The 182,190-nt window shown below is 71.3% G+C and carries 165 protein-coding genes, 3 tRNA genes and 1 pseudogene (1 of these 169 cut by a window edge); 77 read left to right on the top strand and 92 right to left on the bottom strand.

What is annotated here, in order from left to right:
* The 3 genes in view from ACIBI4_RS19040 to ACIBI4_RS19050 are tightly spaced (at most 1 nt apart) and all read right to left on the bottom strand, a layout consistent with a single transcriptional unit that may run on beyond the window.
* Positions 1-592, bottom strand: partial view of an FkbM family methyltransferase gene (locus tag ACIBI4_RS19040; RefSeq protein ID WP_399205072.1) — the 5' portion only. 221 nt of this gene lie to the left of the window's left edge; only the first 592 of its 813 coding nucleotides appear in the window; the start codon lies at positions 590-592; its stop codon lies off the left edge, out of view.
* On the bottom strand, positions 589-1,413 hold the full coding sequence (locus ACIBI4_RS19045; RefSeq protein WP_399205073.1) for a WecB/TagA/CpsF family glycosyltransferase: 825 nt from the start codon (positions 1,411-1,413) through the stop codon (positions 589-591). Before ACIBI4_RS19045 ends, ACIBI4_RS19040 begins: the two co-directional genes overlap by 4 nt.
* A gap of 1 nt (position 1,414) precedes the next feature.
* Positions 1,415-3,019, bottom strand: coding sequence for an MraY family glycosyltransferase (locus ACIBI4_RS19050; RefSeq protein WP_399205074.1), 1,605 nt, complete (start codon positions 3,017-3,019; stop codon positions 1,415-1,417).
* 280 nt (positions 3,020-3,299) lie between these two features.
* Here ACIBI4_RS19050 and ACIBI4_RS19055 point away from each other — a divergent pair, with 280 nt between their 5' ends.
* The 6 genes from ACIBI4_RS19055 to ACIBI4_RS19080 all read left to right on the top strand — a co-directional run bounded on the left by ACIBI4_RS19055 (position 3,300) and on the right by ACIBI4_RS19080 (position 13,106).
* Complete coding sequence (locus ACIBI4_RS19055; protein WP_399205075.1) at positions 3,300-5,582, top strand: (Fe-S)-binding protein; 2,283 nt, start codon at positions 3,300-3,302, stop codon at positions 5,580-5,582.
* A gap of 85 nt (positions 5,583-5,667) precedes the next feature.
* Entirely contained in the window at positions 5,668-7,023 is a 1,356-nt protein-coding gene (locus ACIBI4_RS19060) for an FG-GAP repeat domain-containing protein (RefSeq protein ID WP_399205076.1), read from the top strand.
* A 370-nt stretch (positions 7,024-7,393) separates the two neighbouring features.
* Positions 7,394-8,842: an FG-GAP and VCBS repeat-containing protein gene (locus ACIBI4_RS19065; RefSeq protein WP_399205077.1), complete on the top strand. Its 1,449-nt coding sequence runs from the start codon at positions 7,394-7,396 to the stop codon at positions 8,840-8,842.
* Positions 8,843-8,900: 58 nt separating this feature from the next.
* Positions 8,901-10,277 (top strand): FG-GAP repeat protein, encoded by a 1,377-nt coding sequence (locus tag ACIBI4_RS19070; protein ID WP_399205078.1) that lies wholly within the window; start codon positions 8,901-8,903, stop codon positions 10,275-10,277.
* 262 nt (positions 10,278-10,539) lie between these two features.
* Positions 10,540-12,021: an FG-GAP repeat protein gene (locus ACIBI4_RS19075; protein ID WP_399205079.1), complete on the top strand. Its 1,482-nt coding sequence runs from the start codon at positions 10,540-10,542 to the stop codon at positions 12,019-12,021.
* 182 nt (positions 12,022-12,203) lie between these two features.
* Positions 12,204-13,106 carry a YIP1 family protein gene (locus tag ACIBI4_RS19080; protein WP_399205080.1) on the top strand — a complete coding sequence of 301 codons (903 nt, stop codon included), beginning with the start codon at positions 12,204-12,206 and terminating at the stop codon, positions 13,104-13,106.
* Positions 13,107-13,184: 78 nt separating this feature from the next.
* Here ACIBI4_RS19080 and ACIBI4_RS19085 read toward each other — a convergent pair whose 3' ends face one another.
* The 3 genes from ACIBI4_RS19085 to ACIBI4_RS19095 form a co-directional block, all read right to left on the bottom strand.
* Positions 13,185-13,682 (bottom strand): phosphoribosyltransferase, encoded by a 498-nt coding sequence (locus tag ACIBI4_RS19085; protein WP_399205081.1) that lies wholly within the window; start codon positions 13,680-13,682, stop codon positions 13,185-13,187.
* A gap of 19 nt (positions 13,683-13,701) precedes the next feature.
* On the bottom strand, positions 13,702-14,277 hold the full coding sequence (dcd, locus tag ACIBI4_RS19090) for a dCTP deaminase (protein ID WP_399205082.1): 576 nt from the start codon (positions 14,275-14,277) through the stop codon (positions 13,702-13,704).
* Positions 14,278-14,351: 74 nt separating this feature from the next.
* On the bottom strand, positions 14,352-14,513 hold the full coding sequence (locus tag ACIBI4_RS19095; protein ID WP_399205083.1) for a hypothetical protein: 162 nt from the start codon (positions 14,511-14,513) through the stop codon (positions 14,352-14,354).
* Positions 14,514-14,674: 161 nt separating this feature from the next.
* Between ACIBI4_RS19095 and ACIBI4_RS19100 the strand changes: the two genes are divergently transcribed.
* Positions 14,675-14,748: transfer RNA gene (locus ACIBI4_RS19100), tRNA-Gly, on the top strand.
* A 145-nt stretch (positions 14,749-14,893) separates the two neighbouring features.
* On the top strand, positions 14,894-15,415 hold the full coding sequence (locus ACIBI4_RS19105; RefSeq protein WP_399205084.1) for a hypothetical protein: 522 nt from the start codon (positions 14,894-14,896) through the stop codon (positions 15,413-15,415).
* Positions 15,416-15,555: 140 nt separating this feature from the next.
* Here the strand turns inward: ACIBI4_RS19105 and ACIBI4_RS19110 are convergent, their stop codons facing one another.
* The gene (locus ACIBI4_RS19110; RefSeq protein WP_399205085.1) at positions 15,556-16,761 is read right to left on the bottom strand and encodes a S8 family serine peptidase; all 1,206 of its coding nucleotides are present in this window, start codon (positions 16,759-16,761) and stop codon (positions 15,556-15,558) included.
* 223 nt (positions 16,762-16,984) lie between these two features.
* Entirely contained in the window at positions 16,985-17,542 is a 558-nt protein-coding gene (locus ACIBI4_RS19115; protein WP_399205086.1) for an isochorismatase family protein, read from the bottom strand.
* Positions 17,543-17,670: 128 nt separating this feature from the next.
* On the opposite strand from ACIBI4_RS19115, the gene ACIBI4_RS19120 reads away from it, so the two are divergent.
* From ACIBI4_RS19120 to ACIBI4_RS19130, 3 genes are all read left to right on the top strand, one after another.
* Positions 17,671-20,247: a S8 family serine peptidase gene (locus ACIBI4_RS19120; RefSeq protein ID WP_399205087.1), complete on the top strand. Its 2,577-nt coding sequence runs from the start codon at positions 17,671-17,673 to the stop codon at positions 20,245-20,247.
* On the top strand, positions 20,244-23,180 hold the full coding sequence (locus tag ACIBI4_RS19125; protein ID WP_399205088.1) for an FG-GAP repeat domain-containing protein: 2,937 nt from the start codon (positions 20,244-20,246) through the stop codon (positions 23,178-23,180). Before ACIBI4_RS19120 ends, ACIBI4_RS19125 begins: the two co-directional genes overlap by 4 nt.
* Positions 23,181-23,264: 84 nt before the next feature.
* A complete protein-coding gene (locus ACIBI4_RS19130; protein ID WP_399205089.1) occupies positions 23,265-26,996 on the top strand; it encodes an AAA family ATPase in 3,732 nt (1,243 codons plus the stop codon).
* A gap of 222 nt (positions 26,997-27,218) precedes the next feature.
* On the opposite strand, the gene ACIBI4_RS19135 is transcribed toward ACIBI4_RS19130, so the two are convergent.
* The 7 genes from ACIBI4_RS19135 to kdpF all read right to left on the bottom strand — a co-directional run bounded on the left by ACIBI4_RS19135 (position 27,219) and on the right by kdpF (position 34,684).
* Entirely contained in the window at positions 27,219-27,983 is a 765-nt protein-coding gene (locus ACIBI4_RS19135) for a PepSY domain-containing protein (RefSeq protein ID WP_399205090.1), read from the bottom strand.
* A gap of 154 nt (positions 27,984-28,137) precedes the next feature.
* Positions 28,138-29,580 (bottom strand): MFS transporter, encoded by a 1,443-nt coding sequence (locus ACIBI4_RS19140; protein ID WP_399205091.1) that lies wholly within the window; start codon positions 29,578-29,580, stop codon positions 28,138-28,140.
* 36 nt (positions 29,581-29,616) lie between these two features.
* Positions 29,617-29,913 carry a heavy-metal-associated domain-containing protein gene (locus ACIBI4_RS19145; protein ID WP_399205092.1) on the bottom strand — a complete coding sequence of 99 codons (297 nt, stop codon included), beginning with the start codon at positions 29,911-29,913 and terminating at the stop codon, positions 29,617-29,619.
* A gap of 163 nt (positions 29,914-30,076) precedes the next feature.
* On the bottom strand, positions 30,077-30,808 hold the full coding sequence (locus ACIBI4_RS19150; protein WP_399205093.1) for a potassium-transporting ATPase subunit C: 732 nt from the start codon (positions 30,806-30,808) through the stop codon (positions 30,077-30,079).
* A 5-nt stretch (positions 30,809-30,813) separates the two neighbouring features.
* The gene (gene kdpB, locus ACIBI4_RS19155; protein ID WP_399205094.1) at positions 30,814-32,922 is read right to left on the bottom strand and encodes a potassium-transporting ATPase subunit KdpB; all 2,109 of its coding nucleotides are present in this window, start codon (positions 32,920-32,922) and stop codon (positions 30,814-30,816) included.
* Entirely contained in the window at positions 32,919-34,583 is a 1,665-nt protein-coding gene (gene kdpA, locus ACIBI4_RS19160; RefSeq protein ID WP_399205095.1) for a potassium-transporting ATPase subunit KdpA, read from the bottom strand. The genes kdpB and kdpA overlap by 4 nt, the downstream gene beginning before the upstream one ends.
* Positions 34,584-34,594: 11 nt before the next feature.
* Positions 34,595-34,684 carry a K(+)-transporting ATPase subunit F gene (gene kdpF, locus ACIBI4_RS19165; RefSeq protein ID WP_399205096.1) on the bottom strand — a complete coding sequence of 30 codons (90 nt, stop codon included), beginning with the start codon at positions 34,682-34,684 and terminating at the stop codon, positions 34,595-34,597.
* Positions 34,685-35,119: 435 nt separating this feature from the next.
* Between kdpF and ACIBI4_RS19170 the strand changes: the two genes are divergently transcribed.
* Entirely contained in the window at positions 35,120-35,662 is a 543-nt protein-coding gene (locus ACIBI4_RS19170; RefSeq protein ID WP_399205097.1) for a hypothetical protein, read from the top strand.
* A 43-nt stretch (positions 35,663-35,705) separates the two neighbouring features.
* On the opposite strand, the gene ACIBI4_RS19175 is transcribed toward ACIBI4_RS19170, so the two are convergent.
* Positions 35,706-35,975, bottom strand: a complete 270-nt coding sequence (locus ACIBI4_RS19175) for a hypothetical protein (RefSeq protein WP_399205098.1) — start codon at positions 35,973-35,975, stop codon at positions 35,706-35,708.
* 126 nt (positions 35,976-36,101) lie between these two features.
* The gene (locus ACIBI4_RS19180) at positions 36,102-36,497 is read right to left on the bottom strand and encodes a RidA family protein (RefSeq protein ID WP_399205299.1); all 396 of its coding nucleotides are present in this window, start codon (positions 36,495-36,497) and stop codon (positions 36,102-36,104) included.
* Between the two features lie 144 nt (positions 36,498-36,641).
* On the opposite strand from ACIBI4_RS19180, the gene ACIBI4_RS19185 reads away from it, so the two are divergent.
* Complete coding sequence (locus tag ACIBI4_RS19185; RefSeq protein WP_399205099.1) at positions 36,642-37,634, top strand: helix-turn-helix transcriptional regulator; 993 nt, start codon at positions 36,642-36,644, stop codon at positions 37,632-37,634.
* A 13-nt stretch (positions 37,635-37,647) separates the two neighbouring features.
* Here ACIBI4_RS19185 and ACIBI4_RS19190 read toward each other — a convergent pair whose 3' ends face one another.
* Both ACIBI4_RS19190 and ACIBI4_RS19195 read right to left on the bottom strand, forming a co-directional pair.
* Positions 37,648-38,091 (bottom strand): PIN domain-containing protein, encoded by a 444-nt coding sequence (locus ACIBI4_RS19190; RefSeq protein ID WP_399205100.1) that lies wholly within the window; start codon positions 38,089-38,091, stop codon positions 37,648-37,650.
* Positions 38,088-38,297 (bottom strand): annotated as a pseudogene (locus ACIBI4_RS19195) (hypothetical protein); the annotation flags it as partial. The gene ACIBI4_RS19190 and the pseudogene ACIBI4_RS19195, both read right to left, overlap by 4 nt.
* Positions 38,298-38,355: 58 nt before the next feature.
* On the opposite strand from ACIBI4_RS19195, the gene ACIBI4_RS19200 reads away from it, so the two are divergent.
* The gene (locus ACIBI4_RS19200) at positions 38,356-38,697 is read left to right on the top strand and encodes a hypothetical protein (RefSeq protein ID WP_399205101.1); all 342 of its coding nucleotides are present in this window, start codon (positions 38,356-38,358) and stop codon (positions 38,695-38,697) included.
* 32 nt (positions 38,698-38,729) lie between these two features.
* On the opposite strand, the gene ACIBI4_RS19205 is transcribed toward ACIBI4_RS19200, so the two are convergent.
* Positions 38,730-39,194, bottom strand: coding sequence for a hemerythrin domain-containing protein (locus ACIBI4_RS19205; protein WP_399205102.1), 465 nt, complete (start codon positions 39,192-39,194; stop codon positions 38,730-38,732).
* An 80-nt stretch (positions 39,195-39,274) separates the two neighbouring features.
* On the opposite strand from ACIBI4_RS19205, the gene ACIBI4_RS19210 reads away from it, so the two are divergent.
* The gene (locus ACIBI4_RS19210; protein ID WP_399205103.1) at positions 39,275-42,529 is read left to right on the top strand and encodes an ATP-binding protein; all 3,255 of its coding nucleotides are present in this window, start codon (positions 39,275-39,277) and stop codon (positions 42,527-42,529) included.
* An 88-nt stretch (positions 42,530-42,617) separates the two neighbouring features.
* Here the strand turns inward: ACIBI4_RS19210 and ACIBI4_RS19215 are convergent, their stop codons facing one another.
* The 3 genes from ACIBI4_RS19215 to ACIBI4_RS19225 all read right to left on the bottom strand — a co-directional run bounded on the left by ACIBI4_RS19215 (position 42,618) and on the right by ACIBI4_RS19225 (position 45,162).
* The gene (locus ACIBI4_RS19215; protein ID WP_399205104.1) at positions 42,618-43,472 is read right to left on the bottom strand and encodes an ABC transporter permease; all 855 of its coding nucleotides are present in this window, start codon (positions 43,470-43,472) and stop codon (positions 42,618-42,620) included.
* On the bottom strand, positions 43,469-44,494 hold the full coding sequence (locus ACIBI4_RS19220) for an ATP-binding cassette domain-containing protein (protein WP_399205105.1): 1,026 nt from the start codon (positions 44,492-44,494) through the stop codon (positions 43,469-43,471). Before ACIBI4_RS19220 ends, ACIBI4_RS19215 begins: the two co-directional genes overlap by 4 nt.
* 77 nt (positions 44,495-44,571) lie before the next feature.
* The gene (locus tag ACIBI4_RS19225) at positions 44,572-45,162 is read right to left on the bottom strand and encodes an NADPH-dependent FMN reductase (RefSeq protein WP_399205106.1); all 591 of its coding nucleotides are present in this window, start codon (positions 45,160-45,162) and stop codon (positions 44,572-44,574) included.
* A 210-nt stretch (positions 45,163-45,372) separates the two neighbouring features.
* On the opposite strand from ACIBI4_RS19225, the gene ACIBI4_RS19230 reads away from it, so the two are divergent.
* A complete protein-coding gene (locus ACIBI4_RS19230) occupies positions 45,373-45,852 on the top strand; it encodes an SH3 domain-containing protein (RefSeq protein ID WP_399205107.1) in 480 nt (159 codons plus the stop codon).
* Between the two features lie 83 nt (positions 45,853-45,935).
* Here the strand turns inward: ACIBI4_RS19230 and ACIBI4_RS19235 are convergent, their stop codons facing one another.
* Positions 45,936-46,328 carry a hypothetical protein gene (locus ACIBI4_RS19235; RefSeq protein ID WP_399205108.1) on the bottom strand — a complete coding sequence of 131 codons (393 nt, stop codon included), beginning with the start codon at positions 46,326-46,328 and terminating at the stop codon, positions 45,936-45,938.
* A 95-nt stretch (positions 46,329-46,423) separates the two neighbouring features.
* Positions 46,424-47,263: a hypothetical protein gene (locus tag ACIBI4_RS19240; RefSeq protein ID WP_399205109.1), complete on the bottom strand. Its 840-nt coding sequence runs from the start codon at positions 47,261-47,263 to the stop codon at positions 46,424-46,426.
* Positions 47,264-47,372: 109 nt separating this feature from the next.
* Between ACIBI4_RS19240 and ACIBI4_RS19245 the strand changes: the two genes are divergently transcribed.
* The 5 genes from ACIBI4_RS19245 (at position 47,373) to ACIBI4_RS19265 (ending at position 51,474) form a co-directional block, all read left to right on the top strand.
* A complete protein-coding gene (locus ACIBI4_RS19245) occupies positions 47,373-47,846 on the top strand; it encodes an RrF2 family transcriptional regulator (RefSeq protein ID WP_399205300.1) in 474 nt (157 codons plus the stop codon).
* An 81-nt stretch (positions 47,847-47,927) separates the two neighbouring features.
* Positions 47,928-49,085 carry an MFS transporter gene (locus ACIBI4_RS19250; protein ID WP_399205110.1) on the top strand — a complete coding sequence of 386 codons (1,158 nt, stop codon included), beginning with the start codon at positions 47,928-47,930 and terminating at the stop codon, positions 49,083-49,085.
* Complete coding sequence (locus tag ACIBI4_RS19255; RefSeq protein WP_399205111.1) at positions 49,082-49,477, top strand: RidA family protein; 396 nt, start codon at positions 49,082-49,084, stop codon at positions 49,475-49,477. Before ACIBI4_RS19250 ends, ACIBI4_RS19255 begins: the two co-directional genes overlap by 4 nt.
* A gap of 155 nt (positions 49,478-49,632) precedes the next feature.
* On the top strand, positions 49,633-50,607 hold the full coding sequence (locus ACIBI4_RS19260) for a LuxR C-terminal-related transcriptional regulator (protein ID WP_399205112.1): 975 nt from the start codon (positions 49,633-49,635) through the stop codon (positions 50,605-50,607).
* A gap of 81 nt (positions 50,608-50,688) precedes the next feature.
* Positions 50,689-51,474, top strand: a complete 786-nt coding sequence (locus tag ACIBI4_RS19265; protein WP_399205113.1) for an alpha/beta fold hydrolase — start codon at positions 50,689-50,691, stop codon at positions 51,472-51,474.
* A gap of 20 nt (positions 51,475-51,494) precedes the next feature.
* On the opposite strand, the gene ACIBI4_RS19270 is transcribed toward ACIBI4_RS19265, so the two are convergent.
* The 5 genes from ACIBI4_RS19270 to ACIBI4_RS19290 all read right to left on the bottom strand — a co-directional run bounded on the left by ACIBI4_RS19270 (position 51,495) and on the right by ACIBI4_RS19290 (position 56,406).
* Positions 51,495-53,495 carry an FUSC family protein gene (locus ACIBI4_RS19270; RefSeq protein WP_399205114.1) on the bottom strand — a complete coding sequence of 667 codons (2,001 nt, stop codon included), beginning with the start codon at positions 53,493-53,495 and terminating at the stop codon, positions 51,495-51,497.
* A gap of 60 nt (positions 53,496-53,555) precedes the next feature.
* Complete coding sequence (locus ACIBI4_RS19275) at positions 53,556-53,948, bottom strand: cupin domain-containing protein (protein WP_399205115.1); 393 nt, start codon at positions 53,946-53,948, stop codon at positions 53,556-53,558.
* Between the two features lie 68 nt (positions 53,949-54,016).
* A complete protein-coding gene (locus ACIBI4_RS19280; protein ID WP_399205116.1) occupies positions 54,017-54,700 on the bottom strand; it encodes a helix-turn-helix transcriptional regulator in 684 nt (227 codons plus the stop codon).
* A 95-nt stretch (positions 54,701-54,795) separates the two neighbouring features.
* A complete protein-coding gene (locus tag ACIBI4_RS19285; RefSeq protein ID WP_399205301.1) occupies positions 54,796-55,767 on the bottom strand; it encodes an endonuclease/exonuclease/phosphatase family protein in 972 nt (323 codons plus the stop codon).
* A gap of 90 nt (positions 55,768-55,857) precedes the next feature.
* The gene (locus tag ACIBI4_RS19290) at positions 55,858-56,406 is read right to left on the bottom strand and encodes a hypothetical protein (protein WP_399205117.1); all 549 of its coding nucleotides are present in this window, start codon (positions 56,404-56,406) and stop codon (positions 55,858-55,860) included.
* A 137-nt stretch (positions 56,407-56,543) separates the two neighbouring features.
* On the opposite strand from ACIBI4_RS19290, the gene ACIBI4_RS19295 reads away from it, so the two are divergent.
* From ACIBI4_RS19295 to ACIBI4_RS19305, 3 genes are all read left to right on the top strand, one after another.
* Positions 56,544-57,242: a hypothetical protein gene (locus tag ACIBI4_RS19295; protein ID WP_399205118.1), complete on the top strand. Its 699-nt coding sequence runs from the start codon at positions 56,544-56,546 to the stop codon at positions 57,240-57,242.
* The gene (locus ACIBI4_RS19300) at positions 57,242-58,459 is read left to right on the top strand and encodes a sensor histidine kinase (RefSeq protein WP_399205119.1); all 1,218 of its coding nucleotides are present in this window, start codon (positions 57,242-57,244) and stop codon (positions 58,457-58,459) included. The genes ACIBI4_RS19295 and ACIBI4_RS19300 overlap by 1 nt, the downstream gene beginning before the upstream one ends.
* A gap of 164 nt (positions 58,460-58,623) precedes the next feature.
* Complete coding sequence (locus ACIBI4_RS19305) at positions 58,624-59,790, top strand: hypothetical protein (RefSeq protein ID WP_399205120.1); 1,167 nt, start codon at positions 58,624-58,626, stop codon at positions 59,788-59,790.
* A gap of 95 nt (positions 59,791-59,885) precedes the next feature.
* Here ACIBI4_RS19305 and ACIBI4_RS19310 read toward each other — a convergent pair whose 3' ends face one another.
* Complete coding sequence (locus ACIBI4_RS19310) at positions 59,886-61,946, bottom strand: PhoX family protein (RefSeq protein WP_399205121.1); 2,061 nt, start codon at positions 61,944-61,946, stop codon at positions 59,886-59,888.
* Positions 61,947-62,294: 348 nt separating this feature from the next.
* Here ACIBI4_RS19310 and ACIBI4_RS19315 point away from each other — a divergent pair, with 348 nt between their 5' ends.
* A complete protein-coding gene (locus ACIBI4_RS19315; protein WP_399205122.1) occupies positions 62,295-63,494 on the top strand; it encodes a VWA domain-containing protein in 1,200 nt (399 codons plus the stop codon).
* Positions 63,495-63,638: 144 nt separating this feature from the next.
* Positions 63,639-65,357: a methionine--tRNA ligase gene (gene metG, locus ACIBI4_RS19320; protein WP_399205123.1), complete on the top strand. Its 1,719-nt coding sequence runs from the start codon at positions 63,639-63,641 to the stop codon at positions 65,355-65,357.
* Between the two features lie 86 nt (positions 65,358-65,443).
* Here metG and ACIBI4_RS19325 read toward each other — a convergent pair whose 3' ends face one another.
* Positions 65,444-66,109, bottom strand: coding sequence for a TetR/AcrR family transcriptional regulator C-terminal domain-containing protein (locus ACIBI4_RS19325; protein WP_399205124.1), 666 nt, complete (start codon positions 66,107-66,109; stop codon positions 65,444-65,446).
* 193 nt (positions 66,110-66,302) lie between these two features.
* On the opposite strand from ACIBI4_RS19325, the gene ACIBI4_RS19330 reads away from it, so the two are divergent.
* Positions 66,303-67,142, top strand: coding sequence for an NAD(P)H-binding protein (locus ACIBI4_RS19330; RefSeq protein ID WP_399205125.1), 840 nt, complete (start codon positions 66,303-66,305; stop codon positions 67,140-67,142).
* Here the strand turns inward: ACIBI4_RS19330 and ACIBI4_RS19335 are convergent.
* A complete protein-coding gene (locus ACIBI4_RS19335; protein ID WP_399205126.1) occupies positions 67,129-67,863 on the bottom strand; it encodes a hypothetical protein in 735 nt (244 codons plus the stop codon). The two genes, ACIBI4_RS19330 and ACIBI4_RS19335, sit on opposite strands and share 14 nt — an antisense overlap.
* Positions 67,864-68,134: 271 nt before the next feature.
* On the opposite strand from ACIBI4_RS19335, the gene ACIBI4_RS19340 reads away from it, so the two are divergent.
* Positions 68,135-68,623, top strand: coding sequence for a hypothetical protein (locus ACIBI4_RS19340; protein ID WP_399205127.1), 489 nt, complete (start codon positions 68,135-68,137; stop codon positions 68,621-68,623).
* Positions 68,624-68,731: 108 nt separating this feature from the next.
* Here ACIBI4_RS19340 and aspS read toward each other — a convergent pair whose 3' ends face one another.
* Positions 68,732-70,516 carry an aspartate--tRNA ligase gene (aspS, locus tag ACIBI4_RS19345; RefSeq protein WP_399205128.1) on the bottom strand — a complete coding sequence of 595 codons (1,785 nt, stop codon included), beginning with the start codon at positions 70,514-70,516 and terminating at the stop codon, positions 68,732-68,734.
* Positions 70,517-70,741: 225 nt separating this feature from the next.
* On the opposite strand from aspS, the gene ACIBI4_RS19350 reads away from it, so the two are divergent.
* Positions 70,742-72,928, top strand: a complete 2,187-nt coding sequence (locus tag ACIBI4_RS19350) for a SpoIIE family protein phosphatase (protein ID WP_399205129.1) — start codon at positions 70,742-70,744, stop codon at positions 72,926-72,928.
* Between the two features lie 68 nt (positions 72,929-72,996).
* The gene (locus ACIBI4_RS19355) at positions 72,997-74,064 is read left to right on the top strand and encodes an AI-2E family transporter (RefSeq protein WP_399205302.1); all 1,068 of its coding nucleotides are present in this window, start codon (positions 72,997-72,999) and stop codon (positions 74,062-74,064) included.
* A gap of 82 nt (positions 74,065-74,146) precedes the next feature.
* On the opposite strand, the gene ACIBI4_RS19360 is transcribed toward ACIBI4_RS19355, so the two are convergent.
* Positions 74,147-75,112 (bottom strand): pirin family protein, encoded by a 966-nt coding sequence (locus ACIBI4_RS19360; protein ID WP_399205130.1) that lies wholly within the window; start codon positions 75,110-75,112, stop codon positions 74,147-74,149.
* Between the two features lie 118 nt (positions 75,113-75,230).
* Positions 75,231-75,731, bottom strand: coding sequence for an SseB family protein (locus ACIBI4_RS19365; protein ID WP_399205131.1), 501 nt, complete (start codon positions 75,729-75,731; stop codon positions 75,231-75,233).
* A 171-nt stretch (positions 75,732-75,902) separates the two neighbouring features.
* Between ACIBI4_RS19365 and ACIBI4_RS19370 the strand changes: the two genes are divergently transcribed.
* The 4 genes from ACIBI4_RS19370 to ACIBI4_RS19385 all read left to right on the top strand — a co-directional run bounded on the left by ACIBI4_RS19370 (position 75,903) and on the right by ACIBI4_RS19385 (position 80,653).
* Positions 75,903-77,729 carry an acyl-CoA dehydrogenase gene (locus tag ACIBI4_RS19370; protein ID WP_399205132.1) on the top strand — a complete coding sequence of 609 codons (1,827 nt, stop codon included), beginning with the start codon at positions 75,903-75,905 and terminating at the stop codon, positions 77,727-77,729.
* A gap of 91 nt (positions 77,730-77,820) precedes the next feature.
* Positions 77,821-78,462 (top strand): hypothetical protein, encoded by a 642-nt coding sequence (locus tag ACIBI4_RS19375; RefSeq protein ID WP_399205133.1) that lies wholly within the window; start codon positions 77,821-77,823, stop codon positions 78,460-78,462.
* Positions 78,463-78,509: 47 nt separating this feature from the next.
* Positions 78,510-79,808 (top strand): M18 family aminopeptidase, encoded by a 1,299-nt coding sequence (locus tag ACIBI4_RS19380; RefSeq protein WP_399205134.1) that lies wholly within the window; start codon positions 78,510-78,512, stop codon positions 79,806-79,808.
* Between the two features lie 140 nt (positions 79,809-79,948).
* Positions 79,949-80,653, top strand: coding sequence for a DUF4232 domain-containing protein (locus tag ACIBI4_RS19385; protein WP_399205135.1), 705 nt, complete (start codon positions 79,949-79,951; stop codon positions 80,651-80,653).
* Positions 80,654-80,681: 28 nt separating this feature from the next.
* On the opposite strand, the gene ACIBI4_RS19390 is transcribed toward ACIBI4_RS19385, so the two are convergent.
* Positions 80,682-82,505: an NHL domain-containing thioredoxin family protein gene (locus ACIBI4_RS19390; protein ID WP_399205136.1), complete on the bottom strand. Its 1,824-nt coding sequence runs from the start codon at positions 82,503-82,505 to the stop codon at positions 80,682-80,684.
* 63 nt (positions 82,506-82,568) lie between these two features.
* On the opposite strand from ACIBI4_RS19390, the gene ACIBI4_RS19395 reads away from it, so the two are divergent.
* Positions 82,569-83,072: an LURP-one-related/scramblase family protein gene (locus ACIBI4_RS19395; protein ID WP_399205137.1), complete on the top strand. Its 504-nt coding sequence runs from the start codon at positions 82,569-82,571 to the stop codon at positions 83,070-83,072.
* Between the two features lie 14 nt (positions 83,073-83,086).
* Here the strand turns inward: ACIBI4_RS19395 and ACIBI4_RS19400 are convergent, their stop codons facing one another.
* Positions 83,087-83,881 carry a carbon-nitrogen family hydrolase gene (locus ACIBI4_RS19400; protein WP_399205138.1) on the bottom strand — a complete coding sequence of 265 codons (795 nt, stop codon included), beginning with the start codon at positions 83,879-83,881 and terminating at the stop codon, positions 83,087-83,089.
* Between the two features lie 179 nt (positions 83,882-84,060).
* On the opposite strand from ACIBI4_RS19400, the gene ACIBI4_RS19405 reads away from it, so the two are divergent.
* On the top strand, positions 84,061-84,885 hold the full coding sequence (locus ACIBI4_RS19405; protein WP_399205139.1) for a maleylpyruvate isomerase family mycothiol-dependent enzyme: 825 nt from the start codon (positions 84,061-84,063) through the stop codon (positions 84,883-84,885).
* Between the two features lie 12 nt (positions 84,886-84,897).
* Here ACIBI4_RS19405 and ACIBI4_RS19410 read toward each other — a convergent pair whose 3' ends face one another.
* From ACIBI4_RS19410 to pdhA (ACIBI4_RS19435), 6 genes are all read right to left on the bottom strand, one after another.
* Positions 84,898-86,199, bottom strand: a complete 1,302-nt coding sequence (locus tag ACIBI4_RS19410; RefSeq protein WP_399205140.1) for a nitrate/nitrite transporter — start codon at positions 86,197-86,199, stop codon at positions 84,898-84,900.
* On the bottom strand, positions 86,196-86,882 hold the full coding sequence (locus ACIBI4_RS19415) for a GntR family transcriptional regulator (protein WP_399205141.1): 687 nt from the start codon (positions 86,880-86,882) through the stop codon (positions 86,196-86,198). Before ACIBI4_RS19415 ends, ACIBI4_RS19410 begins: the two co-directional genes overlap by 4 nt.
* 59 nt (positions 86,883-86,941) lie before the next feature.
* The gene (locus ACIBI4_RS19420) at positions 86,942-87,937 is read right to left on the bottom strand and encodes a DMT family transporter (protein ID WP_399205142.1); all 996 of its coding nucleotides are present in this window, start codon (positions 87,935-87,937) and stop codon (positions 86,942-86,944) included.
* An 83-nt stretch (positions 87,938-88,020) separates the two neighbouring features.
* Entirely contained in the window at positions 88,021-89,475 is a 1,455-nt protein-coding gene (locus ACIBI4_RS19425) for a dihydrolipoamide acetyltransferase family protein (RefSeq protein ID WP_399205303.1), read from the bottom strand.
* Between the two features lie 19 nt (positions 89,476-89,494).
* Positions 89,495-90,475, bottom strand: a complete 981-nt coding sequence (locus ACIBI4_RS19430) for an alpha-ketoacid dehydrogenase subunit beta (RefSeq protein ID WP_399205143.1) — start codon at positions 90,473-90,475, stop codon at positions 89,495-89,497.
* Between the two features lie 2 nt (positions 90,476-90,477).
* Positions 90,478-91,686, bottom strand: coding sequence for a pyruvate dehydrogenase (acetyl-transferring) E1 component subunit alpha (gene pdhA / locus ACIBI4_RS19435; protein WP_399205144.1), 1,209 nt, complete (start codon positions 91,684-91,686; stop codon positions 90,478-90,480).
* A 370-nt stretch (positions 91,687-92,056) separates the two neighbouring features.
* Here pdhA (ACIBI4_RS19435) and ACIBI4_RS19440 point away from each other — a divergent pair, with 370 nt between their 5' ends.
* On the top strand, positions 92,057-92,716 hold the full coding sequence (locus ACIBI4_RS19440) for a response regulator (protein WP_399205145.1): 660 nt from the start codon (positions 92,057-92,059) through the stop codon (positions 92,714-92,716).
* Between the two features lie 115 nt (positions 92,717-92,831).
* Positions 92,832-93,248, top strand: a complete 417-nt coding sequence (locus ACIBI4_RS19445) for a pyridoxamine 5'-phosphate oxidase family protein (protein ID WP_399205146.1) — start codon at positions 92,832-92,834, stop codon at positions 93,246-93,248.
* Positions 93,249-93,289: 41 nt separating this feature from the next.
* Here the strand turns inward: ACIBI4_RS19445 and ACIBI4_RS19450 are convergent, their stop codons facing one another.
* Positions 93,290-94,837 carry a protein kinase gene (locus ACIBI4_RS19450; protein ID WP_399205147.1) on the bottom strand — a complete coding sequence of 516 codons (1,548 nt, stop codon included), beginning with the start codon at positions 94,835-94,837 and terminating at the stop codon, positions 93,290-93,292.
* Between the two features lie 315 nt (positions 94,838-95,152).
* Between ACIBI4_RS19450 and ACIBI4_RS19455 the strand changes: the two genes are divergently transcribed.
* Entirely contained in the window at positions 95,153-96,784 is a 1,632-nt protein-coding gene (locus ACIBI4_RS19455) for a protein kinase (RefSeq protein WP_399205148.1), read from the top strand.
* 63 nt (positions 96,785-96,847) lie between these two features.
* Here the strand turns inward: ACIBI4_RS19455 and ACIBI4_RS19460 are convergent, their stop codons facing one another.
* The 12 genes from ACIBI4_RS19460 to pdhA (ACIBI4_RS19515) form a co-directional block, all read right to left on the bottom strand.
* Positions 96,848-97,390, bottom strand: coding sequence for a bacterial proteasome activator family protein (locus ACIBI4_RS19460; protein WP_399205149.1), 543 nt, complete (start codon positions 97,388-97,390; stop codon positions 96,848-96,850).
* Between the two features lie 65 nt (positions 97,391-97,455).
* The gene (locus ACIBI4_RS19465) at positions 97,456-97,911 is read right to left on the bottom strand and encodes a hypothetical protein (RefSeq protein WP_399205150.1); all 456 of its coding nucleotides are present in this window, start codon (positions 97,909-97,911) and stop codon (positions 97,456-97,458) included.
* A 126-nt stretch (positions 97,912-98,037) separates the two neighbouring features.
* Complete coding sequence (locus ACIBI4_RS19470; RefSeq protein ID WP_399205151.1) at positions 98,038-98,712, bottom strand: aspartate/glutamate racemase family protein; 675 nt, start codon at positions 98,710-98,712, stop codon at positions 98,038-98,040.
* On the bottom strand, positions 98,709-100,094 hold the full coding sequence (locus ACIBI4_RS19475; protein ID WP_399205152.1) for an MFS transporter: 1,386 nt from the start codon (positions 100,092-100,094) through the stop codon (positions 98,709-98,711). Before ACIBI4_RS19475 ends, ACIBI4_RS19470 begins: the two co-directional genes overlap by 4 nt.
* 202 nt (positions 100,095-100,296) lie before the next feature.
* Positions 100,297-100,953, bottom strand: coding sequence for a GntR family transcriptional regulator (locus ACIBI4_RS19480; protein WP_399205153.1), 657 nt, complete (start codon positions 100,951-100,953; stop codon positions 100,297-100,299).
* 107 nt (positions 100,954-101,060) lie between these two features.
* Positions 101,061-102,038 carry an NAD(P)H-quinone oxidoreductase gene (locus tag ACIBI4_RS19485; protein ID WP_399205154.1) on the bottom strand — a complete coding sequence of 326 codons (978 nt, stop codon included), beginning with the start codon at positions 102,036-102,038 and terminating at the stop codon, positions 101,061-101,063.
* Positions 102,039-102,128: 90 nt separating this feature from the next.
* Positions 102,129-103,202, bottom strand: a complete 1,074-nt coding sequence (locus ACIBI4_RS19490) for a potassium channel family protein (RefSeq protein WP_399205304.1) — start codon at positions 103,200-103,202, stop codon at positions 102,129-102,131.
* Between the two features lie 20 nt (positions 103,203-103,222).
* Positions 103,223-104,722, bottom strand: coding sequence for a molybdopterin-binding protein (locus tag ACIBI4_RS19495; protein ID WP_399205155.1), 1,500 nt, complete (start codon positions 104,720-104,722; stop codon positions 103,223-103,225).
* Positions 104,719-105,762, bottom strand: coding sequence for a DUF6457 domain-containing protein (locus ACIBI4_RS19500; protein WP_399205156.1), 1,044 nt, complete (start codon positions 105,760-105,762; stop codon positions 104,719-104,721). The genes ACIBI4_RS19495 and ACIBI4_RS19500 overlap by 4 nt, the downstream gene beginning before the upstream one ends.
* Before the next feature lie 127 nt (positions 105,763-105,889).
* On the bottom strand, positions 105,890-107,260 hold the full coding sequence (locus ACIBI4_RS19505) for a dihydrolipoamide acetyltransferase family protein (RefSeq protein ID WP_399205157.1): 1,371 nt from the start codon (positions 107,258-107,260) through the stop codon (positions 105,890-105,892).
* Positions 107,260-108,309, bottom strand: a complete 1,050-nt coding sequence (locus tag ACIBI4_RS19510) for an alpha-ketoacid dehydrogenase subunit beta (protein ID WP_399205158.1) — start codon at positions 108,307-108,309, stop codon at positions 107,260-107,262. Before ACIBI4_RS19510 ends, ACIBI4_RS19505 begins: the two co-directional genes overlap by 1 nt.
* On the bottom strand, positions 108,306-109,427 hold the full coding sequence (pdhA, locus tag ACIBI4_RS19515) for a pyruvate dehydrogenase (acetyl-transferring) E1 component subunit alpha (protein WP_399205305.1): 1,122 nt from the start codon (positions 109,425-109,427) through the stop codon (positions 108,306-108,308). The genes ACIBI4_RS19510 and pdhA (ACIBI4_RS19515) overlap by 4 nt, the downstream gene beginning before the upstream one ends.
* A gap of 235 nt (positions 109,428-109,662) precedes the next feature.
* Between pdhA (ACIBI4_RS19515) and ACIBI4_RS19520 the strand changes: the two genes are divergently transcribed.
* Positions 109,663-110,178, top strand: a complete 516-nt coding sequence (locus tag ACIBI4_RS19520) for an Lrp/AsnC family transcriptional regulator (protein ID WP_399205306.1) — start codon at positions 109,663-109,665, stop codon at positions 110,176-110,178.
* 9 nt (positions 110,179-110,187) lie between these two features.
* On the opposite strand, the gene ACIBI4_RS19525 is transcribed toward ACIBI4_RS19520, so the two are convergent.
* Together ACIBI4_RS19525 and ACIBI4_RS19530 are read right to left on the bottom strand one after the other, a co-directional pair.
* The gene (locus tag ACIBI4_RS19525; protein ID WP_399205159.1) at positions 110,188-110,829 is read right to left on the bottom strand and encodes a TetR/AcrR family transcriptional regulator; all 642 of its coding nucleotides are present in this window, start codon (positions 110,827-110,829) and stop codon (positions 110,188-110,190) included.
* On the bottom strand, positions 110,826-112,349 hold the full coding sequence (locus ACIBI4_RS19530; RefSeq protein ID WP_399205160.1) for a 3-hydroxyacyl-CoA dehydrogenase: 1,524 nt from the start codon (positions 112,347-112,349) through the stop codon (positions 110,826-110,828). Before ACIBI4_RS19530 ends, ACIBI4_RS19525 begins: the two co-directional genes overlap by 4 nt.
* Before the next feature lie 149 nt (positions 112,350-112,498).
* Here ACIBI4_RS19530 and paaN point away from each other — a divergent pair, with 149 nt between their 5' ends.
* Positions 112,499-114,220 carry a phenylacetic acid degradation protein PaaN gene (gene paaN / locus ACIBI4_RS19535; protein ID WP_399205161.1) on the top strand — a complete coding sequence of 574 codons (1,722 nt, stop codon included), beginning with the start codon at positions 112,499-112,501 and terminating at the stop codon, positions 114,218-114,220.
* Positions 114,221-114,270: 50 nt separating this feature from the next.
* Here paaN and ACIBI4_RS19540 read toward each other — a convergent pair whose 3' ends face one another.
* Genes ACIBI4_RS19540 through ACIBI4_RS19550 form a run of 3 tightly spaced genes read right to left on the bottom strand, consistent with a single transcriptional unit; the run spans position 114,271 to position 116,959 of the window.
* Complete coding sequence (locus tag ACIBI4_RS19540) at positions 114,271-115,029, bottom strand: TrmH family RNA methyltransferase (RefSeq protein WP_399205162.1); 759 nt, start codon at positions 115,027-115,029, stop codon at positions 114,271-114,273.
* Between the two features lie 32 nt (positions 115,030-115,061).
* On the bottom strand, positions 115,062-116,384 hold the full coding sequence (locus tag ACIBI4_RS19545) for an HTTM domain-containing protein (RefSeq protein WP_399205163.1): 1,323 nt from the start codon (positions 116,382-116,384) through the stop codon (positions 115,062-115,064).
* Positions 116,381-116,959 carry a DUF5819 family protein gene (locus ACIBI4_RS19550; protein WP_399205164.1) on the bottom strand — a complete coding sequence of 193 codons (579 nt, stop codon included), beginning with the start codon at positions 116,957-116,959 and terminating at the stop codon, positions 116,381-116,383. Before ACIBI4_RS19550 ends, ACIBI4_RS19545 begins: the two co-directional genes overlap by 4 nt.
* 550 nt (positions 116,960-117,509) lie before the next feature.
* Between ACIBI4_RS19550 and paaA the strand changes: the two genes are divergently transcribed.
* The 6 genes from paaA (at position 117,510) to ACIBI4_RS19580 (ending at position 122,378) form a co-directional block, all read left to right on the top strand.
* Entirely contained in the window at positions 117,510-118,490 is a 981-nt protein-coding gene (paaA, locus tag ACIBI4_RS19555) for a 1,2-phenylacetyl-CoA epoxidase subunit PaaA (protein WP_399205165.1), read from the top strand.
* Positions 118,487-118,771 carry a 1,2-phenylacetyl-CoA epoxidase subunit PaaB gene (gene paaB / locus ACIBI4_RS19560; protein ID WP_052581991.1) on the top strand — a complete coding sequence of 95 codons (285 nt, stop codon included), beginning with the start codon at positions 118,487-118,489 and terminating at the stop codon, positions 118,769-118,771. Before paaA ends, paaB begins: the two co-directional genes overlap by 4 nt.
* A complete protein-coding gene (gene paaC / locus ACIBI4_RS19565; protein ID WP_399205166.1) occupies positions 118,768-119,484 on the top strand; it encodes a 1,2-phenylacetyl-CoA epoxidase subunit PaaC in 717 nt (238 codons plus the stop codon). The genes paaB and paaC overlap by 4 nt, the downstream gene beginning before the upstream one ends.
* Positions 119,481-120,002 (top strand): 1,2-phenylacetyl-CoA epoxidase subunit PaaD, encoded by a 522-nt coding sequence (gene paaD, locus ACIBI4_RS19570; RefSeq protein WP_399205167.1) that lies wholly within the window; start codon positions 119,481-119,483, stop codon positions 120,000-120,002. The genes paaC and paaD overlap by 4 nt, the downstream gene beginning before the upstream one ends.
* The gene (locus tag ACIBI4_RS19575; RefSeq protein ID WP_399205168.1) at positions 120,002-121,072 is read left to right on the top strand and encodes a 2Fe-2S iron-sulfur cluster-binding protein; all 1,071 of its coding nucleotides are present in this window, start codon (positions 120,002-120,004) and stop codon (positions 121,070-121,072) included. The genes paaD and ACIBI4_RS19575 overlap by 1 nt, the downstream gene beginning before the upstream one ends.
* Before the next feature lie 172 nt (positions 121,073-121,244).
* The gene (locus tag ACIBI4_RS19580; protein WP_399205169.1) at positions 121,245-122,378 is read left to right on the top strand and encodes an acyl-CoA dehydrogenase family protein; all 1,134 of its coding nucleotides are present in this window, start codon (positions 121,245-121,247) and stop codon (positions 122,376-122,378) included.
* Positions 122,379-122,397: 19 nt separating this feature from the next.
* On the opposite strand, the gene ACIBI4_RS19585 is transcribed toward ACIBI4_RS19580, so the two are convergent.
* The 9 genes from ACIBI4_RS19585 to ACIBI4_RS19625 form a co-directional block, all read right to left on the bottom strand.
* Complete coding sequence (locus tag ACIBI4_RS19585) at positions 122,398-122,727, bottom strand: rhodanese-like domain-containing protein (RefSeq protein WP_399205307.1); 330 nt, start codon at positions 122,725-122,727, stop codon at positions 122,398-122,400.
* A gap of 91 nt (positions 122,728-122,818) precedes the next feature.
* On the bottom strand, positions 122,819-123,679 hold the full coding sequence (locus tag ACIBI4_RS19590; protein WP_399205170.1) for a hypothetical protein: 861 nt from the start codon (positions 123,677-123,679) through the stop codon (positions 122,819-122,821).
* Positions 123,680-123,749: 70 nt separating this feature from the next.
* A complete protein-coding gene (locus ACIBI4_RS19595) occupies positions 123,750-125,246 on the bottom strand; it encodes a DUF2252 domain-containing protein (RefSeq protein WP_399205171.1) in 1,497 nt (498 codons plus the stop codon).
* A 108-nt stretch (positions 125,247-125,354) separates the two neighbouring features.
* On the bottom strand, positions 125,355-127,004 hold the full coding sequence (locus ACIBI4_RS19600; protein ID WP_399205172.1) for a bifunctional aspartate transaminase/aspartate 4-decarboxylase: 1,650 nt from the start codon (positions 127,002-127,004) through the stop codon (positions 125,355-125,357).
* Between the two features lie 21 nt (positions 127,005-127,025).
* The gene (gene aspT, locus ACIBI4_RS19605; RefSeq protein WP_399205173.1) at positions 127,026-128,729 is read right to left on the bottom strand and encodes an aspartate-alanine antiporter; all 1,704 of its coding nucleotides are present in this window, start codon (positions 128,727-128,729) and stop codon (positions 127,026-127,028) included.
* Positions 128,730-128,753: 24 nt separating this feature from the next.
* Positions 128,754-130,433 (bottom strand): aspartate-alanine antiporter, encoded by a 1,680-nt coding sequence (gene aspT, locus ACIBI4_RS19610; RefSeq protein ID WP_399205174.1) that lies wholly within the window; start codon positions 130,431-130,433, stop codon positions 128,754-128,756.
* Positions 130,434-130,655: 222 nt separating this feature from the next.
* Positions 130,656-131,483, bottom strand: coding sequence for a hypothetical protein (locus tag ACIBI4_RS19615; protein WP_399205175.1), 828 nt, complete (start codon positions 131,481-131,483; stop codon positions 130,656-130,658).
* A 325-nt stretch (positions 131,484-131,808) separates the two neighbouring features.
* The gene (locus ACIBI4_RS19620; protein WP_399205176.1) at positions 131,809-132,072 is read right to left on the bottom strand and encodes a hypothetical protein; all 264 of its coding nucleotides are present in this window, start codon (positions 132,070-132,072) and stop codon (positions 131,809-131,811) included.
* Between the two features lie 160 nt (positions 132,073-132,232).
* Positions 132,233-132,616, bottom strand: a complete 384-nt coding sequence (locus tag ACIBI4_RS19625; RefSeq protein ID WP_399205177.1) for a rodlin — start codon at positions 132,614-132,616, stop codon at positions 132,233-132,235.
* 211 nt (positions 132,617-132,827) lie between these two features.
* On the opposite strand from ACIBI4_RS19625, the gene ACIBI4_RS19630 reads away from it, so the two are divergent.
* Complete coding sequence (locus ACIBI4_RS19630; protein ID WP_399205178.1) at positions 132,828-133,067, top strand: chaplin; 240 nt, start codon at positions 132,828-132,830, stop codon at positions 133,065-133,067.
* Positions 133,068-133,154: 87 nt separating this feature from the next.
* Here ACIBI4_RS19630 and ACIBI4_RS19635 read toward each other — a convergent pair whose 3' ends face one another.
* The 5 genes from ACIBI4_RS19635 to ACIBI4_RS19655 form a co-directional block, all read right to left on the bottom strand.
* Entirely contained in the window at positions 133,155-133,469 is a 315-nt protein-coding gene (locus ACIBI4_RS19635; RefSeq protein ID WP_399205308.1) for a hypothetical protein, read from the bottom strand.
* Between the two features lie 451 nt (positions 133,470-133,920).
* On the bottom strand, positions 133,921-134,556 hold the full coding sequence (locus ACIBI4_RS19640; protein WP_399205179.1) for a chaplin: 636 nt from the start codon (positions 134,554-134,556) through the stop codon (positions 133,921-133,923).
* A 107-nt stretch (positions 134,557-134,663) separates the two neighbouring features.
* A complete protein-coding gene (locus ACIBI4_RS19645; RefSeq protein ID WP_399205180.1) occupies positions 134,664-134,894 on the bottom strand; it encodes a chaplin in 231 nt (76 codons plus the stop codon).
* 223 nt (positions 134,895-135,117) lie between these two features.
* On the bottom strand, positions 135,118-135,510 hold the full coding sequence (locus ACIBI4_RS19650) for a rodlin (protein ID WP_399205181.1): 393 nt from the start codon (positions 135,508-135,510) through the stop codon (positions 135,118-135,120).
* A 160-nt stretch (positions 135,511-135,670) separates the two neighbouring features.
* Positions 135,671-135,925, bottom strand: a complete 255-nt coding sequence (locus ACIBI4_RS19655; RefSeq protein WP_399205182.1) for a chaplin — start codon at positions 135,923-135,925, stop codon at positions 135,671-135,673.
* Between the two features lie 314 nt (positions 135,926-136,239).
* On the opposite strand from ACIBI4_RS19655, the gene ACIBI4_RS19660 reads away from it, so the two are divergent.
* Genes ACIBI4_RS19660 through ACIBI4_RS19695 form a run of 8 tightly spaced genes read left to right on the top strand, consistent with a single transcriptional unit; the run spans position 136,240 to position 145,620 of the window.
* A complete protein-coding gene (locus ACIBI4_RS19660) occupies positions 136,240-137,370 on the top strand; it encodes a glycosyltransferase (RefSeq protein WP_399205183.1) in 1,131 nt (376 codons plus the stop codon).
* Positions 137,367-138,836, top strand: a complete 1,470-nt coding sequence (locus ACIBI4_RS19665; RefSeq protein WP_399205184.1) for a sugar transferase — start codon at positions 137,367-137,369, stop codon at positions 138,834-138,836. The genes ACIBI4_RS19660 and ACIBI4_RS19665 overlap by 4 nt, the downstream gene beginning before the upstream one ends.
* Entirely contained in the window at positions 138,836-140,242 is a 1,407-nt protein-coding gene (locus tag ACIBI4_RS19670; RefSeq protein WP_399205185.1) for an O-antigen ligase family protein, read from the top strand. The genes ACIBI4_RS19665 and ACIBI4_RS19670 overlap by 1 nt, the downstream gene beginning before the upstream one ends.
* The gene (gene murJ, locus ACIBI4_RS19675) at positions 140,235-141,857 is read left to right on the top strand and encodes a murein biosynthesis integral membrane protein MurJ (RefSeq protein ID WP_399205186.1); all 1,623 of its coding nucleotides are present in this window, start codon (positions 140,235-140,237) and stop codon (positions 141,855-141,857) included. Before ACIBI4_RS19670 ends, murJ begins: the two co-directional genes overlap by 8 nt.
* Positions 141,847-142,635, top strand: coding sequence for a polysaccharide deacetylase family protein (locus tag ACIBI4_RS19680; protein WP_399205187.1), 789 nt, complete (start codon positions 141,847-141,849; stop codon positions 142,633-142,635). Before murJ ends, ACIBI4_RS19680 begins: the two co-directional genes overlap by 11 nt.
* A complete protein-coding gene (locus ACIBI4_RS19685) occupies positions 142,632-143,744 on the top strand; it encodes a glycosyltransferase (RefSeq protein ID WP_399205188.1) in 1,113 nt (370 codons plus the stop codon). The genes ACIBI4_RS19680 and ACIBI4_RS19685 overlap by 4 nt, the downstream gene beginning before the upstream one ends.
* Before the next feature lie 5 nt (positions 143,745-143,749).
* The gene (locus ACIBI4_RS19690; protein WP_399205189.1) at positions 143,750-144,412 is read left to right on the top strand and encodes a lipopolysaccharide biosynthesis protein; all 663 of its coding nucleotides are present in this window, start codon (positions 143,750-143,752) and stop codon (positions 144,410-144,412) included.
* Between the two features lie 38 nt (positions 144,413-144,450).
* Positions 144,451-145,620 carry a GNAT family N-acetyltransferase gene (locus tag ACIBI4_RS19695; protein ID WP_399205190.1) on the top strand — a complete coding sequence of 390 codons (1,170 nt, stop codon included), beginning with the start codon at positions 144,451-144,453 and terminating at the stop codon, positions 145,618-145,620.
* A gap of 34 nt (positions 145,621-145,654) precedes the next feature.
* Here the strand turns inward: ACIBI4_RS19695 and ACIBI4_RS19700 are convergent, their stop codons facing one another.
* Positions 145,655-147,019: a glycosyl hydrolase gene (locus ACIBI4_RS19700; RefSeq protein WP_399205191.1), complete on the bottom strand. Its 1,365-nt coding sequence runs from the start codon at positions 147,017-147,019 to the stop codon at positions 145,655-145,657.
* A 624-nt stretch (positions 147,020-147,643) separates the two neighbouring features.
* Complete coding sequence (locus tag ACIBI4_RS19705) at positions 147,644-148,069, bottom strand: DUF6299 family protein (RefSeq protein WP_399205192.1); 426 nt, start codon at positions 148,067-148,069, stop codon at positions 147,644-147,646.
* 201 nt (positions 148,070-148,270) lie between these two features.
* On the opposite strand from ACIBI4_RS19705, the gene ACIBI4_RS19710 reads away from it, so the two are divergent.
* The 6 genes from ACIBI4_RS19710 (at position 148,271) to ACIBI4_RS19735 (ending at position 152,826) form a co-directional block, all read left to right on the top strand.
* Complete coding sequence (locus ACIBI4_RS19710; RefSeq protein WP_399205193.1) at positions 148,271-149,413, top strand: LCP family protein; 1,143 nt, start codon at positions 148,271-148,273, stop codon at positions 149,411-149,413.
* 92 nt (positions 149,414-149,505) lie between these two features.
* Positions 149,506-150,186, top strand: coding sequence for a M23 family metallopeptidase (locus ACIBI4_RS19715; protein WP_399205194.1), 681 nt, complete (start codon positions 149,506-149,508; stop codon positions 150,184-150,186).
* Between the two features lie 100 nt (positions 150,187-150,286).
* Positions 150,287-150,769, top strand: a complete 483-nt coding sequence (locus ACIBI4_RS19720; protein WP_399205195.1) for a DUF5949 family protein — start codon at positions 150,287-150,289, stop codon at positions 150,767-150,769.
* Between the two features lie 120 nt (positions 150,770-150,889).
* Complete coding sequence (locus tag ACIBI4_RS19725; RefSeq protein ID WP_399205196.1) at positions 150,890-151,390, top strand: hypothetical protein; 501 nt, start codon at positions 150,890-150,892, stop codon at positions 151,388-151,390.
* A 9-nt stretch (positions 151,391-151,399) separates the two neighbouring features.
* Positions 151,400-151,921 (top strand): tyrosinase family oxidase copper chaperone, encoded by a 522-nt coding sequence (locus ACIBI4_RS19730; RefSeq protein ID WP_399205197.1) that lies wholly within the window; start codon positions 151,400-151,402, stop codon positions 151,919-151,921.
* A gap of 53 nt (positions 151,922-151,974) precedes the next feature.
* A complete protein-coding gene (locus ACIBI4_RS19735) occupies positions 151,975-152,826 on the top strand; it encodes a tyrosinase family protein (protein WP_399205198.1) in 852 nt (283 codons plus the stop codon).
* 94 nt (positions 152,827-152,920) lie between these two features.
* On the opposite strand, the gene ACIBI4_RS19740 is transcribed toward ACIBI4_RS19735, so the two are convergent.
* Complete coding sequence (locus tag ACIBI4_RS19740; RefSeq protein ID WP_399205199.1) at positions 152,921-153,181, bottom strand: chaplin; 261 nt, start codon at positions 153,179-153,181, stop codon at positions 152,921-152,923.
* Between the two features lie 160 nt (positions 153,182-153,341).
* Positions 153,342-155,075, bottom strand: a complete 1,734-nt coding sequence (locus tag ACIBI4_RS19745) for a hypothetical protein (protein ID WP_399205200.1) — start codon at positions 155,073-155,075, stop codon at positions 153,342-153,344.
* A 41-nt stretch (positions 155,076-155,116) separates the two neighbouring features.
* On the opposite strand from ACIBI4_RS19745, the gene ACIBI4_RS19750 reads away from it, so the two are divergent.
* The 3 genes from ACIBI4_RS19750 (at position 155,117) to ACIBI4_RS19760 (ending at position 157,661) form a co-directional block, all read left to right on the top strand.
* A complete protein-coding gene (locus tag ACIBI4_RS19750; protein WP_399205201.1) occupies positions 155,117-155,617 on the top strand; it encodes a hypothetical protein in 501 nt (166 codons plus the stop codon).
* Between the two features lie 494 nt (positions 155,618-156,111).
* A complete protein-coding gene (locus tag ACIBI4_RS19755) occupies positions 156,112-157,260 on the top strand; it encodes an FAD-dependent monooxygenase (protein WP_399205202.1) in 1,149 nt (382 codons plus the stop codon).
* 20 nt (positions 157,261-157,280) lie between these two features.
* On the top strand, positions 157,281-157,661 hold the full coding sequence (locus tag ACIBI4_RS19760; protein ID WP_399205203.1) for a hypothetical protein: 381 nt from the start codon (positions 157,281-157,283) through the stop codon (positions 157,659-157,661).
* On the opposite strand, the gene ACIBI4_RS19765 is transcribed toward ACIBI4_RS19760, so the two are convergent.
* Positions 157,643-158,350 (bottom strand): response regulator, encoded by a 708-nt coding sequence (locus tag ACIBI4_RS19765; RefSeq protein WP_399205204.1) that lies wholly within the window; start codon positions 158,348-158,350, stop codon positions 157,643-157,645. The genes ACIBI4_RS19760 and ACIBI4_RS19765 overlap by 19 nt on opposite strands.
* Complete coding sequence (locus tag ACIBI4_RS19770) at positions 158,347-159,735, bottom strand: sensor histidine kinase (protein ID WP_399205205.1); 1,389 nt, start codon at positions 159,733-159,735, stop codon at positions 158,347-158,349. The genes ACIBI4_RS19765 and ACIBI4_RS19770 overlap by 4 nt, the downstream gene beginning before the upstream one ends.
* Before the next feature lie 287 nt (positions 159,736-160,022).
* Here ACIBI4_RS19770 and ACIBI4_RS19775 point away from each other — a divergent pair, with 287 nt between their 5' ends.
* Together ACIBI4_RS19775 and ACIBI4_RS19780 are read left to right on the top strand one after the other, a co-directional pair.
* Complete coding sequence (locus ACIBI4_RS19775; RefSeq protein WP_399205206.1) at positions 160,023-160,751, top strand: ABC transporter ATP-binding protein; 729 nt, start codon at positions 160,023-160,025, stop codon at positions 160,749-160,751.
* A gap of 50 nt (positions 160,752-160,801) precedes the next feature.
* The gene (locus ACIBI4_RS19780) at positions 160,802-163,159 is read left to right on the top strand and encodes an ABC transporter permease (protein WP_399205309.1); all 2,358 of its coding nucleotides are present in this window, start codon (positions 160,802-160,804) and stop codon (positions 163,157-163,159) included.
* Positions 163,160-163,300: 141 nt separating this feature from the next.
* On the opposite strand, the gene ACIBI4_RS19785 is transcribed toward ACIBI4_RS19780, so the two are convergent.
* Positions 163,301-163,387 (bottom strand) — tRNA-Leu (locus ACIBI4_RS19785).
* 417 nt (positions 163,388-163,804) lie between these two features.
* On the opposite strand from ACIBI4_RS19785, the gene ACIBI4_RS19790 reads away from it, so the two are divergent.
* The 6 genes from ACIBI4_RS19790 to pknB all read left to right on the top strand — a co-directional run bounded on the left by ACIBI4_RS19790 (position 163,805) and on the right by pknB (position 171,852).
* Complete coding sequence (locus ACIBI4_RS19790; protein WP_399205207.1) at positions 163,805-164,647, top strand: FhaA domain-containing protein; 843 nt, start codon at positions 163,805-163,807, stop codon at positions 164,645-164,647.
* Positions 164,648-164,657: 10 nt separating this feature from the next.
* Positions 164,658-165,170: an FHA domain-containing protein gene (locus ACIBI4_RS19795; protein WP_399205208.1), complete on the top strand. Its 513-nt coding sequence runs from the start codon at positions 164,658-164,660 to the stop codon at positions 165,168-165,170.
* Positions 165,171-165,296: 126 nt separating this feature from the next.
* A complete protein-coding gene (locus tag ACIBI4_RS19800) occupies positions 165,297-166,778 on the top strand; it encodes a PP2C family protein-serine/threonine phosphatase (protein ID WP_399205209.1) in 1,482 nt (493 codons plus the stop codon).
* 24 nt (positions 166,779-166,802) lie between these two features.
* On the top strand, positions 166,803-168,224 hold the full coding sequence (locus ACIBI4_RS19805) for an FtsW/RodA/SpoVE family cell cycle protein (protein WP_399205210.1): 1,422 nt from the start codon (positions 166,803-166,805) through the stop codon (positions 168,222-168,224).
* Entirely contained in the window at positions 168,221-169,681 is a 1,461-nt protein-coding gene (locus ACIBI4_RS19810; protein ID WP_399205211.1) for a peptidoglycan D,D-transpeptidase FtsI family protein, read from the top strand. Before ACIBI4_RS19805 ends, ACIBI4_RS19810 begins: the two co-directional genes overlap by 4 nt.
* A 161-nt stretch (positions 169,682-169,842) precedes the next feature.
* Positions 169,843-171,852: a Stk1 family PASTA domain-containing Ser/Thr kinase gene (gene pknB, locus ACIBI4_RS19815; RefSeq protein WP_399205212.1), complete on the top strand. Its 2,010-nt coding sequence runs from the start codon at positions 169,843-169,845 to the stop codon at positions 171,850-171,852.
* Between the two features lie 78 nt (positions 171,853-171,930).
* On the opposite strand, the gene ACIBI4_RS19820 is transcribed toward pknB, so the two are convergent.
* Genes ACIBI4_RS19820 through ACIBI4_RS19845 form a run of 6 tightly spaced genes read right to left on the bottom strand, consistent with a single transcriptional unit; the run spans position 171,931 to position 176,426 of the window.
* Positions 171,931-172,665 (bottom strand): class E sortase, encoded by a 735-nt coding sequence (locus tag ACIBI4_RS19820; RefSeq protein ID WP_399205213.1) that lies wholly within the window; start codon positions 172,663-172,665, stop codon positions 171,931-171,933.
* A 41-nt stretch (positions 172,666-172,706) separates the two neighbouring features.
* On the bottom strand, positions 172,707-174,029 hold the full coding sequence (locus ACIBI4_RS19825) for a class E sortase (RefSeq protein WP_399205214.1): 1,323 nt from the start codon (positions 174,027-174,029) through the stop codon (positions 172,707-172,709).
* Entirely contained in the window at positions 174,026-174,664 is a 639-nt protein-coding gene (locus tag ACIBI4_RS19830) for an aminodeoxychorismate/anthranilate synthase component II (RefSeq protein ID WP_399205215.1), read from the bottom strand. Before ACIBI4_RS19830 ends, ACIBI4_RS19825 begins: the two co-directional genes overlap by 4 nt.
* On the bottom strand, positions 174,661-174,849 hold the full coding sequence (locus ACIBI4_RS19835; RefSeq protein ID WP_399205216.1) for a hypothetical protein: 189 nt from the start codon (positions 174,847-174,849) through the stop codon (positions 174,661-174,663). Before ACIBI4_RS19835 ends, ACIBI4_RS19830 begins: the two co-directional genes overlap by 4 nt.
* 54 nt (positions 174,850-174,903) lie before the next feature.
* The gene (locus ACIBI4_RS19840) at positions 174,904-175,626 is read right to left on the bottom strand and encodes a class E sortase (protein ID WP_399205217.1); all 723 of its coding nucleotides are present in this window, start codon (positions 175,624-175,626) and stop codon (positions 174,904-174,906) included.
* A gap of 32 nt (positions 175,627-175,658) precedes the next feature.
* A complete protein-coding gene (locus ACIBI4_RS19845) occupies positions 175,659-176,426 on the bottom strand; it encodes a DUF881 domain-containing protein (RefSeq protein ID WP_399205218.1) in 768 nt (255 codons plus the stop codon).
* A gap of 156 nt (positions 176,427-176,582) precedes the next feature.
* Between ACIBI4_RS19845 and crgA the strand changes: the two genes are divergently transcribed.
* A complete protein-coding gene (gene crgA / locus ACIBI4_RS19850; RefSeq protein WP_399205219.1) occupies positions 176,583-176,840 on the top strand; it encodes a cell division protein CrgA in 258 nt (85 codons plus the stop codon).
* Positions 176,841-177,120: 280 nt separating this feature from the next.
* Here crgA and ACIBI4_RS19855 read toward each other — a convergent pair whose 3' ends face one another.
* Complete coding sequence (locus ACIBI4_RS19855) at positions 177,121-178,005, bottom strand: rhomboid family intramembrane serine protease (RefSeq protein WP_399205220.1); 885 nt, start codon at positions 178,003-178,005, stop codon at positions 177,121-177,123.
* Between the two features lie 104 nt (positions 178,006-178,109).
* Positions 178,110-178,649, bottom strand: coding sequence for a peptidylprolyl isomerase (locus tag ACIBI4_RS19860; RefSeq protein ID WP_399205221.1), 540 nt, complete (start codon positions 178,647-178,649; stop codon positions 178,110-178,112).
* A gap of 310 nt (positions 178,650-178,959) precedes the next feature.
* Between ACIBI4_RS19860 and ACIBI4_RS19865 the strand changes: the two genes are divergently transcribed.
* Positions 178,960-179,709 carry a DUF5324 family protein gene (locus tag ACIBI4_RS19865; protein WP_399205222.1) on the top strand — a complete coding sequence of 250 codons (750 nt, stop codon included), beginning with the start codon at positions 178,960-178,962 and terminating at the stop codon, positions 179,707-179,709.
* 69 nt (positions 179,710-179,778) lie between these two features.
* Here ACIBI4_RS19865 and ACIBI4_RS19870 read toward each other — a convergent pair.
* A tRNA-Ala gene (locus tag ACIBI4_RS19870) sits at positions 179,779-179,851 on the bottom strand.
* A 161-nt stretch (positions 179,852-180,012) separates the two neighbouring features.
* Here ACIBI4_RS19870 and ACIBI4_RS19875 point away from each other — a divergent pair.
* The gene (locus tag ACIBI4_RS19875) at positions 180,013-180,564 is read left to right on the top strand and encodes a helix-turn-helix domain-containing protein (protein WP_399205223.1); all 552 of its coding nucleotides are present in this window, start codon (positions 180,013-180,015) and stop codon (positions 180,562-180,564) included.
* Positions 180,565-180,660: 96 nt separating this feature from the next.
* Positions 180,661-181,998, top strand: coding sequence for a serine/threonine-protein kinase (locus ACIBI4_RS19880; protein WP_399205224.1), 1,338 nt, complete (start codon positions 180,661-180,663; stop codon positions 181,996-181,998).
* Positions 181,999-182,190: the final 192 nt, after the last annotated feature.

The following is a 182,190-nucleotide window of genomic DNA, read 5'->3' on the forward strand; positions in this document are numbered from 1 at the left end:
CGTCGGCCCAGTCGCCGAGGCCGCGCAGCACCTGGGCCTCGTAACCCTGGACGCCGACGTTGAGGAAGATCCGCTCGCCGGGCGCCGTCACCTGCTCCCACAGCTCGTCGAGCCGCCGCATCTCGACGGCCTGGGACCCGACGTACGCGGAGGCCGGTGCGGCCTCGTGATGCAGCGGCAGCATCGGCAGGACGGAACTGCCGGCGCCGTCACCGCCCGCCACGTTCAGGGTGGCGGTGCCCGAGGTCTCGCCGAGCGCGTACGGGTGCACGGTCCAGGTGTCGTCGGCCTGGGTGCGGTGCAGCAGGGCGGTACGGGGTGCGGCGAGCGGTTCGAACGAGACGATCCGGCCGTGGTAGCCGCTGCGCCGCAGCAGGCTGCCGTACGCACCCGCGTGCGCGCCCACGTCGAGCACCGTGTCGATCTCGTGCGTGGCGAGCAGCCGGACGAGCCGCAGCCCGGTGCGGTCGGCCGGGTAGCGGCGGACGTCGATGCCGAACTCCTGCACGGCCGTCCGGACGCGGCGCAGCAGCGTGCCGGACGCGGTGGCGACCGCCGGTCCGCTCATGGGCCCGCTCATCGGTCCGCTCATCGGCCGGTTCCCTTCGTACGGGTCCGCAGGACGGCGGCCGCGAAGCGCAGGCTCCCCCACGCCACCGTCCGTTCCTCCCTGGCCTGTGGATACAGCCGTTCCAGACCGCTGCCCCGCAGCCACTGCGGCGGCTGCGGACCGGTCCCGGCCACGGCGTCGAAGGCCGCGCGGCCCGCCGCCACGTACACCGCCGGGTGCAGGGCGGCGAGGCGGGCGGCCTCGTGGTCGCGGCGCGGGGCGGCCAGTCCGAGCCAGATGATCTGGGCGCCCGACGCGGCGATACGCGCCGACTGCGCGACGCGTTCGGCGTCGGTGAGGCCGCGGCGGGGCGGGGCCTCGGTGCCGACGATCCGGGCACGCGGGTTGCGGGCGAGGAGCGCGGCGGTGAGGGCGTCGAGTACCTCGCGGGACGGTCCGAGCAGGTAGTGGCGCAGGCCCACCGCCTGGCCCGTACGGAAGACGTCGAGGAGGAGGCCGGAACCGTCCACGCGGGTGCGGGGCAGGGTGCGGTCGCGGTGCAGCAGCCGCCCCGCGTGCACCACACCGCGCCCCGCGGGCAGGTTGAGCGCGCTCGCGCGCAGCAGCCGGTGCAGTTCCGGGTCGGCGTCGGCGAGGGCCAGGGAGGCGGCCGTGCACAGATGGACGTCGGCGGGCCCGCCCTGCGCGGCCAGCCGGATGACCGCCGCGGCGGCGTCGGCCGGGGTGACGGCCGCGACGGGAACGCCCGTGCAGGGGACGGTCGCGGCGGTGACCACCGGGGGCAGGGCACCCCGGCGGGCGGGGTGCAGACCGCCGTACAGACCGCTCTTGAGTGTGCTCACGTCAGCCCCTCGCCAGATCGGCCGGTGCGGCGGGTTCGGCACGACGCGCGCCGCGGACGGTACGCGTGAGGGCGACGAGCCCGCGCCGGGTGCGGCCGGGCGGTGGACCGCCGCGGGCCGCGCCCCGGTCGTCCGGTGCGGCGGGGCGGGCCGCCTGCGCGGCCGGACGGGCGGGCGGTGCCGGGTAGTCGGGCATCGGCGGGTGGGCGGCCGGGGGTTCGGCGGCAGGGCGTTCGGCGGCCCGGGTTGCCGCGGTGCGCGCCGCGCCCGCCGGTACCGGGGTGCCGGACGCGGGCGTGCCGCCGCGGCGCGTGGCCGGGACGGGCTGCGGGCGGGCGGGCCCGCCGCGCGGCGCCATCGTGCGGAGGCCGCCGGCCGGGCGGGCCGCGGCGGCGGCGACGGTACGCGGGCCGCCGACGGGGCGGCGGCGTACCGACGGTGCGGACCGGCCGCCCGTTCCTCTGCCGGGACCCCGCCCGAGCCCGAGCCTGGGTGCTGTTCCGGCCACCGCTCGCCGTGCGGCACTCAAGGGTGTGCGCCCCGCAGTACGCCCCGCCGTACGCCCCGCCGTACGCCCCGCAGCCGGATGCCCGGCCTCCGAGGACGTGGGCGCGGCTCCGGCACCCCGGCGCCCCTGCTCCCCGTACACCCGGACCCCCAGCAGCGCCCAGAGCCCGCCGATCGCCGCGAGCAGCAGCGGAGCCGCCGCGCTGGGACCGGCGCTGCCGCGGTGGATCAGGACCGTCGTCAGCGTGCCCGCGAAGGTCAGCGCGGCGAGCACGACCGCGGCGCCCGGCACGGTGAAGCCGATCCGGCGCAGGCGGTGGGCGATGTGGTCGGTGGCGCCCAGGAGGAGCGGGCGGCCGGAACTGCGGCGCGAGAGGAGGACCAGCACGGTGTCGGCGGTGGCGGCCAGGGTGAGGGTCAGCAGACCGGCCAGGGTCGGCAGCGCGTCGTGGCCGGTGTGCACGAGGACCGCGGCCGAGGCGAGCAGGAAGCCGGTGAACAGCGCACCGCAGTCGCCGAGGAAGATCCTGGCCGGGTGCCAGTTGTGGCCGAGGAAACCGCCGAGCGCCGCGGCCAGGACGGTGAGGACGAGCGCCAGGTCGGCCCGGCCGTCCGCCGCCGCGCAGAGCGCGAGCCCGAGCGCGCTGACCGCGCCGACCGTGCCCGTCACCCCGTCGGAGGTGTCGAGCCACTGGAAGGCATGGGTGACGAAGACGATCCAGAGGACCGCGGCCAGGGCCGCGAAGGGACCGAGGCCCGTGCCGTGCACGACGAACAGGGCGGCGGCGGCCTCCGCGAGCAGGCACACGCGCGTGCGCAGCGGCCGCAGATCGCGGACGAGGCCGAGCAGGCCGACGGCGGCGGCGGCCCACAGAATCCGTTCGGTACCGGGCCCGAGGCCGGCGTACCCCGTGCAGCTGACCAGGAGCGTGGCGGCCAGGACGGCGGTGCCGCCGAGCCGCGGGGTGGGCCGCCGGTGCGCCTTGCCGGCGCCCGGCCGGTCGAGCCGGCCGGTGCGCAGGGCGAGGGCGCGGGCGAGCCGGGTGAGCAGGGCGGTGAGGAGGACGGCGGCGGCCGCGGCGACGACGGCGTAGAGCATGACGCTTAAGCTAGTTCGGAATAGCCCGGTTTATGGCGAATAACACGATTTACCGCAACGCATCCGGGCGGACTCGGCCGGATGCCGCCCCCTGAGCGCGACCTCGAGCACGCCCCCGAGCACCGCGGCCCACGCCTGGCAAGGGTCACCTCAGCGACACAGATCACCGTGAGCCTGGCTACATTGCACCAACGGAAGTGGGTAGTCTCAGACGAGCCGGGTAAGTTACCGCTTAGTAATCTTCTCTGAAACCCCCGCCTCGCAGGCCCGAGGAGCCCTCATGCAACTCGCCGCGATCATCGTGTCGTTGGTAGTGACCGTGGTCGGCGTCGCCCTGTTCGCGCGTGCCATCGGCCAGTTCGCCCGCTATTTCATGCTGGGCCAGCCGGTGCCCGCGGGAAGCCGGACCGACAACCCGTATCAGCGCACCGTGACGCTGCTGCGGGAGTTCCTGCTGCACTCACGCATGAACAAGTGGGGCATCGTGGGCTTCGCCCACTGGTTCGTCGCGATCGGCTTTCTCACGCTGCTGCTCACGATCGTCAACGCCTTCGGCCAGCTGTTCCAGGCCGACTGGCTGATCCCGGTCATCGGTGACTGGGCTCCGTACAACGTGTACGTCGAGTTCATGGGCACCATGACGGTCGTCGGCATCCTGACGCTGATCGTGATCCGGCAGTTCAGCAACCCGAACCGGCCCGGCCGCAAGTCCCGCTTCCAGGGCTCCAAGACGGGCCAGGCGTACTTCGTCGAGGCCGTGATCCTCACCGTCGGCGTCTGCATCTTCATGCTGCACGCGCTCGAGGGTGCGATGCACCACGTCGACGGCTACGAGGCCTCGTTCTTCATCTCGTACCCGGTCGTCTCGGCGTTCGAGGGCGTGGACCTGTCCACGCTGCAGACCCTCACGTACTTCTTCGCCGGCCTGAAGATCACGACCTCCTTCACCTGGATGATCGTGGTCGGGCTCAACACCAACATGGGTGTGGCCTGGCACCGCTTCCTCGGCTTCCCGAACATCTGGTTCAAGCGCAACGCGAACGGCGAGACCGCCCTCGGCGCGCTGCAGCCGATGACCTCCGGCGGCAAGGCGATCGACTTCACCGACCCCGGTGACGACGACGTGTTCGGTGTCAGCCAGGTCGAGCAGTTCAGCTGGAAGGGTCTGCTCGACTTCTCCACCTGCACCGAGTGCGGCCGCTGCCAGTCGCAGTGCCCCGCCTGGAACACCGGCAAGCCGCTCTCGCCGAAGCTCCTGATCATGTCGCTGCGCGACCACGCGCACGCCAAGGCCCCGTACCTGCTCGCCGGTGGCGGCAAGGACATGGAGGGCACGGAGAAGGCGTCCGAGGAGCAGCTCAAGGACGTTCCGGCCGCCGCTCTCGCCGAGGCCGAGCGCCCCCTGATCGGCACCCTCGAAGAGCAGGGCGTCATCGACCCCGACGTCCTGTGGTCCTGCACCACCTGCGGCGCCTGCGTCGAGCAGTGCCCGGTGGACATCGAGCACATCGACCACATCGTCGACATGCGCCGCTACCAGGTGATGATCGAGTCCGCGTTCCCGTCCGAGGCGGGCACGATGCTCAAGAACCTGGAGAAGAAGGGCAACCCCTGGGGTCTGGCCAAGAAGCAGCGTCTCGAATGGCTCAAGGAAGTCGAGTTCGAGGTGCCGGTCGTCGGCAAGGACATCGAGGACCTCACCGAGGTCGAGTACCTGTACTGGGTCGGCTGCGCGGGCTCGCTCGAAGACCGCGCCAAGAAGACCACGAAGGCCTTCGCCGAGCTGCTGCACATGGCGGGCGTCAAGTTCGCGATCATGGGCGGCGACGAGAAGTGCACCGGTGACTCCGCCCGCCGTCTCGGCAACGAGCCCCTGTTCCAGGAGCTCGGCATGGAGAACGTCATGTCCCTCAACGCCGCCTTCGGCGAGGAGATGGACGACGACGGCAAGGTGACCGAGGAGTCCCGCAAGCCCAAGTCCGCGAAGAAGATCGTCGCGACCTGCCCGCACTGCCTCAACACCCTCGGCAACGAGTACCCGCAGCTCGGCGGTGACTACGAGGTCATCCACCACACGCAGCTGCTGCAGCACCTCATCGACGAGGGCAAGCTCATCCCGGTCACGCCCGTCGAGGGTCTGATCACCTACCACGACCCGTGCTACCTGGGCCGGCACAACAAGATCTACACGCCGCCGCGCGAGATCATGTCCGCCGTCCCCGGCCTGCGCCAGCAGGAGATGCACCGCCACAAGGAGCGCGGCTTCTGCTGCGGCGCCGGTGGTGCGCGGATGTGGATGGAGGAGCGGATCGGCAAGCGCATCAACACCGAGCGCGTGGACGAGGCCCTGTCCCTCAACCCGGACATCGTCTCCACCGCCTGCCCGTTCTGCCTCGTGATGCTCACGGACTCCGTGAACGGCAAGAAGAACGACGGTCAGGCCAAGGAGTCGCTGCAGGTCGTGGACGTGGCGCAGCTGCTCCTCGACTCCGTGAAGACTCCGGTGGATCCGGCCGGTTCCGAGGAGTCCGAGGACGCTCCGGAGCCCGAGCCGGTGAAGTAGGCGTACGGCCCGGTTGCGCATCGGGCCCGTAACGAAGCACCCCATGGCATGGCCCTACGGCTGTGACATGGGGTGTTGTCGTTGCATGAAGCGCCGATCCCGGTCCTCCCTCGCCCTCGTCCCCCTCGCCTGTCTCCTCGCGGTCGCGGGGTGCGGGACCTCGCCGGGCGATGGCCGGCCGCCCTCCGCGGCCACCCGGACCCCGTCGCCCGCCGATACGCGACGGCCCGCCGACCCGGTCACCACCCCCACGGCGAAGACACCCGTCCCGCGGGGCAAGGGCAGCGAGCGCGCCGATGACGTCAACGGGGACGGGTACGCCGACCTCGTCCACTGGAACAGCGACGAGTCCGGCGGCACGGCGGGCCTGACCGTCGTGCACGGTTCGGCGAAAGGGCTCGACCCGGCCACGTACACCCGCATCGAAAAGGGCGACATCGCGGGGATGCCGGACTGGTTCCCGCCCACGATGCACCGCGCCGACCTCGACGGCGACGGCTTCGGCGATGTCGTCAGCGCCGGTCACTGGCTGCGCGGCAGCCCCGACGGGCTGCGCGCCGAGGCCGCGCTCACCCTGACCGACGCCCACGGCACCCCCGTGACCACCGGTGTGCCCGGGGACTTCGACGCGGACGGCAAGGCAGACCTCGCGGTCACCGCCGGCGCGGGCACGGTACGGATCCTGTACGGGCCCTTCGCCCCGGACACCGGACGGCCCGCGCGCTCCGGGCAGCCGCTGAGGCTCGCCACCGAGTACGGCTTCGCGGCAATCGGTGCGGGGCAGGCCGGGGGCGGCGAGGGCGATGACCTCGTCCTGCACGACAGCAACGACGGTGAGCAGTCGGGCGCCTCGCTGCTGCGTTCCGGCGCGGGTCCCGGCGGCTTCGCGGGCCCGCCGAAGAAGCTCCGCGTGGGCAACGCGCACGCCTTCGGCGACTTCGACGGGGACGGGCGCGGCGATCTCGCGGTCGGCGACGACGGCAGCCGCAACAACGAGCCCGGGTACGAGACGGAGGCCCCGGAGGTCGACCGGAAGATCACCGTGTACTTCGGCGCGGCGGACAAGGCCCCGAAGACGCTGACGGCCGACACCGCGGGCCCGTACCTCGCGGGTGACGTGGACGGGGACGGGGACGACGACCTGGTGCTCCGGACGGCCGGAGCGTACGGGAACTCGGCCACGGTCCTGAACGGCGGCCCGGACGGCCCGTCGTCGGACGACCCCGCCGTACTGCAGCGGGTCGGCGGCTCCCCCGCCAAGGACGCGTACCTGCGCGGGGCCACGGTGCACAGCGTGCAGGACTTCGACGGGGACGGGCGGGACGAGGTCGTGCTGTTCCGGCCCGAGCGGGGGAAGGGCGCCGTGCACTGGTGGGTGGTGGACGCGCGGACGGGGAAGGACGTCGTCGCGTTCACGGACGCGGAGTTCACGGAGAAGTGACGGCGTGCCGGTGACTGAGGGGCCGCCCCGTGCCGGCCCCTCAGCCGGTCCATGGTGCGGCGGCGATGTCTGCGTAAGCCGTACGTAATGTAACAACCCATCTGATATCTGACGGCAATCCAGCAAACCGGACATGGCTCCGGCATGGCTACAACTGCATGGCCTTGCCCGGCCCTTTCGGCCACCTCCGCCGCCCACACCCCCCTCGCCTGATGTCCAACTCGGCCTGAATTCCGCCTGGTTGAGCCCGCGCCCGTTCACTTTCCGGCCATGCGCGCACAACCCTTCGTACGACCCGGGAGTCACACCGGTGAACGTTCGTTCCCCCACAGCCTTCCGACGTCCGTCCGCTCCCCCTTCTGGAGAACCCGTGCGCGCAAGACTCCTCGCCGCCGCAGCGGCCGCAAGCGTCACCGCCCTCACCGCGGCCGGGCTGACCCTGCCCCTCGCCCCGCCCGCCGCGGCCGTCACGGCCCCGTTCCAGGACGACTTCAACGGGGACCACTACGCCGACATCGCGGTGGGCGTCCCGTCCGCGACGGTCGACGGCAAGAAGGCCGCCGGGTACGTCGACATCGTGTGGGGCGGTCCGAACGGGCCGGGAGCACACGGCAACACCCGGATCAGCCAGGCGAGCACCGGGGTGCCCGGCACCGTCGAGGCCGGGGACCGCTTCGGCTCCGCCGTCGAGGCCGCCGACCTGGACGGGGACGGGTACGCGGACCTGGCCGTCGGAATCAGCGGCGAGTCCCTGACCACCTCGACGACCGCGGACCACGGCATGGTGACCGTCCTGCACGGCTCGGCCAAGGGAATCGCCCCCGGCGGAGCGACGGTCGCGAAGGGCGTCACCGAGTTCTCGGAGGTCGGCGGCGCGCTCACCTCCGGCGACTTCGACGGCGACGGCGCCATGGACCTCGCCCTGGGCGTCAGCGAGGAGGAGAACTCCTCGCTGCACCTGCGCCGCGGCCCCCTCACCGCGGATGCGGGGACGACGACCGTGCGGATGCGCACGTACTCGATGTCCAGCCGCATCGGCGCCCTGCAGGGCGGCGACTTCGACGGCGACGGACGCGACGACCTCGCGGTGACCTGGCGCGCGCTCGAGGACTCCGCGACCGACATCCACCGCTTCGGCGCCGACGGCTCGATGAGCACGTTCTGGAGCTCGCCCGACAGCGGCACCTCACTCGCCGTCGCGGACTTCGACCAGGACGGCACGGACGACCTGGCCGTCGGCGGTGTGACGCCCAACCCCGAGACGGACTACACCCATTGCACCGAGCGCCTGGGCGGCGCGGTGCTCGCGCTGTACGGCGGGAAGCCGGGCGCCGGGCAGTTCGGCGCCTCGTACGACTGCTTCAGCCAGGCCAGCGAGTACATGGCGGGCACGCCCGAGGAGGGCGACGGCTTCGGTGACGCGCTCGCCGCGGGCGACCTCGACGGCGACGCGTACCCCGAACTCGTCGTGGGCGTACCGCGCGAGGACGTCGGCTCCGCCAAGGACGCGGGCATGTACGTGGTCATGAACGGCACCACGACCGGACCGTTCGGCGGCATGGGCGTGCACCAGGGCACTCCGAACATCCCGGGCACCGTCGAAGCCGGCGACCTGTTCGGCGCCGAACTCAACTCCTCGTACTACAACGCCGGTTCACTGGCCGACACCGCCATCGGCGCACCCGGCGAGAACGCCGGCACCGGCGGCGTCTGGTACGTGGCCACCGCCGAGACCGGACACTCGCCGGGCCGCTCCCTCACCCCGCGCAGCCTCGGGCTGCCCGGGGCGGCGGCCTTCGGATCGGTCCTCGGCCGCTGATCTCCACCCCTCCTACCGCACCCCTGTCCCCCCTCTTCTGCACGGGAGTTCTGCACGTATGCGCTTCAAGCACCTGGCCGCCGCGGCGGCCTGCACCGCACTGGCCGCGGCGGGCCTCACCCTGCCGTTCGCGGGAACGGCCGGCGCGGCCACCGCGCTCAGCGACGACTACAACGGTGACGGCTACCGCGACCTCGCGGTCGGCAATCCGGAGTCCAACTCCGTCGTCGTGACGTACGGTTCGGCCTCCGGCGTCACCCCGTCCCGCTCCGTCACCGTCACCCAGGACACCTCCGGGGTGCCCGGTGTGAAGGAGGCCGTGGACGAGTTCGGCGAGAGCGTCACCGGCGGCGACGTCAACCGCGACGGCTACGCGGACCTGATCGTCGGCGCCCCCGGCGAGAAGGTCGACGGCAAGCCCGACGGCTCCGTCACCGTCGTCTACGGCGGCGCCTCCGGCTTCAAGAACGGCGTCGTCGTCAACGCCCAGCGCGCCTCCGACGTGCGCTTCGGCGAGTCCGCGGCCTGGGTCGACCTCGACGAGGACGGCGGCAAGCAGCTCGCCGTCATCAGCGGCGACCACTGGTACTACTGCTCGGACGGCCTCCCCACGGACTGCCGCTTCACCCTCGAGGTCGACTTCCTGCCCGAGGGCGTCCGCCTCGACACCATGGAGGCCGGGCACTTCCTGAGCAGGGACGGCTACACCTTCGTCCTCACCGGCGAACGGGCCGACGGCGGCGCGTACACCGCGTACATGGAGTCCGGCGCCGGCGACTACGGCTACTACTCGGGCGTCCTCGCCGAAGGCGACGACGCGACCGCCACCCGCGACGCCACGGCCGCCGCCGACCTCAACGGCGACGGCTTCACCGACCTCGTGACCGGCAACCCGCAGCACAACACCGTCTCCGTGCGCCACGGCGACGACAGCGGCTTCGGCACCCCCGTCACGTACACCCAGGACAGTCCGGGCGTCCCCGGCACCTCCGAGGCCGAGGACCGCTTCGGCGCGTCCGTCGCGCTCGGCGACGTGACCGGCGACGGCCACCCGGACCTCGCGGTCGGCTCGCCCGGCGAGACGGTCGGGACGGTGAGCGGCACGGGCAACGTCGTCCTGCTGCCCGGCTCGGCATCCGGCGCCTTCGCGTCCGGCGGCAAGTCCTGGCACCAGGACGTGTCCGGCGTGCCCGGCGTCCCGGAGACCGGTGACGCCTTCGGCTCGACCGTCCGCCTCAAGGACATCAACAAGAACAGCCGCGCTGACCTCGCCGCGTCGGCGGCGGGCGAGGACATCGCCGCGGCGGCCGACGCGGGCGCGGTCTGGGTCCTGCGCGGCGCGACGACCGGCCTCACGGCCACGTCCGCGACCTCGTTCAACGGCTCCGACTTCCGCCTCGGAACGTCCCACGCATTCGGTACGTTCCTGCGCTGACTTCCCCTTCCCCACCCTTGGTTCACCAAGCGGCCCAAGTCCGGTTCTGCGGACTTGGGCCGCTTGCATCCCGTACGCCCCAAGGGTCACTCCCCCTTCAAAGATTCTTCACGGCCCCGTACAACCCTCCGGCCCCGTGACGGGTCTCCAGTTCACCAACCGCAGGGTTACGCCATGGACAACTCCCGGCAAACCGGCGGTTCACCCCAATTCAGCGGGATGCCCGCCAGGCACCCCATGCAGCCAGGAGACGACTGCACACATGGCCAAGCACAAGCGCACACCTGCTCCTTCGCCCAGCCGGGTCCGGCTTGCCACTGCTACGGCGGTGGCCGCAGCGTTTGCGGGTGGTCTCGTTTCCACCGCAACCGGTACCGCTGTAGCGGCGGATTCCGTTCCGGACGCCGACGGAGCGGACTTCAACAACGACGGTCTGACCGACGCCGTCGTATCCGCGGCCGGTGCCAACGTCGGCGGCAGGGCCGAGGCCGGCCAGATCGTCGCGATCTATGGCGGGACCACTCAGCACAAGGTCGCCTTCAGCCAGAACAGCGCGGGCGTCTCCGGCGGCTCCGAGACCGACGACAACTTCGGCGCCGACTTCGCCCACGGCGACTTCAACAGCGACGGCTTCGACGACCTCGCCGTCGGCACCCCGGGCGAGGATGTGGGCACGGACAAGGACGGCGGCCTGGTCCAGATCCTCTGGGGGTCCGCCAACGGCCTGTCCGGCGGCACCACCGTGGACGACCCGCGCCCGACCAAGCACGACACCTTCGGTTCCACGCTCGAGGCCGGCGACTTCGACGGCGACGGCAAGGACGACCTCGCGGTGGGCTCCTACGGATCCGCCACGGTCGACATCTTCGACGACGGCATCGCGAAGAGCGGCGACGCCGCCCACCGCTACACGCTGTCCGTGCCGGTCATGAACAGTTCCTATGACGCGATGGGCACCATCAACCTGCACTCCGGTGACATCAACGGAGACAAGACGGACGACCTCCTCGTCGACGGATTCAGCCTCGAGGACGGCTACCAGGCCAACTACTACTTCCCCGGCACCGCGAACGGTGTGACCACGAGCGGCCTGCAGAAGCTGCCCGGTGGCTATATCACCGACGTCGGCGACACCGACAAGGACGGCTACGGCGACGTCGTCATCGGCATGGTCTGGGACGACGACTTCCCGGGCGCCAACAAGGGCGGCACCGTCCACATCGTCCACGGCAGCGCCACCGGTGCGGACGGCACACGCCAGGCGATCACCCAGGACACCACGGGCGTCCCCGGCTCCGGTGAGACGGAGGACTTCTTCGGTCACGAGGTCGAGCTGGGCGACATCAACGGCGACGGCAACCTGGACCTGGTGGTCGGCAGCCCGGGCGAGAACCTCGCGGGCGTCACGGACGCCGGCGCGGTCACCGTCCTGTACGGCGCAGCCGACGGATCGGGCATCACCGGCGAAGGCGCGAAGTTCCTCGACCAGAACACCGCGGGCGTCCCGAACTCCAACGAGAAGAACGACTACTTCGGTTCGGACGTGCACCTGGACGACCTCAACGGCGACGGCCGCAACGAGGTGCTGATCGGCGCCCGGGGCGAGAACACCGGCAACGGCGCCGTCTACCTCCTCAACTCCAACGCCGACGACACCCTGACCTCCCCCGGCGGCATCTACCCGTCCGGCATCGGTGTCTCGACCTCGGGCTACCCGCGCCTGGGCGGCAACTTCGCCGACTGACCCACCAGCAATCCACCGGCCCCCTCCCGCACCCCCGGGCAGGGGGCCGGTCCGCGTCTCCCGCCCCCAGGTGGGGCTACCCCCTCAGGGACCCCCTAGGGGTTGTCACAGCTCAGCCGCAATGGGGACGTAAAGCAGCCGCCCCCGCCCCGCACCCCGCAGAACCAGGTACGTTCGAATACGTGGCTGGATTCAGGATCGGCCGCGGCAACCGGGGTAATCGTCCCGGCTCCCCGCGCCCGCAACACAACCCGCAGCAGCCGCCGTACGGACAGCAACAGCCGTACGGCCGCCCCGCCGCGCCCCCGTACCCGCAGCAGCAGTACCCCGGCGGGTACCCGCAGCAGCCCGGCCGGCAGCAGTGGCCGCAGGCCGGTGGGCAAGGAGCGCACGGGGAGCCGGAGTACTTCGGCGACCCGTATCAGCAGGGGCATGATCCGTACGCGGCGAACAACCCGGGGCACACCCAGGCGTTCTCCGTCGGCGAGGACCCGTACAACCCGGGCGGTACCTACCGCGCCGGCGCGGCCCCCGCCCCGATCGGCCCGCGGCTGCACTGGAAGGAACTGGTCAGCGGCGTGATCATGCGCCCGAACCAGACCTACCTCCAGATGCGCGACCACACCATGTGGGTGCCGGCCGTGCTCGTCACCTTCATCTACGGCCTGCTCGCCGTCTTCGGCTTCGACGGCGCACGCGAGGACGCGATCAACGCGACCCTCGCGACCAGCGTCCCGATCGTCCTCACCACCGGTGTGGCGATCGTCCTGAGCGCCTTCGTCCTCGGCGTCGTCACCCACAGCGTCGCCCGCCAGCTCGGCGGCGACGGCGCATGGCAGCCGACGGTCGGCCTCTCGATGCTGATCATGTCGCTCACGGACGCACCACGCCTCGTCTTCGCCATGTTCCTCGGCGGCGACGCCCCGCTCGTCCAGATCCTCGGCTGGGCCACCTGGCTCGGCGCGGGCGCCCTTCTGACGACGATGGTCTCCCGCTCCCACGACCTGCCGTGGCCGCGGGCGCTGGGCGCGAGCGCGATCCAGCTGATAGCGCTGCTGTCGATCATCAAGCTCGGGACGTTCTAGGGCTTTGCCGCATACGAGAAGGGGCCGGCTGATCCGCATCGGATCAGCCGGCCCCTTCCGCGTACGCGGGCTGTGCGGTCAGGCGTCGAGCACCTGGCCGTCGCGCCGCACCACGGGCGGCTCGACGCTCCACGGGAAGTTGATCCACTCATCCGTCCGCTTCCACACGTACTCGCACTTCACCAGCGAGTGCGACTTCTCGTAGATCACGGCGGAGCGGACCTCGGCGACCTCGCCGACGCAGAAGTCGTGGACGAGCTTGAGGGTCTTGCCGGTGTCGGCGACGTCGTCCGCGATCAGGACCTTCTTGTCGGTGAAATCGATCGCATTCGGAACGGGAGCGAGCATGACCGGCATCTCGAGTGTCGTACCTACGCCGGTATAGAACTCGACGTTGACAAGATGGATGTTCTTGCAGTCGAGCGCGTACGCCAGGCCGCCCGCGACGAAGACTCCGCCGCGCGCGATGCTGAGCACGATGTCGGGCTGGTAGCCGTCATCGGCAATGGTCTGCGCGAGTTCGCGCACCGCCGTGCCGAACTTGTCGTAGGTCAGGTTCTCTCGTACGTCGCTCATGGGTGTCTCTGACCTGTTCTCAGACCTGGGTGCGGTGGAAGTTGAGGAAGGAGCGGGAGGCCGTGGGGCCGCGCTGGCCCTGGTAGCGGGAGCCGTAGCGCTCGCTGCCGTAGGGGAACTCGGCCGGCGAGGAGAGCCGGAACATGCACAGCTGGCCGATCTTCATGCCCGGCCAGAGCTTGATCGGCAGCGTGGCGAGGTTGGAGAGTTCGAGGGTCACGTGGCCCGAGAAGCCCGGGTCGATGAAGCCCGCGGTGGAGTGCGTGACGAGGCCGAGGCGGCCGAGCGAGCTCTTGCCCTCCAGGCGGCTGGCGAGGTCGTCGGGCAGCGAGATGACCTCGTACGTCGACGCCAGGACGAACTCGCCGGGGTGCAGGATGAAGGGCTCGTCGCCCTCCGGCTCGACCATGCGCGTGAGGTCGGCCTGCTCGACGGCGGGGTCGATGTGGGGGTAGCGGTGGTTCTCGAACACCCGGAAGTAGCGGTCGAGGCGTACGTCGATGCTCGACGGCTGCACCATGGATTCGTCGTAGGGATCGATCCGTACCCGCCCGGCGTCGATCTCGGCCCGGATGTCCTTGTCTGAGAGAAGCACGTCCCGAGGATACGCAGAGCGCGCGGGCCCGCCGAATTCCGGTGGGCGCCCGCGCGCTGTGTCCGTACGTGTGATCAGTGATGCTTGGCCGGTTCGACCGGCACGGCGTGCCGGAGCCGGGCGCAGCGCGGACAGCGGATCAGGCGTCCTGGGCCGAGGCGGTCGGCCTGCTGCATCGGAAACGAAACGGTGCTGAACACGTGCCCCTCGGCACAGCGGACGACGGTGCGCTCCATCAAGTCTTCGGGTCCCTTCCCCACGTCAACGACGGCGAAAGCTCACATTACGGGATGAAAGGGACGCTGCTCCAGGCGGCACTCCGCGCACCAACGGTACGCCCCAACTCCGGTGATGAGGTAGGGTGACGGCGGTGCACTGGTCAGCGTCGGTGCGTCACGCGGGTGTAGTTTAATGGTAGAACATCAGCTTCCCAAGCTGAGAGCGCGAGTTCGATTCTCGTCACCCGCTCCATGCGAAGCCCCCAGGCCAATGGCCCGGGGGTTCTTTGCTGTTTCCTGCTCGGTCGAGAGGCCCAAGGCGTGCGGTACGCACCGTCGTTGAGCGCGCGGGCGTTCGGTCACAGCGGGGCCGTGGAGTCGTACGGAGGGAGCGGGCCGTGGGGTGGAGTGTGCCGGAGAGAGTGCAGCTCAAGATCGTGCACGAGTTGCAGACCGAACAGGAGCCCGGGCTCGTCCGGTCCCGTGTGCGGGAGACCACGGTCGTGGTGCCGCGCCCCGAGCACGGCGAGGCGCAGGTCCCGGTCGAGTGCGGTCACTGTCACCGGGCCGCCGTCTTCGTCATCCAGGATCTGGAGACGACGAGGCGGCTGCGGCGCATACCGGTCGTCCGCTCCCTGGTCGCGTCGGTGCTGCTGATCGCGACGGTGGTGTGGTGCGCCGTCCTCGGGTTCGGGGGCGGGAACATCACCTTCCAGGTCCTGACCCTTCCGGCCGGCCTGATCTTCCTTCCCCTCGGGATCGCCCTGGCGGTCACGCCCAGTGGCAAGCTCGGCGTCACAGTCCCGAAGGGAGTCACGTTCGACAGCAAGACGAAGCGTGAGGGCCTGAGTTATGTCACGCGCAGCACCCGGCGGGGCGAGGGAGTGGCCTGCATCGGGATGGTCGCGCCTGCGCCTTAGCGCGTGTGCGGTAAGCCGTTGGCGCTCTCCCGGGGCCCGGCGGGTGGGGCGGCCGGGCCCCGGGAGAGTTCATCGTGCTGCCGTCTCGGCGCCTGGTGGCGCAAAGGCCGGTACCTCAGGAGCCGTTACCGCGTGGGTCGTTACTCGACGACCTTCAGCAGCTTGTTCGGGGTGCCCGCGCCCGGGTTGGAGATCTTGTCCGGCGTGGCACCCTCGGTCAGGGCGGTGGCGACCTGCTCGGGCGTCGCGTCCTGGTGACTGCCCAGGTAGACGGCGGCGACGCCCACGACGTGCGGCGTCGCCATCGACGTACCGGAGATGGTCTTGGTGCCCTCGTCGCTGTCGTTCCAGGCCGAGGTGATGTCCGAGCCCGGCGCGTAAATGTCCACGACGGAACCGTAGTTGGAGAACTCCGACTGCTCGTCGTCAACGGTCGACGAGGCGACCGTGATGGCCTCCTCGACGCGGGCCGGGGAGCCCTGGCCCGCGTCCGACGCGTCGTTGCCGGCCGCGACGCCGTAGGTGACGCCGGACGCGATGGACTTGCGTACGGCCTCGTCGAGCGCCTCGTCGGCGCCGCCGCCCAGGCTCATGTTGGCGACGGAGGGGCCCTCGTGGTTCTGGGTGACCCAGTCGATGCCGGCGACGACCTGCTCGGTGGTGCCGGAGCCCTGGTCGTCCAGGACGCGGACGGCGACGATGTTCGCCTTCTTGGCGACGCCGTGCGAGGCGCCCGCGATGGTGCCCGCGACATGGGTGCCGTGTCCGTTGCCGTCATCCGCGGAGTCGTCGTTGTCGACGGCGTCGAAGCCGTGCGTGGCGCGGCCCTCGAAGTCCTTGTGCGAGATGCGGACACCGGTGTCGATGACGTACGCGGTGACGCCCTCACCGGCGGTGTCGGGGTACGTGTACTTCTTGTCGCCGGCCGTGTCGGTCTGGTCGATCCGGTCCAGGCCCCACGACGGCGGGTTGTCCTGGGTGGCGCTGATGGTGAACTTCTTGTTCTGGACGACCTTGCCGACGGCCGGGTCCGCGGCGAGTCGCTTCGCCTCGGTCTCGGACAGGCCGGAGGCGGAGAAGCCGTTGACGGCGGAGGCGTAGTTGCGCTTGAGGCTGCCGCCGTACTCCTTGGCGAGGTCCTGCTTGTCGCCCTTGGACAGCTTGTCGTCGAGCATCACGATGTAGCTGCCGGATACCGCGCCCTCGGCGTCGGTTCCGTACACCATGCCCTCGGCCGGAGCGGCGCCCGCGAAGGGGCTGGCGAGGACGGTCACACCGATCGCGGTGGCGGCGGTGGCTATGGCTGCGGTCAGCTTGAATCCGCGCGCACGCTGGTGATTTGCCATGAAGAGGGAACTCCTCGTGGTGATGTGGGGGGTGTGGGGGGTTACCGGGAGGTGTCAAAGCTCTACTGCCTCAGCCCCCGACTCCCGGACGATCTGCGGGGGTTGAGGCGAAACCCTGTCGGATTGACGCGCGCAGATCAATACCTACATACACCTGTGATGTGTTCAACGGAGTTCCGCAATAACAATTGGGGCGCCCGCCGCGAAACGGACGGCGCCTCCCTTACCGCCCTCGGAAGTCGACGTCCTTGGCCTCCACCGTCCCGGCCGTACGTCCCGGCGCCTTCTGGTACGTCCAGTACCGGTTCGTGTGGGCGATGACCTGCTCCACCGGCGGCGCTCCCGAGGCGGAGTTGTCGTCGGCCGTGTGGGCGTCGGAGACCAGGGTGACGTCGTATCCCCGGGTGAAGGCGCCGTGCAGGGTCGAGCGGATGCAGACGTCGGTCTGCGCGCCGGTGACGAGGAGGTGTCCGACGGCGAGGTCGGCCAGGACGGATTCCAGGGTGGTGGCCTCGAAGGCGTCGCCGTAGTTCTTGCCGACCAGGGGTTCGTCCGCGGCCGGCTTCAGGCCGGAGACGATCTGCCATTCCTCGCTGCCGACCGGCATGCCCTCGTCGGAGTGCTGCACCCAGATCACGGGGGTGCGGTGCGCGCGGGCGCGGTCGGCGAGGTCCGCGATGCGGGCCACTACGGCGTCCCGTTCGTAGGCGCCGCCCACGGCGTCGTTCTGCATGTCGATGATGAGGAGGGCGGTGTGGGGGCGGTCGGTGAGTGTGGTCATGCCGCGACACGCTAGTCGGCCGCGTCGGCGCCTGCCCCGGTAATGCCGGAGCCGCCGCAGTAATGCCCGAGTAACGGCCGCTCTCTAGCGTCCGGGCTCCCCCGAACCCTCCCTGGAGGAGAGCCCCGATGCATCTGCCAAGACCGTCACGGCGCGGCCGTGCCGTGTGGGCGGTGGTGTCGCTGTCAGCGGCGGCCGCCCTGCTGGCGAATCCCCTGTCCGCCTCGGCCGAGGAGGCCGGGAGGCCGGCCCCGAGTGCCGCAGGGCCGAAGGTCGACACCGCGCTGTCCAGTGCCTTGAAGGATGGCGGTGAGGCCGCCTTCTTCGTCGTGCTGAAGGACCAGGCCGATCTGTCCGGAGCGCGCGGCAAGAAGTCGCACGCGGCGCGGACGAAGGCCGCGTACGGCGCGCTGCGGCAGCACGCGGAGGACAACCAGCGGTCCCTCGTCGATTTCCTCGACAAGGAGAAGGCCGGGCACCAGGACTTCTGGATCGCCGATGTCGTACGCGTCGAGGGTGACGCGGAGCTCGTGGCGAAGATCGCGAAGCGGGCGGATGTCGCGCGGGTCGTCAAGGAGCGGACGTACGCCATCGATACGGTCCCGGCCACGGCCGCGGCCGCACCGGAGGCGAGGACGCAGGCAGAGACCGGCGGCACCGCCGAGGCGAGCCCCGAGTGGGGGGTGGCCGACGTCAAGGCCGATCAGGTCTGGGAGCAGTACGACAACCGCGGTGAGGGCATCGTCATCGCGAACGTGGACTCGGGTGTGGAGTACGACCACCCGGACCTCGTCGCCAACTACCGCGGCAACAACGGCAACGGCACGTTCACGCACGACTACAACTGGTTCGACCCGACCGGCGTGTGCCCGGCGGACGGCGGCCCCTGCGACAACAACGGGCACGGCACGCACACCATGGGCACGATGGCCGGTGCGAACGGGATCGGTGTCGCGCCGAAGGCGAAGTGGATCGCCGCGAAGGGCTGCGAGGGCAAGAGCTGCACCGACGGTTCGCTGCTCGCGGCCGGGCAGTGGATTCTCGCGCCGACCGACCACGCCGGGCAGAATCCGCGCCCGGATCTGGCGCCGCACATCGTCAACAATTCGTGGGGCGGCGGGCACACGACCTTCTATCAGGACATCGTCGAGGCGTGGAACGCCGCGGGGATCTTCGAGGCGTTCGCCGCGGGCAACAAGGGGGACGGGTCGACCTGTTCCACGAGCGAGGCTCCGGGTTCGCAGGCTCCCGCGTACGGCGTGGGTGCCTATGACGCGAACGGGAAGATCGCCGACTTCTCCGGTTTCGGTCCGTCGCGGGTCGACGGTTCGATGAAGCCGAACATCAGCGCCCCCGGTGTCGACGTCCGCTCGGCCTGGCCCGGCAAGGCGTACAACACCATCGGCGGCACGTCGATGGCCACGCCCCATGTCGCCGGTTCCGCCGCCCTCCTGTGGTCGGCCGCCCCTTCGCTGATCGGTGACATCGATGCCACCCGGGCCTTCCTGAACCAGGGCGCGCGCAACGTGGACGACACGCACTGCGGCGGCACGGCCGAGGCCAACAACGTGTGGGGCGAGGGCAAGCTGGACATCCTCGCGTCGGTCGACAAGGCGCCGCACACCGCGGTGGCCGTGTCCGGCAAGGTCACCGACAAGGCGACCGGTGCCGCACTGCCCGGCATCATGATCGTCGCGAAGAACGCCACGACGGGCAGCCGTACGGTCACCACCGGGTCGGACGGTTCCTACCGGCTGCCGCTCGCGCCGGGCACGTACGACTTCACGCTGAGCGGGTACGGCTACGCGAGCCGGACGGTCGGCGGGGTCGAACTGACCACCGGGCAGCCGCTGGTGCAGGACCTCGCGCTCGACGCGGCCACGAACCACGCCGTCTCCGGTACGGTCCTCGACGTCACGGGGAAGCCGCTGGCCGGGGCGGAGGTCGAGGTCACCGGCACGCCGGTGGACAGGGTCCGCACGGCCGCCGACGGCACGTTCACGCTGCCGAAGGTCGCCGAGGGCGGCTACACGCTCACCGTGACGCCGGCCGAACCGGCGCTCTGCAACGGAGTCGCGCGGAGTGAACTGACCGTGGACGGCGCCGAGTCGCGTACGGTCCGGCTGCCCGCGCGCGCCGACCGGTACGGCAACAGCTGCACCCCGGCCGCGTACGCGTGGAAGAAGGGGACAAGCAGTGTCGCGCTGAGCGGTGACGAGGACGCGAAGACCGTCCAACTGCCGTTCCCCGTCCGGCTCTACGGGGTCGAGTACACGAGCGCGTCGGTCACGACCAACGGTCTCATCAACTTCCTCGCGCCGCGTCTTGGCGACTACGCGAACACCGCGCTGCCGGCGGCCGAGGAGCCCAACGGCATCGTCGCCCCGTTCTGGGACGACCTGGTCGTGGACCGGAAGGCGAGTGTGCAGACGGCGGTCACGGGCAAGGCGGGCGGCCGTACGTTCGCGGTCGTGTGGAACAACGCCGCGCTCGCGTCCGGTGAGGGGCGCGTGAGCTTCGAGGCGGTCTTCGACGAGGCCTCGGGCGCCATCACCTTCCAGTACAAGTCGGTGCCGGGCGCGGGCGCTTCGGCCACCGTCGGCATCGAGGACCAGTCCGGCAGCGATGCCCTGAAGTACTCCTTCGACCAGTCCGTCCTCCGCGACGGCTCGGCGGTCCGTATCGCGCAGGGAGCCACCCGATGAGCAGCAGGAACACCTCGGCGCGCAGCCTCCGGCTGGCCTCCGCGCTGATCGCGGCCGGTCTGACGATGACCGCGGCGCCGTACGCACTCGCCGCCGAAGCGGACCCGGACGGTTCCGTGATGAAGCTGACGAGCGCCGAGGCCAAGAAGCTCGCCGGGCACATCGGGGTCGATGTGTACGGCGACAGGTCGGCGGCCGCCGACGCCACCCCTGAGGAGGCGGCCGCCGACGGCACCCCTGAGGAGGCGGCCGCCGACGAACCGGCGGCGTCCGACCCCGACGCCCCGGTCAAGTTCACCGCCCAGTCCACCCTCGAAGGCGTACGCGGCATCGGCGCGACCGTCCCGGCGGCCGACGGCGGCTACTTCACCGTCCACAGCCTGGGGAACATCCAGCTGCACCGGGCCGACGGCTCCACCGCCTGGGCCCGCACCAACGCCTCGCTGTACGCGGACTGGCAGGTCAAGCCGCTCCGGGTGTGGCAGGCCGAGCCGTACCCGGCGCGGATCCAGATGGGCTACAACGCCGTCAGCCCGTTCACGCCGGGGTCCTCGCAGGGCTTCGACACCGGGGATCTGACCGGGGACGGCACGCCCGACCTCGTGTTCACGGCGTCGGCCGGCGACTCGCCGTACCGGCCGTTCACCTCGCCGGGTTCGTCGCTCACGAGCGGCACGTTCGTGACGGTGCTCGACGGGCGGACCGGCAGGACGCTGTGGTCCAAGCTCTACCCGTACGCCTCGATGGTGAAGATCGTCGAGGGGACGCTTGTCGTCGCCGACGCCCCGCGCCTGAACAACGGCGGTGCGCCGCAGACGGAGACCGCGAAGCTCACGGGCCTCCGGTTCTCCTACGGCGACGGCAAGTTGAGCCCGGAGAAGACCTGGACGTACGACACCGGGGAGGCGCGTCCGGCCACGTGGGGCGGGCTCGCGGACCTCGGGGGCGGCCGGCTCGGCGTCTCGTGGAATCTGCGCAAGACCGCCGACGTGGCCGCGCACGGCACCACGCTCGCCCTCGACGTCGCGGACGGGAAGGTGCGCTGGTCGACGGGCAGCGACCTGTACGGGCGCCAGCTGCACCTGGACGCCGGCCGCAAGCGGCTGGTCGCGCTCGAGCAGGCGGACACCTCGGACGCGGTGAAGTACGAGATCGTCGCGTACGACCTCGCGAGCGGTGACCGCACCGCCCTCGACACCCGCATCAACGCGCTGCCGACGGCGATGACCGTCGGTGACGCCTCCGGCAGTCCGGGGGCCGAGTACGCGGTGAGCGAGTCCACGCTGTCCCCGTCGGGCTACGTGAACGCCGCCACGGTGCGTGTCCTGCGCGGCAAGGACGGTGCGAGCGCCGACTGGACGCACACCTTCAAGCGGGACGCCGCGAACACCGGGGACGGTCCGAGCGTCTGGGACCTGGACGCCGTCGACGGCCGGCTCGTCGTCTCCGCGCAGAGCGACCGCGACGTCACCACGGCCGAGAACCTCGGCGGGATGCGCTACGGCGCACTGACCGTGTTCAACGGCAGCGGCAAGGTTGCCTGGCGCGAGGAGGGGACCGGTGCCTCGCCGCTGCACCACCAGGTGGTCCGCTCGGGCCGCCAGGACTTGGTGCGGCTCATCGACCAGTCGCAGAACGTGCGGACGTACAAGCTCGGCAACGGCCGCACCAAAGAACTCCTGCCGCTGCAGGGCGACTTGAACTACGGCACGACCGCCGACCTCGACGGCGACGAGAAGCCGGACGTCATCGCGGGCGGCTCCTCGAACGGGGTGTGGGCCTGGTCCGGGCCCTCGCTGGTCAAGGGCGGCGAGCCCAAGCAGCTGTGGCGGGCCACCGTGCCCGGCGCGGTCCGTGCCGTCACCACCGGTGATGTCCTCGGGGACGGCCGGCCCGAGGTGGTGGTCGCCGCGGACACCGCGACCGTCGTCCTGGACGGCGCGAGCGGCAAGGTGCTGACCACCATCGACGGCGGCGACGCGTTCGTGCGCTCGGTGACGGTGGCCGACGCGGACGGCGCGGGCAAGGACGAGATCCTCGTCCCGACGGACGCGCTGCGGGCGTACGACGGCCAGGGCGCGAACCTGTGGACGTACGAGGCACCCGTCGACCGCAAGGACGTCGTCTTCTCCGACACCGTGGTCTCCGAGGGTCGGGTGCACATGCAGTACTCGACCGAGGGCGCGATCGACGCCGACGACGCGGTGGTGGGCGCCGCGGCACTGGACGGTGCGACCGGCAAGGCGACCTGGCAGATCCGCCCCGAGGCACCCGCACAGGCCATGGACGGCAAGCTGCACGGTGCGCTCCTCGACCACGGGGTGTTCGCCTCGTCGAAGCTGCCGTACGCGGACGGGCATGCGGTCGTCCACACCTGGATCGTGCTCGCCGACCCGACGATCGCGGGCGACCTGAGCACCGCATCGCCGAAGGTCATCGTGGAGATCCGCGACAGCCGCACCGGTGAGCTGCTGCACCAGGCCGCCACCGGCGGTCCCTGGTCGCACGGCAACTTCTTCATCGACGGCAAGGGCGATCCGCTGTACGCGGCGAGTTTCGGGACCATCTCGGGCTATGCCGGTGACGGCACCGACACGCGCAGCCTCATGACCGCGCCTGTGCGCACCGTCGGATTCGCCACCGGCCCCGGCGGCCGCAAGCTGGTCATGAGCGGCACGGAGGCCGGCCTGGCCGCGTACGACGCGACGCAGCTGACCAACGGCGCGACCTACCACCAGTCCAGCCGGGGCAGCGCGACTCTGATGGGTGGGCGCGCCTACGTGGCCGACGACCTCGACGGGGACGGGGTCGACGACGTGGTGTCGCTCAACTTCGACCACCTCGGGGTCAACCAGGCGGCCGAGCTCCTCGGCGGCGGGGTGCTGTCCCTGGACAGTGCCATCCACCAGATGACGACGTTCACGCTGTCGTGATCCCTGCCTGAATCCCGTGCCGAGGACCCCCCCCCAGGCTCACCCCGGGGGGTCCTCGGCACGAGCGGTTAACCTGGCGCCCTCATGGACGCACCGCAGACGGCAGAGACGGCTCCCGTCCTGCGTCTGCACCTCCTGGGGGGATTTCGGGCCATACGCGAAGGTGGTCCGGCGGCCGCCGAGAAGTGGCCGCGGCCCAGCGCCCAGGCCCTGGTCAAGCTGCTCGCCGTCACCCCCGGCCACCGGCTGCACCGCGAGCAGGCGATGGCCGCGTGCTGGCCGGATGCCGACCAGCAGTCCGCGACCGGCAGCCTCCGCGTCGCGCTGCACGCGGCCCGCCGCGCCCTCGAACCCGAGCTCGCGCCGCGCGCGGCCTCCTCGTATCTGATCTCCGAAGGCGCCCTGCTGCGGCTCGATCCGGCCACCGTGTGGATCGACGCCGACCAGGTGGAGACCTCGGCCCGCCACGCGCTCGACGACGGATCCGTCGCTCACCTCACCTCCGCGCTACGGGAGTTCCGCGGCGAGCTGCTGCCCGAGGACCGCTACGCCCAGTGGGCCCGCGCCCGCCGCGACCAGCTGGCCGCGCTGCGCGAGGAGGTGCTGCTCGCGCTGGCGGCCGCGCACATGGCGCAGGGCGCGCCGGCCGAGGCGGTGACTGCGGCCGAGCAGGTGCTCGCGGCCAGTCCGGCCGAGGAGCGGGCGCACTGCGTGCTCATCGACGCGTTCGTACGGCAGGGGCTGCGGCGCCGGGCCGTGCACCAGTACCACCTGTGTCGCGAGGCGCTCGACGCCGAGCTCGGGGTGCGGCCCGGGCCCGGGACGGAACGGCTGCACCGCGCGGCGCTCGCGGCGCCGCCCGCGCTCTCGCCCACGATCCGGCCGACGCTGCCGGCGCCGCTGCGGTCCGCCCGTACGACGCCGTTGCACGGGCGGGCCGCGGAGCTCGCGCGGCTGCTCGCGGACGAGGGTCCGCCGGTGCGGCTGCTCACAGGCGAGGCGGGCGTCGGCAAGACACGGCTCGCCGGGGAGGCGGCGCGGCGGGCCGTCGCTTCCGGGACGGTGGTGCTCTGGGGGGCCGGGCACGACGCGGAGGGGCACACGCCGTACGGGGTGTTCGCGGAGGCGCTCGACGGGTGGCTGGCCGGGCGGGATGTCGCCGAGCGGGCGCGGGTCGGGGCGGAGTACCCGGAACTCGCCGCGTTCCTGCCCTCGTTGGGCCAGGTGCCCGCGTTCGGACGGCGCAGCCCCGAGGAGGAGCGGGACCGGCTGTTCCGCGCGACGGCCGGGCTGCTCGGCGAACTGGCCTCGTACCGGCCGGTGCTGCTGGTCCTCGACGACCTGCACGCCGCCGACACCGGCTCCTACCAGCTCCTCACGCACCTGGCCCGACGCACGGGCCTGCGCTTCCTCGTCACGTACCGCGAGGAGGAACTCCCTCCCGCGGACCCCCGCCGCGCGGACCTGACGACCTTGCTCCGCCAGCGGCTGGCCGTGGTGGAGCCCGTGCCGCGGTTGGGACGGGCGGCTTGTCTGGCGGTGGCGCGGGATGTGGTGGGGGTGGGGGCGGCCGGGGTTTCTGGGGCCGGGGTTTCTGGGGCCGGGGTTTCTGGGGCCGGGGTTTCTGGGGCCGGGGTTGCCGCGGCCGAGGTCTCCGAGGAGTCGGCAGGGTTTGCGGACGAGGAACGGCTGGGGCGGGTCTGGGAGTTGTCGCTCGGCAACCCGTTGTTCGCGCTGGAGCTGGCGCGGGGGTTGGTGGCGGCGGGGCGGGACGGTGCGGCGGGTCGGGCAGGTGGGGTGGGTGAGCTCTCGGCTGGTGACGGGGTGGCTGGTGACGGCCTGGCCGGTGGCGGGGCGGCTGGATACGGGACGGCTGGATACGGCCCCGGTGACGCGACGCCTTCGCGCACGGCGGCCGAGGCCGTCACCCCGAAGCGCGGCACATCGCCGGTCGAGCCCTCGGAGCACGCCCGGCCGGCTGCCCCCGGTGAACTCACCCCGGGCGCTGCCGCCGAGCCCGGCGCCGGGCCTGAGCTCGTCGCCCCCGACGGGATACGGCAGCTCGTGGCCGAGCGGCTCGTGCGGCTTGATCATGGGGCGCGGCGGATGGTCGAGGTGTTGTCCGCGGCGGGGGCCGTGGCCGTGACCGATGAGGTGCTCGACGTGGCCGCGCAGGGCCTGCATCCGCCCGTGACCGGGGCCGAGGCGGCCGAGGCGCTGGAGCGGGCCATCGCGGCCGCGCTGATCGAGGAGCGGCCCGTCGTCGTGTCGGGGCGGCAGCAGCCGGGGCTCGCGTTCCGGCATCCGCTGGTGCGTCTGACCTGTTACGAAGGGCTGAGTGCCGTACGCCGCCGGCAGTTGCACGGCGCCTTCGCGCAGGCCGTGCAGCGCCGCAGGCCCGAGGCCGTGGACACCCTCGCCACGCACTTCGCCCGAGCCGACGACCCGCGCGCGGCCGACTACCTGCGCCGCGCGGCCGAGCGCGCCGCAGCCCTGTACGCCAACGACACCGCCGACCGCTACTACCGCGACCTGGTGGTCCGCCTCGACGTGGACGCGGCCCGCGCCCGCCTGGCCCACGCCCATGTACTGCGCCGGATGGGCCACTTCGAGCAGGCGGCGGACGTACTGCGGCTCGCGCTCGCCGAGTTCGAGCGGCGCGGTGCCCACGACGACGCCGTCCTCACGGCCGCCCTGCTCGCCGAGACTCTGGTGAAGACGAGCGCCACCGCGTCGGCCCGGCGCATCCTGCGCGCGCACCCCGTCGGTGAGGACACCGCGCCCGAACCGGCCGCGCACCACCACCTCGCGCTCTCCGTGATCCGCTGCGTCCAGGGCCGCTACGCGGAAGGCGCCGCGGCGGCCCGCGACGCGCTCACCGCCGCGAGTGCCGTACCGGGAGCGGCCGGACAGGGCCTCACGGCCCGCGCCTTCGCGCTGCAGGCCGCCAACCTCGGGCTCGACGGCCGCTTCGAGGGAGCCCGCGCCGCGGGCGACCAGGCACTCGCGCCCGCGGAGGCGTACGGCGATCCGACGCTGCTCGGCTCGGTCCTGTCCACCCTGCGCGAGAACGCACGGCGCGCGGGCCGTCTGCACGAGGCGGTGGAGATCGGCACCCGCGCGCTCGGTCTCGCGGAGCGCTCCGGCGACCCGACCGCCGCCGCCTTCGAACGCGCCAACCTCGCGGAACTGCGCCTGCTCCTCGAAGAACCCGGCCCCGCCCGCGCCCTGGCCGAGCAGGCCGTGGCGGGCGCGGAGGCCTACGACGCGTGGTGTCTGCCGTACGCGCTCATGACGCTGGCTCTGGTGCACGTACGCCTCGGCACCCCCGACGAGGCGGGCGCCCTGCTCGACCGCGCGGGATCCGTGGCCGACGCGCGCGGCGACCGGCAGGCGCGGCACGAGGTCCGCGCGGCCCGCGCCGAACTCGCCCTGCGCGCCCGCCGCCCCGACGAAGCACTGGACGTGCTGGCCGGCCACACGGCCGACGACCCCGTCCTGGCCTCGTGGGCCGAACTCCTCGCGGACCGGCCGGAATCCGCCGCCGCCTTCGCCCGTACGGAGGTGGCCCGGGCCGAACGGACCGGGGAGCGGCTCGCGGAGGTGGAGGCACGGATCGCACTCGGGGTGGCGCTGATCCGGCTCGGGCGGGAGCGGGCGGGGGAAACGGGCCCGGCGGGCGAGTCAAGAGCGGCAGGCGAGTCGGGCCCGGCGGGCGAGGGCGAGTTGAGCCGGGCCGCATCGCTGGCCGCCGCCCTGCCCTACCCGGCGGGAACGCGGCGGGTGGCCTGGGCGCGGGAGCTTCTGGGCACGTAGGAGCCTCCGGCGCGAGGGGGGCTCGCGGCCGGAGGCTCCGGGGGTGGCCGTCAGCCGGGGGACACCTGACGGCGGCGGGGAGGGGGACGGGGGTCGGAGGTCGGGGGTGGTCGGTGGACCACCAGGGACGTGCGGGGCGGCCTCGGCCGCGGCCGAGGCCAGTGGACCTCAGCGGCGGGCGATACGTCCCAGCCGAAGCCGGTCAGCCGCCGTCACTCGACGTCAGCCCTCGTTGCGGTCGTCGCGGTCGTCGCGGTCGTCGCGGTCGTCGCGGTCGTCCTTGTCATCGTGGTCGTTCTTGTCGTCCCGGTCGTCGCGGTCGTCCGCCCGGTCGTCGCGGTCGTCGTTGTCGCTGCCCCGGTCGTCCAGGTCCTCCGTGATACGGGACGACTTGAGGTCCACCTTCCAGTCCCCCTCCGTGCCCTTGGCGTTCGTGGTCTCCACGTCCCAGGCCGGGGCGGCGCGGCGGTCGTCGTCATCGTTCTCGTCGAGGTCGACCGAGGTGACGAAGCCCTTGGCGGAGGCCAGTTCGGCGGCTTCCTTCGCGGTGGTCGTCGAGCCGCTGAGGGCGTTACGGGCCTCGCGGGCGTCGTCGGCGTCGTCGCGGTCGGTCTCCGTCGCGAGGATCTTGCCGGTCTTCGCGTCGACGTCGATCTCGTACCAGGTGGAGCCCTTGCCGAGGACGTCGACCTGCCACGTGCGGGAGTCGTCGTCCAGGTCGGCGGAGACCGCCGTGCCCGTCTGTGACTTCAGGGCCGCGTCGATGGCCTGGGCGGCGGTGAGGCGCGAGGTGGAGGACTGGGGGTTCGTCTTGCGGTCGTCGTCACGGGAGTCGTCACGCGAGTCGTCGCGGTCGTCGTCCCGCTCGGCCGAGGAGGACGACGAGGCCGGGGACGGCGAGCTGCCCGTGGCGAATGCGTACGCGCTGCCGCCCGCCACCAGCGTGGCGACCGCGACCCCGGCGATGACTATGTTGCTGCGCTTCATGACTTCGGTTCCTCCGTGAGTGGTCGGTCTCTGCGATGACCCCAAGGTGCCTGGAGGAGACTGAAGGGAACCTGAAAGCACCTGAAATGTCCTTCAGGTTCGGAACACCGAGAAGGCTTGGCCCGTGTCGGGGGACACGGGCCAAGCCCTCTGCTCACGCGGCGGCGCTCTCGCTCACCCCCTCCTTCGACCCGGCCGCGCTCCCGTCCGCCGCCGGCTGCTCGCGGCGGATCGTGGCGAAGGCGGCAAGGCCGCCCACCGCGGCGATCGCGGCCGCGGCCAGGAAGGCCGCGCCGAACCCGTCGGTGAGGGCGGACAGGTCGCCGAGGCGGTCGGCGCCCTGGGTGGTGGCCAGGGCCGTGAGGGCGGCCAGGCCGAGGGCCGAGCCCACCTGGTAGGTGGTGTTGACGATGCCGGAGGCCAGGCCCGCCTGCTCCTGCGGGGCGCTGGACAGCGCGGCCATCATCGCCGGGATGTACGCGAGGGACATGCCGAGCGCGGCGACCAGGGAGGCCGGCAGGACGTCCACCAGGAAGCTGCCGGTGGGCTCCACCGCGGACAGCCAGAGCAGTCCGGCCGCGAGGACGAGCAGTCCGCCGCCGATCAGCGGACGGGCGCCGAAGCGGGCGAGGAGCCGGGAGGTGATGGCCGTCATGAAGATCATGAGGAGCACGGTCATCGGCAGCAGCGCGGCGCCGGAGGCGAAGGCCCCGTAGCCGAGTACCTGCTGCAGGTAGAGGTTGAGGAAGTACCACATCGGGATCCACGCGGCGCCGAGCAGGGTCATCGCCAGGTTGGCGGGGGCCAGGCGCGGCACGCGCCAGATGCCGAGCGGCATCAGGGGCTCGCGGGACTTCTTCTGGATGAGGAGGAAGAGGGTCAGCAGGGCTGCTGCCGCGGCGAGTTCGAGGAGGGTCTCGGCGGAGCCCCAGCCGGTCTCCGGTGCCCGGACGACCGCGAAGACCGCGAGGGCGAGTCCGGCGGTGACCGTCACCGCGCCGAGCAGGTCGACCGCGCCGCGGCGGGGTGCGACGGCGGGCAGGATGCCGGTGGCGGCGAGAGTGGCCAGGCCGATGGGGATGTAGATGATGAAGACCCAGGGCCAGCTCAGCCACTCGGTGAAGACACCGCCGAGGAAGACGCCCGCCGTGCCGCCCGCGGGTGCGGCGGCTCCGTAGAGGGCCATGGCCTTGCCGAGTTCACGTGGTTCGTGGGCGAAGAGCATCATCAGGAGGGTCATCGAGGCGGGCGCGATGAGTGCGCCGCCCGCGCCCTGGACCGCGCGGCCGAGCACCTCGACCCAGGCGCTCTGCGCGGCGGCCGCGACGACCGAGCCCGCGAGGAGGACCACCCATCCCGCGGTGAACACCCGCCGGGCGCCCAGGAGATCGGAGAGGCGGCCGCCGAGCAGGAGCAGACCGCCGAAGGCGATCACGTACGCGTTGAACACCCACTGCAGGTCGCCCGGCGAGAAGCCGAGGTCGCGCTGCATCTCGGGAAGGGCCACCCCGATGATCGAGGTGTCCATGATGACCATGAACTGCGCCGTGGCCAGGACCCCTAGGGCCCACCAGCGGCGGGGATTGACGGTTGACATGACGGTCCTCGCTTGAGGGAGAGGGAAGGAGGGCGGTTACGCGGGCAGTCGGCCCGCGAAGTCGTAGCCGGCCTCGTCGACGGTCTCGGCGATGAGTGCGTCGAGGGCTTCGTCGGGCGGGGCGGCGGCGGTCACGGTGACCCGGCCGGTGCCGATCTCGACGGTGACGGCGGCGACTTGGGGCAGTGCTCCGACGGCCTGGCGGACGATGCCCTGGCAGTGGGCGCTGCCGATCCCTTCGACCTTGTAGACGACCTCGGTGGACGAAGTGGCGGTCGCGGCGGCGGCTGCGGGCGCGGCGGGGGTGGTGTGGGTGGTGTGGCACGCGGACATGGCGGTCTCCTCTGCACGAGTTCCGGTCGGCGACCGGGATCCTGGATACCCCTTGGGGGTATCTTGGCTGCGGACATAGATATACCCCCTGCGGGTATCGTCCGCAAGGGGTAGATCTCTTTCGTCGTACAGTCCGCGGGCTCCGAGCCCCGCGCGCGCGGCCCTACTTCGGGTGCACCAACTCCCTGAGCGCCACGTTGAGTTCGAGCACGTTCACCCGCGGCTCCCCCACGAATCCGAGGATCCGGCCGTCCGTGTGCTGCTCGACGAGCCGCTCGACCTGGCCGACGGAGAGGCCGTTGCGCTCGGCGACGCGGTGCACCTGGAGTTCGGCGTACGCGGGCGAGATGTGCGGGTCGAGGCCCGAGCCCGAGGACGTGACCGCGTCGGCCGGGATGTCCGACGGGTCGACCGTGTAGCCGGTCGCCTTGTTGTCGGCGGTGACGGCCGCGAGCGCGTCCTTCACCTGGGCGCACAGCGTGCCCTCCGCGGGCTCCGCCGGGCAGGACGCCTTTCCGGTCTCCTTGTCGTGCTCGGCGCCGTCCTCACCGGAGCGGTTGGTGGCGCCCGAGAGGATCAGCTCGTACTGCGTGTTGACCGAGTTGGTGCCGAGGCCGTTGGACGGCCGGGGCTGGAACCACTTCAGGTCGGGGCGCGGGGTGTCCTCGCCGTCCTTCAGCGGCAGGTTGTACGTCTGCCCGATCAGCGAGGAGCCGACGGCCTTGCCGGAGGAGTCGGTGATCTCGGACCCGTTGGCCTTGCCGGGGAACAGGGCCTGCGCGACGCCGGTGACGGCGAGCGGGTAGAGCACGCCGGTCACCAGCGTCAGGATGAGCAGCGCGCGCAGTGCGGCGCCCGCCAGGCGTGCGGTGTTTCCTACGGATTTGTTGTTCATTGCGGTCAGCCGATCCCGGGGATGAGCGAGAGGAGGAGGTCGATGAGCTTGATGCCGACGAAGGGGGCGACCAGGCCGCCGAGGCCGTAGATCCCGAGGTTGCGGCGGAGCATCCTGTCGGCGCTGGCCGGCCGGTACTGGACGCCCTTCAGGGCGAGCGGCACGAGCGCGATGATGATCAGCGCGTTGAAGACGACGGCCGACAGGATCGCCGACTCGGGCGAGGCCAGGCGCATGACGTTGAGCGCGTCGAGCTGCGGATAGGCCACCGCGAACATCGCGGGAATGATCGCGAAGTACTTGGCCACGTCGTTGGCGATGGAGAACGTGGTCAACGCGCCGCGGGTGATGAGGAGTTGCTTGCCGATCCCGACGATCTCGATGAGCTTGGTCGGGTCGGAGTCGAGGTCGACCATGTTCCCGGCTTCCTTCGCGGCGGAAGTACCGGTGTTCATGGCCACACCCACGTCGGCCTGCGCGAGGGCGGGCGCGTCGTTGGTGCCGTCACCCGTCATCGCGACCAGCTTGCCGCCGGCCTGCTCGCGCTTGATCAGCGCCATCTTGTCCTCGGGTGTGGCCTCCGCGAGGAAGTCGTCGACGCCGGCCTCCTCGGCGATGGCCTTGGCGGTCAGCGGGTTGTCGCCCGTGATCATGACCGTCCTGATGCCCATGCGGCGCAGCTCGTCGAAGCGCTCGCGCATGCCTTCCTTGACGACGTCCTTGAGGTGGATGACGCCGAGCACCCGGGCGCCTTCGGCGTCCTCGACCGCGACGAGCAGCGGCGTACCGCCGGATTCCGAGATGGCGTACGAGAGGTCGGCGGCGGCTTCCGGCACCGTGCCGCCGCGTTCGGTGACCCAGGCGATGACCGAACCTGTCGCACCCTTGCGGATCTTGCGGCCGTCCACGTCCACACCCGACATCCGGGTCTGGGCCGTGAACTCGATCCAGGTGGCTTGCTCCAGTTCCCCTTGGTGCCTCTCACGCAGCCCGTACTTCTCCTTCGCGAGGACCACGATCGAGCGGCCCTCGGGGGTCTCGTCCGCGAGGGAGGAGAGCTGGGCGGCGTCGGCGACCTCGGCGGCCGTCGTCCCGCGCACCGGCACGAACTCGGCGGCCTGGCGGTTGCCGAGCGTGATGGTGCCGGTCTTGTCGAGCAGCAGCGTCGAGACGTCACCGGCGGCCTCGACCGCGCGGCCCGACACGGCCAGGACGTTGCGCTGCACGAGCCGGTCCATGCCCGCGATGCCGATCGCGGAGAGCAGCGCGCCGATCGTGGTCGGGATGAGGCAGACCAGGAGCGCCGCGAGGACGATCATCGAGGTCTGCGCGTCGGCGCCCGCGTAGATCGCGAAGGGCTTCAGCGTGACGACCGCGAGCAGGAAGACGATGGTGAGGGACGCGAGAAGGATGTTCAGCGCGATCTCGTTGGGCGTCTTCTGGCGGGCGGCGCCCTCGACCAGGTTGATCATGCGGTCGATGAAGGTCTCGCCCGGCTTCGTCGTGATCTTGATGACGATCCGGTCGGAGAGCACCTTCGTACCGCCGGTGACCGCGGACCGGTCGCCGCCCGACTCCCGGATGACCGGGGCGGACTCGCCGGTGATCGCGGACTCGTCGACGGAGGCCACGCCCTCGACGACGTCGCCGTCACCGGGGATGACGTCACCCGCCTCGCAGACCACGAGGTCGCCGATCCTCAGCTCGGTGCCCGGGACGTGTTCCTCCGTCGTCCCGGTGAGCCGTCGCGCGACGGTATCCGTCTTGGCCTTGCGCAGGGTGTCCGCCTGCGCCTTGCCGCGGCCCTCGGCGACGGCCTCCGCGAGGTTCGCGAAGACGACGGTCAGCCAGAGCCAGGCCGTGATGACCCAGCCGAACCAGTCGCCGGGGTCGGTGACCGCGAGCACCGTGGTGACCACGGACCCGATCAGCACCACGAACATGACCGGCGACTTGACCATGACCCGCGGGTGCAGCTTGCGCACCGCGTCCGGAAGGGACCTGACCAGCTGCTTCGGGTCGAAGAGGCCGCCGCCGACCCTGCCCGGCTCCTTCGGAGCGGGAGGCGTCGCCCGCGGGGGCGTACGAGGGGGAAGGGTGTCGGTGTGGGTCATGACGCCAGTCCTTCGGCGAGCGGGCCAAGGGCCAGGGCCGGGAAGTAGGTGAGGCCCGTGATGATCAGGATGGTGCCGATCAGCAGGCCGGTGAACAGCGGCTTTTCCGTACGGAGCGTGCCCGCGGAAGCCGGGACGGGCTTCTGCTCGGCCAGCGAGCCGGCCAGCGCGAGGACGAACACCATGGGCAGGAAGCGGCCGAGCAGCATCGCGATGCCGATGGTGCTGTTGAACCACTGGGTGTCGGCGTTGAGTCCGGCGAAGGCCGAGCCGTTGTTGTTGGCGCCCGAGGTGTACGCGTAGAGGATCTCGGAGAAGCCGTGCGCGCCCGAGTTCGTCATCGAGTTGCCGGGCGTGGACAGGGCCATGGCCGCGGCGGTGAAGCCGAGGACGAGCGCCGGGGTGACGAGGATGTAGCAGGCCGCGAACTTGATCTCGCGGGTGCCGATCTTCTTGCCCAGGTACTCGGGGGTGCGGCCGACCATGAGGCCCGCGATGAACACCGCGATGATCGCCATGATCAGCATGCCGTAGAGGCCGGAACCCACACCGCCGGGTGCGATCTCGCCGAGCTGCATGCCGAGCAGCTGGATGCCGCCGCCGAAGCCGGTGAACGAGGAGTGGAAGGAGTTGACCGCGCCGGTCGAGGTCAGCGTGGTGGCGACGGAGAAGAGCGCCGAGCCGCCGATGCCGAAGCGGGTCTCCTTGCCCTCCATCGCGCCGTGCGCGAGTTCGAACGCCGGGCCGTGGCCGGAGAATTCGGTCCACATCATGAGGCCGGTGAAAAGGAGCCAGATCCCGGCCATCGTGCCGAGGATCGCGTAGCCCTGCTTCAGGGAGCCGGTCATCCGGCCGAAGGTGCGGGTCAGCGAGAACGGGATGAGCAGGATCAGGAAGATCTCGAAGAGGTTCGAGAGCGCGTTGGGGTTCTCGAAGGGGTGGGCCGAGTTGGCGTTGAAGTAGCCGCCGCCGTTGGTGCCCAGCTCCTTGATGACCTCCTGCGAGGCCACCGCGCCGCCGTTCCACTGCTGCGAGCCGCCCGCGAACTGGCCGACCTCGTGAATACCGGCGAAGTTCTGGATGGCGCCGCACGCCACGAGGACGATCGCGCCGATCACGGCGATCGGGACGAGAATGCGGACGGTGCCGCGTACCAAGTCGGCCCAGAAGTTGCCCAGTTCACCGGTACGGGACCGGGCGAAGCCCCGTACGAGCGCCACCGCCACGGCGATCCCCACGGCCGCCGAGACGAAGTTCTGCACCGCGAGGCCGCCGGTCTGCACGACGTGGCCCATGGCCTGCTCGCCGTAGTACGACTGCCAGTTGGTGTTGGCGACGAAGGACGCCGCGGTGTTGAAGGCCTGGTCCGGGTCGATCGCCACGAAGCCGAGCGAACCGGGCAGGACGCCCTGGGCGCGCTGCAGCCCGTACAGGAAGAGGACACTGACCGCGGAGAAGGCGAGGACGCCCCGCAGGTAGGCGACCCAGCGCATCTCCGCGTCCGGGTTGGCGCCGATGGCCTTGTAGATCCACTTCTCGACGCGCAGGTGCTTGTCCGAGGAGTAGACCTTGGCCATGTAGTCGCCGAGGGGGCGGTAGGCGAGGGCCAGTGCCGCTATGAGCGCGAGCAACTGGAGCACGCCGGCGAGTTCGGAACTCATATCCCTGGTACCTAGAACCTCTCCGGCTTGATGAGGGCGAGGACCAGATAGCCCAGGAGGGCGACGGCGACGATCAGGCCGACAACGTTTTCGGCACTCACAGCTTCGCCACCCCCTTGGCGATGAAGGCCACCAGCGCGAAGACCGCGATCGTGGTGACGACGAAGGCCAGATCGGCCATCGCAAGCTCCCGGTTCAGTAGGTGCTTCCGCAGAGATCCTCGATTGGAGTCTTCGAATGGGATCTTCGAATCGGATCTTCGGAAACGATCGGACGCTTCGAGGAAAGCTCCGTTTATGACCGGCACAGCTGTCGTTGACGGCTCCCATACGCGGGAACGTCCGGACTTGACGCGGCACTGACGGGTCTTGACGCCGCCCTGACGCGCGGGGACGCCAGGACACCCCTGACCGGCGGGCGGGCGGATCCGGCCCGCGTTCCGGCGAACCGGCGGGGGCGTCAAGAATGAGTGCGCAGACCATCAGTACGGCGTCAACGCGGCGTGGGCCGGGCCGCCGTGCTCCTACCGTCGTGGCATGGGACACCCAGCCTCCGAACCCGAGCCTCCCGATCGCCCCGACTCCTCGGCCGAGGACCGGCATTGGGGATCGGAACTGCGCGACGCCACCCTCTGCGCCCTCTCCCTCGCCTCCCTCCTCACCTTGGTCGACGGGGCGGCGGGCTCGCTGACCTGGCCCCGCGCCCTTCTCTGGGCGGGCCTCGGCGCCCTGCTGTACGTGATCCTCTTCCCGCCCCGCGTCCGCGCGGGCGACGGCTGGCTGGAGCAGCGCACGCTCCTGCGCACCCGCCGCGTCCGCACCGACCGGCTCGTCTCGGTCCGCTGGCTGGACGGGGTCTCCCAGCGCCTGCTGCTCCGCGACGACCACGGCGTACGCGTCGAGCTCGACCCCCGGGTCCTCACCCGCAACCCGGACCTGTGGCAGCTGGTCGACGCGGGCGCCCGCACCTCGGTCGAACGCGGCCTGCTGCGGTGCGGGGCCACGGCGCTGCGGCAGCTGTCGCGGCGGGTCGAGAGCGAGACGGCGCGGGTGCTGTTCCGGATCTCGGGGATGAAGTAGCGCTGAGGCAAGGGCCGACGCAGGGTCGATCAAACCCGGGCGGCTACAACTCCTCGTAGTGCGTGTCGCGTTCCCACGCGACCATGGTCCGCCAGCGGTCGTCGCCGGCCAGATAGCTGAGGAACGCCGCCATGACGATTTCGCGGGTCGGCACGTTCACCTGGTAATGCCGTGAGGGTCCGCCGTCGCGGTAGTCCAGATTGAACAGGTCGCGGTCCGCGAGGTAGTTGGTCTGGATATAGACCTGGTCGGCGCTGCCGAGGATCGCGATCGAGTGGTCGCCTTTGCCCAGCGACTCGATCAGGTCGATCACGTCATCGCGTGTCGCTTCGTCGGCAACAGTGGCGAAATCGGTTTCCAGGTACACGGTTTGCCTTCCGCAGGAGGAGCCGAACCTAGCCGAGCGGACCGCCGCGCGGCCAGGTTCCGGCACGCCCCCTCAGATCACTGCCGTCCCCTCCACCTCCACCATCAGCTCGGGCAGCGCGAGCCGGGTCACCCCGAGGACCGTGGTCGGCGGGGTCGCGCCCGTGCGGCCGAGGCGGGCCGCGAGGGTGCCGTAGTGCTCGAAGAGACGGTCCATGTCCGTGGCGTAGACCGTGAGACGGACCAGATGCGTGAGGTCCATCTCCGCCTCCGCGAGCACCGCCTCCAAGTTGTCGAGGGCCAGGGCGAGTTGGGCCGCCATGTCGTCCGGATGCTGCGGCTTGCCCTCGGCGCTCGTCGCGGTCTGGCCCGCGCAGTAAAGGGTGCGGGTCTGGCCCGTGACCACTTCGCCCTGGTGGTAGCCCAGGCCGGCGGACCAGGTCCACGGGTTGACGGCGGTGCGTTCGATCGTCATGACGGCTCCTCGGTTCGTCGTACGCGAAGATCGCTCGGTCGTACGGGGGCGTGGGCGCCGCCCGCGTCGATCTCCTCGCGACCCACCCTCCCCGGGCATCACGACACCCTCTGTCATGTATGTGCTTAAGCTCGCCGCATGCGCGCCGACCGGCTGGTCTCCCTCGTTCTGCTGCTGCGGCAGCACGGTCGGATGTCCGCGGCCGCCCTCGCCCGCGAGCTGGAGGTGTCCACGCGGACCGTCCTGCGCGATGTCGAGGCGCTGTCCACGGCCGGGGTCCCGGTGTACGCCGAGCGCGGGCGGCACGGCGGCTTCGCGCTGCTGCCAGGGTTCCGTACCGAGCTCACCGGGCTCACGCACGACGAGGCGCTCGCCCTGCTGGTCGCCGGATCGCGGCGCGGTACGCAGGCGTTCGGGCTCGGCTCGGCGCTCGCGTCCGCGCTGCTCAAGGTCGTGGACGCGCTGCCCGCGGGCTACCGGGACGAGGCCGCCGGAGCGGCGGAGCGGCTGCTGATCGACCCCGGGACGGATCTCCTCGCGCGCCGGCCGGCCGTCGAGGAGGTGCCGGACGCCGTCCTCTCCGTGGTGCGCGGCGCGGTCCTCACCGGGCACCGTCTCCGGATCGAGTACGCGGCCGCCGACGAGGCCCCGGCATGGCGCACCGTCGACCCGGTGGGCCTGGTGACCGTACGCGAGAAGGGCTATCTGCTCGCGCTGCGCGCCGGAGCGGACCGTACCTACCGCCTGTCCCGCATCCGGGCCGCCGAGGAACTCGACGCACCGGCCGACCGGCCCGCCCGCGTCGATCTCGAACGGACCTGGCAGGAACGGGCCACGCGGTTCCGGTACGGCGGCGGCGGTCAACTCACCGTGCGCGTACGGCTGAAGCGGGCCCGCCGCGAGGAACTGCTCGGGACGGCACTCGCCGTCCACCGCGAAGAGGCGGACGGGGAGGGCTGGTCGGTCCTGGAGGCCACGTTCCAGGACGCCCGCCACGCGGAGTGGGCCCTGTGGCAGCTCGCCACGGACGCGGAGGCCCTCGCACCGGAATCCCTGCGGGAGGCGCTGGGGCGGCGGGCGGCGGGGCTGGCGGCGCACTACGGGGGTGCGGGAGCGGACCGGGTGCGGTGAACGTACCGGTGCCCTACAGGGGCAGGTCGTCCGGCAGGATCCGGTACGCCTTGTGCCGACTCAGCGGGCGGACCGCGCGGAAGTCGCGCCGGTCCAGCGTGAGGATCGCGTCCGTGTCGTAGTCGGCGGCAAGGGCCATGTTCACCGCGTCGGCCAGATCGAGGTCGAGGTCCTGACAGCGAGCGCGGACGGACTGGGCCGCACCGAGGTGCTCTTCCGTGATCTCCGGCGCGATGACACGACCTCGCCGCATCCAGCCGCGGATGTCGTCGATCGCACTGATCGCGGCCTCCCTGCCCAGCTCACGGGTCGCGACGTGGTCGAGTTCGGCCAGCAACAGCGGGGACAGAACGAGCAGGCCTGCGGCGAGGATCGCCTCGCCCGCCGCCTCGTGCTCGGGGTGCGTGGAGTCCAGAGCCGCCAGCAGGCCCGAAGTGTCGGCGATGACGATGATCACGCGGTGGTTCCGGAGTCTGCCTCACGCTGCACGGCGTCCGCCACCGTGTCGCGCACCTCGCCCTTCGAGAGCGTCCGTCCGGGCCCTTCGAAGGTGCGCGAGAAGAGCGGCTCGTCCCACACACGGTTCGCCATCGCGGCCAGGTGGATGCCCTGGCGGATGATCTCGGCCTCGCTTATGCCGCGCCGCTTGGCGGCTTCCTTGAGCCTCCCCGCCCCCGGCTACGCTCGGACGACCCCCGACGCAGCGGCCCGTGAGGAGATCATGTCTCTGTCCTTCGCCTTCGAACTCGTACGCCGTGGGTACGACCGTGCCGAGGTCGACGCAGTCATCAGCACGCTCGTCGCCGAGCGCGAGCGGGCGCTTGCGGAGCTTGTCGCGCTGCGGGAGAAAGTCGGGAAGCTGTTCCCGCAGGAGCCGCTCCCCGATGCCGCGGACCTCTCGTTCCCGCCGTCACCGGAGGGTGTGCCGACGCAGGGCCTCACGATCGTGCGCCGCGGCTACGACCGCGAGCAGGTCGACACGAGCATCGGCCGGCTCGTCACCGACCGGGACCGCGCCCGGGCGCAGGCCGCGGCGCTGAAGCAGCGGTACGCGCTGAGCTGACCACTGGCACCCCGGGTACGCCACCGCAATCCTCACAGCGCGCCCTCCCCGGGGTGCGCCTCCCGCCACGCCGCCATCGACCGGTTCCAGTCCTCGCCCGACAGCGCGGTGAGGGAGGCCGGGAACAGGCCGTCCTCCTCCTTCGCGATGTGCAGGTGCAGCTCGTGGACCGCCTCCTTGAGCGTGTGGACGTCCGCGGGGTCCGTCAGGTCGAGGGCGGGCAGGAGTGCGGAGAGCTCGCGGTGTTCGCGTACGAGGTCGGTGATGTAGTCCGTGTACTCGGGGTCGTCCCGCATCACCGCGAAGAGCCCGTTCTCCTCGCCCGACCAGTGCGAGGCCAGTTCGGCGGCCATGACGGTGACGAGTTCGCGGGCCCGCTCCACGTTCCCGTGCTCCAGCGCGCGGAGCGCGTCTCCCGCCGCGTCGGTGACCCGCTCGTGCTCGGCGATGAATTCCTTGATCAGCGGGATGTCCCGGCAGCCGCAGTAATGACACATGCCTCTCTGTGTACGGGGTGCAGGTCCCCGCGCGCGGAAACGACAGGCCGGTGTCAGTGCCGCCGCCTATCGTTCCAGGCATGACCCCCGCACTGATCGGGCGCGAGCACCCGGCCCGTGTCCTGCGTACGGAGATCGACCGGACCGCGGAGACGCACGGCGGGCTGCTCCTTGTCACGGGCGAGCCCGGGATCGGGAAGACCACCCTGGTCGGCGAGGCCGCGCAGCAGGCCCGCGAGCAGGGTGTCCTCGTGCTGCCCGGGGCGTGCTGGGAGTCCGGGGGCGCGCCCGGGTACTGGCCGTGGGTGCAGGTCGTGCGGGCCCTGAAGCGCTGGGCCACGCCCGAGGAGGCCGCTCTCGCCGAGGAGGCGGCGGGCGACGGGCTCGGGGTGCTGCTCGGCGAGGTGCGGGCGCGGGCGGGCGGTGCCGGTGCGGATGACCCGGGGGCGTTCGCGCTGCATGACGCCGTGACCAGCGCGCTGGTGGCCGTCTCGCAGGAGCGGCCCGTGATGCTCGTCCTCGACGATCTGCACTGGGCCGATCCCGCCTCCCTCAAGCTCCTCGAATTCGCCGCCGGCCACGCCTGGTTCGAGCGGCTGCTGCTCGTCGGCACGTACCGGGACGCCGAGGTGGAGGCCGAGGGGCATCCGCTGCGGGAGCTGATGCTGCCCCTGGTCGCGAAGGCGACGACGGTGACGCTGACCGGGTTCGACGAGGCCGGGACCGGCGCGCTGATGGAACGCACGGCCGGGCAGCGGCCCTCCGGCGACCTGGTCGCCGCGGTGCACCGCCGCACGGGCGGCAATCCGTTCTTCGTCGAGCAGACCGCCCGGCTGTGGGCGAGCGGCGGGTCCGTGGACGCCATCGCGCCCGGCGTGCGCGAGATGGTGCGCCGCCGCCTCGCGTTGCTGCCGGAGCCCGTGTCCGGGCTCCTGTCGACGGGCTCGGTGCTCGGCCGCGCGTTCCACCGCCAGGTGCTCGCCGCGGTCGCGGGCGCACCGGCCGCGCAGGTGGACCGGCTGCTCGACCAGGCGGTGACCGCGCGGCTCGTGGTCGCGCACGGCGGCGGACGGTTCGGGTTCGTGCACGATCTCGTCCGGGAGACGCTGTACGAGGCGCTGGACGAGGGCGAGTTGAAGGAGCGGCACGCCGCTGTCGTCCGGGCGTGGGAGCAGCTGCCGTCGGTGGCCGCGCGGCTGCACGCGGGCGAGCCGGCGCGGCACGCGTATGCGGCGGGTGACGCGGTGCCCGCCGAGACGGCGGTGCAGTTGCTGCGCGAAGCCGCCCAGGACGCGGCCTCGCGGATCGCCACCGACGAGGAACTCACGCATCTGCGCCGGGCTCTTGAGCGCTCGGCCGGGCTGCCCGACCCGGGGCTGCAGGTGATCGCCCGGCTCGCGCTGGCCGACGCGCTGCGGCACGGCGCGGCGCCGCAGGACGCGCGCCGTGAGTTCGAGGAGGCCGTCGACCAGGCCCGTGCGCTCGGCTCGGCGGAGCTGCTCGCGCGGGTCGCGCTGTCGCTGCACGGGCACTGGCATCCGATGCCCGAACTGCGCCAGGGCACCGTCGAGGACCTGCTGCGCGAGGCGCACCAGGCGCTCGGCGCGCGGGGATCGGCGGAGCTGAGCGCAGAGCAGCTCGCGCAGGAGCTGAGCATCCGTACGGCCGTCCTCGCGCGGCGGCACGGCGACGACGAGGCGCTCGGCTTCAGCCTGTGGGCGCGCCACCACGCGATCTGGGGCCCGGGCACGGCGGCCGAACGGGTCGCGCTGGTCGAGGAGTTGACCGCCCTGACCCGCCGGTCGGGCGATGTCCAGGGCGAGCACTTCGCGCGGGCGCTGACCTGGGTGGGCCTCGTCGAGCTCGGCGATCCGCGCTATCTCACCGAGTTCCGCGCGTACGTGGCGATGGCCGAGCAGGCGGATCTGCCGCGCCTGGACATCGGGGCCGCCGTGGACCAGGCGATCATCACGGCCCTCGCCGGCCGTTTCGCCGAGTCGGAGGCGCATCTCGCGGAGGCGGCCGGCCTCGCGGAGCGCGACCGGCACGGCGGCGACTACATGGTGCCGCTCCTCGACCACCACCGCTGGACCCTCTCGCTGCTGCAGGGCCGCGAGGACGTGACGCCCGCGCCGCTGCCGTGGATCAAGCGGATCGTGGAGGGGATCACGGCGGTGGAGCGCGCGGGCCTGGCGGGCGCGGTGGGCCGTCCGGGCTCGGGGGGATCCGGCGGGTCAAGCGGCTCGGGGGGATCCGGCGGCTCGGGTGGATCTGGCGGGTCCAGTGGATCCGGTGGATCCGGTGGATCCGGCGCGGAGCTGACCGAGGCGATCACGTACGCCCGTGAGCTGCTCGACCGCGGTGCCGAGAGCGACCAGGGCTTCCTGCCGCTGCGGCTCCGCTTTCAGGCGCAGGCCGCGGCGGCCTCCGGTGATCCGGAGCTGTGCGCGCGGGCGCGCGAGGCGATGCTGCCGTACGCGGAGCACTGGGCGGTGTCGATGTTCGGCTGGGACATCAGCGGCCCCTTCGCGCACTGGATCGCCCTGTGCGACCAGGCGCTCGGCCGTCTCGACGAGGCGGCGGACGGCTTCACGGCCGCGGCCCGCTCGGCCGACCTCCTCCAGTCACGGCCCTGGGCCCTGGAGGCCCGTTCCCGTCTCGCCCAGGTCGAGGCGGCCCGCGGCCGCCCGGGCGCGTCGGCGCTCGCGGCGCAGGTGGGCCGCGAGGCGGACGCGATCGGGATGCGCCAAGTGGTCGCCCGGATCAAGGACTTGGCGTCCATCACCCCGGACCGTCCGGCCCACGAGTTCCGCTTCGACGGCGCGGTCTGGCAGCTCACGTACGACGGGACGACCGTCGCGATGCCCGACGCCAAGGGCCTGCGCGATCTGCGGCTGCTCATCAGCCGCCCCGGCACCGACGTACCGGCCACGCATCTGCTCGCGCCCGAGGGCGGGGCGCAGGCGGTGGCGGCGAGTTCGCTGGGCGGCGACCCGGTCCTCGACGACGAGGCGAAGCGCCGCTACCGCGCGCATCTCTCCCGTCTGGACACGGCGATCGACGAGGCCTCCGAGGCCCACCGCCCCGCTCTCGAAGCCGAACGGACCGCGCTGCTCGACGAGTTGCGCCGCGCGGCCGGTCTCGGCGGCCGCACCCGCCGTCTCGGCGACGAGGCGGAGCGCGCCCGCAAGGCCGTCACGGCCCGGATCCGCGACACCCTCCGCCGCCTCGACGACCGCCACCCGGCGCTGGCCGCGCATCTGCGGGATGCGGTGAGCACGGGGGCGGTGTGCGCGTACCGGCCCGGGGAGCCGGTGCCGGGGTGGCGGCTGTAGCGCGGGCGGGAGCGAGCGGCGGAAGGGCTCCGCACGCGAAGGGGCGGGGCGGAAGGATCCGCCCCGCCCCATCGCCGTACAGGCCGCCCTACTTCTTCGCGTACAGCCGCATCGTGATCGGCCCGAACACGAGGAGCAGCAGGCCCGCCCAGCCCAGCGACCAGGCGATGTCCGCCGCCGGCCAGTCGCCCGCCATCAGGCCGCGGACCGCGGAGGCGAGGTGGGTGATCGGGCTGTTGTTGACGAAGGCCTGCAGCCAGCCGGGCATCGTCGTCGGGGAGACGAAGATGTTGCTGAGGAAGGTCAGCGGGAACAGGACCATCATGCTGACGCCCATCACCGACTTCTCACTGCGCAGCAGCAGACCGAACATGGTCCAGATCCACGAGAACGCGAACGAGAAGAGGATCAGCAGGGCGATGCCGAGCACCACGCCCACGAAGCCGCCGTCGGGACGGAAGCCCATGATGAGGCCGACGGCCAGCATCACGACCGACGCGATCGCGTAGCGCAGGGCGTCACCCAGGAGGTAGCCGACCATCGGCGCGGGCCGCCAGATCGGCAGCGTGCGGAAGCGGTCGAAGACACCCTTCTCGATGTCCGTGTTGACCGCGATGCCCGTGTACATCGTGATCATCACGACGCTCATCACCATGATGCCGGGCAGCAGTTGCTGGATGTACGCGCTCGGCGAGCCCGCGATCGCACCGCCGAAGAGGTACGTGTACATCACGACCATCATGATCGGGAAGGCGGTCACGTCGAAGAGCTGCTCGGGCACGTGCTTGATCTTCAGGATGGCCCGCCACCCGAAGGCGAGGGAAGCGGACCACGCACTGGGCCGTGGCGGCCGCTCCTTGGCGATGAGCAACTCGGCGAGGGATTCGGTGGAGACCGGGGCGAGGTCGGCGGTCTCGGTCGTGGTGGTCGTCGCGGTGCTCATGCTGCTGCCTCCTCGGCGAGCGCCGACTCCTGGCCGGACTCGGGCTTCTTGTCGGTGAGGGCGAGGAAGACCTCGTCCAGGCTCGGCTGGCCGAGCGAGAAGTTGTCGACGGTGATTCCGGCGCGGGCCAGCTCGGCCAGCGCGCGCGAGGCCTGCTCGGCGGCGGCCTCGCCATTGCCCGCGCCGCCCACGCGCGCGGTCAGCGCGACCGGGTCGGGCTCCAGGGTGACGGCGGCGTCGAGGGCCAGCTTCAGGAGCTGTTCGGCCTCGGGCCGCTGGTGTGCGTCCCGCAGCCGTACGTGCACGGAACCGGCGCCGACCGACGCCTTGAGCTCGCCCTTCGTGCCCTCGGCGATGACCTTGCCCTTGTCGATCACGGCGATACGGGAGGCCAGCTGGTCGGCCTCGTCCAGGTACTGCGTGGTCAGCAGGACCGTGGTGCCCTGCGCGACGACCGCGCGCACGATGTCCCAGACCTGGTTGCGGCTGCGCGGGTCGAGGCCGGTGGTCGGCTCGTCGAGGAAGAGCAGGTCGGGGGTGTTGAGGATGGACGCGGCGATGTCGATACGGCGCCGCATGCCGCCCGAGTAGTTCTTCACCTGCCGCGCGGCCGCCTCGGTCAGGCCGAAGGCCTCCAGGAGCTGCGCGCTGCGCTCGTACGAGGCGGGCTTGGAGTGGCCCAGCAGACGGGCCAGGAGCACCAGGTTCTCGGTGCCGGTGAGGTCCTCGTCCACGGACGCGTACTGCCCGGTCAGGCTGACCCGGCTGCGCACCGCGTCGGCCTCGCGCACGACGTCGTGGCCGAAGACATGGGCCTCGCCGCCGTCGGGGCGGAGCAGGGTGGCGAGCATCTTGACCGCCGTGGTCTTGCCGGCGCCGTTGGGGCCGAGGACTCCGTAGACGGTGCCCGCCGGGACGGCGAGGTCGATGCCGTCGACAGCGCGGTTGTCGCCGAAGGTCTTCACCAGACCCGCGGTCTCGATCGCCAGACCTCCTGACGATGCAGAGGTGTTCTTGCTCATCTTCCGTTCCTTCCGGAGGTGTTCGTGCGGTTCAGGAGGCCGTTCAGGAGGTGCCTGGTCTCATGTCGTACGGCGGTTCATGAGGTGTACGGGCGCCGGGCCCGTGCGTCCCGCAACGCGAGCCCCCACCACACGAGCTGGTCGAGCAGGGCGGTGGCGGCCCGGTCGGCGCGGTCCCCGTACGGTCCTGGGCCCGGTCGCTCGGTCCCCGGGTCTTCCCCGACGAGATGCAGACCGACCGTGTCCCGCAAACTCATCGCATGCAGCTCGGTGAATACGCAGCGCAAGTGCTCGACCGCGTACAGTCCCCGGCTGTCGTAGCCATAGGCGACATAGCCGACGGGCTTGGCGTGCCACTCGTCGTAGGCGTAGTCGACGGCCTGCTTGAGGGAGGCAGGGAAGCTGCGGTTGTACTCGGGCGTCACGATCACGAAGCCGTCCGCGCGGGCGATCCGGTCCGTGAAATGGGCCATGGCGCCGTTCGGGGTGGCGGGGTAACTCCCGGGGAAATCCGGGTAGTCGGCGAGGTCGATCACATCGAGCAGCAGATCGTCCCGCTTGCCCGCCCGCTCCGTGAACCAGCGCGCCACGTCCGCGCCGACCCGCCCCTCGCGTGTGGAGCCGATGATGACGGCGACGTCGAGGGGGCGATCGTTGTCATCCCGCATGGTCCGGCCTCCCTCGTCCCCGTCCTCGTACCGCCTCTCACCCCGTAGGCGCGCGATGCCGCCAGGCAGTCCGCCAGATCGGATCTGGCGGGCCGCGCGGCCCGTCGCGCGGGGCCTGTGCACGCCCGTGACCTGCGGCTCGGGTGGCAGCTCGGCCGAATGGGGGATTTGCTTGAGGTGGGGGTCCCCGAGGGGTGAAGGAGGGCGATCATGCGCACTTCCCCGGTCCTGCGCACCCTGTCCGCCGCGGTTCTCGCGGCCGGCGCGCTGACGGTCTCGGCGGCGGGACCATCCGCTGCCGCGGCGCCCGCCGCCGCCACCGTGGCACCCGCCTGGGAGGACGGCCCGATCTGGGGCACGGTGGTCTCCGGCAGCCTCAACCTGCGTGCGGAGCCCAACACTTGGTCCAAGGTGGTCGGCAAGATGTCGCACGGGGCGAGCGACCGCATCAAGTGCGGGGTCTACGGCGAGAAGATCAACGGGAACGCGTCCTGGTTCTGGCTGACCGGTGAGCGGGCCTGGGCGAGCGGTGCGTACATGTCCACGAGCCGCGGCGTCCCGGACTGCGGGGAATGGCGGCCCTCAGGGAACGACTCCTGGAACCAGCACCGCGACAACCACCGCCACGATCACAACAACCCGTGCCGGAACGACGACTGGTGCGACGCGTGCCGGGAGCAGTGGCGCTGACCGCGCCCGGTGCGGCCGGAGCGGCGTGCCGCTGCGGCCCGAGGTGGCGGGGACCGACGGTCCCCGCCACCTCGCGTAGTCCGTCAGTCCTCCGTCGTGTAGAAGCGGTAGAACGCGGCGCAGGCGACGGCCGCGCCGAAGAGGCCGGCCATGCAGATGCTGCGCAGGACGCTGGCGTCGGTGAGGCTGTAGAGCCAGCCGAAGGCGATGCCCGCGAAGGCACCCCAGGCGAAGGCGCGCATCTCGCGCGGCAGGCGCGGGGCGAGGCGGAGCACGCCGAGGTAGACCGCGCCGAAGACGACGGTCGAGATGATGCCGAGCCAGACGTCACCGGCGGTGATCGGACCGCCCGAGCGGTGGTTCGCCGCGGCCCAGTAGCCGTAGACGAGGGCGAACACGGGGGCGAGCTTGGTGAGCGCGCCGCCGCCTATGCCGCTGGTCCTGATCCCGGTGGGCCGGGGTGCCGCATGTGCCATGAGGTCGTCCTCTCCGGTACCCCCTTCTTCCAGGGCACACCGGCGACGGGGCGACGGCAACTCCTGCGGACGCCCTCGGCTTCTGGGGGCACGGCTCAGCGCCGCAGTCCCGGCACCCTCCGCGTCAGGTACACGACGAGCGCCACCACGAGACCGACCGCCACGATGACCCACACCGCCGTCCTGAGGCTCGACGTGAGCGCGTCGAAGACCGCGCCGGCCGCGCCCTTGGAGACGTCCGGCGGCAGATCGGAGAGCGTCAGCCGGCGCGAGATCCACAGCGCGAGGCCGAGCAGCGCCGACGCGAGCGCGACCCCGAGCGCGGTGGCGATCACCGCGCGCCGTCTCCGTACCGCGAGCGCGATGCCCGCGACAGCGCACAGGACGGCCGCGACGGGCAGCCAGATCCCCGCGACCTGCAGCATGTGCAGCCCCTTCCGCAGAAACACCATGTCCTTGGACTTCATGACCTCGACCTCGGTGTGCTGCACCGGGATCCGCTGCGCGAACGGCACCCCGTCCGCCACCAGCTGGTCCTTGATCTGCTGGGTGATCGGCGCGAGGTCGATCACGACACTGCCGTCGTCGCCGCTCTTCAGCGCCTGCTGCACGGCCTCGTGCGCCGCGCGGCTCGCCGCGTCCCAGGCGGTCCGGTAGGCGGCCGTGTCCGTGAACGAGCCGACCGCCTGCCGGATGAACTCCGTCAGCGTCTCCTGCAGCGGCCCCGCGTCGATGTTCCGGCCGATCTCGTCGGCGACTGCGGTGGAGACCGCGTCCTGCACATCGGGGTCGGAGGCGAGCGGCGCCATCGCGGCGACGTAGTTGTCGGTGTCGCCGATCTGGTACTTCGCCCAGGTCGACAGCGCACCGAGGGGGGTCAGGACACAGGCGAGCACGAGCAGCACCACCGCGATGGTTCCCCGAGTCCTGTGCACCCTTCCCACGCTCAGTGACCGAGGTGCGGGCCGCCAGCGGGGGTGGTACGCGCGGGTGTAAGCGGGCTTGCGTCACCTATCCTGGACATCTAGCATCCAGATTATGAAGATGAACGAGGGCGTGGAGTGGGCGCTGCACAGCTGCCTCAATCTCGCGTGGATCGGCGAGGACCGCGCGGTCACCGCGGCCCGGCTCGCGGCGTACCACGCGCTGCCCACCGCGTACCTCAACAAGCAGCTCCAGGCGCTCGCCCGCGCCGGGATCGTCTCCTCGGCACCCGGCCCGAAGGGCGGTTTCCGGCTGGCCAGGCCGCTGGAGCGGATCACGCTGATGGATGTCGTGACGGCGATCGAGGGCCCCGACGAGGCCTTCCGCTGCGCGGAGATCCGCAAGCAGGGCCCGGGCGCGCTGCCGGAGTCGGCGTACCCCCTGCCGTGCGCCATCGCCGAGTCGATGGCCGCCGCCGAGCTGGCCTGGCGCAAGGAACTGGCCGGGCGCACGCTCGACGACGTCCGCGAGCGCGCGGAGCGGCGGGCGCCGAACGCGCCCGGGGCGATCCGGCGCTGGTTCGAGAACAGCTGAAGCCATGCCCCCGCCGCGGGGGCCAGGAACAGGGGGTAATTCTGGATGTCGAATGTCCAGGTAAGGACGAAGGAAACAGCCGTGGCCGGATGGCTCGCCGTGGCCGCCGTCACCCTCGGCATCTTCACCGTAATGACCGCCGAGCTCCTGCCGGTCGGCCTTCTCACGCCGGTCGGTACGGAGCTGGGGGTCTCGGACGGCACGGCGGGACTGCTCGTGACCGTCCCCGGCCTGGTCGCCGCGCTCGCCGCGCCCCTGCTGACCGTGGCCTCGGGGCGGCTCGACCGGCGGCTCGTCCTGGCCGCCCTGGCCGGCCTGGTGGCCGCCGCGCACGCCGTGTCCGCCCTGGCCGGGCACTTCGCGTACCTGCTCGGGGCGCGGGTACTGCTCGGCGTCGCGATCGGCGGCTTCTGGGCGTTCGCGGGCGGGCTGGCCCTGCGGCTCGTACCCGCCGCGCAGGTGGGCCGGGCGACCGCCGTGATCTTCGGCGGGGTCTCGGCGGCGTCCGTGCTCGGGGTGCCGGCGGGCACGCTCGCGGGCGATCTGGGCGGCTGGCGGCTCCCGTTCGCCGCCGTCGCGGTGCTCGCGCTCGGGGTGCTCGGCGCGCTCCTCGTCCTCCTGCCGCCGCTGCCCGCCCAACGGTCGCTCTCCGTCCGGGACTTGACCGGTCTCCTCCGTACGAACCGCAAGGTCCGCACGGGACTGGCCCTCACCGGGCTCCTCGTCACGGCCCACTTCCTCGCGTACACCTTCGTACGGCCCGTCCTCACCGAGGAGTTCGGGGTTCCGGACGGTGCGGTGGGGTGGCTGCTGCTCGGGTACGGGGTGTGCGGGGTCGGCGGGAACTTCCTCGCCGGATCCCTGGGCGGGCGGCGGCTGCTGCTCATCGCCGCGGCCCTCACGACGGTGCTCGCCGCGCTCGCCGCGCTGCCCGGCGGCGGTGTCACCGGCGCCGTGCTGCTCCTCGCGTGGGGGCTCGCGTACGGCGGCGTTTCGGTGGCGCTGCAGAGCTGGTTCCTGGCCGCCGCGCCCGAGGCCGTGGAGGCCGTCACCGCCCTGAACGTCAGCGTCTTCTGTCTCTCCATCGCCCTCGGCGCGCTGCTAGGCGGCCGCCTCGTCGATGCCTTCGCCCCCGCCGCGGCACCAGCCGCTGCGGCCCTGCTCACGCTCGCGGCGGCCTTCGTGTCCGTACGGGCGCTGCGCACCGCACCAGCTCACCGGAAGGAAACCCCGTCATGACCCGCACCCTTCTCAACCCGCCCGCCCTGCACGACCCTTCGGCCTACGGCTACACGCACATCGCGACCGCGCCCGGCCAACCCGTGTACATCGCGGGGCAGTACGCCTCCGACGTGAGCGGGGCCGTCGTCTCGGAGGACTTCGACGCGCAGGTCGCGCAGGCGCTCGCGAACCTGGGGACGGCGCTCGAAGCGGCCGGGCTCGGCTACGGCGACGTCGTACGCATCGGCACGTACATCACCGATCACGACGAGACGAAGCTGCACATCCTGCTCGAGCATCTGCACGCGGTGTGGGGCACGGAGCTGCCCGCGCAGACGCTGGTGGGGGTCGCGGCGCTCGCGCTGCCCGCGATGCGGTTCGAGATCGACGCCGTGGCCGTACGGTCCTGAACTGCGGCTTTCCGACGGGATGGCGCACGCCGCGCGAAACCCCCCACAGGCCTCGCGCGGCGTGCCGCTTCTGTCCTATGCGGAAACAAGTGGTCCAGACAACGATTCGGTCTGGCCCATTGCGGTCCCTGGCACACACGGGCCACCATCCCCGCATGTCCCACGAACCACCCGACACGGTCCGCACCCAGCTCACCGCGGCCGGCGTCGATCCCTTCGACGAGCGCGTCTACCGCGAGGTCCTGGTCCGCCACACCGCCGCGCCCGCCGATCTCGCCGAGCCCCTGGAGTGCTCGGCGGACCGTGCGGCCCGCGCCCTGGACCGGCTGCGCGAACTCGGCCTGGTGGGACGGCTTTCGGGCAACCGAAGACGGTATGCGGCAATTGAGCCCGGTGCCGCGATCGATGCGCTCGTCCGCTCCCGTACCGCCGAACTCGACACGGTCCGTGAGGCCGCGGGCGAATTGTCCCGGCTGTTCGACGCGGCCCAGTCCGGCGGTACGGAGGAGGTCGAAGTCGTCGTCGGCAGCGAGGCCCTGGGGCGCTGGTTCGTCCGGCTCCAGCAGGAGGCGCGCGAGGAGGTCATCACCCTGGACCGTCCCCCGTACGCCCTGACGACCTCCAACCCCGTGGAGGCGACGGCGCTCACACGCGGAGTGCGCTACCGGGCCGTGTACGCGCCCGAGGCGCTGGAGTGGCCCGGCGTGCTGGGCGACATCCGCGAACTGGTGTCGCGCGGCGAGGAGGCGCGGGTGCTGCCCGGCCTGCGCGTGAAACTGGCGATAGCCGACCGCAAGCTCGCCCTGCTGCCGCTCTCCCTGGACTTCGAGGGCGAGGTGCGGGCCGCGGTGCTGCGGCAGTCGGCGCTGCTCGACAGCCTGGTCGACTACTGGGAGCTGTGCTGGCGTACGGCCACCCCGCTGGATGCGCCCGCCGAGGACCCGCTCGGCGAGGACGACCGGCGGATGCTGACGCTCCTGGTCGCCGGGCTCAAGGACGAGGCCATCGCGCGCCAGCTCGGCTGGTCGGTGCGCACGATGCGCCGCCGCATCAGCGCGCTCAACGACAAGCTGGGCGCGGCGAACCGCTTCCAGGCCGGGGTGATCGCGACGCGGCGGGGGTGGATCTGACCCGGCGGGCGCCGACGCGAGCCGGCGGGGGCCGGACTTATCCCGTTGGGCGGCCGCCGCGGCTCGCCTAACCTCTCGCGTATGGCGACCGCACAGCTCAACGGCATAGAGATCGGCTACGAGGACGAGGGGACCGGCCCCGCGCTGGTACTCGTCCACGGGCACCCCTTCGACCGCTCCATGTGGGCACCCCAGATCGCGGAGTTCTCCCGTGACTTCCGGGTCGTGGCAGCCGACCTGCGCGGCTACGGCGCGTCCACGGTCGTCCCCGGGAAGACCACGCTCGACGTGTTCGCCGCGGACGTCCTGGCGCTCGTCGACCATCTGGGCATCGGGGAGTTCGTGCTCGGCGGGCTCTCCATGGGCGGGCAGATCGTCATGGACGGCTACCGCCAGTACGGCTCCCGCGTCCGGGGCCTCGTCCTCGCGGACACCTTCCCGGCCGCCGAGACCGAGGACGGCAAGGCGTGGCGGCGCGAACTGGCCGACCGTGTCGTACGGGAGGGCCTGAAGCCGTACGCCGACGACGTGCTCTACAAGATGGTGGCACCGGACGCCGAACCGTCCGTGGCGGACCACGTCCTGCGGATGATGACCGCGACCGCCCCCGAGGGCGCGGCGGCGGCCCTGCGCGGCCGCGCCGAACGCCCGGACTACCGCGACCTGCTGACCCGCGTCACCTGCCCGTCCCTGGTCGTGGTCGGCCGCGACGACGCGTACACCCCGGTCTCCGACGCGGAGGCCATGCACGCCGCGCTGCCGGACTCGACGCTGTGCGTGGTGGAGGGAGCGGCCCATATGCCGAACCTGGAGAAGCCGCAGGCGTTCAACGCGGCGCTGCGGGGGTTCCTGGACGGGCTCGGCTGAGTCGTGTGCGGCGGGCTCGGCTAGGAAGCGTGCGGCGGGCTCGTCCGGTTCTTCGACGTGCTCGTCGGTGAGGCGATGGCGCGGGCCGCCTGGATCTCGCGGCGGAGCGGGGCGAGGACGGAGTCGTCGTCGCCCTCCGGGAGCGGGACGCAGACGGCCTCCAAGGTGTCCGTGTCCCGCAGGCCCGCGGCGAGTTCCTCCAGGTGGCGGCAGAGTTCGGCCGACTCCTGCGGGGCCGGGCGGGGCGCGCCGTGCCGGATGCGTACGCGGGCGGCCGTCGTCGCGTCCACGACCCGCTCGACCGCGACGACGAGCGGCCACCAGGCGGCGGCCCGCGGCCCGGTGGGCGGCGGCTCGGTGAGGGCGCGCTGGAACTCCGAGCGCACGGTGGACAGATCGCGGAAGAGGCGGCGGCGCATCCGGGCCCGGGCCGCGGGGTCCGGGACACCCGGCGTGGAGGGGTCGAGGAAGGCCATCTCCACATAGCGGGCCGTGTCGGCGACGGCGTCCGCGAGCCGGTCCCCGATCCGCGTCGACCAGCTCTCCGGCCACAGCAGATACCCGGCGACGAGCGCGATGGCGCAGCCGATGAGGCTGTCGTAGAGGCGGGGCATCACGAGCCCGAAGCCCTGCTGGTTCATGGTGTCCGACAGAAGCAGGATCACCGGCGTGATGGCCGCCGTCTGGTACCCGTATCCGCGCGGCGTCAGCGCCGGGATCAGCGGGGCGAGGACGGCCAGGACGAGCACGTCCCACCAGCCGCGCGGTACCTCGGCGAGGACGGCCGCGGCGACCAGGAGACCCGCGGCGGTGCCGACCGCGCGCATCACGGCCCGCGAGAAGACGGAGCCGAAGTCCGGCTTCATGACGAAGGTGATGGTCAGGGCGACCCAGTACGAGCGCTCCACCTCGACCAGCGAGACGAGGGCCTGCGCGATGCCGATGCACAGGGCCAGGCGCAGTCCGTAGCGCCAGGACTCGGCGGAGATCAGGACGTTGCGCGCGGCACGCCGGGCGCGCTGGGAGAGGGCGCCCGGGGTGCCGAGGCGGTCGTCCGCGTTGTGCAGGTCCTCGTCCACGAGGACTTCGGCGGCGTGCTGCACCGCGTGCTCCACGGCGCGGCCCGCGGTGGACTCGGCGGGCGGCAGCGCGAGCGTGACCGACTCCGGGTCGCCGTGCTCGACCCCGTCGGCGAGCGCGCGGACGGCGGCGGGCACCTCGGGCGGCAGCGGACGGCCGCTCAGATGGGCGGCGGGCGCGGCCTCGACGATCAGCGTCAGCGCGTTGAGCTGCGTCACGAGCCGCACCAGGTCCTGGTTGCGGCCGTGGTCGAGGGTGCGGCGGGCGAGCACCAGGTCGTAACTCTGGTTGAGGGACTGCGTGACGGCCTGCCGCGCGTCCTCGTACCCCTCCGGCTCCCCGGCGGCCGCCTCCAGGAGCGCGGCCGCATGCCGGTACGCCTCGGCCACCTCGGCCCGCTCCGCACGGCCCTGCCGCAGCGGCCAGGCGAGCAGCGCGAGCGCGAGGACGAGCAGCCCGCCGCCGGTCATCAGGAGCGGCGCGAGCCACCAGGGTCCTGGCATCGGCAGACCGGCCCCGACGATCGCGTTCAGCAGCAGCAGAAGCCCGGATACGGAGGCCACGGCGCCGATCGTCGAGATCATCCCGGAGACCAGCGCGACCAGCGTGACCACCGCGACCGCCCACCAGCCCTGCCCGAACACGAGCGAGCCGAGGGTGATGCCGATGGCGCCGACGAGCTGCGGCACGGCGATGTTGATGACCCGCATCCGGTACGCGGACGCGGTGTCGCCGATGACGCCGGAGAGCGCGCCCATCGAGGCGATGGCCCCGTACGCGACGTGGTCGAGGGCCAGCCCGATCGCCAGCGGAAGGCTCATCGCGACCGCGGCACGGAAGACGGCCGGCCACGGGATCGGCGCGGGCTTCGGCTTCAGCGTGCCCAGCGTCCTGACCAGCCACTCGGGCGGGGTGTGGGCCGGGGCTCCTGGACTGGGCATGCGCACATTATGGGCACCGACGGGCGGCCGGGGCCGCCCCGGGCCGCCGCCGTCGGGCGCTCAGCTGTCGTGGTGGTGGCCCTGGCAGCCGCAGCCGCGGGCCGTGCCGCGCGGCAGGCGTTCGGTGAAGGCGGACTGCGAGAAGACGGCGAGCAGCGTCGCGTCCTCGTCGCCTCGGTTCACCAGGGTGATCTCCTTGCCCGCGGGCAGCATCGCGAACGTCCCCGGCTCGACGACCTTCGTCCCGCACTTGCAGCTCGCCTCGACGACCCCCGTGACGCCGGTGAGCAGCAGCTCGGACTCCCCGTGCGCGTGCGCCGGGACGGTGCCGTGCGCGGGCACCTGGATCCGGACGGCGGCGAGGCTGCGGAACGGGCCGCCCTCGGGGTCGAGGCGGAGGGCGGGGCCCTGGGACTCGGGGGCGAGGGCGGTGTCTATGGCCATGCCGAACATGGGCAACTTCCTTGCGTAGTAAGGGGATTTGCGTAGTAAGGGGATTTGCGCAGTGAGGGGATACGGGGTCAGCGCGGACTCGGGTGCAGGTCCGCGCGGCAGAGGTCGGGGGTGACGAAGGGGACGAGCGCGGCGGTGGTGCCGCTGTGCTCCAGGAGGCCGTCGAGGACGCCCTGATGGAGGGCGCACACGATCTCGGGGCGTTCCCGGGCCAGTTCGCGGTACGGGCAGGCGTGCAGCAGCAGCCGTTCGGTGCCCGCGGGCGCGGGGGCCGGTTCGGGGGCGAAGCCCATCCGGGCGGCGTGCGCGAGCACCCGCTCGGCGGGGGCCGCGGTGCCCTCGGACGCCGCGGTGAGGCGGCGGCCCCAGGCCCGCCCGGCCGCCCGAGCGGCGGGCTTGCGGCCCTGCGCGGACTGGGCGGCGAGGGCGTCCACCAGCGCGGTCGCGAGGTCGCGGTACGCGGTGTCGTCGGCGGCCGGGTCGGCCGGGGCGGCGCGGACGGCCGTGTAGCGGAGCTTCGGCCGGCCGCGCCCGGGTCCCGCGGCGGCGGTGGCCCGCACCAGTCCGGCATCGGCCAGCGCGGCCAGATGGTGCCGGACGGTGGTGACCGAGAGGCCGGCGGCGGCCGCGAGCTCGTCCACGCCGAGCAGGCCGTCCGCCTCCCGCAGCAGGGACATCAGACGCCGTCGCGAAGGAACGGCCAGGGCGCGGTGCACGCGCTCGGCAGCCTCACCACCGGCTTTTTCGGTCATAGCTCGAATATAAACGACAACCGTCGCTTATAAGGCAGAGCACAAGGTCCCGGACTTTCCCGCCCCCCGGCAGGAGTGCGACAGGAGTGCGCCCCTCACCCCGCCCGCAGCCCCAGCTCCACCATCAGCGCCCGGTGGTCGGTGTCGGCGAGTTCGAGGAAGCGGGCCGCGCGCGGTACCAGCGCGGGCGAGGCGAGGACGTGGTCGATCTGGGCACCCAGGGGCAGCGACGCGGGCCAGGTGGGGGTGCGCGAGCGCCCCACCACGGCGGCCGCGTCCCGCAGCCCCGCGTCGAGGAGCGCGCGGAACGCCGCGTGGTCCTGTGAGGCGTTGAAGTCCCCGGCCACCACGAGCGGCCCGGACGAACGGTGCCGCTCCACCCAGTCCCGTAGCGCCGCCAACTCCCGCCGCCACAACGCCACCCCGCCCGGCACGGGCGGCACGGGGTGCGCCAGCTGCACCCGCACCCGCTGCCCTGCGACCGTCACCACGGCCCCCGGCATCTCCAGACGCGAGGGGATCCCGGGCGCGGGCTCCAGGGGGTGGCGGCTGAGGATCGCCGAGCCGTGCGAGCCAGGGGACGGGACGGCCTCCTCGTACGGGTAGTCGAGGCCGGAGCGCAGGGCGGCCAGGCAGGCCGCGTCGCATTCCTGCACGAGGACGAGGTCGGGGCGCTCCTCGCGTACGACCTCGACCAGGCCCGAAGTCGCCTTGCCGAAGAGGACGTTCGAGGTGAGGACGGTGAGGCGGGCTGTCTCGCGCCCGCCGTCCGCGCGGGCCGACGCGGTCGTCGCGGCCGGGTCGTACGGCTGCAGGAACCAGGCCGTGACGACGAGCAGGAGCACGGACCAGGCCATACCCGTGCGCCAGCGGACCAGCGCCGCGCACAGCAGGGCCGCCGCCGCGGGGACAAGGAGCCACGGCAGGAAGGCGAGCAGCTGCGGTACGGGCGTGGTGGCGTCCACGTCGAGCACACGGCAGCCGATGACCACCGTGAGTCCGGCGAGCACCAGCCCCGCGCCCCAGAGCGCGATCCGCCGCCCCAGCGGCGCACGGCCGGGCGTCACGGCGTCCAACTCCCGCCCCTTTCCGCCTGGTTGCCCCTTCACTAGGGGACGCGACCGCGCCCGGATCCGTTGCGGCGGCCTTGGTGCCCGCTACCGGTCCGTCGCCAGGGCCCAGATCACGAAGACGCCGAGCGCGATGGCGATCACCGACCAGACGGGGGCGTACGGCAGGAACAGGAAGTACTCGACGACGTAGAGCGCCGCGATGCCGATGCCCGCGCCGCGCGCCCAGTCCTGGTTCTTGAGGATGCCGAAGCCGACGACCGCGACGACGATGCCGAGCAGCAGATGGATCCAGCCCCACGTGGTGAGGTCGAAGGAGAAGACGTAGTCGCCGATACGGGTGTACACGTCGTCGTCGGCGATGGCGGCGATGCCCTGCAGGGCGCCGACGATGCCCGCGACGCCCATCATCACGCCGGCGAACATGGTGCCGCCGACCGCCCACTCCGCCTTGGCGCCGCTCGCGGGCGGCTGCGGGGCGGGACCTCCGGAGGCGGCGGCCCAGCCGGGATGGGTGTCGGTGCCTGCGGACTTCCCGGCGCCCGGGCCCGCGGACGTTCCCGCGTTCGGGTCGGCGGACGAGCCGGCGTTGGGGTCGGCGGACGAGCCGGCGTTGGGGTCGGTCGGCTGGGTCATGACGGTCTCCTCGCACTGCCGGGCGTATGCCGCATTTCGGACGCCTGTCAGGCAAGGATCACCCCGCACCCTCCCCTCCGCACCCGTACGGTCCCCGCCACCGGGTACGCACCGCGGCCTCTCGCGAGGATGGGCCCATGGCTCCCCTCGGCGTCCGCCGCGCCCCCGCCGCCCTGATGCTCGGCGCCGCGCTGTCCCTGTGCGCCGGGTGCACCGACGCCGAGGGGCTGCACTCCGAGGGCGACTCCGCGCCCGTCACCGCGCCCCTCTCCCTGTGGCAGGACATCCACCCGAGCCCGGCCGCGCCCGGCCAGAGCGCGGGTCAGCCGACGAAGGTGCCGGGGCTCGCGGCGGTCACGTCCGGTGACATGCACCAGGCGGAACCGCTCGCCGTCGTCAAGGCGGACCTCGCGGAGGACCTGCGCAAGGACAAGGGATCCGGGCGGCTCGTGCACCCGGCGACCGCCAAGAAGCTCGCCGCGTGCGAGGGCTCCGCGTGCCCCGTGCGCACCCCGGTCCTGCACGACCTCACGGGTGACGGCAAGGACGAGCTGATCACGGCCGTGGACATCGACGGCCGGCTGAGCGAACTGCGCGTCTACACGGCCGAGGACAAGGCCGTCGTCCGCGTCCTCTCGCGCCGCGCCGTCCTCGAAGGCGTCGAGGTCGCGGCCGGCCACCTGGCCGTGCGCGAACCGACCAGCAACCCCACGTACGTCTCCGTATCGGACTACGTGTGGGACGACGGGCGCGGCGGGATGTTCCTGCAGCAGCTCACCCTCGACACCTGCCGTGCGCCGGAGCGGCCCGACCGGCCCTGCCCCGAGACCGGCTGATGAGCCTGCGCTGGCGGATCGCGCTCGTGATCACGGTGGTGAGCTGCGCCGTCGCGGCCGTGCTCGGCGTGCTCGTGCACAACGTGGTCACGCGCCAGGTCGTCGGCGAGATGCGCAAGGAGGTGCGCGACGGTCTCGACCAGGCGATGAGCGCCTACGAGTACGGCACGACGATGCCCGACCACGCGGCCCTCGACCCGCCCCAATTGCCCGGCCGGCTGCGCACCCTGGTCGCCGACGGCAAGCGCGGCACGGTCGTCGGCGAGCGGGACGGCCAGGCGGTGATCTGGAGCGCGGCGCCCGCGGACGGCAAGGCGCTGACGATCTGGCTGCCGTACGGGGCGACGCGCTCGCGCCTGGAGACCATCGACACCGCGATCCTCGGCTCGTCGCTGCTCGCGGCGGGCGCGGTGACGCTCGCCGGACTCTTCCTCGCCGCGCGCATCAGCCGCCGGCTCTCCGCGACGGCCGCGGTCGCGCGCCGCATCACGGACGGCGATCTGGACGCGCGCGTCGGGATGGGGCCGCGGCGGCCCGGCAAGGGCGGTCGGGACGAGGTGCAGGACGTGGCCATCGCCCTGGACACCATGGCCGAGTCGCTGCAGCGGCGCCTGGAGTCGGAGAAGCGGTTCACGGCGGACGTGGCGCACGAGCTGCGCACCCCGCTGACCGGGATGGTCGCGGCGGCCGGGCTGCTCCCCGAGGGCCGCCCCAAGGAGATGATCAACGACCGGCTGCAGGCGCTGCGCGGCCTCACCGAGGACCTCCTGGAGATCTCGCGCCTCGACGCGGGCGCCGAGCGGCCCGAGCTGTCCGAGCACCGGCTCGGCGCGCTGGTGGAGCACGCGGTGCGCGGCACCGGCCTGGAGGCGGAGACCGAGGTCGTACGGGACGTGGTGGTGCGCACCGACCGGCGCCGCCTCGACCGCATCCTGGCCAACCTGATCGTCAACGCGCACAAGCACGGCCGCCCGCCGGTCACGCTCACCGTGGACGGTCCGGTGGTCACGGTCGAGGACCAAGGGGACGGGTTCCCGCCGGAGTTGGTGGCCGAAGGACCACAGCGCTTCCGCACCGGGGATCCGGGGCGCGGACGCGGGCACGGTCTGGGTCTGACGATCGTGATGGGGCAGGCGGGGGTGCTCGGGATCGACGTCACGTTCGGGGCGGGCGCGCGGGGCGGGGCCCGCACGACCCTCCGCCTTCCGGAGCATTAGCGCAGGTCAGGGGTGCTTTACAGAGGTGTGCCCTGGTTTGCGGTGAACCGTTACGTTACTTACGCATGACCCAGACATGACCTCCGTAGCTTCATATCCGTCGCCACCGCAAAGGGGCACAAACAGGGCAAGACACGATCACTGAGCCACGAGGAAGTCACCACATGCGCGCCACCCGCCGTACCGCCGTCCGCTCCGCCGCCGTCGCCACCGCGGTCATAGCCGGTCTGTCCCTCCAGGCCACGCACGCCTTCGCCGACTCCCCGGCCACACCGGACACCGGCCAGGAGCAGGTCCTTCCGGGCAACGAGACGAAGCCGGGCGATGAGGTCAAGCCGGGGGACGAGACGAAGCCGCCGACCGACGAGACCAAGCCGGGCGACCAGGACCGTCAGCGCACGAGCGAGCCGCAGGGCCGTCAGCTCGTGAAGACCGTGTCGCTCCCGGACGGGTGGAGCGCGAAGGTCTACAAGGAAGCCGGCAAGGGTTACGACGCCGATCTGCTCAAGAACGGCAACCTCCAGGCCAAGCTGAGCCCGGGCGCCAACAACGTCATGGGCTGGACCTTCACGCTGACCACGGACGGCAACGTGACGGCCAAGAACAACGAGGACGGCAACAAGCCGAAGCCGGAGGCGAAGGAGAAGCGCGTCGTCACCGAGCAGGACAAGCACCTGGTGGACGGCTACCGCTACACGCTCGGCAAGATCGTGAAGGGTGACAAGACCCTCGGCTGGTTCGCCGAGATCACCGGACCCGGCATGAAGAACCTGCCCCTGGAGGCGCGCGGCACGAACAACGCCTCGGCCAAGCACAACGGTTACACCTTCCAGCTCACCTCGATCGGCAAGCTGGGCTACTCCAAGGACAGCAAGCCCACCCCGAAGCCCGACGAGCGCAAGCACGTACACACGTACAAGAACATCGGCGGCTCCGGCTTCGACGCCAAGGTGTTCAAGGTCAAGGGCGGCTACGACGCCGAGATGTGGGGCAAGGACCCGGCGAGTGGCAAGTACATCAAGTGGGACACCCTGCAGCAGCGCGGCAGCAAGTCCGTGACCGGGCAGCACAACGGCGCGTACTTCGTCCTCAACCCCGACGGCACCATGAAGGGCTGGACCGAGGGCAAGAAGGACTCCGGCAAGAAGGAGCAGCCGAAGAAGAACGAGCAGGGCAAGGTCGTGCCGAAGGGCGGCGTCAAGGCGGGTGCCGAGAACGTCACGCCCGGCGACGACACCGCACTGCTCGCGGCCGGGGGCGGCATGGCGGCCGCCGGCGCGGCCGGCCTCGGCTTCGCGCTGCTGCGCCGCCGCGGCGACCAGCAGGGCTGAGCGAGCGGGCGGCCGGATGAGCTGAGGACGGGGCACCCCCTGGCAGGAGGGTGCCCCGTACTCGTATGCCCAAGCGGGCGCCGTACCCCGGGTGCCTACACCCCGATGTCGCACCCGTCCTTGCGCCACACGGCCACCACCGACGGGCGGACGTACTTGCCCGGTCCGTCGGGCCACGCGGACAGCGGGTTGTCGACCGTGGCGCCGTCGATCTCGCCCGGGTGCTGGACCGCGACCAGGACACGGCGGTCCTGGACCAGCGGGCCGCAGGTCTCCGCACCGTTCGGCACCGTGAGGAACTGCTTCAGCTCACCGCGGCGCGCACCGGCCGTCGCGACGCCGAACAGGCCGTCGTGGGAGCCGAGCTGGGCGCCGTCGGTGGAGATCCACAGGTTGCCGTGGTCGTCGAAGGCCACGTTGTCCGGGCAGGAGATCGGCGAGACCTTGTCCTTCGGGAAGCCCGCGAAGTAGGTCGCCGGGTCCTCCGGGTCGCCCGCGACGAGGAACAGCGACCAGGCGAACTTCGTCTGCGTCGGGTCGTTCCAGCGCTCGGTGAGCTCCAGGATCTGCCCGTGCTTGTTGAGGTTGCGCGGGTTGGCCTCGTCCGCGCCGGCCTTGCCCGGCTTGCCGCGGTCGGTGTTGTTGGTGAGCGCGATGTAGACCTTGCCGGTGCGCGGCGAGGGCTCGACGTCCTCGGGGCGGTCCATCTTGGTCGCGCCGACCTTGTCGCCCGCCAGGCGCGTGAACACGAAGACCTCGTCCGCGGTCATGCCCTCGACGTGCGAGACGGCACCCTTCGCGGTGGCGGTCGCCAGCGGGATCCACTCGCCGCTGCCGTCGAACTCGCCGTCGCCGGGCAGCTTGCCCGTGCCGTCGATCTCGATCGCCGGGGAGTCGCCCGTCAGCTTCGCGACGTACAGCGTTCCCTCGTCGAGGAGCGTCATGTTGTACGCGCGGTCGGAGCGCGAGCCGCCCCGGCGCATCCGCTTCGAGGAGACGAACTTGTAGAAGTAGTCGAAGCGCTCGTCGTCACCGCTGTAGACCACGGGACGGCCGTCGCGCGTGAGCCGCACGGTCGCGCCCTCGTGCTTGAAGCGGCCGATCGCCGTGTGCTTCACGGGGGTCGAGTCCGGGTCGTACGGGTCCAGTTCGACGATGTAGCCGAAGCGGTGCACCTCATTGGGCTCCTGGGCCGCGTCGAAGCGCTTGTCGAAGCGCTCCCACTTGCGCTCGGAGGCCGTCGCGCCGATGCCGTACCGCTTGTCGGTGGCGCGGCCGGCGTTGGCGAAGTACTGGTTGAAGTTCTCCTCGCCGTGCAGCGTCGTGCCCCACGGGGTCCGGCCGCCCGCACAGTTGTTGAGCGTGCCGAGGACCTTCGTGCCCGTCGGGTCCGCCGAGGTCTTCAGGAGGTCGCTGCCCGCCGCCGGGCCCTGCACACGGAACTCGGTGGTGGCGGTGATGCGGCGGTTGAGGTGATGACGCGGTACGTAGGTGAGCTTGCCGGTCCTGCGGTCCTCCTCGACCACGACGACACCGAGGCCGTGCGCGGCCCAGGCGATCTCGACCTGCTCCCGGGTCGGGTTCGCGGCGTCGTAGTCGCGGAACATCAGGATCTCGTCGGTGTACTCGTGGTTCGCGACGAGGATCTGGCGACCGCGGCCGTACGGCAGCAGCGCCAGGAAGTCGTTGTTGTAGCCGAACTGGCCGGCCTGCGCCTTCGCGGTCTGCTTCTCCGGGTCGAAGTCCGGGGCACCGCGCAGGATCGGGTCGCCCCACTTGATGACCACGTTCTGGGCGTAGCCGTCGGGGATCGTGACCTGGTCGGCGGTGTTGGGCGCGACCGGCGCGAAGCGGAGGCCGCGGGCGGCCTTGTCGTGGCCGTGGCCGTGGCCGTTGCCCTTGCCATGGGCCGTGGCCTGCGGGGCCGAGCCGACGACGGCCGCGCCCGCGGCGCCCGCGACGGTGACGACCGCGGCGGCGCGCATCATCGAGCGTCTCGACAGGGCACCGGCTATGACGTCGCCGACATATTCGTTGTCGCTGGTGTTGGGCACCTCGTGGAAGCAGGCGTCACCACAGCGGAAGCGGCACGTCATGGCCGACCGTCCACCCGGGTGCGCACCGTCCTTCGTGATGAGCGGCAGCAGTTTGCGCACGTTTCCCTCCGCGTGACGTGGCTGATTGCCGACGGCCTGTCGGCATATCTGACAGCGGTGACGCTAGGTGCGGAGACGGGCAGTGCGGCGGCCGTGACATGAACGGTGGGTGAACCGCCGTCGGCCTCCCGGGAGTTGGTGCCGGGGTGCGGGCGAGCGGGTGACCCTCCCCATGATCGCCTGGAGGCCCCGCTAACCTTACGTGTCCGCCCTGGCCAGGGGTGACGGATGACCCGGACATCCGGGGTGAACTCACGTTGAAGGGTTGCGCACATGGGCATTCTGGATCGCCTGCGGAACGTTTTCGGCCGGGGCCGTACGGTGCCTGCGGCGCGTCCCGAGGAAACGGTGGCCGCGTCCGCCACGGAGCCGACGATCCCGGCGCCTGCCGCGGAGACGGTGCCTGAGGCTTCTGCTCCCGCCGCGGAGACGGTGCCCGTGGCGGCCGCCCCCGACCCGGCACCCGAGTCCGAGCCGGCGCCCGCGGCGTCCGCCCCGGTCACGGTGCCCGCCCCTGCGGCGGAGCCGTCACCGTCGACCGTCGACGAGCTGGTCGCGGCGGCATTCGACAACCCGTCCCTGACCTCGGTCCCGGCGCCGGCTTCCTCGGTCGAGACGGCTGCCGCACCCGCCGAGGAGCCGCAGGAAGAGCCTGCCGCCGAGATCGCGCCGGAGCCGGTCGTCGAGATCGCACCCGAACCGGAGCCCGTCGTCGAGGTCGCACCCGAGCCGGAGCCGGTCGTCGAGATCGCACCCGAGCCGGAGCCCGTCGTCGAGGTCGAGCCCGTCGTGGCTGTGGCGGAGGTCGAGCCCGTCGCGGACGAGGCGCTCGCCGTGGCGGAGACGGCCACCGAGCCGGCCGAACCCGTCAAGGAAAAGGAATCCGGAAAGCCCGCGCTGCCCCTCGCCAGGGTCAAGGCCAAGGCCCCGGCCCTGGCCACCGCCTACCGCGCAGCCGGAGCCGTGCTCAAGAAGCACGAGCTCACGGGCGCCCGGGCCGACATCTACCTCGTCCTCGACCGCTCCGGCTCGATGCGTCCGTACTTCAAGGACGGCAGCGCCCAGAACCTCGCCGACCAGGTCCTCGCCCTCGCCGCGCACACCGACGAGACCGCCACCGTCGACGTCGTCTTCTTCTCCACGGAGCTCGACGGCACCGGAGCGCTCACGCTCGACGAGCACGAGGGCCGGATCGACGAACTGCACGCGGGCCTGGGCCGCATGGGCCGTACGAACTACGACCGCGCCATCGCCGAGATCGTCGCCCTGCACGAGAAGGCCGACGACCCGGACCGCCCGGCCCTGGTGATCTTCCAGACGGACGGCGCCCCCGAGTCCAAGACGGCCGCCACACAGGCCCTCAAGGACGCGGCCGAGCACAAGATCTTCTGGCAGTTCGTGGCCTTCGGTGAGACGGACGCGAAGGCCTTCGACTACCTCCGCAAGCTGGACCTGCCGAACACCGGCTTCTTCCACGCGGGCCCGGTCCCGAACGAGCTCACCGACGCCGAGCTCTTCAAGGGCCTCCTCGCCACCTGGCGCCCGTAGGCACCATCCGCTCACAGGGGCCGTCTCGCCGGGAAAACCCCGGGGAGGCGGCCCCCGCGTGTCGGCTACGATTTGTGGATTCCAGAGGGCGAGCCGCGATCCAGCCGCTCGTCACCGCACGTAGCGACCCGGGAGCAGCCCGCAATGGCTCGACACCTCATCACCAGCGCCCTTCCCTATATCAACGGGATCAAGCACCTGGGCAACATGGTGGGGTCCATGCTCCCGGCGGACGTGTACTCCCGGTACCTCCGCCAGCGCGGCCACGACGTCCTCTACATCTGCGCCACCGACGAGCACGGCACCCCCGCCGAGCTCGCCGCCAAGGAGCGGGGCCTGCCCGTGGACGCGTTCTGCGCGCAGGCGCATGACGCGCAGAAGGCCGTGTACGACGGCTTCCAGCTCGCCTTCGACTACTTCGGCCGCAGCTCCAGCGAGCAGAACGCCGAGCTCACCCAGCACTTCGCGCGCAAGCTCAACGAGAACGGCTTCATCGAGGAGCGCGCGATCCGCCAGGTGTACTCGCCGGCCGACGGCCGCTTCCTGCCGGACCGCTATGTCGAGGGCACCTGTCCGCACTGCGGCTACGACAAGGCCCGCGGCGACCAGTGCGAGAACTGCACGCGCGTCCTGGACCCGACCGACCTGATCAACCCGCGCAGCGCCATCTCCGGCTCCACCGACCTGGAGGTCCGCGAGACCAAGCACCTCTTCCTGCTCCAGTCGAAGCTGCAGCAGGAGGTGGAGACCTGGGTGGCGGCCCACGAGGACGAGTGGCCGCAGCTCGCCTCCTCCATCGCCCGCAAGTGGCTGACCGAGGGCCTGCACGACCGCGCGATCACCCGCGACCTCGACTGGGGCGTCCCGGTCCCGGCCGACACCTGGCCGGAGCTGGCCGCCGAGGGCAAGGTCTTCTACGTCTGGTTCGACGCCCCGATCGAGTACATCGGCGCGACGAAGGAGTGGGCGGACGCCGCCCCGGCCGGCGAGGTCCGCGACTGGAAGTCGTGGTGGTACGAGGCCGAGGACGTGCGCTACACGCAGTTCATGGCCAAGGACAACGTCCCGTTCCACTCGGTGATGTTCCCGGCCACGGAGCTGGGCGTCCGCGAGCCCTGGACGATGGTCGACTACCTCAAGTCCTTCAACTGGCTGACGTACTACGGCGGGAAGTTCTCCACCTCGCAGAAGCGCGGCGTCTTCACCGACCAGGCGCTCGAAATCCTGCCGGCCGACTACTGGCGCTACTTCCTCATCGCCAACGCGCCCGAGTCCGACGACTCCTCCTTCACGTGGGAGCACTTCACGGCCACCGTGAACAAGGACCTGGCCGACACCCTCGGCAACTTCGTCAACCGCGTCCTGTCCTTCTCGCGCAAGCGCTTCGGCGACGACGTCCCCGCGGGCGGCGAGCCGGGCGAGGCCGAGACGAAGCTGGGCGAGGAGATCTCCCGGCTCCTCGCCGAGTACGAGGAGCAGATGGAGGCCCTCCAGTTCCGCAAGGCCGCGGCCGCGCTGCGCGCGCTGTGGTCGGCGGGCAACTCCTACCTGGAGGAGAAGGCCCCCTGGCTGGAGATCAAGACCAACCCCGAGGGCGCGGCCCTCACCCTGCGTACGGCGATGAACCTCATCCACCTCTACTCGGTGGTCTCCGAGCCGTTCATCCCGGCTTCCTCGGCGGCGATGCGCGCGGCGTTCTCGCTGGCCGATGACACGGCCACGTGGGTGTCCGCGGACGAAGCCCGCGCGCTCGGCTCCGTGCCCGCGGGCACGCCGTTCACCGTCCCGCCGGTCCTCTTCGCCAAGATCCAGGACGAGGATCTGGCGGCGTACAAGGAGCGCTTCGGCGGGGCGCCCGAGTAACCGCCGTACTCCATCAGCGCGTCGAGGCCCCGGAACCGTACGGTTCCGGGGCCTTTCGGCGCGGCGGGGTGGCGGCCGGTGCGCGGTCAGGGCGCGGGCGTGTGGAGGATGCCGTTGAGCAGGACGTCGAACGCCCAGGTGTCGCGCGCGCCGGGGGCGAGGAGGGTCTGCCTCAGTGAGGTGATCATCGGGTAGCGGTCGGCCGGCAGGGCCGCGTAGTGACGGTCGGCCGCCGCAATGGTGCTCTCCTCGTCGGAGTCCTTGGTCGCGTAGGTGCTGTGCTCGGCCGCCGCGGCGGCGATGTGCAGCCAGAGCAGATCCACGGCCCAGGCGGCGGTGGTGTCGTCGACTCCGCCCTGCTTGAGCAGGGCGAGTACGCGGTCGAGGACGAGCAGGGCGTTCGCGCCGGTGGGGATGGCCCCGAGGGCGACGGCGGCGACGCCCTCGTGGCGGCCCATGGCCTGCTCGGTGGCGGCGACAAGGGTGCGCAGCTGCTCTCGCCAGGTGCCCGGTGCGGTCAGCGGTACGTGCGCGAGCGCCTCGTCGAGCATCGCGGCCATGAGGTCGTCGCGGTTGGCGACGTAGACGTACAGCGAGGCGGGACCGGTGTCGAGTTCCTTGGCGACACGGCGCATGGTCAGAGCGTCGAGGCCGTCACGGTCGAGGATCTCAAGACCGGTGCGCACGATCACGTCGCGGCTGAGAGGGGCCTTCGCGGGCCGCGCGCGGCGGCTGATCGGCTGCGAGCTCATGGGGTCAGCGTAACCCTCGCCACGAACACCGTTTGAAACGAACACTGTTTGACACGAACATCGTTCGTCTCCTACCGTCATCGTAACGAACAGCGTTCGTTACGAATTCAGTTCGCCTCGTGTCCCCGGTCCGCAGAAGGCCGACCACGGCCACCGGTTGCCGGCACCGACCAGCAGAAAGCCATCCACAGCCATGATCCTGATCACCGGCGGCCGCGGCGCGGTCGCCACCCGCCTGACCACACTGCTCCACCGCGACGGCCTGCCCGTCCGGGTCGGCTCCGCCCGCCCCGACGGACTCACCCCGCCTGACGGAGTGGAGACGGTCCGCCTCGACCTCACCGACCCGGCCACCTTCCACGCCGCCCTGTCCGGCGTCACCACCGTCTTCCTCTACGCCAGCGCCGAACGCATCACCGACTTCATCGACCACGCCCACCGGGCCGCGGTCACCCACATCGTGCTGCTGTCGTCGTCCTCCGTACTCGGCGACGACCCCGGCAACGACCCGCTCGCCGCCGCGCACCACGACGTGGAGCGTGCGCTGCTCGCCTCACCGATCACCACGACGATCCTGCGGCCCGGCTCGTTCGCCTCGAACGTCGCAGGCTGGGCCTGGGCCATCAAGGCCGGCCGGTCCATCTGCCTGCCCTTCCCCGAGGCCCACGACGCTCCCCTCCACGAAGCGGACCTCGCCGAAGCCGCCCACGCCGCCCTCACCGACTCCCGGCACCGCGGCGGCCGGTTCACCCTCACCGGTCCCGAGTCGCTGACGTTCGCCCAGCAGGCCGGCCTGCTCGCCGCAGCAATCGGCCGGCCCGTCCCGGTCGACCGGGTCACCCCGCAGGCGTGGAAGCAGCAGATGGCCGACCACCTCCCCGCCGCGTACGCCGACGCCCTGCTGAACTACTGGGAGTCCAACGACAAGAAGCCCTTCACGCCCACCGGCACGGTCGAGGACCTCACCGGTCACCCTGCCCGTACCTTCAGCACCTGGGCTGCCGACCACGCCCGGCAGTTCACCGCCCCGTGACCCGCACCGCCTCCGGGTCCGCGCCGTCCTCCGGGTCCGCGTCATCCTCCGGATCCTCGTAACCGTCCGGTTCGACGACCGCGGGCGGCAGGCCGCGCAGCCATCGGCTGACCGCGCGGCGGATGCCGCGGGCCCTGCGCAGGCGGGCCCACGCGGACCAGCCGCCGACCCGGATCACCGTGAAGGCGGCCGGGGCGTGCGCGTCCTGGGCCAAGGTGTCGAGGACGCCGAGCGCCGGCTCCGCGTCCTGGGAGCGGGCCGTCGTGAGGAACACCCACAGCACGGGCTGTCCGGCCGTCTCGCGCATCGCCTCCACGAGCTGCTCCTCGTCGAGCGGCCCGTCCGTGAGGAACACCAGGGCCACCGTGGGACGGGAATCCGCCGCGGCGCAGAACCCGGCGACCGCGCGCTGCACCGGTGCGAGCTGCCGACGGCCCTGGAACAGGTGCCCGCTCGCCGTGGCCAGGCCGTTCCGCTTCTTCCCCGCGGGAGTCGAGGTCCCGTCGGGCTCCAGCGTGAGCCAGCGGTCGGCCCATTCCTCGGGCGTCTCGCGCCGCGGCGGCGGGATCCGTACCGGCTCGGCGTCGAACAGCCAGACGGGCATGGCCCGTTGACCCAGTTCCTGCTCGGAGAAGTCCAGCGCGAAGAGGCCCGCCTCCCGCATCAAGGACGTCTGGAAGGGCCCCCGGCTGAAAGCCCCGAGCGCCAGCACCACGTGCATCCGACCACCCCCGGCCGGATGCTACTGCGTTCCGCTTGCGCACCCGGGGCGAATCGGGGTCGTATCAACCTGAGTTCGCATGACCGCGGCGCCGGTTCGGTACCGGCGTTCGAGTGTCCGCGCGTATGCCCGGCCGCTTCAGCGGAACACCGTACGGCTTGTCCGGGGACTCGGCCCCAGGTCAACACGCTGCTACAGTGCGGCGTTTGAAATTTCGGCATGTGCATCAAACCGTCACAGCGCAGCCGCACGACAGGCCCGAGGGGGGACCTTGAGCGCGCAGTTGTACCCGGCTGCCAAGGAACTGGCGAAAGTTCTCTGGCAGCAGCACACCCTTTACCGCGAACGCGACGGCGGAATGGTCATCCGCGGCGAACACGTCCAGCGGTGGATCAGTCTCGGCGTCGCGGGCACCCGGGGGGATGTCCGCATCCGCGCGGGCCTCATCCTCGACGGCGGCACCACGGCGCCCGCCCGCACGGAGACGGTGGTCCCGCTGGCCGCGGGGACGCAGGAGCTGGCCGCGGCCTGCCGCCGGCTCCTCGCGGATCTGACCTCGGCGGCGGAGCCGCCGACGGACACGCGGCCGCCGCGTGAGGCACGCGGGCCGAAGCCGCCCAAGCGGCCGAAGGCTCCGAAGCAGCCCAAGGCGCGGCGCAGCCGGGGCCGCAGGGCGGTCACCTGGGTGCTGGCCGTCGCCGCGGTCAGTGCGGCCACGCTCTATGCGCTGGCCTCGTATTCGGCGGCGATCGGCGGCTGACCGGTCCGTCGGCAGCGATCGGTGGCCGACCGCTCCGGCCCGCCGTATGCGGCCTGATGCGCGAAGGGCCCGGAACCGCATCGGTTCCGGGCCCTTCGTGCGTACGCCTTACTCGGCCGCCGGCTTCTCCTTCTTCTCCACCGGCTTGCGCAGCGAGATGTTGAGCTCGCGCAGACGGGTCTCCTCGAGCTCCGTGGGGGCGCCCATCATCAGGTCCTGCGCGTTCTGGTTCAGCGGGAACGCGATGGTCTCGCGGATGTTGGGCTCGTCCGCGAGGAGCATGACCATGCGGTCCACGCCCGGGGCGATCCCGCCGTGCGGCGGGGCGCCGAAGCGGAAGGCGCGGAGCATGCCCGCGAACTCGTGCTCGACGGTGTCGCGCTCGTAGCCCGCGATCTCGAAGGCCTTGAGCATGATGTCGGGCTCGTGGTTACGGATGGCGCCGGAGGACAGCTCGATGCCGTTGCAGACGATGTCGTACTGCCAGGCGAGGATGTCGAGCGGGTCCTTCTCCTCCAGGTCGGCCATGCCGCCCTGGGGCATCGAGAAGGGGTTGTGCGAGAAGTCGATCTTGCCCGTCTCCTCGTCCTTCTCGTACATCGGGAAGTCGACGATCCAGCAGAAGCGGAAGACGCCCTCCTCGAAGTGGCCGGCGCGCTTGGCGGCCTCGACGCGGACCGCGCCCATGATCTTCGAGACCTCGTCGAACTCGCCCGCGCCGAAGAACACGGCGTGCCCGGCGACCAGGCCGAGGCGCTCGGTGAGGACCTTGACGTTCTCCTCGGTGAGGAACTTCGCGATCGGGCCCTGGAACGAGCCGTCCTCGCCGACGCGGACCCACGCGAGGCCCTTCGCGCCCTGCTCGACCGCGTAGTCGCCGAGGGAGTCGAAGAACTTACGGGTCTGGCCCGCGGTGTCCGGGACGGGCAGCGCGCGCACGTGCTTGCCCGCGAAGGCCTTGAACTCGGAGCCCTCGAACACGTCGGTGATGTCGGCCAGTTCGAGCTGGGCGCGCAGGTCGGGCTTGTCGTTGCCGTACTTCAGCATCGACTCGCGGAACGGGATCCGCGGGAAGGGGGAGGTGACCTCGCGACCGCCACCGAACTCGGTGAAGATCTCGGTCATCAGCTTCTCGATCGGCTGGAAGACGTCCTCCTGCTCGACGAAGCTCATCTCGACGTCGAGCTGGTAGAACTCGCCCGGCGAACGGTCGGCGCGGGCGTCCTCGTCGCGGAAGCAGGGCGCGATCTGGAAGTAGCGGTCGAAGCCCGAGATCATCAGCAGCTGCTTGAACTGCTGCGGGGCCTGCGGCAGCGCGTAGAACTTGCCGGGGTTCAGCCGGGACGGCACGACGAAGTCGCGGGCGCCCTCGGGGGAGGTGGCCGTCAGGATCGGCGTGGCCATCTCGTTGAAGCCGAGCGCGACCATCTTCTCGCGGATCGAGGCGATGACGGCGCTGCGCAGCATGATGTTCTTGTGCATGCGCTCGCGGCGCAGGTCCAGGAAGCGGTACTCAAGGCGGCGCTCCTCGCCGACCCCGTCATCCGCGTTGACCTGGAACGGCAGCTGCTGGGAGGCGCCGAGCACCTCGACCTCGGCGACCTCGACCTCGATCTCGCCGGTGGGCAGCTCCGGGTTCACGTTCTCGGCGCCGCGGGAGACGGCCTTGCCGTCGATCCGTACGACCGATTCCTTCGTCTGCTTGTCGAGGGCCTCGTACGCGGGCGTGCCGGGGCGGGCGACGAGCTGCGTGATGCCGTAGTGGTCGCGCAGGTCGATGAAGAGGATGCCGCCGAGGTCGCGCCGGTTGTGCAGCCAGCCGCTGAGCCGGACGTCCTGGCCGACGTCGCTGGAGCGGAGCTGTCCGCAGGAATGGGACCGGTACCGGTGCATGTTCTTCGTCCAGTTCTTCGCGGACGCGCCGTCGAGGGCACTGCCGCGGTCATGTTCGCGTCGTTCGTCGCGAGACAGGCGGGAATCAACGCGTCAAGGTTACCCGCCACCGTTGTCCGCCCCCGCACCCTTTTCCTCCGGGCCCCACGCCGCCGTCCCCTCGGACCTACACCCCTGTACCCCATGAAAGTGCACCTTCATCCTGTACGAACTTAAAGTGGGGCAATGCGAACGGACCCCGATGACGAGCGGGCCGCCTGCCTGCCCCCCGTCGGGGACGTGCTGGGAGCCGTCGCCACCGGGCTGTGGCGATGGGACAGCGCGACCGGCGTCGCCGTGATCGACGCCGAGGCGGCCCGGCTGATGGACCTGGGCAGTGCAGGGGCCCAGGCCGAGGGCGCCGTCGCGGTCACCGAGGCCGCCGTGCGCTCCCGGTTCCACCCGGTGGACTGGTCCGAGATCAGCGGCGTCGTCAACCTCGCCATCCTGGAGGGCACCCTCGCCGAGGCCCGGCTGCGCGTCATGGACGACCGCCACCAGGTCCTGCGTACCGTCCGCTGCCGTACGAAACCGCTGGTGCACCCCGACCGCGTCGAACTGATCGGCACGATCCAGGAGGTCAGCGAGCCGCACCCGGACGCCTCCGCCCGCGCCCCCGTCACCGGCGACTGGCGCCGCTCGCGCGAGGCCTTCCTCCTGGACGCGGGCCGCGCCCTCGCCGAGGCCCGCTCCACCGCCGAGGTGCTGCGCGTGGCCGGCGCCCTGTCCATGCCCGGCTTCGAGCCGAACGGGCTCGCGGTCTTCGGCGTCGAGGGCGACCACCTCACCGTCATCGGCCACCACGGCCATACCGACGACGACGAGAAACCTTTCCGCAACTTCAAGCTGGACGCCCACTACCCGGCCGCCGACGTGGTCCGCAGCGGCCGCGCGATCTACCTCTCCAGCCCCGAGGAGTACCGCACCCGCTACCCCGCCGCCTGGCCCTTCGTGCAGCGCTTCGAGCGCCGGTCCTGGGCGTTCCTGCCGTTGACCGTCGCGGGGCGCACCATGGGCGCGTGGATGGCGGGCTTCGCCCACCCCGTCTCGTTCACGCCCGACGAGCGCTCCGTCCTGACGACCGTCGCCCGGATGCTCGCCCAGGCCCTGTCGCGCGCGGGCGCCGCCGAGTCCGAGCGGGAGCTCACCGAGGGCCTGCAGCGGTCCATGCTGCCGACCCTCGGCCCCGAAATACCGGGCCTGTCCATCGCCGCCCGCTACATCCCGACCGGCGGCGGACTGCAGGTCGGCGGCGACTGGTACGACATGATCCCGCTGCCCGGCGGCACCCCCGCGGGCGGCGGCCGGATCGCCCTTGTCATCGGCGACGTCCAGGGCCACGACGTGCGCGCGGCCGGCCTGATGGGCCAGCTGCGGATCGCCCTGCGCGCGTACGCGGCCGAGGGCCACCGCCCCGACGCGGTCCTCTCCCGCGCCTCCCGCTTCCTGTACGGCATCACGGACTCGATCACGTACGGCTCCACCGGCGGCCCCGACGCGGGCGGCACCGCGGACCCGCGCTTCGCGACCTGCCTGTACGTGGAGGCCGACCCGACGACCGGACGCCTGGAGATCGCGCGGGCGGGCCACCCCGACCCGGTGGTGCGCACCAGCGACGGCACCGCCATGATCCGCCCCACCGCGGGCGGGCTGCCGCTCGGCATCGACCCCGACGCCGACTACCCCACGACCTCGATCACCCTCGAACCCGGCGAGCTGATGATGCTCTGCACCGACGGCCTCATCGAGACCGGCGGCCACGACCTGTACACCGGCTTCACACGGCTGCAGCCGATCATCGAGGAGCACGTCGGCGACGACCTCGAAGTGCTCGCCGACGCCCTCGTCGAGGGTGTCCACGGCCCGTCCTCGCACCGCTCCATCGGCCATCTCGCCGACCGCCGCGAGGACGACATCGCCGTCGTCCTGCTCGGCCGCCCGAGCCCCGGCGGCGACCGCCCCGCCGTGCACGAGACGGTCCGCCGCATCATGCTCTCCGTCGCCCAGGCCGAGCCCGCCCGGATCGCCGAGTGCCGCCACCAGCTGCGCGATCTGCTGCGCGACTGGTCCGACCCCGACCAGGTCGACTCGGCGGTCCTGCTGGTCTCCGAGATGGTCACCAACGTCCTCGTGCACACCGACGGCGACGCGCTGCTCGTCGCCGAGGCCCGCGGTGACGTCGGCGAACGCCGGCTGCGCGTCGAGGTCTCGGACTCCAGCGACGACCTGCCGCACAAACGCCGCCCCGGCGAACTCGCCTCGTCCGGCCGCGGCCTGGTCCTGATGGAACTCCTCGCGGACGCGTGGGGCGTGGACCCGCGGGGGCAGGGGAAGGCGATCTGGTTCGAGCTGTACGAGATGCTGCAGCTCTGACGGTCCGTCACCCCAGCGGGGGCGCCCGCCGTGCGCCGCCCGCGCGGTGATGATCGGCTGGGAGGGTGCTGACCCTGCTGCCCGAACCCGCCCGCCGACTCGGCGCCTGGTGCGTCCTCGCACTGCTGCTCATCGCGCTGGCCGCCGTCGGGATCTGGCTGTGCGTCCACCTCAAGACCGCGGTCACGCCCGTCCTGCTCGCCCTCCTCGGGACGGCGCTGCTCGGGCCGCTGTACCGGCGCCTGCTGCAGATGAAGGTGCAGAAGTCCCTGGCGGCCGGGCTGACCTGCGCGGCCGTGGTGCTCGTGGTCGGCGGCGCCGGGTACATCGTCGTCAGCGCCCTGATCGAGACCGGCGACCAGATCATCGCCTCGCTCCGGCAGGCCGCGAAGTCCCTCGCCGAGCACCTCGGCGCGGCCGGCACCTCGCTCGACGATCTCGCCGCGAACTCCAAGGACCTGCTCAGCAAGTTCGGCGGCACCGCGGCGTCCGGCGTGATCAGCGGGGTCAGCGTCGTCGGCGAGATGATCGCGATGGCCGTGCTCGCGCTGCTGCTCGTCTTCTTCTTCCTGCGGGACTCCGAACGCGCCGTCACCGCGATGCACTCGCTCGCGCCCCGCGGCCGCGGCGAGGCGATCGAGACCATGGCCCGCCGGGCCTTCGAGGCCATCGAGGGCTTCATGCGCGGCACCACGCTGATCGCGCTGATCGACGCGATCTGCATCACCGTGGGCCTGCTGATCCTGCAGGTGCCGGGCGCCGTCGGACTCGGTGCGCTGGTGTTCGTCGGCGCCTACATCCCGTATCTCGGAGCGTTCATCTCCGGCGCGGTGGCCGTGCTCGTGGCGCTCGCCGACCGCGGCTGGGTCATCGCGCTGTGGGCGCTCGGCGTGGTGCTCGCGGTGCAGGTGCTCGAAGGACACGTCCTGCAGCCGATGATCCAGAGCCGGACCGTGCAGATGCACCCGGCGGTCGTGATGATCGCGATCACGGCGGGCGCTTCGGTCGCGGGCATCCTCGGGATGCTCCTCGCGGTACCGCTGACGGCGGCGGCGTTCGGGATCTACTCGGAGCTGCGGGAGCAGTACGGGCACGGACGGGAGCAGTACGGGCACGGAAAAGACGCGACGGCCTGAGCAGCCGGAAGGCTCCTCAGGCCGTGCGTTCTCCAGGCCGTGCGTCAACCAGGCCGTGCGTTCTCGACCGTCGCCACGCGTCTTACGTGTGCGGCATCCGCTCCGTCGTCGGGACGACGCCCAGGCGGCCCGCCTGGAAGTCGTCGAAGGCCTGTTGCAGCTCGGCCTTGGTGTTCATGACGAACGGGCCGTAGTGCGCCATCGGCTCCCGGATCGGCTGCCCGCCGAGCAGGACGACCTCGAGGTCGGGGGTGTGCCCGTCCTGCTGCTCGTCCGCCCGGATCGTCAGCGAACCGCCGTCACCGAAGACGGCCGTCTGCCCCATGTGCACGGGACGCCGCTCCTCGCCGACGGTGCCGCGCCCGGCCAGGACGTACGCGAGACCGTTGAAGTCGGAGCGCCAGGGCAGCGTGACCTGGGCGCCCGGCCGCACGGTCGCGTGGATCATCGTGATCGGCGTGTGCGTGATGCCCGGGCCCTCGTGCCCGTCCAGCTCACCGGCGATGACCCGGAGCAGCGTGCCGCCGTCGGGGGAGCTGAGCAGCTGGACCTGGCCGCCGCGGATGTCCTGGTAGCGCGGGTCCATCATCTTGTCCTTGGCGGGCAGGTTCACCCACAGCTGCAGCCCGTGGAACAGGCCGCCGGACATGACGAGCGACTCCGGCGGGGCCTCGATGTGGAGCAGGCCCGAACCGGCGGTCATCCACTGGGTGTCACCGTTCCGGATGGTGCCGCCGCCACCGTTGGAGTCCTGGTGCACGAAGGTGCCGTCGATCAGATACGTGACCGTCTCGAAGCCGCGGTGGGGGTGCCACGGGGTGCCCTTGGGCTCGCCTGCCCCGTACTCCACCTCGCCCATCTGGTCCATCATGATGAACGGGTCGAGGTACTTGTAGTTGATGCCCGCGAACGCGCGGCGCACCGGGAAGCCCTCCCCCTCGAAGCCGGACGGAGCGGTCGTCACGGCAAGGACCTTGCGCGCCACCGCGTCGGCGGGAGCGGCCACCTTGGGCAGGGTCAGCGGGTTCTCGACAGTTACAGCAGGCATGGTCGGTACCTCCTTCGTGATTCGAGAGTAGTTGAATCTCGAACTTTCTGCCACCCGGAACGAGGAACGCCCGGGAGGTATTCCTCCCGGGCGCCCACGAAGACCTGTGCAGGGGCGGTCAGCCGTACATCCTGCGCATCGCGAAGTCGACCATCTGCTCCACGGCCTTCGCGTCGAAGACCATCCGGTGCTCGCCCTCCATATCGAGGACGAAGCCGTACCCCGTCGGCAGCAGGTCGATGACCTCGGCGCCGGTGATCACGAAGTACTTGGACTCCTTGCCCGCGTAGCGCCGCAACTCCTTGAGCGAGGTGAACATCGGGATCACGGGCTGCTGGGTGTTGTGCAGGGCGAGGAAGCCGGGGTTGTCGCCGCGCGGGCAGTAGACCTTCGAGGTCGCGAAGATCTGCTGGAAGTCCTCGGCGGCCATCGAACCGGTCGTGAACGCGCGCACCGCGTCCGCGAGGGACGGCGGGGACGGCTCGGGGTAGAGCGGGGGCTGCTGGCCGTATCCGCCCTGCATACCGCCCTGCATGCCGCCGGGCATCTGCCCCTGCGGCGGGGGCATGGGCGGGGTGTACTGCTGCTGCCCGCCGGGGCTCTGGTCGTAGCCGTACATGGGGTCGAGCGTATCGGGTCACAAATGGCGACGGTCACAGATGGCCGGTTTGGGGTTGCGTCTTATTACCGACGGGTAGCATCATTCTTACTACTAGCTGGTACGCATACGAGGATCCTGCCGGACCGTAGGCCGGATCCACTCCTCCCGGACTTATACGGAGCCGTCGCCATGGGGCACTACAAGTCGAATCTCCGCGACATCGAGTTCAACCTCTTCGAGGTGCTCGGCCGCGACAAGCTGTACGGCAACGGCCCGTTCGCGGAGATGGACACGGACACCGCCAAGAGCGTGCTCGCCGAGCTCACCCGCCTCGCGGAGAACGAGCTGGCCGAGTCCTTCACCGACGCCGACCGCAACCCGCCGGTCTTCGACCCGGAGACCAACACGGCCCCGGTCCCGGCGTCGTTCAAGAAGTCGTACAAGGCCTTCATGGACTCCGAGTACTGGCGTCTGGGCCTGCCCGAGGAGATCGGCGGCACCACCGCCCCGCCGTCCCTGATCTGGTCGTACGCGGAGCTGATCCTGGGCGCCAACCCGGCGATCTGGATGTACTCCTCCGGTCCCGCCTTCGCCCGGATCCTCTTCGAGGAGGGCACGGAAGAGCAGAAGAAGTGGGCGAAGATCGCCGTCGACAAGCTCTGGGGCTCCACCATGGTCCTCACCGAGCCGGACGCCGGCTCGGACGTGGGCGCCGGCCGCACCAAGGCCGTGCAGCAGGCCGACGGCTCCTGGCACATCGAGGGCGTGAAGCGCTTCATCACGTCCGGTGAGCACGACATGGAGGAGAACATCCTCCACTACGTCCTCGCGCGCCCCGAGGGCCACGGCCCCGGCACGAAGGGCCTGTCCCTCTTCCTCGTGCCGAAGTTCCACTTCGACTTCGAGACCGGCGAGCTGGGCGAGCGCAACGGCGTCTACGCCACGAACGTCGAGCACAAGATGGGCCTCAAGGCCTCCAACACGTGCGAGATGACCTTCGGCGACCAGCACCCGGCCGTCGGCTGGCTGATCGGCGACAAGCATGACGGCATCCGCCAGATGTTCCGCATCATCGAGTTCGCCCGCATGATGGTCGGCACGAAGGCGATCTCCACGCTGTCGACGGGTTACCTGAACGCCCTGGAGTACGCCAAGGAGCGCGTGCAGGGCCCGGACCTCGCGCAGTTCATGGACAAGGCCGCGCCCAAGGTCACCATCACGCACCACCCCGACGTGCGCCGCTCGCTCATGACGCAGAAGGCGTACGCGGAGGGCATGCGCGCCCTCGTGCTGCACACCGCTTCCGTGCAGGACGAGATCATGGTCAAGGAGGCCGCCGGCGAGGACACCTCGCACCTGGAGGCCCTCAACGACCTGCTCCTGCCGATCGTGAAGGGCTACGGCTCGGAGAAGGCGTACGAGCAGCTCGCGCAGTCCCTGCAGACCTTCGGCGGCTCCGGCTATCTGCAGGAGTACCCGATCGAGCAGTACATCCGGGACGCGAAGATCGACACCCTCTACGAGGGCACGACCGCGATCCAGGGCCAGGACTACTTCTTCCGGAAGATCGTCCGTAACCAGGGTGCCGCGCTGAACGCGCTCGCCGAGGACATCAAGAAGTTCCTCGCGGTCGGCACCGGCGGCGAGGAGCTCTCCACCGCCCGCGACCAGCTCGCCAAGGCGGCCGTCGAGCTGGAGGCCATCGTCGGCCTCATGCTCACCGACCTCGCGGCCACCGAGAAGGACGTGCGCGAGATCTACAAGGTGGGTCTCAACACGACCCGTCTGCTGCTCGCCTCCGGTGACGTGGTCGTCGGCTACCTGCTCCTCAAGGCCGCCGCGGTGGCCGCCGAGAAGCTGCCGACCGCCTCCGCGAAGGACGTCGCCTTCTACACCGGCAAGATCGCGGCCGCGAAGTTCTTCGCCGCGAACGTACTGCCCGGCGTCACGGGTGCGCGCAAGCTCGCCGAGGGCGTGGACCTCGGTCTGATGGACCTGGACGAGGCGGCGTTCTAGCCGTTCACCTCGTTCCGTACGGTTACGGCCCGCCCCGGTCGGGGGGCGGGCCGTCCGTATGATCGGCGGCGTTCACGAGGAGGGGCCGGTCATGGGTTTCAAGAGGTACGGGTCGATCGCCGCACTGGGGACGGCCCTGGCGCTGCTCGCCGGATGCGGCGGTACGGAGGACTCCGCGGCCGGGCCGCTGGACAAGAAGCAGGTGCAGTCCGTCCTGCCGGACGGCGAGGCCGTACCCGGCTGGAAGGTCGGTCTCCGGGACGCGGCGGAGCCGCTGCCGAAGATCTCCCGGGCCGGGGTGTGCGGTGTCGCGGAGGAGAAGAAGACCGCCTGTGACGGGCTGCGGTTCTACACCCAGGGCAGCTATACGCCGCCGGGCGCACCGTATTCGGTGACCGTCACCGTCCTCGCGGCCGAGGACGCCGACGGGGCGCAGCCCGCGTACGACTTCCTGTGGAAGCGCGTGTCCGAGTCCGTCGCGAAGCCGCAGAAGCTGGACGCCGGGGATCTCGGCGACGAGCGCGGCGCTGTGCGCAGTGACTACGGCTCCAGGGGCGGTCCGGTCGCCCATGTCCAGGTGCGGGTCGGCGCGACCGTGCTGCAGATCAGCGGAGAGGCCGCCGCCGACAAGAAGGTGGACCTCGACACGCTCGTGGACCTGGCCGCCGTGGTCAGCGAGCGGGCCGGGCAGGCCGCCGGCGGTGACACCCCTTCGGCCGCCCTGGGCGACTGAGTCCGGCTCCCCGGGAGCCCACGCGCCCCCGTCGTTAAGGTGAAGCCATGAGCAGCAGCGCAACCGCCCGGTTCGACCGTGGCCACACCGACGACCTGATCTCCTTCCTCGCCGCGAGCCCCACCCCGTACCACGCGGTCGCGAGCGCGGCCGAGCGGCTGGAGAAGGCCGGGTTCCGGCAGGTGGACGAGGCGGCCGAGTGGGACGCCACGAGCGGCGGCAAGTACGTGCTGCGCGGCGGCGCGATCATCGCCTGGTACGTGCCTGAGGGCGCGAGCGCCCACACCCCGTTCCGTATCGTCGGCGCCCACACCGACTCCCCCAACCTGCGTGTGAAGCCGCTCCCTGACTCGGGTGCGTACGGCTGGCGGCAGGTGGCCGTGGAGATCTACGGCGGGCCGCTGCTCAACTCGTGGCTCGACCGCGACCTGGGCCTCGCGGGCCGCCTCTCGCTGCGCGACGGCACGACCCGCCTGGTGAACGTGGGCCGTCCGCTCCTGCGCGTACCGCAGCTCGCGATCCACATGGACCGCGGGATCTACGACAAGGGCCTGCAGCTCGACAAGCAGAAGCACATGCAGCCCATCTGGGGCCTCGGCGACGCCCGCGAAGGCGACCTCATCTCCTTCCTGGAGGAGGAGAACGGGATCACCGCGGGCGACGTGACCGGCTGGGACCTGATGGTGCACTCCATCGAGCCGCCCGCCTACCTCGGCCGCGACAAGGAGCTGCTCGCGGGCCCGCGGATGGACAACCTCCTGTCGGTGCACGCGGCGACGGCCGCGCTCGCCGCCGCAGCGACCGACGGGAACCTGTCGTACATCCCGGTCCTCGCCGCCTTCGACCACGAGGAGAACGGCTCGCAGTCCGACACGGGCGCCGACGGACCGCTGCTCGGCAGCGTCCTGGAGCGTTCCGTGTTCGCGCGCGGCGGCTCGTACGAGGACAAGGCGCGGGCCTTCGCCGGCACCGTCTGCCTGTCCTCCGACACCGGCCACTCCATCCACCCCAACTACGCCGAGCGCCACGACCCGACGCACCAACCGCGCGCCAACGGCGGGCCGATCCTCAAGGTCAACGTCAACAACCGCTACGCGACGGACGGTTCGGGCCGTGCGGTCTTCGTCGACGCGTGCGAGCGCGCAGGGGTCCCGTACCAGCACTTCGTCTCCAACAACGCGATGCCCTGCGGCACCACGATCGGCCCGATCACGGCGGCGCGGCACGGCATCAAGACGGTCGACATCGGTGTCGCGATCCTCTCGATGCACAGCGCCCGCGAACTGTGCGGCTCGGACGACCCGCACCTGCTCGCGAGCGCGCTGACGGCGTTCCTGGAGAGCTGAGGCGTACGCGCCGCAAGGAGGGCCGAACAGGCCGTACGGATGAGCGAGTTGAGGGAACTGGGGCGCGGCAGTCGTCGTCTTGCTGCACGGGACGGTACGAAGGCCGCACCCAGACCGCACTTCAGCACGGGGGACTCATCATGCGTACGACGCTGCGCGGGCGCGCCGCACTCGCCATCGCCGCCACGGCGGCACTCGGCCTGGCCCTGACCGGGTGCTCGGACTCCGACTCGGGACGCAAGTCGTCCGGGGGCAGTTCGTCCTCGAAGGGCTCCTCGAAGGACTCGTCGAAGGATTCCGGCAAGGGGTCGGACTCCGGCACGGGCACGCCCTCCAAGGACAAGGGCAAGGACTCCGGCGCCGCCACCACGCCCACGAAGAAGCCGTCCAAGCCCGGCACGGGCGGCGGCGGTTCCGGGCCGTGCACCGGCGCCGAGACCAAGATGACCGTCGCGAAGGCCCCGCGCCCGGTCAACTACCAGCTGATCACGCTCACGAACACCTCGCAGCGCACCTGCACCGTGCTGTCGTACCCGGTCGTCAGCTTCAGCCCCGACCTCGACGGCACCGCGGAGGGCCGCGAGGACACCAAGCCGCAGGCCGTCGTCACGCTGAAGCCGGGCGCCTCCGCGTACGCCGGGCTCAACACGAGCCCGGCGGACCAGGCGGACGACGGCACGAAGTCGCACGCCAAGACCGTCTCCGCCGACCTGATCAAGAAGATCGGCGCGGACGGTTCGACGCTGCAGTTCGGTCAGCCGGAGACCTTCAAGGTGGACGACCTGTTCATCTACGAGCCGAAGGTGACGTACTGGCAGCAGGACCTGGACATGGCGCTCAGCTAGACGGCCAAGGGCATCCGGGGGGTGGGCGCTACGCGTCCATCCCCGCCAGGACCAGCGCCAGCCGGTCCGTCGCACCCTCGGTGAGGCGGACCGGGACGCCCCAGTCCTGCTGGTGGACGTGGCAGGCCGGGTACTCGTTCGCCGGGTCGTCGTCACACGACGCCGCCATCGCCGACACGTGCAGCACGCCCTCCGTGACCTCGGGGTTCAGGTCGAGCGAACGGGCCAGATCCGTCCCCGCGCCCTCACCGGCGAGCAGCAGCTCCGGCGGGGTGGACGAGACGAGCAGACGGGTCGACGGGCCGTACCGCGTGTCGAGCTTCTGGCCGGCCGGGGCCTGGAAGACCACGTCCAACTGCAGCTTCCCGGGGGCGACTTCGGTCGCCGCCCGCTGCGTACGGTGCGCGACGGCCTCCACCCGCACGGCCTCCTCGGGAAGGCGCAGCCGGGTCAGACGGTGCCGGGCCGACTCGACGACCACGATGTCGTCGCCGGCGAGCACGGCGGCCGAGGGCTCGCGCAAGTCCGTGGCCAGCGTGGTGACTTCGTCCGTCGACGGGTCGTAGCGGCGCAGCGCGTGGTTGTACGTGTCGCTGACCGCGACCGAGCCGTCGGGCAGCGCGGTGACGCCCAGCGGGTGCTGGAGCAGCGCCTGGTCCGCCGCGCCGTCGCGGTGACCGAAGTCGAAGAGACCGGTGCCGACGGCCGAGTGCACGACCCTCTCCCGGTCGATCCACCGCAGCGCGCTCGTCTCCGAGTCGGCGATCCAGAGGCGCTCCTCGGTGGCCGCGAGGCCCGAGGGCTGCGCGAACCAGGCCTCGGCGGCCGGACCGTCGACCAGACCCTCGTTGGTCGTCCCCGCCGCGACCTGCACGGTCCCGTCCGCGGGGTCGTACGTCCACAGCTGGTGCACACCGGCCATGGCGATCCAGACAAGGCCGTCGAACCACGCCACGTCCCACGGCGAGGACAGGTCCACGTCACGGGCGGGCCCGGAGGTGGGCGAGCCCTGCCACCACTGGCGTCCCGTGCCGGCCACCGTCTCCACCACGCCGGTCGACGGGTCGTACGTCCGCAGCGCGTGGTTCACGGTGTCCGCGACGATCACCCGCCCGTCGGGCAGCAGCGCGAGCCCCTGCGGCTCGCTGAACTGCGCTGCGTCGGACGGCCCGTCGGCGAGGCCGCGCTCACCGGTGCCGGTCCGCCGTACGACCGTCTCGCCGTCGGCGTCCATCTCCACGAGCTGGTGCCGGGTCGAGTCCGAGACCAGGAAGTTCCCCGTGGGCAGCAGCAGCGCCTTGCCGGGGAAGCGGAGGTCGGTCGCGACCGGCTCCGGCGCCACGTAGGGACCGTCACCGCGCCGCAGCGTCCCCTTCGCCTCGTGCTCGGCCTCCAGCTCCTCGACCAGCTTCTCGATCGCGTGCGCATGCCCCTCACCCGCGTGCTGGGCGACCACATAGCCCTCGGGGTCGATGACGACGAGCGTGGGCCAGGCCCGTACCGCGTACTGCTTCCAAGTGGCGAGCTCGGGGTCGTCGAGCACCGGGTGGTGCACCTCGTAGCGCTCGACCGCGTCGACGACGGCGGCGTGCTCGGCCTCGTGCACGAACTTCGGCGAGTGCACACCGACGATCACGACGGTGTCGGCGTGCTTCTGCTCCAGCTCGCGGAGTTCGTCGAGGACGTGCAGGCAGTTCACACAGCAGAAGGTCCAGAAGTCGGCGATGACGATGCGTCCGCGCAGGTCCGCGAGGGTCAGCTCCTTGCCTCCGGTGTTCAGCCAGCCGCCCTTGCCGATCAGCTCGGGGGCACGGACGCGGGCACGGCGGGGGGCAGGGGCTGCATCGTTCATGGTTCAAGCTTGCCACTCGCGCGGGCCCGCTCGGAACCGGGCCCGCTGGGTACCCATACCGGCATGAAATATCTCGTACGCGACCGGCTGCTCGGCATCGGTGACGACTACTGGATCGAGGACGAGCAGGGCCACAAGGCCTTTTTCGTCGACGGCAAGGCGATGCGGCTCAGGGAGACCTTCGAGCTGAAGGACCGTGAGGGCCGGGTGCTGATCGACATCCGGGCCAAGGTGTTCAGCCTGCGGGACGCGATGACCATCGAGCGGGGCGGCGAGGCGCTCGCCGTCGTCCGCAAGAAGCGGTTCTCGCTGCTGCGCAACCACTACCGCGTCCGGCTCGTGGACGGCACCGAGCTGGACGTCAGCGGGAAGATCCTCGACCGGGAGTTCGTCGTCGAGTACGAGGGCGAGATGCTCGCGCACATCTCGCGGCGGTGGCTGCGCGTCCGGGACACGTACGGCGTCGATGTCGTACGCGAGGAGGCCGACCCCTCGCTGATGATCGCCATCGCGGTGTGCGTGATCCGGCTCGCGGAGAAGGAGCGGCTGGACGGGCCGGTGGACTGAGGAGAAGGGGTGAGTCAGCCGCGGGGCGGGGCCAGGCCCAGCACGCGGTCCTTCAGGGCCGGGAACTGCTCCCGCGTCGCCGCCGTCTTCGCCGGGTCGAACTCCACCCGCAGGACCTCCTCGCCGGAGCCCGCCTCGGCGAGCACCTCGCCCCAGGGGTCGACGACCGTCGAGTGCCCGGCCTGTTCGACGCCCGCGTGGGTGCCCGCGGTGGCGACCGCGAGGACGTAGGACTGGTTCTCCACCGCGCGCGCCTGCGCGAGCAGCGTCCAGTGGGCGCGGCGGCGCTCGGGCCAGCCGGCCGAGACGATCAGGGTCTCGGCGCCGTGGTCGACGAGGGTGCGGTACAGCTCGGGGAAGCGCAGGTCGTAGCAGGTGGTGATGCCGAGCGTGGTCTCCGGCAGCGCGACGGTCACCGGCTCGGTGCCCGCGCCCATCAGGACGGCCTCGCCCTTGTCGAAGCCGAAGCGGTGGATCTTGCGGTACGTGGCGGCGAGTCCGCCGTCCGGGGACAGGATGAGCGCCGTGTTGTAGAGGGTGCCGTCGGCGGCCCGCTCGACGACCGAGCCCGCGTGCAGCCAGACCCCTGCGTCCCGCGCCGCCTTCGCCATCACGGTGTACGTGGGCCCGTCGAGCGGTTCGGCCTCGTCGGCGAAGAGTTCGTAGGCGAAGGCTCCGGTCGGCCACAGCTCGGGCAGGACCACCAGATCGGCGCCCGCCTCGGCGCGCACGAGTGAAGCCGCGCGCTCACGACGAGAATTGACCGGTTCATCCGGGTTTACATCGATCTGAATGAGCGAGGCGCGCACAGTACCACCGTCCTGGCATTCGAACCGGCAGGCCACGGGTCGACAACGCCTACGATCGTCATTCGAAAGCACTGCGTGGGGCCCTTGCGGCAGCGTAACTTAAGGGCGCGAGAGCCTCCCCGTATGCCTTACGCCGTCGCCGAGCCCGCGCACCCGAACCGCCCGAGGGGTCCCGTCCTGTGAGTCTCCATCCCAGCCTTCAGTCCTACGCCGACGCCTGGACCCACTCCGTGGAAGCGATATCCGAGCTGGTGCAGCCGCTCGCGGAGGGCGAGTGGAACCGGGCGACCCCCTGCCCCGGCTGGTCGGTGCGCGACATCGTCTCCCATGTCATCGGCCTCGACTGCGAGATGCTCGGCGACCCGCGGCCCATCCACACGCTGCCGCGCGACCTGTACCACGTGAAGACCGAGCTGCAGCGGTACATGGAGATGCAGGTCGACGTGCGCCGGCACCACACCGCGCCGGAGATGACCTCCGAGCTGGAGTACACGATCATCCGCCGCTCGCGGCAGCTGCGGAACGAGACGCGCGACCCGGGCCACAAGGTGCGCGGCCCGCTCGGCAGCGAGGAGACCCTCGAAGAGGCCACGCGCAAGCGGGCGTTCGACGTGTGGGTGCACGAGCAGGACCTGCGGTCCGTGCTCGCCAAGCCCGGAAACATCGACTCCCCCGGCGCCCTCGTCACCCGCGATGTGCTGCTCTCCGCGCTGCCGAAGGTGGTCGCCAAGCGGGCCGGAGCGCCCGCGAGTTCGGCCGTCGTCTTCGATGTGCACGGCCCGGTGGACTTCCTGCGGACGGTACGGATCGACGCCGAGGGCAAGGGCACGATCGACGGTGCACCCTCGCTCGGCCCCGCGGTGACCCTCGCGCTCGACTGGGAGACCTTCTACCGGCTGGCCACCGGCCGTGTGAAGCCGGCCGCCGTCGCCGACCGCATCAAGGTCGAGGGGGACCAGGCGCTGGCGCAGGCCATCCTCGACAACTTCGCCGTCACGCCGTAGAGCGAGGTCTCGCTACGCCGGCACGTGCACGGCCTCCACGCGGCTGGCCACGAGCCGTTCGCGCTCGCGGCGGGCCGCGTGCCGGCGCAGCCGGAGGATCTGGGTGACGCCCAGGGCCTGCAGGACGAAGAGGGAGCAGAACGCGATCCGGTAGTTGTCGCCGGTCGCGTCGAGCAGGACGCCGACCGCGAGCAGGGTCGTCATGGAGGCCACGAAGCCGCCCATGTTGACGATGCCGCTCGCGGTGCCCTGCCGTTCGGGCGGGTTCGCCGGGCGGGCGAAGTCGAAGCCGATCATCGAGGCCGGGCCGCAGGTGCCGAGTCCGACGCAGAGCAGGATGAGCAGCCACAGCGGCGCGTCGTCGCCGAACGGGCCGAGAGTGAGGGCCCAGAGCGCGGCGGTCAGCGCGATCGTGCCGAGCGCGAGCGGGGTGCGGGCCGTGTGGTGGCGGGCGATGATCTGGCCGTAGACGAGGCCGATGGTCATGCTCGACAGGACGGTGAGCGTGAGGAGTTCACCGGCCTCGCCGCGGCTCAGGCCCTGTGACTCGACGAGGAACGGCAGCCCCCACAGCAGGGTGAACACCATCATCGGGAACTGTGTGGTGAAGTGCACCCACAGCCCGAGCCGCGTCCCGGGTTCCCGCCACGCGGCGGCTATCTGGCCGCGTACGAAGGCAAGTCCCTGGGACTGCGCGGGAGCGGGGGCGTGGCCCTCGGGGTGGTCCTTGAGGAAGAGCAGCATCAGGGCGAGGACGACCACACCGGCCAGCGAGCTGCCGACGAACGCCGCCGTCCAGCCGACGCCGTGCAGGAGCCGGGCGAGCAGCAGGGTGGAGACGAGGTTGCCGCCCATGCCGATCAGTCCGGCGAGCTGGGCGACGAGCGGGCCGCGGCGGGCCGGGAACCAGCGGGTGCCCAGGCGCAGGACGCTGATGAACGTCATCGCGTCGCCGCAGCCGAGCAGGGCGCGGGCGGCGAGCGCCATGCCGTACGAGGGGGCGAGGGCGAAGGAGAGCTGGCCGAGCGTGAAGAGCACGGCGCCGATGGTCAGCACCCGCTTGGTGCCGAGGCGGTCGACGAGCAGGCCGACGGGTATCTGCATGCCCGCGTACACGAGCAGTTGGAGGATCGAGAAGGTGGACAGGGCGGAGGCACCGACGTCGAAGCGCTCGGCGGCGTCGAGTCCGGCCACGCCCAGGGACGTACGGAAGATGACGGCGACGAAGTAGACGGCGACGCCGACCGACCAGACGAGGACGGCCTTCCGGCCGCCGGGCGGGTCCCCGGGGAGCCGTACGGAGGCTGGGCTCATCGGGCTTCCCCGCGGGCGAGCGTGTGGAACCAGCCGATGTGGCGGTGGATCACGGCGACCGCGGCGTCCGTCTCGCCCGCGCGCAGCGCCTCCAGGATCTCGGAGTGCTCGCCGAGGGTCTTGGCGGTGCGGTCCGGGTGGGAGTGCATCACGGCGATGCCCATCCGCAGCTGGCGGTCGCGCAGCTGGTCGTAGAGCCGGCTGAGGATCTCGTTGCCGCCGCTGCGCACGATCTCCGCGTGGAAGCAGCGGTCGGACTGGGCGGCGGCCGCATAGTCGCCGGCCTCGGCCTGTTCCCGCTGCCGCGCGAGGAGTTCCTCCAGGCGGGCGATCAGGCGCGGCGGGGCGGGCACCGCCTTGCGCACCGCATGCTCCTCGACGAGCAGCCGCGTCTCGACGACGTCGGCGATCTCCTGCGCCGATACCGGCAGCACCAGGGCGCCCTTCTTCGGGTACAGCTTCAGCAGCCCCTCGACCTCCAGCTTCAGGAGCGCCTCGCGTACGGGGGTGCGCGAGACGCCCACGTCGGCCGCGAGTTCCCCTTCGGTGAGGAGCGTGCCGCCCTCGTAACGCCGGTCCAGGACGGCCTGCTTGACGTGCTGGTAGACGCGTTCGGCGGCGGGGGGTTGCTTGAGGCTCGCCGTGGGAGCGGGGGTGGGGGCCGAGGCGGCTGGGGCAGGCATGCGCACAGCTTAGATACAACATGTGTGCGTGCGGCGGAGGGGTCCGGGATACGGACGGTTCAGCGGCTGTTCTCGGCCACGGGGGCGGGCAGGACGCGCGGATCACCGGCCGCCACGATGCGCGGAGTGCGCCGTCCGGCGACGGCGGCCAGCGCCACGGCCCCGAGAGCGAGGGCGGCTCCGGCGAAGGTGGCCGCGGTGACCTCGGCGTCACCGTGGGGCAGCAGCAGGTCGAGGCCGAGCGAGCCGATCAGCTGGCCGGTGATGGTGCACAGACCGAGCACCAGGACCCCGAGTTTGTGCACGGCGGCGACGGCGATGGAGATGAAGACGATCCCGATGACGCCGCCGGCGTAGAGATAGGGCTGCGAGGGCAGCCCGTCCGGCAGCCCCTTGATCGCCGCGTGTACCAGGAGGACGGCGAGCAGCGCGGTCGTGCCGGTGGCGAAGTTGAAGAAGGTGCCGGTGTACGCGGAGCCCGCGGTGTTCTTCACATGGCCGTTGACGGCCTGCTGCCAGCTGACGAAGACGCCGGCGACGAGGGGGAGTGCGAGCATCGCGTACGGGAAGCCGCCGCCGACCTTGTCGGCCATGGAGATCCCGACGGCGAGCAGCACCAGCGCGGCCCCGACGACCCGTCTGCGGGTGGGCTTCTGCGGGCCCGCCGGCCCGAGCCCCATCCGGTCGAAGACGAGCCCGCCGCCGACCTGACCGGCCACGACGGCGACGGTGAACAGGGCGACCCCGAGCGCGGTGACCGTCAGCCCCTGGGCGAGCACGAAGGTCGCGCCCCCGAACCCCCCGAGCACCTGCCACCACTTGAGCCGCTGCCCCCGTACGGCATCGCGCACGCGTCGCACCCCGCGCCGCCCCGCGGGAAACGCGAGCAGCCCGAGCGCCAGCACGACGAGCCCGGACCCGAACGAGACCACCGCCCCGGCGAACCCGTCTCCGCCGAGCCCGGCGGCCAACTCCCCGTTGATGCGGGACTGGAGGGCTATGAGGGTGCCCGAGAAGGTGGCGAGCAGCACCCAGGGGGCGGTGGAGAGACGCATGGTGGGACTTTCTGCGGGTTCTGCTGACGTGCACAGGGCCCGGGGTGCTCAGCACCCCGGGCCCTCGTGTGCGGGACGGGCGGTTACGCCCAGGTGATCAGCCTCTTCGGCTGCTCCAGGATCGCTGCCACGTCCGCCAGGACCTTGGAGCCCAGCTCCCCGTCCACCAGACGGTGGTCGAAGGAGAGGGCCAGGGTCATGACCTGGCGTGGCTTGACCTTGCCCTTGTGGACCCACGGGGTCGGCTTGATCGCGCCGACGGCGAGGATCGCCGATTCGCCGGGGTTGAGGATCGGCGTACCGGTGTCGACGCCGAAGACGCCCACGTTGGTGATCGTCACGGTGCCGCCCTGCATGGCCGCCGGCGTCGTCTTGCCCTCGCGTGCGGTGGACACCAGCTCACCGAGCGAGGCCGCCAGCTGGGGCAGCGTCTTGTCGTGCGCGTCCTTGATGTTCGGCACGATCAGGCCGCGCGGGGTGGCCGCCGCGATACCCAGGTTCACGTAGTGCTTGAGCACGATCTCCTGGGCCGCGTCGTCCCACGAGGCGTTGACGTCGGGGTTCCGCTTGATCGCGACGAGCAGCGCCTTCGCGATCAGGAGCAGCGGGTTGACCCGCAGGCCCTGCATGTCCTTGTCGGACTTCAGGTCCTCGACCAGCTTCATCGTGCGCGTCACGTCGACCGTCACGAACTCCGTGACATGCGGCGCCGTGAACGCCGAGCCGACCATCGCGGCCGCGGTGGCCTTCCGTACGCCCTTGACGGGGATACGGGTCTCGCGGGCACCCGCGACCGGGGTGGCCTGAACGGGCGCCTGCGCAACGGGGGTTGTTTCACGTGAAACGGGCGCTGGCGCGGCCACGGGGGCCGACACCGCGGCCACGGCCGCGTGTACGTCCTCCCGCGTGATGATCCCGTCCGGACCGCTCGGCGTGACCGTGGCGAGGTCCACGCCCAGGTCCTTGGCGAGCTTGCGCACCGGAGGCTTGGCGAGCGGACGCGCGCCACCGGCCGGGGCGACGGGCGCGGCAGGAGCCGCGACCGGGGCGTGCCCGTTCAGTTCGCCCTGGATCGCCGCCGCGGGCGAGGCGTAGTACGTGCCCGCGGGCGCCGGCTCCTGGACGGGAACCTCGGCCCCCTTGCGGGCCCGGCGCTTGGTCGAGCTCTGCGCGACCCCGTACCCGACGAGCACCGGCTGGCGGCCCTCGGGCTCGGCGGCCTCCGAGGCGGGCTCCGCGGCAGGAGCGGGCGCGGGAGCCGCGGCGGCCTCCACGGGCCCGGACCCGGGCGCCACGTCCACCGAGATGATCACCTGGCCGACATCGACCGTGGTGCCCTCGGGGAAGCGCAGCTCGTGCACCACACCGTCGTACGGAATGGGCAGTTCGACCGCGGCCTTGGCGGTCTCGACCTCGCAGACGACCTGGCCGTCGGTGACGGTGTCACCGGGCTTGACGTACCACTTGAGGATTTCGGCCTCGGTGAGTCCTTCGCCGACGTCCGGCATCTTGAACTCGCGGAAGCGCTGTTCAGTCATGACTGTCACGACCCTCTCCTCAGTACGCCAGCGAGCGGTCGACGGCGTCGAGCACCCGGTCGAGCCCGGGCAGGTACTCCTCCTCGAGCCGCGCCGGCGGATACGGCGCGTGGAAACCGCCGACCCGCAGCACAGGGGCTTCGAGGTGGTAGAAGCACCGCTCGGTGATCCGCGCGGCGATCTCCGCACCCGAACCGTAGAAGACGGGCGCCTCGTGGACCACCACAAGACGGCCGGTCTTCTCGACGGAGGCCTGGATCGAGTCGAAGTCGATGGGGGACATCGACCGCAGATCGAGGACCTCGACCGACTTGCCCTCCTCCTGGGCTGCCGCGGCCGCTTCGAGGCAGACCTTCACCATCGGGCCGTACGCCACCAGCGTCAGATCCGTGCCCTCACGGAGGGTGCGGGCCTGGTGCACGGGCGCCGGGATGGTCTCGGTGTCGACGTCGGACTTGTCCCAGTAGCGCCGCTTGGGCTCGAAGTAGATCACCGGGTCGTCGCTCTGGATGGCCTGCTGGAGCATCCAGTACGCGTCGTGCGAGTTCGACGGCGAGATCACCTTGAGGCCCGCGACGTGCGCGAACAGGGCCTCGGGCGACTCCGAGTGGTGCTCGACCGCGCCGATGCCGCCGCCGTACGGAATGCGGATGACGACCGGCATTTTGACCGTGCCGAGCGAGCGCGCGTGCATCTTGGCGAGCTGCGTGACGATCTGGTCGTACGCGGGGAAGACGAAGCCGTCGAACTGGATCTCCACGACCGGGCGGTAGCCGCGCAGCGCCAGACCGATCGCGGTGCCGACGATGCCGGACTCGGCCAGCGGGGTGTCGATGACCCGCTCCTCACCGAAGTCCTTCTGCAGACCGTCGGTGACGCGGAAGACACCGCCGAGCTTGCCGATGTCCTCGCCCATGAGCACGACCTTCGGGTCGTTCTCCAGGGCGGTACGCAGCGATTCGTTGATCGCCTTCGCGAGGGGAAGCTTCTGTACGGCCATGGTTACTTGCCCTCTCCGTGGCCCGCGTCCGCGAAGGACGCCTGGTAAGCGGCGAACTGCGCGCGCTCCTCGTCGACGAGGGCGCTCCCGTCCGCGTAGACATTCTCGAAGATCGCCATGAGATCCGGGTCCGGCATGGTGCGCACGGCCTCGCGGACCTGCTTGCCGAACGCCTCGGACTCCTTCTCGAGGTCCTCGAAGAAGGCCTCGTCGGCCATGCCCTCGGCGAGGAGGTAGGTGCGCAGGCGCAGGATCGGGTCCTTGGCCTCCCACGCCTCGCGCTCCTCGTCCCGGCGGTACTTCGTCGGGTCGTCGGAGGTGGTGTGGGCACCCATCCGGTAGGTGAAGGCCTCGATCAGCATCGGACCCTCGCCACGGCGGGCCCGGTCCAGGGCCGCACGGGTGACGGCGAGCACCGCGAGGACGTCGTTGCCGTCGACGCGGACGCCCGGGAAGCCGAAGCCGTGGGCACGCTGGAACAGCGGCACGCGGAACTGCTTCTCGTTGCTCTCCGAGATCGCCCACTGGTTGTTCTGGCAGAAGAACACGACCGGCGCGTTGTAGACGGCGGCGAAGTTGAAGCCCTCCATCACATCGCCCTGGCTGGAGGCGCCGTCACCGAAGTACGCGACCACGGCCGAGTCGGCGCCGTCCTTGGTGACGCCCATGGCGTACCCGGTGGCGTGCAGCGCCTGCGAGCCGATGACGATCGTGTACAGCTGGAAGTTGTTGGTGTTCGGGTCCCAGCCGCCGTTGTTCACGCCGCGGAACATGCCGAGCAGCTTCGCCGGGTCGACCCCGCGGCACCAGGCGACGCCGTGCTCGCGGTACGTCGGGAAGACGTAGTCGTCGTGCTGCGTGGCGCGGCCCGAGCCGATCTGGGCGGCCTCCTGGCCGAGCAGCGAGGGCCACAGGCCCAGCTCGCCCTGGCGCTGCAGCGCGATGGCCTCGGCGTCGAACTGCCGGGTCATGACCATGTCCCGGTACAGGCCGCGCAGCTCGTCGGCGCTCAGGTCGATGGCGTAGTCGGGGTGCTCGACGCGCTTCCCCTCGGGGGTCAGCAGCTGGACGAGCTCGGGCTCGGCATTCCGAGCGGCCTGGGTGGCCTTCGCCGTCGTCTTGGCGCCGGCCTTGGTACCGGCTTTGCTCGCGGCGCGCTTGCCACCGCTGGTGCGGCGCGGTGTGCGCGCGGCGGTGCTTTCCACGGTCACGTGTACTCCTCCGTCGGTCCGGCCCCCGGGATCGGCCGGGAACCAGTGCGGCTCACCTGTATCCGTACCCGCGCACGGGGTGGGTGCGCTCGGGGTGGACGGGATCAGGCGTGACAGGTGCCCCGGCGAGCGCCCTGTACAAAGCACGTTACCCAGGGGATCGCATATCTGCGAAACCCCGTCTGACCTGCGATTTTGCTTGGATTTCCAAGTAAATCCCGGAGAACGGGAACAGCCGCTGGTCAGCGCCTTGCAAGGGGCCGGAACACCGGCACGTTATCCCGGTCACCCTGGCCATTGGAAGAGTCTCTTTTCCCGGGGTGCCCCCTCGCCCTGCGCGACGTGAGGACCCGTGTGTGACACTGGCTTCGTGCGCGAAGATGGAAAAATCACCGTATTTCTTCTCGACGACCACGAAGTGGTCCGTCGCGGCGTCCACGAGCTGCTGTCCGTCGAGGCGGACATCGAGGTGGTCGGTGAGGCCGGTACGGCCGCCGACGCCCTCGTGCGCATCCCCGCGACCCGCCCCGACGTGGCCGTGCTCGACGTCCGGCTGCCCGACGGCAGCGGCGTAGAGGTCTGCCGCGAGATCCGCTCGCAGAACGAGGACATCAAGTGCCTGATGCTCACCTCGTTCGCCGACGACGAGGCGCTCTTCGACGCGATCATGGCGGGCGCGTCCGGGTACGTCCTCAAGGCGATCCGCGGCAATGAGCTGCTCACGGCGGTACGGGACGTGGCGGCGGGCAAGTCGCTGCTCGACCCGGTCGCCACGGCCCGCGTCCTGGAGCGGCTGCGCGACGGCGGCAAGAAGAGCGGCGACGACCGGCTCGCGAACCTCACCGAGCAGGAGCGCAAGATCCTCGACCTGATCGGCGAGGGCCTGACGAACCGGGCGATCGGCGAGCGGCTGCATCTGGCCGAGAAGACGATCAAGAACTACGTCTCCAGCCTGCTCTCCAAGCTGGGCATGGAGCGCCGCTCCCAGGCGGCGGCGTTCGTGGCCCGGATGCAGGCCGAGAAGCACTGAGCTTCCCCCGGGCTGCCTGGCGGCCTCACGCGTTCTTTATTCGGGACTTACGTCCCATCGCGTGAGGGGCGCCTGCCCCTTTCCCGACACACTGTCCGTAACGGATGGTGGAAGCATGTCCACCGATGAGAACCGCGCCCTCGACCTGCTGTCCCACGTCCCGCACGGGCGTGTGGCCACCAGCATGCGAGCGCTGCCCTTCCTCGCCCTCGCCCGGCACATCGTGGTGGACGGCCGTGTCCTGCTCCGGATGCACAAGGGCTTCGGCTACCACCAGGCCTGCGTCGGCAGCGTCGTCGCGTACGGCGCGGACAACCTGAACTCCGGGACCGACTCGCTCTGGTCCGTACAGCTCGTCGGCCTGTGCGAGGCGGTCGAGCCGACCGTCCGGGAACTCGAACTCTTCGGCCCCGCGCCGCACTTCGTCGACGGTGAGCTGTTCGAGCCGGTCTACATGCGCATCGAGCCGCAGGTGGTCACCGTGCACAGCATGAACGGGGCGTACGCGCGGCAGCTGCAGCAGGTGCTGTGAGCTCTGACCTGGTCTGTGAGCTCTGAGCTGGTCTGTGAGCTCTAGCCCGCCGAGTCGCCGCCACCCGTCGGCGGGTCCTCGCTGACCGAGTCCGAGGGCTCCGGGTCCGACGGCTCCGGGTCCGAGGGGTCCGGGTCGTCCGTCGGGTCCTTCGTCGGATCCTTGGTCGGGTCCTTCGTCGGCGGCTCCGTCGTGGGCGGCTCCGTGGTCGGGGCCTCGGACGTGGGTGCCTCGGAGGTCGGGCCGGTCGTCTGCTGACCGCCGCTCCCGCCGGGCTCCGTCTCCTCGTCCGTGGACTCGTCGTCCGACGGCTCCTTGGACTTGTCGTCCGCGGGCTGCGAGGAGGACGGCGTACCGCCCGGGTTCTCGCCCTTGTCGTCATCGGCCTGCGACAACGCGTACGCGACACCGGCGATCACGGCGATGGCCGCGAGCACCAGGAAGATCCACGCCTTGCCGCGGCCGCCGCCCTGGCGTCCGTCCCCGTCGTACCCGCCGTCGTCGTAGCCGTCGCCCTGCCTGCGCGGGATCAGCGGCTGCTGCGGGATCTGCGAGGTGCCGCTGTCGGGGTGCGGCAGCGCGGGCGAGCCCATCGCGGGCGTGCCGGCGCTCTCGTGCATCATCACCGGGCCGGTGTTCCAGGTGCCGGTGTGCCCGCCCTGCTCCTGCAGCATCTGCAGCGCGTACTGGACGAGGCCGCGCATCTCCTCGGCGCTCTGGAAGCGGTCGTCGGGGTCCTTGGCGAGCGCGCGCATCGCGAGCCCGTCGAGCTCCGGCGGCACCCCGTCCGACATCTCGGACGGCGGGATCGGCATGTCCTGCACGTGCTGGTAGACCACCGACAGCGGGGTCTCGCCCATGAACGGGGGCCGCAGCGACAGGAGTTCGTAGAGCAGACAGCCGGTCGCGTACAGGTCGGAGCGGTGGTCGACCGCCTTGCCGAGCGCCTGCTCCGGCGAGAGGTACTGGGGCGTGCCCATGACCATGCCGGTCTGCGTCATGGTGTTGGACGCACCGTGCAGGGCGCGCGCGATACCGAAGTCCATCACCTTCACCGCACCGGTGTTGGTGATGATCACGTTCGCGGGCTTGATGTCACGGTGCACGATGCCGTGCTGGTGGCTGTACGCGAGCGCTTCGAGCACACCGGAGACGATGATCAGCGCCTGGTCGGGGCCCGGCGCCTCGGCGTTGAGCAGCAGATCGCGGATCGTGCGGCCCTCGACGAGCTCCATCACGATGTACGGGATGGTGTTGCCGCCGATGATCTCCTCACCGGAGTCGTACACCGCCACCACCGCGTGGTGGTTGAGTCCGGCGACGGACTGCGCCTCGCGCGTGAAGCGGGCCTTGGAGACCGGGTCCTCGGCGAGGTCGGAGCGGAGCAGCTTCACGGCGACGGTACGGCCGAGCCGTACGTCCTCGGCACCGAAGACCTCGGCCATGCCGCCGCGGCCGAGCCGGTGGGTCAGGCGGTACCGGCCGTCACCGACCAGTCCTCCGTTGCCCCAGTACTCGGGCGATTCCGACATTCCGCCACCGCCAGTCGCCTCGGGGTCGGACGGGCCCTGAGCGCGCTGCTGGTCCATCGGTCCTCGCCGTCGTTTCCTGTCGTGCCTACGTTTCGTGCCTGCGGTCTCCGTCGGGCCACGCTACAGCCTTGGCGCGGCACGCCGGTGGGAGACGGCCTCCGGGGTTGACCGGCCATCAAACCCGCAGGAGGGGCGGCTGAGCAAATCCTGTGCGGACTCCGTAACGCTTACAGGACGGTTCTTGCGCGTACGGTCACGGAACGGGCACCTGGCTTGACGTGTCAGTGCCCTACGGCAGACTTGGCCCGGAAATACAAGGGATCTTCGCGCACTTGGGCGTCCGGGCAGGGCGCCGATGGGGGACGGACGGACATGAGCCAGGACAGCGCACACGGCGGCCGGTACGCAGGGCGCTCCCTGGCGGGCGGCCGGTACCAGCTGCGGGACCTCCTCGGCGAGGGCGGCATGGCCTCCGTGCACCTCGCGTACGACGCCACGCTCGACCGTCAGGTCGCGATCAAGACCCTGCACACCGAGCTCGGCCGCGAGCAGTCCTTCCGCGAGCGCTTCCGCCGCGAGGCCCAGTCGGTCGCCAAGCTCACCCACACCAACATCGTCTCGGTCTTCGACACGGGTGAAGACGACATCGACGGCTCGACGATGCCGTACATCGTCATGGAGTACGTGGAGGGCCGGCCGCTCGGCTCGGTGCTCGACCAGGACGTGGCGCAGTACGGCGCGATGCCCTCGGACAAGGCGCTGAAGATCACCGCCGATGTGCTCGCGGCCCTTGAGATCAGCCATGAGATGGGCCTGGTCCACCGCGACATCAAGCCGGGCAACGTGATGATGACCAAGCGCAACGTGGTCAAGGTCATGGACTTCGGCATCGCGCGCGCCATGCAGTCCGGCGTCACCTCCATGACCCAGACGGGCATGGTCGTCGGCACCCCGCAGTACCTCTCGCCGGAGCAGGCCCTCGGCCGCGGCGTCGACGCGCGCTCCGACCTCTACTCGGTCGGCATCATGCTCTTCCAGCTGGTCACCGGACGGCTGCCGTTCGAGGCGGACTCGCCGCTGGCCATAGCGTATGCGCACGTCCAGGAGGAGCCGGTCGCTCCGTCCTCGATCAACAGCTCGCTGCCGCCGGCGGTGGACGCGCTGGTCGCCCGCGCCCTCAAGAAGAACCCGAACGAGCGCTTCCCCACCGCCGAGGCGATGCGCGACGAGTGCCTGCGCGTGGCCCAGTCCTTCCAGGCCGCGGCGCCGTCGATCGTCCCCGGCGCGCAGACCGCGTCCGGCGCGGGCGTCGGTTCGGCGGTCTTCCCGCCGGTCGGCACCGGCACCCCGGCGCCGGGCCCGGGCAGCGTCCAGCAGCCCTACAACCCGAACCCGTACGGCGGCCCGGCCACCCCCGCGCCGACCCCGGGCTACGGCTACCCGCAGCAGGGCGGCTACCAGACCCCGGCCCCGGCGGCGTACAGCCCGCAGCAGGCAACCTCGACGCCGCCTCCGTACAACATGACGCCGCCGAACTCGACGATGTCGGCGGGTGCGAACGGCGGCTCGGGCGGCGGGCGCAAGAACAACAAGTCGGTGATCATCGGTTCGATCGTGGTGGCGCTGGTGGCGATCGGTGGTCTGATCACGGCTCTGGCCATGAACGGCGGCGACAAGGAACCGGGCGGCGATCCGACGCAGTCCGTGGCGGCCGGCCACAAGGGCCCGGACACCACGAAGAAGATGGACACGGAGAAGTGCACCGAGCCGCGTGAGGGCCAGGACCCCGAGAAGTTCGTGGTTCCCGACTTCAAGTACAAGAACCTGGACTCCGTGAAGCTCTGCCTGCAGGCGGCAGAGTGGAAGTACAACCAGAAGTCCGTGGACGAGAACACCTACGGCAAGGACACCGTCATGGGTCAGTACCCGGAGTCGGGTACGGAGATCCGCGAAGAGGACTTCACCATCACCCTCGAGGTGTCGTCAGGCAATCCCGCGCAGTAGCCCTCCCCAGCACATGGAGAAGGCCCGGTCGAATCGACCGGGCCTTCCGCGTTTCCCTACGTTCTAGAGGTACGGGCCCCCGGTGCGGCCCGCCACCCCGCCCTCCTCGTCGTCATGGCCGCCGACACCCGGCGGCAGAGCGCGGCGCATCTGTTCCAGTTGGGCGCGGGCGGCCATCTGCTGGGCGAAGAGCGTGGTCTGGATGCCGTGGAAGAGGCCTTCGAGCCAGCCCACCAACTGGGCCTGCGCGATGCGCAGTTCGGCATCCGTCGGCGTCGCCTCGTCGTTGAAGGGGAGGCTGAGGCGCTCCAGTTCCTCGACGAGTTCGGGCGCGAGGCCGTCCTCCAGCTCCTTGACCGAGCTGGTGTGGATCTCCTTGAGGCGGGCGCGGCTCGCCTCGTCGAGAGGTGCCGCCCGCACTTCCTCCAGAAGCTGCTTGATCATGCTGCCGATGCGCATGACCTTGGCGGGCTGTTCGACCATGTCCGTCACCGGGACCTCCCGGGACTCGTCGTCGCCATCGCCTCCGCCGAGAGCCATTCCGTCCTGGCCCACGACCAGGATCTGGGGGTTCTCCGGCGACCTGTCGTTCCTCGGCATCTCCATGCCGCCATTCTCTCGCACACACGCCTCACATCACGGTGGTGCCCCCGTTCCGGGGTGATCCACCCTCACCAACGACGCAACCGCAGCGCCAGGAAGCCGAATCCGAGACCGATCAGGACCAGGCCCATACCGAGCGGCAGCACGGTGACCGCCGGGTCGACGCCGCTGTCCCCCGAAGCCGCGGAGACCACCGTCTCCCGCGGCGCCTCCTCGACCACGTCACGCCGGGGCTCGGCCGAGCGCTCCCGGGCGGCCTGCGGCGACGGCGGCGCGATCGACACCACGCTCGGCGCCTCCCACCGCCCCGGCCGCTCCCGGCCCGCCCCGGCCCGGCTGCCCGCCAGGGACGGGGAGGCGTCCGGCTCGGGCGAGGCGACAGAGGAGACAGGTGAGGAGTCGGGCGAGGAGACGGGCGAAGGGGATCCCGGCAAGTGGGCCCCGCCCGCCGCGTACGCGCAGGAGACGGGCGCCACCACCAGCAGTACCACCGCAAGCAGCAGAGCCCTGAGCCGTCCCGTCATGGTCCGACCCCTCCCCGTACGCGTCGCCAAGAAGCCGTGCTGCCAGCGTCACACGGCGTAGCGGGTCCGGCATCTCGGGTCGCTCCCGCACCCCCTGTGACAGGGGTGCGGGAGCCGGGCGTGTGCTCAGCCGGCCGCCAGGATCCTGCGTACCTGCCGGCAGGCCGCCGGAATCGGTCCGATCACCGGCACCGGGAAACGGTCCCGCAGCGCCTCGGCGGCCTCGCCCAGCGGTCCGCCTCCGATGATCACCGCCTCGGCTCCGTCGTCGGTGATGCACGCCTGGACCGCCTCGGCCAGGCGCTCCCGCATCAACTCCGGTTCCGCGGCCAGTTGTTGGGGATCACCGGGGGTGAGCCGGATGCCCGTGAACCGGTCGCGGTGGCCGAGGCGCCCGACGCGCTCGGTGATGGCGTCGACGAGCCCGGGCGTCGTGGTGGCGATTCCGAACCGGCGCCCCGCCTCGGCCGCCTGCGCCATCGCCGCCTCGGCGATCCCGACGACGGGGACGCCGACCTCGGTCCGCAGGTCCTCGATCCCCGGGTCGCCGAACGCGCTCACCACGAGGGCGGAGATCCGCCGCCCGTCCGGAGCCGTGAGGCTGCGCCGCGCCGCGGCCACCACCTGGGGCGCAGACGCGTGCAGCAGATCCTCGTCGACTAGCATCGAAGGACCGTCGGCGACGGTGACCCCGAAGACCTCGAAGCCTTCCTCGGGGCGCAGGGTGCGCCGGGCGATGCCGGCCATCATGTCGGTGGCCGCCTGCGAGGTGTTGGGGTTGATCAGGGCGATGACACTCACTCGCTGTTTTCCTCCATGGACTTGCCGAAGGTCTCCGGCGGGACCTGCACGGATACCGCGAGGCCCACGAAGAGCACTCCGATCAGGGTGAACATGCCCGACATCCCGTACGAGTCGAAGGCGGCGCCGGCCAGCATCGGGGTCAGCCCGCCGGCGAGGGAGCCGAGCGCCAGGATGATCGAGGTGCCGAACGCCCTGACCCGGGTGGGGAACTGCTCGGGCGCGAAGATCCAGATCGTGGTGTTCATGGTGATGATGCAGCAGTTGACCAGCGCGCCGAGGATCAGGATCAGCGTCACGCCCGAGGCCAGGAACCCGAAGGCGAACGCGGCCGCGCAGCCCAGGGCGGCCGCGACGGTGAGCACGAGCTTGCGGGGCAGGTAGCGCGCCGCGGTGGAGGCGATGAGCGCTCCGAGCAGCGAGCCGGACTGCATGACGAGGGTGAAGAGCAGCGACTTGGTGATGCTGTGGCCCTGCGCCACGAGAATCGTCGGCATCAGGGACAGGATCGATATCTGTGCGCCGTACGACATGCACACGGCCACACCGAGCGCGAGGGTGCGCCGGCGCAGCGCCCCGGCGAAGACGTCACGCAGCCTGTTGCGCTCGGGTACGACCTGCTCGCCGCTCTCGACCGCGGTGATGTAGCGCTCCGGCTTGTCGAGGGCGCCGCGCAGGCGGCCGGAGGCAAGCCGGTTGAGGACGAGGTTGGCCTCGTCGACCTTGCCCCGTGACAGCAGGTAGCGCGGCGTCTCGGGGACGTAGCGGCGGTAGAAGAGCACAAGCAGCGCGGGGACGGCGAGGAGGCCGAACAGCCAGCGCCAGCGGTCGGGGCCGGAGAACAGGGTGAAGACCAGGACGCCGAAGGCGGGCGCCAGCATGTTGCCGAGGCCGCCTGCCGTGACGTTGATGATCCCGACCGCGGTCCCACGGTGCCGGGCCGCGAAGAACTCCGACATCATCGTCACCGCGATGGCGATCTCGCCGCCCAGACCGAAGCCGACGATGAAGCGGCCGATCGCAAGCACCGCGTAGACGGGGGCGAAGGCGCAGATCAGCGCGCCGAGCGAGAACAGCAGCAGGTTGACCGTGAGCATCGACCGGCGGCCCATCTTGTCGCCGATGATGCCGGTGGCGAGCCGGCCGAGGGCCGCGGCGGTGAAGGTGATGGTGTTCAGGAAGCCGAGTTCGGCGGCCGAGGTGCCCCATGCCTCCTGCAGGACGGGGCCCACCAACCCGACCGCGTTCTGTTCGAGCGCGTCGAAGAACACGCCGAGCAGCACCATCGCACCGATCTGACGGTGGGCTCCGGTCACACCGATCCGGTCGAGGCCGTCTTCCAGCTGGCGGTGGCGCGGACTTGCCGCGGCCGTCGTTTCCATCGGTGGAGCTTCCATGCGCGTCCCTCCGAGCAGAGTGGAGTTCCGAAAATGGGATCCCATTTTCGGCACCCGGAAGTTTTCTCAGCCGCCGAAGAGGGCGTCAAGGGTTTGGACGTGATTTGGAATCCCAAATCACGGAGCAGGGAAGGGGCAGCTACGGAGCGGGCCCGAAGGAGCCGCTCCGGAGGACTACGGGATGGTGTCAGCCGAAGAGCTCGCGGAGCGTTCGCTCACGCGAAGCGCGAACATGCTCACCGGCCGCCGTGGCGGCTCGTTCGGGATCACCCGCCACGATCGCGCGGGCCAGCGCCTCGTGCTCGGCATGGATGTGCGGGAAGTCCTCGATCCGGTGCCGCAGCCACCGCACCCGGCCGACGATGGGCTCCAGCGTCGCGGCGAGCATCGCGTTGTCGCACAGCGTCGTGATCTCGTCGTGCAGACGGGAATTGGCGGCATGCGTGGCCGCCGTGTCATCCGCGGCCGCCGCCGCTCCGGCCTGCTCAAGGGTGGCGGTCAGGCCGTTCGGCGCCCCCAGGGCGACCCGTTCCGCGGCCTGACGCGCGGCCAGCGACTCCAGCGCCTCACGGATGTCGTACAGCTCCGACACCTGCCGCCGGTCCAGCGTGCGCACCACGACACCGCGCGTGGGCAGGTACTCCACGAGGCCCTCGTGGTGCAGGATCCGCAGCGCCTCACGGACCGGAAGCCGGGACACCTCGTACCGCGCGGCCAGTTCCTGCTCGACGAGGCGGGTGCCGGGGGGAAGCGAGCCGTCGTATATGCGATGGCGAATCTGCTCGCCGACGATGTCCCGCAGGGGCTTCTGGTTGCGGTACAGCTTGGCCGAAGGCGAGGTCACGGATCAGAGCGTAGACGACGGACGGCTCCCGGCTCCCCGGCCGGAGAGCGGAGCGTGAACTCCTGGCTCTCCGGCACGGACTTCCTGGCTCTCCGGCACGGACCCTCCTAGACGGTGAGCAGCACCTTCCCCACGTGCCCGCTCTCCTCGAGCACACGGTGTGCCTGGGCCGCCTCGCTCATCGGCAGCGTACGGTCCACGACCGGCCTGATCCGGCCCGCGCCGATCAGCGGCCAGACATGCTCGCGCACGGCCGCGACGATCGCCGCCTTCTCGCCGAGCGGCCGCGCCCGCAGCGAGGTCGCGGTGATCGCGGCGCGCTTGCCGAGCAGCGTGCTGAGGTTGAGTTCGCCCTTGACGCCGCCCTGCAGCCCGATGATGGCGAGCCGGCCGTTCACGGCCAGGGCGTCCACGTTCCGTTGGAGGTACTTGGCGCCCATGATGTCGAGGATGACGTCCGCGCCCGCCCCGTCGGTGGCGGCCTTGATCTCCTCGACGAAGTCCTGTTCGCGGTAGTCGATCAGGATGTCCGCGCCGAGCTCGGCGCAGCGCGCCAGCTTCTCCTTGCCGCCCGCGGTCACCGCGACCTTCGCGCCGACGGCCTTCGCCAGCTGGACCGCCATCGTGCCGATGCCGCTCGCCCCGCCGTGCACGAGGAGCGTCTCGCCAGGGCGCAGATGGGCCACCATGAACACGTTCGACCAGACCGTCGAGACGACCTCGGGCAGCGCGGCCGCCGCCACCAGGTCGACGCCCTCGGGCACGGGCAGCAACTGCCCTGCCGGTACGGCCACTTGCTGGGCGTAGCCGCCGCCCGCGAGCAGCGCGCACACCTCGTCGCCGACCGACCAGCCGCTCACCCCCGGGCCGAGCGCGGTGATCCGGCCGGAGCATTCGAGGCCCGGGTACGGGGACGCGCCGGGCGGCGGGTTGTAGAAGCCCATACGCTGCAGCAGATCGGCGCGGTTGACCGCGCTCGCGGCCACCTCGACGAGGACCTCGCCCTCGCCGGGTACGGGGTCGGGGACCTCGGCCCACTGGAGCGCCTCGGGTCCGCCGGGTTCGGGGATCGTGATCGCATACATGCGGGCGAGGCTACTCGCCCAGCGGGCGCGGCGGTTGGGCGCGCCCGGCCGCGTACCGGGGCCGTGAACCTGTGGCGGAGGCCGCTACTGCTACTGCTGCGGCAGCGGCCGGGTGTCCGGGCGGGGCGGTGCGGGCGGTGTGGCGCGGACGATGGTGATGAGACGGTCCGTCAGCTGCAGCGGGGAGGCCGCCGGGTCGTCGTACGCGAGCAGCCGGTGGCCGCGCAGCACGCTGACCACGAGGTCATCGGTCTCCCGGACGCCCTTGCCGACCTCGGCCTTTATCACCGGCCGTTCCACCAGATCGAGTCCGGAGCCCTGCTGGATCAGGTCCTCCATGACCGTGCCCGCGCTGGGGCTGAGCACCGAGAGGCCGAGGAGGCGGCCGGCCGCGCTCGCGCTGGTGATCACGGCGTCGGCGCCGGACTGCCGAAGCAGCGGGGCGTTCTCCTCCTCGCGCACGGCCGCGACGATCTTCGCCGAACGGTTCAACTGCCGTGCGGTGAGCGCCACCAGGACCGCGGTGTCGTCGCGCTGGGTGGCGATGACGATCTGGCGGGCCTTCTGGAGTTCGGCGCGGAGCAGGACGTCGCTGCGGGTGGCGTCGCCGACGACACCGACGAAGCCCTCGGCGGTGGCGGCCTCGATCACCTTGTTGCTGGGGTCGACCACGACGATCTGCATCTTCTTCAGACCCGTCGCGAGCAGGGTCTGGATCGCCGAACGGCCCTTGGTGCCGAAGCCGACGACGATGGTGTGGTCACGCAAGGCAGACCTCCAGCGGTTCAGCCGCCACTCCTCCCGGGTCCGTTCCGTGAGGACCTCGAGAGTCGTACCGACCAGGATGATCAGGAACAGCACACGCAGCGGCGTGATGATGAAGATGTTGATGAGCCGTGCGACGTCACTGGCCGGGACGATATCGCCGTAGCCGGTGGTCGAGAGCGTGACGGTCGCGTAGTAGAACGAGTCGAGGAAGTCGACGCCGCCGTCGGTGTTGTCGTGATAGCCGTCGCGGTCGAAGTAGACCAGCAGACCGGTCGTGACCAGGACGCTCAGCGCCATCGCCAGGCGCTTGGCCACCTGGCGCATCGGGCGCTCGACGACCCGTTTGGGCAGCCGGATCCGGCCGTTGGTGAGGCGCTCGTCGGCATCGCGCGCCATCACGTCGCTGCCGTGCTGTTTCACGTGAAACGCCCTTCCGGTGCCAGGGGTGACAGCGCCCACGGCAGATCGAGGATCTCCAGCTCCTGCCCGGGCCTCGCTCCGCCCGGCGGCACCACCGCGAGCCCGTCGGCCGCGGCGATACCCCGCAGCATGGCAGGCCCGTTGTAGTGCAGCGGCACGGCCTCCTCGGAGCGGTCGCCGCGCAGGACCACGGGCACGAGCCGGGTGTCGTACGGGTGGCCGTGGATCTCGTCCCGCGTGGGGGCGTGATACGGCGCCACGGCGGGACGGCCCCCGAGCCGGCGCAGCAGCGGCTCGGCCAGCGTGAGCAGTCCGGAGACCGCGGCGAGCGGGTTGCCGGGGAGGCCCACGAGGTGGCGGCCGCCCGGGAGTTCGGCCAGGAGCATGGGGTGGCCGGGCCGCACCTGGACGCCGTCCACGAGCAGGTCGGCACCCAGCTTGTGCAGGGTGGGGTGGACGTGGTCAACGGGCCCCGAGGCGGTGCCGCCGGTGGTCACGACGAGATCGGCGGTCGAGTCCTTGACGGCCTTGAGCAGCGCGTCGGCCGCATCCCCGAGGCGTCGTACGGACAGGACCTCCGCGCCCAGGCTGCGCAGCCACGGCGGCAGCATCGGGCCGAGCGCGTCCCGGATCAGCCCCTCGTCGGGCAGGCCCTCGGTGAGCAACTCGTCACCGAGGACGAGCACCTCGACCCGCGGCCGGGCGACGACCCGCAGCGTGTCATAGCCCGCGGCCGCGGCGAGGCCGAGCACCGCGGGGGTGATCTGGGAGCCCGCGGGCAGCAACTGGTCGCCGCTGCGGCACTCCTGGCCGCGCGGCCGGATGTCCTGGCCGTGCACGACGTCGCGCTGCGGATGCAGTCCGCCGTGCGCGTCGAGGACACCGTGCTCGCTGCGCAGGACCGCGGTGGCCTCCTGCGGTACGCGGGCTCCGGTGGCGATCCGTACCGCCTCGCCGTCCGCGAGCGGGAGCGGGCGGGCGTGACCCGCGAGGATCGCGTCCGCGCGGACGTCCCAGGGGCCGGGGCCCGCGACCGCCCAGCCGTCCATGGCCGAGGTGTCGAAGGAGGGCAGGTCGGTGAGGGCGTTCAGGGGTGCGGCGAGGATGTGGCCGAGCGCCTCGTCCAGGGGGACGGGGGCGGCGGCCGTACGCGGGCCGCGGCGGCCGGCGCGGGCGGCCCGGGCGCGGGCCTGTGGCCAGGGGGTCGCGCGCGGGTGGCCTTCGGTCTTCCTCGCGCGCTGGGGGTTCTCCGCGGGCTCCGTGTGCCGCGCCGGTGCGGGGGGCTCCGGGGTGCGGCCGCCGGGGATCGGATCGGGACCCGTGGCTGCGGCGGCCTCGTTGACCAGCGCCAGCGCCTCGTCGACGGCCGGGTCGGCGTCGTCCGGCGAGGTCGCGCAGCCGGTCTGCGCGGAGTAGCGGCGCGCGGGTGCGGCGTCCTGCGTACGGCGGCCGGGGCCGGGCGCGGGGTGCGCGCCGGGCGCGGGGTGCGCGGTCACGCGGGGTCCGGCTTGGTGTCGGGGCGGTCCTCGTCGGCCCGGTCCTCGTCGGCCCAGCGGTTCGCGAGCGCCACGGCCTTGCGGGTGGCCTCGGCGACGGCCTCGGGGCCGCCGCCGGACCGCGCCGCCGCGTAGCCGACCAGGAAGGTCGTCAGCGGAGCCGCGGGCCGTGCGACACCGTGGGCGGCGTCGCGCGCGAGGTCGAGGAGCAGGGCGGTGTCGACGTCCAGGTCGAGACCCAGTTCGTCCTTGACTGCGGTGATCCATTCATCCAGCACGCGTTCATGCTCCCTGATCCTGGCCCGGGCTTCGGCGATGTCCTCCCAGGTGTCGCAGTCGAACACGGCACGGGAGCCGTCCGGCTCGCTCACCCGGGTGAGCGCGAGTCCGGCGGTGAGCAGTCTGAGGGGCAGCCCGGCCAGTCCGCCGTGCTCCGCCTGCAGCCGGTCCAGTTCACGGTGCAGGGCGGCGCGGCGGTAGACGGCGACGAGGGGCTGGTCGCGGCCGGTGGGGTCGGTGAAGAGGGTGCCGTCGGGGCGGGGTTCGGGTCCGTCTCCGGCTTGGGCACCGGCCTCGGATGCGGCAGCGGCTGCGGCTGGTGGGTCGGGCGCGTGGGCGGCTGCGTGGCCGGGCGCGTCTCCGGCTGCGTGGCCGGGCGCTTCGAGGGCGCCGAGGAGTTGGGTGACCGTCGCCTCGGTGAGGAAGGGGAGGTCGGCGGAGAGGACGAGAACGAGGTCGGGGGCGGGGTCGGGCGCGAGGTCGGACGCGGCGTCGGCTCCCGCGTGCGCCTTCGCCAGGGCCTCAACTCCCGCCGCCAGCGCGGCGAGCGGTCCGCCGCCCGGTGGTTCCTCACGGGTCCATACGACGGGACGGACCGTGGGACGCGGCGGTGCGACCACGACCGTGGTGCGCGCGTCGGCGCAGGCGGCGAGCACCCGGTCGAGCAGCGCACGCCCGCCCACCTGCACGGCGGGCTTGTCGACACCGCCCAGGCGCCGGCCCGCGCCCCCCGCGAGCACTACGGCGTCATACGTGGTCATGCCCCGAGTATGAGCGCGCGAAGGATCATTGCCACCCCTTCGAACGGCCTGGGTGCGGCGGGACTTACGTCACACCGCCGCACCGGGACACGCTCGGGGCCGCGCTCAGGCCGCGCTCAGGCCGTGCTCACAGCGTGCGCAGCATCACCACCGGCCGCTCCACGCAGTCCGCCACGTACCGCAGGAAGCCGCCCGCCGTTCCCCCGTCGCACACACGGTGGTCGAAGGTCAGGGAGAGCTGGACGACCTGACGTACCGCCAACTCGCCCTCGTGGACCCACGGCTTCGCCACGATCCGGCCGATGCCGAGCATCGCCGCCTCGGGGTGGTTGATGATCGGGGTCGAGCCGTCGACGCCGAACACCCCGTAATTGTTGAGCGTGAACGTGCCGCCCGTGAGCTCGGCCGGGCTGAGCCGCCCCTCGCGCGCCACCTCGGTCAGCCGCGCGAACTCGGCGCTCAGCGACTCCGCGTCCCGGGACTGCGCGTCCTTCACCACGGGGACCATGAGCCCGCGGTCGGTCTGAGCGGCGAAGCCCAGATGCACCCGGTCGAGCCGGACGATCTCGCGGGAGGCCAGGTCCACCGTGGAGTTGAGCTCCGGGTGGCGGGTCAGGGCCGCCGTGCAGATCCGGGCGAAGAGCGCGAGCAGCGAGATCTTCGGCCCGCCCGCCGCGTTCATCGCCGTGCGCGCCGCGAGGAGCTCCGTGGCGTCCGCGTCCACCCAGACCGTCACGTCCGGTATCTCGCGGCGGCTGCGCGACAGCTTGTCCGCGACGGCACCGCGCAGCCCGCGCAGCGGGATCCGCTCGCCCTCGTCGCCCCGCACCGCGGGCTCGGGCCGGGGCGCGGCGGGCACGGCGGCCGCCTGCTCGGCCGCCCGCACCGCGTACTCGACATCGGCGCGCAGGATCAGACCGTCGGGCCCCGAGCCGTTCAACTCCCGCAGGTTCAGCCCGTTCTCGCGGGCGATCCGCCGTACGAGAGGGGAGATCACCGGGACGGGGCTCTCGGCCGCACCCGTGGTGGGGAGACTGTCGAGCTCCACCGCGGCGGCCGCCACACCACCCACGACCGCGGCGACGCTCTCGGCACGCGGGGCGCTCCCGGCACGCGCGGCGCCCGGAGCAGCGGCACGCACGCGCCGCCGTCGCGCCGGCGCGGCCCCGGTCCCGTATCCGACCAGGACGTTCCCCGAACCCTCGCTCTCACCGGCCGAGGACGCGGGCGCGGCCTCCGCGGGAGCCGAGGACGCGCCCACCGCCACGGTCAGCAGCGGGGCGCCGACCGGCAGTTCGGCCCCCTCCTCGCCGAACCGTGCCGTCACCACGCCCGCATACGGGCAGGGCACCTCGACCATCGCCTTGGCCGTCTCGACCTCGACCACGGGCTGGTCGACGGCGACCACCTCGCCCACGGACACCAGCCAGCGGACGATCTCCGCCTCGGTGAGCCCTTCGCCGAGGTCGGGCAGCTTGAACTCCAGGACCTGCGCCATCAGCCCACACCTCCGCCCGTGCTCTCGGCCTCCCACTGCAGCCGCCCCACCGCGTCGAGGATCCGGTCGACCCCGGGCAGGTGGTGGCGCTCCAGCATCGGCGGCGGATACGGGATGTCGAACCCGGCGACGCGCAGGACCGGCGCCTCGAGGTGGTGGAAGCACCGCTCGGTGACCCGCGCGGCGATCTCCCCGCCCGGACCGCCGAAGCCGCCCGACTCGTGCACGACGACCGCGCGGCCCGTGCGCCGCACCGACGCGCAGACCGTCTCGTCGTCGAACGGCACCAGCGAGCGCAGATCGACCACTTCGAGGTCCCAGCCCTCGGCCCGCGCGGCCTCGGCCGCCTCCAGGCAGACCGGGACCGAGGGCCCGTACGTGATGAGCGTGGCGCTGCGCCCCGAACGGCGCACCACGGCCTTGCCGATCGGCTCGACGGACGTCGGCGCCTCGGGGTTCCAGGAGTCCTTCGACCAGTAGAGCCGCTTGGGCTCCAGGAAGATCACCGGGTCGTCGGAGGCGATCGAGGCGCGAAGCAGTCCGTACGCGTCCTCGACGGTGGCCGGGGTGACGACATGGAGGCCGGGCGTCGCGATGTAGTACGCCTCGCTGGAGTCGCAGTGGTGCTCGACGCCGCCGATGCCGCCGCCGTACGGCACGCGGATGGTCAGCGGGAGCGCCATCGCGCCCTTCGTACGGTTGCGCATCTTCGCCACGTGCGAGATCAGCTGCTCGAACGCCGGGTACGCGAAGGCGTCGAACTGCATCTCCACGACCGGCCGCAGCCCGTACATGGCCATGCCGACCGCCGTGCCGAGGATGCCCGCCTCGGCGAGCGGGGTGTCGGTGACGCGGTCCTCGCCGAACTCCTTGGCGAGCCCGTCGGTGATGCGGAAGACACCGCCGAGCGCGCCGACGTCCTCACCCATCACATGGACGGTGGGGTCCTCGGCCAGTGAGTCCCGCAGCGCGCGCTGCAGGGCCTGCGCCATGGTGGCCGGCTTCCGGTCCGTACGGCCGGCCGCGGTGCCGGTGGTTGCGGTGGTCATCGGGATTCCTGCTCCGCCTCGAGTTCGGCCCGCAGCTGCGCTGCCTGCTCGCGCAGCTGGCTCGTCTGCTCCGCGTACACATGACTGAAGAGATCCATGGGGTCGAGCACCGGATCCTGGTTCATCCGCTCGCGCAGCCCGGCAGCGAAGTCCTCGGCCGCATCGCGTGCGGCCTGGATGCCGTCCTCGTCGAGCAGCCCGCGGCCGGTCAGCTCGCGCTCCATCAGCGCGACCGGGTCGTGCGCGCGCCAGGCCTCGACCTCGGCGTCGGTGCGGTAGCGCGTGGCGTCGTCCGCGTTCGTATGGGCGTCCATGCGGTACGTGACGGCCTCGACGAGCGTGGGGCCCTGGCCCGCGCGGGCACGCCGGACGGCCTCGGAGAGCACCTCGTGGACCGCGGCGGCGTCATTGCCGTCGACCAGGCGGCCCGGCATCCCGTAGCCGACCGCCTTGTGGGCGAGCGACGGGGCGGCGGTCTGCTTGGCGAGCGGGACGGAGATCGCGAAGCCGTTGTTCTGCACGAGGAAGACGACGGGGGCCTTCCATACGGCCGCGAAATTGAGCGCCTCGTGGAAGTCGCCCTCGCTGGTGCCGCCGTCGCCGACCATGGCGAGCGCCACGACGTCGTCGCCCTTGAGGCGCGCGGCGTGCGCGAGACCCACGGCGTGCGGGAGCTGGGTGGCGAGGGGGGTGCTCAGCGGGGCTATGCGGTGCTCACGCGGGTCGTAGCCCGTGTGCCAGTCGCCGCGCAGCAGCCCGAGCGCCTGGACGGGGTCGAGGCCACGGGCGACGGCGGCGAGGGTGTCGCGGTAGCTCGGGAACAGCCAGTCCTGCTCCTGCAGGACCAGGGCCGCGGCGATCTCGGCAGCCTCCTGGCCCACCGTGGACGGGTAGACGGCGAGGCGGCCCTGCTTGGTCAGGGCGGTCGCCTGCGCGTTGTAACGGCGCCCGCGCACCAGCTCCCCGTACAGCTTCAGGAGCAGCGCGGGGTCGGTGCGGTCCGCCTCGTCCGTGCCCAGGACCCGGTACGGCTCGGGGTCCGGGAGCAGCGGGGCAGGGTCCGTACGGGGCTTCCAGGCGGGCGGCGGCGTGGGCTGGTGAGCCCCCCGCTGCTCCATCACCGGCGTGCTGTGCTTGGACACCGCTGGCACCTCCTTGTGGAGCGGCTTGGCGGCTCCTCGTGGGAGCGCGCCTCGGCAGCGCGTTTGTGATGCGCCTCACCAACCGATTGTTCGGTCGTCGGCACATTTTGGCTACAGGCCCCTCCAGGCTGTGGACAAACGGTTCTCCACAGCCTGGGATAGATGCATTACGTCCATGGTAGGGAGGCGGGGGGACATGGCATCTGAACGAATGGCCGACGACGGATCCGAGCGGGTCCCCGAGTCCGCCGATTCCGCGTCCGGCCCGGAGGGCACGGCGCCGCGGCCGCTCGACTCGATCGACCGCTCGATCCTGCGCATGCTGCAGACGGACGGTCGCGCGTCGATACGCTCCGTGGCCGAGCACGTCCACGTCTCGCGGGCCAACGCGTACGCGCGGATCAACCGGCTCATCGAGGACGGGGTGATCCGCGGCTTCGGCGCCCGCGTCAACCACGAACGCGCGGGTCAGGGGGCGTCGGCCTACATCACCCTGAAGATCGTCCAGAACTCGTGGCGCACGGTCCGCGAACAACTACGCGAACTCCCCGGGGCCGCCCACATCGCCTTGGTCAGCGGCGACTTCGACGTCCTTCTCCTGGTCCACACCCCGGACAACCGCACCTTGCGCGAACTCGTCCTGACCCGCCTCCAGTCGATCCCGGAGATCCTGAGCACCCGCACGCTGCTGGTGTTCGAGGAGACGGATCTGGATCCGGAGGCGTGACGCCCGGAGTCAGTCCTCCACACGCAATCCGCGGAACGCCAGCTGCACCACCGCGTCCGCGATCTCCTCGCTGTCCGCGCCTCGCGTGTCCGGGCGGAACCACTCCACCAAGGAGTTGATCATGCCGAAGAGGAGGCGGGTGGCGAGGCGGGCCTCGACGTCGGCGCGCAGGTCGCCCTCGGCGATGGCGGCCTTGAGGAGGTCGGCGACCTTGTGGTCGAAGTCGCGGCGGCTCTCCATGGCCCACCGCTCGGTCTCGGTGTTCCCGCGGACCCGCAACAGCAGCGTCACGTACGGGAGTTCACTCGTCAGGACACCCACCATGCGACGCGTCACGTATTCGAGCCGGTCCACGGCCCGCCCCTCGCGTGCGCGCTCCTCGTCGAGGATCCCGAAGAGCCCGTCGAGCGCGCGGCTCACGGCACGTCGGAGCAACTCCTCCTTGCCCGAGACGTGGTGGTAGATCGACGACTTGGAGATACCGGCCGCCTTGGAGAGGTGCTCCATCGACGTGCCGTCGTACCCGCGCTCGTTGAAGACCTGGACCGCCACGGCGAGCAGGGTCTCGGGGGTGTACGTGTCGCGCGTACGGGCACCGCGTGCGGCCCCGTCCCGCACCGCTGTCCCGCGCGCTCGTCCTGGAGTGCTCATGCCTCGCCTTGCTTCCGGTCGATGTCGCTGCGGTGGTCCAGGGCCCGGGAGGGCGCGTACCGCGGCCCGGGATGGCTCGCGTCCATGTGGGAAAGGACCTCCCGCAGCCAGGTGGCGCCCAGCTCGCGGCCCCATTCCAGCGGCCCGCGCGGGTAGTTCACACCGAGCCGCATCGCGGTGTCGATGTCCTCGCCGCTCGCGACGCCGCGGCCCACCGCGTCCAGCGCGAAGTCGGCCAGCATCGCCACGGTGCGCGCCACGATCATGCCGGGCACGTCCTCGATGAGGCTGACCTTCTTGCCGAGCGCCTGGAAGAGCCCGGTCGCGGCGCGGACATCCGCCGGGTCCGCGTCGGCGCCGGGCGCCAGGGCGACCCGAGTGCAGGTGCGGTAGTCGAGGGCGAGGTCGACGAGGATGCAGGGCCCGTCGGCACGCGTGGCGGTCCGGCCGTCCGTCACCTTGAGCCAGGTGCCGCCGGGCAGCACGAAGCAGCCCTCGGGGTCACCGGGCTGCGCGGTCCTGCGGAACTCCACACCCGCCTGGCCGAACAGCTCCATGAGCGTGGCCATCGGCCCCTCTATGCGCCCGAGGACCCGCAGCGCCTCGGGCGCCTCGCAGACGTCCGCGGTACGCGGTGCGGGGCGCTCGACCCCTTCCTCGTACGAGAACCAGCCCTGCCCGGTCTTGCGCCCGAGCCGCCCCGACTGGACGAGCCGGTGCTGGGCGAGCGAGGGCGTGAACTTCGGGTCCTGGAAGAAGGACTCCCAGACGGAGCGCGTCACCGCCTCGTTGACGTCCTGGCCGATCAGGTCGGTGAGCTCGAAGGGCCCCATGCGGAAGCCGCCGCTCTCGCGCAGGACCGCGTCGATCGTGGCGGGATCGGCAGCCTGCTCCTCGTAGAGGCGAAACGCTTCCGCGTAGAAGGGGCGCGCGATGCGGTTGACGATGAAGCCCGGGGTGTCGGCGCAGCGCACGGGCGTCTTGCCCCACGCGCGGGCCGTGTCGTACGCCCGCGTGGCCGCGCTCCGATCGGTCGCGAAGCCGCTGACGACCTCGACGAGCGGGAGCAGCGGCGCGGGGTTGAAGAAGTGCAGTCCGACGAAACGGCCCGGCACGCGCAGGGCGCCCGCGACGGCCGTGACGGAGAGGGAGGAGGTGTTGGTGGCGAGCAGGCAGTCGTCGGCGACGACCTTCTCCAGATCACCGAACAGCGCCTGTTTCGCGGCGAGCTGCTCCACGATCGCCTCGACGACGAGCCCGCACTCCGAAAGCTCACCGAGCGCGGTCGCGGCGGTCAGCCGGGAACGCGCCGCATCGCGTGCGTCCGCGGTCAGCCGGCCCTTCTCGACCAGCCGGTCAAGGCGGCCCACGATCGCGTCCACGGCCGCGGCGGCCCGGCCCTCCAGCGCGTCGTACAGCTGGACGGGATGCCCGGCGACCAGCGCGACCTGGGCGATTCCCTGGCCCATCGTGCCGGTGCCGACCACCGCGACGGGCGTGGCGGGGTCGAGCGCTGCCATGTTTTCCACAGGCTCCCGAAGTCCGTTATCCACAGGTTTCCCCGTCCCCCTTGTCCCGACCGATCGTTCGGTTACTCTAACTCTCGTCGCCCGTCCCTGCCCAGCTCACCGGTTCAGCGTCGAACCGGCACGAGGAGGAGTTGGTCTCCATGGCCGCCCAGCTCACCGCACACCAGCTGACCGAGAAGCACAGCCCCACCCTCTTCAAGGCCCTGGACGCGATCGCCACGCGCGCGTACTGGTCCCCGCACCCCGAGCACCCGAAGGCGTACGGAGAGGGCTCCGCCCTCGAAGGCAGCCTGGGCGCCGCCGAGGGCAAGGCCGCCTTCGACGCACTGCTCGGCACCCGGCTCGACCTGGGCCAGCCGGGGACCGACGGCTGGGTCGGCGGCAGTCCCGCCGAAGGCGGTGAAGTGTCACCGTACGGCGTCGAGTTGGGCGTCGAGTATCCGCATGCCGATCTCGATGTGCTGCTGCCCGCGATGCGGTCGGCCATCCCGGCCTGGCGCGATGCGGGGCCCGAGGCGCGGGCCCACGTCTGCCTGGAGATCCTGGCGCGGATCAGCGCGCGCACCCACGAGTTCGCGCACGCGGTCATGCACACGAGCGGCCAGGCGTTCATGATGGCGTTCCAGGCCGGCGGCCCGCACGCCCAGGACCGCGGCATGGAGGCGGTGGCGTACGCGTATGCGGAGCAGACCCGCACCCCGGGTGCCGCGGAGTGGAGCAAGCCGCAGGGCAAGCGCGATCCGCTGCACCTCAGCAAGCAGTTCACGGCCGTGCCGCGCGGCATCGCGCTGATGATCGGCTGCAACACCTTCCCCACGTGGAACGGGTATCCGGGCCTCTTCGCCTCCCTCGCCACCGGCAACCCCGTGGTGGTCAAGCCGCATCCGCGCGCGGTCCTGCCGCTCGCGCTCACCGTGCAGGTGGCGCGCGAGGTGCTCGCCGAGGCAGGGTTCGACCCCAACCTCGTGTGCCTGGTGGCCGAGGGTCCCGGCGAGGGCATCGCCAAGACGCTGGCCGTACGGCCCGAGGTCCGGATCATCGACTACACCGGCTCGACCTCCTTCGGCGACTGGCTGGAGACCAACGCCCGCCAGGCGCAGGTCTACACGGAGAAGGCCGGGGTCAACACGGTGGTGATCGACTCCACCGGGGACTACAAGGGCATGCTCTCCAACCTGGCCTTCTCGCTCTCGCTCTACAGCGGCCAGATGTGCACCACCCCGCAGAACCTGCTGATCCCGCGGGACGGCATCAGCACCGACGCGGGCCCGAAGTCGTACGACGAGGTGGTCACCGACCTCGCCGGCGCGGTCGCCGGCCTGCTCGGGGACGACGCGCGGGCCAATGCGCTGCTCGGCGCCCTCGTCAACCCGGACGTGAAGGCCCGGATCGAGGCGGCACCCGGCCTCGGCGAAGTCGCCCTGCCCACACGCGAGGTGGCGAACCCGGAGTTCCCGGGCGCGGTGGTCCGCACCCCGGTGATCGTCAAGCTCGACGGGGCGAAGCCCGACGCCGAGGCCGCGTATCTCAGCGAGTGCTTCGGGCCGGTCTCCTTCGCCGTCGCGGTCGACTCCGCGGCGGACGCGGTGGAGCTGCTGCGCCGCACCGTGCGGGACAAGGGGGCGATGACGGTCGGCGCGTACACCACGTCGCAGGAGGTGGAGCGCGCCATCGCGGAGACCTGCCTGGAGGAGTGCGCCCAGCTCTCGCTGAATCTGACCGGCGGGGTGTACGTGAACCAGACGGCCGCCTTCTCCGACTTCCACGGCTCGGGGGGCAACCCCGCGGCGAACGCGGCGCTGTGCGACGGAGCGTTCGTCTCGAACCGCTTCCGTGTGGTGGAGGTGCGCCGGGAGGCGTGAGCAGCCCCGGGAGCCCCACGGTACTCAGCTGAACTCGTGCCCCACGGAGCTCAGTTGAACTCGTGCCCCGCCGACCAGTGGAAGAGGGCCATGCCGACGCTGGTCGCCAGGTTGTAGCTGGAGACCTGGGACCGCATCGGCAGGGACACCAAGTGGTCGGCGCGGGCACGCAGTTCGCGCGAGATCCCGCTGCGCTCCGAGCCGAAGGCGAGCAGTGCGTCGTCGGGCAGGGTGTACGAGCGGATGTCCTCGCCCTCGGGATCGAGTGCGTAGAGCGGGCCGTCCGGCAGCTCGGGGACGGTGAGCCGCTCGACGGTGGTCGCGAAGTGCAGCCCCGCCGCACCCCGTACGACCGTGGGATGCCAGGGGTCGAGGCTGCCCGTGGTGACCACCCCGGCCGCCCCGAAACCGGCGGCGAGCCGGATCACCGCGCCCGCGTTGCCGAGGTTGCGCGGCTCGTCGAGCACCACGACGGGTGCGCGGCGGGCGGTGAGCGCCTCTCTTCCGGCGGTACGAGGGGGGCGTACCGCGAGCGCCGCGATCCGCGTCGGGTGCAGGCGGGGCACGAGCGTGCGCAGCACGTCATCCGCAATGGTGACGGCCCGTGCGGCCAGCTCATCGGCCACGTCGGGGGCGAGGTCGGCCGCGAGGTCCAGGGCCCCCTGACGGTCCGACGTCAGCACGAGAGGGATCTCCGCGCCGAAGCGGAGTGCGTGCTTCAGGGCGTGGAAGCCGTCGAGCAGGACAGCGGCGCCGGCAGGGTCGTCGGCATGGGCACGCCATTGCCGTACGACCTCGGACTCGTTCATGGCGTGCAGCCTACGTGCGGCCCGTACCGCCCTCAGGCCCGGACGTGCTCCACACCCTCCGGCCGCTGCTCGCCCTCACCGGGCTCCGGTGCGCGCTGCTCCGGGAGACGCGGCTTCCGCTTGGGCAGGACGTCCTCGCGTACGAGGGCGGCGAACCGGCCGAGGCGGCGCAGGAACGACGTCGGCAGGAACACCGCGTCCGCCGCGATCATCGCGAGCGAGAAGAACGGCAGCCCGAGGATCACCGCGATCACCGCGTGCTCGGTGATCATCGCGACGAGCAGCACGTTCTTGACCCGCCGGTTGAACAGCGTGAAGGGGAACGCGACCTGGACCGCGACGGTGCCGTACGTGATCAGCATCAGCGGCAGACCGTACGAGGAGAGCAGCTCGGAGAGGGCCGGCCAGGGCGAGAAGTAGTCGAGGTGCAGCGGATAGTGCACCGCGGTGCCGTCCTGCCAGCGGCTGCCCTGGATCTTGTACCAGCCGGCCGTCGCATAGATGAGACAGGCCTCGGCCATGATCACGACGAGCGCGGTGTTGTGCAGCAGATTGCGGGTGACCTCCGCGAGCGCACGCGGCTGCTCGCCACCGAACCGCCGGATGGCCCAGCTCAGAGCCGTGCCCAGCCACACCGCCCACAGAAGGGTGGAGATGACCGGCAGATTCCAGGGGAGGTCGCGCTCCCAGTCGAGCTTGCCCGCGAGCGTGGCGAACACCAGCACCCCGCCGAGCCCGCACCACAGGAGCGGGCCGACCCGGTCGTCGGCGTCCGGCTTGCGCAGTGCGCGCCGGGCGTCGAGGGACCAGACGCGGCCGCACTGGGTGAAGACCAGGTAGATCGCCATCAGATGGATGACGTTGTCGCCGCCGTCGCCCACGAAGACGCTGCGGTTCTGCAGCGAGAGCACCCCGACCATGAACAGCACGGACATCGTCCGCGTCCGCCAGCCGAGCAGGAGCAGCGCGCTGGACAGCACGGCCACGAGATAGACGAACTCGAACCAGCCGCGCCCGTCGTCCCACATCAGGACGGTGAAGGCGCGGTTGTCCGCGATCAGCTGCTGCGCCATGTCCCAGCTCCACGGTCCGTCGGGACCGTAGAGCTCATGACGGTGGGGGAACTCGCGCAGCAGGAAGAGGAGCCAGGTCAGCGAGAAGCCGATCCGGATGATCGCGCTCTGGTACGGGCCGAGGGCCGCGCCCGTGACGCGCAGGACGGCGCGGGCGACGGTCTCGGCGAGGCGGGTGCGGGCGGCCGGCTTCGCGGCGGGGCTTCGGGGGCCGTCGGTGGGACGGATCCCGTCGGCGGGACGGATCCCGTCGGCGGGACGGGTCTCGTCGGCGCGGCTCATCGGTCGCTCACCTCAAGGTCGCGGGACGTGACCGTCCACCAGGGCAGCTCGCGCCGGGACGGCTTCGAGTCGAGGCGCTCCTGACTCCACTCCGGCGGCTGGACGTTGGTGGTGACCGACCGCAGCTGGACGCGCTGCACGGTGCCGTCGAGGGCCGCGCGGTCGAAGCGGAGGAGGGCGATCCGGCGGAGGTAGCGCTCGGAGAGGTCGCCGCGCAGTCCGTTGGAGACGTTGTCGCTGCTGTGCGAGCCGACGTAGAAGTCCCAGGCGCGGCGCAGCTCGTTCTGCTGCGTGTGGCTCGGGATCAGGTTGTTGTCGATCGCGGCGCCGTCCTGCGCGGAGAGGTTGATCCAGCCTGTCTCACGCAGCTGCCCGTCCTCGGTGCGCACCTCGGCGCGGGCGTGCACGGCGACGTTCTGCTGCAGCGGGTTGGGCGCGAACAGCTTCCAGTTCTGCTCGAACTCCGGGTAGATCCAGCCGTCCACCGCCTCGCCGTACTCCTTGGACGCGGTGTTCGACGGCGCCACGTGCAGGAACACCATCCCGAGATGCACGGCCCCGACGACGGCGACCACGGCGAGGACGAGCGCGGCGGCGATTTGATACGGGAGGGTGAGGGTGGTGAGGGGGGAGGGCGGAGTCTCGGCGCCGGGCGCAGCCCCTGTGCCGGACAGTCCCCTCCCGCCCGGGGGCCGAGCCCCTTTCAGGCTATCGGCGCCCACTGACAACGCAGCCTCGCCCGAGTGCGGAACGGCCTCTCCCGAGTGCGGAACCGCCTCACCCGAGTGCAAAGCCGCCTCCCGGCCGGCCACCGTCGGCGCACCGCCGCCCGACGAAGGCGCACCCCCGGAATCCGGGCTCGCGCCCCCGCCCTCTTCGTACGCGTCCATTCCGCCCCGATCCGATCCGCCCGGCACCGCGCTCACGCCACTACGGGTCGGAACGGTACTCAGCGGCGGTCGCCACGCACACCCGTCGTGACGTTATCCACAGGCTTGACACCCTACGGCCGCCGGTCCCACCATGGAAACCAAGCGAACCGAACGATCGGTCGGTAGATTGATCAAGGCAGCCGCAGCACCGCGGCCGGCCGCGAGATCGAGTGCCGAGGCAAGGGGGCCGGGCATGGCGACGGTGACAGAGGCAGGTCGGACAGCGGTCGACGCCGCTCGTACGGAGGTGTTCGACGCCGCCGTGGCCGCCGACGAGCGCATCGAGCCGCGGGACTGGATGCCGGACGCGTATCGCGCCACGCTCGTGCGCCAGATCGCGCAGCACGCGCACTCCGAGATCATCGGCATGCAGCCCGAGGCGAACTGGATCACGCGCGCGCCCTCCCTGCGCCGCAAGGCCATCCTCATGGCGAAGGTGCAGGACGAGGCGGGCCACGGCCTCTACCTCTACAGCGCCGCCGAGACCCTCGGCACCAGCCGCGAGGAGCTCCTCGACAAGCTGCACGCGGGCCGCCAGAAATACTCGTCGATCTTCAACTACCCCACGCTCACCTGGGCCGACGTCGGCGCGATCGGCTGGCTCGTGGACGGGGCGGCGATCACCAACCAGGTCCCGCTGTGCCGCTGTTCGTACGGGCCGTATGCCCGCGCGATGGTGCGGATCTGCAAGGAGGAGTCCTTCCACCAGCGCCAGGGGTACGAGCTGCTGCTCACCCTCAGCCGCGGCACCGAGGCCCAGCACGCGATGGCCCAGGACGCGGTGGACCGCTGGTGGTGGCCCTCCCTGATGATGTTCGGCCCGCCGGACGACGAGTCCTCGCACTCGGCGCAGTCGATGGCCTGGAAGATCAAGCGCCACTCCAACGACGAACTCCGACAGCGCTTCGTCGACATCTGCGTCCCGCAGGCGGAGGCGCTCGGCCTGAGCCTGCCCGACCCGGACCTGAAGTGGAACGAGGAGCGCGGGCAGCACGACTTCGGGGCCATCGACTGGACCGAGTTCTGGGACGTCCTCAAGGGCAATGGTCCGTGCAATGAGCAGCGGATCACCCAGCGCCGCACGGCCCACGACGAGGGCGCCTGGGTACGGGAGGCGGCTGCCGCACACGCCGCGAAGAAGGCAGCACACAGCGAGCAGGAGGCGACGGCATGAGCGGGGACTGGCCTTTGTGGGAGGTGTTCGTGCGCTCGCGCCGCGGGCTCTCGCACACCCATGCCGGCAGCCTGCACGCACCGGATGCGGAGCTGGCCCTGCGCAATGCCCGCGATCTGTACACGCGGCGCAGCGAGGGCGTCTCGATCTGGGTGGTCCCCTCCACCTCGATCACCGCGTCCTCGCCGGACGAGAAGGACCCGTTCTTCGAGCCGTCCGCCGACAAGCCCTACCGGCACCCGACGTTCTACGAGATCCCGGACGGGGTGAAGCACCTGTGACCGCCACCGTGGACACGCGCGCCGCGCTCCCCCTCGGCGACGACGCCCTGGTGCTCTCGCACCGCCTCGCCGAGTGGGCGGGCCACGCGCCGGTCCTGGAGGAGGAGGTCGCGCTCGCCAACATCGCGCTCGACCTGCTCGGCCAGGCCCGCGTGCTGCTCTCGATGGCGGGTGACGAGGACGAGCTGGCGTATCTCCGCGAGGAGCGCGCCTTCCGCAACCTCCAGCTGGTCGAGCAGCCGAACGGCGACTTCGCACAGACGATCGCCCGCCAGCTCCTCTTCTCCACGTACCAGCGTTTCCTGTACGAGGCGCTGGCCGGCGATCCCGTTCTCGGGCCGCTGGCCGTGAAGGCGGTCAAGGAGGTGGCGTACCACCAGGACCACGCGGAGCAGTGGACGCTGCGCCTCGGTGACGGCACGCAGGAGAGCCATGCGCGGATGCAGCGCGGGCTCGACGCCCTGTGGCGGTTCACCGGCGAGATGTTCCGCCCGGTCGAGGGCCTGGATGTCGACGGGCCGGAGCTTGAGGCGCGTTGGCTGGCCTCGGTCACCGCGGTGATCGAGCGCGCCACGCTCACGGTCCCCGAAGGCCCGCGGAGCGGTGCGTGGGCCGCGGGCGCGGGGCGCGAGGGTCTGCACACCGAGCCGTTCGGGCGGATGCTCGCCGAGATGCAGCACCTGCACCGCAGCCACCCGGGGGCGACGTGGTGACCGCCGAGCGGGAGCGCACGGACGGCACGCGGACCGCGGTGGAGCAGCGGCTCTGGGAGCTCGCGGGCGCCGTGCCCGACCCCGAGCTGCCCATGGTCACCCTGCTCGACCTGGGGATCCTGCGGGATGTGCGGATGTTCGGCCCCGACGAGGTCCGGGTCGAGATCACTCCCACGTACACCGGCTGCCCGGCCGTCGAGGCCATGTCCTCGGACATCGAGAGCGCGCTGCACGCGGAGGGCATCGCGGAGGTGAAGGTCGCGGCGGTGCTCGCCCCGGCCTGGTCCACCGACGACATCACGGCCGAGGGCCGCCGCAAGCTCGCCGAGTCCGGCATCGCTCCGCCCCGCCCGCAGCCGGCCGACGGCGGACCGATACCGCTGACGCTCGCCGTGCGCTGCCCGCACTGCGGCTCCGTCGACACCGAGCTGCTCAGCCGCTTCTCCTCCACCGCGTGCAAGGCGCTGCGCCGCTGCGTGCGCTGTCGTGAACCCTTCGACCACTTCAAGGAGTTGTGATGGCGCCCGCGGCCAAGTCCCGTTTCCACACCCTGCGGGTGTCGGCGGTCGACCGGCTCACGGACGACTCCGTCGCGCTGACCTTCGCCATCCCGCCGGAGCTGCGCGCGGAGTACCGCTATGCGCCGGGCCAGCATCTGGCGATACGGCGCTTCGAGGAGGCCGCCGGTGAAATCCGGCGTACGTACTCGGTGTGCTCGCCCGCGCTCGGGGCGGACGGTCCCGCCGAGGTACGGGTCGGGGTGCGCCTGGTCGAGGGCGGCGCGTTCTCGACGTACGCGCACAAGGAGATCGCCGTAGGCGACGAGCTCGATGTGATGACGCCCGCGGGCCGGTTCACGCTGGAGCCGCGTCCCGGGCACTTCGCGGCGATCGTCGGCGGCAGCGGGATCACCCCGGTGCTCTCGATCGCCTCGACCCTGCTCGCTCGCGAGCCCGAGGCCCGTTTCTGTCTCATCCGGAGCGACCGCAGCGCCGCGTCGACGATGTTCCTGGAGGAAGTCGCCGACCTCAAGGACCGCTATCCCGAGCGGTTTCAGCTGGTCACCGTGTTGTCGCGGGAGGAGCAGCAGGCGGGTCTGCCGTCCGGGCGGCTCGACGAGGAGCGGCTGACCGGGCTGCTTCCGGCGTTGCTCCCGGTCGACGGGATCGACGGCTGGTTCCTGTGCGGGCCGCTGGGCCTGGTGCAGGGAGCCGAGCGTGCGCTGCGCGGGCTCGGGGTGCGGCGGGCCCGGATCCACGAGGAGATCTTCCATGTGGACGCGGCCCCGGCACCCTCCGTCCCGGCCGTCGCGCACAGCACCGTGACGGCCCAGCTGGACGGCCGCTCCGGAAGCTGGCCCGTGCAGGACGGCGAGTCGCTCCTGGAGACCGTGCTGCGCAACCGCCCCGACGCCCCGTATGCCTGCAAGGGCGGAGTCTGCGGCACGTGCCGTGCGTTCCTGGTCCAGGGCGAGGTCCGCATGGACCGCAACTTCGCGCTGGAGCCGGAGGAGACGGAGGCGGGATACGTCCTGGCCTGCCAGTCCCATCCGGCCACGGAGAAGGTGGAACTGGACTTCGACCGCTGACACCCCAGCCCATTCCAGCCCCTCGGCGCTTACCTCTCAGCCCCTCCGGCGTTTGAGGAGATCCGAACGAAGTTCGGATGCACGGGGCCCGAGGCCGCAACCCCATTCCATTCCCCTAGAACCTGTTCTATCTTGACGCTCCGTCAGCCGACGCGCGCCGAAAGGACAGACCGTGGACTTCGACTTCACCGAAGAACAGCAGGCAGCCGTCGAGGCAGCCAAGGCAGTCTTCGCCGGGGTGGACCTGGACGCGGTGCCGAGCCCGGCCCTCAGCCCGCAGGCCGTCGCCGATGACTTCGACCGCGCCCTGTGGGCCAAGCTGGCGGACTCGGATCTGCTGAGCCTGCTGCTCTCGGAGGAGTACGACGGCGCGGGCCTCGACCCCATCGCGCTCTGCCTCGTGCTGCGCGAGTCCGCGAAGGTGCTGGCCCGTGTGCCGCTCCTGGAGTCGAGCGCGGCCGCCAGGACCCTGCAGACGTACGGGAGTTCCGAGGCCAAGGCGCGGATCCTGCCGGGTGCCGCGCGCGGCACCACGGTCCTGACCGTCGCCAGCAACGGCCGCACGGGCCACGACGGGGCCGAACTCGCGGTCTCCGCCCGCCCCGACGGCGGCGACTGGGTGCTCGACGGCGTCCAGACCGCCGTGCCCTGGGCCCAGACCGCGGATTACACGGTCGTCCCCGCGCACACCGCCGACGGCCGCTCCGTCCTGGCCCTCGTGCCGCGCGTGCGGGACGGGCTGACCTACGCCGACCAGTTCTCCACCTCGGGCGAGCGCTACGCCGAGCTCCGTCTGGAGTCCGTACGCATCCCCGCCACCGACCTCATCGACGCGGACGGCGCCTGGGAGTCACTGCACCAGCTGCTCGCCACCGGCACATGCGCGCTCGCGCTCGGGCTCGGCGAGGGGGTGCTCCGGATGACCGGCGAATACACCAGCAAGCGCGAGCAGTTCGGCTTCCCGGTGGCCACGTTCCAGGCCGTCGCCGTGCAGGCCGCGGACCGGTACATCGATCTGCGCGCGATGGAGGTCACGCTCTGGCAGGCCGCCTGGCGCACCTCCACCGGCGCGGGCGGGGCGCTCCCGGCCGCAGGGGACATCGCCGTGGCGAAGATCTGGGCCTCGGAAGGGGTACGCCGGGTGGTGCAGACCGCCCAGCACCTGCACGGAGGCTTCGGCGCGGACACGGACTACCCGCTGCACCGCTACCACGCGTGGGCCAAGCAGCTGGAACTCGCGCTCGGCCCGGCAGCGGCCCACGAGGAGACCCTCGGCGAACTGCTCGCCACGCACACGCTGGCCTGAGCGGACCGCAGAAGCAGGCTCAGACGACGAAGCCCGGCTGCCCCTTCGTATCGACGACGGGGCGGCCGGCCGCGTGCCAGGCCTCCATGCCGCCGTCCACGTTCACCGCGTCGATGCCCTGCTGGACGAGGTACATCGTGACCTGTGCGGAGCGTCCGCCGGAGCGGCAGATGACGTTCACCCGGCCGTCCTGCGGCGCCGCCTCGGTCAACTCGCCGTAACGGGCGACGAATTCGCTGATGGGGATGTGCATCGCGTGAGCCGCGTGCCCCGCCTGCCACTCGTCGTCCTCACGGACATCCACCAGGAAGTCGCTGTCGGAGAGCGCGTCGACACCGACCGTGGGCACACCAGAACCAAAAGCCATACCCCGACGCTACCCGACCCCGGCGCTCGCGCCGCCCCAGCCCTCCGGCTCGGCACCGCAAGCGCTCAGTCCCTCAGGCCTCCGGTCCCTGAAGGAACGAGGCCAGCTCCGCCTCGCGCTCGCCGACCTGCGCGAGCAGCTGCTCGGCGATCTGCTCCAGGAGGCGGTCCGGATCGTCGGGCGCCATCCGCAGCATGGACCCGATCGGGCCCTCCTCCAGATCCTTCGCGATCACACTGAGCAGCTCCTTGCGCCGCGCGAGCCACTCCAGCCGCGCATAGAGCTCCTCACTCTCGCTCGGCTGCTGCTCCGGCGGTACGGGACCGGCGGCCCACTCCTCGGCGAGCTCCCGCAGCAGGGCCTCGTCGCCGCGGGCGTAGGCGCCGTTGACCCGCACCATGAACTCCTCGCGGCGCTCCCGCTCCTTGTCGTCCTGGGCGAGGTCGGGGTGCGCCTGCCGTACGAGATCGCGGTAGAGCTTGCGGGCCTCGTCGCCGGGCCGCACCCGCTGGGGCGCCCGCACCGGCTGGTCGTTGAGCATCGCGGCCGCCTCGGGCGAGAGGCCGTCGGAGTCGATCCAGTCGTTGAACAGCTCGGACACGTCGGGCATCGGCATGACGCGGGCCCGCAGCTCGTGCGCCACGCGCACATCCTCCGGGTCGCCGGTGACCGCGGCCTTGGCCTCCGCGATCTGGGCGTCGAGCTCCTCCAGACGCGCGTACATGGGGCCGAGCTTCTGGTGATGGAGCCGTGCGAAGTTCTCCACCTCGACCCGGAAGGTCTCGACGGCGATCTCGTACTCGATCAACGCCTGCTCGGCCGCCCGCACGGCCCGCTCCAGCCGCGCCTCGGGCCGCTCGGCCTCGGTCTCGGCCGTGGCTCCGGCCTCGGGCCCGGCCTGTCCAGTGGGCTCAGCAGCGTCCGCGTTCGTCACCCGCCCAGCCTAGGCCACGGCCACACACCCCAGCCTCAGTCCCGCCTCAGACCTCCACCTCAGTCCCGCCTCAGACCCCCACCTCCGCCGCAATCCGGCCCTCCCGCACCGCCGCCTCCAGCTCCGCGTGGTCCGCCTCCGTGCGGTCCGCGTAGGCCACGGCGAAGGCGGCCAGGGCCTCGTCCAGCTCGTCGGTCTTGCCGCAGTAACCCGAGATCAGCCGCGGGTCCGCGCCGTGCGCATGGGCGCGGGCCAGCAGGGCCGCGGTCATCCGGCCGTAGTCGTCCAGCTGGTCGTGGGCGAGCTCCGCCGGGTCGACGCTGCCCTTGCGGTTCCTGAACTGCCGTACCTGGAACGGCCGCCCCTCGACCGAGGTCCAGCCGAGCAGGATGTCGCTGATCACCTGCATCCGCTTCTGCCCGAGCACCACCCGGCGGCCCTCGTGCTCCACCTCGGGCGCCTTGAAGCCGGCCACCGGCAGATGCGGGGCGAGCGCCGAGGCCCGTGCCTCCTTCACCTGCAGCACGAACGGCTCGCCCCGGTGGTCCTGCAGCAGCACCACATAGGACCGCGTGCCGACCGACCCGGTGCCGACCACACGGAAGGCCACATCCTGGATCGCATGCCGTGCGAGCAGCGGCAGCCGGTCCTCGCCCAGCGTGCCCAGGTACTCCTCCAGGGAGGACGCCACCGCCGCGGCCTCCGCGTCGGGCACCCGGCGCAGCACCGGCAGCGCGTCCACGAAGCGCAGGCTGCCGTCCTCCAGCGTCTCGGTGGACTTCGCCGCGAAGCGCCCGCTTGTGTTGCGCCGCGCCTTCTCGCCGACCCGCTCCAGGGTGCCGAGCAGATCATGGGCGTCGCTGTGCGAGACCAGCTCCTCGTCGGCTATCGCGTGCCACGCCTCCAGAGCGGGCAGCCGCGCCATCAGCCGCATCGTGCGCCGGTACGCCCCCGCCGCATCGTGCGCCGCCTCGCGGCAGGTGGACTCGCTCGCGCCGGCCACGCGCCCGGCCACCACGAGCGAGGTGACGAGCCGCTTCAGATCCCACTCCCAGGGACCCACGACCGTCTCGTCGAAGTCATTGAGGTCGATGACGAGGCGGCCGCGCGCATCCCCGTACAGCCCGAAGTTGCCCGCGTGCGCGTCGCCGCAGATCTGGGTGCCGATACCCGTCACCGGGGTGCGCGCCAGGTCGTACGCCATCAGGCCGGCCGAACCGCGCAGGAACGCGAACGGGTTGGCGGACATCCGCCCCACGCGCAGCGGTGTGAGGTCGGCGATCCGCCCCGCGCTCGACTCCTCGACGGCCTGGACCGCGTCCGGACGGCGGGCGTCGGCGGCGAACTCGGCGTGCGCGGACCGCGGCGTCTGCTCGCGCAGCGCCTTGCCGCGGCGCTTGGGCGACTCCTCGGTCCCCCACTGCGCGAAGCCCGGCACCTTCGGTATCCGCTGGTCCACGCCACCATCCTGTGCCGGAATCCGCGCCTTGCGCCGCCGCACGCTCGCCTTGGTCTCGGCCACGAAGGACCGCCTCCCCGTTCTCGCAGGTCCGCCGGGCGCGGACATCGACTGCCCCAGACCGTACGCCCGAACGACCAAGATCGTCAGAGCCTGTGGACAACTTCGCCGCCACCCCTCGTCCACAGGCTCCGACGCACCCGCCGAACCGCCGGGTCACCCCTGCGAAGCCCGCCATTCCTCCGCGTAGTCGTCGAAGATCGCCCGCAGATGGTGCCCGATCTTCAGGTAGTCGAGGTCGTCGAGGTTCGCCAGCGAGACCCGCACCGACCACTCGGGACCCTCGAACCCGCCGCCGTTCAGGAGCACCACACCCGTCTGTTGCGCGAGACGGAACAGCGGGTCGATCGGCTCGTAGCTCTTCTCCAGATACGCCGCGAACTCCTGCCCGTGCTCCAGCTGCGCCTGCGCGAGCAGATCGAGTTCGATGTAGTACCCGGCGCGCTTGGGGTCGTCGGCGATCTTCATCCGCGAGCCCTCCAGGAGGAGTTCGAGCCGCTGCCGCACGATGGCGCGGATCCGCTCCTTGTACGTCTGGCCCTCCTCCAGGAGGTCGAAGAGCGAGAACAGCGCGAGCATGACCTGCTGCGGCAGTGAGAGTCCCGCCGTGTGGTTGAGCGCCACCTGCCGCGAGTCCGCGACGAGCCGGTCGATGAAACGGATCTTCTCGGGTTCCAGGGTCAAGGACCCGTACCTCTTGGACAGGCGCTCCTTGGCCTCCGCCGGCAGCCCCGCGATCATCTCGTCGATCACGTTGTCGTCGTGCAGCCCGATGACACCGAGCCGCCAGCCCGTGCAGCCGTAGTGCTTCGAGTACGAGTAGACGAGGAGCGTGTTGCGCGGCAGATCGGCGGCGATGGAGCGGAAGCCCTCCACGAACGTCCCGTACACGTCGTCCGTGACGATCAGCAGGTTCGGGTTCTTCGTCGCGACGATGTCCTTGATCTGGTCCGCGACACGCTGACTCAGCGCAAGGGAAGGCGGGTTGGAGGGATTGACCAGGCAGACAAGCTTGATCTCCGGGTCCTCCAGCTTGGCGACCTCCTCGGCCGGATAGCGCCACTCGCGCACACCTGTCTCCGCGAACATGCTCGCCTCGACGTACGTCACGTCGAATTCGTAGGTGTCGAGTTCGGGGATCTCGATGTACGGCGTGAAGACCGGCACCATGAGGGCGATCTTGTCGCCCTTCTTCAGGAGCCCGTTCTTCATGAGCGAGTCGAAGATGTAGCACATGGCGGCCGTGCCGCCCTCGGTCGCGAAGTACGAGATCTGCCCGGCCGGCGGCTTCTTGCCGAACATCTCGTCCGCGATGTAGCCGCGCACGATCTCCTGCACATGCTCCAGGATCCGGTCCGGCACGGGGTAGTTGTCGCCCACCGAGCTGTCGGTCAGCTCGTGCACGAACGCGTCCTTGTCGAACCCGAACCGCTGGATCCCCAGCTGCACGCACTGCGCGAGGAGTTCGATGCCGGGCAGGTCGGGGTGGCGCCGTACGAAGGTGTCGAACCGTTCGTACGAGCCCGCCAGTTCGGGCATCCCGCCGAGGTCGTCCGCCGTCCACACCCGCCGCGACTCGGACAGCGCGAAGTAGCCGAGCGCATAGAAGGCCTCGCGTGGCCCGGTGGCCACCCAGTTCGGGTTGCCGCGGCCCGCGTTGAGCATCTGGACGCTCGACGTGCCCTTCTGCCCGGGTTTGTCGGCCTGTGCCTCCTTGGCGAGGTCGATGAAGATGTTCTTCAGCTCGAACGGCGACAACTGGGCGTACTGCTGGATCTGTTCACGGGAGAGGGGCGTCTTCGGCATGACAGGGCTTCCTTACGGTGCTCAGTGGTTGAGGAGGACGATGACGGCGCCCCAGATCGTCAGCAGCACATTGCCGATCGCGTACGGGACGGTGTAGCCGAGCGTCGGCACCTGGGATCTGGACTGTTCGTTGATGGCCCCGATCGCGGCCGTGGTGGTCTGGCCGCCGGCCAGGACGCCCATCAGGATCGGGAAGCGGATCTTCTGGATGTAGTGCCCGACGACGAAGCCGACGAGCAGCGGGATCACCGTCGCCACCGCACCCCACACGAGCAGTCCCCAGCCCGCGGACGACAGCCCCGAGGTGAAGCTCGGCCCGGCGTTCAGACCGACGACGGCGACGAACAGACAGAGCCCCAGCGTGTCCATGAACCACTGCGCGCCCGGCGGCACATTGCCGAAGGTGGGGTACTTGCCGCGGATCCACCCGAAGACAAGCCCCATGATCAGCGCGCCACCGGACGTGGAGAGCGAGATCGGCACGCCGCCGGCCGTCAGCGCGGGAATCCCGATGCAGCCGCCGAGGAAGATCCCGAGCCCGACCCAGATCATGTCCGTGGCGAACGAGGTCGGCACCGGCTTGCCGAGCGCCTCACCCGCGGGATCCACGAGCCGCTTGGGGCCGGTCAGGACCAGCGTGTCACCGCGTTCGATCTTGGTGGAGAGCAGATACGGATACTCGGAACCGGAGCGGTACAGCTTGTCGAGGTAGACGCCGACCATGAACGGCTCGGTCCGCAACTCCGCGACCGTCCGCCCCAGTTGCGCCTTCTCCGAGGCGATGACGTGCAGCGTCTCGGTCTGGTAGCCGAGCAGCTCCGCATCGTCCGTCTCGGCCCCGATGTGCGTCCGGGCGTCGTACGAGACGAGATCACCGCGCAACGCGCTGACGGCGACGATGTCCCCTTCGAGCAGCACGCGTTGCTGGTCGTGTGCGAGCACCTTGCCGTCGCGCCGCACATTGGTGACGTAGATCCGCCGCCCCAGCGCCTTCTGCTGGTTCTCGAAGTCCTGCACGGTACGGCCCACCACATCGGGCCGCTGGACGGTGTACGCCCGCAGCACGACCTCGTAGTAGCCCTCGCCGAGGTCGGGGTTCTCGGCCGGTACGTCCAACTCGGCGGCCAGCTGCGCCGATTCGGCCGCCAGGTCCTTGCGGTAGAGCCGCGGCAGGATGTTGGCGAGCAGGATCGCGCACAGGATGGTGCCGAGCGGGTAGCAGACGGCGTAGCCGACGGCGACGAGGTTCTGCTCGTCCTTGATCTGGTCCGCGGACAGACCGGGCAGATTGCTGATCGCGTCCTGCGCGACGCCGATCACGGCGGACTGGGTCAGCGCCCCGCCGAGGAACCCGGCGCTCAGCCCGGGACCGTATCCGAGCATCGCGACGAAACCCCAGGACACCAGCAGACCGGTCACACACACCACGACCGCGTTGATGACCTGCGGAACGCCGTCCTTCTTGAGCCCTTGGAAGAACTGCGGCCCGACCCGGTAGCCGAGCGCGAACAGGAACATCGTGAAGAACAGGTTCTTCACGGTCCCGTCGATGGTCACCTTCAGCTGCGCCCCGAGCAGCAGCCCGGCCACCAGACACCCGGTGACGGCGCCGAGCGCGATCGCCTTGTAGCGCAGCTTCCCGAAGAGGAAACCGATGGCCACGGTGAGGAAGACGAGCAGCTCGGGGTGCGGCTGGAAGATGTTCCGGTTCAGAAAATCGATCACGCGCGCCTCCCCGCCAGGGCGCCCTTAGGCACCGAGGATCCCGACGAGGATCGGACCGGTCAGGGGCAGCAGGAAGTTCGAGAGGGCGTACGTGATCGTGTAGCCGAGCATCGGTACGGAACTCTGTGCCGTCTGCGTGACCGAAGTGATCGCGGGTGTGGAGCACTGCTGGCCCGCGATGGCGCCGATGAGCAGCGGCGTCTCGATCCTCAGGAGCTTGCGTCCGACGATCAGCGAGATCGTGGCGGGGACCAGCACCATCGCGATCCCGGCGAACGGCAGCAGCGCCCCGTACTCCTTGAGCAGCGGCCAGGCCTGCGGCCCCGAGACGAGACCGGTGCACGCGATGAACACCGCGAGCCCCATGTCCTTCAGCGTGGTCGCGGCCTGCGGCGGGAACGCGCCGAAGGTCTGCTTGCGCGAGCGGAACCAGCCGAAGAGCAGCCCCGAGATCAGACAGCCGCCACCGGTCCCGAGCGACATCGGCACATCGCCGAAACGCACGACGAGCTGCCCGAGCAGCGAACCGGCCGCGATGCCGAGACCGAGGTAGATGAAGTCGGTCGCGTCGTTCTTGACGACGGCGCCGATCTTGGCGGTGAGCTTGCCGAGCCCCGACCGCGCACCGGTCAGGGTGAGGACGTCGCCGCGGTGCACCACGGTGTCGCCGTTCGCGGGCATCAGCTGGTCGCCGCGCACCACTTCGGTGACGTACACCCCGTCCTTGATGAACTCGGGGTTCGCGATGAGCATCTGGTCCAGGGTCTTGCCCTCGGTCGCCTTGTCCGTGACCGCGACCTGGGTGGTGGCGAGCGGCGAGTCGAGCCCGGGCACACCCGGCGTCTCGACGCCGACCTCGCGCCCGGCCTCGATGACGTTGGCCCGCCGCCCCACGATGAGCACCAGGTCGGACAGGGTCAGCACGAGACCGGGCGCCGGCGTGAGCACCTTGCTGCCGCGCTTGATCTGCTCGACGGTGATCCGCCCGTCCATGGCCCGCTCGAGCTCCCCGACGGAACGCCCGTCCGCCGTGGTCACCAGATACGTCCGGCCTACGAGCCCCGGCAGCGCGGGCCGCTCGTCGTGCTCCAGCGCGCCCGACGCGCCGCGCATCTTCTCCCACAGCTCCCGCGAGGCCTCCCGCAGGTCGGTGCGGAGCAGCCGCGGCATGATCTGGCTGGTGTAGAGGACGATCGTGACCAGGCCGAAGAGATAGCAGACGGTGTACGCGGTGGCCACGTGCCCCTGGTACTGGGTGATCTGGTCGGGCGTGAGCCCTTCGAGCTTGCCGATCGCCTCGGTCGCCGTACCGACGACCGCGGACTCGGTGGCGGCACCGGCGAGGATGCCGGAGGCCGTGCCCACGTCCAGGTCGAAGGCCTTGGCCAGGGCGATCGCGATACCGAGGACGCAGACGACCTCGATGGCGCACAGCGCGAAGTAGCGCAGGCTCTTGCGGTTGAGGTTCGCGAAGAACTGCGGCCCCGCCATGTACCCGAGCGCGAAGATGAACAGCGCGAAGAACACCGTCTTCACGTCGTCCGACACCGTCGCCTTGGTCCACGCGCCCAGCAGCAGCGACACGATGAGCGTGCCGCAGATCCCGCCGAGGACGATGGGGCCGACCCGCACCTTGCCCACGAGGTAGCCGAGGGCGAGCGAGATGAAGAGCGCGAATTCCGGATGGTCCTTGATGACGCCCATGGCGGCTCAGTGCGCCGTCGCGCGCGGGGCGCAATGAGTGAGATGTCCCATACGCGAAAGATAAGTGCACCGGCCACGCCTCACACCCGGGGTGAGCCAGTGGGGCAGCGGAGCCGTTGCCCGCAACTGCCGCGCCACGCAACGCGCCTCCTGCTCCGAGGACTGACTCGGGGCAGGAGGCGCGCTGCTGTTCGGTCCGCTGTGTTCAGCGCGTACGTCCCGTCACGGGGTGAGCGGCGTACTCGGCAGGGCGGAGGTGTCCGGAAGGGTGCCGACGGGCGGCACCACGCCGGGCGGGGTGGGCAGTTGCGGCAGGGTGCTCGGGTCCGGCACCGCGACCGGCGGCGTCGGGACGCCGGGGAGGGTGGGGAGCGCCGGCAGGCCCGGAAGGTTCGGCGCCGGAAGGGCACCGCCCAGGATCGTGGCCGCGAGGACGTTCACCAGGTTGGTGACCACGGTGGTCGCAGCGGCCGTCACGCCGGTCACGTCCCCGGCGACCGCCGCCTTCGCCAGCGCGTCCACGGAGGACTGGAGCGCGGCGAGCGCGTCCGCCTTCAGATCCGCGGCCTTCGCCTTCGCCTTCCCCTTCGCACCGGGGGCGGGCACCGCCGTGTCCGGCACCTCCGGCACGGTGCTCGCGATGACCGACTCGACCGGTTCGGGCACGGCACTTGTCACGGGGTCAGGAACCGCACTGGTCACCGGATCCGGAACCGCACTGGTCACCGGACCGGGCACCTGGGCCGTCGCGGCCTCGATGGCCTTCTTGATCTCCGCGACCTTCGCCTCGACCTCGGCGGCCGGAAGCTTGCCGTCCTCGGCCGCAAGGGCGTCCTGGACGAGCGCGGTGACCGGGGCGAGCACACCGGCCGTGTCCTGCAGTGCCTTTGCCTGCTGGAGAAGTTGATCGGCAGGAGCGGCCTTGGCCGCGCTGCGATGAGTCGGGGTGGAGTCGATGGAAGCCGCTACGACCGGAGCGGAGGCCCCGATCAGCAGGGCGGTACATACGGCCGCGGTGGTGACGAGACGGCCCTTGGGCAGGACAGGCACAGCGTTCCCTTCGGTGGTCAGGATCTTGGGATCACCGTGCGGGGGGGCTGCCAGCGGCTGCAACCGGATGAAGTTTTACGGCGCTACCGCGCGCCTTCACCAGATGATGGCGACGGGTGTGCCATCCTCCGCAATTTCTCCTGAACGCAGGCAACTTGGGACGAGCACGCCCAACACACGCCCCACAGGAGGCATTCCCCACGCGGAACGGCCTTGGGGTGACGCGTCACGCGAATGGCCCTGACGCACCGCGCCCCACCCTCGGCGCGAGCGCGAGAGCGGGGCGGGGCGGGAAGCCGCGGGTGGCGGCGTCGGGCTGACGGCGTCAGGACATCAGGAGGTTGGTGACCGGCTGCGCCTGGTCGGTCAGCTGACGCAGCTCGTTGAGCTTGCCGAGCTGGTCCGAGACGGCGGGGACCTCGTCGCGGTGCTCCTCCGGAACCGAGCTCGTCGCCACGGTGTCGAGCGTGTCGTTGACCGAGAGGGCGGCGGGACCGTCCACCGGAGCGGCGGCGGCCGCGGAGGCCGTGAGACCGGTGACGCCGACGGCGAGGACAGCGGCGGAGAACATGCGCTTTGCGTTGATCATGCCGGGTATAACGCAGCCCGCGAGGGCGCGGACACGAGAGCGGCCGGCCCGTCACCCGAAGGGCCGCAGCCCGCCCCGCCGGGCCGCACAGGGGTACCGGAACGCGGCTCGGCCCCCGGGGTTGCTCCCGGGGGCCGAGCCGCAGTGCCGCGACGAGCGGTCAGTGGTTGGCCGAGAGAACCGAGAGGTCCTGGAGCAGGTTCGAGAGCGGCTCGTCGCCCTTGGCCTGCGTCGAGTTCTCGGTGCACTGCTGGTTCTGCGGGTTCGACAGGACGGGGATGTCCTGGACGGCGACCGGCACGATGCCGGCGAGGGAGCCGACGTTGCCCTTGACCGGGAGGCCGATGCAGGGCTTGTTCAGCGAGCCCTGGACCACGCCGAGCTGCGGGCTCATGTCGCCCTTGGTCTCGGAGTTGCCGAACGACTGCGTGGCGCCGTTGCCGCTCTGCGACGCGGTGTTGTCACCGTCGGCGAACGCCTGGCCGGCGCCGAAACCGGCGACGGTCAGAGTGACAGCAGCGGTGGCCATAGCCTTCTTGAACATTTCCTCGTCCTTATGTCGCACGAATGACCGGTATCGGTGCGACAGGTACAACTCAGGCCGACAGGTTTGGTTATCCACGTTCACGCGAACAGAGCAACTGCTCCGAACAGGGCTATTGCACCGTGGGGCCGTGTCATCCCCTCCGCAAAGACGTTCCGATACACAGGGGTCCGCGTTCGGGACCCCGGAACTCTGAAAAAAGGTGCACCCCATGAAGACTTCCAAGAAGGCCGCTCTGGTCATCGCCGTCGCGGGCCTCGCCGCCGGTGCCGGTGCCGGCAGCGCGTTCGCCGACGCGGGCGCCGAGGGCGCCGCCCACGGTTCGCCCGGTGTCGGCTCCGGCAACGTGCTGCAGGCCCCGATCCACGTCCCGGTCAACGTGTCCGGCAACACCGTGAACGGCATCGCCGCGCTGAACCCGGCGTTCGGCAACCAGGCCGTCAACAACTGACGCTTCCCTCCGGGGCTGCGGTCAAAAATGCACGGCGGCACCAGGTCACCCCTGGTGCCGCCGTGCATTTGCGTGGTGGAGCCGCGCTCAGAGGCTGCCGGTCTGCAGCCCGCCCAGCAGCGGGGCGGCCTGGGAGGCGGAGCCGACCACGGTCTGCGGCGCGTCCTGCACCTGCTGCAGCGCGCCCGTGGCGTCGGTGACCGGCTTCAGCACGCTGCCGTCCTTCGAGACACCCTGGGTGGCCTGCAGCGGGTCGGTGTCCACGGCGCCGCCGGACAGCGCGTCGCTCACCGCACCGTTGAGGCTCATCGGAGGCAACTCACCGATGTGATCGGCGGCCAGGGCCGGGGTGGCAGCACCCATGGCCATCATGGTTCCGGCGACAGCGGCGGCGGCCTTCATGTACTTCACTGCGATTCCTCTCTCGGGGTGTCCTCTGGACGGCAATTTGTTCGCCACGGTGATTGACATCGGGCGAATTACCGTCTTCGAGTTGCTTAACGATCGCCCTCCGAGCGAGAAACCCAGTTCAGGCAGGCTTTCTCGATGCCACCCGAACGACGGGCGCGGTCGGACTATTCATATGTCCCCGTAATAACCGGCCCCGGAGGGCTCCGGTGCGTAAGAATGTTTGGAAAAGGCAAACGGGTGACGCCGTGCCCCCGCGCACCGGGCGGGTGCTTGAATTGCCAGGGCGTTCTTGAGCAGGTGCCGGCTCCCAGCTGCCGACGCGTCGCGTCGTCGAGCCACCCGTTTCCTCCGTCGCGGGGCACCAAACGCTGTTGAGGGTGGGAGCCGGCCGGCTCCCACCCTCAATGTTGTCTCCGCGACGTGCGCTCACCGCACCCGGTGATCAGCCGTCCGTACGGGAGCGCCGGTACAGGACCATCCCCCCGAGGAGCAGCGCGGCACCGCCGCCGGCGAGCGCCGCGGTCGACGCGGATCCCGTCTCCGCGAGCTGCGGCGCCGGGTGGTTCGCCGGCTCCTCGGGCAGCTCCGGGGCCGGGGCCGGCGGAACGGCGGGGTTGCTCGACGGGGTGGGCTCCGAGGGAACCGGAGCGGGCGTCTCCTCGACGCCGGACGCACAGGAGTTGCCGCTCGCCGCGTTGCCCACGCCGACGACGTTGACGGAGTTCCCGCACGCGTTGACCGGCACGGAGACCGGGGCCTGTACCTGGTTGCCGGAGAGCAGGCCCGGCGAGCCGTGCGTCTCGGCCTCGCTGTGGCTGCCCGTCGCGCTCTCCTGCGCACCGTCCTGCGGGGCCGTCTCCTGCGCGGCCGTGTCCTGCTGAGCCTCGTCCTGGGGCGCCGCGTCCTGCGGGGCCTCGTCCTGCACGGACGGGCCGGCGAGCGTGTCGGCGCCACTGTCCGGCGCCGACTGCCCGGTGCCGGGCGCCGGCTGGTCCGCGGCGACGGCGGCGCTCGCGAAGCCCAGGCTGGAGACTGCGACCGCGAGCGAGATGGCGCCGCGGCGTACATAGGTCTGCATGTGTTCAGATCGCCTTCGTCTTGATCGGCCGACGGCCATTAAGGGGCGAGGGCCCCGACGCGAGATCGCGTGGGGCCCTCTCACATCTGACTGGCTTGAGCCGGAAGTCAGTTGTTGACGCAGGTGTTGCCGAAGGCCGGGTTGAGCAGGCCGATGACGTTCACCGTGTTGCCGCAGACGTTCACCGGGACGTGCACCGGCACCTGAACGACGTTGCCGGAGAGGACACCGGGGGAGTCCGTCGCAGCACCCTGGGCGCCGGCGTCGGCCATGGCGGTACCCGCGGAGCCGAGGGCGATCATCGAGCCCGCAACGAGGGTCAGAACCTTCTTGTTCATTTCTACCTTCCCGCAGCGCTGCGCTACGCACGCGACGTTCGCGTACGGCCGCAGAGGATCATCACTGCACTGGGATAACGAGGACTCCAGTCGCAGGAAACCTAAAACTACGTCTGCCAAACCCAACTCACCCGAATGCACCAATGCTTCGATTTCGCCGGGACATGCCTCTGCCCGGGCACGTCCGAATGACGGCGCCCGGGCAGGCCGAGGATTTCCGTTCTCAGTTGGCCGAGAGAACGGAGAGGTCCTGGAGCAGGTTCGAGAGCGGCTCGTCGCCCTTGGCCTGCGTCGAGTTCTCGGTGCACTGCTGGTTCTGCGGGTTCGACAGAACCGGGATGTCCTGGACCGAGACCGGGACGACGCCGATGAGGGAGCCGACGTTGGCCTTGGCCGGCAGGGCGACACAGGGCTTGTTGAGCGAGCCCTGGACGAGGGCCATCTGCGGGCTCATGTCGCCGTGCGTCATCGAGTTGCCGTAGCTCTGCGAGGCGTTGTTGCCGCTCTCCGAGATCGTGTTGTCGCCACCGTCGGCGAAGGCAGCCGGAGCCATGGCGGCGCCGGTACCGAGGACGGACGCCGTGACGGCAGCAGTGGCCAGAATCTTCTTGATCACTTGAATCCCTTTTCTGGGTTTTTGCCCGATGGTGCAACAGCCTGAACAACTGCCCAAGTCCGGTTCCGGTTCCTGGGGTTCACCCGATTGCCGCAGTTGAGACGGCCGGACAGGCCGGGAATCCGGCCTGTCCGGCCGGTACCCAGGGGGTGTGTCGTTCCTACTCGTTGACGCAGGTGTTGCCGCCGGTCGGGTTCAGCGCGGCGAGGACGTTGAGGCTGTTGCCGCAGACGTTGACCGGCACGTGGATCGGCACCTGGATCAGGTTGCCGCTGAGGACGCCGGGGGAGTTGTGGACGTACCCGGAGGCCGCGGCGTCCGGCGCGCCGTCGTCGGCGACCGCCGCACCGGCACCGCCGAGAAGGAGCAGCGCGCCCGCGGCGGCCATCACACCGGCCTTCATGACGAACTTCATGTGCATTCCCATCGTTGAGCGATCTCGGCGGCCGGCGGGCGGCCGCCTGAACGCAAGCCATGTTCGCCACGCCGCATCCGCATGGTGATGCGACATCCCGACAGGCATCACAATTACGCCCGACTTCCGTATCCGTGCGGCACGGTGTATACGCCCATTCCGCCAACACAATGGAGTTGGTCACCGCAGGAGGGGAAACCGCGATTAAACTCTCCCGCCTACGCCCGTCATCCGAGCTCGAGCCGGCTGTTTCCAGAACTGGCAGACAATTCCCCAACCCTCGTCGGCCCTGCTCAGAGAAAGCCGCACGCGCAGTGACAACAGAACGCAGTTTTACGGCTTTTCATATTCTTCAGCCTGACGGCGGGGGTGTGCCGCGGGTGGTGGCCGACCTGGTGCGCGCGCAGGCGCGGGCCGGGGTCCGGGTGATCGTCGCGTGCCATCCCGGGCTGGCGGCGGCCGAGGAGATGCGGGCCTCGGGTGCGCGGGTACTCCCCTGGCGGGCGACGCGCTCGCCCGGACCCGCCGTCGCCGGGGAAGTGCGCGCGGTGGCACGCCTGGTGAGGGACTGCGCGCCGGACGTCGTGCACGCGCACAGCGCGAAGGCGGGACTTGCGGCGCGGCTGGCCGTACGCGGCCGGATCCCCACGCTGTATCAGCCGCACGCGTGGTCATTCCTCGCCGTGGACGGCCTGGTGGGGCGGGCGACGCGGCGGTGGGAGCGCTTTGCCACGCGCTGGACGGACCGCATCGTGTGCGTCAGCGCGGCCGAGCGCGCGCTAGGCGAGGCGGCGGGGATCTCGGCGGACTGGGAGGTCATCCCCAACGGCATCGATCTCGGCCGCTTCGGCCCAGGAGCCCCTGGTCAGCAGCCGGTTGAGGCCGGCCTTCACGTGGTGTGCGTGGGGCGGCTCTGCCGGCAGAAGGGGCAGGACGTCCTCCTGGAGGCGTGGCCGCGGATCCTCGCGCAGGCACCCGACGCCCGGCTGACCCTCGTGGGCGACGGCCCGCTGCGCGGCGCTCTGGAGCAGACGGCGCCCGCCGGGGTGGAGTTCGCCGGCGAGGTCTGCGATGTCGTGCCGTGGCTGCGGCGGGCCGATCTGGTGGTGCTGCCCTCGCGTTGGGAGGGCATGGCGCTGGCGCCGCTGGAGGCCATGGCCGTGGGCGCGCCCGTCGTCGTCACCGACGTGGCCGGGGCACGGGAGAGCCTGCCGCCCGGGCAGGCCGGCTGCGCGCTCGTGCCGCCGCAGGATCCCGGGGCCCTCGCCGCGGCCGTGAGCCGCATGCTGACCGATTCCTCGCTGCGTCGGCGTGCCGCGGGGGAGGCGTACGCGCATGCGCACCAGGAGTTCGACGTGCGGCGGTCCGCCGCCGCGGTGATGGCGTTGTACGAGCGCGTGGCTTCCCCCACGGACCTGCTAGCCCGGGAGCGTATGAGCGCATGAGTACCGACGAAGCCTCCGCCGACGGCAGCGGAGTGGGGACCGTCTCCGGTCCCGCTCCCCGCGACCGGCTCGCGGACCGCCGCCCGCCCCTGGCACCGCCCGGACGGTGGAACGGTCTGGCCGCCGCTCTCGTCGCCGCCGACGCCCTCGCCGTCGCGGCCGTCGCCTGGGGCCTGTACGGCGTCGAGGCCTCGCTCGTGTACGCGGTGGCGCCCCTGGCGCTGGGGCAGGCCGTGATGCACGCCCACCGCGGCGCGTACCGGACCCGGTTGAGCTACTCCGCGCTGTCGGACGTGCCGGCGCTGGCCGAGTCGACGCTGGTGCTGTGGTGCGCGCTCGCGGCGCTGCTCGCCACCTGGGACCCGCAACGCGCCCTGGCCTGGCAGGTGCTGGCCCTGGCGATGGCCGTGCAGGTCGTGGCGCTCGGGCTCCTGCGGGCCGCCGTCTACCAGGGGTGGCGGGCGCGGGCGGCCCGGCAGCCGCGGCGCGCGCTGGTCATCGGGCGGGGCGCCGACGCGTACCACCTGGTGAGCCTGTTGCAGCAGCAGCCCGCGCTCGGGCTCCTGCCGGTCGGTCTGGTCACCAGCAATCTGATCCCGCCGCCCGCCGCCGAGGGCAGGGCGCCCGCGCTTCCGGTGCTGCGGGACGCCGAGGACGTAGCGCGTGCCCTGATCCAGAACGGGGTGCAGCACGCCGTCATCACACGCGTGTCCGGGTCCCCCGCCACCGCCGCGCCCGAGGTGCTCGACGTGCTGCGCCGCCACCATCTGCAGGTCTGGGTGGTCGACTTCGCGGTGGACGAGTACCACTGGCTCACCGCGCCCACCTGCCGTGACCACGTGTACGGCTATCCCGCGCACGCCACGAAGAGGGAGCCGGTCCGCTCGCCGGGTCTGGTGGTCAAGCGGCTCGTCGACATCGTGTTGTCCGGGACCGCCCTCGTCGTCCTCTCGCCCGTCCTGGCCGCCTGCGCCCTGGCCGTACGGTGGGCCGACGGGCCGGGTGTGCTGTTCCGTCAGGAGCGCATCGGGCGGGACGGGCGGCCCTTCACGGTGCTCAAGTTCCGTTCGCTGAAGCCCACGGACAAGGCCGAGTCGGACACCCGGTGGAACGTCGCGGGGGACGTACGGCTGAGCCGGGTCGGTGACTTCCTGCGCCGCAGCTCCCTGGACGAGCTCCCGCAGCTGTGGAACGTCCTGCGCGGCGACATGAGCCTGGTGGGGCCGCGGCCCGAACGGCCCTTCTTCGTCGAGCAGTTCACGGAGAAGTACCCCGGCTACGCGGCGCGGCACCGTATGCCCGTCGGCATCACCGGGCTCGCGCAGGTGCACGGGCTGCGCGGCGACACGTCCATCCCGGACCGCGCCCGGTTCGACAACCGCTACATCACCACCTGGTCGTTGTGGCAGGACGTGTGCGTGATGCTGCGGACCGTCGCCTCCCTGCTGCGTCCGGGAGGGGGCTGATGGCCACGCCCCTCGCGGTGGACCTGATCCGGGTCGCCGCGCACCGCACACGCAGGGAGCCCGACCAGTTGGCCGGGCTGTTCCTGCTGACGCTGCCCGTGGCGCTCCTCGCCCTCCCGTACGGGGGCGGGGACGTGACCGCCCGGAACATCACCCCGGCCGACGCGGCCAGCGCGCTGCTCGTGGCCTTCTGCGCCGTCCAGATCGCGCGCGGCCGGGTGCGCCCGCTGCCCGCCACCGCCGCGTGGGTGCTGGCCGCGCCCACGGTGGCGCTGACCGTGGCGACCGTGACCGCCGTGGATCCCGCGGCCGCGCTGCCCGGGCTCGTGCGGTATCTGCAGATCTTCGTCCTCGTACCGGCCGCGGTGGTGCTGCTGGTGCGCGACGCCGCGGACTTCCGCTGGGTGGCGTCGGGTCTGGTGCTGCTCGCGGTGCTCGAAGGCGCCGTGGGGCTGCACCAGTTCGTGACCGGGACCGGCGCCTCGTACGCCGGGCAGGACATCCGCGCGGTGGGGACCTTCGGCGCGACCGACGTGATGGGCATGGCGACCGTGGTCGCGCTCGGGCTTGTGACCGCGCTCGGGCTGGCGGTCGGCTCCGCGACGGGCGTGCGGCGGCCCGGCTGGCAGCAGCCCGCGCTCGTCGTCACCTGTGCGGCGCTGTGCGTGCCGCTGGTGCTGTCGTTCAGCCGTGGCGCCTGGATCGCGACCGTGCTCGTGGCCGCCGGACTCGCCGCGTTCCTCGGCCGGCGCCGCCTCCTGCAGATGACGGCCGTCACGGTCGCGTTCGTGGTGGTCCTGGTCGGGGGGTTCGGGGTCGGCTCGGCGATGCTCGACCAGCGGCTGACCAGCATCACCCAGGTCACGGACAGCCCCGACCAGTCCGTCACCGACCGGTACACGATGTGGGCCGCGGCGGCGGACATGTGGCGCGAGCGGCCCGTGACCGGTGTGGGGCTCAAGGGCTTTCCGCAGCACCGGGACGGTCACGCGGGTCTCGCGCTCTCCTCGGGCAGCGACACGGGGGGCGCCGGACAGGACTTCCACCGCCAGCCGCTTCTGTCCCCGCACAGCATGTACCTGCTGGTCCTGGGCGAGCAGGGCCTGGTGGGCATGGTCGGTCTGGCCGGCAGCTGGCTTGCCGTGCTGGTCCTGGGCCTGCGCGCGGCGGTGCGCGCCCGGCTCCGTACCGGAGAACTGGGCGTGGGCCTGGTGGCCGTGGGTCTCCTGGCGTGGCAGCTCGTGGACTTCGTCTACGCCGACATCGGCGGTCCCGCGACCGCCCTGGTCGGCATCGTCTTCGGGCTGGCCGTGTGGTGGGCCTGTGCGGAGCGGCCGGGCACGGTCTTGTACGGGACGGGGCGCGTCCGCACTCTCGGACGGCAGAACACGGCCGCGTATGAGTAGGACCCTGCGCAGCGACCCACCGGTCACGGCACCGAGGACCGGACCGGCGCCCGGCCCCGAGCGGCTGGGCCGGTTCCTGGCGCGGGCGGCCGCCGTGACCGCGGTGCTCTCCCTGGCCGGGGCGGTTCTCGGTCTCGTACGGGACCAGTCGATCGCGCATCTCTTCGGGGCGGGCGCGGAGAGCGACGCGTTCCTCGTCGCCTGGACCGTGCCGGAGATGGCCTCGACGCTTCTCATCGAGGACGGCATGGCCCTGCTCCTCGTACCGGCGTTCAGCCACGCCCTGGCCCGACGGCAGGCGCACACGACGGGCCCCGACCCCGTACGGGCCCTGATCGCCGCCACGTTGCCGCGGCTGCTCGTCTTCCTCGCGTGCGTCACCATCCTGCTGCTCGTCGGCGCCCCCGTCCTGGTGGAGCTGCTGGCGCCGGGCCTGCAGCGGCCCGATGTGGCGGTCGCCTGCACGCGGTTGACCGCGGTCACGCTCCTGACGTTCGGGGTGGCCGGGTACTTCAGCGCCGCGCTGCGCGCGCACCGGCGCTTCCTCTCCCCCGCGACGATCTACGTCGCGTACAACGTCGGCATCATCGGCAGCGTCCTGCTGCTGCACGGGATCTGGGGGATCCAGGCCGCGGCGGTCGGCGTGGGTCTCGGCAGCGTCCTGATGGTGCTCGTGCAGCTGCCGTCGTTCCTGCGCTCGCGCGCGCAGGGCGCCCCGCTGCGGCGCACCGACCGGATGGACACGGCCCGCCCCGCGCTGGTCAGCCTGGCGGTCCTGGCGCCCGTGGTCCTGTTCACGGTGAGCCGCCAACTGCAGGTCGTGGTCGAGCGGTTCCTCGCGGCCGGGCTTCCGGCCGGGGCGATCTCGCATCTCAACTACGCGCAGAAGGTCGCGCAGATGCCGATGGTGCTGTCCCTGATGATCTGCACCGTGACCTTCCCCGTGGTGGCCCAGGCCATGGCCGACGGGAACGCGCACATCGTCAGGGAACGCGTCCGCCGCGACCTGGCCGCGGCCGCGCTCGTGGTGCTCACGGGCACCGCGCTCGTCGTCGGCTACGCGCCGCAGATCATCGAAGTGCTGTTCCAGCGCGGCGCCTTCGACGCGACGGACACTGCCGCCACGGCCCAGGTCATGCGGGTCTACGCCCTCGGGCTGCTCGGCCAGTGCCTGGTCGGGGCGCTGTGCCGGCCGTACTTCTCCGCGAGCCGGCCCACCTGGTACCCGCTGGCCGCCATGGCCGCCGGTCTCGTCACGAGCACCGTGCTCGGGGCGCTCAGCGTGGAGCGCTGGGGGGCGTACGGGATCGCCGCGGCCAACGCGACCGGCATCACCCTCGCCGGGGTGCTGCTGCTGCGCGGCCTCGGCTCACGCGTGGCCGCGATCCCCGTGGGACCCGTCCTGCTCACGCTGTCCCGGCTGATCGCCGCCTGCGCGGTGACCGCGGCCGCGGGCTGGTGGCTGGGGCCGCAGGTTCCCAACGCCCTGCTCAGCCTGGGGCTCGGCTGTGTGCTGGTGCCGGTGCTGTTCGCCGCGTCGGCGCTTGCGCTGCGCGCCCCGGAGGTCGGTGACGTACTCGAGCTGCTCCAGCGAAAGGTCGGTCATGCCCGCTGACACGAGAGCGCCCCGCGCCCAGGTGCCCGCCGTGGAGCACCGTACGTCGATCTGGATGTACCACTCCGTCGCGAGTGCCGACGACGACCCGTACGGCATCACCGTCGAGCCCGAGCGGCTCGACCACCAGCTGCGCTGGCTGCGGGAGCGCGGGCTCAAGGGGGTCGGCATGTCCGATCTGCTGCGCGCCCGCACCACCGGCCGCGGCGCCGGACTGGTCGGGCTGACCTTCGACGACGGCTACGCGGACTTCCTCGACCACGCCCTGCCGCTGCTGCAGCGCTACGGGTTCACGGCGACCGTGTTCGTGCTCGCCGGGCGGCTCGACGGGGTCAACGGCTGGGATCCGCTGGGGCCGCGCAAACGGCTGCTGTCCCTCGGCGGGATCCGCAGGATCGCGGCCGCCGGGATGGAGGTCGGCTCGCACGGGCTGCGGCACACGCGGCTGACCCAGCTCGCGCCCTCCGAGCTGCACCGCGAAGTCGTCGAGAGCCGTACGGTCCTGAGCCACATCACCGACTGTGTACCGCCCGGCTTCTGCTATCCGTACGGCGAACTGAACGCGCGTGTCGTCGAGGCGGTGCGCGCCGCCGGCTACTCCTACGCCTGCGCGATCGCACCGCAGCCCGAGCACGGCATCTTCGCCCTGCCGCGCATCCACATCAGCCAGGCGGACCGCTCCTGGCGGCTGCGGCTCAAGCACCGGCTCCAGGGAACGTCGCGCTGCGCCGGCGCGTGGCAGCTCCCGCCCGGATCCGACAGAGGCGGCCGCCCGTGAAAGCACTGCATGTCATCACCGGCCTCGGCATCGGCGGAGCCGAGCAGCAACTCCGGCTGCTGCTGCGGCAGCTCCCCTTCCGCAACGACGTCGTCACGCTGACCAACCCCGGGCCGGTCGCGCAGCAGCTGCGCCGCGACGGCGTCCACGTCACCCACCTGGGGATGGGCGGCAACCGGGACCTGCGGGCGCTGCCCCGGCTCACCCGGCTCATCGCCGCGGGCGGCTACGACCTGGTGCACACACATCTGTACCGCGCGTGCGTCTACGGGCGGCTCGCGGCACGCCTCGCCCGCGTGCCCTCCGTCGCCACCGAACACTCGCTGGGACAGCACCAGTTGGAGGGGCGGCCGCTGAACCGCGGCAACCGGGGCCTGTATCTGATGACGGAACGGATGGGCGAGGCCACCGTCGCGGTCTCGAACACGGTCGCCGACCGGCTGGAGCACTGGGGTGTCCCGGCCCAGCGCATCCATGTCGTCCCCAACGGCATCGACGCACGGCACTTCCGCTACTCCGCGGAGCGGCGCCTGCGCGCGCGGGCGAGCCTGGGGATCGCCGAGGGCACGTACGTGGCGGGGGCGGTCGGCCGGCTCGTCCCCGGCAAGCGCTTCGACCTGCTGCTCCAGGCGGCGGCGCAGGCCGACGACGTCCACGTCCTGCTCGTCGGCGACGGACCCGAGCGGCAACGGCTCCTGGAGCTCGCGGCGGGCCTCGGCTGCGCCGAACGCGTCCACCTGCCCGGCGAGTTCACCGACGCCCGTACGGACCTGAGCCTCGCCGATCTGCTCGCGGCGATGGATGTCTTCGTCTCCACCTCCCAGGAGGAGGCCTTCGGTCTGGCCGTCCTCGAAGCCCTCGCGGCCGGGCTGCCCGTCCTGCACACCACGTGCCCGGCCCTGGAGGACCTGCCGGCCTCGTTCACCGTGGGCTCGCAGGCTGTCAGCGGCCGCCCCGGGGAGCTCGCGCGGGAACTCGCGCGGCGCCGGGACGCGGGCGCGCGGCGGATCGCACCGCCCGGTGCCGTCGCGCACTACGACATCGCCCGCAGCGCCGCTCTTCTCATGAACCTGTACGAGCAGACCCTCCGCACATCCGTCAGGAGCTGACTTCCGTGGGATCCCACACGCTTCCCTCCGCCGTGAAACTCTCCCTGCCCCGGCGCACCCGCCGCCCGCTGCCGCGCTGGTGGCCGCTGCCCGCGTGCGCGGCGCTCGGGCTCGCGGCCGGAGCCGCTTACGGGGTGCTCGCCGAGCCCCAGTACGCGTCGACCACGTATCTGATCGCGGTGCCCGCCAAGGGCACCGACCCGCAGGTGGCCATGGGCTTCGCCCAGGCCTACGGACGGCTTGCGACGAGCACCAGCACGCTGGCGTACGCACAGGCCACCGCGGGTGTTCCGGCGCGGCAGCTGGCGAGCCGGGTACAGGTGGAGACCTCGCCCGACTCCCCCATGCTCGCGGTGACCGGCACCTCCGCGAAGCCCGCGGGCGCCGCCGACATCGCGAACGCCGTCGCGGACTCCCTCGCCCTCAAGGCCAACAAGCAGCAGACCAGCACGAACGTGAGCCTGGTCCTGTTCTCGCGCGCCGTGAAGTCACCGGCACCGGTCTCGCCCTCGCTGCCGCTCGGCGCGGGGGTGGGCCTCTCGGGCGGGGTCCTGGTCGGCTCCGTGATCCTGCTGGCCCGGCCGCGCAAGGGGCGGGAGGCGGAAGGTGCCGCGGTGCCCGCGCCCGCGCACGAGTCGTCCGCCGCCAAGGAAACCCAGCCCGTCTGACGTACGGCCTTCGGCCCTACCGGCAAGGAGTGACGCAGATGGATCCGATCAACGGGCCCGCCGACGTACCGGCGTCCCTGACCGTGGAGATCTGCCGGGACTTCGAGAAGTTCCTCGCCCTGGAGAGCGACTGGGACCGGCTGCACCGGCGGTGCGGCGCGGCCACGCCGTTCCAGACGCACGCGTGGCTGCGCTCTTGGTGGCGCGGTTACGGCAAGGAGGGCCGCCTGCGGATCCTGCTCGTCCTGGACGGGGGCGAACTCCTCGGCGCCGTACCGCTGATGCTGACGTACCGGCCGTGGCCCGTCCTCGTCGGCTGGGGCGGTGCGATCTCCGACTTCAACGATGTCCTGGTGGCCGACGAGTACGCCGCCGAGGTCCTGCCGGTGCTCACGAAGGCCCTGCACCGCCGCTCGCCCGGCCGCGTCATCGATCTGCGCGAGGTCCGCCCGGACGGCGTGGCGCAGCGGGTGTTCGACCGGTGGCCCGGAGCGCGGCACCGCACGGACGACTCCGTCTGCCTCGAACTCCCGGCGAAGGACATGGACGGCCTGGTGAGCCGGCTCGCGTCGAGCCGGGCGCAGCGCGCGCGGTCCAAGCTGCGCAAGTGGGAGGCCGCCGGGGTCCAGGTCCATCCGGTCACGGAGGCGGCCGAGATCCCGCAGGCCGTCACGACCCTCATCGAACTCCATCTGCGGCAGTGGGAAGGGCGCGGCGTCACCCCGGAACACCTCACGCACCGCTTCGCCGAGCATCTGGGCAACGCGGTGCAGGGCATGGTGGCGACGGACAACGCCTCCCTGACCCTCTATTCGCTCGACGGCCGTACGGTCGCGGCCAACGTGACCCTGCAGTCGGGCGAACTCTCCGGCGGCTACCTGTACGGCGCCGAACCCGAGCTGCGTGAACGCAAGCTCGACGTGGCGACGCTGCTGCTGCGCGAGGAGGCGTCCGGCGCGGCGGCGGGCGGACGCACGGTCATCAGCCTGCTGCGCGGCAACGAGCCGTACAAGCAGCACTGGAAGCCGGAGGAAATCGTCAACCAGCGCCTTGTGCTCGCCGGTTCGGGTGCCGCGCTGCCGTGGCGGCTGCACGCCGCGCTGATCCGGCTCCGCAAGGAGCTCGCGGCGCGCGGGCGGCGGCACGCGCCTCTGGTGACGCTCTGGCGGAAGCGTCTCGGTGCCCTGCGAGTGGGCCGGCCGCGCTGACGGCCGGCCCACTCGTCACACCCGGATCACCGGCTCAGAACGGCCAGTCCGGCATCTTCGGCATGGTGGGCATGGTGGGCATCTTCAGGTCCATGTCCCACTTCCAGTCGGTCTTCTCGCGCTCGACGCAGACCTTCTTGTCCTCGACCCACTGGTTCATCCAGTCGCTGAAGTCGAAGGGCAGACACCATTCGTCGTCGTTGTTCTCCAACGGCTCGGGCGGCGTGGTCGGCTCGGGCGGTTCGGTCGGCTCGGGCTTGGTCGACGGCTTGGGCGTGACGGACGGCTCCGGCTTCACGGACGGAACCGGCTTGGACACGTTCGGGGTGGGGGTCGGGGTCGGCGTCGGGGTGGGGGTGGGGGTCGCCGTCTCGGTCGGCTTCGGTGTCACCGTCTCGGTCGGCTTCGGCTTCGGTGTCACCGTCTCCGTCGGCTTGGGCGACACGGTCTCGGTGGGCGCAGGCTCCGTCGGCTCCACCGGCTCCGGCATCGTCGGCTCGACGGGCTCCGGCATCGTCGGCTCCACGGGCTCCGGAAGCGTCGGTTCGACCGGCTTCGGCACCGTGGGCTTCACGGGCTCCGGCAGCTTCTGACCGAAGAGCTTGGAGCGGAACAGCTTCGACGATTCCGGATTGTCGTCGCACTGCCAGACGCCGTGCGGGCAGTAATCCGTGATGGTCTGGTACAGCGGCTTGTGCCGCGCGAACCAGTCGAGCATCCCTCTCATGTACTCGGGATTGTCGCCATTACGGAACAGGCCCCACTCGGGGTAGGAGATCGCCTTGTTGTGCGCCTTGGCGAAATCGACCTGGTCCTGCAGTCCGTACGGCCCGGACACCTGCTCCTGGAAGGAATCACCCGGCGGCTGGTCGTACGCGTCCATGCCGATGATGTCGACGACGGCGTCACCCGGATAGCACTTCGTCCAAGGCACCGCGTCGGGCCCGCGGTTGGGCGCGAAGTCGAATTTGAATTTCTGGCCCGGCACCGCGCGCATCGCCGCCACGATCCGCTTCCAGTACGCCTTCCACGCCTCGGGATCGGGACCGCAGCGATGGGTGTACGTGATGCCGTTCATCTCCCAGCCCAGCACAATGACCGTGTCGGGGACTCCGAGATGGACGAGCCGGCGGGCCAGCTTGCTGAAATGCTGGTCGAAATCACCCCGGGCACCGGCGCGCAGCATCGTGCGCACCTCGCCGTCCGGGACATGGTCCTCGTTGCGCTCCAGCATGGGGACGTTGAGGACGAACATCCGCTCGGGACTGCCGCGCTTCCAGCGCGCCCAGGACCGCAGGAACCCCGGTCTGCCTTCGATGTTGGACCACACATCCCCTGGCAAATACGTATGCCCTACGCGAATGGACGATCCCCCGAGCCACTGGGAGAGTTTCTCCATCCGCTCGATCCCCTGGGGCCCGTAATCCAGATAGGCACCGAGTGCGACCGAGGAAGCCGGTGGCGCCGGTTCACCCCGGCGGGCTCTTGGCGAGGAATCGTCCGCCTGGGTGGTCGGTGCGCAGAGCATGGCCGAAGTGGTCAGCAGGCCTGCGGTCACGGTCGCCAGGCACGTCCGCTTCGTCAGGTGGCGAGAGGGCACGGTTCCTCCACTGATCCGTCAAATCAAGACATCACTCTCAGTAAGAGACCGTCCTACGGTTTGCTAATAGGAGCATCCTGCGGTAGTCCATTGGTGCAGAGGGCCTCGAAAATATCGCCGAATGCAGTAGGTGTTTTCCCGTGTTTTCCCCGTGCGCGAAGGCCCGCGCATCCGGTGCGCGGGCCTTCCATTTCTGCCCCGGGCACAGGCCCGGGATGCCCCCTTCGCAAAAGCTCTCCGGGAGTCGAGATGCGTGCGCTTGTCGTGATGGCGGCGGCTTTTCTGTCGGTCCTGCTGATGGGCTCGGCCGGCCATGCCGCCACTCAGTCCAGGTACCCCGCGGACGAATGTGCCGCGACCTGGGCGTCCATGGCGTCGCCCTTCGGCGACGGCTGCTGAACCTCCTGCACGCCGCCCCCTGCTTCACCAGCGGGTCACGTCGACCTCCCGCTCGTCGGCCGCGAGGAAGGCCGGCATGAGCGGAATCAGGCCCTGGCCCTGACGCAGCTGCATCAGCGTGCTCTGCACGGTGGCCCGGCCCGGCCTGAGGTGCATGACATCGTCGTGGCGGGTCTCCACGCGCCACGTCCTGATCTGACCGTCGCAGACGGCGGTCTGCGCGTCACCGGAGACGGTGGTCCGCCCCTGCCGCACGCTCGACGTGATCCACACGGGTTCGGGCGTCGTGCTGTAACACCGGTACGAGCCGGTCGTGGTGACGGTGCGTTCGTCGACGACGACGGCCGTGCCGTCGACCGTGACGTGGTCGTACGGAGCCGAGGCGGCGGCGGCCTGGGCCGTCAGGACCGTGGCCAGAGCGGCGACGGCGGTGGCGAGCTTGGCGTACATGCTGCGGACCCTCCTGTGGTGCGTGGACGCTGAGATGCGCGTCGGGGAACGTCGGGGGAACGCGGCAGGGGCGCACCGGGTGACGCTGGGCCGCCAGGTTTCATCCCGAAGCGCTGATCAGGTGATTGTCGGCCGGGGGCGGGGACGCGCGGAGCCGGCGCGGGCAGGGCAGAGGTAGCCGATTCCCGGCCCGAGAGGCACATGGCGATGCAAGAACACCTCGACGCGTCCGGCCCCGCGGCCGGACGGCGGACCCCTCCGACCGCTCGGCGGACCCCTTCGGCCGTACGGCGGATCCCTTCGGCCGTACGCGGCCTCGTGGCGCGCGTCGCCGCCGTGGCGGTCCTCGCCACGTCGGTGACGGCGACCGCGGCCGCCGCGCCCGCGGGGCCGGGCGACCGCGCCGCCCCGGCGAAGCCTCTCAACCTGCTCGTCGTGGGCACCGACGGCCGGGACACGATCACCCCGCGGCAGAAGAAGGCCTACCGGCTCGGCGGCGAGGCCTGCAACTGCACGGACACGATCATGCTCGTCCACGTGGCGGCGAACCGGCGCTGGGTGAGCGCGGTGAGCCTGCCCCGGGACACCCTCGCGCAGCTCCCGGACGGCCATGTGGACCAGCGGACCGGGGAGCAGCACCCCGCCCACCCCGGAAAGATCAACTCGGGCTTCGCCGAAGGCGGTACACCCCTCGCCGTCCAGGTGATCGAGCAGAGCACCGGCGTCCCCGTGGACGGCGTCCTCGACGTGGACTTCTCGCGCTTCATGAAGGCCGTGGACGCCGCGAAGGGCGTCCCGGTGTGCACCGACCGTCCGATGCACGACCCGGCGACCGGTATCAACCTCTCCCCGGGCACGCACCGCCTGGCCGGTGGCCCCGCGCTGCAGTACGTACGGTCCCGCAAGGTCGACAACCGCGCGGACTTCGGCCGGATCCAGCGCCAGCAGCGCTTCGTGACGGCGCTCCTGGGCGAGTTGATGAAGCCGAAGGACTGGACGAGCGTCGGCAGGCTGGCGAAGGTCGCGGCCGCGCTGTCGCCCGCCGACTCCGGTACGGGCCGGATGAGCACCCGTGAACTCCTCGACCTCGCCGTATCCCTGCGGCATCTGAAGCTCCGGGATCTCACCTTCGCCACCCTGCCGATCCAGGGCTTCCACCCGCTCATCGACGGCGTGGGTTCCACGCTCGCGGTCGACGAGGCACAGGCCGCTGCCGTGTTCCGGACGTTCACCGACGACGTGCCGCTGGAGCGCGCCCGCACGAGTGAACCGGTCAGGAACCAGTCGCCGGGGCCCCGCCCCGTGACGTTCGCGCCGGTCAAGGCCTCCCAACTCGCCTGCTGACCCCCTGAAACCGCCGGTTTCTCCCGTGCGGGCTGTCCCCCTGACAGCCCGCACGACGTGCGTCCCGGGCGCATCGTCGGTCTGATGTCAGGATGAAACGCTCCATAGCCCGCCCGCCGCGCGCGGGCATCTCACGACGCAAGGCACTCGGCATGACCTCCGCTGTCGTCGGCGCAGCGATGGCCGCCGGCGCCGCTTCCTCCGGGACGGCCTGGGCGGACCCGGACCCGGACCCCGACTGCGGCATCGCCTTCGACTCCGACTTCGAAGAGGCCCTCAGGGCGGGCGACGAACTGCTTCCCGAGCAGTCCGACCGCGCCGAACTCACGGAGCTCTCGGGGGCCCAGGCCGCCGGGCTGTACGTCCCGTGCGCCCGTCCGCTGCGCCGCACGTACCGCGTCACCTCCCGCTACCGCACCCGCGGGAACTGGCTGGCCGGGTACCACACGGGCATCGATCTGGCGGTCCCTCAGGGCACCGCCCTGTACGCCGTCGCCGCGGGCGTGGTCGTCCTGGCGTCCTGGTCGGGCTCGTACGGCAACGCCGTCACCGTACGGATGCCGGACGGGTACTACGCCGTCTACGGGCATCTGCATCGCATCCGTACGCGCGTCGGGAGCCGTATCTCGGCGGGCGCGCGCATCGGCGACACCGGCAGTACGGGACGGGCCACCGGGCCGCATCTGCATCTGGAGGTACGGGCCAAGCGCCACTACGGATCCGACGTGGATCCGGTCGCCTACCTGGCACGCGGAGGCGTGCGGCTGCTCTAGGGCGACCCCGTATGTTCCACAGGTCCCATGGATCCCGAAGGGTCCATACGGGTGAACTGTGCGGGGATACGTGCCAGTTGCACGACTACGCTGCCCAACCATGGTCGACGCCTCCACACTTCCCGCCCACGCCCTGGGAACGCTCTCGATCCTGACGTGGATCGGAGCGCCCGAAGAGGGCAACACCACCCCGTACCTGCTCGCGTACCCCCTGGGCGACGGCCCGCAGGGCGCCGAGGGCGCGCAGGACGCGATGGTGGGCCTCGCACAGGAGTTGTCCCTGACGCCCGGGGGAGGGATGACGGACGGCTCGGCCCCGAGCTTCCCGGTCAAGCTCCTGGTCGAGTCGGGACAGGCCGTGCTCACGATGGGCGCGTTCCGTGCGCAGTGCGCGGTGCCGCCGGAGTGGGCGGCGGCCGTGGACGCCGGCGAGAAGGTCCATCTGATCGTGAGCCCGAGGGCGTGGCCGCAGGCCGTCCCCGGCGAACCCGTCGCGCCCGAGACCCTCAGCGCCTACATCGGCGACGAAGCGGTCTTCGCGCAGGCCGCGCACTGTGCCCTGCCGGCGGGCCGGCTCCGCTGAGCCGGTGCGGCGGCCGAGCTTGTGTGACTAAGGCTGCGCCCAGGCGAATTAACGCGGTCTTCGGCGGTCTCGCTCGTTGGCCCGGCTGACGGCAGTCCCGCTCTGCAGAAGGTGGATGTCATGAAGTTGGCGAAGCGTGCCGGTCTGGCGGTGGCGATGACGTGCATCGCCTCGGCCGCGGCGGTGTCCCCCGCCCTGGCCGACTCGGCACCGGTCCCGGTGCCGCTGGACGGCCTGGAGAACGCCCTGGGTTCGGATCTTCCGGACGTACGCGGCGGTGTGCCGCTGATCATGCCGGGCGATGTGTCGGCGCCCCGGATCGACCCCGAGCACCTCCAGCTGGAGGGTGTGGTCCCGCAGGTGCCGCTGCGGACGGCGCTTCCGCAGACTCTCGTGGACGCCCCGCTCACCGATCCGCTGAGCAACGAACGGCTCGCGGGAGCCGCGTTCTCGGTGCCCGACATTCCCGTGGACGCGACGAGCCCCGGGGCGTCCGTGGGTGCTCCGCAGGTGCGTCAGCGTCCCAGCGGTGCGCGGCTGCCGGAGCTGCCGCTGCCGCAGGCCGCCCTCCTGCAGCCCACGCTGCAGACCGCGCCCAGCGCCGACGCGCTGCTGTCCTGAGGTGAGCGGGTGCTCTTCCAGGGACTGAACGAGGCGCACCGCACAACGGTGCCCGCACCGCAGGACGCGCAGGACGCGCAGGACGTTCAGGACGTTCAGGACGTTCAGGACGTTCAGGACGCGACCACCACCGGGGAGACCGACAGGCCTCGCCGCTGGTGGTCGCGGCGCGTGGCGCTCAGGGCGCTCCTGGGCCTGGCGTCCGTGGGCGGAACCGCCGCCGCGCTGAGCCCGATCGTCCTGACCGACCCCGATACGGGTGCGTCGGGCCCGGCTCCGCACACGCGCGGGAACACCTTCGACGAGGTGTACCGGGGGCGGCACATCCGGGGCCGGGAGTGGCGGGTGCGGGCGCCCGGCGGAGGCGAGCGGCCGATGGTCGAGATCTTCATCGACGGCCAGTCCCTGCACGTCATGCGCCGCGCGGACGGGACGTTCATGAGCGCGCTGCATCATTTCGAGTCCTTCCCGACGCTGCATGACGCGGCCCGCGCGGCCGTCGACGAACTGGGGCCGGCCGAACTCGTCTGACAGCGCGGCCCCGTGACCCGGGCCGCGCCGCGGCCCCTGTCGAGGAAGTGTTTGTGTACACACGGAAGAACCAGCGGGACCTCACCGGCGGGGAGAAGCGGAAGTTCGTCGATGCGCTGCTGAAGCTGAAACGCAGCGGCCGCTACGACGAATTCGTCGAGGTCCATATGAAGTACTACGTCGCCGACGGCGAGGAAGGGCTGCGCGTCGGGCACATGACGCCCACGTTCTTCCCCTGGCACCGGCAGTTCCTGCTCGACTTCGAGCGGGCCCTGCAGTCCGTCTCCCCCGGTGTCACCGTCCCGTACTGGAACTGGACCGTGGACACCAGCCCCACGGGCTCCCTGTGGGCGAAGGACTTCCTGGGCGGTACGGGGCGCGACGGCGACCGGCAGGTCATGACCGGACCGTTCGCGTACGAGTCGGGGGACTGGCCCGTCAGCGTGTCCGTCACGCGCAGCCGCTTCCTCACGCGTGACCTGGGGCGAAGGGGCAGCCTGCCGAGCCGGCGCGAGCTGAACTGGGCCATGGACGACCCGGTGTACGACGTGGCGCCCTGGAACTCCCTGCCCGGCGAGGGCTTCCGCAACAAGGTGGAGGGCTGGGCGGGTGGCCGGCGCGGGGACTGGCGCAACCACAACCGGGTGCACCAGTGGGTCGGCGGCCTGATGAACGGGGCCTCGTCGCCCAACGATCCGGTGTTCTGGCTGCACCACTCGTTCATGGACCGGCTGTGGACGCAGTGGCAGCGCAAGCATCCGAAGGCGCACTTCTATCTGCCGCGGCGGCCGTTGCGCCGCGACGACCCGCAGTACGGGCGGGTGCTGAGCGCGGACGAGCCGATGCCGCCGTTCGGCAAGCGCCCCAGCGAGCTCATCACGCAGAACGTGTACCGCTACGCGTAGAGGTCCGGCGGCTCAGGGCCGCGAGCACATGACTGCGGGGCGCCGGGAAAGGGGAAATTCCTGGCGCCCCGCAGACTGCTCACCGGTGGGCGGTTCAGCCGCCGTAGCCGCCGTCGCTGCCGTTGGTGCACTGGTTGCCGAAGGCCGGGTTGAGCAGGCCGATCACGGACACCGTGTTGCCGCAGGCGTTCACGGGCACGTGAATCGGAGCCTGGAGCACGTTGCCCGAGAGAACGCCCGGCGAGTGGGAGGCCTTGCCCTGGGCGTGGCTGTCAGCAGCGGCGACACCGGCGGCGCCCGCGAGGGCCGCTCCGGCACCGGCGGCGACGGCGACGACCTTGTACATACGCGACATGCTTTCCTCTTCCATGGTCAGTTGGCCGCACAGTGTGCGACCTCGACGGACTGTCAACGCGGCAGATACCGCCTGGTCACGCATGGGGCGCGGAACCCCGCTGATGGGTCAATTCCGTAGGCCCCTTCGGGTGCGCGACGCGTTCGTGGGACGCCCTCGTTCATGGCGTCTCGCCTTCGGGGTAGAGGTCGATCCGGTCCACGCCCGCGTCGGCCCGGCCGCCGCCCCTCGCCTCGACCGTCAGGGTCAGACGGTGCAGCCCTTCGGTGAAGTCGTGCGTGCCCAGATGCACGGAGTCGGTGGTCGGCCGTGAGCTGTGGCCGTCGAGGACCGCGCCCACGGGCTTGCCGTCGATCGCGAAGCGCACCCGCCCGAAGTCCGGGTGGCGCGTGACAGCGACGTTCAGCGAGTGAGGCCCGTCCAGGGGGACGGCGAATGACAGGTCCACCTCGTCACCAGGGGCCGCGGGCGACAGGAGCCGCTGGTGGCGTCCCGACCACGAGGCCGTACAGCAGTTGCGCTGGATGCCGGTACGGCCCGTGGCGCGGCTGGTGACGACTTCCGCCTCGTACGAACCGCTCAGCGGGAAGACCTTCAGGAGGTCGACGCCGATACGCGGGTCGCGGACGGAGGCGGCGGTCAGGGTGAGAAGGTGCCGGCCCGGCTTGAGGTAGTGGATGCCCAGGTCGACCGGGGTGGTGCTCAGCCGCTCGCCGGACGGCTGTTCCCTGAGCGCGGTCAGCTTCGTCCCGTCGAGGGCGTACTCGACGCGGCCGTGGTCGGGTCCGGTGGTCTGCTCGGTGCCCACCGCGTACCAAGCCGCCCGCTGGACGTGGAAGGGGAGCGTGAAGCTGTCGCCGCGGCGCTGGGCGCGGAAGGCCAGTTGGGCTCCCCCGGACCAGTGCACACCGCAGCAGTCGGTCTGCTTCGCCGCCTTGCGGCCGGCGCGGCCGAGCGGGGTGATGTCCTCGGCCTCGCGCAGCAGGGCCGGGCTCAGTTCCAGGTAGTCGACGCCCACGCGGTGGCCGGCCGAGCGCGGGTTCTTCCCGCGGACCTCGATGCCCAGACGGTGCTTGCCCGCCTTCAGGACGTGCAGGCCCAGGCGGACCGCGCGGGACCCCGGACGCTTCGCGTAGCCGTCCCGCGCGCCTCCCAGGGGCTTCCCGTCGAGGGTGAACGACGCGATGCCGTACGTGCGCCCCAGGGTCTGCTTCAGCGCGAGGCGGAATTCGCCGGGGGTGCGCACCGTGAAGTCCAGGGTGTGCGTGCCTCCCGGCGCGGTGGCGTCCACGAGGGTCTGGGCGCCTCCGGAGAAGCGGAGGCCGCGCTGGTTGCGCTGGACGCGGAGCACGCGCCGGGACGTGTCGTCCCGCGTCATGGCCTCGGATTCGAGGCGCTGGACCTGCAGGTCCGTAGCGCCGGGGTTGCGGTTCAGGAAGGTGAAGTGTGCCGTCCGCCCCGCTGACCAGGTGCCCTTCCCGTCCTGCGCCTGGACGACCACGGGGTGGGCGACGGTGTCGTCGAGCGTCGCCGGTACCGAGACGCGCAGGAGGCCGGTGCTGTCGCTGTTCGTCTGGTGGACCGGGCCGTCGGCGCCGATCCGGTAGCGGTAGGCCATGGCGTCCGGAACGCCCCCGGGCGTGAACACCAGTTGGTGGCGCTTCTCGTCGTGGATGACGCGCGGCACCGGGGCGTTCGCGTCCGCGGCGACGCCCTGGGGCCCGCCCTCGCCCGCAGGCCGGTCGTCGCCCACCGTCGTGGCGGGGAACGACCGGTCCAGCGGGTCCACGTCGATCGTGATCGTGCCGAGGAACAGGGCCGCGCAACTGGCGGCGGCCACCCAGCCGAGAGCGCGTCGCAGGGGGAAGGGCTCCTGGCCGAGGAGGTCCGACACGGGGTTCCCTCTCCTAGTGACGGGGCTTGCGGCGGGACAGCATGACGCAGGCCGCACCGACGGCGATCGCGCCGATCGCCGCAGTGCCCGCGACCCAGTGCCCGGTACTGGACATGCCGGTCTCCGGCAGCTCGGGCGGGGCGGAGGACGTGGTGGTCGTAGGCGGGGGTGTCGTCGTGGACGGCGGCGGAGTCGTGGTCGACGGCGGGGGTGTCGTCGTGGACGGCGGAGGCGTCGTCGTCATCGTCGGAGGCGGTGTCGAGGTCGTCGGCGGCGGTGTCGACGTGGACGGCGGCGGCGTCGAATACGTCGGCGGAGGCGTCGTGGTCGTCGGCGGAGGCGTCGTCGAATACGTCGGCGGCGGAGTCGTCCCCACAGGCGGAGTCGTCGTCATCGTCGGCGGAGGCGTCGTCGAATACGTCGGCGGCGGAGTCGTCCCCACAGGCGGAGTCGTCGTCATCGTCGGCGGAGGCGTCGTCGTATACGTCGGCGGAGGAGTCGTGGTCGCCGGCGGAGTCGTCTCACACGGGTACTCGCCATAGCCGACGTCCGAGCCATAACCGTCGTCCGAGCCATAGCCGCCGTCCGAGCCGTACCCGTCGGACGGACCCGGTGCCGGAGCGTCGCCGTAACCGTGGTCGGAGGTCGGGCACGGCTGGGGTGAAGCCGTGCCGGGATAGGGCGCCGTGGCAGCGTTCGCTCCCATGACGGCGAAGCTGCCGAACGTGGCCAGGGCAGCTGCCAGAAGAAGCGCTCGAGGTGCGCGGAATGGGATGCGCAACGTCCACACCTTCCTTGTGCAAAGGATGACGGGGACATAAATACGACGAATGCGGAGCCCGTCCCCGAAGGCACGCTGCCCGTGCTGGGCAAAATCCGCCGAAGCCGCCCGCATGGCGTAATTCCCGCCCCATCACCGGCCCTTCCTCCCCCTGTCCAGCGTGTACCTTCGACAGCGCCCGCCCGGCAGTGAGGAAGTCGCTTGAAGATCGCATGTGTTGGTGGAGGCCCCGCCGCCCTCTATTTCTCCGTCCTCATGAAACAAAATGCACCGGGCACGGAAATCACCGTCCATGAGCGCAATCCCAAGGGCGCGAACCCCGGCTGGGGCGTGACCTATTGGCCCGACACGCTCGAACTCCTCGAAGCGAGCGACAGCGATTCGGCCCGCGCGATCCACGAACGCTCCGAGTGCTGGCAGGACGGCCTCGCGTTCGTCGACGGCCAGGCGGTCGAGCACCCCGGGGGACTCGGTTACGCCGTCGGACGCGAGCAACTGCTCGACGCCCTCACCGAACGCGCCGGCTCACTCGGCGTCGACCTGCGGTACGGCGAGGAGATCACCGCGCGGGAGCAAGTCGGCCCGGCCGACCTGGTGATCGTGGCCGACGGCATCAACAGCCGGATCCGTGGCCGCTACAGCGACAGCTTCGGCACACAGACGGTCGCCGGAAGCAACCGGTTCCTCTGGCTGGGCACGACCAGAACCTTCGACAACTTCAGCTTCGCCTTCAGCCCCACGCCCAGCGGCTGGATCTGGTGCTACGCCTACCGGTTCAGCGGCAGCCACAGCACCTGTGTCGTGGAGTGCTCGGAGCAGACCTGGACCGGCCTCGGCCTGGACACGGCACCGTCCGCGGACACCCTGCGCCTCCTCGAAGGCCTGTTCGCCTCGCTGTTGCAGGGTCACGAGCTCATCTGCCGCGAGGACGGGCCGGACCGCCGACTGCCGTGGCAGGTCTTCCGTACGGTCACCAATCAGCGCTGGTCGCACGAGGACATGGTCCTCATGGGTGACGCCGCCCATTCCACGCACTATTCGATCGGGGCGGGCACCGCGCTGGCTTTCCGCGACGCCATCGCCCTCGCCGGTCATCTCCGTGACGGAACAGGCCGCGACGAGGCACTGTCCGCGTACGAGAAGCAGCGGAAAGCCGAATTGCTGCCGGTGCAGAGCGCGGCACGGCTCAGCGCCAAGTGGTACGAGAATGTGGACCGTTATCTGGCGCTGCCGCCGCACCAGATGTTCGCTCTGCTCGGGCAGCGGCATTCCCCTCTGCTGCCGTATGTACCGCCGAGTTGGTATTACCGGCTCGATCACGCGATCAGTCAGTCGAAGGCCCTGCGCAGCGCCAAGCGCTGGGCGGGCCCGCGGCTCGGCAGTCTTGTGCAGCGCCGTCGGTGAGCTTTGTCGAAAGGATTTCCATGAAAACGTCCCCGTCGTCCTCGCCCCGCAGGTCCCGCCTCACGGCCGGTGCCCTGATCGCCCTCGCCGGGGCGTCCGCGGCAGGCTGGATGAGCAGTACGCCGGCGGTGGCGGACTCGCCCCTGCCCACGAGCCTGGCGGGGCAGGAGTTGTCCCCGGCCGTCGGGCCCGCCCTGTCCGGTGTGCTGGCCCCGGCGAAGGACCTGCAACTCGACCCGTTCGCCAACACCGCGGTGGATCCGCTGGACAACGCGGTCGGGACGCAGGTCGCCGACTTCCAGCCGGTGTCCTCCGAAGCCGTCACGGGCCCTTTGGCGCGCGGCGCCTCGCTGGACGACCTGCCGCTGCTGGGCGCGGCGACTCAGGTCCTGCCGGGCTGAATTGACGGCCGGTCCTGCCCGTTCGGACTGACGAGCCCCGTCTCGTACGCCGTGACGACGGCCTGAACCCGGTCGCGCAGACCGAGTTTGGCGAGGATGCGCCCCACGTGCGTCTTGATGGTGGTCTCGGAAAGATGCAGACGGGCGGCGAGTTCGGCGTTGCTGAGTCCCTGGGCGAGCAGACGCAGGACTTCGAGTTCGCGCGGGGTCAGGGCGGCCAGGTCGCGGTGCGGCGTGCTGTCCGGTTCCGTGTCCGGTGCGGTGCGGGCGTAGCGCTCGACCAGGCGGCGGGTGATCGTGGGGGCGAGCAGCGCGTCGCCGGTGCGGACCATGCGGACGGCGGCGGTCAGGTGCTCGGGCGTGACGTCCTTGAGCAGGAAGCCGCCGGCACCGGCCGAGAGAGCCGCGTACACGAGGTCGTCCAGGTCGAAGGTGGTCAGCATGATCACGCGGGGGTCGTCGGGCGCCCCGGTGAGGATGCGGCGGGTGGCCTCCAGGCCGTCGAGTTCCGGCATCCGGATGTCCATGAGGACCACGTCGGGTCGGGTGCGGCGGACCGCCTCGACGGCCTCCTCTCCGTCGGCGGCCTCGGCGACCACGTCGATGCCGTCGGCCATGAGGATCATGCGGAAGCCGGTCCTGACGAGGGCCTGGTCGTCGGCGACGACGACCCGCAGCGCGGCGCTCACGCGGCCTCCCGTACGGCGGTGGCGGGCTGGGGCAGCGGCACCTCGGCCGTCACGCGGTAGCCGCCGGTCAGGCGCCGGCCCGCGCGCAGCGTCCCGCCGTAGAGCGCGAGGCGTTCGCGCAGGCCGAGCAGGCCGTGGCCGTTGCCGGACGCGGCCGACGGTGCGGGGGTGCCGCCGGTGTCGGTGATCTCCAGACGGAGCGCTTCCTCGTCGTACGCGACCGTCACCCGGGCGCTCGCGCCGGACGCGTGCTTCACGGTGTTGGTCAGGGCCTCCTGGACGACGCGGTAGGCGGCGAGCCCGATCCCGGGCGGTACGTCGCGCGGGGTGCCGGTCGTGGTGAGGGTGACGGGGACGCCCGAGTTCCGCACGCGGTCCACCAGAGCGTCGAGCCGGTCGAGGTCGGGCTGCGGGGCGAGTTCCGGCGGTGTGCCGTCGCCCGGAGCGGATTCCCCCGGCTCCGACTCCATCGTGAGCAGGCCCATCGTGTGCCGCAGCTCCGTCAGCGCCGCGCGGCCCGCCGCCTCCACGGCGAGCAGGGCCTCGCGGGCCTGGTCGGGGGTACGGTCCATGACCTTGCGGGCGGCCCCGGCCTGGATCGTCATCATGCTGACGTTGTGGGTGACGACGTCGTGCAGTTCGCGGGCGATGCGTGCCCGCTCCTGCGCGGCCGCGCGGCGCAGCGCCTCGGCCTGCTCCTTCTCCAGGGCGGCCATCCGGTCCTGGGTCTCGGCGGTCCGCAGCTTCCACGTCCGGAGCCCGTGGGCGGCGAAGACCAGCGGTACCAGGATCAGCAGCGGCACGTACTGGGTGGGGACGACGGGCGGACCCGCCAACTGCCCCATCGTGCGCTGCTGTTCGTCCGTACCGATCACGAACACGGTCACCGGCAGGGCGGCGAGGGTGGCCACGCGGTACGGGCTGTACACGGCGGCCGTGTACGCGGCGATGGCCACCGCATAGAACGTCAGGCGCTGGGCGTCGGCCGGCGTCAGCGCGGCCGCGGCGGTCACCGTCCACAGGACGGCCAAGGGGTGGCGGCGGCGCAGGGCGAGGGGCAGATGCGCGAGGAGCGCGAGGAGTACGGCGGCGATCAGGCTCCCGGTGGCGGAGAGCGGGCCGAAGCTGCCGAAGGGGCCGATGCCCTCGCCGGAGTCCCGGATGAGGTCCGCGCCGTTCTCCACCGCCCAGTGCAGCACCGTGATGCCGACGACCGCCGTCAGGAGCAGGTCGAAGACCTGGCTGCCCCGGGACAGCCCGGGCTGCGGTCCGGTGCGGCGGCGCAGCAGCGCCAGCGGACCGGGCGCGCGGCGCAGCAGCTCCACGGGGTCGGGCAGGCGCGCCCGCCCGTCCCGCAGCCGGGCGGTCACCAAGGCTCTGTTCACTGCGCCATTGTCGCCGAGCACCTGCCCGTCCCACATCGTCCGCGGAGCGCACCGAGGGGCCGCACCCGGTCCCGTACGACTACTTCTCAGGGAGGACCCGCGGGCGCGGTCGTCCGCGTGCAGGACCGGAAAGGGCACCGGGTGCGGACGCGGTGCGGGGCGGTCCGCTCCTAGCTTCGGGGGAGCCCGCCCAACGGGCCGCACACCGGCCGGCACACCGGCCCGCGCCCCGGTCCGCACAGCCCGTACGAGCCGCCGGCGCGCACCCGTACGAATCGAGGAGCCCCATGCCGAGCACCCCGCCCCCGCCCCCGCCGCTGATCGACCTGCGGAACGTGACCCGCCACTACGACGGCGGCCTGGGCACCGGAGGGGTCCCCGCCCTCCAGGACGCCGGCCTGAGCGTGGCCGCCGGTGAGGCGGTCGCGATCCTGGGACCGTCCGGCAGCGGCAAGTCCACGCTCCTGAACCTGATCGCGGGCCTCGACCGGCCCGACGAGGGCAGCGTCACCGTGGACGGCGTCCGCGTGGACCGGCTCGGCGAGGCCGCGGCCGCCCGCTACCGGCGGGCGAAGATCGGCATGGTGTTCCAGTTCTTCCACCTGCTCGACGACCTCACCGTCGCCGAGAACGTCGTCCTGCCGGCGCAGCTCGCGGGCATGGCCCGCGCCGAGGCACGGCGACGGGCCGCCGAGCTCCTGGAGAACCTGGGCGTCGACCGGCACTCCGGCACGTACCCCGGACGTCTCTCGGGCGGCGAACGGCAGCGGGTCGCGGTGGCCCGCGCGCTGATGAACCGCCCGCCCGTGCTGCTCGCCGACGAGCCGACCGGCGCCCTGGACTCGGCCTCCGGCGAGGACGTCAGCCGCCTCCTGCGCGAGCTGCACGCCGACGGGCAGACCGTGCTCGTGGTGACCCACGACCTGGCGCTCGCCCGCTCCTGTACGACGCGGACGGTGCGGCTGGCCGACGGCCGTGTCCTGGACGACAACGCCCGTATGGAGACGGTCCGTTGAGCGGCCGTGCCCTGGGCGGGGTGGTACGGGCCGGGGTCGGCCGGCGCCGGGTGCAGACCGTGGTGATCGCCCTGGCCACGCTGATGGCCGTGGCGGCCTCCGTCCTCGCCGGCTCGCTGCTCGTGGCGTCCGGAGGGCCGTTCGACGCCACGTTCGCGCGGCAGCGCGGGGCGCATCTCGGGGTGCAGTACGCGGGCTCGGCGGGCGAGGGGGAGCTTCAGAGCACCGGACGGGCCGAGGGAGTCGAGGCGTCGGCGGGCCCTTTCCGTACGGTGACACTCACGCCCGAGTTCGACGAGGACTTCCCCGAGGCCGAACCTCCGCTGACGATCGCGGGGCGAACCGAGCGCACCGGGCCGCGCGCGGCGGTCGACAGGCTCGCGCTCACCGAGGGCCGTTGGGCGACCCGGCCCGGCGAGATCGTGCTGCCCGCCGGAGTCTGGAACGCCGATCGGATCGGCCACAAGGTCACCTTCCCCGACCTGCCGGGCAAGCCCGCCCTGAAGGTGGTCGGCACCGCCCGCTCGGCCACCGGCACCGCGGACGCCTGGGCCACGCCCGGCCAGGTGCAGCGGCTGGCCGCATCCGGAGCGAGCGCCGGCCGCCAGATGCTGTACCGCTTCACCGAGGCCGCGACCGCCGCGCAGGTCGCCGCCGGACGCACGGCCGTGACCGCGGACCTGGCCAAGGGCACGGTCCTCGGCACCCAGTCCTGGCTGACCGTCAAGAAGACCGCCGAACGCGACACCGCGCTGTACGTCCCGTTCCTCGTCGCCTTCGGGCTGCTCGGGCTGGTCATGTCGGTGCTCATCGTCGGCAACGTCGTCGCGGCCGCCGTGGGCGCGGGCACCCGCAGGATCGGCATCCTCAAGGCGATCGGGTTCACACCGGGTCAGGTCGTACGGGCCTACGTGGCCCAGGCGCTGCTGCCCGCGGCGGTGGGCACCGCGCTGGGTGTGGCGGCCGGCCATGTCCTCGCCGTGCCGATCCTCGCCGAGGCCGAGGAGGCCTACGCCGGCGCGGGCCTGGGCATCGACCCGTGGGTCGACGCGGCCGTCGTCGGCGGAGTTCTCACCGTCGTCGCCATCACCGCGTGGGCCAGTGCCTGGCGGGCCGGGCGCCTTCGCACGGTCGACGCCCTCGCGGTGGGCCGCGCCCCGCGCACCCGCCGGGGCCGTCTCGCCTCGCGCCTCGCGGGACGGCTGCCGCTGCCGCGGCCGGTCGCGCTCGGCCTCGTACGGCCGCTCGCACGGCCGGGGCGGGCCCTGGCGATGGGGTCGGCGATCGTGTTCGGCGCCACCGCCGTGACGTTCACCGTCGGCCTGGGCTCCTCGCTCGGCGAGGTGATGGCGGCGCGCGACCACTCCGGCGCCGACGTCACCGTGCACAGCCGCGTCATGGGGCCCGGTCCGGGCGGTCCGGATGGCCCGGGCGGTCCGGGCGGTCCGGGCGGTGGTCCGTCCGCCACCGCGCCGAAGACCCCGGCCGACCCCGCCGCCGTCCGGGAAGCGATCACGGCACAGCCCGGCACCCGCGCCTCGTACGCCATCGCGACCACACGGGCGCGCATCGCCGGGGTCTCCGGCTCGACCACGGTCACCGCGTTCACCGACGACGCGTCCTGGGGCGGGTACGCGATGGTCGAGGGCCGCTGGCTGCGCGCGCCCGGCGAGGCCGTCGTACCGACCGCGTTCCTCACCACGACCGGCAAGCGGATCGGCGACCCCCTCACGCTCGACGGCCGGACGGGACAGGCCGTCCTGCGGATCGTCGGCGAGGTCCTCGACCCGCGGTACGACGGCATGCAGGTCTTCACCGACGCCGCGAGCGCCCGCAAGGCGGACTCCGGACTGGCCCCCGACGAGCACCGGATCGCCCTCGAACCGGGCACGGACAGCGCCGCCTACGTCTCCGCTCTCGACAAGGACCTGGCAGGGCTGGGCCTCACCGCCGAGGCCGGCAGCGGCGGCGGCGAGAGCGAGATGGTCACGACGCTCAACGCCCTGTCCGCCCTGCTCACCCTGCTGCTGGTCGCGGTGGCCGCGCTCGGCGTCCTCAACGGGGTCGTCCTCGACACCCGCGAACGCGTCCGCGAACTGGGCATCCACAAGGCCCTCGGCATGACCCCGCGCCAGACCGTCGCCATGGTGCTGACGTCCGTGACCGTGACCGGCCTGGCGGGCGGAGCGATCGGCGTACCCCTGGGCATGGCCCTGCACGCCCAGGTGGTCCCTGCCATGGGCGAGAGCGCGGGCCTGCGCTTCCCGGACTCGGTCCTCGCGGTCTACGACGCCCCCGGCCTGCTGCTCCTGGGCCTGGGCGGCCTGCTCATCGCGACGCTGGGCGCACTGCTCCCGGCGGGCTGGGCGGCCCGGACGCGAACGGCGACGGCGCTGCGTACGGAATAGAGCCCGGGCGGGACGGCCGAGACGTTGGTCACCGGCCGTCCCGGCCGTCCCGCGTGACCATCACCACATCCGTGCAGGCAGCGGGAGGTTCGGCGCACAGCAAAAAGGTCGGCATCGTGATCACGATGCCGACCTTTTCCATGGTGCGCGAGGGGGGAGTTGAACCCCCACGCCCTTGCGGGCACTGGAACCTGAATCCAGCGCGTCTGCCTATTCCGCCACCCGCGCAAGGTGTTGTCGTTCGGCTTCCTGCTCCCTGCGGAGCGCCTGGCGACATCTGAAGATTAGCACGCCGGACAGGGTGGGTTCACATCCCTTTGTGGGGGCACCTGCCTTCTGGGACGGCCCGCACAGCCGCCCCGTCCGCACCGCTCCAGGAGGTCTGCCGTGCGAGTGCGGGACACTGTCCAAGGCCCCCCTCTACGATCCGTGGAGGCGCGGGCTCAGGACGACGGAAACGACGACGCGTACACAGACGCAGACACAGGCACGCAGAGGTGGCACGAACGGGCGGCCCCGGCCGTTGTGAGAGGCGACACCCCTGCGCTGGGCAGAGAAGGGGAACCAGCCGATTTCCCGGCGCGTGGATACGATCAGTAAGCGGTACGACGACAACAACGGCGGCAAGCACGGAGGAGGTGCCCCATGGGAGTCCTGAAGAAGTTCGAGCAGCGACTCGAAGGTCTGGTCAACGGCACCTTCGCCAAGGTGTTCAAGTCCGAGGTCCAGCCGGTCGAGATCGCCGGCGCACTCCAGCGCGAGTGCGACAACAACGCGACGATCTGGAACCGCGAGCGGACCGTCGTCCCCAATGACTTCATCGTGGAGCTCAGCCCGCCCGACTACGAGCGTCTGAGCCCCTACTCGGGCCAGCTCGGCGACGAGCTCTCGGGCATGGTGCGGGACTACGCGAAGCAGCAGCGCTACACCTTCATGGGCCCGATCAAGGTGCACCTGGAGAAGGCGGACGACCTGGACACGGGTCTGTACCGCGTGCGCAGCCGCACCCTCGCGTCCTCCTCGTCCCAGCCCGGCCCCGGCCCCGGCGGTGCCCCCCACGCGCCCGCCCGGCCCCAGCAGGGCGGTTACGGCTATCCGCCGGCCGCCGCCCCGCCGATGCCCGCGGCCCCGCCCCCCGGCGGCGGCCCCGGCCCCGCGCCCGCCCGTGCCGCACAGCCCGGCGGCGCCGGACCGATGCCCGGCGCGCAGACGCGTCGCTGGATCGAGGTCAACGGGCAGCGCCATCAGATCTCCCGCCCCACTCTGGTCCTCGGCCGGAGCACCGAGGCGGATGTACGGATTGACGACCCCGGCGTCTCCCGCCGGCACTGTGAGATCCGGACCGGAACGCCCTCGACGATCCAGGATCTCGGGTCTACCAACGGCATCGTGGTAGACGGGCAGCACACCACCCGCGCTACGCTCCGCGACGGCTCGCGGATCGTCGTGGGCAGTACGACGATCATTTACCGACAAGCCGAAGGGTGAAGCGGGGGCAATGTCAGAGCTGACCCTGACGGTCATGAGGCTGTGTTTTCTCGCAGTCCTGTGGCTGTTCGTGTTCGTGGCCATCCAGGTCATCCGCAGCGACCTGTTCGGCACGCGAGTCACGCAGCGCGGTGCGCGGCGGGGGGCCGACGCACGTCCGGCACAGGGCGGCCGGCCGGCCGCTCCGGCACCGCCGCGCCAGCAGAGCGGCGGCCGCCAGCGCCGGGGTGCCCCCACGAAGCTCGTCGTGTCCGAGGGCATCCTGTCCGGCACCACCGTCGCCCTGCAGGGCCAGACGATCACGCTGGGCCGTGCGCACGATTCGACGATCGTGCTGGACGACGACTATGCGTCGAGCCGGCATGCCAGGATCTACCCGGACCAGGGCGGGCAGTGGATCGTGGAGGATCTCGGGTCCACCAACGGCACGTATCTCGACCGGACCCGGCTGACCACCCCGACCCCGATCCCGCTTGGCGCGCCGATCCGCATCGGCAAGACCGTCATCGAGCTGCGGAAGTAGTACGAGAATGAGCGAGCGGAGCGAGCGAGCCGCCGGGACCCGTGGTGCGGGTTGCGGCGCGCTCCCGACCGGAGGGTGGGCGCTGTGCGGATGTACCCGGAGTCAGAGTCAACGGGGCAGGTGCGCATGAGTCTGTCACTGCGCTTTGCCGCCGGATCGCACAAAGGCATGATCCGCGAGGGCAACGAGGACTCGGGCTACGCCGGTCCGCGCCTTCTCGCCATCGCCGACGGGATGGGCGGCCAGGCCGCCGGCGAGGTGGCCTCCTCCGAGGTCATCTCCACGATCGTCGCGCTCGACGACGACATCCCCGGCTCGGACATCCTGACCTCGCTCGGCGACGCCGTGCAGCGGGCCAATGACCAGCTGCGCGTGATGGTCGAGGAGGACCCGCAGCTGGAGGGCATGGGCACCACGCTCACCGCCCTGCTGTGGACGGGCCAGCGGCTCGGCCTCGTCCACGTCGGCGACTCGCGCGCGTATCTGCTGCGCGACGGCGTCCTCACCCAGATCACGCAGGACCACACCTGGGTCCAGCGCCTGGTCGACGAGGGCCGCATCACCGAGGACGAGGCGACCACGCACCCGCAGCGCTCGCTGCTCATGCGCGCGCTCGGCAGCGGCGACCACGTCGAGCCGGATCTCTCGATCCGCGAGGTGCGCGCCGGTGACCGCTATCTGATCTGCTCCGACGGTCTCTCCGGTGTGGTCTCGCACCAGACGATGGAGGAGACCCTCGCGAGCTACCAGGGCCCGCAGGCCACCGTGCAGGAGCTGATCCAGCTCGCGCTGCGCGGCGGCGGCCCGGACAACATCACCTGCATCGTCGCCGACGTCCTCGACATCGACGGCAACGACACCCTGGCCGGGAACATCACGGACACTCCCGTCGTCGTGGGCGCTGTGGCGGAGAACCAGCAGCAGCAGCTCCAGGACAACGGAGCGATGCAGACCCCGGCGGGACGCGCCGCGAGCCTGGGCCGTCCCGTCCCCCCGCAGCCCTCGGGTGGCGGTTTCGGGCCGCCCGGCTCCGGTGAGCCGGACGCGTATGCACCCGACGGCGGCTTCGGGGCGTACGACGACGAGGACTTCGTCAAGCGCGGCGGCCGCGGGAAGTGGATCAAGAGATCCCTCTTCCTCGTCCTCGCGCTCGGCGTGATCGGCGGCGGCCTGTACGCGGGCCACCGCTGGACGCAGACGCAGTACTACGTGGGGGCCAACGACGGCCATGTCGCGTTGTACCGCGGCATCAGCCAGGACCTGGCCTGGGTCAGCCTGTCCGATGTGGAGAAGGACCACCCGGAGATCGAGCTCAAGTACCTGCCGCCGTACCAGCGCAAGCAGGTCGAGGCCACGATCACCGCGGGCGGACTGCCCGAGGCCAACGAAAAGATCAAGGATCTCGGCACCCAGGCGTCGGCCTGCAAGAAGCAGGAAGAGCAGCGCAAGGCCGAGGACGAGAACAACGCGCGCACCGGCGAGGGCGAAGCCGGCGGCACCACCGGCGGTGCCAAGAGCCAGTCCGCCGCCAAGGCACCCTCGCCCACGCCCGGCCCCAGCTTCTCCGACGAGGAGAAGCAGCTGGTCGGCAACTGCGACAAGAATTAGGGGCACTGGGGGCCCCGCCTACTCATGAGCAGTACGACACACACTTCGACCATCGGCGCGATCGGCGCTCCGAGCAGGCGCAACACCGAGTTGGCCCTGCTCGTCTTCGCCGTGCTCATCCCGGTCTTCGCGTACGCCAACGTGGGTCTGGCGATCGACGGCACGGTGCCGACCGGCATGATCGGCTACGGCCTGGGCCTCGGCCTGCTGGCCGCCGTCGGCCACCTCGTGGTGCGCAAGTTCGCGCCGTACGCCGATCCGCTGCTGCTGCCGCTGGCCACGCTGCTCAACGGCCTCGGGCTCGTGCTGATCTGGCGCCTCGACCAGTCGGAGCGGCTGCAGAACCTGCAGAAGGCTCAGTTCGGCCAGTTCAACCCCGCGGCCCCCAACCAGCTGATGTACTCCGCGCTCGGCATCGCCCTGTTCGCGGGCGTGCTGCTGCTGCTCAAGGACCACCGCATCCTGCAGCGCTTCACCTACATCTCGATGGTGGCGGCGCTGATCCTGCTGATGCTGCCGCTCGTACCGGGGCTCGGCACCGACCTCTTCGGCGCGAAGATCTGGATCCGCGTCGGCGGCTTCTCCATCCAGCCCGGTGAGTTCGCGAAGATCGTCATCGCCGTCTTCTTCGCCGGCTACCTCATGGTCAAGCGCGACGCCCTCGCGCTCGCCAGCCGCCGCTTCATGGGCCTGTACCTGCCGCGCGGCCGCGACCTCGGCCCGATCCTGGTGATCTGGGCGGTCTCGCTGCTCATCCTCGTCTTCGAGAACGACCTCGGTACGTCGCTGCTGTTCTTCGGCATGTTCGTCGTCATGCTGTACATCGCCACCGAGCGCACCAGCTGGATCGTCATCGGTCTGCTGATGTCCGCGGTCGGCGCGGTCACCGTGGCCTCGACCGCGGGCCACGTCAAGGCCCGTGTGGACGCCTGGCTCGACCCCTTCGCCTGCTACGACACCTCCAACGCCTGTGAGCAGATCGGCCAGTCGATCATGTCCTTCGGCTCCGGCGGCGTGCTCGGCACGGGCCTCGGCCAGGGCAACTCCGATCTGATCGGCTTCGCCGCCAACGCCGACTTCATCTTCGCCACCGTCGGCGAAGAGCTCGGCCTCGCCGGCGTCATGGCCTTCCTCGTCATCTACGGCCTGATCATCGAGCGCGGTGTCCGCACCGCCCTCGCCGCACGCGACCCCTTCGGCAAGCTCTTCGCGGCCGGCCTCTCGGGCGCCTTCGCGCTGCAGATCTTCGTCGTCGCGGGCGGCGTCATGGGCCTCATCCCGCTGACCGGTATGACCATGCCGTGGCTCGCGGCCGGTGGTTCGTCCGTCCTTGCCAACTGGGCGCTGATCGCCATCCTGATCCGTATCAGCGATACGGCCCGCCGGCCGGCACCCGCCCCCGCGGCCAACCCCGACGCCGAAATGACCCAGGTAGTACGCCCGTGAACAAGCCCCTGCGGCGGATCGCGATCTTCTGCGGCCTGCTCGTGCTCGCCCTGCTCATCCGTGACAACTGGCTGCAGTACGTCAAGGCCGACGAGCTGCGCACCCACGAGAAGAACCGCCGCGTCCTCATCGAGCGCTACGCCCAGAAGCGCGGCGACATCATCGTCGACGGCAAGTCCGTCACCGGTTCCGAGCGGACCACCGCCAGCGACTTCGCGTACAAGCGGACGTACAAGAACGGCGCGATGTGGGCGCCCGTCACCGGCTACGCCTCGCAGGCCTACGGCGCCACGCAGATCGAGTCCATCGAGGACGGGATCCTCACCGGCAACGACGACCGGCTCTTCTTCCGCCGCACCCTCGACATGGTGACCGGCAAGAAGAAGGAGGGCGGCAATGTCGTGACCACCCTCAACGGGGCCGCGCAGAAGGCCGCGTACGAGGGGCTCGGCAGCAAGAAGGGCGCCGTCGCCGCGATCGACCCGTCGACCGGCGCGATCCTCGCGCTCGCCTCCACTCCGTCGTACGACCCCTCGCGCTTCGCCGGGAACGGCAAGGCGGACGAGAAGGCGTGGGTCGAGCTGGAGAGCGACGTCAACAAGCCGCTGCTGAACCGGGCGCTGCGCGAGACGTACCCGCCGGGCTCGACCTTCAAGGTCGTCACCGCCGCGGCCGCCCTGGAGCACGGCCTGTACGCGACACCGGACGAGAAGACCGAGTCGCCGCAGCCGTGGACCCTGCCGGACTCGACGACCGAGCTGAAGAACGAGGGCCCGATCCAGTGCGAGAACGTCTCGCTGCGTGAGGCCCTGCGGATCTCCTGCAACACCGTCTTCGGCAAGATCGGCTCGGATCTCGGCAAGGACAAGATGCTGGAGACCGCGGAGAAGTTCGGCTTCAACGAGGAGCAGTTCGTCCCCGTGCGCTCGGCCGCGTCCAACTTCCCGAAGGAGATGGACCGGCCGCAGACCGCGCTGTCGTCCATCGGGCAGTTCGAGACGGCGACCACCCCGCTGCAGATGGCGATGGTGACCTCGGCGATCGCGAACGACGGCAAGCTGATGGAGCCGTACATGATCAGCGAGCTGAAGGCGCCGAACCTCGACACCATCGACCGGCACAGCCCCAAGGAGCTGAGCAGCCCGCTCTCCGCGGAGAACGCGCAGCAGCTGCAGGACATGATGGAGACCGTCGTCCAGAGCGGCACCGGGCGGAACGCGCAGATCCCGGGTGTGACCGTCGGCGGCAAGACCGGCACCGCGCAGCACGGTGTCGACAACAGTGAGAAGCCTTACGCCTGGTTCATCAGCTACGCGAAGACTGCCGACGGTTCGCCGGTCGCGGTGGCCGTGGTGGTCGAGGACTCGGATGCCCACCGCGAGGACATCTCCGGCGGTGGCCTGGCCGCCCCGATCGCGAAGAACGTGATGCAGGCGGTGCTGAACAGCAGCAAATGAACGGCCGAAGTGACGTCGGTCACTGCGGTACCGGTCCTGTATCAGACCTCGGCCACGGCCAGATCATGCTGGAGCGGGCCGGTACGGTATGCCGGGACAGCACACCGCCGGACCACACATCGGGTGCGGTCGGGACTGACGGAGAGGGCTGGTAGGTAGCTATGGAAGAGCCGCGTCGCCTCGGCGGCCGGTACGAGCTGGGCCAGGTGCTCGGCCGTGGTGGCATGGCCGAGGTCTACCTCGCGCATGACACCCGGCTCGGCCGCACCGTCGCCGTGAAGACGCTCCGGGTGGATCTCGCCCGCGACCCGTCGTTCCAGGCCCGGTTCCGCCGTGAGGCCCAGTCCGCCGCCTCGCTCAATCATCCGGCGATCGTCGCGGTCTACGACACCGGCGAGGACTACGTCGACGGGGTCTCCATCCCGTACATCGTCATGGAGTACGTGGACGGGTCCACGCTCCGTGAGCTGCTGCACTCCGGGCGCAAGCTGCTGCCCGAGCGCGCGCTGGAGATGACGGTCGGCATCCTCCAGGCCCTGGAGTACTCGCACCGCGCCCAGATCGTCCACCGCGACATCAAGCCGGCCAACGTCATGCTGACGCGCAACGGCCAGGTCAAGGTCATGGACTTCGGCATCGCCCGCGCCATGGGCGACTCCGGTATGACGATGACCCAGACCGCCGCCGTCATCGGCACCGCCCAGTACCTCTCCCCGGAGCAGGCCAAGGGCGAGCAGGTCGACGCACGCTCCGACCTCTACTCGACGGGCTGTCTGCTCTACGAGCTCCTGACCGTACGGCCGCCGTTCGTCGGCGACTCCCCGGTCGCGGTCGCGTACCAGCACGTACGCGAAGAGGCGCAGGCCCCGTCCGTCTTCGACCCCGAGATCACGCCCGAGATGGACGCCATCGTCCTGCGCGCGCTGGTCAAGGACCCCGACTACCGCTACCAGTCCGCCGACGAGATGCGCGCGGACATCGAGGCCTGCCTCGACGGCCAGCCCGTCGCGGCCACCGCCGCCATGGGCGCGGTCGGCTACGGCGGCCACCCGGACGACCAGCAGACCGCGATGCTCCGCCCGCAGAACGGCGGCGGCGCACCGACCTCGATGCTGCCGCCCACCAACCCGGACGACGGTGGCTACGGCTACGACGACCGCCCGGACCGCAGGCGCGGCGGCAAGAAGGGCGGCGCCTCGACGGCGCTGCTCGTGCTGGCCGGTGTGCTGGTGCTCGTGGGGGCGATTCTGATCGGGCGGGTTGTCTTCAGCGGGAACGGCGACGAGGACAAGCCGTTCGATGTGCCGACGTTTGTGGGGCAGCCCCTGAAGGCGGCTCAGAAGCAGGCGGACAACGCAGGACTCGTGCTGAAGGTCTCCAAGGACGAGTGCGAGGACCAGCCCAAGGGCAATATCTGCACGCAGGATCCGGACAGCGGCAAGGTCGAGAAGAACGACACGATCAACGTTGTCGTCTCGACCGGAGCGCCCCAGGTCTCGGTGCCCAGCGTGATCGGCGACAAGATCGAGGACGCGCGCGACAAGCTGGAGGACGAGGAGTACGGGCTCAAGGTGAAGGTCGAGCCGAAGGAAGTGACGGGCGAGACGCCTGGCACCGTCCTGGAGCAGAACCCGACCCGCGGCACGGAGGTCGAGCGAGGCTCCGAGGTCGTTCTGACAGTCGCCAAGGAGAAGGCCCAGGAGACCGTGCCGAACGTGGTCGGCCAGCAGCTTCAGGCGGCCCGTCAGACCCTGGAGGGCCTTGGCTTCAAGGTCAAGGTCCAGCAGCAGCCCAGCGGTGACGTCCCCGAGAACCAGGTCATCTCCCAGACCCCGACGGCCAACACCCCGGTCGACAAGGGCTCCGAGGTCACCCTGACCGTCGCACAGAAGCAGGAGCAGGTCGGAGTTCCCCCGCTGAGCGGCCAGAAGCTCTCCGACGCCCGCCGCATGATCGAGGAGGCCAACCTCACGGTCGGCCAGATCAACGGCCCAACGGACGACAACGCCCGCGTGGTCATCTCCAACCCCCCAGCCGGCCAGCAGGTCCCGACCGGCACCGCCATCAACCTCAACACCACCGACGGCGGTGGCGGGAACGGCGGCAACGGAGGCGACGACGGAGGCAGCATCTTCGGCCAGTCCGGCCTGAGCCGCTCCGAGGACGACTAGCGCGTCCCGCGCTCAACAACGCGAAGGGCCGGTCACCACACGGTGACCGGCCCTTCGCGTTCCCCCGGACCGTTCCGGCTAGCGCAGCTCCTTCGGCGGCGTCCGCCGGGCATCCACCTTCTCCACCCGCTCCAGCTCACCCCACACGATGAACCGGTACTTCGAGGTGTACACCGGCGTGCAGGTCGTCAGCGTGATGTAGCGGCCGGGCTTCTTCACGCCCGACTCCTTCGGGACCGCGTTCAGGACGTCCACGTTGTACTTCGAGGTCTCCGGGAGCGTCTTGTAGACCTTGTAGACGTACCAGCGGTCCTTCGACTCGAAGACGATCGCGTCGCCCTCGTCGAGCTTGTCGATGTTGTGGAACTTCGCGCCGTGCCCGTCGCGGTGCGCGGCCAGCGTGAAGTTGCCCTTTTCGTCCTCGGGCAGCGCGGACTTCACCGGGTCCGTGTAGTAGCCGGCGACGCCGTTGTTCAGGGTCTTGAGGTCGGTGCCCTTCTTGACCAGGACCTCGCCGTTCTTCATCGCCGGGACGTGCAGGAAGCCGATGCCGTCCTTGGTGTTCAGCTCCCCGGGGCCGTCGTCGCGGCCCGCCCAGTCGTTGCGTACGGCGTCGCCCTGCTTCTGGGCCTCGCGGTCCGCGAGCACGTTCGTCCACCACAGCGAGTAGACGACGAAGAGGCCGAGCACCAGGCCCGCGGTGATGAGCAGTTCACCGAAGACCATCACCGCCGTGGCGATGGGGCCGCGGGCGGCACGGGGGCGTTCGGGTGCGGAAGGCGGTGTCCGCTCCCCCTGGTCGGTGGCTGCCACTGTCTCCCTGCCCCGTCGGTGTCCCTGTGCTGTTGCCGCGCCTATTCAACCAGCGCGGGCGGCTTGCCCTTGTCCCGCGGGCGTTCCTCGGTCAGCTTGCCCCAGACGATCATGCGGTACGTGGAGGTGAACTCCGGTGTGCACGTGGTCAGCGTGATGTACCGGCCGGGCTTGGTGAACCCCGAGCCCTTCGGCACCGGGTTGAGCACCGCGACGTTGCCCGGGTTCGTCTGCGGCAGGATGCTCGCCATCTTGTAGACGAAGTACGTGTCCTGCGTCTCGACGATGATCGCGTCGCCGGGGTTCAGCTTGTTGATGTAGCGGAACGGTTCGCCGTGGGTGTTGCGGTGTCCCGCCACCGCGAAGTTGCCCTGCTTGTCCTCGGGCATCGCGGTCTTGATGGACTCCTCGCCGTAGTGCCCGACCATGCCGCGGTCGAGCACCTTGGGTTTGCTGATGCCCTCGGCGATGGGCACGACGACGTCCAGCTTGGGGATGTGCATCAGGGCGAAGCCCTGGCCGGGCTCGAAGGCCCCCGGCTTGCCCTTGCCGTTCGCCCAGTTCTCCTGGATCTTGTCGGCCTCGGCGCTCGCCTGCTGCTCGGCGCGGATGTTCGTCCACCACAGCTGGTACGTGACGAACAGGAGCATCAGGACGCCGATGGTGATGAACACCTCGCCGAGCGCCCGGCTCGCGAGCACCGCGGGACTCGGCCGCTTGGCGCGCTCGGCCCGCCGGGCCTCAAGGCGCGAGAGCCCCGGCAGCGGGCGCTTGAGCGAGGCAAGGCGGGTGTCGGAGGTGCGCAGCCCGACGGTCTCGTCGTCGGCCACGCGCGAGGGCCGGCCCGGGGCGTCCGCACGCGGGCGCAGCCCGACCGTCTCGCCGGAGACGGGCGGCGGGGCGGTGGCGCCCAGGCTGACGGTTTCACTGGCGGGGTTCTGCACGGAGACCGTGGGGACCGGGCCCGTGCGGTCGTACAGCGCCTCGTAGGCCGCGGCGTCCATGGCCGGACGCTGGGCGGCCGCTTGCGATATCGGGTCGGTGTACGAGGGTTCCTGAGGCGTCGCGTAACCGGCGCCCCCTGCGTACCCCGTCCCCTCCGCGTACCCCGTCCCCTGAGGCTGCTGCCCCTCGAACCAGTCCCGCTCATACCCCTGCGGGTCGTACCACTCCGCCTGCTGAGGCGGCCCGGACTGCTGAGGCGGCTCCGGGGCGGCCGCGCGGAACCACGGCGAGGGGTGCTGCCCGGGCAGCGGATCGTTCAGCGGGTCGTCGAGCCCGTCGACCGCGGCCTCGAACGAGGCACGGTCCCCGTACGCGTCGTCGTACGGGGAGCCGCCCTGCTCGGGTCGCGTGGACGTCACGCGGAGGCCCTGCCCACGACCGGTGCGAGGCCTTGTGAGCGGCCCACCGCCTCCGTGTCGCCGCACTGCACGAGCCAGTTGGCGAGCATCAGATGGCCGTGCTCGGTCAGCACCGACTCGGGGTGGAACTGCACGCCCTCGACCGGCAGTTCACGGTGGCGCAGCCCCATGATGATGCCGTCCTCGGTCCGCGCGGTGATCTCGAGCTCGGCCGGGAAGGTGCCGGGCTCGGCGGCCAGCGAGTGGTAGCGGGTCGCGGTGAACGGCGAGGGCAGCCCGGCGAAGACACCGGCGCCCTCATGCCGTACGGGCGAGGTCTTGCCGTGCAGCAGCTCCGGCGCGCGGTCCACGACGCCGCCGTACGCCACCGCCATCGACTGCATGCCGAGGCAGACGCCGAAGACGGGGACGCCGGTGGCCGCGCAGTGCTTCACCATCTCGATGCAGACACCGGCCTGTTCGGGCGCGCCGGGCCCGGGCGACAGGAGCACCCCGTCGAAACCGTCCTGCGCGTGCGCGGTGGTCACCTCGTCGTTCCGCACGACCTCGCACTCCGCGCCCAGCTGGTACAGGTACTGGACGATGTTGAAGACGAAGCTGTCGTAGTTGTCGACGACGAGAATGCGGGCGGTCATGCGACCACCGAGGTCACGGCCCCGAGCCCTTCGTCGACCGTCACATCGTTGAACGGGAGCAGCGGCTCCGCCCACGGGAAGACGTACTGGAAGAGGACATAGACCACGCCCAGGACGAGCAGCAGCGAGAGTAGTGCCTTCACCCAGGTGGTGCCCGGGAGATGCCGCCAGATCCAGCCGTACATGCTGTCCCTTCCGTCGACGTACGCCCGTCCCTTCCGTTGACGTACGCCACCAGCCTAACGGCGCAGCGCTTCCGGTTTGCCGTCGTCCACGGGCTGGGTGGAATCGAGGTGCGCCCAGACGATCAGACGGTGGCTGTGGCCCCACTCCGGCTCACAGGTCGTCAGCGTGAGATACCGCCCGGGCCCGTCGAAACCCGACTTGCGCGGCACGGGGTCGATCACGGCGACGTCCGAAGGCAGCGTCTTGTACGGCTCCTTGGTGTCGATCCGGTACGTGAACCAGGTCCGCCCGTCGTTCAGGACCACCGCGTCGCCCTTGCGGAGCTTGGGGAAGTCCTTGAACGGGTCGCCGTACGTGCGCCGGTGGCCGGCCACCGCGAAGTTGCCCTTCTGGCCGAGCTGCGCGGTCTTCCCGTAGTGCCCGAGGCCCTTCTTCAGGGTGTCCGTCCTGGTGTTCTCCAGAACGGGCTTGTTCCAGTCCGCGCCGAGCCGCGGGATGTACATGACGGCGAACGGCTGCCCGTCCTCGTACGCCTCGGGCGGCGGCGGGCTCTCGTCCGTCGCGTCACCGCCGGCGCTGCCGCCCGCGGCCTCCAGCTCGGCGCTCGTCATCGAGCCACTGGCCCACTTGTCGTTGAGCCGGTCGATCTGGCTGTCCATCGCGGCGTCGGCCTTGATGCCGGTCCAGTACAGGACATACGTCACGAACAGCACGATCAGGGCGCCGAAGGTGATGCACAGTTCGCTGAAGGTCCTGACGATCACTCGCACCGACACGTGCCGGTCCCTCCCCGGGCCACTCCACGGACTTACTCCACAGGCTGCGCGTAATGGAGATCCACTGTGCCCGAGTAGCCGGGAAGAGTCACTGCTCCCGGTTCGTCGACTTTCCAGCCGAGGCCGTACGCCTTCACGTACAGGAGGTAGTTCTGGATCTCCGGCGACGCGTTGAGCGCCTTCTTGAGCGTCCCGGGATCGCCCACCGCCGTGATCTTGTACGGCGGCGAGTAGACGCGGCCCTGGAGGATCAGGGTGTTGCCCACGCAGCGCACGGCGCTCGTGGAGATCAGCCGCTGGTCCATGACCTGGATGCCCTCTGCCCCGCCCTTCCACAGCGCGTTCACCACGGCCTGGAGGTCCTGCTGGTGGATCACCAGGTCGTTCGGCGAGGGCTCCGGGTAGCCGGGCAGCTTGGCGGTCGCGTCCGGCGGGGCGTCCGCCAGGGTCACGGAGACGGAGTCGCCGCTCAGCTTCTTGGTGCCGGCCTCCTTCTCCAGCGCCTTGAGCTTGGCCTCCTCCGCGTCCGATGCGCCGTTGTCGCGCTCGGCGAGCGACTCGACGTCGTCGCGCAGCGAGCCGAGGGACTCCTCGAGGCCGCCATTTTTGTGGCTGCGCTCCTGAATGAGGTCGGAGAGCTTGAGCAGCGAGGCATCCGTACGGATATTGGTGCCTTTGGCCGTGTTGAAACTCGTCACGAAGATGAGCCCGGCGAGCGCGAAGACACCCGCGGTGAGCACACGCACCGGCCGCCGCCCCGGTCGGCGGCCCTCTTCGGGGCTGTCGGCAGAATTGCTCAACGTACCCTTACTCCTTACGGCGCCGCGGAAGCACTACGCTAACGGACGCCCGGGGGAAGCAAACGGTCCCCCATACGCGCGCCCGCCCCGCTCGGCGCGGCCCAGCCACACACGTCCCCTGCGCGGCCACGCAGCGCATCGACAGGAGAGACCCTCGTGCCGAAGTCACGTATCCGCAAGAAGGCCGACTACACGCCGCCGCCGTCGTCGAAGCAGTCGACCGCCATCAAGCTGACCAACCGCAGCTGGGTCGCCCCGGTGATGCTGGCGCTCTTCCTCGTCGGCCTCGCCTGGATCGTGATCTTCTACGTCACGGACACCCGGCTGCCCATCGAGGCGTTCGGCAACTGGAACATCGTCGTGGGCTTCGGCTTCATCGCGGCGGGATTCGGCGTCTCGACCCAGTGGAAGTAGCGCCTCGGAAGTAGCGCCTTCCTGAGGGTGGGCGCAAGCCTTGCCCTGAGCGCTCCGTGGAGTTATCCACAGGGTATCCACACGCTATGGATAACTCTGACGATCTGCCGACCACCTGTGGATAACTATCGCCAGGTTGACGCCGGTACGACTGCGGCTCCGCCATACGGAACAGCATGTGCCCCTTGCCCTGACTGGGAAAACCCAGCTCAGCGACAAGGGGCACATGCGTTCCCCACAGCGTGCACAAGATCCGGCACGCGCTGTGGATAAGAGGCGGTCAGGTGAGCCGGGACGTCTCCACCATCACCGTGATCAACGTGAGGACGAACACCGCCGCGCAGGTGCCCCACTGCACGAGCGCGCGATGCTCACGCGGCGCGTGCACCATGCCGTACGCGATGGCGGCTCCCGCGACGAGGCCGCCCACGTGGGCCTGCCAGGCGATCCCGTTCATGGTGAACGTGAAGAGCATGTTGATCGCGAGGAGCGCGATCACCGGCCGCATGTCGTAGTTGAGGCGGCGCATCAGCACCGCGGTCGCGCCCATGAGCCCGAAGACGGCACCGGACGCGCCGAGCGAGAAGGTGTACGGCTCCGTCACATACGTCAGCGCGCTGCCGGCGAGCCCGGACAGCAGATACAGGGCGAGATAGCGGACGCGGCCGAAGTGCGCCTCCAGCGGACCGCCCAGCCACCACAGCCCCAGCATGTTGAAGCCGATGTGCCAGATCTCCTGGTGCGCGAACATCGCCGTGAACAGCCGCCACCACTCACCGTTGGCGACGCCCTCGGGCAGATACTGCGGCGGGGTGTCGCCGAGCATCATCAGGTCGCGCAGCAGTTCCTTGTTGGCCAGGCCCACGATGAACACCGCGATGTTGAGCCCGATGAGGATCTTGGTCACCAGGCGCGGGTCCGCCGCGATGGTGCCGCCCGTGATCGTGCGCGGCCGGTTCGCGGTCGGCGCATGCCCCGTCCCCGACCCTTCCCGCACACAGTTGGGGCACTGGAACCCCACCGACGCACTGATCATGCACTCGGGGCAGATCGGCCGCTCGCAGCGCGTGCACTTCACGCCCGTCTCGCGGTCCGGGTGCCGGTAGCACGCGGACAGGCCGGAGGCGCCCTGCGGTTGCTGCGGACTGCCTGGCACCTGATCCATGGGGTCCTCTCCATCTCCGTACGACGGCGTGTGAAGGCATACGAGGCAACACACCGCCCCGCTCTTCCTTACGGACGGGCGGGGCGGTTTGGTTCCCTCGGCGGTTACGGGGTGCCGCCGCGCTTCTCGACCACGACCGACTCGATGATCACGTCGCTGACCGGCCGGTGGGTCGCCGGGTTGACCGCGCTCGCCGCGATGGCGTCGACCACCTTGCGGCTGGGCTCGTCCACGACCTCGCCGAAGATCGTGTGCTTGCGGTTGAGGAAGGCCGTCGCGGCGACGGTGATGAAGAACTGGGAGCCGTTGGTGCCCGGCCCCGCGTTGGCCATGGCCAGCAGATACGGGCGGTCGAAGCGCAGCTCGGGGTGGAACTCGTCGGCGAACTCGTAGCCGGGCCCTCCCGTGCCGTTCCCGAGGGGGTCGCCGCCCTGGATCATGAAGCCGCTCATGACGCGGTGGAAGGACGTGCCGTCGTAGAGCGGGTCCGTGGAGGTCTCACCCGTCCCCGGATGGGTCCACTCGCGCTCGCCGGTGGCGAGCTCCACAAAATTGCGGACGGTCCTGGGCGCGTGGAACGGCATCAGCCGGATCTCGATGTCGCCCTGGTTGGTCCTGAGGGTGGCGTACAGCTGCTCAGCCACGGTGTGCCTTCCGTTGTCGCTTCAACGCCGAGAATCCTCGCACGCAGCAGGGCGGAGGAAGGGGAACGCGACAAGTCCTGCCCGTTCCCTGTACGAGTCCCTGCCGGAAGGGCGCGCATCGCTCCGATCCGTGGCATTGTCAGCCGCAAGCTCGCCTTGCACCGCATTGCCCGAAGATCGGCCGATACCCGGGGATCCGCGCACCGTGACCCGGATGCCCGCCCGCACATGCCGGGGCACCGCCCGACAGGCATGATCCCGAAAAGGGTGGAAAGGTGAAATACCGTACGCCACCGAGGAGGAGGATCCCGTGACCCGCATCGACAGCGCGCGCGCCGCGGCCAGCTCGGCGAAGGAGAGCGTGCGGCACGCCGCGGAAGCGGTGGCGCCCTACGCCGACACGGCGAAGGACCGGGCCGCGCACTATGCGCACGAGGCTCGCGTACGGATCGCGCCCGTGGTCTCCGACGCCGCTCACCAGGCTGCCGACCAGGCGCGCACCCAGTACGGCGCGCATGTCGCACCACGCCTGAAGCAGGCCCGCACCCACGTCCCGCCGAAGGTGGACATCGCCGCCCACAAGGCCGCCGTCCACACCCGCCATGCCGCCCGGCAGGCCGCCGACTACACCCTTCCGAAGGTCGAGCAGGCCGTCGCGGCCGCAGGTCCGGTGAAGGACGCCGCGGTGGACCGCAGCGTCGCCGCCGTGGCCGCGCTGCGCGGCCAGGTCTCCTCGCGGGAGATCCAGCGTCTGGTCCGCCGCCATGAGCGCCGGGCCACGGCCGGCCGCTTCATGAAGCGGGTCGCCGCGGTGGGCGCGATCGGCCTCGCCGCGCTGGCGGCCTGGAAGTGGTGGGACAAGCAGGCCAACCCGGACTGGCTGGTCGAGCCGCCCGAGCCGACCGAGGTCGTGGAGAGCGGTTCGTCGACGACGCTGACGTCGGTGGACGGCAGCGGTCAGTCGCTCCTCGACCCCGAGGTCCAGGCGAAGCAGGCCGAGGCGGAGGCGGCGGGCGGCGACGCCGACTGGTCACCGCACCGTCCGGACGAGCGCGCCTGACGCCGTACGACACGTACCAAAAAATCCCCTCTGACCTGCGTAAATGCAGATCAGAGGGGATTTTTGCCGTGGAGCCTAGGGGAGTCGAACCCCTGACATCTGCCATGCAAAGACAGCGCTCTACCAACTGAGCTAAGGCCCCGGGACGGGAAACGCTGCGGGAGGGTGACTCCGGCGCGTGCGTCGGGGACAAGAGTACCGGGTCACCCCCCGGATCCCGCAAAAGGATTGGGGCTCCCCCTATGCGACCACGCTCCGTAAGATGCTCCGCGAGGTTCGCATGAGCGAAGGGGAGGACGCATCGTGGATGCGGAACAGCAGGAAGCGACTGCGAGAGCCAGAGAGCTCCAGCGCAGTTGGTACGGAGAGCCGTTGGGGGCGCTCTTCCGTCGGCTCATAGACGATCTGGGCCTGAACCAGGCCCGGCTCGCGGCGGTGCTCGGCCTGTCGGCGCCGATGCTCTCGCAGTTGATGAGCGGTCAGCGCGCCAAGATCGGCAATCCGGCCGTGGTGCAGCGCGTACAGCTGCTCCAGGATCTGTCCGGCCAGGTCGCGGACGGCAGCGTGAGCGCCTCCGAGGCGGCCGAGCGCATGGAGGAGATCAAGAAGAACCAGGGCGGTGCCGTGCTGACCACGACCACTCAGGCCAGGGGGGCCGGCGTGGGGGCGCCGACCGTCAAGCGTGTGGTGCGGGAGATCCAGTCGCTGCTGCGGTCCGTGGCGTCCGCCGGCGAGATCATCGAGGCGGCCGACACTCTCGCCCCGACCCATCCGGAACTGGCAGAGTTCCTGAAGGTCTACGGCGCCGGGCGCACCGCGGACGCCGTGACGCACTACGAGTCGCACCAGGGCTGACGGCCGATCAGGCGGTTCAGGTCACGGGGGAGAGGATCTGAACCGGCAGCAGCAGCCGGGCAACCCGCAAGGTCCTGACGGGAGTGCAGCACGGTCATGGGTGAGGTCTTCGCCGGCCGGTACGAACTGGTCGACCCGATCGGACGCGGTGGCGTCGGCGCCGTATGGCGCGCCTGGGACCACCGCAGGCGCCGCTATGTCGCCGCCAAGGTCCTGCTGCAGAGCGATGCGCATGCCCTGCTCCGTTTCGTACGCGAGCAGGCGCTGCGCATCGATCACCCTCATGTGCTGGCCCCGGCGAGCTGGGCCGCCGACGACGACAAGGTCCTCTTCACCATGGACCTCGTCGGCGGCGGCTCACTCGCCCATCTCATCGGGGATTACGGGCCGCTGCCGCCGCGCTATGCGGCGCAGCTGCTCGACCAGTTGCTCTCGGGGCTCTCGGCGGTGCACGCGGAAGGTGTCGTGCACCGCGACGTCAAGCCCGCCAACATCCTGCTCGAGGCGACGGGTACCGGGCGGCCGCATCTGCGGCTCTCCGACTTCGGTATCGCCATGCGCAAGGGCGACCCCCGGCTGACCCAGACCGACCTTGTCGTGGGGACGCCGGGGTACATCGCGCCCGAGCAGAGCGCGTACGACGAGCCGGACTTCCCGGCCGACCTCTTCGCCACGGGGCTTGTCGCGCTCTATCTCCTGGAGGGCGCGAAGCCGGACGCCCAGGCGCTCACGGAGCTCTTCCGCGCCAACGGCACACCGCACGCGCCCCATTCGATCCCCGAGCCCCTGTGGCAGGTCCTCGCGGGCCTCCTGCAGCCGGAGCCGCACGCGCGCTTCCGCAGCGCGACGGGGGCGCGCAAGGCGCTTGCGGAGGCGGTCCTGCTCCTCCCGGAGCCCGGCCCGGACGACGAGCTCATCGAGGTCTTCGACCAACTGGGCCCGCTCCCGGAGGGTTTCGACGAGGACGGCCCGCTCCCCACCCCTCCGACGCCCACCGCCACGCCGTCCCTCGCCACGGCCGACACGACGACGAACGCTCCGGCCGCACCGGCCGCACAATCTGGACTGGCTGCACAGCATGGACCAGCCGCACAGCCCGGACCGGCCGCATCGATACCCGCGCCCCCGCCCCCACACACGGCCCCGGCCCCGATGCCGACATCGCCCCCGGACCCTGCCCCGGATCACACCCCCACCCGCCCGTACACGCTGAGCGCCCCTCACCTGCCCGCGCAGGCACCGCCCTCGATTCCGGTACGGGACTTGGGAGTCGAGCCTCCCGAGGCCCTCGCCCCCTCAACAGCCCCCGCACGCCCGACCCGCCGCAGAGCCCGCCCGAAGCGCTCGGGCCCGCCCGCGAAGGTCGCGATCCCGGTGCTGCTCCTCGCGGCGCTCTGCTTCACGGTGGGATTCTGGGCGCTGACTCGGACCTGAGGCCGGACAGTCCCCTCCCGCCCGGGGGCCGAAGCCCTATTCCAGGCTATCGGCGCCCACTGACAACACCACCCGCACGCCGGTCACCTCTCCGCCCGCCGGTCACCTCTCCGCCCGCCGGTCACCTCTCCGCCCGCCGGTCACCTCTCCGCCCGCCGGTCACCTCTCCGCCCGCCGGTCACCTCTCCGCCC

The organism is Streptomyces sp. NPDC050418, from assembly GCF_044458745.1.
Lineage (GTDB): Bacteria > Actinomycetota > Actinomycetes > Streptomycetales > Streptomycetaceae > Streptomyces.

Excerpts from the sequence above, each read along its gene's own strand:
- ACIBI4_RS19050 (WP_399205074.1), bottom strand. The coding sequence starts at position 3,019 with ATGCTCTACGCCGTCGTCGCCGCGGCCGCCGCCGTCCTCCTCACCGCC.
- ACIBI4_RS19055 (WP_399205075.1), top strand. The coding sequence starts at position 3,300 with ATGCAACTCGCCGCGATCATCGTGTCGTTGGTAGTGACCGTGGTCGGC.
- ACIBI4_RS19060 (WP_399205076.1), top strand. The coding sequence starts at position 5,668 with ATGAAGCGCCGATCCCGGTCCTCCCTCGCCCTCGTCCCCCTCGCCTGT.
- ACIBI4_RS19070 (WP_399205078.1), top strand. The coding sequence starts at position 8,901 with ATGCGCTTCAAGCACCTGGCCGCCGCGGCGGCCTGCACCGCACTGGCC.
- ACIBI4_RS19075 (WP_399205079.1), top strand. The coding sequence starts at position 10,540 with ATGGCCAAGCACAAGCGCACACCTGCTCCTTCGCCCAGCCGGGTCCGG.
- ACIBI4_RS19085 (WP_399205081.1), bottom strand. The coding sequence starts at position 13,682 with ATGAGCGACGTACGAGAGAACCTGACCTACGACAAGTTCGGCACGGCG.
- ACIBI4_RS19095 (WP_399205083.1), bottom strand. The coding sequence starts at position 14,513 with ATGGAGCGCACCGTCGTCCGCTGTGCCGAGGGGCACGTGTTCAGCACC.
- ACIBI4_RS19110 (WP_399205085.1), bottom strand. The coding sequence starts at position 16,761 with ATGGCAAATCACCAGCGTGCGCGCGGATTCAAGCTGACCGCAGCCATA.
- ACIBI4_RS19115 (WP_399205086.1), bottom strand. The coding sequence starts at position 17,542 with ATGACCACACTCACCGACCGCCCCCACACCGCCCTCCTCATCATCGAC.
- ACIBI4_RS19120 (WP_399205087.1), top strand. The coding sequence starts at position 17,671 with ATGCATCTGCCAAGACCGTCACGGCGCGGCCGTGCCGTGTGGGCGGTG.
- ACIBI4_RS19125 (WP_399205088.1), top strand. The coding sequence starts at position 20,244 with ATGAGCAGCAGGAACACCTCGGCGCGCAGCCTCCGGCTGGCCTCCGCG.
- ACIBI4_RS19130 (WP_399205089.1), top strand. The coding sequence starts at position 23,265 with ATGGACGCACCGCAGACGGCAGAGACGGCTCCCGTCCTGCGTCTGCAC.
- ACIBI4_RS19135 (WP_399205090.1), bottom strand. The coding sequence starts at position 27,983 with ATGAAGCGCAGCAACATAGTCATCGCCGGGGTCGCGGTCGCCACGCTG.
- ACIBI4_RS19140 (WP_399205091.1), bottom strand. The coding sequence starts at position 29,580 with ATGTCAACCGTCAATCCCCGCCGCTGGTGGGCCCTAGGGGTCCTGGCC.
- ACIBI4_RS19145 (WP_399205092.1), bottom strand. The coding sequence starts at position 29,913 with ATGTCCGCGTGCCACACCACCCACACCACCCCCGCCGCGCCCGCAGCC.
- ACIBI4_RS19150 (WP_399205093.1), bottom strand. The coding sequence starts at position 30,808 with ATGAACAACAAATCCGTAGGAAACACCGCACGCCTGGCGGGCGCCGCA.
- kdpB (WP_399205094.1), bottom strand. The coding sequence starts at position 32,922 with ATGACCCACACCGACACCCTTCCCCCTCGTACGCCCCCGCGGGCGACG.
- kdpA (WP_399205095.1), bottom strand. The coding sequence starts at position 34,583 with ATGAGTTCCGAACTCGCCGGCGTGCTCCAGTTGCTCGCGCTCATAGCG.
- ACIBI4_RS19170 (WP_399205097.1), top strand. The coding sequence starts at position 35,120 with ATGGGACACCCAGCCTCCGAACCCGAGCCTCCCGATCGCCCCGACTCC.
- ACIBI4_RS19185 (WP_399205099.1), top strand. The coding sequence starts at position 36,642 with ATGCGCGCCGACCGGCTGGTCTCCCTCGTTCTGCTGCTGCGGCAGCAC.
- ACIBI4_RS19200 (WP_399205101.1), top strand. The coding sequence starts at position 38,356 with ATGTCTCTGTCCTTCGCCTTCGAACTCGTACGCCGTGGGTACGACCGT.
- ACIBI4_RS19205 (WP_399205102.1), bottom strand. The coding sequence starts at position 39,194 with ATGTGTCATTACTGCGGCTGCCGGGACATCCCGCTGATCAAGGAATTC.
- ACIBI4_RS19210 (WP_399205103.1), top strand. The coding sequence starts at position 39,275 with ATGACCCCCGCACTGATCGGGCGCGAGCACCCGGCCCGTGTCCTGCGT.
- ACIBI4_RS19215 (WP_399205104.1), bottom strand. The coding sequence starts at position 43,472 with ATGAGCACCGCGACGACCACCACGACCGAGACCGCCGACCTCGCCCCG.
- ACIBI4_RS19220 (WP_399205105.1), bottom strand. The coding sequence starts at position 44,494 with ATGAGCAAGAACACCTCTGCATCGTCAGGAGGTCTGGCGATCGAGACC.
- ACIBI4_RS19225 (WP_399205106.1), bottom strand. The coding sequence starts at position 45,162 with ATGCGGGATGACAACGATCGCCCCCTCGACGTCGCCGTCATCATCGGC.
- ACIBI4_RS19230 (WP_399205107.1), top strand. The coding sequence starts at position 45,373 with ATGCGCACTTCCCCGGTCCTGCGCACCCTGTCCGCCGCGGTTCTCGCG.
- ACIBI4_RS19235 (WP_399205108.1), bottom strand. The coding sequence starts at position 46,328 with ATGGCACATGCGGCACCCCGGCCCACCGGGATCAGGACCAGCGGCATA.
- ACIBI4_RS19245 (WP_399205300.1), top strand. The coding sequence starts at position 47,373 with ATGAACGAGGGCGTGGAGTGGGCGCTGCACAGCTGCCTCAATCTCGCG.
- ACIBI4_RS19255 (WP_399205111.1), top strand. The coding sequence starts at position 49,082 with ATGACCCGCACCCTTCTCAACCCGCCCGCCCTGCACGACCCTTCGGCC.
- ACIBI4_RS19260 (WP_399205112.1), top strand. The coding sequence starts at position 49,633 with ATGTCCCACGAACCACCCGACACGGTCCGCACCCAGCTCACCGCGGCC.
- ACIBI4_RS19265 (WP_399205113.1), top strand. The coding sequence starts at position 50,689 with ATGGCGACCGCACAGCTCAACGGCATAGAGATCGGCTACGAGGACGAG.
- ACIBI4_RS19270 (WP_399205114.1), bottom strand. The coding sequence starts at position 53,495 with ATGCCCAGTCCAGGAGCCCCGGCCCACACCCCGCCCGAGTGGCTGGTC.
- ACIBI4_RS19275 (WP_399205115.1), bottom strand. The coding sequence starts at position 53,948 with ATGTTCGGCATGGCCATAGACACCGCCCTCGCCCCCGAGTCCCAGGGC.
- ACIBI4_RS19280 (WP_399205116.1), bottom strand. The coding sequence starts at position 54,700 with ATGACCGAAAAAGCCGGTGGTGAGGCTGCCGAGCGCGTGCACCGCGCC.
- ACIBI4_RS19290 (WP_399205117.1), bottom strand. The coding sequence starts at position 56,406 with ATGACCCAGCCGACCGACCCCAACGCCGGCTCGTCCGCCGACCCCAAC.
- ACIBI4_RS19295 (WP_399205118.1), top strand. The coding sequence starts at position 56,544 with ATGGCTCCCCTCGGCGTCCGCCGCGCCCCCGCCGCCCTGATGCTCGGC.
- ACIBI4_RS19300 (WP_399205119.1), top strand. The coding sequence starts at position 57,242 with ATGAGCCTGCGCTGGCGGATCGCGCTCGTGATCACGGTGGTGAGCTGC.
- ACIBI4_RS19305 (WP_399205120.1), top strand. The coding sequence starts at position 58,624 with ATGCGCGCCACCCGCCGTACCGCCGTCCGCTCCGCCGCCGTCGCCACC.
- metG (WP_399205123.1), top strand. The coding sequence starts at position 63,639 with ATGGCTCGACACCTCATCACCAGCGCCCTTCCCTATATCAACGGGATC.
- ACIBI4_RS19325 (WP_399205124.1), bottom strand. The coding sequence starts at position 66,109 with ATGAGCTCGCAGCCGATCAGCCGCCGCGCGCGGCCCGCGAAGGCCCCT.
- ACIBI4_RS19330 (WP_399205125.1), top strand. The coding sequence starts at position 66,303 with ATGATCCTGATCACCGGCGGCCGCGGCGCGGTCGCCACCCGCCTGACC.
- ACIBI4_RS19335 (WP_399205126.1), bottom strand. The coding sequence starts at position 67,863 with ATGCACGTGGTGCTGGCGCTCGGGGCTTTCAGCCGGGGGCCCTTCCAG.
- aspS (WP_399205128.1), bottom strand. The coding sequence starts at position 70,516 with ATGCACCGGTACCGGTCCCATTCCTGCGGACAGCTCCGCTCCAGCGAC.
- ACIBI4_RS19350 (WP_399205129.1), top strand. The coding sequence starts at position 70,742 with ATGCGAACGGACCCCGATGACGAGCGGGCCGCCTGCCTGCCCCCCGTC.
- ACIBI4_RS19360 (WP_399205130.1), bottom strand. The coding sequence starts at position 75,112 with ATGCCTGCTGTAACTGTCGAGAACCCGCTGACCCTGCCCAAGGTGGCC.
- ACIBI4_RS19365 (WP_399205131.1), bottom strand. The coding sequence starts at position 75,731 with ATGTACGGCTACGACCAGAGCCCCGGCGGGCAGCAGCAGTACACCCCG.
- ACIBI4_RS19370 (WP_399205132.1), top strand. The coding sequence starts at position 75,903 with ATGGGGCACTACAAGTCGAATCTCCGCGACATCGAGTTCAACCTCTTC.
- ACIBI4_RS19375 (WP_399205133.1), top strand. The coding sequence starts at position 77,821 with ATGGGTTTCAAGAGGTACGGGTCGATCGCCGCACTGGGGACGGCCCTG.
- ACIBI4_RS19380 (WP_399205134.1), top strand. The coding sequence starts at position 78,510 with ATGAGCAGCAGCGCAACCGCCCGGTTCGACCGTGGCCACACCGACGAC.
- ACIBI4_RS19385 (WP_399205135.1), top strand. The coding sequence starts at position 79,949 with ATGCGTACGACGCTGCGCGGGCGCGCCGCACTCGCCATCGCCGCCACG.
- ACIBI4_RS19390 (WP_399205136.1), bottom strand. The coding sequence starts at position 82,505 with ATGAACGATGCAGCCCCTGCCCCCCGCCGTGCCCGCGTCCGTGCCCCC.
- ACIBI4_RS19395 (WP_399205137.1), top strand. The coding sequence starts at position 82,569 with ATGAAATATCTCGTACGCGACCGGCTGCTCGGCATCGGTGACGACTAC.
- ACIBI4_RS19410 (WP_399205140.1), bottom strand. The coding sequence starts at position 86,199 with ATGAGCCCAGCCTCCGTACGGCTCCCCGGGGACCCGCCCGGCGGCCGG.
- ACIBI4_RS19415 (WP_399205141.1), bottom strand. The coding sequence starts at position 86,882 with ATGCCTGCCCCAGCCGCCTCGGCCCCCACCCCCGCTCCCACGGCGAGC.
- ACIBI4_RS19420 (WP_399205142.1), bottom strand. The coding sequence starts at position 87,937 with ATGCGTCTCTCCACCGCCCCCTGGGTGCTGCTCGCCACCTTCTCGGGC.
- ACIBI4_RS19425 (WP_399205303.1), bottom strand. The coding sequence starts at position 89,475 with ATGACTGAACAGCGCTTCCGCGAGTTCAAGATGCCGGACGTCGGCGAA.
- ACIBI4_RS19430 (WP_399205143.1), bottom strand. The coding sequence starts at position 90,475 with ATGGCCGTACAGAAGCTTCCCCTCGCGAAGGCGATCAACGAATCGCTG.
- ACIBI4_RS19445 (WP_399205146.1), top strand. The coding sequence starts at position 92,832 with ATGTCCACCGATGAGAACCGCGCCCTCGACCTGCTGTCCCACGTCCCG.
- ACIBI4_RS19450 (WP_399205147.1), bottom strand. The coding sequence starts at position 94,837 with ATGGACCAGCAGCGCGCTCAGGGCCCGTCCGACCCCGAGGCGACTGGC.
- ACIBI4_RS19455 (WP_399205148.1), top strand. The coding sequence starts at position 95,153 with ATGAGCCAGGACAGCGCACACGGCGGCCGGTACGCAGGGCGCTCCCTG.
- ACIBI4_RS19460 (WP_399205149.1), bottom strand. The coding sequence starts at position 97,390 with ATGGAGATGCCGAGGAACGACAGGTCGCCGGAGAACCCCCAGATCCTG.
- ACIBI4_RS19465 (WP_399205150.1), bottom strand. The coding sequence starts at position 97,911 with ATGACGGGACGGCTCAGGGCTCTGCTGCTTGCGGTGGTACTGCTGGTG.
- ACIBI4_RS19475 (WP_399205152.1), bottom strand. The coding sequence starts at position 100,094 with ATGGAAACGACGGCCGCGGCAAGTCCGCGCCACCGCCAGCTGGAAGAC.
- ACIBI4_RS19485 (WP_399205154.1), bottom strand. The coding sequence starts at position 102,038 with ATGTATGCGATCACGATCCCCGAACCCGGCGGACCCGAGGCGCTCCAG.
- ACIBI4_RS19490 (WP_399205304.1), bottom strand. The coding sequence starts at position 103,202 with ATGGCGCGCGATGCCGACGAGCGCCTCACCAACGGCCGGATCCGGCTG.
- ACIBI4_RS19500 (WP_399205156.1), bottom strand. The coding sequence starts at position 105,762 with ATGACCACGTATGACGCCGTAGTGCTCGCGGGGGGCGCGGGCCGGCGC.
- ACIBI4_RS19505 (WP_399205157.1), bottom strand. The coding sequence starts at position 107,260 with ATGGCGCAGGTCCTGGAGTTCAAGCTGCCCGACCTCGGCGAAGGGCTC.
- ACIBI4_RS19510 (WP_399205158.1), bottom strand. The coding sequence starts at position 108,309 with ATGACCACCGCAACCACCGGCACCGCGGCCGGCCGTACGGACCGGAAG.
- pdhA (WP_399205305.1), bottom strand. The coding sequence starts at position 109,427 with ATGGAGCAGCGGGGGGCTCACCAGCCCACGCCGCCGCCCGCCTGGAAG.
- ACIBI4_RS19520 (WP_399205306.1), top strand. The coding sequence starts at position 109,663 with ATGGCCGACGACGGATCCGAGCGGGTCCCCGAGTCCGCCGATTCCGCG.
- ACIBI4_RS19525 (WP_399205159.1), bottom strand. The coding sequence starts at position 110,829 with ATGAGCACTCCAGGACGAGCGCGCGGGACAGCGGTGCGGGACGGGGCC.
- ACIBI4_RS19530 (WP_399205160.1), bottom strand. The coding sequence starts at position 112,349 with ATGGCAGCGCTCGACCCCGCCACGCCCGTCGCGGTGGTCGGCACCGGC.
- paaN (WP_399205161.1), top strand. The coding sequence starts at position 112,499 with ATGGCCGCCCAGCTCACCGCACACCAGCTGACCGAGAAGCACAGCCCC.
- ACIBI4_RS19540 (WP_399205162.1), bottom strand. The coding sequence starts at position 115,029 with ATGAACGAGTCCGAGGTCGTACGGCAATGGCGTGCCCATGCCGACGAC.
- ACIBI4_RS19545 (WP_399205163.1), bottom strand. The coding sequence starts at position 116,384 with ATGAGCCGCGCCGACGAGACCCGTCCCGCCGACGGGATCCGTCCCGCC.
- paaA (WP_399205165.1), top strand. The coding sequence starts at position 117,510 with ATGGCGACGGTGACAGAGGCAGGTCGGACAGCGGTCGACGCCGCTCGT.
- paaB (WP_052581991.1), top strand. The coding sequence starts at position 118,487 with ATGAGCGGGGACTGGCCTTTGTGGGAGGTGTTCGTGCGCTCGCGCCGC.
- ACIBI4_RS19575 (WP_399205168.1), top strand. The coding sequence starts at position 120,002 with ATGGCGCCCGCGGCCAAGTCCCGTTTCCACACCCTGCGGGTGTCGGCG.
- ACIBI4_RS19595 (WP_399205171.1), bottom strand. The coding sequence starts at position 125,246 with ATGTCCGCGCCCGGCGGACCTGCGAGAACGGGGAGGCGGTCCTTCGTG.
- ACIBI4_RS19600 (WP_399205172.1), bottom strand. The coding sequence starts at position 127,004 with ATGCCGAAGACGCCCCTCTCCCGTGAACAGATCCAGCAGTACGCCCAG.
- aspT (WP_399205174.1), bottom strand. The coding sequence starts at position 130,433 with ATGGGCGTCATCAAGGACCATCCGGAATTCGCGCTCTTCATCTCGCTC.
- ACIBI4_RS19620 (WP_399205176.1), bottom strand. The coding sequence starts at position 132,072 with ATGATCAACGCAAAGCGCATGTTCTCCGCCGCTGTCCTCGCCGTCGGC.
- ACIBI4_RS19625 (WP_399205177.1), bottom strand. The coding sequence starts at position 132,616 with ATGTTCAAGAAGGCTATGGCCACCGCTGCTGTCACTCTGACCGTCGCC.
- ACIBI4_RS19630 (WP_399205178.1), top strand. The coding sequence starts at position 132,828 with ATGAAGACTTCCAAGAAGGCCGCTCTGGTCATCGCCGTCGCGGGCCTC.
- ACIBI4_RS19635 (WP_399205308.1), bottom strand. The coding sequence starts at position 133,469 with ATGAAGGCCGCCGCCGCTGTCGCCGGAACCATGATGGCCATGGGTGCT.
- ACIBI4_RS19640 (WP_399205179.1), bottom strand. The coding sequence starts at position 134,556 with ATGCAGACCTATGTACGCCGCGGCGCCATCTCGCTCGCGGTCGCAGTC.
- ACIBI4_RS19645 (WP_399205180.1), bottom strand. The coding sequence starts at position 134,894 with ATGAACAAGAAGGTTCTGACCCTCGTTGCGGGCTCGATGATCGCCCTC.
- ACIBI4_RS19655 (WP_399205182.1), bottom strand. The coding sequence starts at position 135,925 with ATGAAGTTCGTCATGAAGGCCGGTGTGATGGCCGCCGCGGGCGCGCTG.
- ACIBI4_RS19665 (WP_399205184.1), top strand. The coding sequence starts at position 137,367 with ATGAGTACCGACGAAGCCTCCGCCGACGGCAGCGGAGTGGGGACCGTC.
- ACIBI4_RS19670 (WP_399205185.1), top strand. The coding sequence starts at position 138,836 with ATGGCCACGCCCCTCGCGGTGGACCTGATCCGGGTCGCCGCGCACCGC.
- murJ (WP_399205186.1), top strand. The coding sequence starts at position 140,235 with ATGAGTAGGACCCTGCGCAGCGACCCACCGGTCACGGCACCGAGGACC.
- ACIBI4_RS19680 (WP_399205187.1), top strand. The coding sequence starts at position 141,847 with ATGCCCGCTGACACGAGAGCGCCCCGCGCCCAGGTGCCCGCCGTGGAG.
- ACIBI4_RS19695 (WP_399205190.1), top strand. The coding sequence starts at position 144,451 with ATGGATCCGATCAACGGGCCCGCCGACGTACCGGCGTCCCTGACCGTG.
- ACIBI4_RS19700 (WP_399205191.1), bottom strand. The coding sequence starts at position 147,019 with ATGGAGAAACTCTCCCAGTGGCTCGGGGGATCGTCCATTCGCGTAGGG.
- ACIBI4_RS19705 (WP_399205192.1), bottom strand. The coding sequence starts at position 148,069 with ATGTACGCCAAGCTCGCCACCGCCGTCGCCGCTCTGGCCACGGTCCTG.
- ACIBI4_RS19710 (WP_399205193.1), top strand. The coding sequence starts at position 148,271 with ATGGCGATGCAAGAACACCTCGACGCGTCCGGCCCCGCGGCCGGACGG.
- ACIBI4_RS19715 (WP_399205194.1), top strand. The coding sequence starts at position 149,506 with ATGAAACGCTCCATAGCCCGCCCGCCGCGCGCGGGCATCTCACGACGC.
- ACIBI4_RS19720 (WP_399205195.1), top strand. The coding sequence starts at position 150,287 with ATGGTCGACGCCTCCACACTTCCCGCCCACGCCCTGGGAACGCTCTCG.
- ACIBI4_RS19725 (WP_399205196.1), top strand. The coding sequence starts at position 150,890 with ATGAAGTTGGCGAAGCGTGCCGGTCTGGCGGTGGCGATGACGTGCATC.
- ACIBI4_RS19740 (WP_399205199.1), bottom strand. The coding sequence starts at position 153,181 with ATGTCGCGTATGTACAAGGTCGTCGCCGTCGCCGCCGGTGCCGGAGCG.
- ACIBI4_RS19750 (WP_399205201.1), top strand. The coding sequence starts at position 155,117 with ATGACGCAGGCCGCACCGACGGCGATCGCGCCGATCGCCGCAGTGCCC.
- ACIBI4_RS19755 (WP_399205202.1), top strand. The coding sequence starts at position 156,112 with ATGAAACAAAATGCACCGGGCACGGAAATCACCGTCCATGAGCGCAAT.
- ACIBI4_RS19760 (WP_399205203.1), top strand. The coding sequence starts at position 157,281 with ATGAAAACGTCCCCGTCGTCCTCGCCCCGCAGGTCCCGCCTCACGGCC.
- ACIBI4_RS19775 (WP_399205206.1), top strand. The coding sequence starts at position 160,023 with ATGCCGAGCACCCCGCCCCCGCCCCCGCCGCTGATCGACCTGCGGAAC.
- ACIBI4_RS19790 (WP_399205207.1), top strand. The coding sequence starts at position 163,805 with ATGGGAGTCCTGAAGAAGTTCGAGCAGCGACTCGAAGGTCTGGTCAAC.
- ACIBI4_RS19795 (WP_399205208.1), top strand. The coding sequence starts at position 164,658 with ATGTCAGAGCTGACCCTGACGGTCATGAGGCTGTGTTTTCTCGCAGTC.
- ACIBI4_RS19800 (WP_399205209.1), top strand. The coding sequence starts at position 165,297 with ATGAGTCTGTCACTGCGCTTTGCCGCCGGATCGCACAAAGGCATGATC.
- ACIBI4_RS19805 (WP_399205210.1), top strand. The coding sequence starts at position 166,803 with ATGAGCAGTACGACACACACTTCGACCATCGGCGCGATCGGCGCTCCG.
- pknB (WP_399205212.1), top strand. The coding sequence starts at position 169,843 with ATGGAAGAGCCGCGTCGCCTCGGCGGCCGGTACGAGCTGGGCCAGGTG.
- ACIBI4_RS19830 (WP_399205215.1), bottom strand. The coding sequence starts at position 174,664 with ATGACCGCCCGCATTCTCGTCGTCGACAACTACGACAGCTTCGTCTTC.
- ACIBI4_RS19835 (WP_399205216.1), bottom strand. The coding sequence starts at position 174,849 with ATGTACGGCTGGATCTGGCGGCATCTCCCGGGCACCACCTGGGTGAAG.
- ACIBI4_RS19855 (WP_399205220.1), bottom strand. The coding sequence starts at position 178,005 with ATGGATCAGGTGCCAGGCAGTCCGCAGCAACCGCAGGGCGCCTCCGGC.
- ACIBI4_RS19880 (WP_399205224.1), top strand. The coding sequence starts at position 180,661 with ATGGGTGAGGTCTTCGCCGGCCGGTACGAACTGGTCGACCCGATCGGA.